Origin of the sequence: Bradyrhizobium zhengyangense (assembly GCF_022012435.1) — a bacterium.
Lineage (GTDB): Bacteria > Pseudomonadota > Alphaproteobacteria > Rhizobiales > Xanthobacteraceae > Bradyrhizobium > Bradyrhizobium zhengyangense.
On the sequence record NZ_JAKLUA010000003.1, the window covers coordinates 57,672 to 283,268 of the forward strand.

The following is a 225,597-nucleotide window of genomic DNA, read 5'->3' on the forward strand; positions in this document are numbered from 1 at the left end:
TGGAAAAGCGCTTCGATCCGAATAGGCCGTAAGATCATTCTAATCGTCATTCCGGGGCGATGCGAAGCATCGCACCCGGAATCTCGAGATTCCCCCGGTGCGCAATTGCGCACCTGAGGTCTGGTCCTTACGGACCATCCCGGAATGACGGTCTCAATTTTGGAGAGCCATGTGCCCGATCCCAACGACCCCAGCCTCCGCTCCTTCATCGAAATCGATCCCGTCTCGGACTTCCCGATCCAGAACCTGCCCTATGGCGTGTTCTCGACCGCGGCCAATCCCTCGCCGCGGGTCGGCGTCGCCATCGGAAACTACGTGCTCGATCTCTGGGAGCTCGAGCAGGATTCGCGGCTCGATGTCGGTCCGCTCGGCGTGTTCTCCGGACCCTCGCTCAATCCCTTCATGGCACTCGGGCCAAAGATCTGGAGCAAAACTCGGGCGCGGATCAGCGAGCTGTTGCGGCACGATCATCCGGAGCTGCGCGACAACGACGAGCTGCGCAGCCAGGCGTTGGTGCCGATGCACGAGGCAAAGCTGCATCTGCCGTTCGCGGTCTCCGGCTACACCGATTTCTATTCCTCGAAAGAACACGCCACCAATGTCGGCGTGATGTTCCGCGGCAAGGACAATGCGCTGCAGCCGAACTGGCTGCACATGCCGATCGCCTATAACGGACGCGCATCCACCGTCGTGGTGTCAGGCACCAAGGTGAAGCGGCCGCGCGGGCAGCTGAAGCCGCCGAATGTCGACGTGCCGAGCTTTGGTCCGTGCAAGCGGCTCGATTTCGAGCTGGAGATGGGCGTCGTGATCGGGCAACCGTCGCCGATGGGCGGCATGCTCACCGAAGCTCAGGCCGAGGAGATGATCTTCGGATTCGTGCTGCTCAACGACTGGAGCGCGCGGGATATCCAGCAATGGGAATATGTGCCGCTCGGGCCGTTCCTGGCCAAGGCGTTCGCGACCTCGATCAGCCCGTGGGTGGTGACGCGCGAGGCGCTGGAGCCGTTCCGGCTCAAGGGGCCCGAGCAGGAGCCGGTGCCGCTGGATTATCTGAAGCAGGCGAAGCCTCAGAACTACGATATCGCGCTCGACGTCTCCTTGCGCGCCGCCGGCGCCAATGCGGCCGCCGGCATCAGCCGCACCAATTTCAGATACATGTACTGGTCCTCGGTGCAGCAGCTGATGCACCACGCCTCCTCGGGCTGCGCCATGAATGTCGGCGATCTCCTCGGCAGCGGCACCATCTCCGGGCCCGAGAAGAACCAGCGCGGCAGCCTCTTGGAGATCAGCTGGAACGGCACCGAACCGGTGGAGTTGCCCGGCGGCAAGCGTACGTTCCTCGAAGATGGCGACAGTCTCGTGATGCGCGGCTGGTGCCAGGGCAACGGCTATCGCGTCGGCTTCGGCGAGGTCGAGGGGACGATCTTGCCGGCGGAGTAGGCTTCGCCCTCGCTCCGACCTCCGTCATTGCGAGGAGCTCTTGCGACGAAGCAATCCAGGCTGTCAACGCGACGACAGTCTGGATTGCTTCGCTGCGCTCGCAATGACGGCGCGGAGAGAGCTTATCGCTTCTCCGGCGGCACGTCCTTGACCCGCGCGCAGTGCGCGGCAACGTCCTCCTGGCTGTACTTCAGATGCACGCGTTTGTCGGATGGCGCCTGCTTGGTCGTGCACACGCCCGGCCGCCATTCCCGCGTCGGACGGATCGGGCGCGGTGCGAAGCCGCCGCCGCAATTCGGGCAGACGTTAGACAGTTTTGTCTCGACGCAATCCGCGCAAAACGTGCATTCATAGGAACAGATCCGCGCGTTCGTTGCATCAGGCGGCAGGTCGCGGTCGCAATATTCGCAGTTCGGTCGAAGCTGAAGGGCCATGGTCGGATCTCCGCGAATGGACTCGATCATCGCAGATCGCGCGCGCAGCGCGAATGGCGTAGTTCCCTCGATTTCAGCCAGTCTTCAAATCCTTCAGCGGCAGCTTCGAGCTTTCCTTGAGACGGTCGAGCACGATCGAGGAACGCACATGCGCCACGCTCTGATGCGGCATCAGGATATCGTTGACGAGGTTGGACAGACCCTTGAGGTCGCGCAGCACGGCTTTCAGCACGTAGTCGGCGTCGCCCGTGAGCGAATAGGCCTCCTGGATCTCGTCGATCCGGTTGACCAGCGCGCGGAAGCGCTTTGAATTATCCGGCGAGTGGGTCGCGAGCCCGACCTGGATGAAGGCGATCACGCCGAAGCCGAGCGCCTCGCTGGAGAGATCGGCGTGATAGCCTGCGATGACCTTCTCCTCCTCCAGCCGCATCCGCCGCCGCGAGCATTGCGAAGCCGAGAGACCTGCAAGCTCGGCGAGTTCCTGGTTGGTGAGGCGGCCGTCGTCCTGGAGCGCGCCCAGGATTTTGAGGTCGAAGGCATCCACTGGAATCATGCGTCATTTTTCCATTTCGTGCACAGATCGTGCATAGGATAGCGAAAACGCGTTCCATTTGCACGCTCATTGCGCGCCCCATGAAGGATAGTTCTGGCCAGCAGCAATTTGGGAGAATCGCCAATGGGTCCGTTTCCGCACGATGCACCGCCGGCCACTGTTAGCGCCGACAATCCAATGGGTACCGACGGGTTCGAATTCGTCGAATATGCGCATCCCAATCCGCAAGAGCTGCACGATCTGTTCAAGCTGATGGGCTATGCGCCGGTCGCGCGCCACAAGACCAAGAGGATCACCGTCTATCGCCAGGGCGACATCAACTATCTCGTGAATGAGGAGCCCGGCACTCACGGCTATGAGTTCGTCGCCGCGCATGGTCCTTGCGCGCCGTCGATGGCGTTCCGCGTCGTCGATGCCAAGGCGGCCTATGACCGTGCTATTGCGCTTGGTGCCGAGCCGGCTGGCGTCACATCGGCGCAGAAGACGCTGGATGTGCCCGCGATCAAGGGCATCGGCGGCAGCCTGCTTTATTTCGTCGATCGCTATGGCGCCAAGGGCTCGGCCTATGACGCCGAGTTCGAATGGCTCGGTGCGCGCGATCCGCGTCCGGTCGGCGCCGGCCTGTTCTATCTCGATCACCTCACCCACAACGTTCACCGCGGCCGCATGGATGTCTGGACCGGCTTCTACGAAAAGCTGTTCAACTTCCGCCAGATCCGTTTCTTCGACATCGAAGGCCGCGCCTCCGGCCTGTTCTCGCGCGCATTGACCAGTCCGGACGGCAAGATCCGGATTCCGATCAACGAGGACGCCGGTGATTCCGGCCAGATCGAGGAATATCTGAAGACCTATCGCGGCGAAGGCATCCAGCACATCGCCTGCGGCTGCCGCGAGATCCACGGCACCATTGAAGGCCTGCGCGCAGCCGGCCTGCCTTTCATGCCGTCGCCGCCCGCGACCTATTTCGAGAAGGTCGATGCCCGCCTGCCCAAGCACGGCGAGGACGTCGCACGCCTGCAGAAGAACGGAATCCTGATCGACGGCGAAGGCGTGGTCGACGGCGGCCAGACCAAGGTGCTGCTGCAGATCTTCTCGGCCAACGCCATCGGCCCGATCTTCTTCGAGTTCATCCAGCGCAAGGGCGATGACGGCTTTGGCGAGGGCAATTTCAAGGCGCTGTTCGAATCGATCGAGGAAGATCAGATCCGCCGCGGCGTGTTGAAGGTGGATACGGCAGCGTAGAACGCTGCCGTTCGTCCGCTCTAGCGCGCCACCGCCGCGTTCATCGCACCGTCCCGCCGCCGCGCGAGATCCTCCGGCATCCGCATCGCCATCGTGGCGAGGATGCTGACCGCGCCCATCGCGACGACGTACCAGACCCATGACAGCTTGTCGCCTGTCGTGCCGATAATCCAGGTGAACACCAGCTGCGCGGTGCCGCCAAAGAGGGTGACGCCAAGCGCGTAGGCGATCGACAGTCCGGAGGTGCGGACGATCGCGGGGAAGATCAGCGGGATGAGGATGATGCCGGCGCCGCCCGACATCGCATGGAATGCCATCAGCACCGCGGCGGTGACGACGTAGACGAGCGGCGAGCCCGACGACACCACCAGCAGCAATGCCGGATAGAACAGCAGCGTCACGATGATGCGCGGCACCACGGCGATGGTCTTCAGGCTGTATCTGTCCGCGAGCGCGCCGCCGAGCAGCGCGAAGATCGTGCCGCTCACGAAGGTGGCGAAGTTGGCCGTCATGGCCCAGCCCTGGCTGTAGTGTAGTGTGTTGATGGCGTAGGTCGCGGTGTACAGGAAGAAGTACTGGCCGATGGTCGCGCCCGAGATCAGCAGGATGCACAGCACGATCTTGCCCCAGTGGTTGGCCAGGATGTCGGACAGCACGCCGCCGACGCTGGCATGGGCCTCTTCGGCATCCAGCGTCTCGTCGAGATTCTTGCGGATGAAATAGCCGACCGGCGCGATCAGGATTCCGAGCAGGAACGGCACGCGCCAACCCCAGCTATCATTGGCGCCGGGCGTGATCAGGAAGGCGAGGCCAAGGCCGACCAGCGCGGAGAACAGGCTGCCCAGGTTCTGGCTGGCGAGCTGCCAACTGCCGAAGAAGCCTTTGCGGTGCGAGGGCGCGCTCTCGAGCAGATAAGTCGTCGCCGGTCCCATCTCGCCGCCGGTCGAAAAACCCTGCAGCAGCCGCGCCAGCACCAGCAGGACCGGGGCGAGCAGGCCGATCTGATCGTAGGTCGGCAGCAGGCCGATGATGCCGGTGCCGAGCGCCATCAGCCAGATGGTCAGCGTCATTGCCGGCTTGCGACCGTAGCGATCCGCATAAGCGCCGATGACGATGCCGCCGAGCGGTCGCGCCACGAAGCCGACGCCGAAGGTCGCAACCGTCAGCAGCAGGCTGGTGTTGGGATTGTCAGCCGGAAAGAAGGCCTTGGCGAGCCAGACCGCGAACGCCGCGTAGACGGTGAAGTCGTAGAATTCGAGCGCGTTGCCCAGTATGGCTGCGCCGACGCGCATGGTTTGGGAGGGACGCGGACGGTCAGTCTGGTTCACGGATGAGCACCTTGTGTCACTTCTGTGAAACGCGAAGTGAAGCAAAAGGTGCCTGCTGACAACCCTCAAGCGCGCCCTAGCGGCCCGCTTTCCACGCAGCCGTCACGGCGGAAATCTCGGCGCTTTCCGGCTCGCGGACCGCGGACCGGGTGCGCGAGAAGCGCGGCGCCGGCGCCGGCTGCTTCACGCCGTGGCGCTCGATGAAGACGTTGCGGGCGACCATGTGCGGATGCGCGGTCGCTTCCGACATGGTCAGAACAGGCGCGAAGCAGATGTCGGTGCCTTCCATGATATTGCACCAGTCCTCGCGCGTCTTGCTCTTGAACACGGCCTTCAGCTTCTCCTTCAGCACGGGCCAGGCCTTGGGATCCATCTGCGCGTCGAAATCGGCATCGGTCAGGCCGGCATGCTCGCGCAGCAGGGCGTAGAACTGCGGCTCGATCGAGCCGATCGACACGAAGTGGCCGCAGGCGCATTCATAGACGCCGTAGAAGTGGGCGCCGCCATCGAGGAAATTCCGGTTGCGGCCCTCGGTCCAGCGTCCGAGCGTCTTCATGTCGAAGAAGAACGACATCAGCGAGGCCGCGCCGTCGCACATCGCGGCGTCGACCACCTGACCTTTGCCGGACCTTGATGCTTCCAGCAGCGCGGCGAGCACGCCGACGACGAGATAGAGCGCGCCGCCGCCGAAATCGCCGACCAGGTTGAGCGGCGGCACCGGCGCTTCGTCAGTGCCGATCGCCGCGAGCGCGCCAGTGATGGAGATGTAGTTGATGTCGTGGCCGGCGGCGTTCGCCAGCGGGCCTTCCTGGCCCCAGCCGGTCATGCGGCCGTAGACGAGCTTTGGATTGCGCGCGAGCACGACATCAGGGCCGAGCCCGAGCCGCTCCATCACGCCAGGACGGAAACCTTCGACCAGTGCGTCGGCGCCGGCGAGCAGATCGAGCACCTGCGCGATCGCCGCCTTGTCCTTGAGGTCGAGTTCGATCAGCTTGCGGCCGCGGCCCGCCACCGACTTCATGCTCTTCTTCGCGCCGATACGATCGAGCGTGACGACTTCGGCGCCCATGTCAGCCAGCAACATGCAGGCGAAAGGGCCGGGACCGATGCCGGCGAATTCGACGATGCGGAAGCCCGCGAGCGGGCCGGAGTTGCGGACGGACGAGTCTTCTGATTTTTGCTGGGCCGGTTGATCGAGCACGTTGTTGTTTCCTCGGGTCGCGGGCGAATGCCTGATGTCAGGCCGTCGCCACGGACTTTCCTCTCTGGGGCGAGTTAATTGGCTGATTAACTCTTCTCGCCTTCACGCCAGCGAGGCAAGCGCTTTTCATGCATGGGCGCATCAAAAAAGCGGCGCGCATTGCTGCGCGCCGCGGAAGATTTGTGTTGAGACGCTGAGAGTAGGATCTCAGCCCGCAGCGGTCACCGCGCGCTGCGCCATTACCTTGACGAGGTTGGCGCGGTACTCCGCCGTGCCGTGGATGTCGGCCAGCAGATTGCTTGCCGAAATGCTCACGCTGTCAATCGCCGACGGCGACCAGTTCGCCTTCAGCGCCGCTTCGATCGCAGGGACCCGCATCACGCCGCTCTGCGACGCGCCGGTCGCGGCAACGCGCACCTCGCCCGACTTGGTCTGTGCCACGAACACCCCGGTCAGCGCGAAGCGCGAGGCCGGATGACGCATCTTCTCGTAACCCGCCTTCGCCGGAACCGGGAACGACACGGCGGTGATGATCTCGCCGTCTTCCAGCGCGGTCGTGAACAGGCCCTTGAAGAAATCCTCCGCCGCGATCGACCGCTTGTTGGTCTTCACGGTGGCGCCGAGTGCGAGCAGGGCGGCGGGGAAATCGGCGGCAGGATCGTTGTTGGCAATCGAGCCGCCGATCGTGCCGCGATAGCGTACGGCAGGGTCACCGAGCACCGAGGTGAGATGGGCGATCGCTGGAATCGCCTTCTTCACATCGGCATTGGTCATGATGTCGTAATAGGTGGTGGCGGCCTTGATGGTCAGCACGTCGCCGGAGAGCTCGACGCCCTGCAGTTCCTTGATCTTACCGAGGTCGATCACGTCCGAGGGGCTCGCGAGCCGCTGCTTCATGACCGGAAGCAAGGTCTGTCCGCCGGCAAGGAACTTCGCCTCGCTGCTCTTGCCAAACAAGCTCACGGCTTCGTCGACCGAGGAGGCGCGATGATAAGTGGTCTGGTACATCTTTGATGCTCCCTCTCAAGCCGCGTGGATCGTGCGCCACACCCGATCAGGGGTTGCGGGCATTTCCAGGTTGTTCTTTCCGATCGCATCCGTGATCGCGTTGATCACGGCCGCGGAGGCGCCGATCGCGCCGGCCTCACCGCAACCCTTGATGCCCAGCGGATTGCCCGGGCACAGCGTCGTGGTGTGGGAGAGGTTGAACGAGGGCACATCGTCGGCGCGCGGCATGGCGTAGTCCATGAACGAGGCCGTGACCGGCTGGCCGTTGGCATCGTAGATGGCGTGCTCGAGCAGTGCCTGTCCGATGCCTTGAACCAAGCCGCCATGGACCTGTCCCTCGACGATCATCGGGTTGATCAACCGGCCGAAATCGTCGGCCGCGACGAAGTTGACGAAGGAGGTCTTGCCGGTACCAGCGTCGACCTCGAGCTCGCAGATATAGGTGCCGGCCGGGAAGGTGAAGTTGGAGGGGTCGTAGAAGGCGCTCTCCTTCAGGCCCGGCTCCATCCCGTCAGGCAGATTGTGCGCGGTGTAGGCCGCGAGCGCGACCATCGGCAGCGCAATCGCCTTGTCGGTGCCCGTCACCTTGAACTCGCCGTTCTCGATGACGATGTCGGCTTCCGAGGCCTCCAGCGCATGCGCGGCGATCTTCTTGGCCTTGGCTTCCATCTTCTCCATGGCCTTCAGGATCGCGGTGAGACCGACGGCGGCCGAGCGCGAGCCGTAGGTGCCCATGCCGAACTGCACCTTGTCGGTGTCGCCATGGACGATCGAGACCTGGCTGATGGGAACACCCAGGCGCTCCGCGACGAGCTGGCAGAACGTGGTCTCGTGACCCTGGCCGTGGCTGTGCGAGCCCGTCAGGATCTCGATTGTGCCAACCGGGTTGACGCGCACTTCGGCCGACTCCCAGAGGCCGACGCCGGCGCCCAGGCTACCGACCGCCTTCGACGGCGCGATGCCGCAGGCCTCGATGTAGCAGGACACGCCGATGCCGCGCAGCTTGCCTTGCGCCTTCGCTTGCGCCTTGCGGGCGGGGAAGCCGGCATAGTCGATTGCCTTCATCGCGGCGTCGAGCGAGGCGTTAAAGTCGCCGGTGTCATAGGCCATGATCACGGGCGTCTGGTGCGGGAACTGGGTGATGAAGTTGCTCCGGCGCAACTGGGCCGGATCGACCTTGAGTTGCCGCGCCGCTGTCTCCATCATCCGTTCGACCAGATAGCTGGCCTCGGGACGGCCCGCGCCGCGATAGGCGTCGACCGGCGTGGTGTTGGTGTAAACGCCGATCACTTCGGCGTGGATCTGCGGGATGTTGTACTGGCCCGACAGCAGCGTCGCGTAGAGATAGGTCGGCACGGCCGACGAGAACAGCGACATGTAGGCGCCGAAATTGGCGTAGGTCTTGACCTTCAAGCCGGTGATCTTGTTGTTGGCGTCGAACGCCATCTCGGCATGGGTGACGTGGTCGCGGCCATGCGCGTCGGTGAGGAAGGCTTCAGTCCTGTCGCTGGTCCACTTCACGGGGCGGCCGGTCTTCTTGGAGGCCCAGAGCGCCACCATCTCTTCCGGGTAGATGTAGATCTTGGAGCCGAAGCCGCCGCCGACGTCGGGCGCGATGACGCGCAGCTTGTGCTCGGGCGCGATATTGTAGAACGCAGAGAGCACGAGCCGGGCGACATGCGGGTTCTGCGATGTCGTATAGAGCGTGTAATGCTCCTCCGCGGCGTCGTAGTCGGCGACCGCCGAGCGTGGCTCCATCGGGTTCGGCGCGAGGCGATTGTTGGTGAGGTCCATCTTCACCACATTCGCGGCCTTGGCGAAGGCAGCATCCGTCGCAGCCTCGTCACCGATCACCCAATCATAGACCTGATTGCCGGGGGCCTCGGGGTGGAGCTGCGGCGCGCCGGCCTTGATGGCGGCGTGGACGTCGGCAACGACGGGGAGTTCCTCGTAGTCGACGACGACAGCTTCCGCCGCGTCGCGCGCCAGGTTCTTGCTGTCGGCGATCACGACCGCGACGGCCTGACCGACGAAGCGCACCGTCTCCGGTGCCATCGCCGGCCATGCGCCCATTTTCATCGGGCTGCCGTCCTTGGAGGTGATGGCCCAGCCGCAGATGAGGTTGCCGACCTTGTCGTCGACGAGCTCTTGTCCGGTGAGAACGGCGACCACGCCCGGCATCTTCAGCGCGGCGGACGAATCGATCTTCTTCACCTTGGCGTGCGCGTGCGGGCTGCGGATGAAATGGGCATGGGTCATGCCCAGCAACTTGATGTCGTCAACGTACCGGCCCTTGCCGGTGATGAAACGCTTGTCTTCCTTGCGCACGACGCGCGCGCCGATGCCTTCAACACCCATGTCTGGTCCTCCCGACCGGAATTGCTATGCCTGCGCTTTCCATCGAAAGCTGCAGTGGTGATCGTTCGTTCGAGCCGGGCCCTATTCGGCCGCCTGCGAGACCTTCATGCGTCCGGCCGCATCCAGCACGGCTTTGACGATGTTGTGGTAGCCGGTGCAGCGGCAGATATTGCCCTCGAGCTCCTGACGGACCGTGCCCTCGTCGAGCTGGCCGCCATGACGTTGCACGATGTCGATCGCCGACATGATCATGCCCGGCGTGCAATAGCCGCATTGCAGGCCGTGATTGTCGCGGAAGGCGGCCTGCATCGGGTGCAGCTCGTCGCCCTTGGCGATGCCTTCGATGGTGGTGACGCTGGCGCCGTCGGCCTGGCCGGCCAGCATGGTGCAGGATTTTACCGCACGGCCGTCCAAGTGCACGACGCAGGCACCGCATTGGCTGGTGTCGCAGCCGACATGGGTTCCGGTGAGGTTGAGGTGATCGCGCAAGAGATGGACCAGCAGCGTGCGGTCCTCGACCTCGACAGCAACGGCCTTGCCGTTCACCGTCAGTTTGACTGTAGACACGTGATACCTCCCGAATGTTTGTCGTTATTCCAATTAGAGACAGCGCGAACGGAACTTTGCAACTGGGATTTTAGTCATCGCGCGTCATGGAAAGGTCATTGTGACTGTCGCCGCAGGTGCGCGATTCGGTCACGATGTTCCGTGCCGCCGCCAATGCGTGGCGTGGCCGTACAAGAAGCTTTCGAGAACGATGGCTGCTTCGTCGGTGGCTGCCGTGCTCACCTTATCGCGCGAAGCACGCCTTGGACGTCGGGCTCCTCGCGCGCCGTTTCTCCCTTTGCTGCCTTGTTCGTTGTGCGAATAGGAGCACCCTTCCATGCCCGTTGTAATCGCGATCTTGGTAGTAGGTGACGGCGATCTAAGTCATTGATTTTGTTAGCTGCGATGCAGCGCGCCGCCGCCAGCTTGGGGGGCGTGGAACGGCCGTCGGCGTCGCAACACTCGAACGTCATTCCGGGGCCCGAGCGGCGCGAGGGAGCCCGGAATCCTTCGAACGGCAGGTTGGTGGATGAATGGATTCCGGGCTCGCGACTTCGTCGCGCCCCGGAATGACATCGAATGAATGAGCCGCAGCAAAGCAGCCCTAGTACTTCCTGGCGATTGATCGCACCCGCGCGCGCGCCTAGTCGAGCTGTACAAGCAACAGCCAAGGGGTGGAAGCGATGCAGATGAACGACAGTCAGCGTATCCCCGCGTCGAAAGCCGATGTGTGGGCCGCGCTCAACGATCCCGACATTCTCAGGCGCTGCATTCCCGGCTGCCAATCGCTCGAGATGGCGTCGCCGACGGAGATGGTCGCGACCGTGGTGCTGAAGGTCGGCCCGGTGAAGGCGACATTCAGCGGCAAGGTGACGCTCACGGATATCGACGCGCCCAATGGTTACCGCATCATCGGCGAAGGCGCCGGCGGCGTCGCGGGCTTTGCCAAGGGCGGTGCGAAGGTCAGGCTGGAAGAGGAATCTCCCGGCGTCACCATCCTGCACTACGAGGCCGAGGCGCAGATCGGCGGCAAGCTTGCGCAGCTCGGCTCGAGGCTGATCGATTCGACGTCGCGCAAACTCGCCGCGAACTTCTTCGAGAGTTTTGCGTCTGTGGTAGCGCCATCATCGTGATCGATGCGCAGCATCGCTGCACCCGACGATGCAAGATCGCTAGGAACTCATCCGTCGTCCCGGATCTGCACGTCGCTTCGCTCCGCTTGTCCGGGACGACGGTCGAGTCCTGTGCCTTGCAAAAATCCGAACGTCCATTTCGAGCTGTAAAACAAGCCAAAGACGCAAGCTTCAACAAGGAGATGCACAGCGAAAGTCGCCAATGATTTGCACTACTACCTTCCGCCCATACTAAGCGCTGCGCGGCGATGTTGTAATTCCGGTCGATGGTGTCGCAGACAAACTGCGCATCACGAGCGCCCAACGCGGTGCACACAACAACATCGGAGGGAATACATGACCTTTGCTACAAAGGGCTTCTTGGCCGGCATTTCGATGATTGCGATGCTGGCCGCCGCGACACCAGGCGTTCGCGCCAACGACTCCCTGATCAGGGCGCAATCCGATTCCAACCAGTGGGCCGTTGCCGGTCACGATTACGGAAACACGCGCTTCAGCCCGCTCAAGCAGATCAACACCGAGAACGCAGGCAAGCTGACGCTCGCCTACTCGTTCTCGCTGGCGTCGTTGCGCTCGAACGAATCCTCGCCGATCGTGATCGGCAACACGCTTTACGTCTCGAGCTCATGGGGTCCGAAATACGTCTACGCGCTCGATGCGGCCACCGGCACACGCAAATGGACCTATGAGCCCGACATTCCCGATGATGTGCTGCAATATGCCTGCTGCGACGTGAACAGCCGCGGCGTCTCCTATGCCGACGGCAAGATCTTCGTCGGCCGTCTCGACGGCAAGCTGACGGCGCTCGATGCGGCGACCGGCAAGGTGCTGTGGACGTCGAAGGTGGTCGATTACAAGCAGGGCTCGGTCATCACGTCGCCGCCGCTCGTCGTACGCGACAAGGTGATCACCGGTTTCGGCGGCGGCGAATATGGTGTTCGCGGTTCGCTCCAGGCCTTCGATATCAACACCGGCAAGCAGGTCTGGCAGACCTATACCGTTCCCTCGCCGGATGAGCCTGGCGGCGACAGCTGGAAGGGTGACTCGGCTCAGCATGGCGGTGGTGCCGCCTGGCTGGTCGGCTCCTACGATGCGAAGAGCGACACGGTCTATTGGGGCACCAGCAATCCCGGCCCGTGGAACACTGCGGTGCGCTCGACCGGCGACGGCAATTTCGGCAAGCTGACCAACCTGTACACCGCCTCGACGCTCGCACTCGATCCCAACACCGGCAAGATCAAGTGGCACATCCAGACCACGCCCGCCGATGCCTGGGACTATGACGGCGTCAACGAGGCGGTGCTTGCGGATCTCAAGATCGGCGGCAGCACCGTTCCGGCGCTGATGAAGGCGGATCGCAACGGCTACTTCTTCGTCGCCAATCGCGAGACCGGCAAGGTGCTGTCGGCGGAGAAATACGTGTTCTCCAACTGGGCCAAGAAGTGGGACATCGCGACGATGCGCGCGGTCGAGGATCCCGACAAGCGGCCGGGGCCGGGTCATCCTGCCAAGGATATCTGCCCGAACCTGATTGGCGGCAAGAACTGGCAGCCGATGTCGTTCAACCCGCAGACCGGCCTCGTCTACATCCCGTCCAACAATGTCTGCATGGACTGGTCGGTCGGCGACGTCTCCTACAAGCGCGGCGTGTTCTATCTCGGCGCCGAATTCCCGACCAAGGAGGGCCCCGGCGGATTCCTCGGCGAGCTCGTGGCCTGGGACCCGGTGGCGCAGAAGAAGGTCTGGTCGATCAAGGAAGACCTGCCGTTCAACGGCGGCACGCTGACCACCGGCGGCGGCCTCGTGTTTGCCGGCAACATCCATGGCGACTTCCGGGCCATCGATGCGAAATCCGGCAAGGTGCTGTGGAGCAAGAATCTCGGCTCCGGCATCGGTGCGGGCCCGGTGACCTATCAGGTCGACGGCAAGCAATACGTGGCCATCGTCGTCGGCCGCACGGCTTCGCTACCGGCGTTCCTGGGCGACGTGGGCAAGAAGATGACGGCCGCAGCTCCCGAGGGCGGTTCGCTCTTCGTGTTCTCCGTCCAGTGACCACTCGCGCGCGTATCTTTCAGAGGTGACGAGATACGCGCGCGCTTTTTCCAGACGATCGTTGCGGCTCGGCTGATGCGCGCCGCAACGCCTGGAGCATGATCCGGAAAAGTGCGCAGCGGTTTCCCGAATAGGTCATGCTCAAAACAACAACCTAAAGCGCGATGACGATTCACCCTGATCTCATCGCGCTTCGGTCCAACAATTCCCAACTGCGGGAGATGAGGATGCGTCCGAATCATCTTGGAAGTGGCAAGACGCGAAACCGTAGCATTGCCGGGCTCGTCGCATGGGCCGCCGCGTCCGCGATGGTCGCACCTGTTATCACGGCTCACGCCGACGAGGCGCAGCAGCCGCTTCGTCTCTGCGCTGATCCGACCAATCTTCCGTTCTCCAGCGATAGTCCGTCGCAGCCGGGCTTCTATGTCGAGATCGGGCAGGCCCTGGCGCAGGCGCTCGGCCGGCCGATCACCTATGATTGGTACAAATCCTATTTCGGCAAGCGCACCGTGCGCGTCACGCTGCTCGGCAAGCAATGCGACGCCATGATCGGGCTGCCGCGGTCCGAGGACTTCATGGGACCGGCCGTGATCTTCTCCAGCCCGTTCGCGAAGGAAGGCTATGCCCTCGTGGCCGCGAAGGGCCCGGCGCTCGGCGGCATCGACGGCCTCAGGGGCAAGCGGGTCGCCGTGCAGTACGCCAGCACGCCGCAAAACCTGCTCGCGAGCCGCGACGACGTCCAAATGGTGACCGTGCTGTCACCGGAGGAGGGTATGCAGGCGCTCGACCAGGGCAAGGCCGACGTCGCCTTCATCTGGGGGCCGGTTGCCGGCTGGCTGAACAAGACCGGCTACAATGACCGCTACCAGATTGAGCTCACCGAGGGCGAAGGCCTGTCATGGGATGCGGCCATCGGCTTCGCGAAGACGTCCACTGAGCTTCGTGATCGCGTCGATGCTGTCTTGCCACAGCTTCAACGGACGATCGGCGAACTCGCGGTGAAATACGGCTTGCCGAGCGGCAAGCCGGTTCGCTTCGGCGTGAACGGAGCGGTGCCTGCGGGAACAACGACTGGCATGGGAAGCGGAGCCCAGACCGGCGTTCACGTCACTGAGATCGCCAAGGTCGCCGCGACCGAGATCAAGGGCGATGCGGCTGCGCCAGCCGCCGAGGCGGTCGGTGCGGGCAAGGAAATCTTCAATGGAACTTGCGCGCATTGTCACGGCCCCGACGCGATCCAGAGCGAGCGGAAGATCGACCTGCGGCTGCTGCGTCACCGCTACGGCGACGACATGCGCCAGACATTCTGGACGACCGTGCATGAAGGACGGCCGACCAAGGGCATGCCGGCCTGGAAAGAGGTCTTCACCGACGACCAGTTCGACAACATTTATTCCTTCCTGCTGACGGTCCAGACCGAATCCAACGACTGAACGATCTTGACCAAACGCGATCGGGAGGATGTGCTAGCTTCCGTCCGGCATCATCCAGGCGCCGGACGGGTGCCGCATCGATATGTCGCTTCCGCTCTCGCGGAGGATGCCTGTGCGGCGCGATCCTGGGAAGGCGCCATGACCAGCTTCCTGATCATCGACGATCATCCGCTGTTTCGCGAAGCGCTCGGCAATGCCGTGCGGCTGGCCTTGCCGGAGGCGCGGATCTTCGAGGCGATGTCGATCGAGGACGCGCTGCATATCCTGTTGGCCGAGCAGGGCATCGACCTCGCCCTGCTCGATCTGTCACTGCCCGATGCGACCGGTTTCTCCGGCTTTCTGCGTTTGCGCGAGGCCTATCCGCGCCTGCCCGTCGCCATCGTGTCGAGCGAGGAGGACCAGCACATCGTTCGTGAGGCGCTCGCGCTGGGAGCCGCCGGCTATCTTCCGAAGTCGACGTCGAAGCGTGAGCTCGCGCAATCGATCGAGGGCGTGCTCAGCGGCTCGGTGTCGGTGCCGAAGGATTTCGTGGCGGGGCCGCGGCTGCGCCGGGCCGACGCCAGCAAGGCGCTCGAGGTCAAGCTGCGCGAGCTCACGCCGCAGCAGCTGCGCGTGCTTGATCTGCTGCGTCGAGGCTTCCCGAACCGGCAGATCGCGCAGGAGCTTGCGCTGGCCGAATCCACGGTCAAAGCGCACATCACCGAGATTCTGCGCAAGCTCGGGCTGTTCAGCCGCAACAAGGCGGTCATCGAGATCGGCAAGATGGACCTGCCCGATCCCAAGGGGCGTCCCTATGCGCGGGTCGATCGCGGGAAGCCGCAATGACGCGGTCGTCGTTCTTGACCTGGGTCAAGCCGGCCCGGCCCGGCTGGGACATTCTCACGTGAGGCAATTCAACATCCGTTCCGGTCACATCCCGGGCGAGGTTTCCCGCAAGACCTTCACAGTGGCTCACGCGCGATGCGATTTTTGATTGTCGAAGATCATCCGTTGTTTCGCGAGGCGCTCGAAGGCGCGCTCCAGATGGTGGCGCCGACGGCCGAGATCCTTGAGGCGATTTCGATCGACGGGGCGCTCGAGTTGGTCGCGGCGACTTCGGAGCTCGATCTCATCCTGCTTGATCTGTCGATGCCGGGCACGACGGGTCTTTCGGGCATCATCCGCATCCGCAAGTCGTTTCCCAAGATTCCAATCGTCATCGTATCAGGCCATCAGGATCCGCAGATCATCTCCGGCGCCCTGTCGCTCGGCGTGGCCGGCTACATCCTCAAATCGTCGTCCAAGCAGGATCTGGCGCAGTCGATCGGCGAGGTGCTGCGCGGCTCGATCTGCGTGCCCGCCGCCTATCGCGCGCCCGTCCGCCCGCAGCGCGGGTCCGGCCCGGCGCAGGATCTGATCAAACGCCTGCACGAGCTGACGCCGCAGCAATTGCGCGTGCTCGAAATGCTCAAGCGCGGCCTGCAGAACAAGCAGATCGCCTTTGAGCTGAAGATCTCGGAGACTACGGTGAAGGTCCATGTCTCGGACATCCTGCGCAAGCTCAACGTGATTAGTCGCACCAAGGCCATCGTCGAAATGTCCAGGATCGATTTCGCGACGCTGGCTGCCGAGGGGACCGGCCCGAAGCGGGAGCGTTCGCAGGCCGATCCGCCCTCGGGATAGCCAGACGTCAGTCATCGGAACGAGGCGCGCACCTCATCGACGGTTCCCTCCGGATGTTGGAGGTGAGGGTAGTGCCCAATGCCGGGGAGAAGCGTGAATTCCGCGCGTACCCTTTCAGCGAGCTCCGCTCCCATCTCCTTCTTGATGTAGAGATCTTTCTCACCCCAAATCACCTTCAACGGAGTTTTGAGCCGAGCCAGTTGCGTTTCGAAGTGGTCTTGGTCTCGTGTGAAGTGCGAGTAGTAGTGGGAGAATGCGTCGACGGTCGTCATGGCGCCGTGACTCCATCCGCGGGACATGTCGTCCCTGAATTCCTGCGAAACGTCGAACCGCGCCTCCTTGGGCAAGCCTCTTGTGAAGACGTTTTCCAGGATCTCGTCGCGATTTCTGTTCATGATAGCGCGGACCTGCGCCATGGCAGGCCCCGCCTTCAGATTTTGCAGATTCTCGGCCATGAACTGCGGCCTGTTGAACGGGGCGAAGTCGCCAACGATGATGGCCCTTGCGATATCGGGTTTTTCCACCGCCAGCAGGAGTGCCGGCAGGGCGCCGATGTCCGTTGCGTAGATCGTGAGCCTGGATGCGTCGATGTCTGCTTTCGCGATGTACCGATCCAGAACATGCGCGTAGTCCGTCGGCGCGTAGGAGAACCTGTCGACCGCGGGCCTCGATGAAAGACCGTAGCCCGGCCAGTCGAAGGCATGGACCTCGTAGTCCCCGGCGAGGGCCGCGCCGATATCCTTCCACGCATAAAGGGTCTCTGGAAAGCCGTGCAGAAAGAGGACGGTCCCCCTCGGTCTCGCGCTGCGCAGAACCATCCTTCGAAGCGTGATATCTTCGCTGATCTCGAAGAAGCCGATCGAGTTGTCGTTGGTCCGGTGTGACATGGTCAGTGTCCTTTCATCCCGTTACGAGTCGGCGTGCGGGTCGAGGTGATCTGGAGGCCAAGGAGGTCCGGCGGAGACGAATTCGGACTGCTGCTACGCCTGATGCTCGAGTACGGCCTGCGGCGTGCTCCGAAAGCTGATGGCCAGGCGATTGTAGGCGTTCATCAAGCCAATCGCGATCGTGAGATCCACGAGTTCGCGTTCGTCGAACACGGTACGGGCGGCTTGATACGCTTCGTCCGGCACGTTGGTCTCCGCAACGCGCGTCACCGTTTCGGCCCATACCAGGGCGCCGCGTTCGCGCTCATCGAAGACGTTGCCGGCCTCTCTCCACGCTTGTACCAGCGCGAGCTTTTCGATCGTCACTCCCTTCTTGAGCAAGTCACGGGTGTGCGTGTCGAGGCAGTACGCGCAGTTGTTGATCTGGGAAATTCGCAGATAGATCAGGTCGATCAGCGCAGGCGAAAGGTTGCTCTGCATGACATGGCCGTAGACGCCGCCCAGCGCTTTCACGCCTGCTGGTGCGATCTGATTGTAGTCGAGCCGCTTGCTCATTTTAGCTCCTCGATGAACGTAGGTGGTCAGGTCCTTTTTGTCGCTCGCCGCCGTCACTTCACCAATGCGAGCAGCGGCTTGCCTTTTTCGACGATATAGGTCGCGAGTTCGCTGCCAGTGACGTTGCCGACGTTCCTTGCCGCATGAACCGTTCCGGCCGGAATGAACAGGACGTCGCCGGCCTTCAGGGTAATCGGCGGCTTGTCCTCGATCTGGTACTCGAGCGAACCCTCGAGGACATAGATGATCTCTTCGCCGGGATGCGTGTGCTTGCCGAACGCGACCCCCGGGGCGAGGTCGACGCGTACCTGGACGGCTTCGCGTCCGGGCGCAGAGAGATCGTGCCGTTGCAGATCGGTGCGCGTCACGCCCGCTTGCTGAGCCTGCGCCGCGCTGGAGGCCAGAACGCTTCCGACGACAAGCGCCGCGATCGCCAGGATTTTCCTCTTCACTTGATGCTTGGTCACTTCGTGCTCCTTGGTCAGAATTTTCAGATCGATTTGCGCAGCGGACGGAAGCCTGTGCGGACCTCTTCCGCAAAAAGTTGCGGTTGTTCCCAGGCTGCAAAGTGTCCGCCTCGGTCGACCTTGTTGTAGTGAATGAGCTTGCGATAGGCCCGCTCGGTCCAGCTGCGCGGGGCCTGGTAGATTTCGCCTGGAAAGACGCTCACAGCAGCGGGAATCGAGATGTCGACCGCGTTCAGTGCGCTCATTCCCTTGTTTTCCCAATAGAAGCGGGCCGCCGAGATCGCGGTGTTCGTCAGCCAATAGAGTGTGATGTCGTCGAGGACGTCGTCGCGCGTGACGTCGCCTGCGGAGTGCCCATTGATGGTGCGTCCGAGCACAGCCGAAGTGATCGCCGCCGCCGGCTGCGCATCGCCGTCACCGTGGTCGAGAATCCAGGCGGCGAGGCCGACCGGAGAATCTGCCAAGCCGTAGAGCGTCTGTGGCCGCGTCGCCATCATTGCGGCGTAGGCAAAATGCTTGGCGCGAAAATCCTTCACCTGGTCGAAGGCGCGTTGCTCGTCGGCTGAGAGACCGGATGGCATCTCACCGCTCTGCAACGCCTTGGTGATGTCAGGCGGAATCGTGCCGGGGAAGTTGGTGTGGATGCCCAGCAGTTCCGGCGGCGCCTGTTCGGCCATCGCATTGGAAATGAGAGCACCGATGTCTCCGCCCTGCGCGACAAAGCGGGTGTAGCCAAGGCGCTTCATCAGCTGGACCCAGGCGCGCGCGACGCGAGAGGGGCCCCAGCCGCTGGTGGCCGGCTTGCCAGAAAATCCGTAGCCGGGAACGGACGGGATCACGATATGGAAGGCGTCCGATGCGCTCGCGCCATGCGCCGTTGGATTGGTGAGAGGATCGATGATCTTCAACTGCTCGATGATCGAACCGGGCCACCCATGGGTGACGATGAGCGGCAACGCATTTTCGTGCCGCGAACGGACATGAAGGAAATGAATGTCCAGTCCGTCGATCTCGGTGATGAACTGCGGCAGGGCGTTGAGCTTTGCCTCGATCTTCCGCCAGTCATAGTCCGTTGCCCAATAGCGCGCGAGGTCCCGAAGGGTCGCAAGCTGTACGCCCTGCGATTCGTCGGCGACGGTTTCCTGCTCCGGCCACCTCGTCGCATTGATGCGGCTGCGCAGGTCAATCAGTGCCTCTTCCGGAACGTTGATCCGGAAGGGGTGGATGTCGTCACTTGTCGCCGCCGGCGCCAGATGCGCGGGGAAAAGGCTTGCGGCAGCCGCCGCGGCAATTCCCATCGCGGCGGAGCGCAACAGCTGGCGGCGGTCCGGGTTGATGACTTTGGAACTTGACTGCGCACGCATTGGACTCTCCCTCACTGGTTCGATTGGGTGACGTCGCGGCCGCGGCTCAGGCCGGCAGCGGCTGGCCCGCCTGCTCGCGGGCGATGTAATCGGCGTACCAGTCCGGCCAGTTCGCATCGTGCTGACCGCCGTTCCGCTTCTCGTGCTCGCCGTGTGCGGCGGACGCACGTCGGAGCGCGCTCGCCAGTTCAGTCGAGGAGGTGAATGTCGTGCCTGCCGGCTCTACGCGTCCCGGCAATCGCGCGGTAATCTCCTGGAACAGCCAGCCGTTGCCGTCCGGATCCCTGAACGAGACGTATGAGCGGTAGCTGGTGCGCGCGGGATCGAGGCCGCTGATCCGACGTCGCCCGAACAGATAGGGCTCGTCCGGTCCGGTGTGCACGTCGCCTTCGGCGTGGAAGACCTCGCTGACCTCGACACCGCGATCGCGCAGATCGTTTCGCGCGGCTTCGATGTCGGAGACGATCAGGTACAGGCCCTGGGCGGAGCCGGGTGCCGCCGCGGTCACGTTCTTGCCGAAGATGACCGAGGAGGGGGAGCCGGGCGGCGTGTACTGGATGACGCGGTAGTCGTCAGGCCCCGCGAAATCGGCGTCCAGCCTCCATCCGAGCGTCGCATAGAATTCCTTGGCGCGATCGACGTCGGAAACAGGGATGACGACGAGCTCGAGCTTCATGTCGATCGCCGGCGCTCTGGTGGTCTCGTTTGCATTCTTGGCAGGCATGGCTCTCTCCTGAATTAGATCGTGTCCGATATATTCGGATGCGCTGTATAAAGTCCCGCCGGCTGTCAATGTCAACCCTTCCGATTTAATCGGATGCGATATATATGCATGCGGGACTTCACATGTCCGTGTCGGAAGGGACTGCCACCAATGAGCCTGCAAAACGGTTCCAGAGACGATTCCAGAGACGATTCAACGACCAAACAGAAGCCGACCCCGGCTGCGGGCGAACGTCGCCTCGACGATTTCCTGTGCTTTGCGATCTATTCGGCCAACCTCGCTTATGGACGAGCCTACAAGCCGGGCCTCGATGAGCTCGGCCTGACCTACCCGCAGTGGATCGCGATCGTGGCGCTGTGGGAGCAGGACGACCAAACCGTGAGTGAACTCGGCAACAAGATGTTCCTGGAATCCAACACCTTGACGCCGATCCTCAAGAAGCTCGAGGCGATGGGCTATTTGCGCCGCCAGCGCGATCCCGCCGACGAGCGGCAGGTGCGCGTCAGCCTCACCGACGCCGGCCGCCGCCTCCGCGAGAAGGGCATGCACATGAATCTCGTGAAATCGAGCGGACTTAAGCCGGATGAGTTCGCGCAGTTGCAGAAAACCGTCGTCAGGCTCCGCGACAATTTAATCAAGGCGATGGAGGAGGAGTGACAGGCCCTGCCTACTTTGCATGGGGTTGTTTTCGACATTTTTGTCTTGGCCAAGCCGATAGGCCCTCCACAAGCGGGATGAGGCGAAGATCACCCGCGCTGCCTAGCTCAGCAGGAATGACAGCAGGGCCCGCATTTCGGCGGGCTTGATCGGCTTCTTGAGCACTTCGAGCCCGTGCAGGCTCGCTTCCTTCGCGGCCTTTTCGGAGTAGTCGGCCGTGATGATCATCGCCGGTGTGTCGAGCTTCAGATGCTCCCGGACGTCCGCGATGGCCGACAGGCCACTCTCGCCGTGATCGAGGTGGAGATCGGCGATGACTGCGTCCGGCGCGCCGCCGAGCTCGCTGAGGCGCAGCAACGCGTCCGCGCCTGAGCGCGTGGTGGCGACATCACAGCCCCAGCCTTCGAGCAAGGCAGCCATCGCTTCCGAGCCCGACGGGTCGTTTTCGATCAGAAGGATCTTGGCACCTTCGAGCCCGCCATATTGCCGGTCCGCGAGCTTGATTGCATGGGCCTCGTCGCTGACCTCGGTGCGTTCGGCCAGCTCCATCTCGATCGTGAAGGTCGATCCCTGGCCGATTTGCGATGACAGGCGCACCTCGTGCCCGAGCACGGTTGCGAAACGGCGCACGATGGAGAGGCCAAGCCCGAATCCGGCCTGGTCGGTGGCGCTGGCGTCGCCGCGCTGGAATTCGCGGAAGATCGCCTCCTGCTGCGCTTGTGGAATTCCGGGCCCGGTATCCGAAACCTCGACATAGACCCGATTTGCGCGATGCCCGCAGTCCATGGTGACGCGGCCAATCCGCGTATAGCGGATTGCATTCGCGATCAGGTTCTGCAGGATCCGTCGCAGCATCATCGCATCCGAGGATACCGCGAGGTCCGTCGTGCAGATGTGCAAAGCCAGGCGCTGCCGCGCGGCGATCGGCTCGAATTCGTTGCGCAGCTGCTCGAACAGGGGCGCCAGTGCAATCGCGCGTATGTCGGGCTTGAGTGCGCCAGCATCGAGCTTGGCGATCTCCAGCAAAGAGCGGAGCAGGTCTTCCAGCGTCAGCAGGGAGCGGTCGACCTGATCGATCAGCAGGCCGGCATCCTGCGATTCCATCATCTCCGTCAGCGCCGACAATGTCAGGCGCGCCGCGTTCAACGGCTGCAGCAGATCGTGGGTGACCGAGATCAGCACCGAGGATTTCAGCGAGCTTGCCGCCTCCGCCTGCTGCTTGGCCCGATACAGGCCTTCGTTGGCGCGTTCGATCGAATGCAAGGCCTCACGCAGCTGATAGGTCCGGTCGCGAACCTTGTGGTCGAGCGCAATGGCGGTTTCGAACAATGAAAAGGCGTTGAGCTGCTGGTCCATCGAGCGCTCGACGCGCGACATCAGCGCTGCATTGATCTTCTTCAGCTTCGCGGTCTCGCGCCGCAGCTGCTCAACCGTCGCAGGATCCTGCCACGCCTCGGTCACGCCTGCCGCCTGCCGATGGCGACGCCTGTGAATGTCTGGTTCACATGCATCGAGCCGAACTGTTCACCATAGGTGTGAAAACCGACGACCCGGTTCTGTCGATACAGCTCGGACATGTCTCGGGCGAGCTGGTGCTGCTCGGCATCGAGCCGGCGTAGCAGGCACTCGAAGCCGATATAGAGCGACACCTCGCCAATCTGATCCTGCATTTGCGCGAAGAGGTCCTGCGTCGAGCCGACGAGACTTCGCGAGGTGGCGGCGGTGAGTACCATGCCCTCGTCGATGGCGCAGAAGAAATGCAGCGAACCGTCGGGCTCGACGCGCTGGATCGACCGCGCAAAGTAGGAGCCGCCGACACGGACCAGCACCGGGTGGGACGCAAAAGAGAAGGGGTCGAGCTTGGCATCCTCCATGATCCCGACCATTCGGGAATATTCCTCGGCGGCGGGCTCCGCGTTCAGCTCCTTCACCGTGCGGCTCTCAATGTCGGCTTCAGTGACCACCATCTTCTGCGGCATCGGCTCGAAATTGTCGCACTTGAACACCTTGAAGGGCAGCGACGTGTTCAGGAGGATCAGGAGGGCGGCATTCGTATAGGCGTGGCCTTCGAAGAACACCCACGTCTTCTCGAAGCGCAACCCGTCGCCTGCGGACCCTCCGACGATCGGGATATCGTCGAGCGAGGCGTAGATGGCGGACATCACCGCCTCTTCCCGGCGGCAGAGCCCGTCGATCAGGACCAGGCCGAAGGAATTGCCCCGGTCGACCTGTGGGCTTACGCGCAAGAGCTCGTGACATAGCTCACCGCCGATCCGCCGCCCGTCTTCGACCCGGAAGCTGTCGAGATTGAGGATCGGCCGGACTACCGCGGTAAAATCGGCACGGCTGAATGCCAGCGCCACCACGCTGTTTTCGTCCCAGCCGTCAGGTGCGAGTTCGCCGGCGGTCGTGCAGCCGCAAACCGGGGTGGTGTCGAATTGCCGGCTGATCTCGGCGATGAAATGGTGGGGGTCGTAGTGAGGTGAGAGGAAGACCAGGATCAGAGCCAGGCCGTCCGGCGGCAGCTGGGCCGCAAGCTCGGCTACAGCTCCATCGACGGTCGCAGCCTTCGATTTCGCAACGGCAACGCCGGATGCGTCGCTAAACCGAAAGTCGGTTTGCCCCACTCCGCTTCTCCCTCGAGGCTCACCTCGGTCTCGCGCCGAGTACCTGACAAGTGTCCGGACAGTAAGGTCTTTTCGGCCCTGCCGCAACTCGGCGACCGGGACTGCGCGGGCATCGGTCGGGCCCGAAGCGATCGGCCTCGCCGCCGTGCCGAATTTACCGCCCTTTATCGTTTCTGCCTTAGTTTTGCGCATCCGGGTCTGGGGGCGGGGCGCCCCCGGATCGCGGTTGAATAGACGAAATGGGGGTTGGAATGTCCGGGCGTACCGTGTCGCCGTCGAAGCGCAGCATATTTCCCACCCTCCGATTCCGCGCCAAGATCATCCTCGGCTTTGCCGCGGTGCTGGTGATCTCTGCCGGCAGCATGGCATTCGCCTATTTCGGCTTCGAGCGGGTTTCATCCGGCGTCGGCTCCTATCGCAGCAGCGTCTCGGAGGCCGATCTCGCGCGCAACATCGACCGCGAGCTGCTCGGCTACCGTTCGGCCGTCAAATATTTCGTCGTCACCGGCAAGGAAGACGACGCCAAGGCGGCGCTGGACGCCGAAGCCAGTCTAAAGAACGCCATCGACCAGGCCGTCAAGAGTGCCAAGACACCGGCGCGGCAGGACAGCGTCGACAAGCTCGCCAAGGAATTCGCGAATTTTTCCGCGACCTTCGCCAAGGTCCTCCGCGCCAAGCGCGACAGCGCGCTGCTGGTGCAGAACCAGCTCTCGCGCCAGGCCAATCTGCTGAAATACAAGCTCGATGATATCGGCAACAACGCCTCAGATTCCGAAGCGCAGGCGATCGAATTCGGCACCAAGCAGGTCAACGCCCAGTTCCAGACTGCGAGCTCCGCGGCGACCAATTTCGTCCTAACGTCCGACCAGTCAATCGCAAGCAGTGCATTGGCGCGGCTGAAATTCGTCGAGAACTCGCTCGGCGCGGTCTATTCCATGGACGACAAGATCGTCGCCGGCCTGAAGGATGCCAAGACCATCCTCGTTGCCTATCGCGAAGCGCTGGAGAAGCTGATTGCCAACGCCAAGCTGGTCGACGATCTCGTCACCGAGATGAGCGGCTCGGCGGGTGCGATCTTGCGCGGCGCCTCCGCCCTGAAGGCGGATCTGGTCGCCGAACAGCAGCGGCTGGATGCGGAGTCGGAAGCGACCATCGGAAAGACCGAGCAACTGGTGCTGATGCTTGCCATCGGCGGCACGCTGTTGGGCGCGGTCCTTGCCTTCCTGCTCGGCACCGGCATCTCGCGTCCGATGATCGCGATGTGCAAGGCGATGCGTGAGCTTGCCTCGGGCAATTTCGACGTCGTGCTGCCCGGCCTCGGGCGCAAGGACGAGATCGGCGAGATGGCCGGGGCGGTCGAGGAGTTCAAGGTTCAAGCCGTCGCCAAGGCCGAGCGCGATGCCGCCGCCAGTGAAACCCAGAACAGGGAGCAGGCAGCGAGCCGCCGCGCCGAGCTGATCCGCTTTGCCGATGATTTCGAAGCTGCGGTCGGAGCCATCGTGTCCAACGTCTCGGCCTCAGCCGTGCAGCTTGAATCATCCGCGTCCACGCTGACCCGCACCGCCGAGACCACGCAGGCCCTGTCGAGCCAGGTCGCCGGCGTGTCCGAGCAGGCTTCGAGCAACATGCAGTCGGTTGCGACCGCGACGGAAGAGCTGTCGGCTTCGGTCGAGGAGATCGGCCGCCAGGTCCGCGATTCCAGCCGCATTGCCGAAGCCGCTGTGGTCCAGGCCAAGGAAACCGATGGCCGGATCGGAAAACTCTCACACGCGGCCCAGCAGATTGGCGAGGTGGTTAAGCTGATCACTGCGATTGCCGAGCAGACCAATCTTCTGGCGTTGAATGCGACCATCGAGGCGGCGCGTGCCGGTGAAGCCGGCCGCGGCTTTGCGGTCGTCGCGAGCGAGGTGAAGTCCCTGGCGAGCCAGACGGCCAAGGCGACTGATGAAATTTCGTCGCACATCACGGGCATGCAGGGTGCGACGGCCGAGTCGGTCGCCGCGATCAAGGAGATCGGTGCGACCATCGGCAAGATCTCGTCGATCTCGACCTCGATTGCCAGCGCCGTCGAGCAGCAAGGTGCCGCGACCCAGGAGATCGCCCGCAGCGTTCAGAACGTCGCCCAGGGCACCCAGACCGCCGCGACCGATATCGGCCAGGTCAACCGCGGCGCCGCCGAAACCGGTTCAGCCTCGGAAGAGGTGCTGAACTCGGCAAAGACGCTGTCGTCCGAAAGCACCCGCCTGCGCGCCGAGCTCGACCGCTTCATGGCGAATATCAGGGCGGCGTAGAGCCAGGCCGCCCCGCGACACCTCACCGCAAGTTGCGGTGTGGCAAATTTACCGCGGCTTATCCTTTGCCATTTACCGTTGAGTCGGGGAGCGGACTGCTGCCGGGCTGCGCCTGGTTTTCCGCGAATGGAATGGGGTGGGGATGTCCGTCAAGTCGAAGCCGAGCTCTTTGAGGCTCTTCACCTTGCGTTTTCGTGCAAAGATCATCCTCGGCTTCGTGGCGGTGCTGGCCATCCTCGCCGTCAGCATGGCGTTCGCCTATTTCGGCTTCGAGCGCATCGCTGGCGCCGTCGCCTCCTACCGGACCAGCGTGGCCGAAGCAGACCTGGCACGGACCATCGACCGCGAGTTGATCAGCTATCAGGGCCTGACCCGGGCTTACACGCTGACCGGGGCGGCGGATGACGAAACAGCGGCGAAGGCGGCCGAAGAGAATCTGAAGGCGGCGATCGCCAAGTCGATGTCGGCCACGTCAGGCGCGGCGCGCCGTGAGGAGATCGGCAAGCTCGAAGCCGAATTCCAGCGCTTCACAAAGGTCTTCGGCGAGATCATCACGCTGACCCGGGCCAACAACAAGATCGCGGCCGATGAGTTGAATGCTGTCGGCAACAAGATCCGCTTCAAGTTCGACGATCTAGCCGATACCGCGGCGCTGGCCGGGCTCGCGTCGGTCCAGACCACGGCCAAGGACATCACCTCGCAATATCTTGCGGTGTCCACATCGGTCAGCGCCTTCGTTGCCAAGCCGGATCCGAAGACCGCCGACGGCGTCGTCGCCCGCATCAAGTTCCTGGAGACGCTGCTGGTCTCGATCTACGCCAATGACCAGAAGATCACCGACCGTGTCACCGAGATCGGCAATCTTCTGAAGCAATACCGCGCATCCTTCGCAAAGCTGTCGGAGAACGTGAAGGTCATCGTCAAGTCGAACGCCGAGATGACCAAGACGGCCGCGTCCATCCTCAAGCTCTCGGGCGAATTGCGGTCGGACCTGTCGGCCGATCAGCAGCGCATCGAGGCGGGTGCGAATACGACGATCGGGGAAACCGAGCAGCTGATTTTGATGCTGGCGTTGGGTGGTCTTGCCGTCGGTGCCGCGCTGGCGCTGATGCTCGGCAATGGCATCTCGCGGCCGATGATCGCGATGTGCAAGGCGATGCGTGAGCTCGCCTCGGGCAATTTCGACGTCGTGCTCCCCGGCCTCGGGCGCAAGGACGAGATTGGCGAGATGGCCGGGGCGGTCGAAGAGTTTAAGGTCCAAGCCGTCGCCAAGGCCGAGCGCGATGCCGCCGCCAGCGAAGCCCAGAACAGGGAGCAGGCAGCGAGCCGCCGCGGCGAGCTGATCCGCTTTGCCGATGATTTCGAGAGCGCGGTCGGTGCGATCGTGTCCAACGTCTCGGCCTCAGCCGTGCAGCTTGAATCGTCGGCGTCCACGCTGACGCGCACCGCGGAGACCACGCAGACCCTGTCGAGCCAGGTCGCCGGCGTTTCCGAGCAGGCTTCGAGCAACATGCAGTCGGTTGCGACCGCGACGGAAGAGCTGTCGGCTTCGGTTGAGGAGATCGGTCGCCAGGTTCGCGATTCCAGCCGCATTGCCGAGGCGGCCGTGGTCCAGGCCAAGGAAACCGATGGCCGGATCGGAAAACTCTCGCACGCGGCCCAGCAGATCGGCGAGGTGGTCAAGCTGATCACTGCGATTGCCGAGCAGACCAATCTTCTGGCGCTGAATGCGACCATCGAGGCGGCGCGTGCCGGTGAAGCCGGCCGCGGCTTTGCGGTCGTCGCGAGCGAGGTGAAGTCCCTGGCGAGCCAGACGGCCAAGGCGACTGATGAAATTTCCTCGCACATCACGGGCATGCAGGGCGCGACGGCCGAGTCGGTCGCCGCGATCAAGGAGATCGGTGCGACCATCGGCAAGATCTCGTCGATCTCGACCTCGATTGCCAGCGCCGTCGAGCAGCAAGGTGCCGCGACCCAGGAGATCGCCCGTAGCGTTCAGAACGTCGCCCAGGGCACACAGACGGCGGCGACCGACATCGGCCAGGTCAACCGTGGCGCCGCCGAAACCGGTTCAGCCTCGGAAGAGGTGCTGAACTCGGCAAAGACGCTGTCGTCCGAAAGCACCCGCCTGCGCGCCGAGCTCGACCGCTTCATGGCGAATATCAGGGCGGCGTAACTTCGCTACATCTGAAGTCCGCGCCGTTGCATCACCCTCCGCTATCGTCCCGGACAAGCGCGCCTCAAGCGCGCGCCGATCCGGGACCCATAACCACCGAACTGCACTGTTGCACGAGCTGACAACTCCGAGTCGTCGCGAAACCATTGCTGCGGAGTGTGGTTCCCGGATCGGCGCTTCATTCCCTCCCGAACGCCCGCTTCAGCTCCACCTTCGCCCTCTCCAGCCGCTCACGCTGAGTCTTAGGCAAGGTCTTGCCGGCGCGATTGATGTAGAAACTCAGCATCGACAGTGCGGAGCGATAAGCGCCGGTCTTGCGGCGCGCGCTGTGCTCGGCCGAGCGCTTCAGCGACGCTGCGATCTTCCTCGGACTTGTGAGTTTGAACACGCCGCGCTTAAGGTCGAGCGCATCACTCTCTTTCGTCACCCGCTGCGACCACCGCTTTGGCGAGGCGCGCTTTGTGCTCTTGCGGGCGGCGCTGCGCCTCGCGCTGGTGTTCTTGCGTGCCGTCGTTTTGCGCGAATGTGTCGTCTTTCTGACATTAGCCATGCATCAACTCCTTGCGGCTGCAGCGAAAACGGCCGGCATTCGACGGCGTTCCTAAGGGAACCGGCAGATGCCGCAGACGTTGTCGCGGGTGGCAGGCAGAATGCCGCACCCCCAAGACCCAGCAGCCCCATGGACTTGCAGCAAAGCGCAGCGCTGAATGATGGACCTGCAGTCTCGGCGGCGGCCGCAACTGATCGCATCGTCGAGACCAGCATTCCTGCGCGGCTCGATGCGCTTCCCTGGAGCGGCTTTCACACGCGTGTCGTGCTGGCACTCGGCATCACCTGGATTCTCGACGGGCTCGAGGTGACACTCGCAGGGGCGCTGTCGGGCGCGCTGAAACAGAGCCCGACGCTGCGCTTCTCCAATCTCGATCTCGGCGTCGCCAACTCCGCTTATCTCGCCGGCGCCGTGCTCGGCGCGCTCGGGTTTGGTTGGCTAACTGACCGCATCGGCCGCAAGAAGCTGTTCTTCATTACGCTCGCACTCTATCTTTCCGCGACGGCCGCGACCGCGCTATCGTGGAATATCGCAAGCTACGCGCTGTTTCGCTTTCTGACCGGTGCCGGCATCGGCGGCGAATACACCGCGATCAATTCGACCATCCAGGAACTGGTGCCCGCGCGCTATCGCGGCTGGACTGATCTGGTCATCAACGGCAGCTTCTGGATCGGCGCGGCGATGGGTGCCGTGGCAGCCATCGTGCTGCTTGACCCCGCGGTGATCGGTCCCGATCTCGGCTGGCGTCTCGCCTATCTCATTGGCGCCACCATTGGCCTCGTCGTGCTGCTGATGCGGATGTGGATCCCGGAAAGCCCGCGCTGGCTGATGATCCATGGCCGCCCCGACCATGCGCACGAGATCGTCGACGGCATCGAGCGCTCGGTGATCGGGCATGATCAGGAGGCGAGCCGCGAGAGTTTCCCCAAGCTGCGACTGAAGATGCGCGATCACACCCCGATCAGCGAAGTCGCGCAGACCCTGTTCGGCACCTATCGCCAGCGCGCGCTGGTTGGCCTGATGCTGATGGTTGCGCAGGCGTTCTTCTACAATGCGATCTTCTTCACTTTCGCGCTCGTGTTGACTGATTTCTACGACATCCGCGCCGATCACGTCGGCTGGTACCTGCTGCCGTTCGCGGCCGGCAATTTCCTCGGCCCGCTCCTGCTCGGTCGTCTGTTCGACACGCTCGGCCGCCGAGCCATGATCATGTTCACCTATGGCGTCTCCGGCCTGCTGCTGGCGGTTTCGGGCTATTTGTTCTCGATCGGCGCGTTGAGCGCGCAGGGACAGACCATCGCCTGGATGGTGATATTCTTCTTTGCCTCGCCCGCGGCGAGCGCGGCCTATCTCACCGTCAGCGAGACTTTTCCGCTGGAAGTCCGCGCACTGGCGATTGCAGTGTTTTATGCGGTGGGCACCGGCATCGGCGGTGTCATCGGTCCCGCGCTGTTCGGCGCGCTGATCGATACGGGATCACGCAACAGCGTGTTCGCCGGCTATTTGCTGGGGGCATTCCTGATGATCGCGGCCGCGATCGTGGCATGGCGCTACGCCATTTCCGCGGAGCGCAAATCGCTCGAACAAATCGCGCGGCCGCTCGCTTCCATGGAGTAGACTATGACATCTGAACTTGCTGAACTGGACCAGAAGCGCGCCATGCCTGACGAAGAAGCGCCCGACGCCGTACCTGTGCCGCATGCGCTCGTGCCGCATCTCGGCGAGACCGCGATCCTGCTCGACATCGACGGCACGCTGCTGGATCTGATGCCGACGCCGCGTGAGGTGTGGGTGCCGCCAGGCCTGTCGGAGACGCTGAATCGCCTGACGGAACGCACATCCGGCGCACTGGCTATGGTCAGCGGCCGCTCGCTCAACGACATCGACCTGATCTTCGCGCCCGACGTGTTTCGCGCCGTGGCCGGCCACGGCGCGGAGATGCGGCTGTCGGTGGACAACGAGGCCGACGATGTGCACGCGCCGCCGATGGACAAGGAGCTGAAGCGGCGCCTGGCTGCGATCGCAAAGCTGAGCCCCGGTATCCTGCTCGAGGACAAGGGCTATTCGCTGGCGCTGCATTATCGCCTCGCGCCGCATGCGGAGAAGGCGATCTATGAAGCCGTCTCGCTGATCCGCGCCGATCTGCCTAATGCGCCGATCGAGGTGCTGCCCGGCAAGTTCGTCTGCGAAATCAAGCATTCCGGCTTCACCAAGGCGACCGGCGTGCGCGAACTGATGAAGCATGAACCGTTCAGGGGACGCCGCCCGATCTTCATCGGCGACGATGTCACCGACGAAACCGTGTTCGCAATCATGCCGGACATGAACGGACTCTCTTTCTCGGTGGGTCGTCGTGCCATCGGCGTCAACGGTCACTTCGATGCGCCGAACGACGTGCGGGCATTCCTTGCGCGTCTGCTCGACGACACAAGGCTGGAGTAAGGCAGCGTCACGCGAGAGCCGTATTGTCGCGCGCGCTGTTCCATAGCGCGCGCTGCTTCTGCTGACGAAAATCGCCCTTTCCCAAATGAAAACGCCGGGTTCCCTCGAAGTAAACGGGTTCCAACGCGCACGCCTGACTTTGGTTTCATTTCGTAGAAATGATGACAGGAACCATATTGATGAACGGCAGTTAAACGGGGTGGAATGAACAGGAGGGGACGACCTGTGAACTTAGTTGTCGTTTCAAATCGAGTTGCGCGCGGCAAACCCAACGAGCCCATGACGGGCGGCCTCGCAGCGGCATTGCTTCCCGTTGTCGAGCATTCGGGCGCTATCTGGGTTGGCTCCTCCGGCCGCGTGCGAGACGGCCATCAGAAAGAGCCCTTCGCAGAGATTGAGGCGCTGGGCTCGGGCGCGATCGCAACGCTGGACCTGCCGGCGGCGCATTATGGCGGCTATTACGAAGGCTTCGCCAATTCGGCCTTGTGGCCGGCGCTGCATTCGCGCAGCGATCTGATCCGCGTCTCGCGCGACGACTATGTCAGCTATCGCGAGGTCAACGCGTTCATGGCGCGGGCCCTGATGCGCTTTCGCAAGAACAAGACGGCGTTCTGGGTGCAGGACTATCATTTCCTCGCGCTCGGCGCGGAGTTGCGCGATCTCGGCGTCGATGATCCCATCGGCTTCTTCCTGCACACGCCGTGGCCGGTCGTTGCGGTAATGCAAGGCGTGCCCAATCATCGCGAACTGATCACGGCGATGCTGGCGTATGATCTGCTCGGCTTTCAGACCGAGGGTGATTGCCAGAATTTTCTCGGCTATGCTGGCGGCGAGCTCGGCCTCATCATCGAGGACGGCGTCGTGCTCTCGCAGTACGGCCGCACACGCTGCGAGGTGTTTCCGATCGGCATCGATGCGGAGAAATTCGCAGCCTATGCCGCGAAATCGGCCTCGCATCCTGACGTCTCGCGTCTGCGCCGCAGCCTCAACGGCGAGCGGCTCGCGATTGGCGTCGACCGGCTCGACTATTCCAAGGGGCTGGTCAACCGCATCAGCGCGTTCGACCGGCTCTGGACGGAGCAGCCGCAGTTTGCGCGCAGCATCTCGCTGCTCCAGATCGCCAATCCATCGCGCGGCGGCATTGAAGCGTATGGCAATCTCCAGAACGAGGTCGCCCGCCTTGTCACCGACGTCAATGGTCGCCATGGCGAGGTCGACTGGACGCCGATCCGCTATCTCAACAAGGGCTTTAGCCAGGCCGTGCTTGCCGGCCTCTACCGTACCGCGCAGGTCGGCGTGGTGACGCCGCTGCATGACGGCATGAATCTTGTCGCCAAGGAATATGTCGCCGCGCAGAATCCGGCCGATCCCGGCGTGCTGGTGCTGTCGAAATTCGCCGGTGCCGCCAACGAGCTCGAGACCGCGCTGCTGGTCAATCCTCACGACATTGACGGCATGGCGCGTGCGATCGCGGTCGCCGCGGCGATGCCGCTTACCGAGCGCAAGATGCGCTGGGATGCGATGATGAAGAAATTGCGTGGCCACACCATCCAGCAATGGTCGTCCGATTTCGTTGCCGAGTTGGAGAAGTGCCGCACCGAGAAGGTGGCAGCCGCGCCGCTCGCGGCGCAACCGCCGCAAGCGCTACGTTGGCTGAAATCTGCGATCTCGGGTGTGCGGTTGATCTAAGAGAGCTTGATCGATCTTGCCGCCGCCCGCGCGCGGGGAGGGCAAGCGGGCCTCAATAGCAATACGACACGCCGTCCAGGATCGCGCATTGCCGCTTGTTAGGCGCGTTCGGATCATCCATCGGCACCACGCCCTTGCCCTGGCCGACAAACACGCCGGGCCCGACATGTACTGAGCTCCTGTTGCCGATGATAACGCTCTGGTGGGGCGTCGAGCTGGAGCGGGTTCCGTCCGGCCAGAGGATGGTATCTCCAGAGAGCACACCGCGCCGCCCGTCGTCGCAGGTCACATCGACGCCCTGCCTGCTGCAGGCCTGCGCCTTGGCGGACCCGGAGAAGGCGACGCCAAGGGCCGAAATCAGGCCGAGCATGGCGATGGTTTTGCGGATGGTCATGGGGTCCCCGGGTGTGTTTGGCGGTTTCAAGGGAATCGTCGCACCAAACCCGCGCCTGGTTCAACCTGAGGAGGTTCCAGGCGATCGCGCGGCGCGATATATTCTCTCGCAAAAACAATAAGTTGCGGAAAAATCCTCCGATTGCCCCGCGATCTCTTGCAAAATCACCGGCGCCCCTTCAAGAGAGGGCGCTCCGGAGAGATGGCCGAGTGGCTTAAGGCGCACGCTTGGAAAGCGTGTGTGCGGGAAACCGTACCGTGGGTTCGAATCCCACTCTCTCCGCCATTTGCTCGATCTTATGCGCCAAACGACGATTTCTCGCGCTCGGCTAACTGTGCTGAGTGCGTGCTAATGGTTATCATACGAATTTTATGTGATGATCTCCGTTGCGGTCCTTGCTGCTCTGTTTTCACGCCGATGACGAACAGTCCTCATGAGATGTCGTTTGCCGGCGCATCTTGATCAGACGTCCAGCGCCTCTTGGATTGCTTCATATATGTCGTCCGCCGTCCCTTCGATCTTGCAATCGGCCCAGGCTTGGTAGGCCCGGGCATAAACCAGCTTTTCGGCATCCGGATCGCTCATCGAGACAGTCTCGTCACCGGATTCGCTCAAAGTAAGTGCCTTCACTTCCATGGCGATCGCGGTGATTAACCTCACGCGACCATCATGCTCGTCGAAAACATTCGCGGCCATGAGCGCCTCTCCCCGTTCTACCTGACGAATTACTGCAGATGATGCGCACCGAAAATTATCGGCGCCAGCTCATTCGTACATTTGCAAACTACGACCGCGGCTCGTGCGGTTGTCCCTTTGGCCGCTCTCTCTTGCATATGAAGCAGACCGAGCGTGTTACCTGAACTCCGTTGATGGCTAAGCGTTCGTGGACGTGCGGAGTCCTCGTCGTACAGAACTCGCAATATGCGCGCGGCAACCGCAATGCAATTTCTCTTGAAGTGTCCAAGAATCGCCCCCGCGCATAACAATTCACTTCGCTCACACTCAGGGCAACTTTGAAAGACGGCCGATTCGCGGGGCCGTACGTTTTCGTACCGAGTTTGTACGCGACGGTCGTTCGGCAACGCAAAGCACGGACGCTTGCTGCGGCAAGACCAGGCGAGCGGCCAGTGTGACCGGACGCGTCCCGTCTGGAAGAATCGATCGGCACGATACTGAAAATCGGTACCCGGCATGTCGACGACGCCAAGCGATCCGGCAGCCAGCGCGTCTGCTTCATGGACCGTTGCGCTCCGCGTTCTTTCCGATGATGGCTGTCACAATAAGTCCGAACATCACCAGACGCGGCAAGAAGTACATGGGCTCCGTCGTATCGGAAACCTGGCTCGTTCCCAGCGCGAAGCGCGATATGGCATCGATGGTAAAAGCCGCCGCGAAAATCAGAAAGAACCTATCCCGCGTCCGTCGCCAAAACTTCAGAAAGAACAGAGCGACAGCCAGAGAGGCCATCGAGGCGGCGCCTGAGAGAACGCCGGCGAGGTGTGTCATCAACGCTCCTCCCAGATCAACCCATACAGCAGGATGAGCGTTGCCAGCAGGCCGATCGATATCCTGAGGACTGAAAGATCAGTCGTGGGAAATATCAGCTTGTCCGCCCACAGTGCCATGTTGTTCAGTGCAAGACCCCCGAAGCAGATCGAACTCCACAGCAGAAGCCTGGAGCGCGTCCGCAGATACGCGCGAATCAGCAACCAAGCACACAACGCCCCGGTGATCGCACACAAGCTGTATATCACCGCGGCCATAGCTTCCTAATCCTTCCGGAACTTGAACGCATCCGAGAATGACCGGATATGGCGGGGTTTTGCATGGATCAGATTCGTAATGGGAATTAGGTAGTGCGCATAGGCCTCTGCAAGAGCCTCGACGGCGGCGTCTCGATCCGAACGCCGGGCATAGCGATATCGCCCGCCATCTCGCACGAGAAACCCATCATCGGCGAGCCCGGCCAAGGCCACTGCCATATCGGAGGTGGGCGCATAGAGCCGCTTGGCCACGGAAGCAGCGTCCCATTGTTCGCTTGAACGCGCGTGCAGGAACAGAAGCGCTTCGAGTTGAGCCACGGAATCGATGTGTCTCACGATCAAATCCAGAACCTCTTCTGGTATTGGTGCTTTGGACATTCAGCGACCTCGGGCGAGCATCAGCTCGACCGCATATCAAGAATTCAAGATTGGATTGAGCGGAAGCGATCGAGTTCGCGCACTTTCAACCCGCATACCTCCTGGATGACTCAACCAGGCTCAGGCGCGATCGGCTTTTCAATCGTCTCACCGCAAGGGAAACCGATGGATCACACAGAATGAACTGGAGCATCGCAATCAGGTCTTCCTGATTTTTTCTGGAAGTCGCCTGATCGTACACGGTCAGAAGTCGCTGGGCTTCCTCGATTGCGGCGATCACGGATTCATTGTCTGACATCATGCACCTGCGCTTCGGACGTTCGACTATGACACGAAGCGGATTTTCTCCCATTAGCTAGATCGTCGCCAGAGAAGGTACGGTAGCGTACATAGGCAGCCGACCACGCGCTGTCGCGGGACGTTTGAAGGGCGGATCATACCTAAGTTGAAGGTACGGCTCCCGCTCACCGGAATAGATGTCGACGTGCGGCAAGATGCTACTGAGACCTGTTCCACAGCGTCTTGTGCAGGTGTTCAACCCGCCATACGCTTCCCCGGCCAGAGTTGCGCAGTGTACAGAAAGCGATGACGCCCAAGGTTAGAAACGGTCTGTTGCGCCTGATCCCGGATGACGAGCTCTCGCGCGTTATGGACGTCTGCGAGCAGGTTAGACTCGCGCCACGTCAGGTTCTTCATCACTACATGCTGCCGATGGAGCACGTGTACTTTGTCGAAAGCGGGTTGGTGTCGGTGGCCGCGAAAGTGGGCCGCGAGAAATTCGTTGAGGTCTGGCTGATCGGATCCGAAGGACTGGTCGGCGCTCCGGTGATTCTTGCGGCCAGAGGAGTGCCGCTGCACAGAAGAACAGTCCAGTTGACAGGCGATGCCTGGCGGATCAGGACCGCGGAATTTTGCGAACTATTGGAATCCCTTCCGCACTTGCGCTCAGTCGTTGAGAGATATCTGGCCGTCGTATTGGCCCAGACCTCCCAATCGGGTGCCTGCAACTCCTATCATAGTCTAAAGCAGCGATTGGCGCGCTGGTTGCTGATTGCCCAAAATGCCACGGGCGAAGACGAGGTTTCGCTCACGCATGGAGTTCTGGCGGAATTGCTCGGCGTCCGGCGCGCTAGCGTTACGGAATGTCTGGAGGTCCTGCAAAGGGATGGAACGGTAGTGACCAGACGCGGTTCCGTGAAGATACAGGATGCCGCCGAGTTATCGAAGCTCTCTTGTGATTGCTTCAGGCTGATCGAACGCGAATACCGCCGTCATCTGTTACCCGCGCTTGATACGGGCTCTCGCCAGCGGTCGCCTGTTTCGCTGCTGGCTCCGGTCGGCACGGGCGAGCCGGCACTGGTGGGCCGAGAGCCGAAACGTCCTTCCGGGTAGGGTTCCCACACGGCTTCAGGTTAAGGATCCAACGGGCCTTCGCGTGTTTCATGCCTGACGTCCGTGAATGGCGCCGGCGATCATCCGTCTCGCCAAACCAATTGCGCTTCGAAAGCGCTTCCAAGATCACGGCCTTGTCAAGCAGCATTGGAGCTTCTTTGGTCTCCTGCCCGGCGCGCTTGGTGTACTGCGCAAAGGCTTGAGCGGCCACCTGAGAGAAAAATGAACGTGCGCTATCGAAATCTGAATGTTCTCGTGCCCTGCTTTGTCGGCCTCGCCATCATGTGCGGACTGGTAGCCTATTCGCCCGAACTCTACCGTGCATTCTGTGGCGCAACGGGATATGGCGGAACGACACAAAGAGCCTATGCCGATCCAACCACCACGTCGCAGCGAACCGTGACGATCGACTTTGACAGCAATGTCGCGCCCGGGCTGCCGTGGCGCTTTGAACCGGAACAGCGCTCGGTTACCGTTCATCTCGGCGAGCAGAAGCTGGTATTCTTCAGTGCCGAGAATCTCAGTGACAAGGCGACTGTCGGGCATGCGACATTCAACGTCACGCCGCCGACGAGCGGGATCTACTTCAACAAGATTCAGTGCTTCTGCTTCAATGAAGAGCGTCTCGATCCGCACCAGAAGGTGGACATGCCCGTCGTCTTCTATGTCGATCCGGCATTCGCCAAGGACTCCGACATGGACCACGTCGATGCCATCACGCTCAGTTACACGTTTGGCCGTTCGGCGAGTCCGACCGACGCAAAGAATTTGTCGCGTTTTCTCGCCAATGCTGCTCCGGATGCCGTTCACGGTCTAGAACTGTTTAACCAGCGTTGCAGTGCTTGCCATGGGCTGGACCAGAACATGACCGGTCCCATGCTGGGGGGTGTGGTCGGTCACCCGGCTGGCTCCGCTGCTGGCTTCAACTACTCGCCAGCCTTGAGGAGCGCCCATCTCACCTGGTCTACCGACAAGCTCGACGAGTGGCTGGCCGGTCCGCAGAAGTTGGTGCCTGGAGCAAGAATGCCGGTTCGGGTGCTCGATGCTCTGTCTCGACACGATATCATTGCCTACCTGCGGGAGGTCGGCGAGAAGCACAGCGATCAGGCACATCCGCAAGCGCATGCATCGGGACCGGAATACTAGCGGGTCTCGAAACATTCCACGCGACACGGCAGTGGGTTGCAGGAGATCGATGGAGCACCGAATGGACCGTAGCGAAGGTAAATTCGAGCGGCGCGGCCGCGACTGGATTCGGCGCGTGGCTCAACGGCCGCTCCGCGATCCGCTCGCTCGCTACACGCTGCTCGGTCTCCTCGCTGCCGGCGTCGTGATTGCGGCGTTGACCTTGCTGGCCGCCGTCATGGTCGAGGACTGGTCCCAGCGTGATATCGACCTGCGTTCGCGCCTCGTATTCCGATCGATCCGAGACCAGGTCGCTACGGCGATGACGGCAAAGCCGGACACTGATCTTGCTCAGGTGTTCGAGCGGATTACCGAGGATGAACGGATACTGGCCCTCGGCTTCTGCTCCGCGCAGGGCCAGCTGCGATACGCGACCAAGGAGTTTCCGAAGTCCGTCACTTGCGACAGCCTGAAGCGAGCCAGGTCCAACGCCTTCGCTGCGATCGCGGATTCCGGCCGCCACATCCACATCAGTTCCTTTCCGATCACCGTCGCAGTCTCGACGGGCCATTTGCTGGTGCTGCACGATCTGGCTTATATAGAGACGCGTACGAACGAGGCTCGCCTTTACACGATGCTTGCTCTGGTCGGCGTGACATCAGGCCTGGGGCTGCTCGCCACAGCCATCGTGCTCGCACTTATGCGAGCCTGGACCCGTTCGATTCGGGGCGCTCTCACCGAGGTGCGACACGGGGCCGCCGACGAAGCTCTGGTGCATAGCCCCTTTCCGATCAGCCGTGAGGTCCACGCGGCTCTCTCGGAGCTAAGAATGGAGCGTCGTTTCGCGAATGGCATTCACGTCGAATGGTCGCCGAAGACCCTGCATCGCCTGTTGCTCGAGGAACTGCCGGATGCCCAAGTCCTCGTCGTGTCCAATCGCGAGCCCTACATTCACAACCGCTCCGCCGGCGAGATCACGTTGCAGATTCCGGCGAGCGGCCTGGTGGCTGCCCTCGAGCCGGTGATGCGAGCTTGTGGCGGAACATGGATTGCGCACGGCTCGGGCTCCGCCGACCGCGACACGGTCGATGCCGCCGACAGATTGCGCGTGCCTCCCGGCGAGCCGACATACCTGCTGCGGCGGGTATGGCTCTCGGAGAAGGAACAGAGCGGCTACTACTACGGGCTGGCCAACGAAGGGCTATGGCCGCTTTGTCACATCGCATTTGTACGCCCGACCTTTCGGGAGGAGGATTGGGTTCAGTACCGGAAGGTGAACGAGCAGTTCGCCGACGTAATCGTCGAGGAGGCGACCTGCGACGATCCGATCGTTCTGGTCCAGGATTATCATTTCGCCCTGCTGCCCCGGATGATCCGCGATCGGCTGCCAAAGGCAACGGTCATCGCTTTCTGGCACATCCCCTGGCCCAACGCCGAAACGTTCGGGATTTGTCCTTGGCGACGCGAAATCATCGACGGGCTACTCGGGAGCACCATCCTTGGCTTTCATACACAGTTCCATTGCAACAATTTTCTCGAAGCGGCTGATCGTTTCATGGAAAGTCGCATCGATCGGGAACATGCCTCTGTCACTTTCCGTGGGCAGGAGACGCTGATCAGGCCCTATCCGATCTCAATCGAATGGCCGCCGGCGGCGCTCGTCGACCAGGCACCTGTTCGGGAGTGTCGCGACGCGGTCCGAAGGCGCTTCTCGCTGCCTGCTGATGCCCGCATCGCTGTCGGCATAGAGCGGTTCGACTATACCAAGGGTATTCTTGATCGCATTCGCGCGATCGACGATCTGCTAAGGTGCCATCCCGAGTGGATCGGGCGGCTCGTCTTCATTCAGGCAGCGGCCCCCACTCGCAGTAAGCTCGCTACCTATAGCTCTCTGCAGGGTGAGGCCGAACGACTGGTCGCGGACGTGAACGCGCGACACGGCAAGGGAGATTTTCAGCCGATTCGTCTTGTCGTGCGACATCACGAGCCTGACGAGGTTCTCGAACTTTTTAGAGCCTCGGATATGTGCATTGTTTCCAGCTTGCATGACGGCATGAATCTGGTTGCCAAGGAATTTGTGGCCGCGCGCGACGACGAGCATGGCGTGCTGATCCTTTCGAGCTTCGCCGGAGCCTCACGCGAACTGTCGGAGGCGTTGATTGTCAATCCATATGACACGCACGGAATGGCTGAGGCGTTCGTCCGGGCGTTGCAGATGCCGCCCGCGGAGCAACGCGACCGCATGCGGCTGATGCGCGATCTCGTGCGCGAGCGGAACGTCTATCGGTGGGCGGCGCAGATGCTGCTCGATGCAGCTCGCCTTCGTCGGCGTCAGCGGATCGTCTGGTCCAACGCGCCCCATGCCGGTCGGGCCGGCTCGCAAGCCATGCTGCCCGCGAGCCAGCGCAGGACGGCCTGACTGAATGGCCATCGCCTGTTGAGGGTGAGCAAACCGCAGTCGCCAGTGCTTCGGATACCCGCGCGGATCAGTTCTCGAAGCTGTCGATGACTGCGTCAGCGATCGCACGCTTGGTGACGATGCCGACTATGTCGTTCACGCGTGGGCGGGAGCTGCCTTGGAAAACGATTGCGGCACCGGCGCGGTGGCGCTTGAGTCTCGCAAGCACCAGGCTCAGGAGGTCCTGATCGCGACAAATGACGATCCGCCGTTCGGCAAATCTTTCGACGAAAAGGTCAGAGTTGATTTGAGATTCCATCCACAGACCCGAACGCGGCGGAATTAGCCCTACGATCCGGCCGTCCCGCTCGACGACGATCGCTCGTGCGTCATTAGTATCTTCCGCAGGCAACGCTTGTTTCAGCGTGGTGCCTGCCCTGGCCACGATAAAGCGCTGCTCCATGATGTCTTGGGCCTGCCTAACCAGATATAGATTGATATGTCGCTCCTTGGGGATACGGTGGCCGCGATGGCGCAGCTTGATCGTGTAGATCGTCTCATTGATGAGCGCGCGCCTTACGCCTGCAGCCAGCGCCACCGCAACGATCACCGGCACAATGACCGCGTAGTCACGGGTCATTTCGAACACCATGACGATGGCCGTCATCACGCCGCCCGTTCCCGCGCCGACCATGGCCGCCATTCCAACGATCGCGGCCGAGGAAGGCGTCAGTCCGGAATGAGGCAAAATAGAACTGGTCGCGGCCGCAAAGGCGGCACCCAAAGTGGCGCCAAGATAGAGCGAAGGAGAGAAGATCCCACCCGAGGCCCCACAGCCGAGGCTGACGGTCGTGGCAACCAGCTTCAGCGCAAAGAGCAGCGCAAGAAGACCCGCCGCAGCCATCTTGTGGTCCAGGATATCCTGAATGACCGAATAGCCGACCCCATCAATGTAGGAATGTCCGAACGCGCGACTAAGTCCCACCATCATCAGGCCGATCACCGCCATGCCCACGATGTTCTGGACGTATTCGTTTGCCGACAGCTTCGGAAACCCATCCTCCATGAAAACGAGCAGTCGGATAAACAACCAGGCTGCGACGCCGCACAGCAGTCCAAGCAGGACGAACGCAATCGCCTCCTGCGGATTGAACGACGCAACCAAGGGAAACTGAATGTCAGGCACCGCAAAGGCAGGATCTGGGCCGATCAGAATTCGCCCGATCGTCGTCGCAGCGCCAGTCGCCACGACGACGGGAAGGAAGGTGCGGTTCGACACTTCCGGTAGGAGAATTTCGAGAGCAAACAGCACGCCGCCAAGCGGCGTGTTGAACGTCGCGGCAATACCCGCGCCGGCGCCGGCGGACAGTAGCGTTATCTTCTGCCGCGTGGAGAGTCCGATGAATTGAGAGAAGGCCGAGCCGAGCGCCGACCCGATCTGGATGATCGGCCCCTCGCGCCCGACAGCGGCGCCGCTGCCTATCGATATTGCGGAAGCCAGAGCCTTGATCAGCGCCACCGTGCCGCGGATGTTGCCTCGCTTGTAGAAGATCGCGTCCATCACCTCGGGGACGCCGTGCCCCTTTGCCTCGGGAGCAAAGCGCCTCACGAGAAAAACGACAATCAGGCCCCCGACGATCGGCGAAAACAGAATGAAGTCGCCAAAGTGGCTGGGACCCTCGCTGATATTAGCATCGTAAACGAAACTGATTCTGCCATTGTAAGAGACGTTGTGCACGAAGCCGATCAGGGCGCGGAACGCAACCGCGCCTAGCCCAGTCATCACCCCGATAACCAACGCGAGGCCACAAAGAACGAGCAGGCTCACTCGCCGTTCCTCTGGCAGCGATTTGCGGCTGTCGGCTGCGATGGCTTTGATATTGTCGGGAGTCAGCACCACGGGTACTCGGGTCACAATGGTTGGATCGAGATCAAAATAGCGAGATACAGACCCACCTGCCAGAAAGCCTTCCGGAGGCTCTCGGCGAGCGGACGGTTGACGGCGACCCCGGACGGCCTCTGATCGAGAGTCCGGAAAACCACTAGGCAATCGCCCGTTTATCAAGTGATGGCCAATTGTACTCCGGAAATTGCATCGAATCTGCAATATCCCGGCCTACGGCGAGCCTGGCCAGGCCGGGAAATGCAAAGGCCTTGACCACCAGGTTGCGGAACAGCAGCCCGAGTTGGGTCTTCGGCGCAAAGGCACCGGCAAAGCGCTCGGCCCCGCGCTGCTTCCCATTGATGTAGCGTCGCAGCAATGCCTCGTATCTGTTGAATGCAAGTCGATATTGCCCGGCCGCAGCGCCGAGTTCGCCGGCAAGCACGTAGGCCGAAATCATCGCGAGCGCCGAGCCTTGTCCGGCCAGCAGCGAGACGCAGAAGGCGGCGTCGCCCACCAGCGCGGTGCGGCCGCAAGACCAGCTTTGCATCCGGATCTGACTGACGCTGTCGAAATAGAGTGACTGCGTTTGCTCAAGCTCGCCGAGAACCTTGCGACATTCCCAGCCATCATGACGGTAGAGATCTCGGAGTAGCGCTTTCTGAGCATCAATCGTGATAGGTAGTTCCTCCTGTCTTGCAACGAAAACAAACAGGAACAGCGTGCGATCGTCGCGTAACGTGAAACGACCGAGCATCCGGCCCGGTCGTCCGTACATCATATAAATGTCCTCGTCGCGAGGGCGATAGCCACGCGCCTCAAACGCCGCGACGGCATAGCCTAGGTGCTTTTCGAACCTGGATTGCGGCCCGAAGGCGAGCTTGCGCGTACGCGAATGCAGGCCGTCGGCTCCAATCACCAGATCGAACCGTCGTTCGCGTTCGCGCTCGAATTGGACTCGAACACAATCCGGCTGCTCTTCCATGGAGACGATCGTGTCACCAAATATGGTCTCGACCTGCCCCTGCGATTTGTCAAAAAGCAAGCGGGAGAGGTCGCTTCGTTGGAGTGTCACGTAGCGCCCGGCCGTCAATTCCGAGAATATCTCTGTGCCGAATCCGGCAACCGGCTGCCCCGTGCCATTTACGATGCGCATTGCCCGCGCATGATAGCCGACGCGATTTATATCGCCGAGCAGATCCATCCGCTCCGCGAGATCATAGCCGAGTCCCCAAAAGTCGATAACATAACCACCATGTCGCAAGGCGGGGGCCTGCTCAACGATCGTCGCCTCGAAGTCCGCCGCCTTCAACCAATATGCAAGGGTAGGGCCCGCAATGCCCGCGCCGGAAATCAAGACAGTTCTCATGAGGCGGAACCAACGTCGCTGACCGATGTGCCCATTGCAAGTTAGTAACGCATGAATGGTTTCGGCGCGATTGCCAGGCACAGCGTTTATGGGATGCAAGTGGAATTGTCGGTACGATATCGTACGCAACGTCGCGGACCTTCGCGTGGCTAACGGCCACTCTTCTCGGCTCTTCATTGTTTGGCCGAGCTGGATTTGCCTTCACGACCAGAGAGCTGCGGCCCAATCCGCCGAAAAGAGGCGTAGCTGAAATGGTGGGTTTGGGTGCGTCGAAATTGAAAATGCCTGATCTTTCAACGGGATTGACTGACACTCTCTCCGCCTTTTGCGCGATTTCGCACGCGATCTCCCGAGATTTCTACGCCTGCATCGCGTCCAGCGCTTCGCCTTCGGCGCGAGCGCTTACAGCCGTAGGGCTCTTCGGTTCGAAAGACCCGGCGCAACAAAGGCGGTCGCTGTCGGGACGGACCGGACATCGATGAGACTACGCTTCCAAGGACCCCCTACCGCTGCTCGGTGGCGATGCGCAGACCCAAAGCAATCAGGACTATTCCGGTCACGCCCTCCACAAGGCGCCGCACGGTGGGGCGTTGAAGTGCGCCCCGTACCTTGTGAATTGCTGCGGCATAAAATGCGAGCCAGAGGAAGGTCATGACTGCAAAAACAATTCCAAGAGCGAGAAGTGTCGCAAAGGTCGAGCCGCCCATCGGTGCAAATTGGGGAAGCAGGCTGGTGAAGAAAACGGCCATCTTGGGATTGCTGAGATCGCTGATGAGTCCCTGCCTGAAGGCGATCCAAGGGCTTACGCGGCTATGCGAGTGGTTTTCGACCGCGATTCCCGAACCTTGTTCCGGCGGCCAAAGGGCTTCGTACAACGCGTAGATGCCCAGATAGATAAGATAAGCGGCCCCCAAATACTTGATCGTGAGAAACAGTGGCGCCGAGGCCACCAGGAGAGCAGCAAGGCCGACGCTGGTCGCCAGGGCCCAGACCGTCTGTCCAAGGGCTATGCCAGCCGCCGTGCAAATCCCGCCAGTCCGCCCGGCCAATAGAGTGCTGCGGATCGTCGTGGCCGTATCGGGCCCCGGCGTGACGATGACGATGATCGACGTCCCGATGAATGCAAGAAAAGATAGCATGCTCCGCTGCTCCTCCACATTGCCGGCGATCATAATACACACTGCCGAGGTTTTTGGTCCGGCTCGGCGTACCCAATGAGGATCATGAGGGTAGATGGGCTCGCCAGCTATACGTTGTGGCAGGCGAGCGCTCGATCACCCACGGACCGAAGTTCGGGAACCTCGACCAGGCAGCGTTGGCTGGCCAGCGGACAACGTGGCGCGTAGGCGCAGCCGCTTGGCCGCTTGAACAGGCTTGGCGGTTCACCTGTTTCGATCGCACCGAGAATTCGCTTGGATGGGTCCGGCTTCGGAATCGCCGCCACCAGCGATCGCGTATAGGGATGGCGCGGATCATCCAGAACTGTCCGCGTTGCGGCCTGCTCCACGATCCGGCCCATATACATCACGGCAACACGATTGCTGATTTGTCCGATGACGCCGAGGTCGTGGGAGATGAACAGCATCGACAATCCAAGCTGCTCCCGCAGGTCCATCATCAGGTTGAGCACCTGAGCCTGCACTGATACGTCGAGGGCCGAGACCGGCTCGTCGGCAATCACGATGGACGGTGAGGGAAGAATTGTTCGTGCGATGCCGGCCCGTTGCCGCTGTCCGCCGCTCAGTTCGTACGGATAGCGAGCGGCAAAAGATGGATCCAGGCCGACCGCCGTCAGTGCGGCGGCGATCGCGGCGCTGCGCTCGGCGCGACTGGTGAAGAAGCCATTGATATCGCCAGCCTCCGCGACCGAGTCTCCGATCGCGCGCCGCGGATTGAGCGATGCATAGGGATCCTGGAAAACCATCCTGATGTTCAGGCGCATGTCGCGAAGGCCGGCGCCCGTCATGTCCCTTCCCTTGAAGCCGATCGTGCCGCTGTCGGGCCGGACCAGCCCCACGATGGACCGGCCCACCGTGGTCTTGCCACAGCCCGACTCGCCGACGATGCCGAGCACTTCGCCCTCTGCCAGCGACAGCGACACGCCATCCACCGCCCGCACCTGATATTTTCGGCCGGATCGCCTGACCTTGAAGGAGACCTTCAGGTCCCGAATGTCGAGGACAGCGTTTCCGTTCATCGCGGTCCCCCATCGTCCAAGGGGAAAGTGCAGAGCACCTCGTGTCCTCGCGAGACTTCCGCGCGCGGTGGGGCTGCCGTGCGGCACGGCTCGCGCACGGCCGCGCATCGTGAGGCAAAGACGCAACCGGCACGGACTGTGCCGGGCGCCGGCGGCTGGCCCGCTATGGTTGGCAGGCGGCGCGCGCCGGAATTCCGCGACGGCATGCAGTCCATCAGCCCGCGTGTGTAATGGTGGCGCGGCCTGCCGAACAACGCCTCGACGCCCGCGGTCTCCACGATCCGGCCCGCATACATGACCGAAACGCGATCTGCCAGCTGCGCGATCACCCCCATGTCGTGGGTGATGAACAACATCGCCATGTCCAAGCGGTTGCAGAGCTCGCGCAGCAGACCGAGGACCTGCACCTGGATGGTGACATCCAGTGCCGTGGTCGGCTCATCGGCAATCAGAACTTGAGGCCTGCAGGCCAGCGCGATCGCGATCATGATCCGCTGGCGCTGGCCGCCGGACAGTTGATGCGGATACGCGGACAGCTGCATTGCAGGATCCGGCATGCGCACAAGTTCGAGCAGCTCGCGGGCTCGGGCCATAGCCGGCGGGCCGGAAACGCGATCATGCACGCGCACGGCTTCGGCGATCTGATCGCCGATCCGGCGAACCGGGTTAAGCGAAGTCATCGGCTCCTGAAAGATCATGGCCATACGGCCGTGGCCTGCTTCGACGCGCTGCCAGGGCTGCAGCTGTGTCACGTCGCAGCCCTCCAACAGGACTCGGCCGGCCCGGATCCGCGGGCCTGGCTGCGGCAGCAATCCCATCACCGCAAGCGAGGTCATGCTCTTGCCGCAGCCGGACTCGCCGACGAGGCCAAGGATTTCACCCTTGGCAAGTTCGAAGGACACACCGGCGACGACGTCAACCGGTGCAGTCGCCGGCCCCAATGACACGGTAAGATCTTGAACGGACAGCACGATCTAGCCCTTCTCGCCAAAGAGCTGGCGGAATCGGGGATCGAGACGATCGCGCAGTGCATCGCCGACCAGGTTGAGCGAAAATGCGGTCGCCACGATCATCATGCCCGGAAAGAACAGCAGCCATGGCGCGCGGGTGATGAAGGTGTGCGATTCCGCCAGCATGTTGCCCCAGCTCGGAATCTCCGGCGGAGCGCCGAGGCCGAGGAAATCCAGCGATGCCGCGCCAAGTTGCGCGAACGCGAAGACGAAGCTGGCCTGCACAAGAAGCGGTGAGACCAGGTTCGGCAAAATATGCTTGCCGACGAGCCAAGCCGTTCCGGCGCCCATGCTGCGGGACGCCTCGACATAGGTCTCCGTGCGCAAGCGCAGCGTCAGGCCGTAAACGATCCGCGTCGTCGTCGTCATGTAGCCGAGTCCGATCGCCAGAATGGCGTTCACCACGCTCGGACCGAGGATCACGATCAGCCCAAGTGCGAGCAGCAGGCTCGGGAACGCCATGAGCACATCGACCATGCGCATCAGCACATGACCGAGCCGGGGGAACAAGGCGGATAGCACGCCGATCGGTACGCCTGTCCCAAGTGCGAACGCGACCACGCCCGAACCGATCAGGAGCGCCATGCGCGCTGACTGGATGGCGCGTGACAAGGTGTCCCGGCCAAACTGGTCGGTACCGAACCAATGAAGCGCGTTTGGAGGCGTCAGACGGATCGACGGATCGATGGCGAAGGGATCGTAAGGTGCGAGCCAGGGCGCGAAAATCGCGGCGAGCAAGGTCCCCAGAAGGATGCCGAGCCCCATCAGTGCGATCGGCCGCGCGATGAACGGCTTCAGCCAAAACATTGCGTCGTCACGGCTCATTGGAGTTCGACCCTGGGGTCGAGCAGGCGATAACTCAGATCGACGATCAGGTTGATCAGGAGATATACGACCACGATGACCAGAATGACGCCCTGGATCACCGGATAGTCTCGGCGGAGGATCGACTGAACGACGAGGCGGCCGATACCCGGCAATGCAAACACGGTTTCGGTCACCACGGCTTCGGACAGCAGCGCGGCGAACGTGAAGCCGAATGCCGAGACCACCGCCAGGAGCGCGTTGCGCAGAATATGCCGGCTCACGACCTGCCAGGGCCGGATACCCTTTGCACGCGCTGTGCGCACGTAATCCTCGCGGGAGACGTCGAGCATGCTGGCGCGTGTCAGCCGCAGAATCAACGCGGCATTCGGCGCAGCAAGCGCCAGGCTCGGGAGGACGAGGTAGCGGAGATTGACGATGCCGCCTTCGAAGATCGATGGGTAGCCCGAACTCGGAAACCAACCCAGCCACGCGGCAAAGATCAGGATCAAATAAAGCCCGACCCAGAACGTCGGAATCGATGCCATCAGCATGGCCGCGCCTGATAGTCCCTGGTCGAGCCAGGTGCCGTGCCGAACCGCCGCGATCATGCCGATCGGCACGCCGATGAGCGTAACCCAGATCATCGTCATGGTGGCGAGCAAGGCGCTGGTCTCAGCACCATCGGCAATGACCGACAACACCGGTGCCTGGAAAAAGATCGACCGTCCGAGGTTGCCCTCGGTCACGTGGCCGATCCAGGTCAGATATTGCAGGATGATCGGTTGATCGAGACCGAGCTGGTGTCGCAGGGCGTCGATCTGATCGGGGGTCGCGGTGTCTCCGAGCAGAACATAGATGGGATCGCCCGGAACGATATGGATGAAGGCAAAGATAATGACGGACGCCGCCAGAAGCGTCACCGTCGTCGTCGCCGCGCGCTTGAGTGAGTAAGACCACATGCGATTGCGCGGCTGATCAGCGGCGACGATGCGCGCGGGACATTTCGGGTGGTCTCATCGCCCGTCCTTATTTCGTGGACACATTCCAGAACGCGGGACCATTCGGGTTCAGTCCCTTCAGCTTGGGAGAAGCGATGTCATAGGTGTAGGCATCCCCCACTTTCATCACCGGAACCTGGTCGTAGATCAGCGACTGGATCTTGTCCCATGTCGCCTTTCGTGCGACCGGATCGGTCGATTTGATCAACTCGGCTCGAAGCGAGCTGATCTCGGGGCTGTCCCACCATCCCGGGTAGCTCGCATTAAGGAACGTGAGGAGCAGTGGATCGGGCGAGAAGGAATGGTGGGTGACAAAGATGTCCCACTGTTCCGGCTGGCCTCGCATCTTCAGAAGCGTCGCCCAATCGACGACCATCATCTGAACATTGATCCCGGCGTCGGCCAGTTGGCGCGTGAAGACAGCGGCTTCATCATAGTGCGCCTGATAGTTTGTCGAGACCAGGAGGCGGATCGGAGTCCCCGTATAATCAGCCTCCTTGGCGAGCTCCTTGGCCTTCTTCGGATCGTGGGGGCTGTAGCTGGACACACCTTCCGCCGAGTACCAGGGCGTACCCTTGGGAAAGATCGATCCCTCGGCGTTCCACAGCTCCTTCGAGCCGAAGGCGACGCGCAGGGCCTGCGACTTGTCCAGCGCGGTCTGGATGGCACGGCGGAGCTTGTAATTGTCCTTCAGGATTCCCTGCTTCGAGTTCATGAAGAAAAGGCCGAAGATCGGCGCGTTCGTGCGCTGCACCTGAACCGATGGGTCCTTGCTCAGGGATTCGTACAGATCGCCAGAGATCATTTCCGCATAGTCGTAGTCCCCGGCCTGAACGCCGCTGACGCGGGTGCCGACGTCAGGCACCGGAATGAACCGGATCTTGTCGAAGATGGCGGTGCGGGCGCCGGCGAAGCCGTCGCCCTTCTCCTTTACCGGTTTGTAGCCATCGAATTTCTCCACCTCGACATAGCGGTTCGGCCGCCACTCGACGAACTTGTAAGGACCGGTTCCGATATAGTCCTTCTGCTCGATCGGCTTGTTGCCTGCGTTGGCTGCGATCTCTTCCGGATAGATCGCAAGGCCACCATTCACATCCGCGATGAGCGTTTTCCAGGCGCCGTTGGGCGCCGATAGTTTTAGCGTGACCTCATATTTTCCAGTTGCCTCGACCGATGTGGCTGCGGCCATCAGGAGCTTGCCGCGCGCGCCGACATTGCCCCACCGCGTCATCGAAGCGACCACATCCTTGGCGGTCATCTCCTTGCCGTTGTGGAAGGGGACACCCTCGCGGAGCTTGATGACGATGGTCTTGCCACCGTCTTCCTCGCGTTCACTCTCGGCCAGCAGCGGGCGTGGCGTATAGGTCGAGTCCAGCGCATACAGCGTTTCGAAGATGTGGCGGCCGATAACCGATGCGACGTCGGCTGTCGTCAGCATGACGTCGAGTGGCGGCGGTTCGCCGATGGTGGCTTCGCGAAGCAGGGTGGCTGCGCTGGCCTGCGCATTCAGAAACAATGCGGTGGCGATTCCAACGGCGCCACGCATCAAGGCACTGAGATCGCATCTCATGATCGCCCCTCCCATCTTGTTTCGGCCGCCTGCCTTGACGGCAGGGGATATGCCCTTCCGGTTTAGACCCCGGCGGAACGTTATCGTTTGTTTGAAAGTTACATGCAGATTATGCTAAGTTTCAAGCGCAAAATTGCAATAGATTGCCCATCTGCCGATACGTGGTCCAGCCAAGGCTGAAGGTTTCTTACGGCGATCTTCGGGCCAGGGCGCAGGTTAATCCGACCTGAGGAAGGGCGCGCATGCCGCGTGCGAAGCGAATTCAAACGGCGAAAGCCGCTGCGACAGCAGTCTCGACACCATCGCGCCGCGACGCTTTCGTGGCCGGCGACATCGTCTCTGTTATCAGACAAAGTGCTCCGAGCCTCAGTCCTTCGGAGCAACGCGTTGCCATGGCGCTGCTGGCCGACGTCGAGTTTTCCATTCACGCGAGCAATGCCGAACTGGCGCGCCGCGCGCGTGTCAGCGAACCGACAGTGACCAGGTTTAGCCGTTCCGTCGGCTGTCGCGGCGTCCGTGACCTCAAGGTGAGGCTGGCTCAAGCCATGGCGGTTGGACGGATCTACCTTGAACTACCCCCACATGTCGGCACGGATCTGGCGCGCCCCGCGCTCTGGCGGTCGGTGTTCCAGGAAATTCGTCGCGCAATTGCCGCCGCCGAGGAGGGATTACGGAGAGAGGACATCGAGAGGGCTGCCGAAGCCATCTCCCGCTGTTCGAAACTTGCAGCGTTCGGCGTGGGCGGCGGCTCGACCCTTGCGGCGATGGAGGTTCAAAATCGCTTCTTTCGTCTTGGGATCGCCGTCTCGCACACCTCCGACCCGATCCTGATGCGCATGGTCGCCGCGACCTTTGGCCGGGGTGATGTCGTGGTCGCCATCTCGACCACCGGCATGGCGAAGGAGGTGATCGAGGCAGCTGGGATCGCCAAGCAATACGGTGCGCTGGTTGTCGCGATTACCAAGCCGCAAAGCAGGCTGGCCTCGATCGCCGATATTGCGCTCGGCGTGCACGTGCCCGAAGCGCCCGATGCGCTCAAGCCGACCGCGTCGCGCTATGCCTTTCTCGCTGCCATCGATCTGCTCGCCGCTTCGACGGCCTATTGCAAGCCGCTCGAAGGCCAGACACGGATGCGTCGGATTAAGTACGAGTTGCTGAAGGGGACGGACGGGAATTCAAATGGCCCGCTCGGCGACTGAATCGCGCTGCCGGGCACGCGGCGAGAAATCGCAAATATACGGAGGATGAATGTGAGTATGATGCATGACAACGGTGAGCTTTGATCCAGGAACAGTCGAAACCGTTCCATCGATCAACGGATGTTGACGGACGCTCTCTGCGACGCCTTCATGAAGCCCAGCGTCAGTTTCGCTCCCCCGCCGTCCGACTGGACTGAGAGACCTGTTCGTTCAGAAATGTCTCCAGGATGCGGCTGACAAACTGGTTGCCTTCAGGAGTAAAATGCGCCCCGTGCTCCGCGCCGTAGGCAGCTGCTCCATCCAGGGTCACGAATGGAATTCGACGCTGCTGCAAAGAAGAGATGATCTGGTCGTCCTTGTGCTGCAGGGCGACGAGCAGCCGGCTGCTGTTGCCAGTGACGAAATCGTCGATCGCGCCCACCAGTCTGTCGGTGGGATCGGGGACGAAGATCTGCGGCGCGTGGACCTCGACATAAGTGAAAGAGGCGAGACGCGCCAGCCACGCATGGCGCGGCAGCCATTCATCGCGGATCATCAGCTTTAGCGATTTCGGGACCGGCTGCCCCCTGGCAATCAGTGACCCGTCAGCCGTCATCTCGAAATAGGGCTTGCGGTAGCCGCCGTATCTGACATTGGTTCCGTTGTCCAAGCGATCGTTGTCGGTGCAAAACAGCAGTACGACGACGGCGGGCTTGATTGTAGGCCAGAGTCGCTTCAGCCAGAGCAGCTCTTGATCCGTCCCGTATCCGGAGACGCCCGCATTGAGGATCGAGAAGCGCGGGAGCCGCTCCCTCAGCAGATCGGTGAAGCGTTCATTGGCCTCGGCATCAACACCCCACACGAACGAGTCGCCGAGAAACAGGATGGTTGGCCTGCCATTCGGTAGGAACTCGATGTCGCGCAGTCCGAGGCTGTTGTGTTTGGCGTGGATCGTTCGCGCGGTCGTGACGACGGCTTCGGAATAGGGGACCGGGATCCAGCCGAGTTCGGCATCGTAGTCATAGGATAGTGAGCGCTCGCTCGCATCCTGGCGCAGCACCCGAAAGTCGGCAAGCCGTAGCGCGGCTTCCACGGCGAGTAGCGACAAGAGGATGGTGACGAGCGTCGACCCAAGCGATTTGAGATTCAAGGCGGCTCCGTCGCGTGAAAATATGCCCTGGAATATTGATCACATTGACGACAATTTGCACCCGTCATGAATCGGCGCTTTGCGCTCGCGGCGCCACGTCTTCTTTTAGCGATGCTCGTCGCCGGAGGTCAAAGCCCGGCGCTCTTCGCAGTGCTTATTGTGGTGCAACAAAAACGAGCACCAGATTGAATCCGCCACTCCCTTGCCTTGAGTTTTGACGCCTCGAACGGATAAGCTGGCAGCGTCTGATGCCAGGCGAAGGTGCTTTGGCCAGACGGGGCGTGGGGGGCTGATGCAGTTTCTGGAACCGTCCGATGACGAAATCGTCGCCGGACCAAGCAATCGCAATTTCGGATTCACGATGGCGTCAGTGTTTGCGCTGATTGGTCTTGTCGGTCTCTATAAGCATTCGTCTCATGCGCCGCTCTGGCTTGGCGCCGCGGTCGCCTTCGCTGGTCTGACGCTCTGGCGGCCGCAAACGCTAGGATTAGCCAACCGGGCCTGGCTGAAGCTCGGTCTCTTGATGTATCGCGTCGTCAATCCGGTCATCATGGCGATCCTGTTCTTCGGCGTCATCCTGCCGATCGGATGGATCATGCGATTGTCCGGCACGGATTTTCTTCGGCTCGGGCGCGATCGTGCATCACCGACCTATTGGCTTCCCCGTTCCGACCCAAGAGACATATCCGAATCGATGCGCCAGCAATTTTAGGCACAGCACATGTCATTCCTGCAGGAGTTATTCGCGTTCATTCGAGCCCGCCGCAAATTTTGGCTCATTCCGATTTTGGCAGTAATGCTGGTTCTGGGAGGGCTGTTGATCGTCACCAAGGGATCGGCGCTGGCGCCGTTCATCTATACGCTTTTCTGAGTGGTCGCGATGCGCATCCTGGGGATCTCGGCCTTCTACCATGACAGTGCCGCGGCGCTTGTGATCGATGGCAAGATCGTCGCGGCGGCGCAAGAAGAACGCTTCACGCGCAGGAAGCACGATCCCGGCTTTCCCGGCTCCGCGATTCGTTATTGCCTTGAGGAAGCCGGCATTGGCGCGAGCGCGCTCGATCATGTCGTGTTCTACGAAAAGCCATTTCTCAAGTTCGAGCGCCTGCTCGAGACCTATCTTGCCTTTGCGCCGCGTGGCTTTCGGTCGTTCCGGACGGCCATTCCGGTCTGGCTCAAGGAAAAGCTGTTCCAGAAGAGCGTTCTCCGTAATCATCTGCGTGCGATTGATGACGCCGTCGATTGGGAGGCAAGGCTTCTGTTTGCCGATCATCATCAAAGCCACGCGGCCTCGGCCTTTTTCGCCTCTCCGTTCACGGAATCCGCGATCCTCACGCTCGATGGTGTCGGCGAGTGGACGACGACGTCGGCTGGCTTTGGCCGTGACAACACGCTCGATTTGCGGCGCGAGATCAACTTCCCGCATTCGATCGGGCTGCTCTATTCAGCTTTCACCTATTACACCGGCTTCAAGGTCAATTCCGGTGAGTACAAGGTGATGGGGCTCGCCCCCTATGGCGAGCCGAAATATGCGAAGCTGATCCTCGAGCATCTCGTCGATCTCAAGGACGACGGCAGCTTCAGGCTCGATCTCGGCTATTTCGATTATTGCACCGGTCTCACCATGACCAATAGCCGTTTCGACGACCTGTTCGGCGGCAGGCCGCGCGATCCATCGGAGCTATTGGAGCAGCGTCACATGGATCTGGCGGCGTCTGTCCAGCATGTGACCGAGGAGATCGTGCTGCGTCTCACCCGCAGCCTGGCGCGCGAGGGTCTATCGAAAAATCTCTGTCCCGCCGGTGGCGTCGCGCTGAATTGCGTCGCCAACGGCAAGGTCCTGCGTGACGGGCAATTCGAGAAGATCTGGATCCAGCCGGCCGCAGGCGATGCCGGTGGCGCGGTCGGCGCCGCGCTGGCGGCGTATCATCAATTCGCAGGCAAACCCCGCATCCCCGCCGCGGGCGACGCCATGGCGGGGAGCTATCTTGGGCCGGCCTTCGCGCCATCGGAGATCGAAAGCCGGCTGCGAGCAGCCGGTGCCGTGTTCACCGAGCTCGATGATGACGCCATCATCAGCGACACCGTCGAGGCCCTGATCGCGGAGAAGGCGGTCGGATGGTTCCAGGGGCGAATGGAGTTCGGTCCACGCGCGTTGGGGGCGCGCTCCATTCTCGGTGACCCCCGGTCCCCCACCATGCAGAGCTCGCTCAATCTGCGCGTCAAGTTTCGAGAAAGCTTCCGTCCATTTGCGCCGGCGGTGCTCCGTGAGGATGTCGCCGACTGGTTCGAGCTCGACGAGGATAGTCCCTATATGCTGCTTGTCGCGGACGTCTTGGGGAAGCGGCGGCTACCGGCCGATCCACGCAACGAGACGCTGTTCGGTATCGAGCGCCTCAATATCGCCCGATCGGACATCCCGGCCGTGACCCACGTCGACTATTCGGCGCGCGTCCAGACCGTGCATGCCGATACCAACCAGCGATTTCATGACCTGCTCACGGCCTTCAAGGCCGCGACGGGGTGTCCGGTGCTGGTCAACACCAGCTTCAACGTGCGCGGCGAGCCGATCGTGTGCACGCCGGAAGATGCCTTCCGCTGCTTCATGGGCAGCGATATCGAGGTCCTGGTGGTCGGCAATTGCTTCCTGAAGAAGGAAGACCAGTCGCCGACGCTGAAGCTCGACTACAAGAACCGCTTCGAGCTCGACTGATGGTCAGGGATGACGAGGCTGCTCGCAAAGATAAAATGCTTCGTCACTTGCTCCATTCGCTCGTCGCAATCTCATCATGACGGCCGTGACGTTGGCAGCTTTGGAGATCGGGCTCCGGATCGCCGATTTTCGCGAGCTGCGGGACGGCGTCAGCGAGCGCTCGCTGAGCTACGCCTATGACGCCGAACTCGGACGGGCCCCGGTTCGGGGATCGACCTCCGTCGGTGTGGTTGCGTCCGCCTCGCCGACACCGGAGGCGCAGCGCCGGTGACCTCAGGGCCTAGCCGCCTCCCGTCACCCGCCATCTCCCGTCTCCCGCGCGCTTCAGCACGGGATCGCTCACCCGTACCCTGACGGTTCGTCGCATTGGCGACCGCTGCCAATGCGTCATGCACAAACGCCGCTGTACAGAGGCCGCCGCCGTCCGTAACCTCCGGGCCGCAAATTTCGGGAGATGCGGCGTGGCGAAGAAGACGGCGACCAAGAAGAAAAGTGCTTCAAAGAAAGCAAAGAAGATCGCGAGTAAGAAGACCTCTTTCCGTAAAAGGGCTGTCGCGAAACCGACCGCCAAGACAGCGGTCAAGAAGGCCACGGCGCGTCGCCCCAAGGGGCCGGCCTGGCAATGGTCCGCGGTCGAGACCGCCGCCGCGATCCGCTCCGGCGCAATCTCCGCGGTGGAGACCGTTGAGGCCCATCTGGGGCGGATGCATGTGGTCAATCCCAGGCTGAATGCGGTCGTGGTCGATCTTGGAGAGGAAGCGCTGAAGGCGGCGCATGGGGCGGACAAGCAGCGCGCCAAGGGTGGCGAGCTCGGCCTCCTGCACGGCGTGCCCGTGACCATCAAGGAGAATGTCGACTACGAAGGCAGGCCCAATTTCAACGGCGTTCCCGCCAACAAGGATCTCGTTGCGCCGTCGGATTCGCCTGTCGTGCGCAACCTGAAAAAGGCCGGCGCGATCGTCATCGGCCTCACCAACACGCCGGAATTCTCGTTCCGCGGCTTCACCGACAATCCGCTGCACGGATTGACGCTCAACCCCTGGGATTCCGATATCACCTGCGGCGGCTCTTCGGGCGGCGCGGGATCGGCGGTCGCCGCCGGCATCGGCACCATCGCGCATGGCAACGATATCGGCGGTTCACTGCGCTGGCCAGCACACTGCAACGGTGTTGCGACCATCAAGCCGACGCAGGGGCGCATTCCCGCCTTCAACGCGAGTGCCACCGCAGAGCGACCGATGCTGGCGCATCTGATGTCGGCGCAAGGGCCGCTCGCACGCCATGTTGCCGACGTTCGTCTTGCGCTGGAAGCGATGAGTCAGCGCGATCCGCGCGACCCCTGGTGGGTGCCGGCGCCGCTGGTCGGACCGAAGCCGAAGGGACCGATCAAGGTCGCGCTGGCGAAAATCCCTGAAGACATGAAGGTTGATCCGTCGGTCAGCGCGGCGCTGCGGCAGGCCGCCGATCATCTGGAGCGTTCCGGCTATCGCGTCAGCGAGGTCGAGGTGCCCGACATCAACGGCGTCTGGCAGATCTGGTGCGACATCATCACCAACGAGACGGTGGTGATGCAGGAGGCCGGTATGCTGAAGGTGACGTCCGAAGACTTCCACAAGGCCTGGGGTGGCATGAAGGCCAAGGCCAATGTCCTCGACCTCAAGGCCTGGATGCAGGCGACAGCCGCGCGCAGCGGCCATATCCGCGCCTGGCAATTGTTCTTCGAGCAGTATCCAGTAGTGCTGGCGCCGACCACGGTGAAGCCGACGCCGGGCCCGCGCGACGACACCATCAGCGCCGAGCGCGTGCAGGAAATCTTCTGGGGTGAGATCCGCTTCATCTCCGCCATGAACGTCCTGGGCCTGCCCGGCGCCGTGGTGCCGGTGACCGTGCATGACGGCAAGCCGATCGGCGTGCAGCTCATCGCCGGCCGCTACCGCGAGGATCTCGCGCTGGACGCTGCCGCTGCGATCGAGAAGCGGGCGGGCGTGCTGACCCATCGGCTCTGGGAGATGATGGAGTAGGGCGATAGGACCGGTTCTCCCTCTCCATGTGTGAGGGAGAACCTTTTGGCGAGCCCGACGCAGTCGTTAATCCAAATTGACTCAAATTTTAGCCAATTCACCAACAACCGTTAGGGTTACTTCCTCGATCTCTAAGCGAATTATTGTCCGCTTTACCACCCGCCTCTAACAGAGGGACGGCGGACAACGCACATGCCTCATACAGGCCAATAAGTGCGGCCCGCGTCCCACGCGGAGGTGGTACGATGCGCAACGAGACGATCGCTATTCACGCCGGCTACGAGCCCGAAGCCACCACGCACGCGGTCGCCGTGCCGATCTACCAGACTGCCGCCTACGCCTTCGACAGCGCTGACCATGGCGCAGCGCTCTTCAATCTCGAGGCCGAAGGCTTTCGCTACAGCCGCATCGCCAATCCCACCAGCGCCGTGCTGGAGAAGCGCATCGCACAGCTCGAAGGCGGCGTCGGCGCGCTCGCGGTTGCGACTGGCCAGGCCGCGCTGCATTTCGCTTTCGTCAACGTCGCCGACCACGGCGGCAACATCGTGTCGGTGCCGCAGCTCTACGGCACGACGCATACGCTGCTTTCCCACATCCTGCCGCGGCAGGGCATCACCGGCCGCTTTGCCGAGAGCGATGCGCCCGACGCGATCGCAAGGCTGATCGACGAGAACACCCGCGCCGTGTTCGCCGAGACCATCGGCAATCCCGCCGGCAATGTTTGCGACATCGAGGCGCTGGCAAAAATTGCGCATGCTCATGGCGTGCCGCTGATAGTCGACAACACCGTCGCAACGCCCATTCTGCTCAAGCCGTTCGACTACGGCGCCGACATCGCCGTGCACTCGCTGACCAAGTTCCTGGGCGGCCACGGCACCACGCTCGGCGGTGCCATCGTCGATTCCGGCAACTTCCCCTGGGCGGAGCACGCCGACCGTTTCCCGGCCTACAACAAGCCCGACGCCTCCTATCACGGGCTCGTCTATGCCGAGCGGTTCGGCAAGACCGCCTATATCGAGCGTGCGCGCAGTGTCTATCAGCGCACCATGGGTTCGGTGCTGTCGCCGTTCAACGCCTTCCTGCTGCTCCAGGGCATCGAGACCGTGGCGCTGCGCATGGAGCGCCATTGCGAGAATGCCCGCAAGGTCGCCGAATTCCTGCGCAACGACCCGCGTGTCGCCTGGATCAATTACACCGGCTTCCCGGAAAGCCCGTATTACCAGCTGGTCCAGAAATATCTCGACGGCAACGCCTCCTCCCTGTTCACCTTCGGCATCAAGGGCGGCATGGAAGCCGGCAAGGCCTTCTATGATGCGCTGAAGCTGATTACGCGGCTCGTCAACATTGGCGACGCCAAGTCGCTGGCCTGCCATCCGGCCTCGACCACGCACCGCCAGATGTCGGCGGAGCAACAGCGCACTGCAGGTGTTCTGCCGGAGACGATCCGCCTCTCGATTGGCATCGAGCACGCCTCAGACATCATCGAGGACATCGATCAGGCGCTGGAAAAGGCCTGTCCGGCCGCGCGTCTTCAGGCCGCGGAGTAGGCAGTCGGACCGATGAGCGTCTTGATCGCCAGGGATCAAGGTATCGCGAGCCCGGCGCTGGTTCCAGCCGAAGGCGACCTCGCGCGCGTTCATGCGGTTCCTGAGCTCACCATTGGGTTGATCAACAACATGCCGGATACGGCGCTAAAGGCGACCGAGCGGCAGTTCATGAAGCTGCTCCAGGCCGCTGCAGGGCCGCGCCGCATCCGCTTCCATTGCTTCTCGCTGCCGTCGGTTAAGCGCTCGCCGGAAGCGAAGTGGCATGTCGAGAGCGAATATTCCGACCTCGCGGATCTCAAGCACCAAAAATTCGATGGCCTGATCGTGACGGGCGCGGAGCCGGTCGCGCCCGAGCTCGACCAGGAGCCGTACTGGCGCGATCTTACCGAGCTGATCGACTGGGCCAGGGTCAATACGCGCTCGACGATCTGGTCGTGCCTTGCCGCCCATGCGGCGGTGCTGCATCTTGATCGCATCGAACGACAGCGGCTGTCGTCGAAATGCCATGGGATATTCGACTGCGAGGCCGTGACCGGCGACCCGCTGACCCGCAATGCGCCGGCACCGCTCAAGGTCTCGCATTCGCGCCTGAATGAAGTGACCGAACGCGATCTAGCGCAGGCCGGTTATCAGGTGCTGAGCCGGTCGGCCCAGGCTGGCGTCGACGTCTTCATCCGGCAGTATGCCAGCCGCTTCGTGTTCTTCCAGGGCCATCCCGAGTATGACGCATTGTCGCTGCAGCGCGAATATCTGCGCGACATCGGTCGTTATCTCGCGCGTGAGCGGGAGGTCTATCCCGCCCTCCCGGTGAGTTATTTTGACGCAACGACGGAGGACAAGCTCGCGCGCTTCGAGAAACGGGCGAAGCACCAGCGTCATCCGGCGCTGACCAACGAGCTGCCAGCGCTGACTTTGCGCACAGATATCGCGGCTGGCACCGCCGCAGCGGTGCTTTTCAGCAATTGGCTGCAATATCTCGGTGCGGACGCCGATGCTCCGCTGCTTGCGCGTTAGTCCGAGGCTGGTGGCTCCGCATTAGGATTACCCAAGCGTTAAGCTTGCCTCACACCCCGCGCAAATGTTTCAGTACAGAAACACAGACTCACAGGGAATGCACTCGTGCTGTCGGGCCTCAACGGACGCTTGAGCAATCGGCTGGCGCGGCATTTCCGCGCCGCTCCGCACCGCCTGCCGGCGCACGCGCCGATGGTGAGCTTCACCTTCGATGATGCACCCGATAGCGCAGCAGGCGAGGGCGCTGCGCTGCTGGAATCGCATGATGGGCGCGGCACGTTCTATATCGCAGGCAGCCTGATCAATCAGCCCGGAGACCACTGGCACGGTCTGTCGAACGAGGCGATCGTTCGGCTGCATCGCGCCGGTCACGAGATCGGCTGCCATACTTTCTCGCATTCGCGCGCGGTCGATCTCGACGAGAGTGCGATGGCGCGCGAGATCGAGCGGAACCGCAGCCATTTTCGCGGCATCGATAGCTCGATCCGGCTTGAGAATTTTGCCTATCCGTACGGCCTCGCCTCGGTCTGGCGCAAACCGCAGCTCGCCAAAATCTTTCGTTCGGCGCGGGGGATCCTTCCCGGCGTCAACAACGACGTGATCGATCTCCAGTTCCTGCGCGCTTCGCCGCTGGTCAATTGCGAGATCGATACGGATGGTGTCGATCGCTATTTCGACGAGGCGGTGGCAAGCGGCGGCTGGCTGATCTTCTACGGCCATGACGTTGTCGATGCGCCGAGCCCCTATGGCTGCACGCCGGCCCTGCTGCGCCACGCGCTGATGGCGGCGGCATCGCGCAACATGCCGATTGTGACAGTCGCCGAAGCCTTGCGCCGGATCGGGGCGTAGCTTTTCAACTCTTGCGGCAAGTGGAAGGTGAAGATGGGCTTGCCACGCCCGCGCGGTCATGCGACTGGCGTTGTGGCGAATCTCTTAGACCCTCGACACCCCCATGTCCGTCCCTTCCACCGCTCCGCTGCCCGCGCCGGCCGATGGCCGCGATGCGCTGTCGGTGTTGCGTTCGGTGTTCGGCCTGCCGGGCTTTCGCGGCGCGCAGGGTGAGATCATCCGTCATGTGACTGATGGCGGCAATTGCCTGGTGCTGATGCCGACCGGCGGCGGCAAATCGTTGTGCTATCAATTGCCGTCGCTGTTGCGCGAAGGCTGCGGCATCGTGGTCTCGCCGCTGATCGCGCTGATGCGTGACCAGGTCGCGGGCCTGATCGAGGCCGGCGTCAACGCCGCCGCGCTGAACTCGTCGCTGTCGTTCCAGGAGGCCTCCGAGATCGAGCGGCGCCTGATCGCAGGCGATCTCGACCTGCTCTATGTCGCGCCCGAACGGCTGGTGACGCCGCGCTGCCTGTCGATGCTGGCGCAGGCCAAGGTGGCGCTGTTCGCGATCGACGAGGCGCATTGCGTCTCGCAATGGGGGCACGATTTCCGGCCTGAATATGTCGGCCTCTCCATCATCGCCGAGCGCTTTCCCGACGTGCCCCGCATCGCGCTGACCGCGACCGCGGATGAGCTGACGCGGAAAGAGATCGTCCAGCGGCTCCAGCTGGCCGACAGCCCGCAATTTGTCTCCAGCTTCGACCGGCCCAACATCCGTTACGAGATCGTCGACAAGCGCAACGCGGTGTCGCAGCTGAAGGATTTCATCCGGGAACGGCATGCTGGCGACGCCGGCGTGGTCTATTGCCTATCGCGCAATCGTGTCGAGGAGGTCGCGGCCGCACTCGACGAGGCCGGCATTTCGGCGCTGCCCTATCACGCCGGCCTCGACAGCAGCGTGCGCTCGCGCAACCAGGACCGTTTCCTCAACGAGGACGGCATCGTCATCGTCGCGACCATCGCTTTCGGCATGGGCATCGACAAGCCCGACGTGCGCTTCGTCGCCCATCTCGACCTGCCCAAGAGCATCGAGGCCTATTACCAGGAAACCGGACGCGCCGGGCGCGACGGCAAGCCGTCGGTCGCCTGGATGGCCTATGGCCTCTCCGACATCGTGCAGCAGCGCCGGATGATCGACGAATCCAGCGGCTCCGACGATTTCAAGCGCGTGTCGATCGGCAAGCTGGATGCACTGGTCGGCCTCGCCGAGACCGCGCAGTGCCGGCGCAGGCGGCTGCTCGCCTATTTCGGCGAGACGGTAGGCACCGAGAATTGCGGCAATTGCGACAACTGCCTGACGCCGCCAAAAATGCGTGACGGTAAGGTGCTGGCGCAGAAACTGCTGTCCTGTGTTTATCGGACGGGACAACGTTTCGGCGCGATGCACCTGATCGACGTGCTGATCGGGCGCCTGACCGACAAGGTGACGCAGTTCGGCCACGACAAGCTGTCGGTGTTCGGCATCGGGCGCGAGCTCAACGAAAAGCAATGGCGGACCGTGCTGCGGCAGCTGGTCGCGATGGGGCATTTACAGGCCGACAGCGAAGCCTACGGCGCAATGAAGCTGACGGAGACTGCGCGGGGCGTGCTGCGCGGTGAGACCGAAGTTTGGCTGCGCGAGGAAGCACCTGGAACCCGCGTCCGCGCAAGTCGTGCCAAGGTCCGCCGCGGCGACCTTGCGCCCGCAGCGAACACGCCGCAGGGCGATATCGATCCCGAATTGCGCGCGCGACTACGGTCGTGGCGCTCGGATGTGGCGCGCGAGCGCGGCGTGCCGGCCTATGTCGTGCTGCACGATGCCACCATCGACGGCATCGTGCGGGCCTGGCCGACCACGCTCGACGAGCTGCGCAATGTCCCCGGCATCGGCGACAAGAAGCTCGAGCATTACGGCGAGGAGCTGTTGCAGATCGTCAGGACGCGGTAGGGGCGCGCCGATCTTTCCATATCGTCATCCCGGACAAGCGCGCCTGAAGCGCGCGAAGATCCAGGATCCATACCGCGTGATTGATCGATTGTGATCGGCAGAAGTCTCAAACTGCAAGTCTTCGCCAAACATCTCCCTGGGGGTATAGGTCCCGGGTCTGCGCTTGCGCTTGCCCAGGACGACACCAGTTGTGTTCGGCGCGAGCAGAGCCTCTTAACCGTTCCGGAACGCGTAACCGTAGCCGTTCAGTGCCGGCGCGCCGCCGAGATGGGCGTAGAGGACCTTCGCGCCCTTCTCGAAATAGCCCTTCTTGGTGAGGTCGATCAGGCCTTGCATCGATTTGCCTTCATAGACAGGGTCGGTGATCATCGCTTCTAACCGTGCGGTGAGGCGGATCGCTTCCTTGGTCTCTTCCGACGGCACGCCATAGGCGGGATAGGCGTAGTCCTCGATCAGCACGACGTCGTCTGCAACGATGTCCTTGCCGAGTTCGACGAGCTTGGCCGTGTTCTGGGCGATCGAGAGCACCTGCGCCTTGGTCTGATCAGGGGTGAACGAACCATCGATGCCGATCACCTTTCGCGCGCGGCCGTCGTCGGCGAAGCCGACCAGCATGCCGGCATGAGTCGAGCCGGTAACGGTGCAGACGACAATGTAGTCGAACTTGAAGCCGAGCTCTTTCTCCTGCTTACGCACTTCCTCGGCGAAGCCGACATAGCCGAGACCGCCGAACTTATGCACGGACGCGCCGGCGGGAATAGCGTAAGGCTTGCCGCCCGCAGCCTTCACTTCCTCGACCGCCTGCTCCCAGCTCTTGCGGATGCCGATGTCGAAGCCGTCGTCGACCAGGCGCACGTCGGCGCCCATGATGCGCGAGAGCATGATGTTGCCGACGCGGTCATAGACGGCGTCCTCGTGCGGCACCCAGGCTTCCTGCACGAGCCGGCACTTCATGCCGATCTTGGCCGCGACGGCCGCGATCATGCGGGTGTGGTTGGACTGCACGCCGCCGATCGAGACCAGCGTATCGGCGTTCGAGGCGATCGCATCGGGAATGATGTATTCGAGTTTGCGCAGCTTGTTGCCGCCATAGGCGAGGCCGGAATTGCAGTCTTCGCGCTTGGCGTAGATCTCGACATTGCCGCCGAGATGTTTTGACAGCCGCTCCAGCTTCTCGATGGGCGTCGGACCGAAGGTCAGCGGATAGCGCGCGAATTTGTCCAGATTCATGGGATCATCCCTGATGGCGTTGTGTCTGGGATGTGGCTATCATTGCAGAATGAGAAGGTGCTCTCGAATTTTGCGCCAACATTGCGCGTTTTCTTGCAGAAATATCCATATGGGCTAAGATTTCTTCCTAGTAAGTCCAAATATTTGGAAGCTTCTTCCATGTCAGCGCGGCTCGACCGTATCGACCTCAAGATGTTGAGATTGCTGCAGAATAACGGCCGGCTCAGCAACGCCGAGCTGGCTGTGTCAGTCGCGATCAGCCCCGCCACCTGCCATCGCCGCACCCAGCGCCTGTTCGAGGACGGCTTTATCGCCACGGTTCGCGCCATGGTGGCGCCGAAGAAGGTGGCCAAGGGCACGCTTGTGATGGTCGGCGTCGTGCTCGACCGTTCGACACCGGAGAGCTTTGCCACCTTCGAGCAGGCGATTGCCAAGCTCAAATTCGTGCTCGACTGCCATCTCGTCGCCGGCGATTTCGACTACTTCCTCAAGATCCGAGTCGGCGACATGGAGGATTTCAACCGCATCCATGGCGAGCAGCTCATCGCGCTGCCCGGCGTGCGCCAGACCCGCACCTTCTTCGTGATGAAGGAAGTCGTCGACAACGCGCCGCTGGAGTTCTGAGCGATAGCGTTTTCCAGCGAAGTGGAAACCGGTTCGCGCCATGAAAACGCGTCAAACGACAGTCCAGAGCTATTGATGCGCGATGCGCATCGTGAGAGATTCACCCAATGCCGCCGCTTCCCTTTCGTCCGCATGATCCCGCCGCCCCTAGCTACCGGCGCGGCTGGGTCGACGAGGCCGTGGCCGCGATCGAAGCCGATCAGTGTCGCACGGCCGACACTCATCTGATCCGGCTGATCGTGCCGGCGCTGTCAGGCATCGATCTCTACCTGAAGGACGAATCCACGCATCCGACTGGCAGCCTGAAGCACCGGCTGGCGCGCTCGCTGTTCCTCTACGCGCTCTGCAATGGCCACATCCGCGAAGGCACGCCTGTGGTGGAAGCGTCGTCGGGCTCGACCGCGGTGTCGGAAGCCTATTTCGCAGAGATGATCGGTGTACCCTTCTACGCCGTGATGCCCCGCACGACTTCGGCGGAGAAGATCGCTGCGATCGAGCATTATGGCGGCAATTGCCATCTGATCGACGATGGCCGCGCGCTCTATGCGGAAGCCGCCGCGCTCGCGACCCGGTTGAACGGCCACTACATGGACCAGTTCACCTTCGCCGAGCGAGCCACCGACTGGCGCGGCAACAACAACATCGCCGAATCGATCTTCACGCAGTTGAAGGGCGAGCCGCATCCCCTTCCGGACTGGATCGTGATGGGGGCGGGCACCGGCGGCACGTCGGCCACCATCGGCCGCTATTTGCGTTATCGCCAATATTCGACGCGGCTCTGCGTCGCCGATGTGGAGCATTCCGCTTTCTTCGACTGCTTCCGCTCGCAAGACCGCTCCCGTGTTTGCGAACGCCCCTCGCTGATCGAAGGCGTCGGCCGGCCGCGCTGCGAGCCATCCTTCGTGCCTGGCGTGGTCGATCGCATGATAAAGATCCCGGATGCGGCGACGATCGCCGCGATGAACGTGCTGTCGCGCCGCCTGCGCCGCGCGGTCGGCGGCTCCACCGGCACGAATTTCCTGGCGCTGTGCCGGCTCGCATCCGAGATGCGAAAGGCAGGTCAGACGGGATCGCTGGTGACGCTGATCTGCGATTCCGGCGAGCGTTATCGGCAGACCTATTATGAGCCGGCCTGGCTCGCCGCGCGCGGTCTCGATCCCGCGCCCGTCGAGGCGGCGTTGTCGTCATTCCTCGAGACCGGACAGCCGCTGGAGCTCGCAATCGACGACGTCGTCAACCCACAGAGGCCGTGAGCCTTGTAGGCTTCGTGCTGCCATTTTGTGAATTTGCACGGTCGTCACAGCAACTTCACTTGTCATGTACGCGCACGCGGGCGACGGTCGCCCCTTCTCAACGAGGAGATCCTGCCGTGCGCCTTCCCATTCTCGATCCGAAAGAGCTGAGCGACGAACAGAAGCCGCTCTATGCCGACATGCAAGCGGGCATCAAGGATCACTTCAAGGGCTTTGTGAACATGCGCGAGGACGGCGCACTGCTTGGTCCCTGGAATCCCTGGATCAGCGAACCGCGCTTCGGCAAGCCGGTATGGGAGCTGGTCAAGGCGATTGCGTCGAACCCACTGCTTCCGGCGCCCGTGCGCGAGGTCGCGATCCTCGTCACCGGTTCGCATTTCCGCTCGGGCTACGAGCTCTACGCCCATGTGCTGGTGGCCGAGCAGCGCGGCCTCTCCGACGAGAAGCTCGCGACCATCGTCGCCGGACAGCGGCCGGTCGATCTCACCAAGCAGGAGGCCGTTGCCTATGACATGGCGTCTGCGCTGGTGAGCGGTGGCGTTCTGCCTGAGCTGACCTATCGGGCCGCGGTGAAGGAGTTCGGCGAGCACGGCGCGGCCGAGCTGTCCTATCTCGTCGGGGTCTATTGCATGGTCTCGGTGACGCTGAACACTTTCGATGTACCTGTGCCGGATTAAATCGGCTGCGGACGATCACTCCGCCGCCCTGTTTGCAGGCGGCGGAGGATTCCAGGCGATGCAGCGATTGCGGCCCTCGTTCTTGGCCTGGTAGAGCGCCTCATCGGCCGCGCCCATCAGCGCGTCGATGCCGGACATGCTGACGGTGGCCTCGGCAATTCCAATGCTGACGGTGACGCCGAACTGCACCTGATGGGCGTTCAGCCGGATCGCCATCGCGCGTTTGCGGATTCGCTCTGCGACGAGTTTGGCGCGTGACAGGCTGGTCTCGGGCAGCAGAACCGCGAACTCCTCGCCGCCGATACGACCGACGAGATCGGACTTGCGCTTGCCCTCGTTGCATGCGGCTGCAACGGCCTTGATCGCTTCGTCACCGACCGCATGACCGTACCGGTCATTGACCGACTTGAAATGGTCGATGTCGAGCATCAGAACCGAGACGGAGCGGTAATAGCGCTGGAAGCGGCTCCATTCCGCATCGAGCGCCCCCAGGAAATGCCGACGGTTGTACAGGCCCGTGAGCGAATCGGTGGTCGCCAGTCGCTCCAGCATGGCGGCCTTGTTGGTGAGATCAGTGATGTCGACATAGGTCAGCATCCGGCCGCCATTCGACATCGTGGTGCAATGAGCCCTGATCCGCCGCCCGTCGGGCGTTTGAAGGTCGCGCACGTGATCGCCGGCCATGACCTCGGCAACGCGCTTGCCCGGGAATTTTGCCAGCTCGTTCGCCGCCAGGTCGGGTGCGCTGGCGCGCTGCATGCGGCTCACAAGTGAAGCGTAGGCCGGGCGGACCGCGGCCTCCTCCTCGCTCACCTCCCAGAACCGGCGCATCCGCAGATTCATGAAGCTCGCGTTCAAGTCGGAGTCGAGCAGGAGAACGCCGTCCTGAACATTCTCCAGGGCGTCCCGCAGCAGCTTCAGCTCGTCCGAGGTACGCACAATGTCGGTGACCGGCGTATAGGTCAGCATGCGCCCGCCGTCCGGCAATGGCGTGCATTGGACGCGCACGACGTCGCCATTGGTTTGGCGCACATCGATGGGGGTCGGATCGCCAGCCTCAATCACGCGGACGCGCTCAATCACGTGGGCCTCGAGGACGGGGTCTGGCACCTCATAGGCTCCGATGTCGCGCCCGTGATGAAGCAGCGTGAGAATGGACGGATTGCTGTCGGCGACCTGGTCAGGCAAGTGCCACATCTGGCGAAACGACCGGTTGATGAGGCGCGCCCTGAGATTGGCATCGAGCAGCACGATTCCGGTCGGCACGTGATCGAGGGCCGCGCGCAGCGCCAGCATCTGGGCGCGCATCAGCGCATCGGTCGAGCGTCCCTGTCCGTCGCCGGCCGGGCGATCGATGGCGTCCGGCTGCTCGAAGGCAACCCCGACCTGACGGTCCGACCGCCAGATCACCCGGCAGCTCAGGATATCGCGTCCCTGAAGCCTGAGCTGGAACCGGTCGGGAACACCGAGGCCGCTCTCCATTTCGAGCGTCGCGGCTTCCTCGGAAAGCCGGCGCACGACGCAGTCGATCGACGACTGGCCGAAATTGAAAAAGATCTTCCCAGCAAGGAACGTCCGTTCCGTGACCAAGCGGGACATTCGCAGACTCCAGTGCGAAAACGAAGTGAAAGGTCGCCTCAGTGTCGCGCTAGGTTACTTGCGGCAATGTAACGCGCTCGACGTTTTCGGAAGAGGATTAACGAGCGGTTGACGCGGTGTTTGCAAAATATCCACCATGGCTCGCGGTCAATTGCGCACGGCGTAAAGCGGCGTGCGCAGGGTCACCTGATAGGACGGCTTCGGCATCCACGCGATCTGCGCGGTGATGCCGAACAGACGGTTGTCATTGTCATCCATGCGGTCGAGGTCGAGCCGCAGGATGGGCTGGGTGAAGGCCTCGGCCAGCGTCCGGCCCGCGAGCTGCGCGCCGCCGAATGATTGCACGCCCAGGCGTCCGGTGAACTTCCAATTGCTTGGCCATTGGTAATAGCCGCCGGCATAGAGGATCGTGTTCGGCTTGATCCGGGCGAGCTGACTGGCGATGTCGGTGTGGGTGTATTGCACGCCGGCGAGCCAGCCCCGCGTCTCGTCCTCGTCAAGCGCGTAGTCGAATTCCAGAACGTGGTTGAACGAATTCGTCATGCCCTGTTCGTTCGGCACCGACTGCGTCAGGGTGGATTGCAGCGTGATGGTCGGGATCGTGCCTCCGTTCTGCTGGTGGAGATCGGCCTGCACGCCGATATTCCAGCTGGTGATGTCGAAGGACGACCAGCCGCCACCGATATCCGTCGACGAGCCGGAGACGCCGCCATAGAGGGACACGCGATCGCTGACATCCACGGTCAGCGGCAGGTCGACGGCGATCGATTTCGCGGCCGGCAAGCCGTTCGGCAGTGTCCCGCCGCGCAGCGTCGCCAGCGCCTCGAACGCGGCTGAGAGTGAGGTGTTGCCGAACCCAAGTCCGAACGTGCCCGCGGGGATCGTTGCATAGGTCGTGCGGAGATCGAGATAGATGTTCGGGACAGCAGGCTTTGCCGGCGTGTCCTCCTCATCGGCGGCGTAGGCGGCGCCCGCCGAGGCCGTCAGGCAAAGCAGTCCCATCGCGACGGCGCGCCAAGCCGGACGATATGGTGGGCTGCGGTGGAGCACGTGACTATCCGACGCGTGGCACTCAGGTGACGGAATGGCTCGCTAGATGGAACGTGATCGTCCGTGGGGTCAAGGTCTATCCGTGCGCCGTGGACGATGCGGACGTGCCCGGTTACCTTGCCGTGATCGCGCAGACACACTTGCCCACCACAGTGCCGGCAGGCCAATAGAGGACGACAGCCATGAACACGTCACGCCGCATTCTGCTCGCTGGTCTGGCTGGGCTTGCCGTGGCTCCGACCGCCGTGACCGCCGCGCCGATTCCGGCTGTTGGTGACACCACCGTCGCCGAAGAGCGCTTCGCGCGCATGATTGCCGCAGCCCATGCACCCGACGTCACCTGCGTGCGGCAGGCCGGACGCTATGCGGATGCGCATTGGCCGGAATATGTTGCCGCTGCGAAGGCCGTGCTCGACGCGAGAGCGTGACTCGCGTGCCTACTTCTCCACCGCGCGTCTGACCTGCTCGCCGATCTGCGACAGTACGAGCTGCGCCTGCGGCAGGATCGCGCCCATGGCGTGGAAATTGTGGACCATGCCGTCATGGCAGACGTGCTCGACCGAGACGCCCGCGGCGAGCAGCTTGCGCGCATAGGCATTGCCCTCGTCGCGCATCGGGTCGAACTCGGCGGTGTGGATGATCGTCGTCGGCAGGCCTGCGAGCCGCGTCGCGCGCAGCGGGGAGATGCGGGGATCGGCGGCATCCAGCCCCTCGGGCAGATAGTCGGACAGATCGGCCTCGATGGTGACGCGGTCGATCAGATGCCCTTCCGCGAACGCCTCGCGCGAGGGGGAGATCTCCTCGAAATCCAGCACCGGACAGATCAGGCATTGTGCGGCGATAGAGAGGCCGGCGATCTGTGCCGCCTCCTGACAGACGATCGCCGCAAGCGTGGCGCCAGCAGAATCGCCGCCGACAACCAGCCGCTCGGCATCGATGCCGAGTGTTTCAGCTTCGCGTGCCACCCATTCGGTGGCCGCGATCGCGTCGTCGACGGCAGCGGGATATCGGTGCTCGGGCGCGAGGCGGTAGTCGACCGACACGAGACGGCACCCGGTCGCATGCGCCAGCGCCGCCGCGATACGGTCATGCGTCGCAATGCTGCCTGCCACCAGCCCGCCGCCATGAAAGAAAACGAAGCCTGACGAGCGGGCGCCGGCAGACGTTGGCGAATAGAGCCGATAGGGCAGCTCTCCGCCGGGGCCGGGCAATACGCCGTCGGAGGCAGTCACATCAGGCGCCTCGGCTCGGGCAAACTGCATCAGCTTCGCCAGCGATTGCCGACGCGCCTCGACGCTCGGCCGGGTCCGCGCCTGCGGCGCAGCTGCGGCCATCATGGTCAGCAAGCGCTTCGCGAGTGGATCGAGCGGCATGGGAAACTCCAGTGACGTGCCGGACATTATAGCCGGTTTGCTCGCGATGTTGTCTCAACCTCCGTTCGGGGCGAGAGTTGATGCTTCGCCGCAGCAAATCGTTTAGAAATTGGGACAATAGTGCCCGGATATTTTTCGAGGGAGGCCTGTCGTGGCCGAGATCAAGAAGCCGATTGACTATTCGCCGAGCTGGACCTTCTTCGAAGGCAAATGGCACGAGGGCAATGTGCCGATCATGGGGCCGCGTACGCATGGCGCCTGGCTCGGCTCGGTGGTGTTCGACGGAGCGCGGGCCTTCGAAGGCGTCGCGCCCGATCTCGACCGTCACGTTGCCCGCGCCAATCAATCCGCGATCAATTTCGGCCTGAAGCCGGTGGTCGATGCCGATACCTGGTTGGCGCTCGCCAATGACGGCATCGCGCGCTTCGCACCGAACGCCGAGCTCTATATCCGTCCGATGTATTGGGCACAGAATGGCGCCGGCGGCGGCGTGCTGTTCGACCCCGAGACCACCAATTGGTGCCTGTGCATCTACGAGGCGCCGATGCCAAAACCAACCGGCAATGCGATCACGCTGTCGCCGTTCCGCAGGCCTACCGCCGAATGTGCGCCGGTCGATGCGAAAGCCGCCTGCCTCTACCCGAACAATTCGCGCGCTCTCGCCGAAGCAGCATCGCGCGGCTTCCAGAACGCGCTGATGCTCGACCTGCTCGGCAATGTCGCCGAGTTCGGCAATTCCAATGTGTTCATGGCCAAGGACGGTGTTGTCTTCACGCCGGCGCCGAACGGCACCTTCCTCAATGGGATCACGCGCCAGCGCGTGATCAACCTGCTCCGCGGCGACGGCGTCACCGTGGTCGAGAAGACGCTGCGCTATCAGGACTTTCTCGCCGCCGACGAGATTTTCTCCACCGGCAATTTTGCCAAGGTCGCGCCCGTGATTCGTATCGACGAGCGGGAGCTGCAGCCGGGTCCGTTCTACACCAAGGCGCGCAAGCTCTATTGGGACTTTGCCCATGCGGTGAAGCTGGCGGCCTGACGAAAGCTAGCCCCGCCGCCGAAACCGGCTGAACTGAAACGCCTGTGTCGATTGCCACGGCGTTTGATGTGTCTCGCTGCGCGTCTCGACCAGCTCGAACCCGGGCCCAAGCTCGCTTGAGAGGCTCGCGCTGTCATGCCGTTGCACCGGCAGCCCGCTGCATTTCTCCGGGCCGTCAGGCGCGAACGTTGCGATGATCACGTGTCCGCTCGGCGCAACCGCCGACCGCAGTCGCTCGACATAGGCAGCCCGGTCGTGCGGATCGGTTAGGAAGTGAAACGCGGCGCGATCGTGCCAGACATCCCACGTCCTCGCCGGGCGCCATGACGTGGCGTCGGCAACGATCCAGTCGACCGCTGAGGCGGCCGTACCGATTCGCGTCTTTGCGGCGTCGAGCGCGTTGGCGGAGAGGTCCAGCACCGCAATGTCGCGATATCCATCTTGTAGCAGCGCATCGACCAGCCGCGATGCGCCGCCACCGATGTCGATGATGCCGACGGTATGATCCGGACTGGCCGCTCGGATCATCTCGAGCGAGATCGCCGGGTTGTCCTGAAACCAGCTGACCTCGGTCTCGCCCTTGGTGGCGTAGACATTCTGCCAGTGCGTAGTTCGGTCAGACATGGCGGCTCCGGCCCTGGCCGGGGAGGGCGGCGCCGCCAACGGCGATGCCGCAATCAATCGGGAATTCGCGCGCCCGCCGCAGTCGGACGCGCCCGCCGTTGTGAAGGGACTTACTCGTCCTTCTTCGACATCCGCTCGAGGCGTTCCTGCATGTCCTTCATCTGCTGGCGCAGGTCGTCGATATTGGTGTCCTTGGCCGGCTCCGCGCTGGCGTCGGGTTCTGGCTCCGGCGTGCCCGCCGGGCGGCCCGGCGTGGGGACAAACGGCTTGAACATCGAGAAGGTCTGCTGGAACAGCTCCATGTTGCGGCGGACCTGTTCTTCCAGCGGCGCGAAGGGCGTGCCGGACAGCGTGTTGGCGATCTGCTTGCGGAACTTCTCCTGCTCCTGGGTCAGCGTCGCGATCGACTGCTCCAGATATTTCGGCACCACCATCTGCATGCTATCGCCATAGAAGCGGATCAGCTGGCGCAGGAAGGTGGTCGGCAGGAGATTCTGGCCGGCCTTGTTCTCCTGCTCGAAGATGATCTGGGCGAGCACGGAGCGGGTGATGTCGTCACCGGTCTTGGCGTCGTAGACCAGGAAATCTTCGCCGTCCTTGACCATGGCGGCGAGGTCTTCGAGCGTCACGTAGGTGCTCGTTCCGGTGTTGTAGAGCCGGCGGTTCGCGTATTTCTTGATCGTGGTGGGTTGGTCTGATTTCGCCATGGGCTCTCACTTGCAAACGCGGAGAACAGGAACCTGCAGGGCTATGCCGCAGGGCGGGAAGAGTACGCAACGCAACAAAATAAGCATTTTCAAAGGGCTCACGCTACCGTTTTGTGCGGCACGGTTAATCGCGGTGCAAAATCTTGCTTGCGAAAGCGCCAAGAACGCTATTTTGAATGCGCTGCGGCATGAATTCGGTCGCCGGCCGATTGACATGCCTCAACGACGTTAACAGGATGGCTCACGAGACTGGCGAACGCTTTTCCAGCCCCGCCGCCCCCTCTACACAGAACCTCAAGCCTCAGGAGATGCCCATGTCAGACGATGTCGTCATCGTCAGCGCCGCCCGCACCCCGGTCGGAAGCTTCAACGGAGCCTTCGCGACCCTTCCCGCACATGACCTCGGCGCCGTCGCCATCAAGGCCGCGCTGGAGCGCGGTGGCATCGAGCCCGGCCGGGTCTCGGAAGTCATCATGGGCCAGATCCTGACCGCTGCCCAAGGCCAGAATCCGGCCCGCCAGGCCTCGATCATAGCCGGCATCCCCGTGGAGAGCCCGGCCTGGGGCGTCAACCAGCTCTGCGGCTCGGGTCTTCGCACGGTCGCGCTCGGCTACCAGGCGCTGCTCAATGGTGATTCCGAGATCGTGGTCGCTGGCGGCCAGGAATCCATGAGCATGGCTCCGCACGCCCAGTACCTTCGCGGCGGCGTCAAGATGGGCGCGGTCGAGTTCGTCGACACCATGATCAAGGACGGTCTGTGGGATGCCTTCAACGGCTACCACATGGGCAACACCGCCGAGAACGTCGCGCGGCAGTGGCAGATCACCCGCGCCCAGCAGGACGAGTTCGCAGTCGCCTCGCAGCAGAAGGCTGAAGCTGCGCAGAAGGCCGGCAAGTTCACGGATGAGATCGTCCCCGTCACCATCAAGACCCGCAAGGGCGATATCGTCGTCAGCGCTGACGAATATCCGCGCCATGGCGCCACGATCGATGCGATGGCCAAGCTCAAGCCTGCCTTCGAGAAGGACGGCACGGTCACCGCCGGCTCTGCCTCCGGCATCAATGACGGCGCCGCCGCCGTGGTGCTGATGACGGCCAAGCAGGCCGCCAAGGAAGGCAAGAAGCCGCTCGCGCGCATCGTGTCCTGGGCGCAGGCCGGCGTCGATCCGAAGATCATGGGCTCGGGCCCGATCCCGGCCTCGCGCGCCGCGCTGAAGAAGGCCGGCTGGAGCGTCGGCGATCTCGACCTGATCGAGGCCAACGAGGCCTTCGCGGCGCAGGCCTGCGCCGTCAACAAGGACCTTGGTTGGGACACCTCCAAGGTCAACGTCAACGGCGGTGCGATCGCGATCGGTCATCCGGTCGGCGCGTCCGGCGCGCGCGTGCTGGTGACGCTGCTGCACGAAATGCAGAAGCGTGATGCGAAGAAGGGCCTTGCCACGCTGTGCATCGGCGGCGGCATGGGTATCGCGATGTGTCTCGCGCGCGACTGAAGCTGACACTTGACTGACGGGTGCGCTGCACACGTCAGTGAGTGCGTTGCACGCGATTAAAAAGGCAGCGGTTGCAAATCAAATATTCTTCGCAACCGCGCAAGCCTCAACTAAATACAAACGCCCGGCTCAACGCCGGGCGTTTTGTTCTTGATGTCCGTCAAACCAACCGCATAATCCATCACTAAAAACGATCACTCAGAACGTCCGAAGAGTCCAAGGGAAGGAATACGATATGGCACGAGTTGCATTGGTGACGGGTGGTACGCGGGGCATCGGAGCTGCGATCAGCAAGGCGTTGAAGGCGGCCGGCTACAAGGTCGCCGCGAGCTACGCCGGCAACGACGCGGCGGCTGAGAAGTTCAAGGCCGAGACCGGTATTGCCGTCTACAAATGGGACGTCAGCAGCTTCGATGCCTGCGCCGAGGGCGTGAAGAAGGTCGAGGCCGATCTCGGGCCGGTCGAGGTGCTCGTCAACAATGCCGGCATCACCCGCGACACCGCCTTCCACAAGATGACGCTCGAGCAGTGGAACGCCGTCATCAACACCAATCTCGGATCGCTGTTCAACATGACGCGCCAGGTGATCGAGGGCATGCGTTCGCGAAAATTCGGGCGCATCATCTCGATCTCGTCGATCAACGGCCAGAAGGGTCAGTTCGGCCAGGTCAACTATTCCGCGGCGAAGGCCGGCGACATCGGCTTCACCAAGGCGCTCGCGCTCGAGAACGCCAAGGGCGGCATCACCGTGAACGCGATCTGCCCCGGCTACATCAACACCGAAATGGTGCAGGCGGTGCCGAAGGACGTCCTGGAGAAGAACGTGATTCCGCAGATTCCCGTCGCCCGGCTCGGCGAGCCCGAGGAGATCGCGCGCGCGGTCGTGTTCCTCGCGGCCGACGACGCCGGCTTCATCACGGGCTCGACGATGACCATCAATGGTGGTCAGTATCAGGCCTGATAGGACATCAAGCCTGTAGCGTTGGACGCGACAAGGCGATAGTGAAAACGCAAATGCCCGGCCTCGTGCCGGGCATAAGCGTCCTCAGAGCCTTTTGATCGATGACCCCGCGCACCGCCACACTGATCGGATTGACCGCGATCCTGATGTGGTCGCTGCTGTCAGTGATGACGGTCGCGACCGGCAAGATTCCGGCGTTCCAGCTCGCCGCCATGACGTTTGCGATCGGCGGTCTCGTCGGGCTCCTCACCTGGATCGGCCGCGGTGACGCCGCGAACAGCCTGCGTCAGCCACTGGTCGTGTGGGTCGTCGGCGTTGGCGGCTTGTTCGGCTACCACGCGCTCTATTTCCTCGCGCTGCGCTTTGCGCCGCCCGCCGAAGCCGGCCTTCTGAACTACATGTGGCCGCTGCTGATCGTGCTGTTCTCGTCCTTCCTGCCTGGCGAGCGGTTGGCCGTGCATCACATCATTGGTGCTGTCCTAGGTCTCGTCGGCACAGTGCTGCTGTTCGCCGGCAATACGCCAGGCTTCGCGCCGGGTGCGGTGCCGGGATTGATCGCGGCCTTCATCGCCGCCTTCGTCTGGGCGACCTATTCGGTGCTGTCGCGGCGATTGAAGGCAGTGCCGACCGATGCGGTCGCCGGCTTCTGCCTCGCCACATCGCTGCTCGCCGCGCTGATGCATGGTCTGCTCGAGACCACGGTATGGCCGGAGACCATTTTGCAATGGCTCGCCGTGATCGCGCTCGGCATCGGTCCCGTCGGTGCGGCCTTCTATGCGTGGGACATCGGCATGAAGCGCGGTGACATCCGCGTGCTTGGCGCCGCTTCCTACGCGACGCCGCTGCTCTCGACCGGCTTCCTCATCGCCGCCGGCTTTGCCAAGGCCAGCGCCAACATTGCGATTGCCGCGATCCTGATCGCCGGCGGCGGCTTGATTGCGGCGAAGGACATGGTGTGGAGGAAGCGATGATTCGCTTGATCGCCGTTTTACCGATCCTGATCTCCGTGCTCGCTGCTCCGGGCGCGACGGCGCAAGTCAGTGCGACGCCCGAGACGTTCACGGGTATTCATCGGAGCGAGCGCGGGAATAGCCGACCCGAGACGGTTACGATCACCGATGGAAAATCCTTCATCCAATTGACAGTCGAAGAATATCGAATCGGTGGTTATCGACCGGCCTACGAAAAGCTTCCGACGAGGATTATTCGTCGACTGCCTGTCCGGGCTCCCGCGCCAGCCGATCTGGATTGATGAGCGCGCATCAAGGCGCCGGCTGCCAGCCCGGCGGTCGATACATCGCTTCCGGAATCTGTCCGAGTTCGGAGCGCTGCAAGCGCTCTGGTGTCAGGCCATAAAATTCCTGGAAGCTAAGGATCAGCGGCCGCCATTTGTCGGGATCGATGCGGTTGCTGGTTCCGCTCATCATGATTCCGGGATGCGCATGCACGCGGGTGATGCGGACCTCGATTGCTGCGAGATTGCCGCGCCAGACCGCGTCATCCTGTGCCATGTCGTGTAGATGGGCGACCTTGGCCTCCATCTGCACTGGACATTCAACCGCGCGCGGCGCGCTGACCGTTTCGCCCTGTAGCGCCGTCAAGCCGCTGAGGCCGAACTTGTCCTTCTCGTGCCTGTAGCCGCGATAGAGTTTTCCGAGCGGGACTGGATCCGAGCCCGTAGTGCGGGCGAGGCGGTCGACCGTCGCGACGAGGTCGGCCGACGGCAGATTGAGCACGCATTCGCCGGTGCGAATCATGTTCTCGGTGGTCTTGGAATTGCGGGCGAGTCCGAGCATGCAGCGCCACCCCACCCACCACGCCGAGGACATCGGTGCGAGATTGTGTGAGCCGTCCTCATTGGTCGACCCGATCAGGACGACGGGTGTTCCGAAATAGAGAATGGCCGGGTCGATCTGAACCGTCGGGGGATCGAATGTACCGTGCATCTTGCGCTCCTGCTTATTGATAGCGCCGTCCTACGATGCGCGATGGACCGAACCCACCCGATTCCAGATTGCGGCGCTACGGCTCCCAGCCCTTCGGCGCGAGCTCGAACTTTGCGAACTCGAACGCCGGCGCCACTGTGCAGCCGACCAGCGTCCACTCACCGGTGGTCTTCGCCATTTGCCAGGCGTCCGCCGGCACGATCGCCTGCGGCCGCTCGCCGCCCACAAGATCGGTGCCGAGCCGCACCTCGTGTTGGGAGCAGCCCTCATGGGCGATGCGCAGTATCAAGGGGCTACCGGCGTAGTAGTGCCAGGTCTCGACCGCATCGATCCGGTGCCAGTGCGAGCGCTCGCCGCGCGCAAGCAGGAAGTAGATCAGGGTCGAGCGCGAGCGGCCATTAACGTCGGTGGTCTGGTCGCGAAAGGTCTCGCGGTAATGGCCGCCCTCGGGATGCGGGCGGAGTTCGAGGCGCGCGATGATCTCGGCTGCGGTCGGCATCGATCCCCGTCAGGAGTTAGTCTTCAGGACTTTGCTTTAGGATTTGTTCTTCAGGACTTGTTCTTGCGCTCGCGCAGCTCGCCGAACACTGCGGCGGCATCCGCGCCCTTCATGTGTAGCCTGGCTGCGACCGCCGGTTCATCGGCGCGCAGGAACACGTTTGCTCGCTTCTCATCACCAAGCAGTGAGGGAATCGTCGGCTTGTTCTCTGCCCGCAGCCTCGCAACCTCCGCCGCTCGTGCCTGAAGCGCCGCATTGTCGGGCTCGACCGTGAGCGCGAACTTGACGTTGGATGCCGTGTATTCGTGGCCGCAATAGAGCTTGAAGTCGTCGGGCAGGGCGCGCAGCTTCAACAGCGAGTCCCACATCATCGGATAGTTGCCTTCGAACACGCGGCCGCAGCCGATCGAGAACAGCGTGTCGGCGGCGAACAGCGTCTTTTCGGTGTCGAACACGTAAGAGATGTGGTCGAGCGTATGGCCGGGCGTCTCCAGCACGCGCGCGAGCAGCGTGCCGACCTTGACCACGTCGCCATTGGCAACGCGCAAATCGACGTCCGCAATTTTCGTCGTCTTGTCATACGGCGCGACGACGCGGCAATCGTATTTCTGCTTGAGCTCGGCAACGCCGCCGACGTGATCGCCGTGATGGTGGGTGATCAGGATGTCGGTGAGCTGCCAGCCCTCCCGCTCCAGCGCCCTGATGATGGGGCCAGCTTCGGGGGCGTCGATCGACGCGGTTGCCTTGGTTTCCACATCGTGGATCAGATAACCGAAATTGTCGTTTAAACAGGTGAAAGTACGAATTTCGGCGGCCATGACATCTCCATCGCGCTCAGCCCCGCCAGACAAATATGGCGTTAACGTTGCGCAGGCAATGCAATATTGGGCGCGCGACCGCGCCCCGGCGCATGTTACATTGCCGTCATGACCATCGACGTTGTCGACCTTCGCGAATTTTATTCCCGCCGCCTCGGCATCGTGGCGCGGCAGATGATCAATCGCGGCATCAGGGAACGCTGGCCGGGCGCCGGAGGCCAGCGCGTGCTCGGCATCGGCTACCCGACACCCTATCTCGGGCTGTTCCGCGAGGACGCGGAGCGTTGCATCGCCTTCATGCCGGCAGCCCAGGGCGTGCTCAAATGGCCGACCGGGCGGCCCGCGCTGGCCGCGCTGGTCGACGAGTTCTCGCTGCCGCTTCCCGATGCCGCGGTGGACCGCATCCTGCTGGTCCATGCGTTGGAGATGTCGGACGATCCGGCCGCGCTGTTGCGCGAGGTCTGGCGCGTGCTGTCGCCCTCGGGGCGGGTCATTGCGGTGATTCCGAACCGGCGTGGCGTGTGGACGCGCAGCGACAACACGCCGTTCGGCCATGGCCGTCCCTATTCGCGCTCGCAGATCACGGACCTGTTGCGGCAGGCCTGGTTCACGCCGACCGGCTGGGGCGAGGCGCTGTTCATGCCGCCCTATGCGGGCCGCTGGGTGCTGAAATCGGCGCAGATGTGGGAGCGTGCCGGCGCAGCACTGTCGCTGCCCTTCGCAGGCGTCCACATCGTCGAGGCGACCAAGCAGGTCTATCGCGCGATCCCGGCCAAGCGCGAACGGGCGCGGTTGATTCCCTCCCTTGCAAAGCCGGTGCTGGTGCCGTCCTCGACCACGGTGACGCGGGGCTGAAAACAAATCGTCCCGGCGAGGCCGGGACGATTGCAATCCATCAAGATCGGAAGTGTGACCTACTCGCCCGGGGCGAGATCGTCGCTGGTCGCGGCAGGAGCTGCCTCGCGCTCAGGACGCGGGCCGTTATGCGGCCGGCGACGTCGCCGCGGATAGCGCTCGCCACCGCCGCCATTGCCACCTTCGAAGCCGCCCGGAGCGGCGTTCGCCTGCGGCTGCGCGCCGGTGATGAAGGACGGCAGGCGATCGACGCTGCCAGCATCGCCGACGACAGGCTGCGGCTGGTTCGGCGGTTGCGGCTGCTGATGATATTGCGGCTGCGGACGATGGTCGCGTTCGCGATGCTCGCGCGGCTGCTGCTGATCGCGCTGATAGGGCTGCTGCTGGTTGTCGCGGTTGTCGCGCTGCTGGTAGTCACGCTGGTGGTCGCGCTGGCCGTCGCGGTCGCGCGTGAATGGCTGCTGCTGCGGCGGCTGCGGAACGAAACCCGGCTCCTGGCCGAAGGCCGAAAAATTCTCGCCGTCGTCCTCGCCGTCGTCGCTGCTGGTGCTGACGGGTTCGTCGCCGCGCGGCTGCTGGTTCTGGCGGAACTGTTCCTGGGCCGCCGCGATCAGGCGGAAATAGTGCTCGGCATGCTGGTAGTAGTTTTCGGCGGCAACCGGATCGCCCGAGGAGCGCGCGTCACGTGCAAGCTGAAGATATTTTTCGGCGATGTGGGAGGCGGTGCCGCGGATCTTGATGTCGGGGCCGTTCGATTCGTAGACCCGGGTCATCGGGTTCTGGCCGCGTCGGTTGTTGTTATTGTTGTTGTTGTTGTTGCGGTTGCGCATCCGCTGCTTGTTCTGACCGTTTCTCATGTCCTGCCTTTAATTCCAGCCCTAAAGGTTGCACGCATTACTGATTGCTAGGAGTGACCTGATGACAGCGGTTCACAGGCCTCGCGCGCACCGCGCGCAAGGGCGGCTTGAACCCTGCCAATGTTCGTCGACCGTCGCGCTCAACAAAGACGCGTTCCCCACCCGCCAGCATTGATTGCCAGCGAACCCATTCATATCGCCTGCCGAAACAAGCCCAGCTTTGTTGCGTAAGTCTTCAAGCGCAATATCAGGCTTTCGTTCACGTTGCGGTCGGAGAGCAGCGCAGCTCCAATGGCCATCGCGCTCAACAGGACCTGCGGCTTGGAACCTATAATCAGTAAAGCTCTCGCCCGAGAGCCCGGCTTTCGCCCGTAGGTCTACGGGGCCGGCACCGATGTGTTGATCGGAACGTAGTCGTTCCCACGGGATATTCCAAGAGGTTTTTTCGAGCCCAATCCGGCTTTTATGGGGGCATTTTTCGGGCCGAGACGGCCCGGGGAATGCCCGCCAGGTCAGCCTTAGGGGGCCTGTCGATCAATAACGCGGCGGCTGCCATCAAGGTTTCAATATTCCCGGCTTGGCCCTGTCCGGCCTCGACGATCAGCGCCCCGCCGGGGGTGAGTAGGCCGGCTGCCTGGGGAATCAAGGCCCGGTAGGCATCGTATCCGTCATTGCCGCCATCGAGCGCCAGATGCGGATCGTGCTCGCGAACCTCGATGCTCAATTTCGGAATCTCCCCTGCGGGAATGTAGGGCGGGTTCGACACGATCAGATCGAACGGGCCGCGAAGGGCCGCCGCGTAGGAGCAGGCGACGAAGTCGGCGCGGTCGGCAAGGCCAAGGGCGGCGGCATTGCCCCTGGCGGTATGAAGCGCGGTCAGGCTGAGATCGGTGCCGACACCAAAAGCCTCGGGAAGCTCGTGCAGCAGCGCAAGCAGGATCGCGCCCGATCCGGTGCCGATATCGGCGATAACAGGCGGATGAGAGAGACCGAACTCGCGAAAATGCTCGAGTGCACGCTCGACCACCGTCTCGGTATCAGGGCGAGGGACCAGGGTTGCTTCCGATAAGCGAAACGGCAGGCCCCAGAATTCCCTGGCGCCGAGAATGCGGGCGATCGGTTCATGTGCGAGCCTCCGCTGCGCGTACCCTTCGAGCCGCGTCGCCTCCTCTGGCGTGAGCGGTCTCGTCGCCTGCGTGATCAGGCCCGTCAAATCGAGTCCCAGCGCGGCACCGACCAGCAGGCGCGCATCGAGGGACGGCTCCTCGATGCCGGCCGATTGCAGCAGCGCCGACAGCGTGCGTCGCGCGCTCTCGATGCTCTGTCCGGGATCAAAGCCTGTCGCCAAGGGAACCATCCTGCCTGGCATCGTGGATAGATCGGCTGCCTTGCTTGCGTCAACGGAAAGGAGCGCGTTTGATCGCACCGCGCAGCGAAGGAGGACATCCATGACGGCCTATGACGATCAGAATGTCTTCGCAAAGATCCTGCGCGGCGAGATTCCCTGCTTCGAGGTGTTCAGGGACGAGCGCAGCTTCGCCTTCCTGGACGTCATGCCGCGCTCGCCAGGGCATACGCTGGTGATTCCACGGGCGCCGGCGCGAGGTATTCTCGACATTGCCGATGACGATCTCGCCGCGGTCGCCCGGACCGCCAAGCGGATCGCGGTCGCGGCCATGAAGGCGTTCGATGCGGAAGGGATTATCCTCCAGCAGTTCAGCGAGCCGGCCAGCGGGCAGGTGGTGTTTCACCTGCATATGCATGTCATGCCGGTCCGGGCCGGCGTCGAGCTGCTGCCGGCGCAGACGCGCAAGGAAGACATGGCCGTGCTCGCCGGTCACGCCAAGCGGATGATCGCGGCGCTTGGTCGCTGATCTTCGCGATTAAACGCCGAGATAACGCTGGAGCAGCTCCGGCTGGGCCTTGAGCTCCTGCGCCGGCCCCTCATGCACGATATGGCCGTTGTTGATGATGTAGATCCTGCTCGCCAGTGCCAGCGTCGCCGCCAGGTTCTGCTCGACCAGCACGATGGTCTGACCGGCGGCCGCGAGCTCGCGGCAGGCCTTGACGAGATCGTGGACGATCACGGGGGCGAGGCCCTCGAACGGCTCGTCCAGCAGCACGATCTTGGGATCGCGCACCAGCGCACGCGCGATCGCCAGCATCTGCTGTTCGCCGCCGGAAAGCTCGGTGCCGCGGTTGCTGCGTCGCTCCTTCAGCCGCGGGAACATCTCGTAGATGCGGCCGAGCGGCCAGCGTTTTGGCGCGGTGATGCCCGCAAGGAGGATGTTCTCCTCCACCGACAGGCTGCCGAAGATGCGGCGCTCCTCGTGCACCAGCTGCATGCCGGCTTGCGCGATCTTGTGGCTCCGGCGGCCGGCGATATCGATGCCATCGAACTTCACGCTGCCGCTGCGTGGGGCCACCACGCCCATTAGGCTCTTCAGCGTTGTGCTCTTGCCGGCGCCGTTACGGCCGAGCAGCGCCACGACCTCGTGACGTTCGACATGCATGGCGATGTCGAACAGAATGTGCGAGTCCCCGTAATAGCTGTTCAGGCCAACGACCTCGATCAGGCTCATGCGGCGATCTCTCCGTGCACGCCGCCGAGATAGGCTTCCTGCACCGCGGCGTTGGTCTTGATTTCCTCGGGCGTGCCGGAGACCAGCACGCGGCCCTCCTGCAGCACGGTCACGCGCTCGACCAGCTCGAACAGCGAATCCATGTCGTGATCGATGATGATCATGGTGCGGCCGCGCGCGATCGATTTGAGCAGCCTGACGGTCTCGATTCGCTCGCGCGGGCTCATGCCCGCGAGTGGCTCGTCGAGCAGCAAGAGGCGCGGTGACGTCGCGAGCGCGAGCCCGATCTCCAGCCTGCGCTTCTCGCCATAGGCGAGCGCGGATACGGGCGTGTCGGCGCGGCGGGTCAGGTTGACCAGCGCGAGGGTGTGCTCCACCTGCTCCGTGAGACCCTTGACGCCGGCGAGCGTGCGGAACAGGTCGAGCCGGAATTTTCCGCGCAGCTCGGCGAGGGCTGCGATCGTCAGGTTCTGCCGCACGGTCAGGCCCGTGAAGAGCTGGTTGACCTGGTAGCTCTTGGTAAGCCCGAGCTGGCAGACGTCCGTGACCTTCAGTCCCGTGATATCGCGGCCCTCGAACACGATCTGCCCCGACGTCGGTGCGATCTCGCAGGTCAGCATCTTGAAGAAGGTTGATTTGCCCGCGCCGTTGGGGCCGATGATGCCGCGCAGCTCGCCTTGGTTCACGCTGAAATCGATATCGCTGTTGGCAACGAGTCCGCCATAGCGCTTGGTGAGACCGGTGGCTTTCAGGATCGGGCCGGAATAGGCGGGGTGTGCCACCTCCTTGGCCTGCATCGGCGCGGGCGGAGCTTGCAGTGGCGGCTCGACCTCAGCTTCCTCCGTCTCCGAGGCCTTCCGGGCTCGCTTGCCCGAGACGAGGCCGTAGAGATCGATGAGGCCGCCCACGATCCCGCCACGCAGGAAGCAAACCAGCAGCACGAACACGACGCCGAGCACCAGTTTCCAGGCTGCTCCCAGACCCAGCGCGGACTGAAGGAAATCCTGAAGGAACAGCCAGACGGTGGCGCCGACCAACGGGCCGAACAACGTGCCCCGGCCGCCGATGGCGGTCTGCATCACAAGCTGGCCGGAGGTGTCAAAGGTGAAAGCGTCGGGGGGCATGAAGGCCTGGAGCACGCCGAGCAGGCCGCCGGCAAAGCCCGCATAGGCCGCGGCGATCACGAAGGCCGTCAGCTTGTAGCTATGGATGTTGTGGCCGACCGCGGTGGCGCGCAGCGGATTGTCCCTGATGGCGCTGAAGATGGCCCCGACCGGCGAGCGCACGATCCTGAGCGCAATGATGACGCCGATGAAGTAGCACAGCGCGATGAACTGATAGAGCGACCAGCCATTGGTGAAATGGATGGTGGTGAAGCCGAGATTGAAGCTCGGCGTCGGCACGCCCGGCAGGCCGTTCTCGCCGCCGGTGAAGTCGGAGAGCGGATTGAACTCGACGAAGAAGAACACTTCCGCGATCGCCACCGTGATCATGGCGAAGTAGATGCCGGTGCGGCGCAGCGCGATCAGGCCGATCAGATAGCCGGTCGCCGCCGCCGCGATCATGCCAAAGACCAGCGCGCCCAGCACATTGCTGAAGCCGGCGCGGGTCAGCAGATAGGCGGCGACGAAGCCACCGGTGCCGTAAAAGGCGGACTGGCCGAACGACAACAGGCCGGTGAAGCCGAACAGGATGTCGAAGCCGAGGCCGAACAGGCCCCAGACCAGGATCCGGTTCACCGTGTTCGGCGCGAAGCCGAGATGAGGCAGCACGAAGGGAGCCACGATCAGGCCGACGGCCGTCAGTGTCTCGATCAGGAGCGGGCGTTGCTTGAGCATCAGCGGATCACTTATTCGCGGCCCTGCACGCCGAGCAGGCCATGCGGTCGCACCACAAGCACGAGCGTCATCGCCGCAAACAGCATCACATAGGCGTAGCCGGGGTTGAACATGGAGGTGACGCTGATGATCTCGCCGGCGATCAGGCCGCCGAGAATCGCGCCGGGGAACGAGCCGACGCCGCCGATCACCACCACCACGAAGGTCTGGACCAGGATGTCGTCACCGATGCCCGGGGTCAGCGACACCACCGGCGCATTGACGATGCCGGCAAAGCCGGCGGCCATGGCGCCGATGCCGAACACGATCATGAAGACGCGGTAGACGTTGATGCCGAGCGAATCGACCATCACCGAATCCTCGATGCCGGCGCGCACGATCATGCCGAGCCGGGTGCGGTAGAGCACGATGAACAGCGCGCCGAGCGCGATCGCGACGATGCCGACCACGGCGAGGCGGTAGGTCGGATAGAACATGAAGCCGAGATTGGTGATGCCCTGGAACAACGCCGGCGGCGGCACGATCTGCGACTGGCTCGAAAAGACCAGGCGCACGAGCTCGACGAAACAGATGCCGAGCCCGAAGGTCACCAGCAACTGATCTTCATGCGGGCGGTGATAGAAGTGCCTGATAATGGCGCGCTCCATCAAGACGCCGAGCAGCATCACGAACAGCGAGCCGGCGATGACGGCGAGGATGAACGATTCCGTGTACTGGTAGGTGACGAAGCCGGCATAGCCGCCGATCATGAACATCGCGCCATGCGCAAGGTTGAGCACGCCGAGCGTGCCGTAGATGATGGTCAGGCCGGAGCTGATCAGCGCGAGCAAGGCGCCGAGCGCCAGTCCGTTGAAAAGCTGCGAAACGAGATTGGGCCAACTGATCATGCAATAATCGCTGTCGTGACGCGGCGCTGCGCCAAAAAAGGCGACGCCGCAGGTCCAGAGGTCGGCCTACGGCGTCACAGGGGTTGGCTCGGGATCAGGTGTAGTCGCCGAGATGGCAGCCGAAGGCATCCGGCTTCTGCATCAGGCCTTCACCCGGGACGATCTCGACGACGTCGTACCAGTCTTCCTTGTTCTTCATGTCCTTCTGCTGCTTGCCCTTGACGATGATGACAGGGCGGACGCACTGATGATCCTCCGGGCGGTAATGCACATCGCCGACCAGCGAGGGGATGGTCTCGCCCTTCTCATAGGCCTTGATCACGTCGGGCGGGTTGAAGCTGCCGGCTTCCTCACACATGCGGGCCCAGTGGGCGAAGCTGACATAGGCGTTCTCGGCGCCCCATTCCGGCTTGTAGCCGTACTTCTTCTCGAAGGCCTCGTTGAACATCTTGGCGAGCGGGAACTTGTCTTCGATCGTCCACCAATAATCGGTCGCGGCGTAGACGCCCTGCATCAGGCCGCCGGTCTCGCGCGCGATGAACGGCACCTGGTAAGGGACGACCAGCTTCATCTTGTCGAGCACGCCGAACTGCTTGGCCTGCTGGGTCGACAGCACCGCGTCGTGGCCCCAGTTGACGTTGATGAGCACATCGGCGCCGGAATTCGCGACGTTCAGCAGATAGGACGAATAGTCGGGCGCGCCGAGCGGGGCGACCTGGTTGGTGACGGTGGTCCAGCCGGCGGTCGCGAGGAAGTCCTGCATCGACTTGGTGACGGTGTGGCCGTAGGTGTAGTCAGGCGTGAGATACGCGGCCTTCTTGCCCTTGCCGAACTCCCGCACCATCACCGGGCCGATAGCCGCCGCAGCGGTCTGGCCGAAGAAGTTCTGGCGGACGCCGTAGCGCACGCAGTCCTTGCCGGTGGTGTCGTTCGAGCCGGAGATGCCGCAGACGAACAGCACGTGCTCGCGCTGGGCGAGCTTGTTCAGCGCGACCGCAACGGCGCTCGAGGTGCCGCCCGTGATCATGATCGCCTTGTTCTCGCTGATGAAGCGCTGCTGCGCCTGCACCGCTTCGTTGGGCTTCGCCGCCGAATCCGCGACGCCGAATTTCAGCTCCTTGCCGAGCACGCCCTTGCTGGTCTTGGGTGAAATCTTCTTGATCAGCTCGTGGCCTTCGTTGATGTGATCGATCGCGAGCTGATAGCCCTTGAGCTCGTCCTCGCCCTGCACGGCGTAGGTTCCGGTGCGCGGCACCGATATGCCGATGAAGGCGGTGGAACCCGACACGCCCGCGGGATAGGAGCCGATCGCCGGCTTGTCCTCGGCGAATGCCGGCATTGCCGGCAGCATCGAGCCGCCGATGAGGCCTGCGGTGGTCTGGAGCAGGCCACGGCGCGAAAGGCCGCGGCGGATGAGATCGTCAGTCATGGTGGTTCCTCCGAACATCGTTCTTGTTTGCAGGCAAAACACGACCTGTCCGGCGGCGACCGACCTCATCGGCCTGCCGTGCCGGGCACGTCACATCCGCGTGTAGTTCTTGGACGCAAGCATTGCTTATGAAGGCCTTCTGTCAATTTCGCCTTTGGTCGAACGACGAAAATTATGTCGTGAATACATATCGGATAACGATATATATTAGTCTTTGTGAGTACGGCTATGGCGGGTTCGGCGAGAGACATGGTGCGGCAGACGACAGTGGCGGGTAGCCGGAAGCAACAATCCTGGCCGCAGGAAACGGAGCGGCAGGAGGCCGCGTGGCCTTCGGAGGGCGGAGATGCCGCTCGCGCGTCCGAGTCGCGCAATCGCCCGGGCGGCGAGCGAGGGCCGGCTGTGGGCGCCGTTCAGGCCAAACGTGCGCCTGCGCCGATGAAGCGGCTCAGCGTCCGAGCCCAGAACGTCCTGAAGGAACTCGCAGTCGAGCTGACCGGCGAGCAGCCGCCGAAGGGCAATTGGTCGCCCTCGCGCGAGCTGTTGCTTGCGCTGACAGCCGAGCGCCTCACGACTGCGCGCAATTGCGGACCCCATACGATGCGGGAGATCGTCGACTGGGCGCAGGGCTGCGGCGTCACCATCAAGCCGGTGATCACAGCAGGCGGCTCGCTGTCGCAGATGTGGGCGGATTTGATTGCCAATGCGTCGGCAGGCGGCCTGACCGCCGCAGAGATCGCGGGCGCGCTGCAGCGCTCCATCCGGCGCAAGAGCGTCCGCATCCCGATCGCATTTCAGGTCATCCTGGTGAAAATCCTGCTGTCCAGCTTCGAATAGGCCATCGGATAGCTGTGCATCCGTGACATCGGCCGGTTGGTCCGGCTGCGGCCGTTTGCTACTTTAGGCTAAGTCTTCCGCGACGGCGGGCGGCATGGTCGAGGCAGGCATGGCTCAAGCGAAGAAAGCGCAGCGGTCGAAAGTGGTGATCTCGGCGAGGCGCAGCACGATGCGTGACTCCGATTACGCGGCGCTGGCGCAGTTTCGCTACCAGATCCGCAGCTTTCTGGCCTTCAGCGAGGCGGCGGCCGCCGAACAGGGATTGACGCCGACGCAACACCAGGCCCTGCTCGGCATCAAGGGCTTTGTCCGTCCGGGCCCCGCAACTGTCGGCGATGTCGCGAAGTTTCTGCTGATCCGGCATCACTCCGCTGTCGAGCTGATCAATCGCCTCGAAAAGCAAGGGCTGGTCAGTCGCGCCGCTGATCCCGAGGATGCCAGGCGCGTGCATCTCAAGCTGACGAAAAAAGGCGAACAGAAGCTGCAGGCGCTCTCGCGCAAGAACCTCGAGGAGCTCCGCCGCGCCGCAAGCCCGGCGCTGAGCCGTCTGTTGAAATCCTTCGGAGAGCCCGGCGAGGCCTGAACGCCCCGCGGCCTGTTAGGCCGCTGCGCCCTGTGCCGCGAGCTGTGCGGCCTGGTGCTCTGTGGTCAGCGCATCGGTCAATTCGCCGAGCGCTTCGCCGGCGATCACCTGCGGCAGCTTGTAGAGCGTCAGGTTGATGCGGTGGTCGGTGACGCGGCCTTGCGGGAAATTATAGGTGCGAATGCGCTCGGAACGATCGCCGGAGCCGACCTTCTCCTTGCGCTCGGCCGAGCGTGCAGCGTCGACGCGCTGCCGCTCGGCATCGTAGATGCGCGAGCGCAGGATGTTCATGGCGGAGGCGCGGTTCTTATGCTGCGAGCGGCTGTCCTGCATCATCACGACGATGCCGGTCGGAATGTGAGTGATGCGGATCGCCGATTCGGTCTTGTTGACGTGCTGGCCGCCGGCGCCTTGCGCGCGCATGGTCTCGATGCGCAGGTCGTCGTTCTTGATCTCGACGTCGACATCCTCGACCTCGGGCAATACGGCGACCGTGGCGGCCGACGTATGGATGCGCCCCTGCGTCTCAGTGTCCGGCACGCGCTGCACCCGGTGCACGCCGGATTCGAACTTCAGCTTGGAGAACGCACCGCGGCCCTGCACCTCCGCGATGATTTCCTTGTAGCCGCCGACAGTGCCTTCGCTCGCCGAGATCACCTCGACCTTCCAGCCCTGCAAGCTGGCAAAACGCTCGTACATCCGGAACAGATCGCCGGCGAACAGCGAGGCCTCGTCGCCGCCGGTGCCGGCGCGGATTTCCAGCACCACGTTGCGGTCGTCCATGGCGTCCTTCGGCAGCAGCGCGATGCGGATCTTCTGGACCAGATCCTCGATCTTCGGATTGAGCTCGTCTCGCTCGGCCTCCGCCATGCTGCGCATCTCGGCGTCGGTTGTGGGATCGGCGATCAGCGCCTCGGTGTCGGCGAGCTCCTTGACCGCAGACCGATACGTCTTCACCGCTTCGACCAGCGGGGCGATCTCGGCGAGCTCGCGCGTGACCTGCACATAGCGCTCAGACGATAGTTGCCCCAGCGATTCGGCTTCGAGCGAGGCGTGATGCGCGAGCAGGACGTCCAGTTTGGCTTCGGGAAGTGACGACATGGTTCAGTCTCAAATGGCGGAGGGAGGCGAGGTAGCGAGGGCCAGCGGCAGGCCCGCTACAACGCCAGGCCCTCGGCCTCGGCAAATTCCGTCAGCTTCTGCCGGATCGAGACGCTGCCGGTCGGCGCATCCAGCAGGGGCCCCAGCATCGCTGCGGCCTTCTTGACGTCGAGATCGATCACCATCGCCTTGACCGGGCCGAGCGCGGTCGCCGACAGCGACAGCGAGCGGTAGCCCATCGCCAGCAGCGCCAGCGCGCCGATCGGCTTCGAGGCCATCTCGCCGCAGAGCGAAAGCGATTTCTTCGCGGCCTGCGATTTCCGTGCGATGTCGCGCAGTGCGCGCAGGATCGGCGTCGACATGGTGTCGAAGCGCTCGGAGACCTTGGCATTGCCGCGGTCGACCGCGAACAGGAACTGGAACAGATCGTTGGAGCCGACCGAGATAAAGTCGACCTTCTTCAGCAATTCGTCGAGCTGGTAGAGCAGCGCCGGCACCTCGACCATGGTGCCGATATCGATGCGCTCCGGCAGGGTGTGGCCATGCTGGCGCAAATAAGTCAGCTCGCGCTCGACCAGCGCCTTCGCGGCATCGAACTCGGCAACCTCCGAGATCATCGGGAACATGATGCGCAGTGCGCGGCCGCCGCCGGCGCGGAGCAACGCGCGGATCTGGCCGCGTAAGAGGCCCGGACGGTCGAGCCCGAGCCGGATCGCACGCCAGCCGAGCGCGGGATTCTCCTCGATCACCGTCTCCATATAGGGCAGCGCCTTATCGCCGCCGATGTCGAGGGTGCGGAAGGTCACGGGCTTGGGGCCCGCGGCATCCAGCACGGCGCGGTAGAGCGCGAGCTGGTCGCTGGTGCGCGGCAGGCTCTGGCCGACCATGAACTGCAGCTCGGTGCGGAACAGGCCGATGCCGGCGCTGCCGGTGTCGTCGATATGCGGCAGGTCGATGGCGAGGCCCGCATTGATCAACAGCTCGACCTTCTCGCCGTCCTTGGTGACGCAGGGCCGGTCGCGCAGCGCCAGATATTGCGCCTGGCGGCGGGCGCGGAAGCGCACCCGTTCGGCATAGGCTGCTTCGATCTCCTGCGACGGGCGCACATAGATCGCGCCCGAGGTGCCATCGACGATGATGGCATCGCCTGGATCGGCAATGCCGGGCGCGTTGGGCACCTCGCCGACCGCGGGAATGCCGAGCGCGCGGGCCACGATCGAGACGTGGGAGTTGGCGGTGCCTTCCTCCAGCACGATGCCGCGCAAGCGCTTGCGGTCGTAGTCGAGCAGCGCCGCCGGTCCCATCGCACGCGCGATGACGATGGCGTTGTCGGGCATCTGCTCGCGCGAGGGCGCATGATCCTGGCCGACCAGCTGCCGCATCAGGCGGTAGCCGAGATCCTCGAGATCGTGCAGCCGGTCGCGCAAATAGGGATCGGTCACGCGCAGCATGCGGGCGCGTGTGTCGGATTGCACGCGCTCGACGGCGGCTTCCGCGGTGAGGCCCGTCGCCACCGCCTCGTGCAGCTTGTGCGACCAGCCCTGGTCGTTGGCGAACATGCGGTAGGCTTCGAGCACGTCGCGGTGCTCGCCGCCCTCGGCGACGTCGCCGCGCTCCAGCATGCGGTCGAGATCCGAACGCAGCTTGGCCAGCGCGGTGTCGAGCCGCTTGATTTCCTTCGGCAGGTCCTCGGCGATGTAGTCCTTGATGACGACGCGCGGCTCGTGCAGCACGACGTGGCCGAGCGCGATGCCTTCCGAAAGGATCGCGCCGGCCTTCTGCGTCGAATGGCGCGCGGCCGGCTCCAGGCCGGGCTGGGCGAGCGCGGACAATTCGCCTGACGCGATCAGCTCCGCCAGCACCATGGCGGTGGTCTGCAGCGCCTCGAGCTCCTCCTCGACATAGGTGCGCTTGGCGCGGTTCTGCACCACCAGCACGCCGAGCGTGTTGCCGGCGCGCAGGATCGGCACGCCAAGGAAGGAGTGATAGATCTCTTCGCCGGTCTCCGGGCGGAACGAGAAGGCGGGGTGGCTCTGGGCGTCGTTCAAATTGAGCGGCGTCGCCTCACTGGCGACGAGGCCGACAAGGCCCTCATGGGCACTGAGCACGGTATGGTGCACGGCCTCACGGTTGAGGCCTTCTGTAGCGTAGAGCTCGAGGGTGTTGTCGATGCGCAGCACATAGACCGAGCACACCTCGGCCACCATGTTGGCGGCGATCAGCACCACGATCTTGTCCAGCCGCTCCTGGGCCGAGACCTGCTCCGCCATGGTTTCGCGGAGCCGTCTCAACAAGACGCGGGGACCTCCCGACGCGCTCCGCATGAACCGTCAATCTCCTCCGTCTGCCTGGCCCGGCGATATTGGCCGGCGGCTGGCCCAAAATTCCAGAAAAACAATCAATTTGTTTGTCCGGCGCAGGCGCAAACAACCGCTTGCGCCGAATCAGCGCCGCCTGAACTGGGACACAGTCTGCGGCAGCCCACCCTGTCCGCCGTATAGCGAATTGAGGCTTGTTTTGCCAAGCAAAACGCCTGCCAAACGCGAAGGTGTGTACACCTTCGCGTTTGCTGCGACCGCTAAGAGAAAATTAGCCTTGGCATGGTCCGGAAAAGTGCGAAGCGGTTTTCCGGAAAGACGGGTAGCGCCTCAGGCCTGATCGAGGCCGTAAAGCGTATGCAGCGTGCGCACCGCAAGCTCGGTATAGGCGGTGTCGATCAAAACCGAGAATTTGATCTCGGAGGTTGTAATGGCCCGGATGTTGATATTCCGTCCTGCGAGGGCCGAAAACGCCTGGGCCGCGACGCCGGCATGGCTGCGCATGCCGCTGCCGATCACCGAGATCTTGGCGACGTCGGTTGCGGTATCCAGCCGTGCATACCCGATCTTGGCCTTGGCGGCGGTAATCGTGTCCTTTGCCCTGACGTGGTCGGCGGCCGGCACCGTGAAGGTCAGGTCGGTGGTCTTGCCGTCTTCGGACACGTTCTGAACGATCATGTCGACGTTGATATTGGCATCCGCGAGCGGGCCGAAGATCGATGCGGCAACGCCAGGCTTGTCCTCGATCTGGCGCACCGAGATCTGCGCCTCGTCCTTCGAAAAGGCGATACCGGTGACGACGTGGTTTTCCATGATCTCCTCCTCGCCGCAGATCAGGGTGCCGGGCGGCTGGTTGGCATGCGGGTCGATATCCTCGGGCTTGTCGAAGCTCGAGCGGACGAAGATCGGCATGTTGTGGACCATGCCGAGTTCCACCGAGCGCACCTGGAGCACCTTGGCGCCCTGGGAGGCCAATTCCAGCATGTCTTCGAATGCGATCTTGTCGAGCCGCTTGGCCTTCGGCACGATTCGCGGGTCGGTGGTGTAGACGCCGTCGACATCGGTGTAGATGTCGCAGCGGTCGGCCTTGACGGCGGCGGCGACGGCCACGGCCGAGGTATCGGAGCCGCCTCGGCCCAGTGTGGTGATGCGGTTGGTCCTGGGATCGATACCCTGGAAGCCGGCGATGACAGCGACCTCCTTGCGATCCTTGAAACGGGAGATGATCTCGCTGCCGTCGATGTCCTCGATCCGGGCCGAGGCATGCGCGTCGCTGGTTTTGATCGGGATCTGCCAGCCCTGCCAGGAGCGGGCCTGGATGCCCATACCCTGGAGAACGATGGCCAGCAGGCCCGAGGTGACCTGTTCGCCGGAGGCGACGACTGCGTCGTATTCGCGCGCGTCGTGCATCGGCGAGGCCTCGGTGCACCAGGCCACCAGCTCGTTGGTCTTGCCCGACATCGCCGAGACGACCACAGCCACTTCATGGCCGGCATCGACCTCACGCTTCACATGGCGTGCGACGTTGCGGATACGTTCGATATTGGCGACGGACGTGCCGCCGAATTTCATCACGAGACGGCTCATGACGACGCGTGCATTCCCTCTTGAGGATCAGTATGGTGACCCGCGCCGGACGGATGCCCAGGGGGATACCGACCGCGCGTATACAGAGGGGCGGGGCCGGGGGCAAGCGGGTTCCTGCACGGCCAATCCTGGCAATGGGTTATCAGAGGTTATGGCGCGCTATATTGACGAAATCCTGCAGCCCGGCGAGCGGGTGCTGTATTCGACCAATGCGCACTGGATCTTCTATGTCCCGGCCATTCTGGCCTGGATCGTGGCAATCATCCTGTTCGCGGTCTCCCGCCAGAGCGACGTCTACAGCATCATGATCCTCTGCCTGTTCGGCTCCGGCCTGGTGGCCTTGGCCGCCCTGTACTGGACGGTGAAGGGCTGGTTCCATCGCCTCACCACTGAAACCGACGTCACCAATCTCAGGGTTGTGCACAAGATCGGCTTCATCAAGCGCCGCACCTTTGAAATGGCGCTGGACAAGGTGGAGAGTGTCGACGTCAACCAGACCATCCTTGGGCGTATTCTCAACTACGGCGACGTGACCATCAATGGCGTCGGCGAAGGACGCGAGACGATCAAGACCATCGCCTCTCCGCTGGCCTTCCGTAGTTCGATCACCACGCGGTAGGACCGCGCGTAACCATGAGCATGCAGCAAGATAGTTCCGCAACTGCCACCGTACCGCCGGGCTCGACCGTCGACGCCGCCGAGATCGCGAAATTCTCAAAACTCTCGGCCGAGTGGTGGGACCCCAAGGGCAAGATGGCGCCGCTGCACCGGATCAATCCGCTGCGGCTCGGCTACATCCGCGACGCCGCCTGCCGCAAGTTCGAGCGCAATGTGCGCAGCCTCAACTGTCTCGGCGGCCTGCGCGTACTCGACATCGGCTGCGGCGCCGGCCTCTTGTGCGAGCCGCTGTCGCGGCTCGGCGCGCAGGTGATTGGCGTCGATCCATCGCAGAGCAACATTGCCGCCGCGAAGCTGCATGCCGACAAGAGCCATCTGTCGATCGACTACCGCTGCACCACTGTGGAGGAGATCGACCCGCGCGAGCGCTTTGACATCGTGCTGGCGATGGAAGTGGTCGAGCACGTTGTCGACGTCGGCGTATTCCTCAAGCGCTGCGCCTCGATGCTGAAGCCGAACGGGCTGATGGTGGTCTCCACCCTCAACCGCAATTGGAAGAGCTTTGCGCTCGCCATCGTCGGCGCCGAATACGTGTTGCGCTGGCTGCCGCGCGGCACCCACGAGTGGAACAAGTTCGTCACCCCGGACGAGCTGACCAAGTATCTCCTCGACAACCGCCTCGTCATCACCGAGCAGACCGGCGTCGTCTACTCCCCCTTCGCCGACAAATGGACGCTCTCGTCCGACATGGACGTGAACTACATGGTGGTGGCGGAAGGGATGGTGTGAGGGTGGCATGAGAGAGATGCGAGCTCTCACAACCCGAACTGTGTCGTCCCTGCGAACGCAGGGACCCATAACCACAGGCCCCAGTCGTTAGCCGAGATGGGCGTTTCGAGCATGTACTACGTCTACATTCTCGCCAGCGGCCATCACGGAACGCTCTATATCGGGATCACCAACTCGCTCCAGAAGCGGCTGGAAGAGCACCGAAGTGGCAAGGGCTCGAAATTCGTCAAACGCTACGGGGTATATCGGCTCGTCTACACCGAAGCCTATGAGCGGGCAGACGAAGCGATTGCTCGCGAAAAGCAGCTGAAGCGCTGGAAGCGCGACTGGAAGATCGAGCTGATTGAGCGCGAAAACCTGGAGTGGCGCGATCTGAGCGATCTCCTGGTTTGATTTGGTATTAAGCAACCAAGCAAAAGCTGTCGTCCCTGCGCACGCAGGGACCCATACTGCGGAATCTGTCGGTGAGGGCGCGGTGTTGGAGGCGCGTGTTAGCAGCCTCCGCAAAACTGCTCCCTGGGGTTATGGGTCCCTGCGTTCGCAGGGACGACAGTGTGCTTGTTGCGAGAGCATCGCTCCCATGACGTTCGTGTGGTTGACCCGTTGAATAGCTGACGGCAGGTTGGCTGCAACAACCCTCCTGTCCCAGCCACCCACCCCATGTTCACCGTCACCAGCCTCTGGATTCCCTTCACCGTCGTCGCTGCGCTCGGCCAGGTCGCGCGCAATGCGATGCAGCGGTCGCTGACCAAGCCGCTGGGGACATGGGGCGCGACCAACATCCGCTTCCTGTTCGGCTTCCCGTTCTCGCTGCTGTTTCTCGGCGTGGTGCTGGTCGCAACCGGTGACCATATCGGCATGCCGCCATCGATGTTCTGGCCGTGGCTGCTGCTGGGCGCGCTCAGCCAGATCGTCGCCACCGGGCTGATGCTGCTCGCGATGAACGACCGCTCCTTCGTGGTGACGACGGCGTATCTCAAGACCGAGGCGATCCAGACCGCGGTCTTCGGTTTCGTCTTCCTCGGCGATCACCTGACCTGGCTGAAGGTGCTGGCGATCGTGATCGCGACCGTTGGCGTCGTCATCACCGCGCTGCGCCCCGGCGGCGAGAAGAGTTTTGCGGAGCTGAAGCCGACCATCACCGGCCTCGTCGCGGCTGCGGCGTTCGCGCTGTCTGCGGTCGGCTTCCGCGGTGCCATCATCACCGTACCGAACGTGTCGTTCGTGACGGCGTCGTCGTTCACGCTGGTGCTCGGCCTGTTCGTGCAGACGCTGATCCTGACGATCTATCTGTTCTGGCGCGCGCCAAAAGTGCTTCAGTCGATCCTGGGATTATGGAAGCCGTCGCTGCTGGCGGGCTTCATGGGTGCCTTCGCCTCCCAGTTCTGGTTCCTGGCGTTTGCGCTGACGGCCGCCGCCAATGTCCGCACGCTCGCTTTGATCGAGGTGCTGTTCGCGCAGGCCGTGGCGTATTACTCGTTCAAGCAGCCGATCGCGCCGCGCGAGATTCTTGGCATCGTGCTGATCGTTGTGGGCGTGGCGCTGCTGGTGGGCTTCTGACGCGGTTTGCGCGTCAGTTCCGGTCTTCCGGCAGGGTCGGCAGCGGTGACACCTCGATGCCCTCATCGATCAGCGACTTCGCTTCATCAGGCGAGGCCTCGCCATAGATCGGGCGGTGTTCCTTGTCGCCGTAATGCATCGCACGGGCTTCGTTCGCAAAGCGCTCGCCGACATTGTCGGCATTCTTCACGATGTGGTCGCGCAGCTCTTTCAGTTTGGCGCGCAGCTCGCGCTCCTGCGCCATCATCAGCGAGGTCGGTCCTGACGGGGCGGCCTCGGGAGCGGTGGTTGCAACAGGCTCCGGCGGCGGCGTCGCAGGGCCGCGGCCCTTCTTGGCGACGATACGCGGTGCCATGATCGCCTTGTCGACCTTGGCCGAGCCGCAGATCGGACAGGTCACCAGCTTGCGCTTTACCTGCGAATCATAGGCCGACGAGCTCTGGAACCAGCTCTCGAACTCATGGTTGCGGTCGCAATGCAGCGCGTAGCGAATCATGCCGATCCCCGCACCAGATGCAGATGATCCGGCCCGGCCTTGGGATCGGAGACGCCGAAGCGGCGGCCGTGCTGGAGCGATGGGATCGCGCGGCGCGCAGTCTCGACCTTGGCCGGGTCGATCTTGGCCATGATGATGCCGGGCTCGACATCGCCCTCGGCGAGGATCTCGCCCCAGGGGTCGATGATCAGAGAGTGGCCATAGGTCTCGCGCTTGTTCTCATGGGTGCCTGCCTGGGCCGCGGCGAAGATGAAGCAGCCGGTCTCGATCGCACGCGCGCGCAGCAGGATGTGCCAGTGCGCCTCGCCGGTCTTGCGGGTGAAGGCGGAGGGAACGGTGATGAAATAAGCGCCGCTTTCAGCCAGTGCGCGATAGAGCGCGGGGAAGCGCACGTCGTAGCAGATCGTGAGGCCGACGCGGCCCCAGGGCAGGTCGGAGATCACGGCGGTTTCGCCGGGCTGGTAATTGGCGGATTCGCGATAGCTCTCGCCGTCCGGCAGCTCGATGTCGAACATGTGGATCTTGTCGTAGCTCGCGAGCACATTGCCCTCGGGCCCGATCAGAAACGAACGGTTGACCGCCTTTTCGGGCGAGAACCGCAGCGCCAGCGAGCCGACATGGATGTGAATCTTCAACTCGGCCGCGAGCGCGCGATACGCCTTCAGCGAGGTATCGTCCTCCTCGCTCTGCAGGTGTTCGAACAGCGCCTTGCGGTTGAGCTGCATCATGTTGCTGACTTCGGGCGTCTGCACGTAGTCCGCGCCCTTGGCCGCCGCTTCCCGGATGAGTTTCGTCGCCTGAGCGAGGCTCGGCCCCGGCATCAGGCCGGTGCGCATCTGCACCATGGCGGCGGTGAAGGTCCTGTCCTCGCTCATGAGACCGCCTTGACGTTTTCGAGCAGGCCGTCGAGCTTGCCTTCGCGGTCGAGCGCGTAGAGGTCGTCGCAACCGCCGATATGAGTTCCGCCGATCCAGATCTGCGGGAAGGTCGAGCCCGCGCCGGCGCGGTCGTACATTTCCTCGCGCCAGGACGGGTTCTTGGCGACATCGAATTCCGTGAAGGTCGCCTTCTTGCGGGTCAGAAGCGACCTGGCGGCGGAACAATAGCCGCATCCCGGCCTGGTATAGATCTCGACAGCAGCGGTCATGGGATCAAACGCTCTCATGTCATGAATTTATTGAATTATATGGGGGTTTACCTGATCTCGACAACCCGGGCGAACACCAGCACATCGACCTGGGCCGCCTTGGCGCGCAGCAGGGCGCGGGCGCAGGCGTCCAATGTTGCACCTGATGTCAGGACATCGTCGACCAGGATGATGCGCCGGCCCTGGACCTCGGCCTGACGGTCGGGGGATACCTGGAACGCGCCCTGCACATTGGTGGCGCGCTGAGCCCGCGACAGGCCGATCTGCTGCTCCGTGGCGCGCACCCGGCGCAGCACCTCAGCTCTCACCTTCACTCCGCTCTGCCGTGCGATGATCTGCGCCAGCGCGCCGGATTGGTTGTAGCGGCGGCGCCAGGCCCGCCGCCAATGCAGGGGCACCGGCACCAGCATGTCGGCGCCGTTGAGCAACTCGCCGCCCGCGCGCGCCATCCAGCGGCCCATGGCGGGCGCGAGATCGGTGCGATCCTGGTATTTCAGCGCATGCACCAGCGTGCGCGCGACGTCGTCATAGCGAACCGCCGCGCGTGCCCGCATGTAAGCCGGCGGGCTCGCGATCGCCTCCATCGACAGCATGTCGGGGCCGGGGTCATAGACGAAGGGAATGCCGAGCCGCGGGCAATAGGGCCGCTCAATGAACGACAGCCGCGACCAGCACGCCGCGCATACGCCCTCGCCATCGACCGGCTCGCGACAGGACACGCACAGCGTCGGCAGCGCGATGTCGAGCGCGAGCTTTGCCGTCCGTGTCAGCACATAGCGGCCAGCCGTCCACGCAGCACGCAAAGGTGCGGCAATGGAACGGGATGGGGTGGCATCAGCTTCCATGAAAGGAGGCTAGCGCCGCATTCGCCGGATTGCCAGAACCGTCGTGATCGGCGTAACCAGCGGCATGGCTCAGACACCGCAGACCCCACCCGCCTTGTTCGATCGCTCCCTGCTGCACACGCGGCAGCGGCGTGCAATGGCGCTGGGTGTCGAGAGCTTCCTGCTCGACCGGGTTGCCGAGGACATGTCCGACCGGCTCGCCGCGGTGATGCGCGAGTTTCACGCACCGGCCGATCTCTGGACGCCTGGTGAAGGGCTCGCAGGTCTGCGCGGCCGGTTACCTTCGATCCAAGGGATCGCGCTCGACGCTGCGGGCTCCGAGAAATTGCCCGTGGTGCCCGAGAGCCTCGATCTCGTCGTCTCGGCTCTAGCGTTGCAATTCGTCAACGACCTGCCGGGCGTGTTCGCGCAGGTTCGCCGTGCGCTGAAGCCGGACGGGCTGCTGCTCGCCGCGATGATCGGCGGAGATAGCCTGACCGAGCTGCGGCAGGCTTTTGCAGAGGCGGAAGCCGAATGCGAAGGCGGTGTCTCTCCGCGCGTTGCACCCTTTGCTGACCTGCGCGACATCGGTGCGTTGTTGCAGCGGGCGGGCTTTGCACTGCCGGTTACCGACGTTGATCGCGTCGTGGTGCGCTATGGCAACGCGTTCACGTTGATGCAGGATCTCCGCCGCATGGGCGCGGCCAATGTGCTGATCGAGCGGCGGCGCACGCCGACGCGACGCGCGACGCTGCTCCGCATGGCCGAAATCTATGCCGAGCGTTTTGCCGATGCCGACGGCCGCATCCGTGCGACCTTCGACATCATCTGGCTGTCCGGCTGGGCGCCACATGCGAGCCAGCAGCAGCCGCTAAAGCCGGGCTCGGCGAAGGCGAGCTTGGCGGAGGCGGTGAAGAAGGCGGGAGAGACGTGATCCCGGCGCCGCTGCCATTCCGGGTTCGATGCTCCGCATCGCCCCGGAATGACGATGCGTCGTCACATCAGCAAGTCGATCAAATGCGGGATCAGCGGAATATCCGCCGGCGGCATCGGATAGTCGCGCAGCTTGTTGGCGCGCACCCAGGCTAGGGTCTGGCCTTCGCGAGCTTGGACAATCCCTTCCCAGCGCCGGCAGATGTAGAGCGGCATCAGCAGATGAAACGTCTCGTAGCCGTGGCTTGCAAAGGTCAGTGGCGCGAGGCACGGCTCGGCGACGGTGATGCCGAGCTCCTCGTTCAGCTCGCGGATCAGGCTCTGCTCGGGCCGTTCGCCGGGTTCACACTTGCCGCCGGGAAACTCCCACAAGCCCGCCAGCGTCTTGCCCTCCGGGCGCTGCGCGATCAGAACACGCTTGTCGGCGTCGACCAGCGCGCAGGCCACCACCAGTGTCAGCTTCAGCTCGGCCATGATCCTAGGACCGGTAATCCCCGTTGATCGCGACATATTCCTTCGTGAGGTCGCAGGTCAGCACCCGGTCGCGGCCCTTGCCGAGGCCAAGCGAGACCTTGATCGCGATCTCCGGCGCCTTCATTGCTTCCGATACCTGGGTCTCGTCGTAATCAGGATCGCGTGCGCCGCTCTTGGCGACGCGGATGCCGTTGAAGGAGATCGACAGCTTGTCGCGATCGGCCGGCTCGCCGGCCTTGCCGACCGCCATCACCACGCGGCCCCAATTGGCGTCCTCGCCGGCGATCGCGGTCTTCACCAGCGGCGAGTTGGCGATCGACATCGCGATCTTGCGGGCGGAGGCCTTGGTCTTGGCGCCCTCGACCGTGATCTCGACCAGCTTGCGGGCGCCTTCGCCGTCGCGGGCGACTTGCTCGGACAGATTGGCAAGGATCTGATTGAAGGCTTTCACGAAGGCCTTCAGGCGCGGATCGCTGGCGCGGCTGATCTTGGGTGCGCCATGCTCGGCCGCAGCGCCGGTCGCGAACGCGAGCAGCGTATCCGAGGTCGAGGTGTCGCCATCGATCGTCACCGCGTTGAAGGTGTCCTCGACACCAGCCTTGAGCAGCGCCTGCAGCGCGGCGGGTGCGATCGGGGCGTCGGTGAAGATGAAGGACAGCATCGTCGCCATATCGGGGGCGATCATGCCGGCGCCCTTGGCCATGCCGTTGATGGTGACCTTGGCCTTGCCGAGCTTCACCGTCGCGGTCGCGACCTTGGGGAAGGTGTCGGTGGTCATGATCGCCTTGGCGGCGGCAAGGTAGTCACCTGGCTCGGCGGTCTCGGCGAGGCGGCCGAGCACGCCGTCGAACTTGGTCGCGTCCAGCGGCTCGCCGATCACGCCGGTCGAGGCCAGGAAAATCTCGCTCTCGCTGCAGCCGACAGCCTTGGCCGCAATCTTCGCGGTCAGCGCGGTGGAGGCGCGGCCGGTCTTGCCGGTGAAGGCATTGGCATTGCCGGAATTGACGACCAGCGCGCGCGCCTTGCCGCCCTTCAGTTTCGTACGGCACCATTCAACCGGCGCAGACGGGCACTTCGACTTGGTGAAGACACCGGCGACCGCGGTGCCCTTGTCCATGATGGCGAGCAGCACGTCGGTGCGGTTCTTGTAGCGGATGCCGGCCTCGGCCGTCGCAAGACGGACGCCCGCGATCACGGGCATATCAGGAACATTCTTGGGGGCAAGGGGAGAGACGGAGGAGGACATCGCGGGGGGCCTTGGTGAGGTCTGGATATGCAGATGCCCGGCCCCTCGTTGCGGGGCCGGGCATCAGGAAGGCTTAGATACTCTTCGCGTCACCGAAGTGACAGCAAATTCTTACTTCTTGGCCGGAGGGGCCATCTTGCTGTCGGAGGGCTTCGCGTCCTTGGCCGCATCGGCCGGCTTGGCGTCCTTGGACGCGTCCGCCGCCGGCTGGTCCAGCCGCTCGACCTTGGCCTCGGCGCGGAGTTTTGCCACGTAGTCGGCCTGGGCCTTGCGGGTGACGTACTGCTCGATCTGGGGCTTGACCTGGTCGAACTCCGGCGCCTTGCGATTGCGCTTTTCCTCGACCTTGATGACGTGCCAGCCGAACTGCGACTTCACGGGGTCGGAGATCTTGCCCGGCTCCAGCGCGAAGGCCACGGCCGAGAATTCCGGCACCATCTGTTCCTTGGTGAAGAAGCCGAGGTCGCCGCCGTCGGCAGAGCCCGGATCCTTGGACTTCTTCTTGGCGAGTTCGGCGAAATCGGCGCCCTTGTCGAGCTCGGCCTTCACCGCCTTGGCCTCGTCCTCGGTCTCGACCAGGATGTGGCGGGCGCGCACTTCCTGCTCGCCGGTGATCTGCTTGGAGGCCTCCTCATAGACCTTCTTCATGGCGTCGTCGTTTGTCGCCGCCTTGCCTTCCTGGGCCAGCAGGCTGTCCATCAGCAGGCGGTTGCGGGCGAACGCCATGCGCTTCTTGAACTCGTCGCCGTCAGCGACCTTCTTGTCCTCGGCGGCCTTGGCCACGATCTTCATGTCGATCAGGAACGACAGGACGTTTTCGTCCTTGGTCGCCGGATCCATCTGGGCAAGGCTCGGTCCGAGCTCTTCCTCGGCCATGGTGACGTCGCTCTTCTTGATTTCAGCACCATTGACCTTGGCCAGGACCGGATCGTCGGCCGCCCGGAGCGGGCCTGCGAAGGCCAGGGTCAGCGCCAGGGCGAGGCTGCCAGCCAGGGCGGACGCAGGGCGGAAACGCAGGCCGGTGGTTACCGGGAACGAGGTGGTCATGGAAAATCCTTTTGTTGAAGCAGGGGGCTGCTCGAGCGGGGCGGACACTCGCCCAATTCAGGGGGGCTTGGCAACGCGAAAAGTCTGTCAAAATGATGAATTAGCCGCAATGCGCCCGCCGTTGACAAGGCCCTGACCGGGCCATATCTCTGCGCGGTCGCGACCATGGCGATGGCGTTTATTTTGCTGCGTTTTTGGCCGTTGAACCCAGACTAGCCCAATTCCCACCCATATGGCGGATGAACCCCCGCAGTCCGGGCTCTGGCGCCATAAGGCGTCACGGTGAGTTGATAGGCCGGAGGGTGACAACTTCTTGGCTGCAACGCGGTTAATTCGCGAACACAGGAACTAGGCATGATCGGCGCGCTCGCCCGCAAGTTTTTCGGCTCCGCCAACGACCGGCGGGTGAAGGGATATCAATCCCGCGTCAACGCGATCAACGCGCTGGAGGCGGAGGTCTCGAAACTCTCCGACGAGGCGCTCAAGGCTCGCACCGCCGAGTTCAAGAAGCAGCTTGCCGAGGGTAAGACGCTCGACGACCTCTTGGTGCCCGCCTTCGCCACCGTGCGCGAGGCCGCCAAACGCACGCTCGGCCAGCGTCATTTCGACGTTCAGCTGATCGGCGGCATCGTGCTGCATGAGGGCGACATCGCCGAGATGAAGACCGGCGAAGGCAAGACGCTGGTGGCGACGCTCGCGGTGTACCTGAACGCGCTCGCCGGCAAGGGCGTCCACGTCGTCACCGTCAACGACTACCTCGCCCGCCGCGACTCCGGCTGGATGGGCCAGATCTACGGTTTCCTCGGCCTGACCACCGGCGTCATCGTTCATGGCCTCGACGATGCCGAGCGCAAGGCGGCCTACGCCTGCGACATCACCTACGGCACCAACAACGAATACGGCTTCGACTATCTCCGCGACAACATGAAGTACCGGCTCGAGGACATGGTCCAGCGACCGCACTTCTATGCCATCGTCGACGAAGTCGACTCCATCCTGATCGACGAAGCGCGCACGCCGCTGATCATCTCCGGTCCGCTCGACGACCGTTCCGATTTCTACAACACCATCGACAGCTTCCTGCCCAGGCTCGACAAGACCGATTACGAGGTCGACGAGAAGCAGCGCACGGTGACCCTCACCGAAGCTGGCATGGAGAAGATCGAGGGTCTTCTGCGCGATGCCGGCCAGCTCAAGGGCGAGTCGCTCTACGACGTCGAGAACGTCTCGGTCGTGCACCACATCAACCAGGCCTTGCGCGCCCACACGCTGTTCACGCGCGACAAGGATTACATCGTCCGCGACGACGAGGTCGTGATCATCGACGAGTTCACCGGCCGTATGATGCAGGGTCGCCGCTATTCCGAAGGCCTGCACCAGGCGCTGGAGGCCAAGGAGCACGTTACGGTTCAGCCCGAGAACCAGACGCTGGCCTCGATCACGTTCCAGAACTACTTCCGCATGTACGAAAAGCTCGCCGGCATGACCGGCACGGCGCTCACCGAAGCCGACGAGCTGTTCGACATCTACAAGCTCGAGGTCGTGGAAATCCCGACCAATCTGGCGGTCGCCCGTCTCGATGAGGACGACGAGGTCTATCGCACCCAGAACGAGAAATACGCCGCGATCCTGGCCGAGATCGAGCGCGCCAATGCGCGGTTGCAGCCGGTGCTGGTCGGCACGGCTTCGATCGAGAAGTCGGAAGTGATTGCCGAATATCTCAAGAAGCACGGCTACCGGCAGATCGATTTCGGCAACGAGAACTCGATGCAGAAGCTGTACGCCGCGGCGCGTGCCAACAAGCCGGCCAAGCTGTTCGCGGTGCTGAACGCGCGCTTCCACGAGCAGGAAGCCTATATCGTCGCCGAGGCCGGCGTTCCCGGCGCGATCACGATCGCGACCAACATGGCCGGCCGCGGCACCGACATCAAGCTCGGCGGCTCGCTCGAAATGCGCATCCAGCAGGAGACTGCTGATATCGCGGACGAGGCCGAGAAGGCCAAGAAGATCGAGCAGATCAAGGCCGATATCGAGCACTTCCGCGACATCGTGCTGAAGGCTGAAGAAACAGTCGAGATCGAACCGGCCAAGGGTTCGAAGCCGGCCAAGACCGTCAAGAAGCCGGGCGGCCTCTACATCATCGGTTCCGAGCGTCACGAATCCCGCCGCATCGACAACCAGCTGCGCGGCCGTTCCGGCCGTCAGGGCGACCCCGGCCGCTCAAAATTCTTCCTGTCGCTGGAAGACGATCTGATGCGCATCTTCGGCTCGGACCGCCTCGACAGCATGTTGCAGCGTCTCGGCCTGCAAGAGGGCGAGGCGATCATCCATCCCTGGATCAACAAGGCGCTGGAGAAGGCGCAGCAAAAGGTCGAGGCCCGCAACTTCGACATCCGTAAGAACCTGCTCAAGTTCGACAACGTCCAGAACGACCAGCGCAAGGTGATCTTCGACCAGCGCGTCGACCTGATGAAGGACGAGAGCGTCGCCGAGACCGTCGCCGACATGCGTCACGCCTTCATCGAAGATCTCGTCGCCAAGCACGTGCCCGAGCACGCCTATGCCGAGCAGTGGGACGTCGCCGGCCTGAAGGAAGAATTGAAGCGCGTGCTCGATCTCGACCTGCCCGTCGATGACTGGGCCAAGGAAGAAGGCATCGCCGACGAGGAGTTGCTCAACCGCATCGAGACCAAGGCCGACGAGCACATGGCGGCCAAGGTGGGGCAGTGGGGTCCCGACGTGATGCGTTACGTCGAGAAGACCATCCTGCTGCAGACGCTCGACCATCTCTGGCGCGAGCATCTGATCATGCTCGACCATCTGCGCCAGGTCATCGGCCTGCGCGGCTACGGCCAGCGCGATCCGCTGCAGGAGTACAAGACCGAGGCCTTCAACCTCTTCCAGGAGATGAGTGCCCATTTGCGTGAGGCAGTCACGGCGCAGCTGATGCGGGTGGAGATCGTGCCGCCCGAGCAGGAAGCCCCCGCGCTGCCGCAGATGGAAGCGCACAAGCTCAATCCGGATACCGGCGAAGACGAGATGGCCATCGCCAGCGTCTCGCTGGCCCCGCAGGCCACCGACGCCGCGCTGCGCGACCCGAAGAACCCCGCAAGCTGGGGCAAGGTCGGCCGCAACGAGGATTGCCCCTGCGGCTCCGGCAAGAAGTTCAAGCACTGCCACGGCCGGTACGCGTAGCGATTGAGTTAGAGCGCTGAGGCGCGACGTTCGCACCTCACGCTCCACTGTCGTCCCGGCGAAGGCCGGCACCCATACGGCGGAATCTCTCGATTGCAGTCGGTATCGGTACCGGGCGACTGGTCTTCCTCAAACTTCTCCGTAGGGCTGTGCGTCCCGGCCTTCGCCGGGACGACGTTGGGGAGAGAGCTGGGGCAACCAACTACCAATAAATCCCGTGGCGATGCAGCTCGCGGATCACACGTGCCTCGGTCGATGGCTCGCGGTGCTTCGGCTTGGCGGTTTCGGCAATCGGCTGCGAAGCCGTCGCGGCCGGCGCGGTCGCGGTTTGCACTGGTGCGGCCGGTGGCGGCGGAGCCGGTGTCGTGGTCGCCGTCTGCACATTTGCGGGCGGCGTCGCCGTCGGAGCCTGTGTGGTCTGCGGCGGAGCGGTCGTTGCCGGCTGCTCAGTCGCCTGGTTCGCATTGGTCGCCGCCAGGCTCAGGCTGCGCGAACCGCCGGCATAAGCTTGGCTCGCCAACAGCGACAGTGTCGCAATGAGGATTAGCTTGCGCATGGAAACCCCCTTCATTTGGTCAATCCGTCTGACCTGACTCGCGAGCCTATTAGCGGGCGAGGCGGTGCGTCCCGATCTCGATCAGGGTGGTCCGGCAAGACAGGCGATAGATCAGACTGAACAATTGACTCAACATGATCGAACTCCATTGTTGATCATGAGGGGCAAGGATAGCCCTCGCACTTTTCCAGCGATTTTCGCGGGGGCTGGAAAACGGCTTCGTCGGGGCGCCGAGTGGTGTCGTCGGAACAGCCGGGATGAAGTCGCCTCACAGGGTCGTGAGGCGGTTCTCCCTCAAAACATCTCGAAATATTCGCGATGCTCCCAGTCGGTCACTTCGGCCAGGAAGCGGTCAATCTCGGCGTTTTTGATGTGGGTGTAGTAGTCGACGAATTCCGCGCCGAACTTTTCGCGGAAGAACGGATCGTCCTTCAGCGCCGAGACCGCATCGCGCAAGGACTTCGGCAACAGCGGCGCCTTGGTCTCGTAGGGCGTGTCGGCCGACGGACCGGGATCGAGCCTGCGGTCCACACCGTCGAGGCCCGCGAGGATCTGCGCTGACATATAGAGATAGGGATTGGCGGCGGGCTCTCCGACGCGGTTTTCCAGCCGCGTGGCGTCGTTGTTCGGGCCGCCGAGCACGCGGATCATCACGCCCCGATTGTCGCGACCCCAGATCGCGCGGTCAGGCGCCAGCGAATAGGACCGGTAGCGCTTGTAGCCGTTGATCGTCGGCGTGGTGAACACGGTGGCCGCCCGGGCGTGATCGAGCAGGCCGGCGAGATAGAAACGGCCGAACTCGCTGAGCGGCTGACCGGCCTCCCTGGGCATGAACAGGTTCTCGCCGCTCGCGCGCGAGACGATCGATTGATGCAGGTGCCAGCCGCTGGCGAACAGGTTTGGCAGTTTCGGCCGGCACATGAAGGTGGCGTGATAGCCATGGCGGCGCGCGATCTGCTTCACGGCAGAGCGAAACAGCACCATGTTGTCGGCGGGCTCCATGCCCTTCTTCGGTGCGAAGGTGAACTCGCACTGGCTCGGTCCGAACTCGACCTCGACAGAGCGCAACGGCAGCCCGAGGGCGACGATGTCTCGCCGCAAAATCTCCAGCACGGGCTCCATCTGATCGAAGCGCTGCTCGGTGAGGTATTGATAGCCATGACTGAGCAGGCTGACGGACGGCGGCGTACCCGGCTGGCCCGCGTCTTCCGCACGCATGTGTGGATCATCGAGCTTGAAGATGTGGAATTCGACCTCGAGTCCCGCGACGAAATCGTGGCCGCTTCTGCCGAGCTCGTCGACGACCTTGCGGTAGAGCCCGCGCGTGGCGAACGGCACGGGGCGGCCATCCCCAAAATAGAGATCGCACAACACCCAGCCCGTCGTCGGCGCCCACGGCAGCATGCGAAACGTGGTGGGGTCGGCAACCATCAGCACGTCGGCCGCACCCTCCATCTCCTTCATGCCGAAACCGCCGCCTGATGTGAACACCGGAAACACCGTGCGGTGCGAGGTGTCCTTGGCGAGCATGGTCGTCGTGATGGAGCAGCCGCTCTCCAGCGAGGCGATCGCCTCAGTGGCGATGATGGTCTTGCCGCGCAAGATGCCGTGCTGGTCCGGGAAGGCAAGGCGGATGACCTCGAGGTTCTTGTCCTCGACAATGCGCCGCATGCGCGTCGCGGCGTCCTTCTGCTCATCCGACCACAGCGCATGACGCGCGACGAAAGTCACTTTGGTTACTCCTTGCTACCCTGTCATTCCAGGGGCTCGCGAAGCGAGAACCCGGAATCTCGAGGTTCCGGGTTCGATGCTATTGCATCGCCCCGGAACGACGGTGCCCTAAATTCACTCCGCCGCCGTCAGCCGATGCACATTGTCCGCGATGTCCTTTGGCACAGGCGCGGTCCACGGCGCGCCGCGGCGGCGCCTGACGTCGACTTCCATCCAGTAAGTCTCCCACCCGCGGGTCGGCCCGATGCCGTCCATCGTGGCCGGCCCTTGGATGCTGCGCGCATTGGCCTCATCCAGGAACAGCATCGGCTTCTCGCCGCCTGAAACCTTTTCGATCTCCTGCCGCAGCAGGCGGCGATATTGCACGATCGCTTTGTCGCTCGTGCCGAGATGCTCCTTGGTGCGGTCCTGGATCGCGCCCATCGATTCCACCGCCCACTGGTCGTGAACGTTGATGTCAGTGCCCATCCCCGTATAGGTCGCGGTCTGCTGCTCGTGCGGGTCGAAGCCGTAATCGTTGCTGTGGTTCTTGCGCGAGACGTAGTCGGGCAGCTCATAGAGCTCGAGCCGCTGGTCGCGCATCTTCTGTTTGTCGACCGGGTTCGTATAGCTGGTGAAGATCGCGTACCAGTAGCAGTTCTCGTCATCGACCGGCACGTGCCACTGCGTGATCGTCATCTCCGTGCTCATAGGTATGACGAAGCCGTGCGGGAACAGCTGGTTGGTGACGCGCACATGCGTGCGCTCCTCGTCGATCTCACGCAGGGCGATCAGGCGCAGGCCATATTCGGTGTGCTCGACATTGATGATCGGGCGATCGTATTCGCGCAGGATTTTCGTCATCGGCATGTCCGAGCCGGCCGAAGCGCCGCGGAATTGCTTGCCGTAGGCCGTCGAGGTGTCCTCGTCCTCGAAGAAGCGATGCAGATAGGAGGCGTGCGCGGGATCGATGCCGACCTCGAGCGCCTGCAACCAGTTGCAGGCCATGTGACCTTTGAAAGCAAAGGTGTGCGTGCCGGGCGCGACGAAGCAATCGATCTCCGGAAAGGCCGGCGGCTCGCCTTCACCGAGATAGGCCCAGAGGATGCCGCTCTTCTCCACCACGGGATAAGAGCGTTGGCGGATATTCTGGCAGAGCTTTGAATCCTTCGGCTCGGCCGGCGTCTCGATGCACTGGCCTGATGCGTCGAACAGCCAGCCGTGGAAGGCGCAGCGCAGCCCGCCATGCTCGAGTCGCCCGAAGGCGAGGTCGGCGCCGCGATGCGCGCAGTGACGGTCGATCAGGCCGTAGCGCCCGGTTTCATCGCGAAACAGCACCAGGTTCTCGCCGAGCAGTTTGACGGGACGAATCGGCCGCGCGCCTTCGAGCTCATCGACCAGCGCCGCCGGCTGCCAGTAGCTCCGCATCAGCTTGCCGCAAGGGTCTTTCGGCCCGGTGCGGGTGATCAGGTCGTTCTGCTCCTGGCTCATCATGGCGGTCGCGTCCTTTTGCGGGAGGGGCGTTTTGTTCGCCTATTGAACGAATGGGCGAATTATGACATGCCTTGAACCGGCAGCAAGCACTATTTTGCAGATGAGCCGGACCCGATGCCCAAGCTGAAACGGAGCGACACCGACGAGCGCGCGACGGATTTCGTTGAAGCCCTCGATCGCGGCCTGCGTCTCTTGCAGTGCTTTGGCACCAATGCCGGTCCGATGACGCTGAGCGATCTCGCCCGGGCTGCCGAGCTGCCGCGCGCCACCGCGCGGCGCATGCTGTTCACGCTTCAGCGCGGCGGCTTTGTCAGCGGCGATGGAAAGCTGTTCTCGCTGACGCCACATGTGCTGACGCTGGCAGCGTCCTACTTGCGCTCCAATCAGCTGGTCGCGGTGCTGCAACCGGTGCTCGATCGCGTTGCGACCGCAGCCAACGAGATCTCCTCGCTCGCAGTGCTCGATGGCGACGACGTCGTGTTCATTGCTCGCAGCAGCCCAGCGCGGATGTTCTCCGGCGGCTTGGAGATCGGCTACCGCCTGCCGGCGTTCTGCACCTCGGTCGGCCGCGCCATGCTGGGCCAGATCGACGACGCAGATCTGCTAGTGCGCCTCAAGGCGATGAAGCGCGAAGCGCTGACGCCGCAAACGGTCACTGATCCCAAGGCGCTGCGCGAGCGCATCGCCGCCGACCGCGCGCAGGGCTATTCGCTGGTCGACCGCGAGGCCGAGCCGCATTTTCGCTCGATCTCGGTGCCCGTGCGCCGTTACGACGGTGTGATCGTTGCGGCCATCAACATGGGCGCCCATGTCGACCGCGTGCCGGCGCAGGAATTGATCGACCGCTTCCTGCCGCTGCTGCGCGAGGGCGCGGAATCGGTGCGCTCGCGATTGCTTTAGTTGACGGCAATCCACCCACCGTCCGGTGTCTGTGCTATGATGCGCCCATCCAAGACCAGGGAGCACGCCATGCAACACACCATGGTTCCCAGTGATCGCGTGCAGCACGTCGCCGTCTACGGCTGCGACGGCACCAGGCTCGGCACGATCGAGCGGTTGATGCTCGACAAGGTGAGCGGAACGGTCGCCTACGCCGTGATCAAGACCGGCGGCCTGCTCGGGACGCATCACCATTACCCGGTGCAATGGAGCGCACTTAAATACGATCCGGGCCGTCAGGCCTTCCAGGTCGAGCTGACGCCGGAGCAATTGAGCAGCGGCCCCTGCGAGTTCGATGGCGAGGAGTTCGACTGGGGCGACCGCTCGCGGTCCTACCAGCATCCGAACTACTGGTCGATCTAGCCGCGTCCGAAGTAAGGCTTCGCCCGGTGAGCGGCCTCACGTCCGGTTGCGCATCCAGTCGGCGAGGCCCGATATCGCGCGATCGAGGTCCTGCCGCGCAGCGGCGTCAGTGACGGTCTCCTCCATCGCACCGCGCATGCAGAGCAGCCACGCGTCGCGCTCGGCGTCGCCAATGGCAAAGCCAATGTGGCGCTGGCGGAGCCGCGGATGGCCCTTCTCAGGAGTATAGAGTTTGGGACCGCCGGTCCATTCGGTGAGATAGCGCTTCAGCACGTCCCTGATCAGCCCGAGATCGTCCGCATGCATCGCGCGGATGATTGTCGCCTCCGGCAGCGTATCCATGCGGTCGTAGAAGCGGTCGACCAGCCGGTCGATCGTGGCACTGCCACCGATGCGCTCGAACATGGAGGTGGTGACGTCGCTGTCAGTCATCGCTACAGCGCCACGCTGCGCAGCCCAAAGCTGCGCGCTTCGTTCTGCAGCACCGGCCGTACCGCATCGATCAGACGTGCGGCTGCCGCATCGACCGACAATCCCGCCGTATCCACCACCGCCGTCGCGCGCGCATAGAGCGGCTCGCGGCTGAGCAGGATGTTGCGCAGTTCGGCCATCGCGGAGCGGTCGTCCGCCATCGGGCGCAGATCGCCTTGGCGGCGCACGCGGGCCATGTGCTCTTCCGGCTCGGCCTTCAGCCAGATCGTGTAGAACGACGTCAGGATCTGGTCGAAGGTCAGCGGCTCGGAGACAATGCCGCCGCCGGTCGCCAGCACCATCAGCTCGTTGCGGGCAAGCAGCTGCTGCAAGGCTGCTTGCTCCATGCGGCGAAAGCCTTCCTGGCCGTACAGCGCAATGATCTCGGCGACCGAGAGGCCGTTCTGCTGCTCGACCTCCTTGTTGAGCTCGACAAAGCTCCAGCCGATTTTCCTCGCCAGCATCCGCCCGAGCGTCGATTTGCCGGCCCCGCGCAGGCCAATCAGCGCGATGCCGCAGAACGGCGCGCGTCGCGGCGCAGTTGCGCTGCCCCCAGTGAGCAGATCTTTTGCTTGCGCAATCTGCGCCGGCGTCGCCTTGCGCAGGAGGTCGCGAAACATCTGCCAGTCCGGCGTCGGATCGGCCGAGGGCAGCAGGTCTTCGAGATGGGCGCCCATCGCATCGGAGACGCGTCGCAAGAGCACGATAGAGACATTGCCCTTGCCGCTCTCGAGCTGCGCGATGTAGCGCTCCGAAATTCCTGATACCTTGGCGAGCACTTTTCGCGACATGCCGCGCAGCGCGCGCATGGTGCGCACGCGCTGGCCGAGTTGTTCGAGAAAGCGGGATTCGGCGTCGGGACTGTCGGTCATGGGGCTTCTTTACAGGAGGTCCTGCGGCGCGCTTTAATGAAACATAGTGCCTGCTGCCATTGACAGCAAGCCGTCACAGTGTCTTTCTATGAATTATAATTCTAAATTCGGGGGAGACGACCGTGAGCGAGGGATCCTACAACGCGGTGACCTGGCTGCTCGACCGTAACGTCGAGGAAGGCAGGGGAGGCAAGCTCGCCTTCGACGACACCGTCTCGCGGCTCACCTATGGCGAGCTCCAGCAACAGACCTGTCGCACTGCCAACATGCTACGCCGGCTCGGCGTCCGCCGCGAGGAGCGCGTCGCGATGATCATGTTGGATACGGTCGATTTCCCGATCGTGTTCCTGGGCGCGATCCGCGCCGGCATCGTGCCGGTGCCGCTCAACACGCTGCTGACCGCGGATCAATACGCCTACATCCTCGCCGACTGCCGCGCGCGCGTGCTGTTCGTCTCCGAAGCGCTCTATCCCGTCATCAAGGACGTCGTCGGCCGCATGCCTGATCTCGAGCATGTCGTGGTCTCCGGCGCCAAGCAGAACGGCCACAAGCAACTCGCAGAAGAGATCGCAGGCGAGAGCGATCAGTTTGCCACCGCTGCAACGCATCCGGACGAGCCCGCGTTCTGGCTCTATTCGTCCGGCTCGACCGGCATGCCAAAGGGCGTGCGCCACATCCATTCGAACCTGCAGGCGACCGCAGACACCTACGCCAAGCAGGTGCTCGGCATCCGCGAGAGCGACGTTTGCCTGTCGGCGGCAAAACTGTTCTTCGCCTATGGCCTCGGCAATGCGCTGACGTTCCCGATGTCTGTTGGCGCCAGCGTGATCCTCAACAGCGAGCGTCCAACGCCGGCGCGCATGTTCGACCTGATGAACAGGTTCAACCCGTCGATCTTCTACGGTGTGCCGACCTTGTTTGCGGCCATGCTCAACGACGAGACGATGAAGAGCGAGCGCGGCAGCAAGGCTCTGCGCATCTGCACCTCCGCCGGCGAGGCGCTTCCCGAGTCCGTCGGCAACAGCTGGAAATCGCGCTTCGGCGTCGACATTCTCGATGGCGTCGGCTCGACTGAGCTGTTGCACATCTTCCTCTCGAACGCGCCCGGCGACATCAAATACGGCTCATCAGGCAAGCCGGTGCCGGGCTATGCAGTGCGGCTCGTCAACGAGTCTGGACAGGACGTTGCCGACGGCGAGGTCGGCGAGCTCCTGGTCGATGCGCCCTCCGCCGGCGAGGGCTACTGGAATCAGCGTCACAAGAGCCGGCGCACGTTTGAAGGCCCCTGGACCCGCACCGGCGACAAATATGTCCGCGACGCCGAGGGCCGCTACACCTTCTGCGGCCGCGCCGACGACATGTTCAAGGTCTCCGGCATCTGGGTCTCGCCGTTCGAGGTCGAGAGCGCGCTGATCACGCATCCCGCGGTGCTGGAAGCCGCCGTCGTGCCCGAAGCCGATCCGGAAGGCCTTTTGAAGCCGAAAGCGTTCGTCGTGCTGCGCCCGGGCGCAAAGACGACGGATTTGCAGGAGATGCTGAAGGAGCACGTCAAGCAGAAGATCGGCCCGTGGAAATATCCGCGCTGGATCGACGTGGTGGATTCGCTGCCGAAGACCGCGACGGGCAAGATCCAGCGGTTCAAGCTGCGGGAAGGCACGAATTGAGCAGTTACGTCATTCCGGGGCGCGCGAAGCGCGAACTACGGTGCGCACTTGCGCACCTGAGAATCTCGAGCGATGAACTGCAATCTCCAGATTCCGGATCAACTCGTTTTGCGAGTTGTCCGGAATGACGGGAGTGAATGGATACAGGGCATGACCAATCTCACCCCTACCGGCTTCCTCAGCATCAACGGCGCCAGCCTCGAATACATCTGGCTGGCACCACAGGTCGCCGATGTGCCCACCATCGTCATGCTGCACGAAGGCCTCGGCTCTGTTGGCCTCTGGAACGATTTCCCCGAAAAGCTTCAGCAAGCGACCGGCGCCGGTATCTTCGCCTATTCGCGCGCGGGCTACGGCCAGTCGAGTCCGGTCGCGTTGCCGCGGCCGCTCGATTACATGCACCGCGAGGCGCTGGAGGTGCTGCCGAAGGTGCTCGACGCCATTCCTTTCAAGCGCGGCCTGCTGCTCGGCCATTCCGACGGCGGCTCGATCGCGGCGATTTACGCGGGGTCACATCAGGATCATCGCCTGCAGGGCATCGCGCTGATTGCGCCGCATTTCATCGTCGAGGACATCTCGGTGAAGTCAATCGCCGCGATCAAGTCCACTTATGAGACCACTGACCTCAAGGCCAAGCTCGCGCGCTGGCACAAGGACGTCGACAACGCCTTCTACGGCTGGAACGGCGCCTGGCTCGACCCGAAATTCCGCGACTGGGACATCTCGGAATATCTGGCCTATATCCGCGTTCCCGTCCTGGTCGTGCAGGGAAGCGATGACCAATATGGGACATTGCGTCAGGTCGAAATCGCGCAGGAAGAGTGCTACTGTCCGGTAGATTTGAAAATTATTTCAGACGCGGGCCATTCCCCGCATCGTGAAGCGCCAGGGGTGACGCTTGACGCGATTGAGCAATTTGCAAGAGCGGCCCTGCGCGACGATCAGGGACTTCGGGGACACGCTGCATGACCATGCGAAGGCACATCCATGAATGTGCCTTCACATGCGGGCAGCCCGCTGCCATGGCCGCGATGGGCCTATGTGCCGGGCGAGACCGGCGCGGTCGATGCGGATTACGAGACGCTTGATTTGGCCAAGGCGCTGGTGCCCTCGGCCTTCCGCGGCTATGTGCCGGCACGCCATCCGGCGCTCCGCTATGGGCTCGCGCTGAACGACCGCGGCTATTTCTGGGAATCCCAGGAGGTGCTGGAAGCGCTGTGGGCGGCGGCTCCGCAAGGCGGCCGCGAGCGCATCCTGCTGCGGGCCTGTGTCCATGTCGCCAACGCCAACTTACGGCTGCGCATGCAAAAGGCGCATTCGGCCGCGCGCCTGTTCGGCGAGGCGCTCGCCGAGCTGCGGACGCTGAGCGCGCGCAAGGTGGCGGCTAGTGGCGACGGCTTTGTCGAGAGCTTTCCGGTGCCGGCGCTGACGGCGCTGCTCCAGGCCAAGCTCGGCCGCACCGAGCTCACCAAGGCCGACTGGATCGCGCTGGGCGCTGTCGTGCGATCTTAGGCGCCTTCATGAAGCAAAGTGCATATCTTGACCAATAAGGGCTAGACGCGCACCTAAATGTGCACTATTGTGCATCTAACGTTAGAAACCAAGACGAGCTCAAGGGTGGCCCATGGCCGGCGAAGATCGACGCCTCGCAGGCGGCGCGACATTCATCGATTTCCAGACCGAACCGTCCCGCTACAAGCACTGGAAGCTTGCGGTCGACGGTGACGTTGCGACGCTGACCATGGACGTCGACGAGAATGGCGGCCTGTTCGAAGGCTATCTGCTCAAGCTCAATTCCTACGATCTCGGCGTCGACATCGAGCTTGCGGACGTTGTGCAGCGGCTGCGCTTCGAGCACCCTGAAGTGAAGGTCGTGGTGATGCGCTCGGCCAAGAACCGCGTGTTCTGCGCCGGCGCCAACATCCGCATGCTCGCGGGCTCGACCCATGCGCACAAGGTGAACTTCTGCAAATTCACCAACGAGACCCGCAACGGCATGGAAGATTCGTCCGAGAATTCCGGCCAGCGTTTCATCACGGTGGTGAACGGCTCGGCCGCTGGCGGCGGCTATGAGCTGGCGCTCGCGACCGACCACATCATCCTCGCCGACGACGGCGCCTCGGCCGTGGCGCTGCCCGAAGTGCCGCTGCTCGCAGTGCTGCCCGGCACCGGTGGCCTCACCCGCGTCGTCGACAAGCGCAAGGTGCGCCGCGACCACGCTGACTTTTTCTGCACCATCGAGGAAGGCGTGAAGGGCAAGCGCGCCGTGCAATGGCGCCTCGTCGACGAGATCGCGCCGAACTCCAAGCTGGAAGCCAGGATCGTCGAGCGCGCCAAGGAGTTCGCCGGCAAATCAAAGCGCGCCGGCAGCGGCAAGGGCATCGCGCTCTCTCCGCTCAAGCGCGTGATCGACGAGACCAGCATTCGCTACGGTTTTGTCACCGTCGATATCGATCGCGCCGCGCGCATCGCCACCATCTCGATCAAGGCGCCGGAAGCGGCACCGCCCGCCGACATCGACGGCATGATGGCGCAGGGCGCATCATTCTGGCCGCTGCAGGTGGCGCGCGAGCTTGACGACGCCATCCTGCATCTGCGCATCAACGAGCTCGAGATCGCGATGCTCGTCTTCAAGAGCCATGGCGACCGCGCCCATGTGCTCGCGTCCGACGCGTTCCTCGAAGCCAACAAGGCACACTGGCTGGTCAACGAGATCAGGCATTACTGGAAGCGCGTGCTCAAGCGCATCGACGTCACCTCGCGCACGCTGGTGACGCTGGTCGAGCCGGGCTCGTGCTTTGCCGGCACGCTGGCCGAGCTCGTCTTCGCCGCCGACCGCTCCTACATGCTGATCGGCACCCGCCAGGGCGACAATCAGCCGCCGCCCTCGATCGAACTGTCGGCGATGAACTTCGGCCCCTATCCGATGAGCCACGGCCTGACGCGGCTTGAATCGCGCTTCCAGGCCGATCCCGCTGATGTCGAGCGCGCGGAAGCCACGCTCGGCACCAGCCTCGACGCGGAACAGGCCGAAGAGCTCGGCCTCGTTACCTTCGCGCTCGACGACATCGATTGGGACGACGAGGTTCGCGTGTTCCTGGAGGAACGCGCCAGCTTCTCGCCCGACAGTCTCACCGGCATGGAAGCGAGCCTGCGCTTCGTCGGCCCCGAGACCATGGAATCAAAGATCTTCGCGCGCCTCACCGCCTGGCAGAACTGGATCTTCCAGCGCCCCAACGCGGTCGGCGAGGAGGGCGCGCTGCGCCGCTATGGCAGCGGCCAGAAGCCGAAATTCGATATGACGAGAGTTTAAGGAGCGCGCGGCCATGAACATGAACATCATGAACGTCGACTACTCGACCAAGATTCCGAACAACGTCAATCTCGCCGAAGACCGCCAGGTGCTGAAGGCGCTGGAAGGCTGGCATCCGGGCTACATGGATTGGTGGAGCGACATGGGGCCGGAGGGCTTCCAGGAATCGCTGGTGTACTTGCGCACCGCCTATTCGGTCGACCCGCGCGGCTGGGCCAAGTTCGACTATGTCCGTATGCCCGAATATCGCTGGGGCATTCTGCTTGCGCCGCAGGAAGAGAACCGCGTCGTGCCCTTCGGCGAGCATTACGGCGAGCCGGCCTGGCAGGAAGTCCCGGGTGAATATCGCGCCATGCTGCGCCGCCTGATCGTAATCCAGGGCGACACCGAGCCGGCTTCCGTCGAGCAGCAGCGTCATCTCGGCAAGACCGCGCCCTCGCTCTACGACATGCGCAACCTGTTCCAGGTCAATGTCGAGGAAGGACGTCACCTCTGGGCGATGGTCTATCTGCTCCAGAAATACTTTGGCCGCGACGGCCGCGAGGAAGCCGACGATCTGCTCCGCCGCCGCTCCGGCGATGCGGATGCGCCGCGCATGCTGGGCGCTTTCAACGAGGCGACGCCGGACTGGCTGTCCTTCTTCATGTTCACCTATTTCACCGATCGCGACGGCAAGATGCAGCTGCACTCGCTGGCGCAATCGGGCTTCGATCCGCTGTCGCGCACCTGCCGCTTCATGCTGACCGAAGAAGCGCACCACATGTTCGTCGGTGAGACCGGCATCACCCGCGTCGTGCAGCGCACCTGCGACGCCATGCGCGAGGCCGGCATCACCGATCCTACCGACGTCGCCAAGGTCCGCGCACTCGGCGTCATCGATCTGCCGACCATCCAGAAGAAGCTGAACCTGCACTACACGCTGTCGCTTGATCTGTTTGGCTCGGAAGTCTCGACCAACGCGGCCAATGCCTTCAACACCGGTATCAAGGGCCGCTATCACGAGACCCAGATCGACGACGATCACCAGCTGAAGAATTCGACCTATCCGGTGCTCAAGCTGATCAACGGCGAGATCAAGCTGGTCGACGAACCCGCGCTGACCGCGCTCAACATGCGCCTTCGCGACGATTACAGCCAGGATTGCGTCAAGGGCATGCTGCGCTGGAACAAGGTGATCTCGACCGCCGGCTATGATTTCAAATTGGCGCTGCCGAACGTCGCGTTCCACCGCCATATCGGCGAGTTCAAGGACGTGCACGCCACGCCCGACGGTATCCTGATCGACAATGCCACCTGGGCCAAGCGCCGGGACGATTGGCTGCCCTCGACGGCCGACGGTGACTTCATCACCTCCTTGATGCAGCCCGTCACCGAAACCGGCAAGTACGCCTCCTGGATCTCGCCGCCGAAGGTCGGCATCGACAACAAGCCGGGCGATTTCGAGTACGTCAAGATCGAGTCGTAAGGGTCAGGAACGAACGCTCGCGCAACGAAGACTGTCATCACCCGCGAAAGCGGGTGATCCAGTATTCCAGAGACAGCAGAGATAAATCGAGAAGCCGCGGCGTGCTGGATGCCCCGGTCAAGCCGGGGCATGACAGGGGCATGTGACGCGCCACTCTGAAACCCGCCCCTTACCCCGCAATCTCCAATCCCGCATTCGCATACACCACACCGCCATCGACCGCGATGGTGTTGCCGACCACGTAATCGCCCGCACGTGAGGCGAGATAGATCGCAACGCCCGCCATATCCTCGTCGGTGCCGACGCGCCGCGACGGAATGCGTTTGGCCACTTCGTCCGAGTGATCGCGCGCGGCGCGGTTCATGTCGGACTTGAACGCTCCCGGCGCGATCGCGGTAACGTTGATGTTGTCTTTGATCAGCTTCGTCGCCATACGCCGCGTCAGATGGATCACGGCAGCCTTGCTCGCGGCGTAGGAATAGGTCTCGCCGGGATTGACGAAGATGCCGTCGACCGAGGCGATGTTGATCACCTTCGCCGGACGCTCGTGCGAGGCAGCCGCGCGCAACGGCTTTGCCAGCGCCTTGGTCAGGAAGAACAGCGACTTGACGTTGAGGTCCATCACCTTGTCCCAGCCGCTCTCGGGGAATTCGTCGAATTCCGCGCCCCAGGCCGCGCCCGCATTGTTGACGAGGATGTCGAGCTTCGGCTCGAGCTTGATGATTTCGCCGGCGAGCCTGTTGCAGCCTTCAACGGTCGAGATGTCGATCGGCAGCGCGATGCATTCGCCGTCATACTGCGCCGAGAGCTCTTTCGCGGTGGCTTCGCACGGCCCGGCCTTGCGCGCGGTGATGTAGACCTTCGCTGCGCCAGCGCCAAGGAAGCCGGCCGCGATCATCTTGCCGATGCCGCGTGAGCCGCCGGTCACGAGTGCGATACGGCCTTTGAGCGAAAACAAATCGTTGGACATGATACCTCCCTTGAGTTGGCGACGTTTTGAGCGCCGCGGGGAGGGGAGTCAACTCGGTGTTGCCCGGGCGAGGCCGGGACAACAGTCAAGCGGCGGCAAACCGGCGAAAACCATTCCACATCGCGGTCGCGGCGCCCGAGGTCAGCACCGGCAGGATGCGCGCATCCTGGTAATTTCCGTTGAGCGAAACGCGCGGCAACGCGGTCATGTGATCGGCGTTCTCGGCGAACAGCATGCCGGGCCGTGTCGTCACCGCGGTCTTGAAGGCAGCGGATGCGGCCAGTGCGAATTCGCGCGTTCCTGCCGCTTCGCGGTCGCCATAGGGGTAAGCGAGGTGCAGCACCTCGCGCTCCAGCGCATGCTCGATCCGCACGCGGCTCACCGCCATCTCCTGCGTGGCGATCTCCTCGCTCAGCTTGGCGAGATTGCAATGGCTGATGGTGTGGGCGCCGATCGTGACGAGCGGATCGGCCGCGAGCCGCTTCACCTCGTCCCAGGACAGGCAGAGGCCGCGGCATAGCGCTTCCATGTCGACACCGTGCGCGGCGCAGAGCGCCTCGATCTCGCGCTTCAGATCGTGCTCGCCCGGCAGCGCGCGCAGCCAATCGTGCAGGCGATCGAACGTCGCCTGCTTTGCGGCCGGCGTGCTTGCATCGAGCCGCAGCGCGGAATGGCCGATTGTGACGTCGACCCGCTCGGCCTTGGCGATGACGGCTTCCAGCGCGGTCCACCACAATCGTCCCGTGCCTTCGGCGAAGTCGCTGGCGACATAGATGGTTGCGGGCGCGTCAAATTCGCGCAGCACCGGCAGGGCATGGTCACGGTTGTCGCGATAGCCGTCGTCAAGGGTGAAGGCGGCGAAGCGGCGCTCGAACCGGCCCTGAATCAGCCGTTCGTGCAGCTCGTCCATGCTGACGATGTCGATCTCGCGCGAGCGCAAATGGCGCAGCGTCGCGCGCAGGAAGTCGGGGGTCACCTCGAGATGCCGGTTCGGCTGGAACGCGCCCTCACGGGCCGGCCGAACATGGTGCAGCATGAAAATGGCGCCGACGCCCGACAGCAGCGGACGCAGCAGGTGATGCGCGCCGCTGAAGTAGAGTGCTCCCAGCCCGGCGCGAATGACGTTGTTACGGAGTTGTTTCATGACCGGCTGGCCGACCCCTGGGCATTCCGCCCCCAATGTAGGGAATGACCCTTGAAGAAAAAGTTATTCCAATTGTTTCACGGGTGGCCCCGGAAACGGCCCCATTTCCGGTTTGACAGCCTGCCAAGGGTTTGTTTTGTCTCCGGTTCCAGAGTTCGGGTCGTCGAATGCAGATGCTTTTCACGTGGGCCAGCAAATGGTGGCCGGGGCTGATTCCCCTGGCCGTCATGTGGGGATTTGCGGCCTGGAATAACACCTTGCCCGTCGAGGCCGACCTGTCGGCCCGCAGTTCGGCCGCGCTCAAGGATACCGTCCTGGACAAGACCCGGATCGCTGTGGACGGCCGTGACGTCAGCCTGGCCGCGGACGCCTTCTCCGAGGAGGGTCGCCGCGACGCCGTGACGACGGTCGAGCTGGTTCCCGGCGTTCGGCTGGTCGACGACCAGACCCGCCTTGTTCCCGAAGCAAAGCCATTTGTCTGGAACGCCGAGCGTGACGTGGTGCGGGTGACCCTGTCGGGCTCTGCGCCGCTGCCGTCGATGAAGGCGCGCCTCACCGAGGCCGCACGAAAAGAGGTCAATGGCGGCGAGGTCGCCGATCAGATGGGGCTCGCCCGCGGCGCGCCTGCGCGTTTCGAGGCGGCGGCGATGCTGCTGCTCGACCAGATCGGAAAGCTGAAGGACGGCAAGATCACGATCTCCGACACCAAGGTCAATCTGTCGGGCATGGCGCGCGACCTCGGCGGCCGCGAGGCGATCGCCGCCGCGCTCAAGAACCTGCCTGAGGGCTTTTCGATCGCCGCCAACGAGATCAAGGCGCCGCCTTACATCTTCCAGGCTTACAAGGATCCGGTTGCCGCCACGGTGACGCTGACCGGCTATGTGCCCGACAACAGCGTGCACGCCGCGATCGCGACCAGCGCGTCGCGGAAATTCTTCACCGAGAAGGTGGTCGACAATCTCAAGGCCAGCATCGGCGCGCCTGCTTCGTTCAACACCGCGGTTGTCGCAGCGCTCGGCGCGCTGTCGCGGCTGTCGACCGGCACGCTCGTGGTCTCGGATCGTGAGGTGAAGCTGTCGGGCGATGCGCTCTATGAAGGCGCGGCCAACGACATCCGCGCCGGCCTCGGCAAGGATTTTCCAAAGACCTGGCTGTACAAGCCCGAAATCACCGTAAAGCCCGCAGCAGGGCCGGTCGACGGCACCGTCTGCCAGCAATTGTTCTCGGAGCTCTTGGCCAAGGGCAAGATCCGGTTCGAGTCCAAACGCGCCGACATCGATCCCGACTCCGCAGGCGTTCTCGATCATCTGATCGAAACCGCACTGCGCTGCCCCACCACCAATATCGAGGTCGCCGGCCACACCGATGCCGACGGCGAGGACTCGTTCAACCAGGCGCTCTCCGAGAAGCGCGCGCAGGCGGTGATCGACTATCTGGTCAAGGCCGGCCTGCCCGCGGACCGTTTCACAGCGGTCGGTTATGGCAGCACGCAGCCTGTCGCCGGCAACGACACCGACGACGGCAAGGCGCAGAACCGCCGCATCGAATTTCTGGTGAGATGATCATGCCCTATCTTGTCTCGTTCCATATGGGCTGGCTGATCGGCTCGCTGCTGCTGGGCTTCTGCATGGGCTGGATCTCGGTGGTCCAGCGCGGCAATGGCACCTCGAAGGTGACCGCGCGCTGGCTTGCCGTGCTCGTCGCGGGCCTGGTCGCGGCCTCGTTCGCGCATGTGGTGCCGGGCCGCTTCGGCTATTGGCTCGACCTCGGCCTCGTCATGTTCGCCTGCTATCTCGTTGGCTGCACCATCGGCGCGTGGCTGCGCTATTGGGTTGTCTCGCGCAGCCAGCCTGCGGCCTGAAACGCCAGCCCGTCGCGGGGCGGTCGATCATCCCAGATCCGCTACCGACTGATTGGCAACCAGATTGCCGCAGACGCAAGACGCCGCTTGACAATAATACGTACGTACGTATTATTTTGCTCATGCCCAAGCCATCACTGAAAGACGCCATCCTCGACGCCGGCCTCAAGGTTATGTTCCGGACCGGCTATCACGGCACCAGCGTGCGCGACGTCACCGCTGCGGCGGGCGCGCCGCAGGGGTCCTTCACCAACCATTTCCGCTCCAAGGAGGCATTTGCCTCCGAGGTGCTCGATCGCTATTTCGACGTCACCCGCGGCCTCGTCGCCGAGGCGCTCGAGGACACCTCGCTGACGCCCCGCGCGCGCCTGCGGCGCTATCTCGACATCATCACCGGACGCCTTGAGGCCGACGGCTATGGCCGCGGCTGCCTGATCGGCGATCTCAGCCTGGAGGCATCAGGCAGCAGCGAACTGCTGCGTGCGCGCCTCGCAGCGATCTTCACTGAATGGCGCGCCCCGTTCGCCGCCTGCATCAGGGATGCGCAAGCGCGCGGCGAGATCGCATCCGATTTCGAGCCCGATGAGCTTGCCGACTTCCTGCTCGCGTCCTGGCAGGGCGCGATCCTGCGCATGAAGGTCGACCGCAATCCCAAAGCGCTCGAACGTTTCAAGACCATCGCATTCCAAACCGTGTTCAGGGAGCCGACATGACCAAGCCGATCGACATCGAGATTCGCAAAGCGTCCGTCCTCGGAAGCCACATGGCCTATCGCGAGACTGGCGCGGAAGGCGCGCCCGTCGCGCTGTTCCTCCACGGCAATCCGACCTCCTCACACATCTGGCGCAACATTTTGCCGCTGGTGTCACCGGTCGCGCATTGCATCGCCCCCGACAACATCGGCTTCGGTCAATCCGACAAGCCCGACATCGCCTACCGCTTCTTCGATCTTGTCCGCTATCTCGATGCCTTCATCGAAGCGCGCGGCATCAAATCGGCCTATCTCGTCGCGCAGGACTGGGGCACGGCGCTCGCATTTCATCTCGCCGCGCGCCGGCCCGATTTCGTGCGCGGCCTCGCCTTCATGGAATTCATCCGTCCGATGCCGACCTGGCAGGACTTCCACCTCACCGAGGTCGCGGAAGAGCAGGACCATGCCGAGGCGGCACGCGCGGTCTTCCGCAAATTCAGGACGCCGGGTGAAGGCGAAGCGATGATCCTCGAGGCAAATGCCTTCGTCGAGCGCGTGCTGCCCGGCGGCATCGTGCGCAGGCTGAGCGAAGCGGAGATGGCACCCTATCGTGCGCCATTCCCGACGCCGGAGAGCCGCCGTCCCGTGCTTGCGCTTCCGCGCGAACTGCCGATCGCCGGTGAGCCCGCCGACGTCTACGCTGTGCTCGAGTCCGCGCATGCGGCGCTGGCCGCGTCGTCCTATCCGAAGCTGCTGTTCACCGGTGAGCCCGGGGCGCTGGTCGCGCCGGAATTTGCCGAGCGGTTCGCAGCGTTCCTGACGCACTGCGCGCTGGTTCGCCTCGGCGCCGGGCTGCACTTCCTTCAGGAGGATCACGCTGAGGCGATTGGCCGCTCTGTCGCCGGCTGGATCGCCGGCATCGAAGCGATACGCCCGCAGCTTGCGGCCTGAGGCAAACGCTACCTCCAAGCAACATGCTTGTCGCGGCTACCCTGGCGGGCGGCCGCGATGACGTCTGTTATGTCGCAGTGCAACCCGATGACCGGGAGCGAGGCGTAGGCCACGTCGTCGTGTGCCTCGCAGCCGGCCCCCTCTTTCAACAGGCGGATGCGGTCCATAGATTGAGATCGACTTAAGGCGTGACGGAACATTGTCCGGTCGAAATCATCAAAACTTCACGGCGACTGCGCAGGATTGCCATGGAGATTCGCGTCAGCCTTGCCGCCGAAAGCGCCAAACCGTGCATCATGAGCTCGCAAGCCTGCCTAAAATATTGAAGGCACGTGATTTTGTTCGCATTGGCGAATTCCACTCCGCTTCAAAACGCGCTAGTGGAGGGACGGGGGGCATACGCGAGACCGGAGCCGACGGCGAGGGTTCGTCGAGTGCCATTGCGTCGTTCGCCTGTTCGCCGGCCATTCTGGCCGCTGAAGCGTTGTTCGAGGTCTAGATGCTGGAAGCCATACGCAGGGCGATGACGTTGCTGCGCCAGAAGCAAATCCTGCATAAGCTTGGAGTTGTGATCAGCGTCGCGGTCATCGGCATCGCTTGCTATGTGCTCTTTCACATGCTGCGCGGCATCGACACGAACGAGGTGATCGAGGCGATCAAGAGCACCGAACCGCGCCAGATTGCGATGGCCGCGTTGTTCGTCGCCGCGGGCTATTTCACGCTGACCTTCTACGATCTGTTCGCCGTGCGCGCGATCGGACAGTCCCACGTGCCGTACCGTATCAATGCGCTCGCAGCCTTCACCAGCTATTCGATCGGCCACAATGTCGGCGCCAGCGTCTTCACCGGCGGCGCCGTGCGTTATCGCATCTATTCGGCCTATGGCCTCAACGCGATCGACGTCGCGAAAATCTGCTTCCTGGCCGGCCTCACCTTCTGGCTCGGCAATGCGGCCGTGCTCGGCCTCGGCATCTCCTATCATCCGGAGGCGGCCGCCGCGATCGACCAACTGCCGCCCTGGTTGAACCGCACCATCGCGATGATGATCATCGTGGCGCTGGTTGCTTACGTGATCTGGGTCTGGACCCAGCCGCGGGTGGTTGGGCGCGGTCCGTGGACCGTAGTGCTGCCGGGCGGCCCGCTGACGCTGCTGCAGATCGCCATCGGCATCATTGATCTCGGCTTCTGCGCGCTCGCGATGTACGTGCTGGTGCCCGACGAGCCCAATCTCGGCTTCGTCGTGGTCGCAGTCATCTTCGTCTCGGCGACGCTGCTCGGCTTCGCCAGCCATTCGCCCGGGGGACTAGGGGTCTTCGACGCCGCCATGCTGGTCGGGCTCTGGCAGATGGACCGTGAGGAACTGCTCGGCGGCATGCTGTTGTTCCGGGTCCTCTATTATCTGTCCCCTTTCGTCATCTCTGTAATCTTGCTGACGTTTCGGGAGGTTATCATCGGTGCCCGATCGAAACGTTTGCAGCAGGCGGCGCTCAAGCTCGACCCAGGTCCACCGCCCAAAGCCGCTTATGTGAGAAAGCGCAGCGACGGCGGCGGCGCCTGACCGGCGCAACGCGAACATAGGAGAAGCCCGGCCCGATGGCGATCGACGCCCCCTCGTCTCCCACGGTGCAGCCATGGTCCGACCGGCTGCGGCACTCGACCATCATCCTGATCGCTGCGGCACTGGCGCTGTCGGTCGTGGTTTCGCTCGGCGAGTTGTCGGTGCTGCGGGCGGTGACGGTGTTCCTCTGCATCGCCGCGGCGGCGCTGATCCCTTGGCGGCTGCATGATACCTCCGCCTCGCGCGAGGACGTCAGGCGCGTCAATCCGGTTGAAGGCGCCGCGGTGGCCGCGGTTGTCGCCGGTATGCCGGATCCCGCGGTGCTGCTCGACCGCGCCGGCCGGGTCATCCATCTCAACGCGGCCGCCGCTCAGCTAGCGCCTGCGCTGCGCAAGAACGAGCTCGCCCAGTTCGCGCTGCGCTCGCCGGAAATCATCACGGCGCTGCGCGAGTCGATTGCCACCACCGAGCCGCGGCGCGCGACCTATCTCGACCATGTTCCGGTCGACCGCTGGATGGAGCTGATCATCACCCCGGTGCCGGTCCCGACCAATTTCGGCGGCGCCGACAAATGCATGCTGATGACCTTCCACGACCAGACGCCGCTGCGCCGGGTCGAGGAGATGCGCGCCGACTTCGTCGCCAATGCCAGCCATGAATTGCGCACGCCGCTGGCCGCGTTGTCCGGCTTCATCGACACGCTCCAGGGCCAGGCCAAGGACGATCCCAAGGCGCGCGAGCGCTTCCTCGGCATCATGCACAACCAGGCGACGCGTATGGCGCGCCTGATCGACGACCTCCTGTCGCTGTCACGGGTAGAGCTATCGGCGCATGTGCGGCCCGACACCTTGGTCGACCTCTTGCCGATCATCTTCCAGGTCGCCGACGGGCTCGAGCCGCTGGCGCGAGAGCGCCAGGTCGAGGTCGAAACTCATTTGCCCGACGGCCCGGTCATGATTGCCGGCGACCGCGAGGAACTGCTCCGCCTGTTCGAAAACCTGATCGAAAACGCGCTCAAATATGGCGCCTCCGGCGGACGCGTGATCGTGTCGCTGACGCTGCCTGCGCCCGCCGATGCAATTCAGGAAATCCGGGTCATGGTGCGGGATTTCGGCCCCGGCATTGCGCCCGAGCACCTGCCGCGCCTGACCGAGCGGTTCTACCGGGTGGACGTCGGCGACAGCCGCTTGCAGGGCGGCACGGGACTCGGATTATCGCTGGTGAAACATATTCTTAACCGTCACCGCGGCCGTCTTTTAATCGAAAGCGTGCCCAAGCAGGGTGCGACGTTCACCGCCTGTTTCCCCCAGGCTAAGACTTTAGTTTAGGCGATAAAGCAAAGTGATTTCAATCGCTTAGTGCCGTCATCCGACTGTCACGAAACCTTCGTAAAAGCTCAGCCGACCGCTCCTAAAGGGGCGGCACGGGGAGCGCGATCGGGCGCGGATGGCGCTTCGCTCCCCTGTATGGAGACCAGCATGAATTTCCTCAAGACTATCGTCGCTGCCGGCTTGGTCGCCGCAACGACGACGACGGCTTTCGCCGCCGACACCACCGGCGCCGGCTCGACCTTCATTTTCCCCGTCCTTTCCAAGTGGGCCGACGCTTACAAGAAGGAATCGGGCAACGGCGTTAACTACCAGTCGATCGGTTCCGGTGCCGGCATCAAGCAGATCCAGGCCAAGACCGTGACCTTCGGCGCGACCGACGCTCCGTTGAAGGCGGATCAACTCGTGAAGGACGGCTTCGCCCAGTGGCCGATGGTCATGGGCGGTATCGTCCCGGTCGTTAACATTGAAGGCGTGAAGGCCGGCGAACTCGTCCTCGACGGCGCCACCCTCGCCGACATCTTCATCGGCAAGATCACCAAGTGGGACGACGCTGCGATCAAGAAGCTGAACCCGAATGCCAAGCTGCCGTCGGATGCGATCTCGGTCGTTCACCGCGCGGACGGTTCGGGCACCACCTTCAACTTCACCAACTATCTGTCCAAGACCAGCGCCGACTGGAAGAGCAAGGTCGGTGAGGGCACCGCCGTCGAGTGGCCGGTTGGCGTCGGCGCCAAGGGCAACGAAGGCGTTGCCGGCAATATCGCCCAGACCAAGAATTCGGTCGGCTACGTCGAATACGCCTATGCCAAGCAGAACAAGCTGACCTACACCAAGATGGTCAACAAGGCCGGCAAGACCGTCGACGCGACCAACGAGGCGTTCCAGGCCGCCGCGTCCAACGCCGACTGGACCAGCGCTCCGGGCTACTACCTGATCCTCACCGACCAGCCCGGCGACAAGTCCTGGCCGATCGTCGCGACGACTTTCGTGCTGATGCACAAGGACGCCACCGACAAGGCCGCGTCGCAGGAAGCGCTGAAGTTCTTCAAGTTCGCCTTTGAAAAGGGTGCGAAGTCTGCCGAAGAGCTCGACTACATCCCGATGCCCGACAACGTCGTGAAGCTGATCGAGAAGACCTGGTCGGCCGACATCAAGAGCTAGGCTCTTTGCTCTCTGGACGCAGTGCGGCCTCCAATGGCCGCATTGCGCGCCATACGACGTTTCGGTCCCGGACTGACTTTGCGCTGTGTCCGGGGCGCGAGATCAACCAGAAGCGTATATCATTGGTACAGGGGATCGGCGTGGCAGATATGGCTGTCGAGAGCAATGTGATTGATGCCGCCGGTCCGTATGATCGCGCCAAGGCTTTGAGCGCGTTCAAGCTCGGCGACGTCACCTTCTACTGGATCACGCGCCTCAGCGCGATTTCGGTTCTCCTCATTCTCGGCGGCATCATCATCTCGCTGATCATCGGCGCCGTCCCGGCGATGAAGGAATACGGCTTCGCATTCCTGTGGACGCAGCGCTGGGCCCCGTCGGCGGATCCGCCCGTACTCGGCGCGCTCGGACCGATGTACGGCACGCTCGTCACCTCCTTCATCGCGATGCTGATCGCCATTCCCGTCGGTCTCGGCATTGCGATCTTCCTCACCGAGCTGTGCCCGCAATGGCTGCGCCGTCCGATCGGCATGGCCATCGAGTTGCTCGCGGGCATTCCCTCGATCATCTACGGCATGTGGGGCTTCTTCGTACTGGGGCCGTTCCTGGCCAACACCTTCCAGCCCGTCATGATCAAGATCTTCGACGGCATCCCGGTCCTGGGCGCGATCTTCGCAGGTCCCCCGTCCTATCTCAGCCTGTTCAACGCCGCGCTGATCCTCGCGATCATGGTGCTGCCCTTCATCACCTCGATCTCGGTCGACGTGTTCAAGACCGTGCCGCCGGTGCTGAAAGAGGCCGCCTACGGCGTCGGCTGCACCACCTGGGAAGTCGTCCGCAGCGTCGTGATCCCCTACACCCGCGTCGGCATCATCGGCGGTGTCATGCTGGCCCTGGGGCGCGCCCTCGGCGAGACCATGGCCGTGACCTTCATCATCGGCAACTCGTTCCGCATCTCGTCATCGATCTTCGCGCCGGGCACCACGATCTCGGCGGCGATCGCATCCGAATTCGCCGAGAGCGACGGCCTGCACCAGTCCGGCCTGATCCTACTCGGCCTGTTGCTGTTCGTGCTGACGTTCTTCGTGCTCGCCGGCGCCAGGCTGATGCTGCTGCGCCTGGAAAAGAAGGCGGGGAAGTAACATGAACCCGATTTACGCACGCCGCCGCCGCAAGGACATCGTCATTCGCGGGCTCTGCGTCGGTGCCGCCGCCTTCGGCGTCACCTGGCTCGCGCTGATCCTGATCACGCTGCTCTATAACGGCGTGGCCGGCCTCAGCCTCGACCTGTTCGTTGCTGATACCCCGCCTCCGGGCTCGACCGAAGGCGGCCTCCGCAACGCTATCGTCGGCTCGCTGATCATGACCGTGATCGGCGTCGGCATCGGCGCGCCGCTCGGCCTGTTCGCCGGCACCTATCTCGCCGAGTACGGCCGCAACGACAAGCTGACCTCGGTGATCCGCTTCATCAACGACATCCTGCTGTCGGCGCCTTCGATCATCATCGGCTTGTTCATCTACGGCGCAGTAGTGGTGCCGATGCGCGGTTTCTCGGCGATCGCAGGTTCGCTCGCGCTGGCCGTCATCGTGATCCCGGTGGTGCTGCGCACGACCGAGGACATGTTGCTGCTGGTGCCCAACGCGCTGCGCGAGGCGGCTTCCGCGCTCGGCCTGCCGCGCTCGCTGGTGATCAAGCGGATCGCCTACCGCGCGGCCCGCTCCGGTCTTATCACCGGCGTGCTGCTCGCCACCGCCCGCGTCGCCGGCGAGACCGCGCCGCTGCTCTTCACCGCGCTGTCGAACCAGTTCTTCAGCCTCGGCCTGAACAAGACGATGGCGAACCTGCCGGTGACCATCAACAATTTCGTCCAGAGCCCCTACGCCTATTGGAAGCAGCTCGCCTGGAGCGGTGCGCTGTTGATCACCCTCACCGTGCTTGCCCTGAACATTGGCGCGCGCATTCTCGGCGCCGAGAGGACTGCAAAATGACCGACCTTTCCGTATCCGTGAGTTCGAACGCTCATTTGGCGTCGCAACAGCCGCTGCCGGAAGCCCCGGCCAAGGTGACGGTGCGCAACCTCAACTTCTATTACGGCGAGCACCACGCGCTGAAGAACATCAATCTGGCGCTCGGCACCAACCGCGTCACGGCCTTCATCGGCCCGTCGGGCTGCGGCAAGTCGACCCTGCTGCGCATCTTCAACCGGATGTACGACCTCTATCCCGGCCAGCGCGTCACCGGTCAGCTGATGCTGGACCAGACCAACATCCTTGACCCCAAGCTGGACCTCAATTTGCTGCGCGCCCGCGTCGGCATGGTGTTCCAGAAGCCGACGCCGTTCCCGATGACGATCTACGAGAACATCGCCTTCGGCATCCGCCTCTACGAGAAGATCTCGAAGTCCGAGATGGACGATCGCGTCGAGAAGGCGCTGCGCGGCGGCGCGCTGTGGAACGAGGTCAAGGACAAGCTCAACGCCTCCGGCCTGTCGCTCTCGGGCGGCCAGCAGCAGCGCCTCTGCATCGCCCGCACCGTCGCGGTGCGGCCTGAAGTGATCTTGTTCGACGAGCCCTGCTCGGCGCTTGATCCGATCTCGACCGCCAAGGTCGAGGAGCTGATCCAGGAACTGTCCGAGAACTACACGATCGCGATCGTCACCCACAACATGCAGCAGGCGGCCCGTGTCTCCGACAAGACCGCCTTCATGTATCTCGGCGAGCTGATCGAGTTCGACGACACCAGCAAGATCTTCACGTCGCCGTCCGACCGGCGTACGCAGGATTACATCACCGGCCGGTTCGGCTGAGGAGACAGGACATGGGTTCTGAACATACCGCAAAAGCCTTCGACACCGACCTCCAGGAGCTCACGCGCCTCGTCGCCGAGATGGGGGGCATCGCCGAGCGCATGATCGTCGATTCCGTCGATGCGCTGATCCGCCGCGACGTCGCGCTTGGCCAGCGCGTCGTCACCATCGACGCCGAGCTCGACGCGCTCCAGAAGAAGATCGAGGAGCGCGCCGTGCTCACCATCGCACGCCGCCAGCCGATGGCGGTCGATCTGCGCGAGATCGTCGGTGCCATGCGCGTTGCAACCGACCTCGAGCGCATCGGCGACCTCGCCAAGAACATGGGCAAGCGCGTCGCGGCGCTGGAGACGGATTTCCATCCGCTCAAACTGTTCCGCGGCCTCGAACACATGACCGACCTCGTGCAGCAGCAGGTCAAGTCGGTGCTGGACGCCTACGCCGCGCATGATCTGCCGGCGGCGATGACGGTGTGGAAGGGCGACGAAGAGGTCGACGCCATCTGCACCTCGCTGTTCCGCGAACTCCTCACCTACATGATGGAGGATCCGCGCAACATCTCGTTCTGCATCCATCTGATGTTCTGCGCCAAGAACATCGAACGGATCGGCGACCATGCCACCAACATCGCCGAGACCGTGTTCTACATGATCGAAGGCCAGGCCATCACCGACAAGCGGCCGAAGGGCGACATGACGACCTTCGCCACGACGATCCCGAATACTTAAGGAGCGACGAGCCCATGGGCGCACGCATTATGGTTGTTGAGGACGAGGAAGCTCTCACCGAGCTTCTCCGCTACAACCTCGAAGGCGACGGCTATGACGTCGAGACGGTGATGCGCGGCGACGATGCCGACACCCGCCTCAAGGAGCACATCCCCGATCTGATCGTGCTCGACTGGATGCTGCCGGGACTATCAGGTATCGAGCTGTGCCGCCGGCTGCGCGCACGCTCCGATACGAAGCAGCTTCCGATCATCATGCTCACCGCGCGTGGCGAGGAGAGCGAGCGGGTAAGGGGCCTTGCGACCGGCGCCGACGATTACATAGTCAAGCCGTTCTCGGTGCCCGAGCTGCTCGCGCGCGTGAAGGGCCTGCTGCGGCGCGCCAGCCCCGAGCGGCTTGCGACCGTGCTCGCCTTCGGCGACATCGAGCTCGATCGCGAGAAGCGCCGCGTGGCGCGCTCGGGCCGGCCGATCGATCTCGGCCCGACCGAATATCGTCTGCTGGAGTTCTTCCTGGAGCATCCCGGCCGCGTGTTCTCGCGCGAGCAGCTGCTCGACAGCGTCTGGGGGCGCGACATTTATATCGATGAACGCACCGTCGACGTGCATATCGGCCGCCTGCGCAAGCTGCTCAATCTCGGTCGCGAGCAAGACCCGATCCGCACCGTCCGCGGCGCAGGCTATGCGCTCGACGATCGCTTTGCGAAGGCCGAGCAGACGTAACGGCGGCTGCAAGCAAGCAAAATAAAAAAGCGCGCCTTGTGGCGCGCTTTTTTACGTCTCGATCGTCCCGGTCCGTACCGGGACGATGTCGTCTAGAGCTGGGCTCAGCGCGTGCTCGGCTTGGCCGGCGCACGACGGCGATCGGCCGCCGGTTGATAGGCCACCCGCGAGTGCTGGGCGCAGTAGGGCAGGCCGGAGAGCGCCTTGCCGCCGCAGAAGAAGAAATCCGGGCTCGAGGGATCGCCGACCGGCCAGTGGCAGGTGGCTTCGTTCAATTCGAGCAGCGAGAGCCGCTGGCTCATCGGCACCACGTTGTCGTAGGTAACAGGCTCGGCCTCGACCTCGACCTCGAAGGCCTGCGCCAGCGCGGTGTTGCCGCGTGCGATGGGGCGGCTCACCCGCATCATGTGCTGCGCTGGACGCGCCTTGCGCGGCCGGGGAGCTGCTGACGAGGGGCTCTTGGCGCGGCCGGACAGGCCGAGCCTGTGCACCTTGCCGATCACGGCGTTGCGGGTCACGTTACCAAGCTCAGCGGCGATCTGGCTGGCCGAAAGTCCGGCCTCCCAGAGCTTTTTCAGCTGCTCGACGCGATCATCTGACCAGGTCAAAACCGTCATTGCACCCTTTCCTTCGCCGGCGCCAGCCATCCTGGGGCCTCACGACGAATGCCTAAGCTTCGAAAAACCCGTGCCGCCAGAATCCCTTAAGGCTCGCCGGGCGCACCAGATGCGCCCGAACGTTTACGCCGGTACATGAGGACTTAAGGGATCAGAACCGCTGCACGAGATGTCGTATCTGACAAGCCAAACGCTACAATATGGCGTGACTCACGCGCAAGAGTCCGCCGACTCGCTTCCACATGTTCCGTGGCGAAAATCCCGTAAATTTAGCACCGCAAGACTACGGAATCAGCGTTTCCTGGGGCTTTCCGGGCGGCATTGACACCCGTGGTGCCAAGCATAAGATAGTTGCGCGTGCCGCCCTTAAAAGGCGGCACGTTTCGTTTTCCGGGCTAAATGACGCGCTGCGCAAGGCGCGTTCAGGCCGTCCGAAACACCCTGAGTGACCACTAAAGAGACCGTCATGACCAACAGCGCAGCGCCGCATTTGCTCCCCGTTTTCGCCAGGGCCGACATCGGTTTCGAGCGCGGTGAAGGCGTCTGGTTGATCGCAACCAATGGCGACCGCTATCTCGATTTCACCTCGGGCGTTGCCGTGAATGCGCTCGGCCATGCCCATCCCGCGCTGGTCAAGGCGCTGCAGGAGCAGGCGACGAAGCTCTGGCACATGTCGAACCTGTTCCAGAGTCCTGACGGTGAGAAGCTCGCTGCGCGCCTCTGCAACGAGAGCTTTGCGGACTTCGTGTTCTTCTGCAATTCCGGCGCCGAGGCGCTGGAGGGCGTGATCAAGCTGGTCCGCCATCATCACTTCTCCAAGGGCCATCCCGAGCGTTACCGCATCATCACCTTCGAAGGCGCCTTCCACGGTCGCACGCTGGCGACGCTGGCCGCGACCGGCTCGGCAAAATATCTCGAAGGCTTCGGTCCGCCGATGGACGGCTTCGACCAGATCCCGCATGGCGACATCGAGGCCGTGAAGAAGGCGATCGGCCCGCACACCGCCGGCATCCTGATCGAGCCGATCCAGGGTGAGGGCGGCGTACGTCCGGCGACCCCCACCTTCCTCAAGGCGTTGCGTCAGCTCTGCGACGAGAAAGGCCTGCTGCTTGCGTTCGACGAGGTGCAGACCGGCATGGGCCGCACTGGCGAGCTCTTTGCCCATCGCCGCACCGGCGTCACGCCTGATGTGATGTCGCTGGCGAAAGCGCTCGGCGGCGGCTTCCCGATCGGTGCGATCCTGGCGACCGCGGATGCGGCCGCCGGCATGGGCCCCGGCTCGCACGGCTCGACCTTCGGCGGCAATCCGCTGGCGATCGCGGCCGCGAACGCCGTGCTCGACGTCATGCTCAAGCCCGGCTTCTTCGACCACGTGCAGAAGATGTCGCTGCTGCTCAAGCAGAAGCTGGCCTCCGTGATCGACCGTCACCCCGATATCGTCAGCGAAATTCGCGGCGAGGGGCTCTTGATCGGCATCAAGGCCGTGGTGCCATCAGGTGATCTGGTCGCTGCGCTGCGCAACGAGAAGCTGCTCACCGTCGGCGCCGGCGACAATGTCGTGCGCTTCCTGCCGCCCTTGATCGTCACCGAAGCCGAGATCGAGGACAGCATCATCAGGCTCGAACGCGCCTGCACGGCGCTGTCGGGCAACAAGCGGGCGGCAAGCTGATGAGCAAGGCACCCAAGCACTTCCTCGATATCAATGAGCTGCCGCTGTCGGAGCTCAAGAGCATGCTCGCGGCCTCCTCCGCCATGAAGGCGAAGCAGAAGGCGCATCAGCCGGTGCGTCCGCTCGAGGGCAAGACGCTGGCGATGATCTTCGAGCGCCCCTCGACCCGCACGCGCGTCTCGTTCGACGTCGCCATGCGCCAGCTCGGTGGCGAGCCCATCATGCTCACCGGTGCCGAGATGCAGCTCGGCCGCGGCGAGACCATTGCCGACACCGCGCGCGTGCTGTCGCGCTATGTCGATGCCATCATGATCCGCATCCTCAACCACGAGGCGTTGCTGGAGCTCGCGGCCTACGCGACCGTACCCGTGATCAACGGCCTGACGCGGCGCTCGCATCCCTGCCAGGTGATGGCCGACCTCATGACCTATGAGGAGCACCGCGGCCCGATCGAAGGCCGGACCGTGGCCTGGACCGGGGACGACAACAACGTGCTGGCGTCCTGGGCGCATGCCGCCGAGCGCTTCAAGTTCAAGCTCAATGTCGCAACGCCGCCGGAGCTTGCCCCGAAGAAGGTGATGCGCGACTGGATCAAGGCGACCAATGCGCCGATCGTGCTCGGCACCGATCCCGAGGCCGCGGTGAAGGGCGCCGATTGCGTCGTCACCGACACCTGGGTGTCGATGGGCGACAAGGAAGGTGAGCACCGTCACAACGTGCTCAAGCCGTACCAGGTCAATTCCAAGCTGATGTCGCTGGCCAAGCCCGATGCGCTGTTCATGCACTGCTTGCCCGCCCATCGCGGCGAGGAGGTCACCGACGAGGTGATCGACGGTCCGCAATCGGTCGTGTTCGACGAGGCCGAAAATCGCCTGCACGCGCAGAAGGGCATTTTGGCCTGGTGCTTCGACGCGGTGAAGTAGCGGGTGGTTGGCGTCGCGCCGGCCACAAACACCGCTGTCGTCCCGGCTCTACGCTTGCGCTTGTCCGGGACGACACCGAGTTTGAGAGTGCTGCTGCTCACACCCCCTTCCATTTCCTGCCCTCGACCCCAGATAAAGCGCCATGGTTTCCCAATCCCCTGACATGAAAACCAGGCCCGAAGGCCCGGTTCGCGCGCCTTCCGCAGTTCCCGTCGATGACGCCGTGCTGCCTTACGAGGTCGATGCGCTCGATGTGCGCGGCCGTCTGGTGCGGCTTGGCCCCGCACTCGACGAGATCCTGACCAAGCACGATTATCCCGCACCGGTCGGCAAGTTGCTCGGCGAAGCCATCGTGCTGACGACGCTGCTCGGCTCGGCGCTGAAATTCGAGGGCCGCTTCATCCTGCAGGCCCAGACTGACGGGCCGGTGTCGTTCCTGGTGGTCGACTATCAGGCGCCCGATCGCCTGCGCGCCTATGCGCGCTTCGATGCCGAACGCCTCGGTGATGCCAGGGACTCCGGCACGCTGCTCGGCCGCGGTCATCTCGCCATGACCATCGACCAGGGGCCGGACATGAGCCGTTACCAGGGCCTGGTTGCGCTCGACGGCGGCAGCCTGGAAGACGCCGCCCACGAATATTTCCTGCGCTCCGAGCAGATCCCGACGCGCGTGCGCCTTGCTGTCGGCGAGGAATGGCGCTCGAGCGACGGCGGCAAGCACCGCTGGCGCGCCGGCGGCATGCTGATGCAGTTCCTGCCGAAGGCGCCGGAGCGCGCGCGGCAGGCCGATCTGCATCCCGGCGATGCGCCCGAGGGCCTTGAGGTTCACAGCGTCGCCGAAGACGACGCCTGGGTTGAGGCGCGCTCGCTGATCGAGACGGTCGAGGATGTCGAGCTGATCGATCCCGATCTCTCCGGCGAACGGCTGCTCTATCGTCTCTTCCACGAGCGCGGCGTGCGCGTGTTCAATCCGCTGGTCCTGAGCGCGCAATGCTCCTGCTCGCGCAACGCAGTCGCGTCGATGCTGAAGAGTTTTTCGCCCGACGACCGCTCCGCGATGGTCAAGGACGACAAGGTCGTCGTGACCTGCGAGTTCTGCAGCTCGGTGTATGAGTTCACGCCGGACGAAGCGGGCGTCGAGGACGCGTAGGCACGGGAGCTGCCCGCCGCAAGCGGGAAGTCGTAGGGTGGGCAAAGGAGCGCACGCTTCCGCCTTCGCTCGTCGAGCTACGGCGGACAAGTCGCTTTGCCCACCCTCCGGCACCGTCATCCGCCCCTAATTCAACACCCGCTTGTTGTCGGGGCTGTCCAGCGAGAACGTCGGCACGTCGATCTCGAAGCGTTCGCCGCTTTCGCTGACCATCAGGTAGCGACCGGTCATGAAGCCGGAGGCGGTGGAGAGCGGCACGCCCGAGGTGTATTCGAAGCGCTCGCCGGGGGCGAGGGTCGGCTGCTCGCCGACGACGCCTTCGCCCCTGACCTCCTGCTGCCGGCCCGAGGCATCGGTGATGATCCAGTGCCGCGTCTTGAGCTGCACGGTCTCGTCGCCCGAATTGGTGATCACGATGGTGTAGGACCAGAAATACCGCGAGCGGTCGGCCGAGGACTGTTCCGGAACAAAGTTCGGCTCGACGGTCACTTCGATCTGGCGGGTCACGGCGCGGTACATGGTTGCCATCATAACGAAAACCCCTCCAGGAACCAAACGCCGCAGGCCGTCCTGGCGACATCGTCCCGCCCGAATTCACGAGGAAGTAGACCCGAATTGTGATCCGGCCGCTTTGCGATGCGGCGCCTGGACCGGTACACTCCTGAAACGTCGCGATTTGCGGAAGGGTTTTTGGCCCCCAATGACCATTGCCGATCAAGTGACGGGATCGACGATCGCGGGAACCGCTGGCGCCAAGCCTGCGGAGGTCAAATCTGTCGACGCCAAGCCGCGCATTGCTGCGCCGGCCATCACGCTGCCGGCCATCGGCGAGCGCGAGCTCAGGCTCGATCTGTTCCGCGGCCTCGCGCTGTGGCTGATCTTCATCGACCATCTGCCGCCGAATCTCCTGACCTGGTTCACGATCCGCAATTACGGCTTCAGCGACGCCACCGAGATCTTCATCTTCATTTCCGGCTATACCGCAGCCTTCGTCTACGGCCGCGCGATGCTGGAGAACGGTTTCGTCATCGCCACCGCGCGGGTTCTGCGCCGGGTCTGGCAGATCTATGTCGCCCACGTCTTCCTGTTCACGATCTTCCTCGCCGAAATCTCCTACGTCGCGACCAGCTTCGAGAACCCGCTCTACACCGAAGAGATGGGCATCATGGATTTTCTCAAGCAGCCCGACGTCACCATCGTGCAGGCGCTGCTGCTGCGCTTCCGTCCCGTCAACATGGACGTGCTGCCGCTCTATATCGTCCTGATGCTCGCGCTGCCGCTGATCCTGTGGTCGATGAAGTGGCGGCCCGATGTCACGCTCGCGCTCTCGGCGCTGCTTTACGCCGCGACCTGGGAGTTCGACCTCTACTTCTCCGCCTATCCGAACGGCTTCTGGGCCTTCAATCCCTTTGCCTGGCAGTTGCTGTTCGTGTTCGGCGCCTGGTGCGCGCTTGGAGGCGCGCGACGCATGTCGCGCATCCTGGCGTCGCCCGTGACGATGTGGATTTCGATCGCCTATCTCGCCGCGGCGTTCTATGTGACGCTGACCTGGTATGTCCCGCAGCTCTCGCACTTCATGCCGAAGCTGATCGAGCAGTGGATGTATCCGATCGACAAGACTGACCTCGACGTGCTGCGCTTCACGCATTTCCTGGCGCTGGCCGCGCTCACCGTGCGTTTTCTGCCGCGGGAATGGCCGGGTCTGAAATCGCCGTGGTTACGGCCGCTGATCGTGTGCGGCCAGCATTCGCTGGAGATATTCTGTCTCGGCGTCTTCCTGGCCTTTGCCGGCCATTTCATCCTGGCCGAGGTCGCGAGCGGCCCTGCCATGCATGCGCTGATTAGCCTCTCCGGAATTCTGATCATGTGGGCGATGGCCTGGGTGATTTCGTGGTACAAGCGCGTAGCTGACAAGAGCGGTGTAAAAACCAAAAACGCCGTCGGCAACGCCGATCTGGCGGGAGGGGGCTGATGAAGGCGAAGGTTCTCCTGAGCCTGATCCTGCTGTGCGGATACCTTGCCGCGCCTTCGGCGCGCGCGGACGATGCTGCGCCCGCGGTCCCTGCTGCCTGCGAATTGCCGCCTTATCTGCTCGCCACCGAGAGCCAGCTCCACAAGGTCGCCGAAGCCGTGACATCAGGCAAGCCGCTTGAGATTCTGGTGGTCGGCAGCCGCTCCACCACCATTCCGTTTTCGGAGGACAGCTCCTACCCGGCGCGCATGCAAGCCATCTTGAAGGAGAAGCTGCCGCCTTCGGAGACGGTCCACGTATCCGTAGAAATACAGAGCAAGAAGACGGCGGAGGAGGCCGCCGGAACCTTCGTTAAGCTGATGGAAGCAAAATCACCTACTTTGGTCATCTGGCAGACCGGGACCGTGGATGCTATCCGATCGATCGATCCCGATGATTTCCGCGGCGCCGTGACCGATGGGGTCGCTGCGCTGCAAAATGCAGGGGCTGACGTCGTCTTGATGAATTTGCAGTACAGCCCACGTACCGAATCCATGATCTCGGCGCCGCCCTATCTCGACAATATGCGGGTTGTGGCGCAGGAGCATGATGTCCCGCTGTTCGATCGTTTCGCGATCATGCGGCAGTGGAATGATCAGGGTCAGTTCGACCTATTCAGTCCCTCTCGCGGCCCTGAGCTGGCGAAGCAGGTCCATGATTGCATTGGCCGGGCGTTGGCGCAGTTTGTGCTCGACGCGGCCCATCTGGGCTCGGCCCAGCAGCAAAATTGAGGTCTAGCGTTAATGAGTTCTCTCCGCCCTTTTGGCCTGTCGACATGCTTGGCCGCGCCTGCAGCGGCAATGCTGCTGATGCTGACGCCTGTGCTGCAGGCACCCGCTCAAGCTCAGGCCGCCCAGGCGACTCCAGCGCCGCAGCAGGCTGCTAATCCCGCACCCACATCGCCGTCCCAGACCACGGTTGCTGCGACGACCCCGCAGTCCACCGATCAGCGCGGCCTCACCTCGCGCGCCATCGACAAGGTGAAGCAGGTCGCGAAATCCGCCGGCGATATTTTCAGCCGCGTGCCGTGCCTGCCGCCAAAGGGCGGCGCGAAGACGATGGGCTCGCTGCCGCATGTCGCGAACAAGCTCATTGCCGGCCAGCCTGTCGTGATCGTCGCGTTCGGCTCGTCCTCGACTGCAGGCTATGGCGCGAGCTCGCCCGACTTCAACTATCCGAACCGCCTCGCCGCGCAGCTGCGCCGGCAATATCCGACCGCTAACATCACCGTCATCAATGCCGGCGTCGGTGGCGAGGATGCGCCCGAGATGATGAAGCGCCTCCAGAAGGAGGTGATCGATGTGCATCCGGATCTCGTGATCTGGCAGGTCGGCACCAACGCCGTGCTGCGCAATCTCGATCCCGGCGACACCGCCAAAATGGTCGAGGACGGTATCACCCGCATCCAGGCGGCCGGCGATGCCGACGTCGTGCTGGTCGATCCGCAATATTCGCCGCGCGTCACCGAGCGTCCCGAAAGCGCAGGCAAGATGGTGAAGCTGCTCGGCAAGGTCGCCGAGCTTCGTCACGTCGGCATCTTCCCGCGCTTCGAGGTGATGCGCGACTGGCACGAGAAGCAGGCCCTTCCGGTCGAGAGTTTTGTGATCGCCGATGGCCTGCACATGAACGATTGGGGCTATGCCTGCTTCGCCCAGCTGCTCGGCGACGACATCATCCACTCGGTCGGCCAGCTCAAGCTCGGCGTGAACGTGCCCGCGGACGTGCGGACCTATCGGCCGATGTAGGCGACGGTGCCGTAGGGTGGGTTAGGCGAAGCCGTAACCCACCTCCTTAGTTTCCGCGGCGACAGAAGTGGTGGGTTAAGCCGAGCAGATGCGCTTCGCGCATCTGCAGGGCTAACCCACCCTACGATTCCGCGCTCACCTCACGCCTTCTCCAGCGCCGCAGTCAGATCCTCGATCAGATCGTCCGCATGCTCGAGCCCGGCCGAGAAGCGGATGAATCCCTCGCTGATGCCGAGCGCGGCGCGATCCTCGGGCTTCAGCCGTTGATGCGTCGTCGTCGCCGGATGCGTGACGAGGCTCTTGGCGTCGCCGAGATTGTTCGAGATCTTTGCGAGCTTCAGCTCGTTGAGCACGCGGAACGCTGCCGCCTTGCCGCCCTTGGCCTCGAAGCCCACCAGCGTCGAGCCGCCGCGCATCTGCTTCTTCACCAGCGCCGCCTGCGGATGATCCTCGCGGCCGGGATAGACCAGCCGCGAAATCTTCGGATGGCTTGCCAGCACGTCGGCCACGCGCGCCGCGGTCTCGGTCTGTGCGCGCACGCGCACGGCGAGTGTCTCCAGGCCCTTGAGCAGAACCCAGGCGTTGAACGGCGAGATCGACGGGCCAGTCTGGCGCATGAAATTGTGGATGTGCTCGGCGATGAAGGCTTCCGAGGACAGGATGATGCCGCCCAGACACCGGCCCTGGCCGTCGATGTGCTTGGTCGCGGAATAGACGACGACGTCGGCGCCGAGCGCGAGCGGGCTCTGCCAGATCGGCGTCGCGAACACGTTGTCGACGACGAGCCGCGCGCCGCCCTTGTGAGCGATCTCGGCAATCGAGGGAATGTCGAGCACGTCGAGCGTCGGATTGGTAGGGCTCTCCAGGAAGAACGTCTTGGTGTTCGGCTTCACCGCGCGCTGCCACTGGTCGAGATTGGCGCCGTCGACCAGCGTGGTCTCGATGCCGTAGCGCGGCAACAGATCCTGAATGACGTAGAGACACGAGCCGAACAGCGCGCGCGATGCCACGACATGATCGCCGGCCTTGAGCGGCGCGAGGATCGCCGTCGTCACCGCGGCCATGCCTGTCGCCGCCGAGCGCGCCGCTTCAGCGCCTTCGAGCTCGATCATGCGGCGCTCGAACATCGCGATCGTCGGGTTCGAATAGCGCGAATAGATGAAGCCGGGATCTTCGCCCTTGAACCGCGCCTCGCACTCCTCGGCGCTGTTGTAGACATAGCCCTGGGTCAAAAACAGCGACTCCGACGTCTCGCCATATTGCGAGCGCAGGGTGCCGGAATGGACCAGGCGGGTTTCGGGGCGGTAACTGGCAGGCGACTTCGACATTGAACCCTCCGATATGACCGTCTTGTCGAAAACGGTCACAAAAAAACCGGCCTGGATATCTCCACGGGCCGGGATCACAGAGGTCCCCGGCCTGTTTAGCGACTTATTTAACGTGGCTGCAAGCCGGCCGGCTCAAATCACCACGGGATAAGTGATGCTCATATTCCGCAATGCCCTTTCCGTCAAGGCGTCCATCGGATAGCCGTAAAAGGCTCGTATTTCCCGCAAGTCCGGGCGTGCGTGCCCCCTGATGAGGACCCCCGGTTGACGTTCACGGTTGCCGCCGACGCCAATGGTATCCTGCCCGACCGCATGATCGCGGCGATGGCGGAAGCGGGCCTCATCCTGCCTGCCTATGATTTCGTCGAAAGCCAGATCCAGCCGGCGAGCCTCGATTTGCGCCTCGGCGACATCGCCTATCGCGTGCGCGCGAGCTTCCTGCCCGGTCCCGGCGCCACCGTCGCCGAGCGCATCGACCGGTTGAAGCTGCACGAGTTCAGCCTCGCCGACGGCGCTGTGCTCGAGACCAACTGCGTCTACATCGTGCCGCTGCTGGAGAGCCTCGCGCTGCCGCCGGAGATCGTCGCGGCCGCGAACCCGAAAAGCTCGACCGGCCGGCTCGACGTCTTCACTCGCGTGATCGCCGACGGCACGCGTCGTTTCGACATGATCGGCGCCGGCTATCACGGCCCGCTCTATGCCGAGATCAGCCCGAAGACGTTTCCCGTGCTGGTGCGCGAAGGCTCGCGCCTGTCCCAGGTGCGCTTCCGAACCGGCGATGCCATCCTCAATGCCGACGCGCTCGAAACTTTGCATGCCACCGAGCGCCTCGTCGACATCGACGATGCCGATCTCACCGGCGGCGTTGCCGTCTCGGTCGATCTCTCGGGCGAGAAGGGCAGTGGCTTCGTCGGCTATCGCGCCAAGCGCCACACCGGCGTCGTCGATGTCGATCGCCGCTCCGGCTATGCGGTGGAAGATTTTTGGGAGCCGATCTCGGCCCGTCCTGATGGCAGCCTGATCCTGGATCCCGGCGAGTTTTATATCCTCGCGTCGAAAGAGGCCGTGCAGGTCCCGCCCGACTACGCCGCGGAGATGGTGCCGTTCGATCCGCTCGTCGGCGAATTCCGCGTGCACTATGCCGGCTTCTTCGATCCCGGATTCGGCTATGCCGGCGCCGGCGGGCAAGGCGCGCGCGCCGTGCTGGAAGTGCGCTCGCGCGAAGTGCCGTTCATTCTCGAGCACGGCCAGATCGTCGGCCGCCTGGTCTACGAGAAGATGCTGGCTCGCCCCGACGCGATGTACGGCCAGCGCATCGGCTCCAACTATCAGGCGCAGGGCCTGAAGCTGAGCAAGCATTTCCGGGTGTAGCTGTATCTTCGTCCTCCGCTGTCATTCCCTGCGAACCGGCTACGCTAAGGCTTCGCCGAGGTTGAGGTCCAGGAGCGCCGAAGCTTTAGCGTAGGCGGCAAGCGGGGAATCCAGTACGCCGCGGCCTGTCGATTTGATCACCGCTGTCTCGGAGTACTGGATCGCCCGATCAGGTGTTCAGGTCGGGCGATGACATCGAATGTGTGCCAGGATGTGCAAAATCCAACGAGATCTCGCCATGACCGATCCATCCCAACTCGACGCAAATATCCTCAACGACGCCGCCGACGCGGTGATCTATGCCGATCGCTCCGGCACCATCACGCGCTGGAATCATGCATCCACCGCGCTGTTCGGCTTCACCGCAGAAGACGCGCTCGGCCAGAATCTCGATCTGATCATTCCCGAACATTTACGCGCTGCGCACTGGAAAGGTTTTGAAGCCGCGCTTGCGAGCGGCGCGATGAAGCTTGCGGGCCGGCCGACGCTGACTCGCGCGCTGCACAAGAGCGAACGCAAGCTCTATATCGAAATGACTTTCGCATTGGTGCGTGACGCCGGCGGCAACGTGCAAGGATCGGTCGCAATGGCGCGCGACGTCACCGAGCGCGTCGAGCGGGAGCGGGCGGCTAAGGCATCGCAAACTTCGTGATGCGGAATTGACCTGATGTCGTGCAGGGCCTCTTGCGCGCATCATGTTGCCTGTCATCCGGCACAGTGACACACTCGATCAAAACAACGATCGGGAGTGAACATGACCGCAGCAGATACAGCGCAGGAAGCGCAATGGAAACGCTGGCGCGCGGTGGCCGATCTCTACCATGCTTACTTCACCGGTCTGATCCTCACCGTGGTCACCCGGCGCGGCACGGCCGATGCCGCCGAATTCGTCTTCCGCGTGTTCCGCCGCCAGCAGCAGGAGCGCTTTCTGCCGGGGCTCAGGAAGCTCGGGATCGATCACCTGCCGCCGGCGGTGGCGGCGGCGCAATATCATTATCTCTCCAACTGGATCGGCGGCGTGCACGTCGAATACATGTACGAGAGCGACACCAAGGCCTGGATCCGCTATCCGCCGCCGCGCTGGATCTGGAAGGGCCCGGCGATCTGCGGCGTACCCGGCGAGGTTAGCCGCGCGATGCTGCGCGGCTGGCACGCCAACAACGGCGTCGTGCTCGGTGATCTCAGGCTCGGCTTCGTCTGTACCAAGCAGAGCGTCGACGGCCAGGACGGCCTCGAGGGTCATTATCACCAGTACGACCATCCGCTCGAACCGGACCAGCGCCTGGTCTACGCGCGGCATCTCGAAGCGCCGCTGTTCGACGCCAAGGCCGCGCCGGCGCTGCCTGTCGCGAGTTGGCCGAAGCCGCGGCTGGAAAAGGCCTATCGCAACTATGCCATGGAATATGTCCGTACGGCCGCGCCGGTGATGGTGCAGCTGTTCGGCCCGGAAGATGCCGGCTATCTCCTGCACATCACGGGCAAGCTGATCGGCATGCAGTTCTTCGATGAGATCGCGGAGCCGCTGGCGATGCGCAGCGGCGGCGCGAGCGAGTTCGCGTCCTTCCTCGGCGCACTGTTCGCCGCGCAGGATGACGCGGCCGAGACCACGCAATCCGAAGGCACGTTCGAAATCCGTCAGCAGAGCTGGAAGCTGATGGACGACGTCGCCGATTATCACGGCGCGTGCACCAAGTTGCTGGAGGGAATGTTCGAGGGACTCGCCGCCGGATGCGGCCGGCACATCGACGTACACCTTCGCCCAACGACAGGCCGCCGCGCGCCGCTGGCTTGGACGGTCGGTTAATTCCACCGGCTGAAATGCGCTGCCGCAGGGCACGCCTGCACCTGACGCAGGAGGAATCGGTAACCAGCGTGCTAACAAGTGCTCGTCGCGCCTTACGCGCGAGCAAATTGATTGATGCACCTAAGCATTGCCACGCCGCAAATGGCGCATTTGTCCGGGAGAGGAAATGACTGAGGTCGCCGAGATCCCGGTCGATGAGCAGGAACGTCCGCTACCGCCGCCCGCGCGCCCCGTACGGAGCGCGCTGACCGACGGGCCAATCCTGCGCACGCTGCTGGGGCTCGCCTGGCCGAACGTGGTTGCGCTCTCGGCGGGCACCTGCGTGGTGATCGCGGAGACCTCCTATATCGGTCGTCTCGGGGTGGAAGCGCTGGCCGCGATGGCGCTGGTATTTCCGACAGTGATCCTGACCATGACAATGTCGGGCGGTGCCATGGGCGGTGCGGTCGCTTCCGCCATCGCACGTGCGCTCGGCGCCGGCGACCGCGAACGCGCCGGGACGCTCGCCGCGCACGCACTGCTGATCGGCATCACCTTCGGCCTTGTTTTTATGCTCGGCATGCTGATCTTCGGACCCAAGGTGCTCGAGATGCTCGGCGGCCGCGGCACTGTGCTGACGCATGCGATCGCCTATACCCAGGTGTTCTTCGGCGGTGCCGTGCTGCCTTGGACGCTCAATACCATGGCGGGCGTGCTGCGCGGCACCGGCAATATGCGGCTGCCGTCGCTTCTCATCCTCAACTCGGCCGTCTGGCAGATCGTGCTCGGCGGCACGCTGGGCCTCGGGCTCGGGCCATTTCCGCAACTCGGCATGCGCGGCGTCGCCGCTGGCGCGCTGATCGCCTATTCCATGAACATCTGCGTGATGGGCTGGTATCTCTTTTCCGGCCGCGCCCGCGTCGTTCCAAAACTCCGCGGCCTGCACATCCAATGGGTGATGTTCTTCGACATCCTGAAGGTCGGTGCCATCGCCTGCTTCTCGCCGCTGCAATCGGTGCTGACGATCTCGATCTTCACCCACATGCTGGCCAAGTTCGGCACCGCGATCCTTGCCGGTTATGGCATCGGCGCGCGGCTCGAATTCCTACTGACCTCGATCGCGTTCTCGTTCGGCATCGCTTCGGTACCGATGATCGGCATGGCGGTCGGCGCCGGCCGGATCGCCCGCGCGCGGCGCATCGCCTGGACCGCAGGCGCCAGCGCTTTCGTTGCCGTAGGCACGCCGGCCTGCCTCGTCGCGCTGTTCCCCGATCTCTGGGTCAATATCTTCACGGATAGTGCCACGGTGCGCGCGACCAGCCATCAATATCTGTCGACGGTGGCGCCGTTCTACGCCTTCATCGGCCTCGCCTCGACGATGTACTTCTCCTCGCAAGGTGCAGCCAAGGTGATCGGCCCGGTGCTGGCGCAGACGGCGCGGCTGATCTACATCTCTGCCTGCGGCTGGTGGTTGTCGACGCACGACGCCACCGCACAAAGCTTCTTCTGGCTCGCCGCGAGCTCGATGGTCGTGCTCGGCGTGCTCTCATGCTCCAGCGTGGTGCTGACGCGCTGGGGGCCGCGCCAAGCGAAACCGTCGGTCCGTCCGGCGCTCTCGGCCGCCGACTAGCGATGCTTGTGGCGGCGATGGCCGCCACCGCCGAGATTGGCGAGCCGCATGATCTGCGGGATCATCGCCATCATGTCGCCGCCGCCGGCGCCGCCGAGCATGCCCATGATATCGCCGCCGCCCATGCCGCCCATTCCCATCGGGACTGTGCCTCCGCCCATCGGCGCATAACCGGCGCCGTAATTGGGCGCGCCGAACCCGTCGCCGAGATTGCCGCCGGCGAGGCCGCCCATGCCGCCGCCCATCATGCCGCCGAACCCGCCGCCACCATTCTCCATCATGCGGCTCATCATCGGGCCCATGGTCTGCATCAGCATGGCGAAGCGGCGCTTGCCCATCTTCGCCTTCATCATCTCCAGCATCGGCGCCATCTGGGTCATCATGTCCTGCCCTCCGGCACCTCCGCCGCCGAGGAATTGCGCCTTCGCCGGCGCGCTCGAAATCGAAAGCAGCAGCAACACGGCAGCTGCCTGGCAGATCACCTTGTCCGCACCTCTCATGGCATGCTCCTCGCGTGCGTGGCGCCGCCGGGAGAGCGAGGCCGTCAGGACGCACGCGGCCATGGTTACGGCCGATGAGGCGCGGGCTCTGTGAGAAAGATCACGCAGGAAATGCTTTGTGCATGGCGGCGACAGCCGCCTTGGTCTGCTCCTGCACGTAAGTCGCAAGCTCGTTCGGCAGCATGTCGATGGTCCAGACCAGGCGGCATTTCGTCTCGCCATCGGCGATCACCTGTACCGAGGCGCTGTAGTGCTTCAGCCGCTCGTTGTTGATGGCGTAAACCAGCCGCTGCCTGATATCGTCGCGATCGACCAGCACCTCGCGGGCGTCAGAGCCATTGGCGAAGGTGACGATACGCGCATCGCCGTCGAGCCGGCATGCCGTGACGAAGCCCGGCACCAGCCGCTGAGGCAGCGCGCCAAAATCGCGCACTGCGTCCCAGACGTCGCGGGCCGGGGCGGGGAGGGAGACGTCGTTGTGGATGGAGGCCATGAAAGTATCCTTGATTTCGGTAAGTGGTCGCCAAGTCCTCCGTCATTGCGAGCGCAGCGAAGCAATCCAGAAATGTCTCCGTGGAAACAGCCTGGATTGCTTCGTCGCATGGGCTCCTCGCAATGACGGAGGAGAGAGCTCACGTGCAAACCGCCTCGACATTGTTGCCGTCGGGATCGATCAAGAACGCCGCGTAGTAAGTCGGACTGTAATCCTTGCGCGGGCCGGCGCCGCCATTGTCATGGCCGCCGCTCTTCAGGCCCTCGCGGTGAAACGCCTTCACGGCATCATGGTTCTTGGCGCGAAACGCGATGTGTGCGCCGTCGGCCTTACGGCCCTTGTTCAGATGCAGCCAGAGCGCCGGCTCGCCCTTCGGCCCGAAGCCGGCATAGCCGTCGCCGCTCGAGCACAGCACGTAACCGAGCGGCGCCAGCGCCGCGGTGTAGAAGCGCGTGGCGGCGTCGAGGTCGGCAACGCGCAATCCGATATGGTCATACATGGTCGTCTCCATTGCAAAGCGCGCCGCTCGTGGCGCGCGCCGGAGAGGACCCTAGTCAGTTGAGCGCTAGCCGCTCTTGGAGAATCTTGCGCTTGCCCTTCGAGGCCTGCCGGAACTTGGTCGGCGACAAGCCGGCGGCGCGATGGAAGGTGCGGACGAAGTTGGAGAGGTCGCCGAAGCCGACGTCATAGGCGATGTCGGTGACCGCGATGTCGTCGTCGGTGAGCAGGCGTGCCGCGTGCCGCAGCCGCGAGCGCACCAGATATTGATGCGGAGTGACGCCGAGCACGTTGGAGAACAGCCGCAGGAAATGGAACGGGCTCAAATCTGCTAGGCGTGCAGCTTGTTCGAGATCGATCTCCGCGTGCGAATTGTCGTCGATCCACAACGCGGCCTCGACCGCACGGCGGCGATCGCGCGCCGTCGGCGTCGCCGGCTTTCGCGGCTTGCCCGACACCACGTCAACAAAGCGGCTCGCAAAAATCTGGCCGACCTCGTCGAGGCCCAAATCGCTGTTGCCATCTGCCGCCGTCTGGGCAAGCTCGCCCAGCACCATCAGCTCGGGCAGCGGCGGTGTCGCCCCAACCTGCCAGGTCTCACGCCGCCCGCCGAGGGCATCGACCAGAGTCTCGCTGAAGAAGAAGCCGAGGCAGACGTCGCCCGACACATGCTCATGCGTGCAGGTGTATTCCTCGCCGGGCGCGCCGACCAGCAGCGAACCCGCCACCAGCTCGAAGAAGCCGGCGCGGCAATGGCAGCCAAAGCTGCCTGAGCGGACATAGGCGATGGAATGGCCGGTGCGGCACTCGGCAAACGGGGTGTCGCCCGGCCCCGCGTCGCAGCGAAACTCGGAGACCGTCATCGTCTGTGTCGTCAGCAGCGTGGTCGCATCCATTCCGAGTATTTAGGAGGCGGACAGCGGCGGGGCAACGGGCAGCAACACCTCGAACAGCGTCTTGCTGGCGATCGGGTGGGCGCCTTCCAGCGCCAGCAGCCGTCGTTTGGAGATCACCCCGCCGTATGGCGAGATCCGGTCGGCATAGCCGCCCGCTTCCAGCACCCGGTGGCAAGGCACGATGATCATGTAGGGATTCTTGGCGATCGCTTGCGCCACCGAATGCGCGGCGCCGGAGGCGCCCAGCGCCTTGGCGATCTCGTGATAGGTGCGCGTCTCCCCTCGCTGGATGGTGCAGGTGTATTCGTAGACTCGCCGGTTGAAAGCCGGCACGTCGCCGGCATCGAGGCTGACCTCGGAAAAATCGGGGTCGCTGCCCTGCAGCAGGCCCACGATGCCCTCAATGGCGAGCTCGGTGTTGACAGGCACCGCCTGCTCACGCGCTTCGGGATGGATCTGGAAAATCCGCCGGCGAGTGTCGATCTCCCGCGCCTCGGGCAATTGCACGGCGACCACGCCGGTGCTGCTCCAGATGATGCCGCAGCGCCCGATCGCCGTGTCGAATATCGTGTAGGCACGCCCCACCATGCACACGCCCCACTCAGTGCACGTTTCTCCCCCGACAGAGCAATCATAACACTGCCACAATTCGGCGCACCTGGAATCTTGCCAGGACGTTAACATCGGTCCGGCCTGACGCGCCAAACCGCTTGGCGCCGGACACCGTCTCGGCTAATCAGGGTGGGCGCAGGACACGCGCATAGGCGGGCGTAGTTCAATGGTAGAACGGCAGCTTCCCAAGCTGCATACGAGGGTTCGATTCCCTTCGCCCGCTCCAATCCCCGGGACAGCAAATGGCCGACAACGACGAAACCACGCGCTTGGTCGCGATTGCCTGTGATCACGGGGGCTTTGCCCTCAAGGAAGCGCTGAAGTCAGCGTTGCCCGATGTGACATGGCTGGACCTCGGCACCGATAGCGCCGCGTCCGTCGACTATCCTGACTTCGCCCACAAGCTCGCCGACGCCATCAAGGACGGCAGGGCGGGGCGCGGCATCCTGATCTGCGGATCGGGCATCGGCATTTCCATCGCTGCCAATCGTCATGCCCATATCCGTTGCGCGCTCGTGCATGATGTCACCGGCGCACGGCTGTGCCGCCAGCACAATGACGCCAATGTTCTGGCGCTCGGCGGACGCACGACGGGCGACGTGGTGGCAAAGGAATGCGTCGAAGCGTTCCTGGGTACGGCCTTCGAGGGCGGGCGCCATCAAAAGCGCATCGACAAGCTGGGGCCCTGCTAGGGGCCGCTCAACCCGGCAAGCTCCGCAGGAAGTCGACGAGCGCCGCATTCACCTCGGCTGGCCGCTCCTGCTGCGTCCAGTGTCCGCAACCCGGCAGCATCTTGATCTCGCGCAGCTGTGGCACCCATTGCTTCATGTTGGCGAGATGCTCGGCCGCGCCGGGAAAGGCGATGACCATGTCGAGGTCGCCGGCGATGAACAGCGTGGGCACGGTTACCTTCACGCCCTCGAAGGCGCCCATCAGCTCCCAGTTGTGATCGATGTTGCGGTAATAGTTGAGCGGTCCGCGAAAACCGCTGCGGGCGAATTCGGCGGCGTAATAGTCGAGGTCGGCGGCGCTGAGCCATGACGGCAGCGGCACCGGCACTTTCGGCAGCAAGCCGTCCTTGCGCGAGACCATGCCGACGCCTTTTGACGTCTGGCCGCTCGCAGCCGCCATGGCGCGAATGGCGGTGACGCCCTCGCCGGAGCCCCCGAACAGCATCGCGGCGAGCGTCTTGCGCGGGTCCGCTTCGAACTCCGCTTCGGCGACGCCAGGCTGCTGAAAGTAAAGTTGATAGAACTGGGCTTCCTCAGTCTGCGGCATCACGCTGGTCGGGCGCACGTCGCTGCGCGGGCGATAAGGCACGCTGAGAATGGCGGCGGCGCGAAAGCGGTCGGGGCGTAGCCGGGCCGCGTGCCAAGCGATCCCCGCGCCCCAGTCATGGCCGACGATGATGGCGCTCTTTGCCTCGAACGCATCGAGCACGCCGACGAGATCGCCGATCATATGGAAAATCGTGTACTGGTCGATCGCCTCGGGCTTGTCGCTCTTGCCATAGCCGCGCATGTCGGGCGCGACGGCATGGTAGCCGGCCGCCGCCAGCGCCTCGATCTGATGGCGCCAGGAGTACCAGCCTTCGGGAAAGCCGTGGCAGAGCAGCACCAGCGGACCCTCGCCCTGTTCGGCGACGTTGAGGCTGATGCCATTGGCCTTGATCGTCCGCTGCGTCGGTCCGCTCATGTCGTCGCCTCCCGCTCATCGTTGTTGCGCGCATTCTAATCAAGGCTACAGGCCCGGCAAAGATTCTAATATATTAGCCTCTCGTGTCCGGCATTCACGGCCCGCCCGGCCTAAGCTGCTGTCGCCCTCATGGGTGCGGTCCTCATGTCGGGTAAATTTGGATGAAGACCAAGGCCTACGACAAAATGGACCAGCAAAAACTCGACCGCGCGATCGGTCGCCGCTTGAAGATCTTGAGGACGCAGGCCGGCATGACCTTGAACGAGCTCGCCAGCCGCTCGGGTGTCAGCCGGGCCATGATCGGGCGGGTGGAGCGGGCGCAGAGCAGCGCGACCGCGGCGCTGCTCAACAAGCTCTGCGCAGCGCTCGACGTCTCGCTCAGCGACGTCGTCGCTCTCTCGGAGAAGCCGCCGGAGCGGCTGACGCGGCTCGCCGATCAGCCGCAATGGCGCGATCCCGAAAGCGGCTACCGGCGGCGCCATGCCTCGCCGGTCGACGCAGCCAGCGGCATCGAGATCATCGTCGTCGACATGCCGGCCGGCGCGCGTGTGCCTTACAGCCCTTGGGGCCGCAACGCCTTCACCCAGCAGCTGCTGATGCTGGAGGGCGCGGTCTGCGTGCATATCGACGCCAAGACGGTGCGGCTGCGCGAAGGCGACTGTCTCGACTTCGACGTGATGCGCGCGGTGACCTTCGAGAACGAAACCAAACAGGATGCCCGCTACGTCATCATCACGCGGCGCGGCACATCTTACGGGAAATTATGATGTCGCTGATCGTACGGGACGCAACGCTGGAGGATGCCGCGGACATCCTCGCCATCTACAATTTCGCCGCGATCAACACCACGGCGGTCTGGACCGACGGCCCGGCCGATCTCGACTCGCGGCGCGAATGGATCCGCACAAGGCAGCAGGCGGGCTATCCGGTGCTGGTGGCGATGAAGGGCGGGGACGTCGTCGGCTTCGCCTCGTTCGGCGACTTCCGTCCCTTCCCCGGCTATCGCCACACCGTGGAGAATTCGGTCTATGTCGATGAGCGGCATCATCGCGCCGGTATCGGCCGCAGCCTGGTGGCCGCGCTGATCGAGCGCGCCACGACGCTGAATAAGCACGCCATGATCGCGGGCATCGAGGCTCTCAATGTCGGCTCGCTCGGCCTGCACGCCTCGCTCGGCTTTGTCGAGGTCGCCCGCATGCCGGAGGTCGGCTGCAAGTTCGGCCGCTGGCTCGATCTCGTCTTCATGCAGAAGCAACTCGCAAGTGACGTGAGGCCCTGACGATGCAGATTCGCATTGGCGACACCTTCGATCCGCGCGTCGTCGCATTGCTCGACCATCACGTCACGGCGGCGCGGGCGCAGACCGCTCCGGGCAGCGCCCATGCGCTCGATCTCGCCGGACTTCGCGCCAGCGACGTCGCGTTCTGGACCGGCTGGGACGGCGAGACGCTGGTCGCGACGGGCGCACTGAAGACGCTCTCGGCCCGGCATGGCGAGGTGAAATCGATGCATACGCTGCAGGCCACGCGCCGCCGCGGCTTTGGTGGCCTGATGCTCCGCCACATCATCGCCGAGGCGCGCAGGCGTGACCTGACGCGGCTGAGCCTCGAGACCGGCTCCTGGGACTATTTCAAGCCGGCGCATGCGCTCTACCAGGCCCACGGCTTCGTGCCTTGCGCCCCGTTCGAGGGCTATGTCGAGGATCCCAACAGTCTCTTCCTGACGCTCGATCTCCGCGCAGAAGCGTTTTCAAGCGAAGTGGATAACGGTTAGCGCAAATAAAACGCGTCAAAACAAAGAGCTAGGCGAAGTCCCGGCGCAACCGGCACTCGAAAATGCCGTCATGTCCCTCAAAATGAGTTGCGCACCTCAAAACGCCTCTGCTAGCCTTCAGTCATGGCCGAAGAGACCGCCTCCGCCGCGCTGACGCTGAAGGACATCGCCCGCGAGGCCGGTGTCAGCTTGGCTACGGTCGATCGCGTCTTGCATAACCGTCCCGGCGTGCGGCCGGACACGGTCCGGCGTGTCCAGGAGATCATCGCGCGCAACGCCTTTCAGCCCCATGTGGCCGCAGCCGAGCTCGCCCGCGGCCGCGCCCGCCGGTTTGCCTTCGTGATGCCTGTCGGTGCCAACCCGTTCATGCTGCAGATCCAGGCCTATCTCGGCGAGATGTCGGCGTGGCTCTCCGCCCGCCGCCTCGCCGTTGAGATGGTCATCACCGACGTGTTCGACCCTTCGGTGCTGGCGGCCTCGCTGGAGGAGCTCGCCGGGAGCGAGTATGACGGCGTCGCCGTCGTCGCGCTCGACCATCCGAGCGTGCGCGCCGCCATCAACGATCTGGTCGATCGTGGCATCAAGGTCGTGACGCTGGTGTCCGACGTGCCGTCCTCGCGCCGTCACCACTATGTCGGCATCGACAATATCGCCGCGGGCCGCACCGCGGGTGCGCTGGTCGGAAGGCTGGTCGGCCAGAGGTCCGGCAAGATCGCCATCATCGCGGGTTCGCAGGGCCTGCGCGACCACGCCGAGCGCATTTTTGGCTTCAATCAAGTGATGGCATCGGAGTTTTCGCACCTCGACATCCTGCCCCTGCTCGAGGGGCGCGACGAGGACGACCGCTCGCAGCAGCTGATCTCGCGGCTGCTCGCCAAGCACCCTGATATCATCGGCCTCTACAATGTCGGCGCCGGCACGCAGGGCGTGGCCACGGCCCTGACCGAGGCGGGCCGCGACAAGCAGATCGTCTTCATCGCTCACGATCTCACGGCGATGACGCGAAGATTGTTGCTGCAGGGCACGCTGGATGTCGCGATCTCGCAGAATCCGGGGCACGAGGCGCGTGCCGCCGTGCGCGTGCTGCTGTCGCTTGCGCGTAACGAACCGATCTTGAGTGAGCAGGAGAAGATTCGCATCGACATCCTGATGCGGGATAATCTGCCGTAGCCGAAGGGCTCGGTGCGTTGTGTGTTGAGTTGAGTGATTGCGGAAAGCGCGACGTCAGATCGTGCACCGCGCCAGCGTGATCCGGAACAGTATGGTTTCCGGACGGACCACGCTCAAAACGAAGAGGGAGGGACGCGTTTGTTTATCGGATTGGACATCGGCACGTCCGGTGTGAAAGCGGTGCTCGTGAACGAGGCTGGCGCGGTTGTCGCGACGGCTGCGCGCGAGCTTGCGCTGTCGCATCCGCAGCCGCTGTGGTCCGAGCAGGATCCGGATTCCTGGGTCGAGGCTGCCATTGGCGCCGTCGACGATCTCGCCGCCGCTCATCCCGGTGATGTCGCGAGCGTGCGCGGCATCGGCCTGTCGGGCCAGATGCATGGCGCGACGCTGCTTGGCGCTGACGGACACCCGCTGCGGCCGGCGATCCTCTGGAACGATGGCCGTTCGCATGCTGAGTGCGTCGAGCTCGAGCGCCGCTGCCCCTCGCTGCATGCCATTGCCGGAAATCTGGCGATGCCCGGCTTTACCGCGCCAAAACTGCTGTGGGTCGCGGGGCATGAGCCCGATGTTTTCAAGCGCGTCGCCAAGGTGCTGCTGCCAAAGGCCTATGTCCGCTATCGCCTGACCGGCGAGATGGTCGAGGATATGTCGGATGCCGCAGGCACGCTCTGGCTCGACGTCGGCCATCGCCGCTGGTCGGCGCTGCTGCTGCACGCCACCGGGCTCGATCTGCACCACATGCCGCGCCTGGTCGAGGGCAGCGAGGCGAGCGCAACGCTTGCGGGCGAGTTCGCGCAGCGCTGGGGCATGGCAAAGAACGTCGTCGTTGCCGGCGGCGCCGGCGATAACGCGGCGAGCGCGATCGGGCTCGGGGCGATCGCACCGGGCGATGCCTTCCTGTCGCTCGGCACCTCCGGCGTCATCTTCCGCGTCACCGACAAGTTTGCGCCGGCGCCGGCCTTCGCCGTGCACGCCTTCTGTCATGCGCTGCCCGGCCTCTGGCACCAGATGGGCGTGATGCTCTCGGCCGCCGCTTCGCTCGCCTGGCTCTCCGGCGTGATGGCGACGCCGACGGCATCGCTGCTCGCGCCGCTCGGCGACAGCGTGGCCGGACCGGGCCCGGTGAAGTTCCTGCCCTATCTCGATGGCGAGCGCACGCCGCACAACGATGCCGCCGCGGCCGGTGCCTTCGTCGGCCTGCGCGGCGCCACCGGGCGCGACGCAATCGTGCAGGCCGTGCTCGAAGGCGTCGCCTTTGCCGCGCGCGACAATCTTGCCGCGCTCGGCAGTGCCAGCTCGGCCATCTCGGAACTCGATCTCGTCGGTGGCGGTTCGCGCTCGGCGCTGTGGGCGCAGATCTGCGCCGACGTGCTCGGCATTCCCGTGCATCGCGTCGAGGAAGGCGAAGTCGGCGCCGCGCTCGGCGCTGCCCGGCTCGGCCGGCTCGCCGCCACGGCGGAAAATCCCGCGCAAGTCTGCACGCGTCCGCGGCGCCTTGCGACTTTCGCACCCAACCCGTCGCGCACTGCGGCCTATGACGAGGCCTATCACCAGTGGCGCAAGCTCTACCCCGCGCTGAAGGAGTTTTCACTGTGAACGCGTTACCAAAATTCTTCGGCGCAGCCGACCCGGTCGCCTATGGCGGCAAGGACGCCAAAAATCCGCTGGCCTTCCGCTGGTATGACAAGGATCGCGTCGTTCGCGGCAAGCGGCTCGAGGATCATCTGCGCTTCGCGGTCTGCTACTGGCATTCGTTCTGCTGGCCGGGCGGCGATCCCTTCGGCGGCGAGACGTTCCTCCGTCCATGGCATCGCGGCACCGACGCCATGGCGATGGCGCGCGCCAAGGCCGACATCGCCTTCGAGCTGTTCCGCCTGCTCGACGTCCCCTTCTTCACGTTCCACGACGTCGATGCCGCGCCCGAAGGCGCGACGCTTGCCGAATCCGTCGCCAATCTCAATGCGATCGGTGACATCTTCGAGAAGAAGATGGCGTCAGCAAAGGTGCGGCTGCTGTGGGGCACCGCGAACCTGTTCACGCATCGTCGCTACATGGCGGGAGCGGCGACCAATCCCGATCCTGATATCTTCACCTATGCCGCCGGCCAGGTCCGCGCTGCGCTGGAGGTGACGAACCGGCTCGGCGGGCAGAACTACGTGCTGTGGGGCGGCCGCGAAGGCTACGAGACCCTGCTCAACACCGATCTCAAGCGCGAACTCGACCAACTGGGCCGCTTCGTCTCGCTCGTCGTCGAGCACAAGCACAAGATCGGCTTCAAGGGCCCGCTGCTGATCGAGCCCAAGCCGAAGGAGCCGACCAAGCATCAATATGATTTCGACGTCGCCACCTGCTACGGCTTCCTGCAGCGCTATGACCTGCTCAAGGACGTCAAGCTCAACATCGAGCAGAATCACGCCATCCTCGCCGGCCATTCCTTCCAGCATGAGGTGGCCTTGGCCCAGGCGCTCGGCGTGTTCGGCTCGCTCGACATCAACAGAGGCGACGATCTGCTCGGCTGGGACACCGACCAGTTCGCCATGAATGTGCCGGAGCTGGCCCTGGTGTTCCACGACATGATCAAGGGAGGCGGCTTCAGCACTGGCGGTCTCAATTTCGACGCCAAGATCAGGCGTCAATCGATCGACCCTGACGATCTGATCCACGCCCATGTCGGCTCGATGGATGCCTGCGCACGGGCGCTGCTCGCCGCGGCCGACATGCTCGACGCCGAGGCGCTGACCGGGCCGGTCACTGAGCGGTATGCCGGATGGACCAATAGCGAAGGGCAGGCCATCATGGCAGGCAAGCGATCGTTGGCCGATCTCTCTGATCGCGCGCTAGCCCCCGGCTTCGATCCGCAGCCGCGGTCGGGCCGTCAGGAATATCTCGAATCTCTCGTCAACCGGTACGTCTGAGTGAGGCCGAGCATGACAACCTCTTCCACAAGCGGCCAGCCGGTGCTGGAATTGACCGGGATCGGCAAGGAGTTCGGCGCGATCCGCGCGCTGCATGACGTCGATCTGCATGTCCACCCGGGCGAAGTGGTCGGCCTGATGGGCGACAACGGCGCCGGCAAGTCGACGCTGGTCAAGATCATCGCCGGCAACTTCCGCCCAACCCACGGTGAGATCCGCTTCGACGGCGCCGCGGTCCATTTCAACCGGCCCATCGACGCACGCGCCGTCGGGATCGAAGTCGTCTATCAGGACCTTGCGCTTGCCGACAATCTGACGGCCGCGGCTAACGTGTTCCTCGGCCGCGAGCTCAAGCGCAAATTCGGCCCCCTCGCGCTGCTCGATCACAAGGCGATGGCGGCACGCGCGCTCGATCTGTTCGGCGAGCTGCGCTCGGAAACCAGGCCGCATGATCTGGTCAAGCAGATGTCGGGCGGCCAGCGTCAGGCGGTGGCGATCGCGCGCACGCGGCTGTCCAACGCCAAGCTCGTGATGATGGACGAGCCGACGGCCGCGATTTCGGTGCGCCAGGTCGAGCAGGTGCTCAGCCTGATCCACCGTCTGAAGGAGCAGGGCGTCGCCGTGATGCTGATCTCCCACCGCATGCCCGACGTGTTCGCGGTTTGCGACCGTGTGATCGTCATGCGCCGCGGCGAGAAGCGGGCCGACAAGCCGATCCACGACACGTCCCCCGAGGAAGTCACCGCCCTCATTACCGGCGCGAAGGAGGCGGCGTAATGTCCGTACCCATGGAAAACCCGATCTCCTTCGCCAATGTCGGCCGCAGCAAATGGTGGCACCGCGGCATATTTGCCTCGCAGACTGGCTACGTCCTGCTGGCGCTCGTGGTGCTGATGATCGTGATGCGTTTTGCCAGCCCTTACTTCTTCACCGAGGGCAACATGCAGAACGTGGCGAAGAATTTCTCATTCATCGCCATCGCAACGCTCGGAATCACGTTCGTCATCATCACTGGCGGCATTGACCTCTCCGTCGGCTCGATGATGTGTTTTTCCGCCATGATCACCTCCATGGTCATGGTCGAGCTGTCGACACCAGGATCGTATTTCGTCCACATGGCAGCGGACGGCAAGACGGTCATCGCCAATTTGCCCGGATTGATCCTGGTGATCTCGGTGCTTGCCGGGCTGTTCGCCGCGTTCATCGTCGGGATTATCAACGGCTTCTGCATTGCGGTGCTCGGGCTGTCGCCCTTCGTCACCACGCTCGGCATGCTTTCGATCGTGCGCGGGCTCGCTTATGTGGTCTCGAACGGCCGTGGCAGCTTTCCGGGCGGGCCCGATGCGGATCTGTTCTACGCGTTGACCTCGGGTGACGTATACGGCGTGCCCGCGCCGTTCATCTACCTGATGATCCTCGCCGTGGTGATGGCGGTCGTGCTGCATCATACGACCTTCGGTCGCCACGTCTTCGCGCTCGGCGGCAACGAGAAGGCGGCGGAATTGACCGGCATCCCGGTCGTGCGCGTGAAGATCGAAGTCTATGTGCTCTGCGCGCTCGCCGCCGGCCTGCAAGGCATCATCATCTCGGGCTGGCTGGGATCCGCGCCCGCGAACATGGCGACATCTTACGAGCTCAACGTCATCGCCGCCGCGGTCATCGGCGGCGCCAACCTCGCCGGCGGCCTCGGCGGTCCGTTGGGCGCCATCGTCGGCTGCGTGCTGCTGGAGGTGATCCGCAACGGCCTCGTGCTCGCGCAGGTCAACTCCTACTGGCAGCAGACGCTGGTGGGCGTGATCATCATCCTTGCCGTGCTGGTCGATCGCATTCGCTCGCGCATGACTTAACACTTAACCAGTTACTCCGGCAGGACAACGAAAGATCGTCTATCCGCCTGCCGGGGCATCACATCACAAATGGATAGGCATCACTGTGTGGAGGGAATAGTATGAAGAAGCTTCTGTTGGCCGGCGTGACCATCGCGATGATGGCAACCCCGGCACTTGCCCAGACCTATAAGTTTGCCGTCGTTCCCAAGGCGATGAACAATCCGTTCTTCGACGTGGCGCGTGACGGCTGCCTGAAGCGAGCCAAGGAGCTCGGCAATGTCGAGTGCATCTACAAGGGGCCGATCGAGCACGAGCCGGCGACGCAGGCGCAGATCATCCAGGACTTCATCACCCAGAAGGTGGATGGCCTCGCGATCTCGGTGGCCGACGTTGCGTCCATGACCAAGTCGATTGAGGCTGCGACCGCGGCCGGCATCCCCGTCATCACGTTTGATGCGGACGCGCCGGGCTCCAAGCGCATCGCCTATATCGGCACCAACAACAAGGACTTCGGACTTGCGCTGGGCAAGCAATTGCTGCAGCTCCGGCCCGAGGGCGGCAAATACGCCATGGTCTCCGGTGGCCCGGGTGCGAAGAACCTTGCGGAACGCGTCGATGGCGTCCGCGAGGCGCTCAAGGGCTCGAAGTGGGTCGAGGTGCAGGGTTCGCCGACCTTCTGCAACGACGATTCCGCGCTTGCGGTCCAGCAGATGACGGACTTGCGGACCGCGACGCCGGATCTCGCCGCGATCGTTCCGGTCGGCGGCTGGCCGATGTTCGCGCCTGAGGGCTTCAAGGCCTTCGTCAACAAGAACAAGAAGGAAATCGATAGCGGCAAGCTGACGCTCGTCGTCGCCGATACGCTGAAGATGCAGCTCGAGCTGCTGCGCGACGGCTACTCCAACGCGCTCACCGGCCAGCGCCCGTTCGAAATGGGCGAGAAGTCGATGGACACGTTGCTCGCGATCAAGAAGGGCCAGAAGGTTCCGGAAGTGATCTACACCGGCCTCGACCTCGTGACCAAGGATAACGTCGCCAAGCTGTTGAAGTAGGAACGTTACCAGCCCAACGTTCCTGCGCTACACTCCCTCTCCCGCTCGCGGGGGAGGGAGTGCTACTTTTTGCGCATGGGAAGGACATTGCAATGAAGCGTACGCAGTTGGCTCACGGTCTCGATGTCACTTCAATCGGCCTTGGCTCGGCGCCGCTCGGCGGCCTGTTCTCGGCGGTCAGCGATGCGGACGCGGAGGCGACCGTCGCCAAGGCCTGGTCGCTAGGTGTCCGCTTCTTCGATACCGCGCCGCTCTATGGCTTCGGCCTGGCGGAAGAACGACTAGGTGCTTTCCTGCGGCAACAGCCGCGCGAGTCCTATGCGATCTCGACCAAGGTCGGCCGCTTGCTGCGCACGCCTGACAGTACGACGGTCGAGGACGATCATTTCAAGGACGCGCCTGCGCTGCGGCCGAAATTCGACTTCAGCTATGACGGCGTGATGCGCTCGGTGGAGGAGAGCCTCGACCGCCTCGGGCTCGATCGCGTCGACGTCCTGCTCGTGCATGACCCCGACGATCATTATGATGCCGCCGTCAATGGTGCCTTCCGCGCGCTGATGCGGCTTCGTGACGACGGCACCGTGAAGGCGATCGGTTCCGGCATGAACCAATGCGAAATGCTCACGCGTTTCGCCGAAGCCGTCCCGGTCGACTGCTTCCTGCTTGCCGGCCGCTACACGCTGCTCGACCAGGGCGCGCTGGACGCGCTGTTCCCGGTCTGCGCTGCGAAGAACATCGGCATTCTGCTCGGCGGTATCTACAACAGCGGTATCCTTGCCAATCCGCACACGGGCGCGAAGTTCAACTATGAGGACGCCGGCGCGGCACTCGTGTCGCGCGCGATCGAACTCGACCAGCTCTGCCGCAAGCATGGCACCGAGCTGAAAGCCGCCGCGCTCCAGTTCTGCATGGCCCATCCGGCTGTGACGGTCGCCGTGATGGGCGCGCGCAACGCGAGCGAGGTCGCCGACAATATCGCGATGTCGGAGCGCGCGGTGCCGCAAGCCTTCTGGCAGGAGCTGCGCGCCAAGAACCTCGTGGACGCCCGGGCGCCGCTGCCGGGCGGAGCGTGAGCCATGCCCATCGACGCCCACCAGCATTTCTGGGATCCCGCGCGCGCCGACTACCCCTGGATGATGGCGCCTGAGCTTGCGCCGATCCGCCGCGCCTTCGGCCCCGCCGATCTGGCGCCGCTGCTGCAGGCGAACGGCATCGATGCAAGCATCGTGGTGCAATGCCGCTCGTCGCTCGCGGAGACCGAGGAGTTCTTGGGCGTCGCGCACGCCACGCCCTCCGTCATCGGCGTCGTCGGCTGGGCCGATCTGACCGACGCCGCGCTCGGCGATACCATCGATCGCCTGCGCACCTTGCCGGGCGGCTCAAAGCTGGTCGGCATCCGCCACCAGGTCCACGACGAGGCCGACCCCGATTGGCTGCTGCGCGACGACGTCCGGCGCGGACTGGCTGAAATGTTCGCCCGTGATCTCACCTACGATTTCCTCGTCCGCACCCGCGAGCTGCCTGCCGCGATCGCGGCTGCAAAGGCCTTTCCGCAAGCCCGCTTCGTGCTCGACCACGCCGCAAAACCGCCGATCGCCGACGGCGGCAGCGCCGAATGGTCCGAGCGCATCGCGACGCTGGCTGCCTGCGACAATGTCTGGTGCAAGGTCTCAGGTCTTGCGACGGAAGCGAAGTGGGACGATTGGGGCGCCGAGCGGCTGTTTCCCTTTGTCCAGCACGTCGCGAAATGCTTTGGCGAGGATCGCCTGATCTTCGGCTCGGACTGGCCGGTGTGCCTGCTCGCCGGCAGCTACGGCGAGATCAAGAGCGCGCTGGAGGTGTGCCTGGCGAAGCTCGGGCCAAGCGTGCGCGAGAAGGCATTCGGGGTGAATGCGAAGGCTGCGTATCGGTTGGTAGATTAAGCCGAGCACGAGTCACATCACAGCTGTCGTCCCGGCGAAGGCCGGGACGACAGCGGAGTTTGAGGCGATGCTCGTCCCTCACGCGCCCGCGGGCACCTGATCCAGGAATCCCGTGACGCTCCTGATCCGCCCGTCCTTCAGCACGGCGAAATCTGTCCCCTTGATCGGACTGTCGACGCCATCAGGGCCGAGGCCCCATGAGAAGCGGACATGGTCGCCGTAACCGTTGGGCTCGCCGATCAGGCTGAACCTGAAGTCAGGAAAGCGCTGCTGCACGCCCGATATCAAGGCATCGATGCCATCTCGTCCATCGCCCTTCATCAGCGGATCGACATAGCTTGCATCCGTCGTCCAGAACTCGCTGAGCAATTCGCGGCGGCGAACTTGCGCGCGCTCGTTCCAGAGATCGATATAGCGGCGGGCGATGGTGACGTGGTCGCTCATGGTGCTCTCCTGCGATGGCGCCGTTCTGTTTCGGCTGAGCGGACTATCGAAGGTTCGCGCGCAGGGATCGATTACCTCGGAGATCATGTGCCCGCAAAAAAAGAGCGCGATGAGAATCTCATCGCGCTCCGGTCGCATGTTGATGCTGCGCGAATTACTTCGCTGCGGTCACCATGATCTCGACGGTGTACTGCGGCGCGGCCAGCTTGGCTTCGACGGTGGCGCGGGCCGGGGTGTTGCCGGGCGAGACCCAGCCGTCCCACACGGCGTTCATTTCCTGGAACGTCTTCATGTCGGTGATGTAGATCGTGGCCGACAGCAGCTTCGACTTGTCGGTGCCGGCCTTGGCGAGGTGGCCGTCGATGGTCTTCAGGATGTCCTGAGTCTGCTTGGTCACGCTTTCGCCGGCCGCGTTGCTGGCGACGACGCCGGCGAGATAGACGGTGTCGCCGTGCACGACGACCTGGCTCATGCGCGGGCCGGTTTCAAAACGCTGAATGCTCATTTGCGGGATCTCCTTCAGGGAATGGCGGCCCTGTCTAGCGCAGCCCCCCGCGCTGTGCCACCCCCGGTACGCATTTGCGTTGCCCGCCATGCATGAATGGCCGGCGACGCATGCGCTGGTTCACCGAAACCGGCTGAAGAAAGCCCAAATCGTCTCGGCGCCGTCGATATCGCCATTCTGCGGCCCGAGCAGGCCGGTCGCGACCTTCGGGAAACGGGCATCCGGCGCAAAGCCGGGCATGCGGTGTCCGCCGCCGTTGATGCGATAGAGCACGACGTCGTGCCCCGTTGGACAGCGCGAGGAAATCCGCGTGACGGTGGACTGGTCTGCGGGCGCCTTGTCGGGCATGTCCGTCACATCGGCGTCGTCGGTCTCGCAGCCATTGAGCTCGCGCCAGAAAGCCACGGTCGTCTCGGTTGACCAGAACCCGTCTGCGGCAAAATAGCTCGATCCGCGTCCGCCCTCATAGGGGATCAGCGGATCGGCCGTGCCGTTCATGAGCAGCATCGGCAGCGGTCGCGAGGGGTGGCAGGTGACCGCAGACTCATCGGTGAGATTCATGATCACGCTGGCGCCGGCGACAAACAGATCGGCGCGCGCGCAGACCAGCGTCATCACCATGGCGCCGCCGTTGGAGACGCCGGTGACATAGACGCGTTTGGCATCGGCCGTGCCATCGGCCACCAACTTGTCGACGAGCTTCGCGATGAAGGCGACGTCATCGGTGCCCGGAGGCGGACCACGCAGCTCGGGCCCGGCCTTTGTCCGCGCATCGGCCCAGGCATGGTTGAGGCCATCAGGAAAGACCACGGCAAAACCTTCGCGCTTCGCGACCTGCGGCCACGCCGTCCGCGCGATCATATCGGCGCCGCGCTGGGTCTTGCCGTGGAGCACGACCACCAGCGGCGCCGGCTTCTTCGTGGGCGATTGCACGGTGAAGGAGCGCATCGTGCCATTGACGTCGATCGTATCGGCGGATGCGGATGGCGGTGCTGCGAGGGCCGCAACAAGCAGCAAGATGCGCATCTGCCACCGCATGGTTCAGCCCACCGCTTTCGCCGCGGCGCGGCCGGCATTGCGGCCGGAGAACAGGCAGCCGCCGAGGAAGGTGCCCTCCAGCGAGCGATAGCCGTGCACGCCGCCGCCGCCGAAGCCTGCGGCTTCGCCCACCGCATAGAGCCCGGGAATGACACTTCCCTCGGCGCCGAACACGCGCGAGTCGAGATCGGTCTCGAAGCCGCCCAGCGTCTTGCGGGTGAGGATGTTGAGCTTCACTGCGATCAGCGGTCCCTTCTCCGGATCGAGGATGCGATGCGGCGAGGCGGTGCGGATCAGTCTGTCGCCGATGTAGCGCCGTGCGTTGTGGATGTTCATCACCTGCGCATCCTTGACGTAGGGGTTGGCGATCTCGCGGTCGCGCGCCTCGATCTGCGTCCTGATGTGCTCGAGCTTGAGCAGATCGTTGCCGGCAAGCTTGTTCATGGCGGCGACGAGGTCCTCGAGCTTGTCGCGCACGATGAAGTCGACACCGTGGCTCTTGAACGCCTCCACCGGCGCCGGCGCGCCCTTGTTGGTGGCGCGGCGCAAGGTCATGCGCCAGCTCTTGCCCGTGAGGTCAGGGTTCTGCTCCGACCCCGACAGCGCAAACTCCTTCTTGATGATGGCCTGGGTCAGGACGAACCAGGAATAATCATAGCCAGATGACATGATGTAATTGAGCTGCCCGAGCGTGTCCGAGCCCGGGAACAGCGGCGCCGGCAGCCGGGCGCCGGTGGCGTCGAACCACATCGAGGAGGGCCCGGGCAGGATGCGGATGCCGTGGCGCGGCCAGATCGGATTCCAGTTTTGGATGCCCTCGACGTAATGCCACATGCGGTCGCGGTTGATCAGCCGCGCGCCTGTCTTCTCGGTGATGCCGATCATGCGGCCGTCGACATGCTCCGGCACGCCTGAGATCATGAATCTCGGGGGATCGCCGAGCCGCTTCGGCCAGTTCGCGCGCACCAGGTCATGATTGCCGCCGATGCCGCCGGAGGCGACGATCACGGACTGCGCCTTCAGTGCGAACTCGCCGACGACATTGCGCGACGAGCTCTTGCCGCGCTCGACGTTATCGGCTGCGAGGATCGCGCCGCTGACGCCGTCCACCGTGCCGTTGGTGACGGACAGCGCGTCGACGCGGTGACGGAACTTGAAGACCAGGCGGCCGCTCTTTGCGGCCTCGCGGGCGCGGCGTTCGAACGGCTCGACGATGCCGGGGCCGGTGCCCCAGGTGACGTGAAAGCGCGGCACCGAATTGCCGTGGCCCATCGCGTCATAGCCGCCGCGCTCGGCCCAGCCGACCACGGGGAAGATGCGATGCCCCATCGCGCGCAGCCAGTCGCGCTTCTCGCCGGCGGCGAACGCGACGTAAGCCTCGGCCCATTTCCGCGGCCAGTGATCTTCGTCGCGATCGAAGCCGGCGGTGCCGAGCCAGTCCTGCATCGCGAGCTCAAACGAGTCCTTGATGCCGAGCCGACGCTGCTCCGGCGAATCAACCAGGAATAATCCGCCGAACGACCAGAACGCCTGGCCGCCGAGCGACTGCTCCCCTTCCTGGTCGACCACGATCACGCGCTTGCCGGCGTCGGCGATCTCGGTCGCCGCCACCAGTCCCGATAGTCCTCCGCCGACGACAATGACGTCGGCCTGCTCGGTCGAATGCCCGGCCATGAGTTCCCCCCTGTAGTTGCCCGGAATTGAAGCCAGTTGCCGTAACTGAGATCAAGGGCGTGTCGCGTAAGGCATCGTTAACTTGTTCCACTTTGGGATTGAGGCTGCCTGAGTGCAGCGCGGACGCAACACTGGATTTGAATTTGTTTTGATCGAGCCGGCCTGCCTAGACAAAACCACGGTAACGACCGACGCTAGGCACGCATCACCACCTGACACGCAGATTCGAAACGACTGGGGCGGGGGCCAATGAAGTTTCTGACGGGGTTGCTTGCGGCGGTTTGTTTGATCGCTTGCATGGGGGCGTCTCACGCGGTGGTTCGGATCGCGGATGACCGCGGCGGCCGGATCGGAACCTACGTCGACAAGTACCAGGACCTGCGGCAATCAGGCGACACCGTCATCATCGATGGCCTGTGCGCGTCCGCCTGTACCATCGTCCTCGGCGCCATCCCGCGCGATCGGATCTGCGTCACCTCAAACGCGACCCTCGGCTTCCACGCCGCCTGGGATTTCGGCAGCAACGGCCGCGCCGTCACCAATCCCGAAGCCACCCAGATGCTCTATGCGATGTATCCCTCGCAGGTGAAGCGCTGGATCTCACAGCGCGGCGGCCTCACGCCGCATATGCTGTTCCTGAAAGGCAGGCAGCTTCAGGCGATGTACAAGCCCTGTTACCTCGACGCGCAGGCCTCGGCGATCAAGCCGTCGCGCCGGCCCCTGCCGCAATCTGATCAGCTCGACTCCGCCCGGGGCCAGCTGCTTCACTGACATCGGCTAACGGCATCGTTTTGGCCCGCCGGCGGCGCCTTGCCCGCCGGCGGGCCAAGGCATATCTGAAGGGCTGGAACCCGGGCCCCCCGCCCCGAACCTTGTCATGGCTCAACCAGCGCATCCGGTACGTCAGCTACAGGACAATTCGCCCACTGCCGGGCGCACGCCATTCGTGCTGCTGTGGACGGGGGCCGGCGTCGGTGGGCTTTTGGTGATCGGCGCGCTCGCGCTCTGGTTCCACTACGGCACCCAGGTGTTCTTCGAAATGATCAGGACCGGCTTTGCGGCCTGCTTCTGACCCGCGACAGGAAGTTTTCCGCTCATGAGCTCCACTGCCCGTCCGCTGGTGATCGCGACCGCCTTCGCCTCGAGCCTCGTCGTTGGCCTGCTGGTGCTGTTCTGGGCCATGGGCGGGGTCAGCAAGGTGACGCAGCCGGCGGCGATCGGCGGCCCGTTCCAGCTCACCGACCAGAACGGCAAGGCCGTCACCGAGGCGAGCCTCAAGGGCAAGCCGACCCTGATCTTCTTCGGCTACACCCATTGCCCTGACGTCTGCCCGACCTCACTGTTCGAGATGTCGGAAGTGCTGCGCGCGATGGGCAAGGATGCCGACAAGGTCAACGCGGTCTTCATCTCGGTCGACCCCGAGCGCGACACGCCCGCGACCATGAAGGACTATCTCTCCAGCTTCGATCCGCATCTCGAAGGCCTGTCCGGCGATCCCGCCGAGACCGCCAAGGTGATCACCTCCTACCGGGTCTATGCCAAGAAGGTCCCGACCAAGGACGGCGACTACACCATGGATCACACCGCGCTGATCTACCTGATGGACCGCGACGGCCGGTTCGTCTCGCCGTTCAACCTGAAGCGGACCCCGGAAGAGGCGGCGGCGGATTTGAAGAAGTATCTCTGAGGGGGCGGGCATGACGGCGGAGTAACCACATTCCGCGCTCGCGTTCCTGGCCGGATGGTCTATAAGGCCTTCCGATCCCAACGAAATTCATTCATTTCCGGCCGATGGCTCCATCGCAACAGGCGAAATCGTCCAAATCTGTCCGTGGCTTGCTGACGGGGCTGGCTGTCGCCGCGTGCCTGTTGGCAAGCATGTCCGGCGCTAGTGCGCAGGCTCCAGCCAAGCAACCCCCCGCGGCGCCCCAGACGACCACCCCGACCGCACCCCAAGCCGCCCCCCAGGCGGTGCCAGGCTTCTGGGATCCGCGGCGGCGCCCGGAGCGGCCGGACCTGTCGCGCCTGACCGTGATCCGCTTTCTGACCGAGACCGACTACCCGCCGTTCAACTTCACCGGCGCTGACGGCAATCCGGCTGGCTTCAACGTCGATCTCGCACGCGCGCTGTGCGAGGAGATCAAGGTCAGCTGTACCGTGCAGATGCGCCGCTTCGAGACGCTGGTCGATGCGCTCACCTCGAACCGGGGCGATGCGATCATCGCCTCCATGGCGGTGAGCCCGCAGCTGCGCGCCCGTGTCGATTTCACCGATCCGTATTACCGCGTGCCGGCGCGCTTCGCCTCGCGCAAGGATGCGGTGATGCCGGAGATCCGGCCCGAATATCTCGAAGGCAAGAAGGTCGGCGTCATCGCGGGCTCCGCGCATGAGGCCTATCTGAAAGCGATGTTCACCGACGCCGAGCTGCACGCCTATCCCAACGACGACGCGCTTCGCGCCGGCTTGCGCAAGGGCGAGGTCGATTTCATCTTCGGCGACGCCATCTCGCTGGCGTTCTGGATCAACGGCACCGACTCAGGCGATTGCTGCGCCTTCTCCGGCGGCCCTTTCGTCGAGAGCCGCTTCTTCGGTGAAGGCATCGGCATCGCCGTGCGCAAGGGGAACGACGTGCTGCGCCAGGCCCTGAACTGGGCCCTGTTTCGCGTCTGGGAAAAAGGCCGCTACACCGACCTGTGGCTGAAGTATTTTTCGGTGAGCCCGTTTTAGCCTCCTCGCCTCTCCCCGCCTGCGGGGAGAGGCGGAATTTGCGAGAGCAAATTCCGGGTGAGGGGGACTCTCCGCGAGTCCAGCTCTCACCGTGATTGTGGAAGCAGTCCCTCACCCCAACCCTCTCCCCGTAAGAACGGGGCGAGGGAGTCAGAGCGGCGATCGTCGCGCCAACTTTTGCATTCTGCCCGGAAATCGCTATTTTCCGCGGCCCGGAGGCCCCTTGATGTCCGTTATCGATCCCAACATGACCCCGAGCGATCTTCGTGCGCTCGCCGAACAATCCAACGCCTGGCCGTTCGAGCAGGCGAAGGCCATTGTCGCGCGGCTCAAGAAGAGCCCGAAGGACGAGGTGTTGTTCGAGACCGGCTACGGTCCCTCCGGCCTGCCGCATATCGGCACGTTCGGCGAGGTCGCGCGCACCTCGATGGTGCGTCATGCCTTCCGCGTGCTGACCGAGGACAAGATCAAGACGCGCCTCTTGGCCTTCTCCGACGACATGGATGGCTTCCGCAAGGTGCCTGACAACGTGCCGAACAAGGATCTGCTGGCGCAATATCTGGGGCGGCCGCTGACGTCGGTGCCGGATCCGTTCTCGAACGAGCATCCGTCGTTCGGCGACGCCAACAATGCGCGCCTGCGCGCGTTCCTGGATCATTTCGGCTTTGACTACGAGTTCGCGAGCTCGACCGTCTATTACAAGTCCGGCCGCTTCGATGCGACGCTGCTGAAGATGCTCGCCGCCTACGACAAGATCATGGACATCATCCTGCCGACGCTTGGGCCCGATCGTCGCGCGACCTATTCGCCGTTCCTGCCCATCAGCAAGACCACGGGCATCGTGCTGCAGGTGCCGATGATCCGCCGCGACGTCGCGGCTGGCACGGTGACCTATGTCGACCCTGACACCAACGAGGAAGTCGAAACGCCGGTCACCGGCGGAAATGTAAAATGTCAGTGGAAGGCCGACTGGGCGATGCGCTGGGTGGCGCTTGGCGTCGACTACGAGATGGCCGGCAAGGACCTGATCGATTCCGTAAAACTGTCCGGCGCCATCGCCCGGGCGCTCGGTGCCACGCCGCCGGAAGGCTTCAACTACGAGCTCTTCCTCGACGAGAAGGGCCAGAAGATATCGAAGTCGAAGGGCAACGGCCTCACCATCGACGAGTGGTTGCGCTACGCCTCGCCGGAATCGCTGTCGCTGTTCATGTATCGCGAGCCGAAGGCGGCGAAGCGGCTGTTTTTCGACGTCATCCCGCGCCAGGTCGACGACTACCAGCAATTCATCGACGGCTTCCCCAGGCAGGATGACAAGCAACAGCTCGGCAATCCGGTCTGGCACATCCACAACGGCAAGCCGCCGCAGGGCGATATGCCCGTCACGTTCCAGCTGCTGCTCACGCTGGTGTCGTCGTCGAACGCGGAAAACGCCGAGACGCTGTGGGGCTTCATCGGCCGCTATCGTCCGGGCGTGTCGCCGCAGACGCATCCTAAGCTGGACGCGATGGTCGGCTACGCCATCAACTACTATCGCGACTTCGTCGCGCCGACGAAGCAGTTCCGCGAGCCGACCGAGGTTGAGCGCGCCGCGTTGCAGGATCTGCGCGATGCGCTCTCGCAGCTTCCGGCGGAGGCCTCGGCCGAGGACATCCAGAACGTCGTCTACGAGATCGGCCGCCGCGAACCATTCCTCGACCAGGTCAAGAAGGGTAAGGACGGTCGCCCGGGCGTGACGCTCGATTGGTTCAACATGCTGTACCAGGTGCTGCTCGGCCAGGAAAAAGGCCCGCGCTTCGGCTCCTTCGTCGCGGTGTACGGCGTGCAGAACGCGGTGAACATGATCGACGGTGCGCTGGCCAGGAGTGCGTGAGGGCGAGTTGCTCGCCGCTCCACACTCCGCTGTCGTCCCGGCGAACGCCGGGACCCATACCGCGTGATCTATCGCGGAATCGCGGTCTTCGTACCGAAGAACGCGTAACTCCTACCCTTCGCAAAACTTCTCCCCGTGGTTATGGGTCCCGGCGTTCGCCGGGACGACACTGGATGCGGGGCGACAGCCTTGCGCCTCACTGGCTCGCCCATACGATCCGTGCGACCCACGCCACATCCCCCGCCGCCATCGCCCGTTCTCCTAGCGTCGCATCGAGCGGCTGCAACTCCAGCGCCTTCGCCGTACGGCGCTTCAGCGTTGCTATCATCATCTCGCCCGCCTTCGTCTTCACCACCACACGGTCCCCCTTGCGGACCGGTGCGCCAGGCGAGACCAGGATGACGTCGCCGTTGCGATAGGCCGGCATCAGCGCGTCCCCGGAAATCTCCAGTGCAAAGGCGCTGATGTCATCACTGGTCGGCAGCGCGATCTCGCTCCAGCCCTTGCCGGACGGAGAGCCCTGCTCGTCGAACGCGCTGTTCGCGCTGGCTTGCGCGAAGCCGAGCAGCGGTATCGTGCGGCCGTCGCCCCTGTCGTCATCGATCAGCCTGGCAAAGATCTCGATCGACGCTTCAGCGGCCGCCAGTGCCTTCGCAATCGATTCGGTGGAGGGCCAGCGCTCGCGGCCATCGGAGGTGACGCGCTTGGACTTGTTGAAGGTGGTGGGGTCGAGCCCGGCCCGCTTGGCAAGACCTGATGGCGACAGTCCGGCGCGCGCGGCCAGCCGGTCCAGCGCGGCCCAGATCTGGTCGTGGGTCAGCATCCTCTGCGCTTTGGCCTGTTTGACCATGGAAGGTCCAGCCCGTCGCAACTCAGGAAAACTATCCTCAAATCAACCGGTTTTCCGTTTTTCGCGCAAGGGGTGTCGGGGAAAGCGTTTTCAAGCGAAGTGGATAGCGGTTCGCGTCCAGAAAACGCGTCAAACCCAGAATCTAGAGCTCCGTTCCGATGAAATCGGAGCGGAAAAGGCTTGAGGTCTTGAGTTCGGGAGGGGCGGCCTTTACGGTCGCGCCGGGTTTTGAGACCCGTACAAGACGAAAAACCCCAAGAGAGTCAAAGAGCTGACTCAGCGAGCAAACAGGGCTCCGGTAAGCGGTGGTCAAGATCTACAAAATCTGTCTGGCCTCGGCCTGGCGCGAAGCGGAACGGCAGGGCGTGTACCGGGGCAGCGCGGACGACGTGCGCGACGGATTCATCCATTTCTCGACCGCGAGCCAGGTGCCTGAGACTCTGCGCAAGCACTATTTCGGCCAGCGCGCGCTGTTCCTGGTCGAGGTCGACGGCGATGCGCTTGGCGCAGGCTTGCGCTGGGAGCGCTCGCGCAATGACGAGCTGTTTCCGCATCTCTATGGCGAGCTTGATCTCGGCGCCGTGCTTGCGGTGATGAACCTCAGCATCCGCTCCGATGGTGGCCACGACACGCCGGAGCTTGCGCCGTGATCCGCGCCTTCGATGCATTCTCACTGCCGGTGCTGCGCTGGCTCGATCCGGAGGACGCGCACCGCCTCGCCATCCAGGGCCTGCGCTTCCTGCCGCCGGTGAAGCCGCGCACCGACGATCCCAAGCTTGCGGTGCGCGCCTTCGGGCTCAACTTCCCGAACCCGATCGGCATGGCCGCGGGCTTCGACAAGAGCGCGGAGGTGCCCGACGCGTTGCTGCGGCTCGGCTTCGGCTTTGTCGAGATCGGCTCGGTGACGCCGAAACCGCAGGCGGGAAATCCGCGGCCGCGGCTGTTTCGGCTCGAGCGCGACGAGGCCGTCATCAACCGCATGGGCTTCAACAATGACGGCGCCGAAGCCGTGCTGCGCCGGCTCGCCGCGCGCGCGGCGAATGGCGGCATCGTCGGCGTCAATGTCGGTGCCAACAAGGACTCGCCCGATCGCGTCGCCGACTACGTCAAGCTGATCGAAACGTTTGCGCCGGTCGCCAGCTATTTCACCGTCAACGTCTCCTCGCCGAACACGCCGGGCCTGCGCAATCTGCAGGAGGGCGCGCTGCTCGACGATCTGCTCGGACGCGTGATCGACGCGCGCGAGCGTGTCAGGCAGAAGGCAGGCGATACGCCGGTGCTGCTGAAGATCGCGCCGGATCTGAGCCTCGCCCAGCTCGACGACGTCGTCCAGGTCGCGCGCTCGCGCAAGGTCGATGGCATGATCGTGTCCAACACGACCATCGCGCGGCCGAGCACGCTGCGCGAGGAGATGCGGGCGAAGGAGCAGGGCGGCCTGTCCGGCCGGCCGCTGTTCCGCCTGTCGACGCGCATGGTCGCGGAGACCTATGTGCGCGTCGAGGGCGCATTCCCGCTGATCGGCGTCGGCGGGGTAGACTCCGGCGGTGCGGCGCTGACCAAGATCCGCGCCGGCGCGAGCCTGATCCAGCTCTATTCGTCGCTGGTCTACAAGGGCCTCGGCCTCGTCGACGAGATCAAGCGCGATCTCACCTCGACGCTGCTGCGCACGGGTCGGGACTCGCTCTCCGAAATTGTCGGCGCCGATGCGGCGACACTGACGGCGGAAGACTGGCCGGGGATCTAGCTTCTTCGCCTCTCCCCGCCTGCGGGGAGAGGCCGGATTGCATCGAAGATGCAATCCGGGTGAGGGGCACTCTCCGCGAATCCAACTCTCACCGCCCTTGCGGAGACTCCCCCTCATCCCGACCTTCTCAGAGCGAGCTCTGTTCGTCTCGTCCCCGCAAGCGGGGAGAAGGAGAAGAAAACGTCGCCCGGTACAGCGCCGGATACCGCGCGCCCTGCAACCCTCCGCGCGCGACATAGAACGCGAGCAGCGCGCACCACAGTCCGGCATTGCCGAACGACTGCAGCGCCCACCACACGCCTAGGAAGATCGCGAGCGAAGCCAGCATCAGATTGCGCATCTCGCGCGCCCAGGTGGCACCGACATAGATGCCGTCGAAGCCGAACGCGAACACGCCGGGGATCGGCGCCAGCACGATGAACGGCAGGAACTCGCGCGCCGCGCGGCGGACATCCTCGCTCGCGGTCATGAAGTTGATGATACCAGGCCCGAACAGCGCGAACAGCACCGCGACGACCAGCGCGAAGCCGAGACCCCACAGCAGCACCAGCCGGGTCGAATCCGCAAAGCCCTTGGCATCGCGCGCGCCGAAAGTGCGGCCGCAGAGCTGCTGGGCGGCATTGGCGAGGCCGTCGAGGAAGAACGCGCTGACCAGCAGGAAATTGTTGAGCACGGAGTTCGCGGCCAGCGTCACGTCACCGGCGCGCGCGCCCTTGGCGGTGAAGAACAGGAATACGGTGATCAGCGCCGCAGTGCGGATCATGATGTCGGAATTGACCGCCAAGAGGCGCATCAGCTTGGCGCGGTCGAACAGCGTCGCGCGGGGCACGGCAAAGCCGCCATAGGCATAGCGCCGGCAGACGATGACGCCGAGGGCGAAGCCGATGCCCTCCGACAGCAGCGCGGCGATCGCCGCACCCGCGATGCCGGTGTCGTAGACCAGCACCAGCAGGATCGTCGCCGCCATGTTGATGAGGTTGATGACGACCTGGACCGCGAGCGCCGGATTGGCGCGGGCCTGTCCGACCAGCCAGCCGAGGATGACGTAGTTGGCGAACGCGAAGGGCGACGACCAGATCCGGATCATGAAATAGGTTTTTGCGGCGTGCGTCACGCCCGCGCTGCCGCCCATCAGATCGAACAGCACGCCGGCCAGCGGCAGTTGCAGCACGATCAGCGCACCGCCGATCAGGCCGGCGACGATGAAGCCGCGCACCAGGATCACGGTCTCTTCGCGCGTCTCGCCGGCGCCGAGCGCCTGCGCGGTGAAGGCGAGCGTGCTCATGCGCAGGAAGCCGAACAGCCAGAACAGGCAGTCGAAGATGACAGAGGCCATCGCGACACCGCCAAGCAGAGCGGCATCGTCGAGCCGGCCGATCGCAGTGGTCGAGACCACGCCGATCAGCGGCGTGGTGAGGTTTGCGACCATCGCGGGACCGGCGATGGCGAAGACCTGGCGGGAGCCGACCCTGGGATGGACGGGCGCGTGCATGTCAGAACACCAGCACCATGCCGTCTTCGGCCGCCAGATGCTCGATCGCGTCGAGACGCGACAGCACGTCGTCGCTCATATGGGTGAGCACGAGACGTTTGGCGCCAATGGTAGGAAGATGCTGTTCCAAGGTCTTCAGGCTGAGATGGTTCTTGACCACCTTCTCGTACATATAGGCCTCGGCGATGAAAAGGTCCGCGCCATGCGCCAGCGGAATGAGTGTATCAGTCCATTCGGTGTCGGCGCTGTAGGCGAGCGTGCGCCCCTCGGCCTCGACTCGGTAGGCGAGGAACGGCCCGCCGGATTCGCCGTGCACGACGGCGTAAGGCGTCACATTGACTGCGCCGAAGCTCTGGCTTTGTCCGGGGACGAGTTCGACCAGGTTCAGCTCGAAACGGTGCTTGGTCTTGGAGGAGTGCTCGAACAGCACTTCCATCGCCTGGGCGAGCCGTGTCTCGATGCCTTGCGGGCCTGCGATCGTCAGCGGTCGTGTCCGCCGCGAGAATTGCGCGTCGAGCAGAAAGAACGGCAGCCCGGCAAAATGGTCGCCGTGGAAATGCGTGATGAGGATGAGGTCGATCTCGTTGCGCTCGATCTCGAGCCGCTTCAGCGCCGGCAAAGCCGACGCGCCGCAATCGATCAGGAAATTGGCTTCGCGCCCCGAGACGTGAAAGCAGGTGTTGAGCCTGCCACCGGAGCCGAAGGCGTCGCCGCAGCCGACAAAACGCAGTTGCATCGGCCGCTAGCCTCCTGAGCCAGACTTAGCGTCGCGGTGAACCGAAGATGCGCGACAGCAGCCAGATCGGGATCACGATGACGGCGCCGAGCAGGAAGTAGCGCCACAGCCAGTTCACGGCATCGAAGCCGAGATCCCAGATGCGCTGGAACAGCAGGCGAATGCTGATGAGGATGTTCCACGGATCGAAGCCGATCGCCGCCAGCACGACGCCAACCAGGATCGAGAGCAGCACCAGGCGAAACGCGACCGCCAGCGGCGAGCCGCCGAGAAAGCGGTGCAGGCCATCGCTGTGGCCCGCCGGCAAATCTCTGACGTCTTGGACCATCTCAAACTCCTCGTGGGGATTCGCCCCGATTATAGGTCACGGCGGGGGACATGGGGAACCCGCAATGGGCCGTCAATGACCGTCGGCGGACGCCGCAACCTTAATTGTTGGTAGGGATTCGTCCGCTTTCAGCATTTTTTCCAGCGTCTCCAGCCGGTCGGCCTCCCGCGGCGGCTTGTCCCAGCGCAGGCGGCTGATGCGGGGAAAACGCATGGCGACGCCGGATTTGTGCCGCGGCGAGCGCTGCAGGCCCTCGAACGCGACCTCCAGCACCAGCCCCTTGTCCGCTTCGTGCACGACATGACGGACGGGGCCGAATTTTTCCGTGGTGTTGCGGCGGACGAAGCGGTCGATCTGCAGCAGCTCCTCGTCGGTGAAGCCGAAATAGGCTTTGCCGACCGGCACCAGCTCGTCGCCATTCTCGCTCTCGGTCCAGACGCCGAAGGTGTAGTCGGAGTAGTAGGACGAGCGCTTGCCGTGGCCGCGCTGCGCATACATCAGCACCGCGTCGATGATGTGCGGATCGCGCTTCCACTTCCACCACTGGCCTTTCGGCCGTCCCGGCAGATAGGGCGCATCGCGCCGCTTCAGCATCACGCCCTCGACGGCGTCGGCATCCTCGCCCGCGCCGGCGCTCGCGGGATCGGCGCGGGCAGCAGTGAGCGCGTCCCAGCTTGCGAAGGGGACGGTGGGTGAGAGATCGATGCGCGGGTCGCCAAGCTTTGCGATGAAGGTCTCCAGCCGCTCGCGCCGGTCAGCAAACGGCAGCTCGCGCAGATCGTTCTCGTCGTCGCCGAGCAGATCATAGGCGCGCAGATGGATCGGAAATTCCTTGATCAGCTTTGGCGAGACGATCTTGCGGTTGAGCCGCTGTTGCAGAACGTTAAAGCTCTGCACGCGCCCTTCGCGCAGGATCAGCAGCTCGCCATCGATTGCGCCCGGCAGGCGCAGCGACGGCACCAGATCCGGAAAGCTGCCGGTGATGTCTTCGCCGGTACGCGAATAGAGCCGCGCAGTGATGTGCCCATGGTCGTCGCGGCCGGCGACCGCCTGCACGCGGATGCCGTCCCATTTCCATTCGGCGATGTAGTCGGCGGGATCGAGGCTCGCGAAATCACTGTCCTCGATCGCATGCGCGAGCATGACCGGGCGGAACGGCGCGGGGTCGCGATTGACAGGCTTTTCCGCGCGGCCTTCCAGCCAGGCGAACAGATCGAGATAGGGTGGCGCGAGGCCCGGCCAGATCAGCTCGACCTCATGCGGATCCTTGCCGCCGAGCGCGGCGGCCGCGGTCTTGGCCAGACGCGCGGAAATGCCAATGCGCATGGCGCCAGTGACGAGTTTCAACAGCGCCCAGCGGCCGGTCTCATCCAGCTCGTCGAGCCAGCGCTCGAGCTGCTTCGGCAGCTCGCTCTTGCCGAGCGTGCGGAGCGTGGTGACGACCTCGGTGAGGGTAGGGGGAGGCGGGTTGTTGTGGGCCGCCATCGAGGCCTTCGGCCACATCAGCGCCACCGTCTCGGAGAGATCTCCGACATAGTCGTAGGACAGCCCGAACAGCACCTCATCGGTGCGCGCGGCAATGAGGTCGCGGATCAGCGCGGGCTTGGCGTGCTTGAAGCTGAGCGCGCCGGTGAGTGCGGCCAGCGCGTAGCCGCGGTCGGGATCGCCGACCTCGCGGAAATAGCCTTGCAGCAGCCGCAGCTTGTTGTTGCGGCCGGGCTCGTAGGCGAGGCGGTCGAGCAACTCGGCGAAGCGGTTCATGCCTCGCCCTCGCCTGGAGCTGGCGGCTCGCTCTCCTCTTCCTCGCCATAGCCGACGAGGTCGAGCGGCCGCGCGCGCAGGCCTTGAGTCTTGCACCAGTGCACCAGCGCATCTTCCTGACCGTGGGTGACCCAGATCTCGCCGGCGCCGGTCGCCGCGATGGTCGCGGTGAGGCCGGCCCAATCGGCATGATCGGAGATCACCAGCGGCAGTTCGACACCGCCCTGCCGCGCGCGGGCGCGCACGCGCATCCAGCCCGAGGCGAAGGCAGTGACGGGGTCGGGGAAGCGCCGGGCCCAGATATCCGACGTCGCCGACGGCGGAGCCAGCGTGATGGTGCCGGCGAGTGCCGCCTTCTTCATGCCCATCACCGGCCGCAGCTCGCCGAGATCGATGCCGCGGCTCTGATAGTACTCGGTGATCTTCTCCATCGCCCCATGCAGATAGATCGGCGCGTCATAGCCGGCCTTGCGCAGCAGTGCGATCACGCGCTGGGCCTTGCCGAGCGAATAGGCGCCGACGAGATGCGCGCGCTCGGGAAACAGCGCGACGGAGGCCAGCAGCTTTTTCACCTCGTCGCTCGCATCGCCATGGCGAAACACCGGCAGCCCAAAGGTGGCCTCGGTGATGAAGACGTCGCAGGGCACCAGCTCGAACGGGACGCAGGTGGGGTCCGGCGCATCCTTGTAGTCGCCTGATGCGACGATGCAGGTGTCCTTGCAGGTGACCGCGATCTGCGCCGAACCGAGCACATGGCCGGCCGGGTGAAACTTGACCTTGACCTCGCCGAGCCGGATCTCTTCGCCATAGCTGATGACCTGCGTCGATCCGGCAAAATTCTCGCCATAGCGCAGCCGCATCATGTCGAGCGTTTCCTGCGTCGCCAGCACGGCGCCATGACCGGCGCGAGCGTGGTCGGAATGGCCGTGGGTGATCAAGGCACGCTCGACCGGGCGGACGGGGTCGATATGGAAGCCGCCGGGCTTGCAGCACAGGCCGTCAGCAGTTGGCAGCAGGATGTCTTGCGGGCGCATGCCCTGCTATATAGGTCGCTCGACCGCATCTTCGAGTCACCACCTGGTTCCCAATGCCGCTCCGCCTGTTCCTGACCTCCGGCGATCTCATGGCCGACCGCCGTTTCGAGTTCGCGCGCGACCTCCAGCTCAAGGGCGATCTGCCCGCCGCCGCCGACCTCCTGGAGCAGGCGATCGAGCTCGCGCCAAATTTCACCTCGGCCTGGTTCACGCTCGGCGAGATCCGCCAGCAGCTCGGCGAGCGCGACAAGGCGATCGCGGCGTTCCGAGAAGCGCGGCGATCCGACCCCGAGGATCAGCACGGCGCCGGCCTGCATTTGATGCGGCTCGGTGACGCCGAGATGGCGGAGATGCCCAAGGCCTATGTGCAGGCGCTGTTCGATCAATACGCGCCGCGCTTCGAGCACGCGCTGATCAACGATCTCGGCTATCGCGCCCCTAGCGTGATCTTCAAGGCCGTGCTGGCCGCGCGCGTCGCTGCCAAGAAGCCTGCCTTCTTCAAGCGCACCATCGATCTCGGCTGCGGCACTGGCCTTGCGGCGGCGGCTTTTGCAAAACAGGTCGACCATTTCATCGGCATCGATCTGTCATCAGGCATGATCAAGGAGGCGCGCGCCACCGGGCTCTATGCCGAGCTCGAGGTCGCCGACATGATCGAGGGCCTGCGCACCAAGCCCGACGGAAGCGCGAACCTCGTCGTTGCCGCGGATGCGTTCGTCTATCTCTCCGATCTCGCGCCTGTGCTCACCGAGGCCAAGCGCGTGCTCGTCTCCGGCGGCGTGCTCGCCTTCACGCTGGAGACGCATGACGGCGATGGCATCGTGCTCGGCGAAGGCCTGCGCTATGCCCATTCGGCGGAATATGCGCGGGGTGCGATTGCGAAGGCCGGGCTGAAGCTGCTCACGCTGGAGCCGTGCTCGCCGCGCAACGAGAACAACGAGCCGGTGCGCGGCCTCGTCATCGTCGCCGAGAAAACTTGAGTCTAGGCGCTAAGTACCCGGCAATTTAAGCGTCATTGCGTCGCAAACCGACGACTTCCTGCTTGCGAGCTGCGCTGCGTTCCCAGCACAATGCGCGCACCAGGGAGAGAGACAAAACAATGACCAAGAATCCATCGCGCCGTGATGTCAGCGCCGCCGCATTCGCCACCATCGCCGCATCCGTTCTGCCGGCGCCTTACGTCTGGGCCGCGGAGAAGAAATACGATTCCGGCGCCAGCGACACCGAGATCAAGATCGGGCAGACCGTGCCGCATTCCGGCCCCGGCTCGCTCTACGGCGTGCTCGGGCGCGTCGGCGAGGCCTATTTCCAGATGCTCAACGAAGGCGGCGGCATCAACGGACGCAAGGTCAACTTCCTCACGCTCGACGACGCCTACAGCGCGCCGAAATGCGTCGAGGCGACGCGGCGCCTGGTCGAGCAGGAGGAGGTGCTGGCGCTCTACGGCTCGCTCGGCACAGCGCCGCAGACCGCCGTGCACAAATATCTGAACTCCAAGGGCGTGCCGCAGCTGCTGCTCAACACCGGCGCCTCGAAGTGGAATAACCCGAAAGAGTTCAAATGGACGATGGCGGGCCTGCCGCTGTATCCGACCGAAGCGCGCATCCTGGCGCGGCATGTCGTTGGCGTGAAGCCGAATGCCAAGATCGGCATCCTCTACCAGAACGACGATTTCGGCCGCGACTTCCTTGGGCCCTTCAAGAAGGTGCTGGCCGATGCCGGCGGCACTGCCCAGGTGATCATGGAGCAGACCTACGACCTCACCGATCCGACGGTCGATTCCCAGCTGATCAATCTCTCCAAATCGGGCGCTGACGTTTTCTACAACATCTCCACCGGCAAGGCGTCGTCGCAGTCGATCCGGAAAGTGGCCGAGCTCGGCTGGAAGCCGCTGCAGCTGCTCTCGGCCGGCTCGACCGGCAAATCCATCCTCAGCGCTGCCGGCTTCGAAAATGCCAAGGACATCGTCTCGATCAGCTATGCAAAGGATGCCGGGCCCGGCCGTTGGGAAAAGGATGCGGGCCCCATGGCGTTCGAGGAGCTGCGCAAGAAATATCTGCCGAATATCGCGCCCGACAACACCATCGCCTATGCCGGCTACGGCCAGGCCGTCACCATGGGCGAGATCCTGCGCCGCTGCGGCGATGAGCTGACGCGGGCCAACGTGCTGAAGCAGGCATCGAACCTCAACGGCTTCCACTCGCCCTTCTTCCTCGACGGCGTCACTTACAGCTACACGCCCGACGACTACACGCCGATGAAGACGCTGTTCATCCAGGTCTTCAACGGCAAGGACTGGGAGGTCTCGGACAAGCCGGTGGTGGAGTAGGCGCTCCTCTCTCTTCCCTCTCCCCGCCGGCGGGGAGAGGGAAGGAAGTCCCACCCCTCGACGAACCCTGTCCCACGGCTTACCTCTTACGCCGTGCCGCCCCGCATCCTCAAAATCCCGGCCGAGCCGGCCGCGCTGCTGCCCGACCGCTTCCAGCAATGGTTCGCGGCCCGCGGCTGGTCGCCGCGCGAGCATCAGCTCGCGCTGCTGGCGAAGGCGCGCGAGGACCGTTCGGCACTGCTGATCGCGCCGACCGGCGCCGGCAAGACGCTGGCGGGATTCTTGCCGACGCTGGTGGAATTGAGCACTGCGCCGACTTCTCCCGCGAAATCCGTGGTCTCCACCGGCCGTAGCGTTCAGCGCAGCGCCGGCCTGCACACGCTCTACATCTCGCCGCTGAAAGCGCTCGCCGTCGACATCGCGCGCAATCTGGAGCGGCCGATCGCGGAGATGAACCTGCCGATCAAGGTCGAGACCCGCACCGGCGACACGCCGGTGTCGCGCCGCCAACGACAGCGGCGCTATCCGCCTGATGTCCTGCTGACCACGCCCGAGCAGCTCGCGCTGCTGCTCTCCTCCGACGACGCGCCGTTCCTGTTCTCATCGCTCAAGCGCATCGTCCTCGACGAGCTGCATGCGCTGGTGACGTCGAAGCGCGGCGATCTGCTCTCGCTCGGCCTTGCGCGGCTGTGGCGCCTCGCGCCGCAGATGCGTGCCATCGGTCTGTCGGCGACCGTGGCCGAGCCCGACCAGCTCGCGCGCTTCCTGGTGCCGCAGCCCGAGGGCAAGGAGCGAGCGGCCGACATCGTCGTCGCCGGCGGCGCCGCGCCGCCGGAGGTCGAGATGCTCGACACGCGCGAGCGGCTGCCCTGGGCCGGCCACAGCGCGCGTCACGCGCTCCCTGAAATCTACGAGCTGATCAAGCAGAACAAGACTACGCTGGTTTTCGTCAACACCCGCAGCCAGGCCGAGATGCTGTTCCAGAATCTCTGGAGCATGAACGACGACGGCCTTGCCATCGCGCTGCATCACGGCTCGCTCGACGTCGCCCAGCGTCGCAAGGTCGAGGATGCCATGTCGGCGGGGCGCCTGCGCGGCGTGGTCTGCACCTCCTCGCTCGATCTCGGCGTCGATTGGGGCGACGTCGATCTCGTCGTCAATATCGGCGCGCCCAAGGGTTCCTCGCGCCTGATGCAGCGTATCGGCCGCGCCAACCACCGTCTCGATGAAGCCTCGCGCGCGGTTCTGGTGCCCGCAAACCGCTTCGAGGTGCTGGAGTGCCGCGTCGCCATCGACGCCATCGCGGAGAATGCGCAGGACACGCCGCCCTTGCGCACCGGCGCGCTCGACGTGCTGGCCCAGCACGTGCTCGGCTGTGCCTGTGGCGAGCCGTTCCTCTCCGATGAACTCTATGCCGAGGTCCGCACCGCCGCGCCTTACGCCGACCTGTCGCGGCAGGATTTCGACGACGTCGTCGATTTCGTCGCTTCCGGCGGTTACGCGCTGAAGACCTATGAGCGCTTCGCCCGCATCAAGCAGGACAAGCAGGGCCGCTGGCGCGTCGCCAATCCAAAAGTGCGGCAGAGCTACCGGATGAATGTCGGCACCATCGTCGAAGACGATATGCTGAAAGTGCGGCTGGTGCGTTCGCGCGGTGGAGGTCACGGCTCCACGGGTGTGATCGCGCGTGGCGGCCGTCTGCTCGGCGAGATCGAGGAGGCTTTCATCGAAGGCCTCTCGCCCGGCGACACCTTCGTGTTCTCAGGCGAGGTGGTGCGTTACGAGACCCTGGTCGAGGATCAGGTCTATGTCTCGCGCGCGCATGACAAGGACCCGAAAGTGCCGTCTTATATGGGCGGAAAATTCCCGCTCTCGACCTATCTCGCCGAACGCGTCCGCCGTCTGCTCGACGATTTCAGGGCGTGGAAGGGCTTGCCGGAGCAGGTGCGCGACTGGCTGTCGCTGCAAAAGGACGTCAGCCGCGTGCCCGGCGTGCGCGAGCTGCTGGTCGAAAGCTTCCCGCGCGCCAACAAGCATTACATCGTCTGCTATCCCTTCGAAGGCCGCCTCGCGCACCAGACCCTCGGCATGCTGCTGACGCGCCGGCTGGAGCGCGCGCGTGCCCGTCCGCTCGGTTTCGTCGCCAACGAATATGCGGTGGCGATCTGGGGGCTTCGCGATCTCTCCTTCATGATCAGGGATGGCCGCATCGACCTCGACGCGCTGTTCGACCCCGATATGCTCGGCGATGACCTCGAGGCCTGGCTCGCCGAATCCGCGCTGATGAAGCGCACCTTCCGCAACTGCGCGATCATCTCCGGCCTGATCGCGCGCCGCCACACCGGCGAAGAGAAGAGCCGTCGCCAGGTGCTGTTCTCGACCGACCTCGTCTACGATGTCCTGCGCAAGCACCAGGCCGATCACGTGCTGCTGCGTGCTGCCCGCGCCGACGCCGCCACCGGCCTGCTCGATCTGCGCCGCCTCAGCGACATGCTGATGCGCATCCAGGGCCGCATCACCCACCGGGAACTCGATCATGTCTCCCCGCTCGCCGTCCCCGTGATGCTGGAAATCGGCCGCGAGTCAGTTTATGGCGAAGCTGCAGACGAGCTGTTGGCCGAGGCCGCCGACGAGCTGGTCAAGGAAGCGATGGGATAGAGCAGGTTTTGACGTGACGTTGGGTGCGCTGGTTTCAGGGGATGACGAGGACATGCGCGTTTCCAGGGTCAGCATCAGCGATGTGACCTTCGCCGCCGATCTCTCCGGCGCGCTGTTCTGGGACGAGCAGAACCTGCTCGTCGTCTCCGATCTGCATCTCGAAAAAGGGTCCAGCTTCGCCACGCGCGGCGTGCTGCTGCCGCCTTACGACACGCTGGCAACGCTCAGCCGTCTCGCTGCTGTCATCTCCCGCCATAATCCCAGGACGGTCATCGCGCTCGGCGACAGTTTTCACGATCGTTCCGCGCACGAGCGCCTCTCGGCCGACGACCGCGCCGCCGTCGCCGCGCTCCAAACCGGGCGCGACTGGATCTGGATCTCAGGCAATCACGATCCGATGCTGCCGCGCGATCTCGGCGGCACCATCGCCGACGAAGTCGCTATTGGACCGATCACCTTCCGCCACGAACCATCAGGTGCGCTTGGCGAGATCGCCGGCCATCTCCACCCCAAGGCCCGCGTCTCCGCGCGCGGCCGTTCGATGGAGCGGCGGTGTTTCGCCAGCGACGGTCTACGCGCCGTGATGCCCGCCTTCGGCGCCTATGCCGGCGGGCTGAGCATCCGCGACGCCGCGTTTGCGAAGATCTTTCCGAGAAACGGCTTTGTCGCGCATCTCCTCGGCGACCGCCGCGTGCACGCGATCGCCGCGTCAAGGTGTTACTAAGGGCCGCACTTTCGTAGGGTGGGTCAGCCGAGCAGATGGGCGGATCGCCAGGCGCTGGAAAAACTACGGCGCGCTCACTGCCTCATCAGTCGTAGCCCACCTGTTCCGGCTTGTCGGTCCAAGGGTCGACGCACGCGCCGGCGTTGGTCGAGACGAGGTGCCGGTGACGGGCGAAATGAACCCGCCACGGGATGTCCGACGGAAGGATCACGAACGACACGACGTCGCGATGTTCGCGCAGCGGGGACGTAGCCTTGTGCAGCACCTTCCCGTTCTCGAACAGGATGCGCGTGCCGGGCGGCCCTTCGATGATTTCCGTGGTCGCGCCGTTCTCCAGGTCGGCCTGGACGCGCTGGATCTGGTTGCGATTGCGGAAGCCCTTGGACCGCAGCTGGTCGGTCAGCGCCTTTTTCTTGAGCCGGAAAGCGCCCGTGTCGTTGGTGACGTCGTCGAGATAGACCATCAGCTTGATCTCGGGACCCGGACAATTGTCCAGATGCCAGAGGAAGCTCGACTGCGGCTTCGTCGGTGTCGGCACGATCCTGTAGAAATAGACGCCGAAAATCTTGAAGTGCGACTGGAAGTAGCTTTCGAGCACATGCTCGAGCTGCGCGTCAAACACATTCATGACCGATGGCAGGCGCTCGATGCCGTCGATCAGTCGGAACGCACCGTCCATCAGCGTGTGGCAATTCGCTGGCTTCGCGAAGAGCTCATCTGTCTGGTGCGCCACGTCGCTGCCGTTGAAGGCCGCGGCCGGCGGCAGGGCGAGATAGCCGTTCTCGCTGAACTCCTTCGCAAGCGCCGCGTCCGACGACCCAATGCCCCTCGGCTTCCAGTGTCTGCGAGCTTCTGCATGGTACAGTGCATAGCGCAGATTGACCGCCATGGGCTGGTTGTTACGAAACAGTTTGTCGCGCACGGCGTGGCGCATGTCATGGGCTGCGAGCTTGAGCGTCCTCACTTGCGTCTCCCAAATGAAATTTGTCGACATGCAATGGACGTCTGGGGATCGGCGGGTTGCGCCGGTGAGCAAATTTTGCTCTGCAACTTAGGGACGAGTCAATTGGCATGTCGTCCCCGCGGCGTGGCCCTGGTGGACCGAGCGGTGGAACTACGGCGCGCTCACCGCTTGAGGATAGGCTAGAGGCTTGCGCGCCTTACCGCCGGCCCGTCGCGCATTTGCTCGGCGATCGCCGCGTGCATGCGGCGTCAAGGTGTTACTGAGGGCCGCGCTCCTCATTTGGGTTACGACTCTCGCGACGCGCACAACTGCGCTCCCTCCCACCTTGTGGGGGAGGGCGGGGGAGAGGGGTAGCCCAGGAAAAGGCCTATCTAAGAGTCGTCGCGTACGAATCGAGAGAGTCCCCGTATGGACCCCTCTCCCTAACCCTCCCCCACAAGGGGGAGGGAACGCACCGACCTCGTGGCGCCTACGCCGCCTTCGCCTGCACGTCCTCGCAGAACTCCGCGAGCCGATCCGCCAGCCGCAGCGTCGCGGAGCTTGCATTCGGCGCGGCCATCAGCGCCACCTCGGTCTTGTTGATCGGCGCGAAGCCGTCCTTCGCCGTCAGGACGCGGTGATCCGATTGAATCGACATCTCGGACAAAATGCTCAGCCCCATGCCGGCAGCGACGGCGGCCTGGATGCCGGCGAGGCTCGACGACATGTAGGACATGTGCCAGGCGCGGCCGGCGCTTTCCAGCGCGTGGATGGCGCCGGCGCGGTAGAGGCAGCCGAGCGGAAACCCGATCAGCGGCACTGACGGCAGGTTGACGTCGACGGGATGGCTTTTGCTGGTGACCCAGTGCACCTCCTCCGGCCACACCGCGATCGCATCCTTGCCGCCGGCCGCGCGCTTGAACAGCGCGAGATCGAGCTCGCCGCGTTCGAGATCGCGGGCGAGGTTCTTGCTCTGGTCGGCGCGCACGTCGAGCCGCAGGTTCGGATGCGAGCGTGCGAACGCGCCCAGCAATTTTGCCAGACGGTACGCCGCGAAATCTTCGGGAATGCCGAGCCGGACTGCGCCGCCGTCGGGCTCGCGCAACACGTCGCGCGCTTCTTCCGCCAGCGCCAGCAATCGCCGCGCATAGGAGAGCAGCCGCTCGCCGGCCTCGGTCGGGCGCACGTCCTTGCCGTCCCGGTGCAGCAGCACCTGGCCGACATCTTCCTCCAGCCGCTTGATCTGCTGGCTGACCGTCGATTGCGTGCGGTGAACGCGCTCGCTGGCGCGGGTGAAGCCGCCGGCCTCGACCACCGAGACGAAGCTGCGCAGAAGCTCCAGATCGAGCATGGATGGCCTCATTCGAAAATCCACTGATTTCGAGTTAATCATTTAATTTCCAAATGGCAAGGGCGGTCCCTAGATCGAGGGCCAGAAGAAAAATATCCGAGAATGCCTCATGTCCCTCGCCACTTCGCTTTCCGCTCCCCGGAGCCGGTTCAACACCCTGCCGCTCGCCATCGGTCTGTTCTGCCTGCTCTGGAGCTATGCCTTCGTCGCCGGCAAGATCGGCGTCACCCATTGCCCGCCGTTGATCCTGCTCGCCGCGCGCTTCTCGCTCGCCGGCATTTTGATCCTCGGTACCACTTCTATCCGCGGCGACTGGTCGTTGTCGTGGCGCGATGCGGTGATCTTCGCCGTGCTCGGGATTGCCAACAACGCGCTCTATCTCGGGCTCGGTTACACCGGCCTGCAATCGGTCTCCGCCGGCCTCGGCGGCCTGATCGTCTCGGCCAATCCGGTGTTCACCGCCGCACTTGCTGCGCTGCTGCTTGGCGAGGGCATGACCTGGCGCAAGGCCAGCGGCCTGTTGCTCGGCATCATCGGCGTCACCCTGATTGTCTGGCACCGGCTCTCGGTCGGCACCGATTCGTTGCACGGCATCCTCTTCACGCTGGCCTCGCTCGCCTCCATCGTCGCCGGCACCATCCTGTTCAAGCTGCTCGCGCCGAAGGGAAGCCTGTGGATTGGCAACGGCGTGCAGAATCTCGCGGCCGGCATCGTGCTGACGCCGGTCGCGCTGACCTTCGCGGATGTCCACGCCATCGATGTCACCCCAAGCCTGATCGGCGCCTTCGCGTTCCTCGTGCTCGGCGGCTCGATCCTCGCTTACTGGCTCTGGTTTCATCTCCTGAAAGTGTGTGGCGCGACCGCGGCCAGTGCCTATCATTTCCTGATGCCGCCGCTCGGCATGCTGTTCGCCTTTATCGTGCTCGGCGAACATGTCGAGGCGCGCGATCTGCTGGGGATCATTCCGGTGGCGCTCGGCATTTACCTGGTGACGCGTCCCGTAAAGCCCGCCGCATAAGAGGAGTTCCCATGCCCGTTTCCATCACCCTGATCGGCGGTCCCACCGCCTTGATAGAGATCGACGGCTTTCGCCTGCTCACCGATCCCACCTTCGATGCGCCCGGCGCTTATCAATTGCCGCATGTGAAGCTGGAGAAGACCGTCGGCCCGGCGATGAAGGCCGATGCGATCGGCCCCATCGATGCCGTGCTGCTCAGCCACGACCAGCATTCGGACAATCTCGACACCTCCGGCCGCGAATTTGTGCTCAAAGCGCCACGCGCGCTGACCACGGAGGCTGGCGCAAAGCGCCTCGGTGGCGATGTCGAAGGCCTCGCGCCCTGGGCGACCGCGCATCTGAAGGACGACGACGGCAACACGCTGACCATCACCGCGACGCCGGCGCGTCACGGTCCTGCCGGCATCGAGCCGCTGTCGGGCGACGTCATCGGTTTCGTGGTGCAGTCGAGCCGCAAGGATACACGTCCCGTCTATATCAGCGGCGACACCACCTGGTTCGACGGCGTCGCCGAAGTCGCGCGCCGCTTCAAATGCGGTGTGGTGATGCCCTTCGCCGGCGCCGCGCAGACTCGCGGCCCGTTCCATCTCACCATGGACACCAACGACACCATCGAAACCGCGCGCGCTTTTCCCGATGCCATGATCGTGCCCGTGCACACCGAAGGCTGGGCGCATTTCCGCCAGAACGGCGAGGATTTGCGCAAGACGTTTGATGTGCTGGGATTCGGACCGCGGCTGAGGCTGCTGGAGCCCGGCGTGCCGACAGTGATCGAGGCGCCGTGATCTTGCTCCGCTGTCATGCCCCGGCTTGACCGGGGTATCCAGTACGCCGGGGCGGTTGTTGTGAGAGCGAGCTATCTGACGAGCGTCTCTGGAATACTGGGTCGCCCGGTCAAGCCGGGCGACGACGAAGGAGAATGCGGGCGCTCTTTGGTTAACTTGTCCGCGCTCAATGCGCCGCTGACGCTGATTTCTTCGTCGCGACCGGCTTCGGCGCGGGCTTTGCGGTTGCTTGCGGGGCGCTGTCCCAGCCGCCGGCGGGCGTCTGGACGTTGACGGCGTCGTCGGGCTGCGGCTCGGCGCTGAAGGTCTGGATCGCGAGCTTGGCGGCGGCGAGCGATTGCGGGTCGAGACGCTTGGCGACGTCGTCGCGCTTGGTCGCCGCGTCCGCGTCGCCCTGCCCGGCGGCGAGGGTGAACCATTTGTAGGATTCGGCCAGGTTCTGCTCCACGCCGATGCCGCGCGCATAGAGGATGCCGAGGTTGAACTGGCTGTCGGCGACACCGCGATCGGCGGCTTTCCGGAACCACTGCGCCGCGCTCTTGTAGTTGGCGCCGCGTCCGCCGCCGTCGGCATCGAGCACCGCGAGATTGTGCATCGCCTTCGCGTTGCCGCGCTCGGCGGCTTGCGTGTAGTAGCGGCGAGCGATGTCGGCGTCCTTCTTCACGCCGAGGCCCTTTTCATAGAGCGTGCCGAGGCGGAAGGTCGCGGGCACCACGCCGGCCTGCGATGCGCGGTCGTACCACTTCGCGGCTTCGTCGTAATTTGCAGGCACGCCCTTGCCCTCGGCAAAGCGCACGCCGATCTCATAGGCCGCCGTCGCATCGCCCTTCATTGCAGCGACGCGCAGGGCGGGACCGGCGATGCCGTCAGGCAGCTTCTCGCTCGGCGGGATCTGGACGACACCGAGCCGCGCACGGCTCGCGCCCGACAGCGCGCCGGTGACGTCGCTGTTCGCCGCAGCCGGCGAGGCTGCCGCAGCGGGCGCGGGAATTTCGACCGAAGCCGTGCTGCCGGAGTTCGCTGGCGCAGCATTGTTCAGGGACTGCTTGCCGATCGGCGTCGGCGAGGTCATCGATGGGGTGACCTGCTCGGGCGCGGCGGGCTTGCTCTCGGCCGGCGGCGGCGCTTGTGGTGCCGGCTGGCTCGTATTTTCCATCGCCTGCGGCGCCGGCGGCGGGCTGCCGCCGTCGAGCAGGTTCATCGCCATCTTGAAAGTGCCGAGCACGATCACGACCACGCTGGCGCCGACCAGCAGCGAGCGGATTTTCGACGTGATGGTCGAGCCGCCTTCCGAACCTGCGGCCTGTGCTTTTCCTTGAGCCTTGTCCTTGGTGCGCGCTGCGATCGCGGCCTTGACGCCGCGGGCGGCCTTCTCGGGCGGCTGCGCGGCGGCAGCTTGCGCGGCGCGGCGCGCGGCTGCGATGAAGCTCGACGACGACACCGGCTCTTTCGGTGCGGCCGGGATTTCGCTGATCGCGCTTTCGGACGCGGCAATGCGCTCGGACGGCGTGGCGGGACGGCCGCTCGGACGCGTGCCGGGTTCGAGCGGATGATCCGGCGGCAGTTCGGGCGCGATCGCGTTGCGCGCCGGCGCCGTGTGCGGCTCGAGGATCTCGCTGATCGCCCGCGGCGGCAAAGGCGGTGTAGCTTGCTGTGCCATCGGCACCGGCGGCGGCGCTGCGGGCGCGGCGGCGTGGAATTCGCGCGGCGCGGCGACGAAGCCGGAATGCGCGTGCTGCTGGGCGGCGGGATTCGGCAGCTCGGGCTTCGGATCGAATTTCGGTTGCGGCGGCTGTGGCTGCCATTGCTCGCGCGCCATCGGCGCCGGCTCGAGCTGAGCCGCCATCGGCATGGGCGCTGGCATGGGCGCAGCCATCGGCATCGGCGCAGGGGCCGGCGGTGCTGATCGCACCGCGCGCAGATCGCCCTCGATCATGGCGAGGCGATCGACGACATGGCCGAGCGTGTTGTGCACGGCCTCCAGCGAATCCTGGGTGCTGCGGTTGGTCTCGGCCTGGCTGAAGCGGATGTCGGAGAGCTCGCGCTTGACGAGATCGACCATGCCGGAATCGGGCGGCGGCGCCGAATTGCGGCTCTCCGCGAGCGCGGAATAGGTCGCCTGCTGGCGCTCAAGATGCCTGAGGATATCGTGCAGTCCGTCCTCGACGCGGCTGAAATTGCCGCCGCGCTGATCCGAGGTGGCCTCGATCCGCTCCAGGAGATAGGAGACGCGCTGCTCGAGATGCGCAAAGGTGGAGGCGGAGTCGTTGCCGACCTGCATGCGGTCGAAACGGTCGGACAGCGCGCGGATCGCGGATTCCAGATGTTCGGTGCTCTCGGCGGGTTGCGGCCGCTCGCGCGTTTCCAGCGCGGCGGTGAGCGCGGCGATGCGCTGCTCCAGCACCGCAAAGCTGTCGCCGCGGTCCGGGGCGCGATTGACCTGGTCGACCTTGGACGACAACAGCTGCACGTCCTCGGAGAGGCGTGCCAGTGCTTCGTTGGAGGCGACGTTGGAGACGATGCCGCGCAGCGCGGAGATCGCGCCTTCGAGCTGGCGCACCGTCGACGGATCGTCATTGGCGCGCAGGATCAGGTCGAGCTTGGCGCCGAGATTGCGGATCGCCTCGTCATATCCGGTGAGCTGCTCGGCCGGGGTCAGCGTGCGCAGCACCTGCTTGATATCGGACAGGGCGCGCTCGATGCCTGACAGCACCTGGCCGTCGGTGCCGTTGGAGCGGGTCTCGTCGATGCGACGGTGCAGCGAGCGGATCTCGTTCTCGATCGATTCGATCGCGCGGCGCGGCATCGCCTCGGTGATGGCGTTGCGGATCTCGGCGAGCTCGGCGCGGAAGCCGTTGATCGCCTGCTCGGTATGGTCGGGACGCTGCAGCGATTCGATCTGGCTCGTGATCTTGAGCAGATGGCGTTCGAGCGAGGAGAAATCCGGGCCTGCCTGCGGTGGCGGCGGAGCATAGGCAGGCGCGGGCGGTGCCATGGGCGCCATCGGAGGCGCGTAGGGAGCCGCGGAGGGTGCGATCGACGGCGCGGCGCGCGGCGGCACCTGCCGCGGTGCGAATCCGTCAAGCTCGCTCTGCCGTGCGGTGATCTCGGCAACGGCGACGTCGAACGACGCCGGGCTCAGCGGAGGCGAGTTGCGATAGACCTGCGCTGCCGCGCGCTCGACCGCATCGGTCTGGCGATGGCGCGTTTCAACGGGGGAGGGCGCAGGAGCCGGGCGCGGCGCCGGAGGCTGCTGCGGCTGCGGTTGCTGGGGCCGCGAGATCTGCGACAGCCGCGCATCGAGCCGCGATATCGCATCGTTGAGCTGGCGCGCTACGCCCTGCTCGCGCGAGACGTCTCTTTCACGAGAAGAGTCCTGTCTCTCACCTTGGCGAGGCGCGGCGGGCTTTGAAATCCGTTCGATCTGCTGGGTGATCGCGTCGAGCCGCTGATGGATGTCGGCGACTTCGCGACTCTCCTGGCTAAATCCTTGGCTCTGCATTTGTGCGGCGCGCGGATCGGGACGCTGTTCCTGGCGCGGCTGCTCGTAAGGCCCGCGAAAGTTCGGCGGGGCAGTCTCGCCGAGCGTGGAGTTCAGCCAATCGTTGAGTGACATGCCGGCACGGCGCGCAGCAGCTTCGGCCCGCTCCCTGACGGATGGATCGATACCGTCAACACTCCACGATACGCGCGAATTCATGACTCTGTCCGGTTCCGACTCCGGCGCCCCACCCGACGCCTCCAGTCTCCCCACGCGTGCCAGTTGCAAAGACAATCGGATTTAGCGCGGGTCGTCTGCCTCGAAGACCGACTTTTTCCTGTTACGGTAAATAACGGGTTAAGGAAGCCGTCGCCGGTGTCTTAAAGTTGGGCGGCCTCGACCTGCTCCGCTGGTTGGATGGGCTCGGAATCTCGCCCTGCCGGGAACTCTCTGGTTGCTGGCAGCTTGGAACTTCAACAACGAAGGATGGCTCAAGATGGCAGGTCTGACCGAGGAAGACGTCCGCAAGCGCGCCTATGAGATCTGGAAAAGTGCCGGCGAGCCCAGCGGGAAAATGGACACCTTCTGGTATGAGGCCGAAAAGGAGCTTCTGGCCGAACGGTCAGCGCAGGGCGAAGTGCCGCCCGGGATGACCGACAATTTGCCGGTCTAGCGGACTCAACCCTTCCCCTCCCGCTTGCCGTCCTCCAGCGGCACCACCGTGCCCTTGCCTGATATCGCGGACAGCGCCTCGAGCGCCTCTTCGCAGAAATCGGCCACCATCTGCTCGTGTCGGGCGCCGAGCTTGAGTAGCAGCAGATTGCCGAGGTCGAGCCGGCCTTCCGCCGTCCCGTCCGGAAAACGCTTCTTCAGGATGCGCTCGTAATTGGCGTGCCGGTCGCGGTGATGCTCCAGCCGGTCCATCAGATCGGTGCGGATCGGCCCGATGTCGATGCTGTCGAGCGCATGCAGCCGGACCAGCAGATCGTCCTTGATCGAGGGCGGCGTGCTCGGCCGCGCGGCCCAGTGCCGCAGCGCTGTTCGGCCTTCCGGAGTGAGCGTATAAATGAGCTTATTGGGCTTGCCAGTCTGCACGACCTCGCGGCCCTGGATGTAGCCGCGGTCGCGCAGCTTGGAGAGCTCGCGGTAAATCTGCTGGTGGTCGGCCTTCCAGAAGAAGCCGATCGAGGAATCGAACGTCTTGGCGAGCTCGTAGCCCGTCATCGGACGTTCCGTCAGGCATGCGAGGATCGCGTCGCCCAGCGCCATGTGACCTGCCTCCCTGTGCCCTTAACCAACCAGCTTGACTTTATGCGCATCGGCGCATATGCGTCAATGTGCATATGAGGTGGGGCTTCAGACCCCCGGACAAGCACCCCCTGCACTCCCTTTGGCGCTACTGTGCATGGGGTTGTTTTCGCGTTTTTGCCAAAGCCCTTTGGGAGGCACCTGACAATGACCGGCCTCGACTCCTGGTACGCCTACATGACGTCTCACGACACCAAGGCGTTGTGGGAGCTGCTCCATCCTGACGCCGTGTTCGAAAGCCCCGTCGTGCACACGCCGCAGCGCGGGCGCGACATCACCTTCAAATATCTCGCCAGCGCCGAGAAGGTGCTGGGCGGTCCCGGCTTCACCTATGTCGGCGAATGGCGAAGCGACAGCGGCGCCGTGCTCGAATTCAAGACCATGATCGACGGCATCGAGATCAACGGCGTCGACATCATCACCTTCGATCGCGAGGGACGCATCACCCACTTCAAGGTGATGGTGCGTCCCCTCAAGGCCATCAACATGCTGCATCGCCTGATGGCGGAGCAACTGGCCGCCCAATCCTAATCAGCATCACCACTTCAAGGCCTGCCGGGAGACCACCATGCCGATCTACAAAGCCCCCGTCGAAGACGTGAACTTCCTGCTCAACGACGTCTTCCAGATCGACCGCTACGACAACCTCGCCGGCTTCTCGGACGCGTCGAGCGACGTGCGCGAAGCGATCCTCGGCGAAGCCGCCAAGCTCGCTGAAGAGGTGCTGCAGCCGCTGAATCGTGTGGGCGATCTCGAAGGCTGCAAGCGCGCGGACGACGGCAGCGTCACCACGCCGAAGGGCTTCAAGGACGCCTTCAAGCAGGTCGCGGAAGGCGGCTGGCTCGGTCTGTCGGCGCCGACTGAATTTGGCGGCCAGGGCCTGCCGGTGACGCTCAGCCAGGCCGTCAACGAATTCCAGATCTCCGCCAACATGGCGTTCTCGATGTATGGCGGCCTCACCATGGGCGCGACCGCCGCGCTGATCGTTCATGGCTCGCCGGAGCAGAAGCAGACCTACGTTCCGAAGATGGTGGCCGGCGAATGGACCGGTACCATGAACCTGACCGAGCCGCATTGCGGCACCGACCTCGGCATGCTCCGTACAAAGGCGGTGCGTCAGGCCGACGGCAGCTTCAAGATCACGGGCACCAAGATCTTCATCTCGGCCGGCGAGCATGACCTCGCTGACAACATCATCCACCTCGTGCTCGCCCGCATCGAGGGCGCGCCCGCCGGCATCAAGGGCGTCTCGCTGTTCGTGGTGCCCAAGTTCCTTGTGAATCCGGATGGCTCAGTCGGTGCCCGCAACGGCGTCGTCTGCGGCTCGATCGAGCACAAGATGGGCATCCACGGCAATTCGACCTGCGTGATGAATTACGATAACGCCACCGGCTGGCTCATCGGCGAAGAGAACAAGGGCATGCAGGGCATGTTCGTGATGATGAACGAGGCTCGCCTCGGCGTCGCCGTTCAGGGCCTCGCGCAGTCCGAGGTCGCCTATCAGAACGCCGTCGCCTACGCGCGCGAGCGCATCCAGGGCCGCGCGCTCACCGGCGTGAAGGCGCCGGACAAGCCGGCCGATCCGATCATCGTGCACCCTGACGTCCGCCGCACGCTGCTCTCGATCCGCGCCTTCAACGAAGCCGCGCGCGCCTTCGTGATGTGGACCGCGCTGAAGAGCGACGTCGCCCATCGCTCCGAGGACCCCAAGGACCGGCAGGCCGCCGACGATCACATGGGCCTGATGACGCCCGTGCTGAAGGGCTTCCTCACCGACTACGGCTTTGCCAACGCGGTGCAGGCGCAGCAGATGTATGGCGGCCACGGCTACATCGCCGAGCAGGGCATGGAACAGTTCGTGCGCGATGCCCGCATTGCCATGATCTATGAAGGCGCGAATGGCATCCAGGCGCTCGATCTCGTCGGCCGCAAGCTGCCGCGCGACGGCGGCCGAGCCATCATGGCCTTCTTCGGCGAGGTCATGGCCTTCGCCAAGGAGAACGGCGGCGACGAGGCGATGAAGCCCTTCATCACGCCACTCTCGACCTCGCTCGGTCATCTGCAGCAGGCCACGACCTGGCTGATGCAGAACGCGATGATGAAGCCTGATAATGCCGGAGCAGCCGCAACCGATTACCTGCATCTCTTCGGCTTCGTCGCGCTCGGCTATATGTGGGCCAAGATGGCGAAGGTGACGCAGGCCAAGATTGCCGAGAGCGGGGCGACGCCCTATCTCTCGACCAAGCTCGTCACCGGCCGCTTCTTCATGGAGCGGATGCTGCCGGAGACCGCGGCCAATCTCGCGCGCATTCAGTCCGGCTGCGCCACCATCATGGAATTGCCGGCGGAAGCGTTCTGAGCCTGCTTCCGCACCAATAGAATTCGAACAACAGATCAGGAGGGCGTCATGCCTGAGGCATTCATCTACGATCACGTTCGCACCCCCCGTGGCCGCGGCAAGGCTGACGGCGCGCTGCACGAAGTCACCGCGCTGGCGCTCGCCACCGTGCCGCTGAAGGCGCTGAAGGACCGCAACAATCTGCCGGAAGATTCGGTCGACGACGTCGTGCTCGGCGTGGTCGATCCGGTCGGCGAGGCCGGCTCCGACATCGCGCGCTTTGCCGCGCTGAAGGCGGGTCTCGGCGAAGCCGTCCCCGGCGTGCAGATCAGCCGCTTCTGCGCCTCCGGTCTCGATGCCGTGAACTTCGCCGCCGCGCAGGTGATGAGCGGCCAGCATGAGCTCGTGATCGGCGGCGGTGCCGAATCGATGAGCCGCGTCGGCATCGGTGCCTCCGGCGGCGCCTGGCCGATGGATCCCTCGATGGCGGTGCCCGCTTACTTCATGCCGCAGGGTGTCTCGGCCGATCTGATCGCCACCAAGTACGGCTTCTCGCGCGACGACGTCGACGCCTATGCCGTGCAGAGCCAGCAGCGTGCGGCTAAGGCCTGGGACGAGGGCCGCTTCAACAAGTCGGTCGTGCCGGTGAAGGACATCAACGGCCTCACTATTCTCGCCAAGGACGAGCACATGCGTCCCTCGACGACGATGCAGTCGCTGGCGCAGCTGCAGCCGTCGTTCACGATGATGGCGCAGATGGGCGGCTTTGACGGCGTCGCGGTGCAGTCGCATCCGGAGATCGAGCGCGTCAATTACGTGCACCATGCCGGCAACTCCTCCGGCATCGTCGACGGCGCCGGCGCCGTGCTGCTCGGCAGCAAGGAGGCAGGTGCGAAATACGGCATGAAGCCGCGCGCCAAAATACGTGCATTCGCAAACATCGGCTCGGAGCCGGCGATGATGCTGACCGGTCCGGTCGACGTCACCGAAAAGCTGTTCGCGCGTTCCGGCATGAAGAAGTCTGATATCGACCTGTTTGAGCTCAACGAGGCTTTTGCCTCGGTCGTGCTGCGCTACATCCAGGCCTTCGACATCGACAACGCAAGAATCAACGTCAATGGCGGCGCCATCGCGCTCGGCCATCCGCTCGGCGCCACCGGTGCAATGATCCTGGGCACCGTGCTCGACGAGCTAGAGCGCACCAACAAGTCCACCGCCCTGGTCACGCTGTGCATCGGCGGCGGCATGGGCACCGCGACCATCATCGAGCGCGTCTAAGGGGTAGGGAGCAACCACCATGTCGTACAAGAACTTCAAGGTTGAGACCGATTCCGACGGCATCGCGCTCGTCACCTGGGACATCCCGGGCCGTTCGATGAACGTGCTCGACGAGACCTCGACCAGCGAGCTCGATGCGATCGTCAAGGAAACCACTGGTGACGCAGCTGTGAAGGGCGTCGTCATTACCTCGGCGAAAGAGGCGTTCTGCGCCGGCGCCGACCTGTCCATGCTCGAGGGCATGAACCAGGCCTACGCAAAGGTCTTTAGGGAGCAGGGCGAGACCGCCGCGAATCAGATGCTGTTCGACCAGAGCCGCCGCTTCTCGCTGGTGCTGCGCTCGATCGAAACCTCAGGCAAGCCGTGGGCCGCCGCAATCAACGGCCTCGCGCTTGGCGGCGGTTTCGAGATCACGCTGTGCTGCCACTATCGCGTGGCGGCCGAGAATCCCAAGACGCGTCTCGGCCTGCCCGAGGTCAAGGTCGGCCTGTTCCCCGGCGCCGGCGGTACGCAGCGCGTGCCGCGCCTGGTGCCGCCGCAGGATGCCATGACGATCCTGCTCAAGGGCGATCCTGTTACGATCGAGAAGGCGAAGCAGCTCAACCTGATCCACGCCATCGTTCCCGCTGCCGATCTCATCAAGGCCGCCAAGGACTGGATCAAGGGTGGCGGCAAGGCCGTGGCGCCCTGGGACGAGAAGGGTTTCAAGCTTCCGGGCGGTCCGGTGTTCTCGAAGGCCGGCATGATGATGTTCCCGGCCGGCAACGCGATCTATCGCCGCGAGACCTACGATAACTATCCGGCCGCGCGCGCGATCATGAGCTGCGTCTATGAGGGCCTGCAGTTGCCGATCGATGCCGCGCTTCGCGTCGAGTCGCGCTACTTCACCTCGGTGCTGCGCTCGAAGGAAGCGGCCGCGATGATCCGCAGCCTGTTCCTGTCGATGCAGGAGCTCAACAAGGGCGCGCGCCGCCCGAAGGACGTGCCCGCAACCAAGGTGAAGAAGATCGCCGTGATCGGCGCCGGCTTCATGGGCGCCAGTGTTGGCTACGTCTCGGCCCGCGCCGGCCTCGACGTCGTCCTGATCGACCGCGACCAGGAGAGCGCCGACAAGGGCAAGGCCCATGCGCAGAAGGTGATCGAGGATCAGATCAAGAAGGGCCGCGCCAAGCCCGATGATGCCGAGAAGCTGCTCGCGCGCATCACGCCGACCGCGGACTATGCCGCGCTGAAGGACGTCGACCTCGTCATCGAGGCCGTGTTCGAGGACCGCAAGGTCAAGGCAGAGACCTTCGCCAAGGCGCAGGAATATCTCAAGCCGGACGTGATCTTTGCGTCGAACACGTCGACGCTGCCGATCACCTCGCTGGCCGAGTCGTTCAAGGACCAGGGCAAGTTCGTCGGCATCCACTTCTTCTCGCCGGTCGAGAAGATGATGCTGGTCGAGATCATCAAAGGCAAGAACACCGGCGATCTCGCGCTCGCGACTGCACTCGATTACGTCCGCCAGATCGGCAAGACGCCGATCGTGGTCAACGATAGCCGCGGCTTCTTCGCCAATCGCTGCGTCGGTCGCTACGTCGCCGAGGGCAACGAGATGTTTCTCGAAGGCGTGCCGCCGGCGATGATCGAGAACTGCGCCAAGATGGCCGGTATGCCGGTCGGCCCGCTCTCGCTCTCGGACGAGGTTGCGCTCGACCTCGGCCTCAAGATCATGAAGGCGACCGAAGCCGATCTCGGCCCGAACGCCATCAACCCCGACCAGAAGAAGCTGATGGTCGAGATGGTCGAGAAGCAGGGCCGCCTCGGCCGCAAGAACAAGAAGGGCTTCTACGACTATCCCGAGGGCAAGGGCCAGAAGAGCCTGTGGCCGGGCCTCTCGGCGCTGCAGCCGAAGCAACTCGACCCCGACACGCTCGACGTCGAGGAGCTGAAGCAGCGCTTCCTCGTGGTGCAGGCGGTGGAAGCCGCGCGCACGGTCGAGGATCACGTCATCACCGATCCGCGCGAAGCGGATGTCGGCTCGATCCTCGGCTTCGGCTTCGCGCCGTTCACCGGTGGCACGCTGTCCTACATCGACTTCATGGGCACGAAAAAGTTTGTCGAGCTATGCCACAAGCTCGAGGCGAAATACGGCTCGCGCTTCGCGCCGCCGAAGCTGCTTGAAGAGATGGCGGCGAAGGGCGAGACCTTCTACGGCCGTTTCGCGCCGAAGAAGGCCGCGGCCTGATCGGCACCGCGACGATAGAGACAACGAAGGCCGGATCCTTGATCCGGCCTTTTCTATTTTCCATCCCCGAACGGCGAGAATGCGCGGCCCGTGACCGCGTCGTCAGCGAGACCGGCCGTCCAGCGGCCTTCGTCGCCGCGGCCAACGCGCACCTCGAAGCGCCAGCCATTCTGGTTGGTGAAGGTGATGTCCGCTCCGCCCTTTGTCTTGGTGTAGCTGCACGGATGTTCGGTCGGCCGGTCCGGAAAGACGATCTTTCCTTCCTTGCTCTCGAACACGGCAGAGGTGATCTGCGGATGGACAATGAAGATGCAATTGCGCTGCGGCGCGACCGGGGTCGACAAGCCGAGCATCGCGAGCGGCGCGCCGGCTGCGGTCATGAGAACGATCATGTTCATGGGAGCAACTGTCTGGTGGCGATGGCCTTTCGACGTCATTGCCCGTGAAAGGGTTCACAACAAAAAGGCCGGATCGTCGATCCGGCCTTTTGCGTTTTCGCAGCCTGTGCGGGCTTACTTCGCCTGCGCCAGCCCTTCCTTGGTCAGCGCTTCCTGCACCTTCGGCCGGGCCGCGACGCGGGCCTTGTAGGCGGTCAGATTCGGCATCGCCGAAAGGTCGAACTTCATGCGGTCGCCCCAGGTCAGCATGGTGAAGAGATAGCCGTCGGCGACCGAGAACTGCTTGCCCATGAGGTAGTCCTTGCCGGCGAGCTGGCTGTCGATGTGCTTCAGCTTGCCCATGACGCGGTCCTTGAAGAACGCCTTGGCGTCGTCATTCAGCGCCGGCGCGAACATCGGGCCGAAGCTCTTGTGCACCTCGGAGGTGAGGAAGTTCAGCCATTCGAGCAGCTTGTAGCGTTCGGAGCTGTCGCGCGCGGGCGCCAGCGCCTTGGCCGGGGCCTTGTCGGCGATCATCTGGACAATGACCGGGCCTTCGGTCACGATCTCACCGTTATCGAGGCCCAGCGCGGGAACCTGACCCTTGGGATTGACCTTCAGGTAGTCTTCACCGTTTTCGAGCTTTTTGGCCCGGATATCGACCTTGACCAGCTCATAGGGCAGGTCGGCCTCCAGAAGCGCGATATGGGGGGACAGCGAGCAGGCGCCGGGCGAGTAATACAGTTTCATGGAATTTCCTCCTCTTGACGCTTGGTTGGGGCGAAAGAACGCCTACATGCATCTGCATCCAATAGTCAAGATTGATGCAGGTGCATCGAGTGGGGTAAGAAGCGGACGACGAGCTTGAGCGGGACCATGAAACGCAAACCATCAACCGAGGCAACCAGTGCCTGGATCCGCCTGATGCGGGTGCAGAGCCGCGTGCTTGACTGCGTGGAGCAGGACCTCAAGAAGGCCGGGTTCCCGCCACTGGCATGGTACGACGCGCTGCTCGAATTGTCGCGCGCGCCGAGCGGAGAGCTGCGGCCGGTGGAGCTCGAGCGGCAAATGCTGATCCCGCAATACTCCACCTCGCGACTGATCGACCGCCTGGTCGACGAGGGCCTCGCCTCCCGGCGTGAATGCAAGATCGACAAGCGCGGCCAGTTCGTCGAGATCACGGAGGCCGGCCGCGAATTGCAGAAGCGGATGTGGGGCGCCTACTCGGCTGCGATCGAGAAATATGTCGGCTCGAAACTGTCCGATGCCGATGCCGTCAAGCTCAGCGGTCTGCTCGACCGGCTCGGGTGCTCGTGCGGCGAGATGAAGCTGCCGCCCGTCGCGAACGTCAACGAAACCTCGCCGTCGCGATGACCGCGCGGCAAACCAGCTCGTCCGTGCACCCCTGGGGGTTCGCGGACCGTCCCCATCACCCGCGCGCCTTCGATCGAAGCGCCCTTTTGATTAGAGTTTGATATGGCGCGAGACCAGATCGATATGACGCCGCTGCAATCACGCGACGAGCTCGTCGCGTGGTTCGAGGCCGGCTGCAAGGACCCGTCCGAATTCCGTATGGGTACCGAGCACGAGAAGACGCCGTTCACGCTCGAAGGCCACCGTCCCGTGCCGTACGAAGGCGCGCGCGGCATCGGTGCGCTGCTCGAGGGCATGAAACTCCTGCTCGGCTGGGAGCCGATCATGGAGAAGGGTAACATCATCGGTCTCTACGACGTCACCGGCGGCGGCGCGATCTCGCTCGAACCCGGCGGACAGTTCGAACTGTCAGGCGCGCCGGTCGAGAACGTGCACCAGACCCAGAGCGAGCTGATGGCGCATCTGGCGCAGGTGCGCGAGATCGCGACTCCGCTGGGCATCGGCTTCCTCGGCCTCGGCATGACGCCGTCCTGGTCGCGCGCCGACATCCCGGTCATGCCCAAGGGCCGCTACAAGATCATGACCAACTACATGCCGAAGGTCGGCCAATACGGCCTCGACATGATGTACCGGACCTGCACGGTGCAGACCAATCTCGATTTCTCCTCCGAAGCCGACATGGTCAAGAAGCTGCGCGTCTCGCTGGCGCTGCAGCCGGTCGCGACCGCCCTGTTCGCCAATTCGCCGTTCACGGAAGGCAAGCCGAACGGCTTCCTCTCCTTCCGCTCCGAAATCTGGCGCGACACCGACAATGCGCGTGCTGGCATGATGCCGTGGGCGTTCGAGGACGGCATGGGCTTTGAGCGCTATGTCGACTACGCGCTCGACGTGCCCATGTATTTCGTCAAGCGCGGCGACGATTACATCGACGTGTCGGGCTCCTCGTTCCGCGCCTTCTTCGACGGCCGCAACAACAATCTGCCCGGCGAGCGTCCGACGCTGTCGGACTGGGCCAACCATCTCTCGACGATCTTCCCGGAGGTACGGCTGAAGCGTTACCTCGAGATGCGCGGCTCCGATGGCGGCCCATGGGGCCGGCTGCCGGCGCTGTCGGCGTTCTGGGCTGGACTGCTCTATGACGACGTGTCGCTCGATGCAGCCTGGGACTTGGTGAAGCACTGGACTGCACATGAACGCCAGGCGCTACGCGACGATGTGCCGCGCTTCGGCTTCAAGGCCCGGATCAAGGACCACTATCTGTTCGAGATCGCCAAGGAATGCCTCGTACTGGCACATGCGGGCCTGCGTCGCCGCGGTCGCATCGACGCCATCGGCCGCGACGAAACCCGGCATCTGGAGCCGCTCGATCGCATCATCGATTCCGGTCGGACACCGGCCGAGGAGATGCTCGAGAAGTTCAACGGCTCCTGGAAGGGCTCGGTGGAACCGGCCTACGCGGAATACGCGTTCTAGCTCTAGGCAAATAGACCAACGACCAGGTTCTAGGCCGTTCATCGCCCGTACAGGTTTACGGCGATCAAATGACCGGCCGAAAAAACCTGAGCGTCGTCAATAACTCGAAAGCTGTTCCGATGGGGAAGGGCCGCCCGCCTGAGGCCGTCATGGCAAAGGTCGTGATGGCAAGGGCTTTGGCTTGCGTCGTGGCCTGTGCCGCGCTGCTTGCGCTCGCCTTTGCGAGCGTCCCTGCCCGAGCCCAGACGGCGTTCGACCGGCCCGGCGGCGATTATTTCAGCACGCCGGTCACGTCGGGTGATCCCGAGGATTGCGCATTGCTTTGCGAGCGCGATCGCCGCTGCCGCGCCTGGAGCTTCAGCTATCCTGATATCGATGGGGCCGCGGCTGTATGCTGGCTCAAGAATACCGTGCCGCCGCGACAGCCAGCCAATTGCTGTATCTCCGGCGTGCGCGGCGCCGGCGTGATCGAGCCGCGTGTCGAGGGCGTCGAGACCTCGATCGACCGCCCCGGCGGCGATTTGCGCAATTTCGAGCTCAAGGAGGGCGAGGGCGAGGAAGTCTGCAAGGCCGCCTGTACCGCCGACAACAAGTGCCGCGCCTTCACCTATGCCCGCCCCGGCTATACCGGGCGCGAGGCGCGCTGCTTCCTGAAAAAGGACATCAAGCCGCCGCGGCGGAAGGCCGGGTTCACGTCGGGCGTGGTGCGGTAGGCGCAGCCTTTTCCACCGACATTGCGAGCGCAGCGAAGCAATCCAGCGTCTCTCCGCGGAAGGATTCTCGATTGCTTCGCTGCGCTCGCAATGACGATGTGGATGCATCGCGGGGAAAGACGACATCTCACTCCGCAGCAATGACCGTAAGCTCCGGCCATAGCGCCTTCCATCGCGCCACCTTCGCCGCGTAATTTGCCGCGGAAAAATTCGGGCCGGGATTGGGGCGCGCAATCAGGTCCGCGACGTCGCCAAGCCCGTGCGGCGCGTAGACCTCGTAACCGTCACCAGCAGGCTTCACGCCCACTTGCGTGTTCTGCGTCAGGAAACGGTCGATGCCGTCAGTCGAGCACGACAATGGCGGATAGGGCAGGGCGTGCTTGGCCGGGTACCACAGATGCACGCGGGCCTGGTTGCGGGTCTCGATCTTGACGCCGAGATGATCGAGCTGCGCCTGCAGTTTGCGGATCACCGCGTCCTCCGCGTCCCAGGAGGTATCAGGATCGAAGTAGAAGATGTCGTAATCGGCGATGCCGTGATCGATGGCGCGGCCCGTGAGCACATTCCATACCGTCTGCACCAGGCATCCCGAGACCAGCCACGCATCCGGCAGCGCGAGCCGATCAAGCTCATCAAGGATCGCGACGTTGACCGGGTTCTTCAGCGCCAGCGCAAGAAAGCGCGGCTCATCCATGAGCGTCATGCATTTGCGCGCGCATCATAGTCCGCTCGCGCTGCCTTCGATGCCAGCACGCGCCAGCGCCGCCGCAAAAGCGTCTCCACGATCGCGCGCTTCGCCTTGGACAGGCGGATCAGAACGATCGGATAGTCCGCGTAATGATCGGTGAAGTAGAAGATCTTCGGTTGGCTCTCGACCAGCATCGCGCGCTCGTCGATCGGCACGTCAGGCATCACCAGGCTGTCGCCATCCTCTTTCAGGCGCGCCAGCATCTTCTTGCGCACCTTCAGAGCGGGGGTGCCGTAGGAAGTGCCGTCCTCGACCTCCGGCCACGTCAGCGCAAATTTTCTGACGTCGTCGAAGGTCATGAGACCTCCTCAGTGCACGGCGGTGAAGAACCGCGCGAGCCGGAAGCCGGAGAGCCAGGTCCAGACCGGTTGGCCGCGCATGCCGAGATCCCAGGAGCCGAGCACGGCATCGGCACGGCCGACGAGATTGTCGACCGGCAAGAGGCCAACGCCGCCAGAGCGCAGCGGCACGCGGCTGTCGGCGGAGTTGTCCCTGTTGTCGCCGAGCACGAAAAGATATCCCGCCGGCACCTTCACCTCGGGCGTGTTGTCGAGCGGACCGTTGTCGCGCATCTTGAAGATGAGGTGCGAGACGCCGTTCGGCAGCGTCTCGACGTAACGATAGGCCGGCTCGCTGCCGCCATTGTCGTCTTCGGCGGCACCAACGCCGTCAGGCTTCAATTCGGCGGGACGGTCGTTGATGAAGAGCTGCCCCTGTCGCATCTGGATGCGGTCGCCGGGAAGGCCGACGACGCGCTTGACCCAGGCCTGCGAGCGGTCGCCGGGCCAGCGGAATACGACAACGTCGCCTTGCTTCGGCGTCTCCGCGAAGACCCGGCCGGTTTCCGGCAGGTTGATCTGGATCGGCAGCGACGAGGTGCCGTAGCCATAGGGGAATTTCGAAGCGAGCAGCGCGTCGCCGATCAACAGCGTCGGCTCCATCGAGCCCGACGGCACGTAGAACGGCTCGGCGAGCGCGCCCTTGGCGATGAAGACAGCAGCGACGATGCCGGCGAGCTGCACCAGCTGTGCGACAAAGCCGGAGCCCTTCCGCTTGGGAGCGGCAGTTACCTTCTCAACGCTCATGCGCCCGTTCCACCCACCGTAATGCGTTCCATCAGAAGCGACGGCTGGCCGACGCCGACAGGCACGCCCTGGCCGTTCTTGCCGCAGGTGCCGATGCCGGTATCGAGCGCGAGATCGTTGCCGATCATGCGGATGCGATGCAGGTCGGTCGGCCCATTGCCGATCAGCATGGCGCCCTTCAGCGGCGCGCCCAGCTTGCCGTTCTCGATCTTGTAGGCCTCGGTGCACTGGAACACGTATTTGCCCGAGGTGATGTCGACCTGCCCGCCGCCGAAATTTGCGGCAAACACGCCGTTCTTCACCGACGCGAGAATCTCGGCCGGGTCGCGGTCGCCCGCGAGCATGTAGGTGTTGGTCATGCGCGGCATCGGCACATGGGCATAGCCCTGGCGCCGGCCATTGCCGGTCGGCTTCATGTTCATCAGCCGCGCGTTCTGGCGGTCCTGCATGTAGCCGACCAGGATGCCGTCCTCGATCAGCACGGTGCGGTTGGTCGGCGTGCCCTCGTCGTCGATCGACAGCGAGCCGCGCCTTGAGGCGATGGTGCCGTCGTCGACCACGGTGACGCCCTTCGCGGCGACCTGCTGGCCCATCAGGCCGGCGAAGGCCGAGGTCTTCTTGCGGTTGAAGTCGCCCTCGAGGCCGTGGCCGACCGCCTCATGCAGCATCACGCCGGGCCAGCCGGCGCCCAGCACGACGTCCATTTCGCCCGCGGGGGCCGGAATCGATTCCAGATTGACCAGCGCCTCGCGCAGTGCGCCGTCGGCGGCTTCGCGCCAATTCTTGCTCTCGATGAACTCGGCATAGCCGGCACGGCCGCCATAACCCTTGCTGCCGCTCTCCTGGCGGTCGCCTTGACCCGCGACGACGGAGATGTTGACGCGCACCAGCGGGCGGATGTCGCGATAGCTCTCGCCGTCGGGGCGCAGGATCTCGACGACCTGCCAGGTCGCGCCCAGGCTGACGCTGACCTGCCGCACCCGCGGATCCTTGTCGCGCATGTAAGCGTCGATCTCGGCGAGCAGCTTGACCTTGATCTCGAAGCCCGGCGCATCCAGCGGATTCTCATCGCCATAGAGGCGGACATTGGTGTGCGGGGGCGGGGCGGCAAAGCTGCCGGAATAGCCGCCGCGTACGGCCGCGACAGCGTCGGCGGCGCGAATCAGCGCCGGCAGCGACACATCGGAGGAATGCGCATAGCCGACCGCATCGTCCTTGACGGCGCGCAGGCCAAAGCCCTGCGAGGTGTCGTAGGTCGCTTGCTTCAGCCGCCCATTGTCGAACATCAGCGCTTCGGTCTGGCTGTATTCGAGGAACAATTCGCCGTCGTCGGCACCGGAAAGCCCACGCGCGACCTCGTTGCGAACCTGGTCGCGGTCGAGATTGGCGCGGTCGAGCAGGGAGGTTGTGGCAGGATTGGTCATGCGTCCGTCCATTATCGGGGGATGTGAGGCAAGATAATGGTTTTGGATTGGTTCCGCGAGGGCGCGACGCCTCACATTACGGAAACAATAGGTTCGCCGCTGGCTTAGCCCTACGGCAGCTTGTCATAGCCCTCGCCGAGCCCGTTCAGGCTGAGCGGGAAGCCGATGCCTTCTTCCGGCGTCTCGAAGATGATGAAGGTCGCGGTCTTGGCGCTGCGGAGCTGGCCGAGCAGCTTGTCGTCCATGACGACCTCGGCGACGCAGCCATTGGGCAGGCAGCGGACGAAGCCGGCGCGGCCGACGTCCTGGTTGTCGAGCTTCAGTCCGAGGCCGGAGGGCAGCAGCACGCCCAGGGGGGCGACCACGCGCATCAGGCGGCTCTTCTGGTCGGCGGTCTTGAGCACGATCACGGTAAGGCCCGCATTGGAGCGGTCCTCCGCCACCACGCTCTGGATCAGGGCGCATTGCTCGGCCTGGGCGCCCGGCGGGGTGTCGCAGCGGATCTGCCAGTCGCCATGAACGGAGCGCACCGCGCCCTGCGCATGGGCAACGCTTGATAGGAGAAGGCCGGGAAGGGACAGGGAAAGGGCGACTGCCAGGAGGCCGATCAGCGTCGTGAGACCGTTAGTCGGCCATTTAGCCGATCTTGCCATGCATCTCGAAAGCCCCATCGGGGTCGGTCCCTCTGCTCGCTTAGGTCGCTCGCGCTGGAGGACTGATACGGGAATGACGGCGTCTTGAAGGCAATTCACAAGCAAATTCCGCGCCGCCTTGGCCGCCATTGCCGCCACGAATCAGGTTCCTGCGGGGCCCTCCGCCTGTGCCTACAGCGAGCAATCCGGCTGTCAAGCCGCGGCATCCCGGGAAACGGTATTTTTGTCTGATGTTACTAGGAAATATCTTGCGGGTGATCGCAGACAGAGGGGCCTCAAGACTGCATTGCGATAGATCAAGAATTATGGTTTGAGAGGCTTGATTTCGGCGTTCTAGCGATCTGGCCCCAATTCCTCTTAGAGGTATTCTTGCGCGGCGGTTTGTCAGACGGGCGGATCGAATAAGCGTTCCCCAAAAACAGGGGAAGGCACTTGGGGTGATTTCGTTAGGGGAGCGCGAACGGCATGAAGATGTCGATGGGCCGGGTGGGCCGACACTTGCTGGGATTGGCCGTGGCGGGTCTGGCGCTGGCGACGGGCGGTGCGGCATTTGCCGAGGCCGAGCTCGGGCAGCCGGCGCCGTGGGAATGGCACCTGCAGGGCTCTGCTTCCCCGGTGATGGACAACATCGTCTGGTTCCATAACTTCTTGTCCGTGCTGATCATCGTCATCACGCTGTTCGTGCTGGCGCTGCTGGTCATCGTGGTGATGAAGTTCAACGCGAAGGCCAATCCGGTGCCGTCGCGGACCACCCACAACACGCTGATCGAGGTGGTGTGGACCCTGGTGCCGGTGCTGATCCTGGTCGGCATCGCGGTGCCGTCGTTCCGCCTGCTGTTCCTCGAGCTCGACGTGCCGAAGGCGGATCTGACCATCAAGGCGACCGGCAAGCAGTGGTACTGGTCCTACGCTTACCCTGATAACGGCAAGTTCGAGTTCGACTCGTTGCTGGCTCAGGACAAGCAGCCCCGCCTCCTCGGCGTCGACAACGAGATGGTGGTTCCGGTCAACAAGGTGATTCGTGTTCAGGTCACCGGCGCCGACGTCATCCACGCGTTCGCGCTGCCGGCGTTCGGCGTCAAGATCGACGCCATACCGGGGCGCCTGAACGAGACCTGGTTCAAGGCCACCAAGACCGGCATGTTCTACGGCCAGTGCTCGGAGCTTTGCGGCAAGGACCACGCCTTCATGCCGATCGCGATTCGCGTGGTGAACGATCAGGAGTTCGCCTCCTGGGTTGAATCGGCGAAGAAGAAGTTTGCGAGCGGCGGCACCAGCACCTTCGCCTCCGCGGCCGGCCCGACGCAGTAGGCGCCGGGCGACGGCTCAAAGGGACTGAAAGCGATATAAAGGGCGGGACCTCCAAAGGTCCGAACGGGACGCAAGGCAGGATTTGAAAATGGCAACCAGCGCAGCGGCACACGGCGATCACGCGCAAGACCACGGACATGACCACGAGCACGCCCATCCGACGGGATGGCGTCGCTACGTCTATTCGACCAACCACAAGGACATCGGTACGATGTACCTGATCTTCGCGGTCATCGCGGGCATCATCGGTGCCGCGATGTCGATCGCGATCCGTGCCGAGTTGATGTTCCCGGGCGTCCAGATATTCCACGAAACGCACACCTATAACGTATTCGTGACCTCGCACGGCCTGATCATGATCTTCTTCATGGTCATGCCCGCGATGATCGGCGGCTTCGGCAACTGGTTCGTGCCGCTGATGATCGGCGCGCCGGACATGGCGTTCCCGCGCATGAACAACATCTCGTTCTGGCTGCTGCCGGCCTCCTTCGCGCTGCTGCTGCTGTCGAGCTTCGTCGAGGGCGAGCCCGGTGCCAACGGCGTCGGCGCCGGCTGGACCATGTACGTGCCGCTGTCGGCCTCAGGCCACCCGGGCCCGGCCGTCGACTTCGCGATCCTCTCGCTGCATCTGGCGGGCGCCTCGTCGATCCTCGGTGCCATCAACTTCATCACCACGATCTTCAACATGCGCGCGCCGGGCATGACCCTGCACAAGATGCCGCTGTTCGTGTGGTCGATCCTGGTGACGGTGTTCCTGCTGCTGCTGTCGCTGCCGGTCCTCGCCGGCGCGATCACCATGCTGCTCACCGACCGTAACTTCGGGACCACCTTCTTCAATCCCGAGGGCGGCGGCGACCCAGTGCTGTTCCAGCACCTGTTCTGGTTCTTCGGTCACCCCGAGGTGTACATCCTGATCCTGCCCGGCTTCGGCATGATCAGCCAGATCGTCTCGACCTTCTCGCGCAAGCCCGTGTTCGGCTATCTCGGCATGGCCTACGCCATGGTCGCGATCGGCGGCATCGGCTTCGTGGTGTGGGCGCATCACATGTACACGGTCGGCATGTCCTCGGCGACGCAGGCCTACTTCGTTGCCGCCACGATGGTGATCGCGGTTCCGACCGGCGTGAAGATCTTCTCCTGGATCGCCACGATGTGGGGCGGCTCGATCGATTTCCGCGCCCCGATGATCTGGGCCGTGGGCTTCATCTTCCTGTTCACGGTCGGTGGCGTCACCGGCGTCGTGCTGGCGAACGCGGGCGTCGACCGCGTGCTGCAGGAGACCTATTACGTCGTCGCGCACTTCCACTACGTGCTGTCGCTCGGCGCGGTGTTCGCGATCTTCGCCGGCTGGTACTACTGGTTCCCGAAGATGACGGGCTACATGTACAACGAGGCGATCGCGAAGGCGCACTTCTGGTTCACCTTCGTCGGTGTCAACCTGGTGTTCTTCCCGCAGCACTTCCTCGGCCTGTCGGGCATGCCGCGCCGCTATGTCGACTATCCGGATGCGTTCGCCGGCTGGAACCTGGTCTCGTCGATCGGCTCCTACATCTCCGGCTTCGGCGTGCTGATCTTCCTCTACTGCGTGTTCGACGCCTTCATGAAGAAGGTCCCGGCGGGCGACAATCCCTGGGGCGCTGGCGCCACCACGCTGGAATGGACGCTGCCCTCGCCGCCGCCGTTCCACCAGTTCGAAGTGCTGCCCCGCGTGCAGTAAGCAACAAAACTCCCGCGGCGCCCGTGACGGGCGCCGCGGCTCTACAACGAAACGAGCAGGTTTAAGTGTCCGTCCTCGATCAGAACGCCATCGACATCAATCCCCGCATCTCCGAGGCGGAGGTTGGTGACTACCTCGCGCTGCTCAAGCCGCGGGTGATGTCGCTCGTGATCTTCACCGCGCTGGTCGGGATGGCGATGGCGCCGGGACATTTCCACTGGGTGCTCGCAATCACCTCGCTGCTCTGCATCGCCGTCGGCGCCGGTGCCTCGGGCGCGCTCAACATGGCGCTCGAGGGCGATATCGACGCGAAGATGTCGCGCACCGCGAACCGTCCGATCCCGCGCGGCCGCATCACCCGGCCCGAAGCGATGGCGTTCGGCATGACGCTCGCCTTCTTCTCGGTGATGACGCTCGGCATCCTGGTCAACTGGATCGCGGGTGCGCTGCTCGCCTTCACCATCTTCTTCTACGTCGTCATCTACACGATGGGCCTGAAGCGCTGGACCGCGCAGAACATCGTGATCGGCGGCGCCGCCGGCGCGCTGCCGCCGGTGGTGGCCTGGGCTTCTGTCACAGGCACGGTCGATGTCGAGCCGCTGCTGCTATTCGCCATCATCTTCTTCTGGACGCCGCCGCACTTCTGGGCGCTGGCGCTGTTCCGTTCCGACGACTATGCCCGCGCCGGCATTCCGATGCTGCCCAATGTCGCCGGCCCCGACGCGACCCGCCTCCAGATCCTGCTCTACACCATCGTGCTGATCGCGGTGGCCGCAGCACCCTGGGTGCTTGGCTATTTCGACGCCGTCTACGGCATCGTCTCGCTGATCCTTGGTGCCGGCATGCTGGTGCTCGCGATCAACGTCTATATGCGCCGGACGCGAGCTGCGTCGCTGCGCGCGACGCGAAAGCTGTTCGCCTTCTCGATCCTGTACCTGTTCGCGCTGTTCGCGACCTTGCTGGCCGAGGTCGTGTTCCGGGCGCTTGCTCCGATGGTTGGGGGCGCATGAGGCAGGAATGGCTGACAAACCCGAGCCAGATGGAATCGTCCTTACCGAGGCGCAGAAGAAGAGCCGTCGCCAGCGCTCCATTGCCATTGCTTTGGCGCTCGGTGTGCTCGTCATCCTTTTCTTCGCCGTCACCATGGTCAAGGGACCGGCGGTTCTAGTTCGGCCGCTGTAGGGGAAGATGGATCAGAAGCCGACCATATCGCAGGATCAGAGCCGGACGGCCAGGAAGGGGCTCGGCCGCGATGTGCTGGTCGCCTCGATCTGCGGCGGCGTGGTCGCATTGATGGTCGGCGCGTCCTACGCAGCGGTGCCGTTCTACAACTGGTTCTGCCGCGCGACCGGCTTCAACGGCACGACCCAGGTCGCGATCTCTGCGCCCGCCACCGGCCCGATCGCGCGCAAGATCGCGGTGCGGTTCGATTCCAACGTCGCCCCCGGCCTGCCCTGGAAGTTCGAGCCCGAGCAGACCGAAATCGAGGTCAATATCAGCCAGGTCACGACGATCTATTACACCGTGACCAACCAGGCCGCGCGCACCACCTCAGGCCAGGCCGCCTACAATGTCGCGCCGCTGACGGTCGGGTCGTACTTCCAGAAGATCAATTGCTTCTGCTTCACCGAGCAGACCATGGCGCCCGGCGAGAAGCGCGAGATGCCCGTGGTGTTCTACGTCGATCCGTCGATCGTCAATGACCACGACAATGATGGGCTCAGCACTATCACGCTGTCCTACACGTTCTATCCAGTGAAGGATCCGGTGGTGAAGCCGATCGCATCCGGCGACGACGACAAACGCAAGGGAAATCTCCAGCCGCCGGGTTGACGCTCAGGGGTTGGACTAAGGGGATAAGTGCCGGATAGGCACGGGATTGAGGAGACAGACCGCAATGGCTACCGCGCAAGGCAAGCATCACGACTACCATCTGGTCGATCCGTCTCCGTGGCCGGCGGTCGGCTCCGTCTCTGCCTTCATCATGGCGGTCGGCGCGATCACCTGGATGCACCACATGGTCTCGGCCGCGCCGATCATCTTCGGCATCGGCACCGTCGGCGTGCTCTACACCATGGCGAGCTGGTGGGGCGACGTGATCAAGGAAGCCCAGTACAAGGGCGACCATACCCGGGTCGTACAGATCAGCCATCGCTACGGCATGATCCTGTTCATCGCCTCCGAGGTGATGTTCTTCGTTGCCTGGTTCTGGGCCTATTTCAACGCCGCGCTGTTCCCGGCCGATGCCGTCCACGCCACCCGCGACGCCGTGTTCGGCTGCGGCCTCGGCACGGCTGCCGGCGCATGCTCGGCCCCGGGCACCTGGCCGCCCCATGGCATCGAGACCTTCGATCCCTGGCATCTGCCGCTGCTGAACACGCTGATCCTGCTTACCTCGGGCACCACGGTCACGTGGGCGCACCACGCCCTGCTCGAGAACGATCGCCAAGGCCTCAAATATGGTCTGATCCTCACCGTCCTGCTGGGCGCGACCTTCACCGCCGTGCAGGCCTACGAATACAGCCACGCGGCGTTCTCGTTTGCCGGCAACGTCTACGGCGCGACCTTTTTCATGGCGACCGGTTTCCACGGCTTCCACGTGCTGGTCGGCACCATCTTCCTGATCGTGTGCCTGGCGCGCGCCTACGCCGGCCACTTCACGCCGAAGCAGCACCTCGGTTTCGAGTTTGCCGCCTGGTACTGGCATTTCGTCGACGTGGTCTGGCTGTTCCTGTTCCTGTGCATCTATGTCTGGGGACACGGCGCCGAGACCATGGCCCACGGCGCGCACTGAGCCGCGGCTGATCATCTGCAAAGGGCGGCCGCAGGGCCGCCCTTTCGCTTTTCAGCGGCCGGAGTTTTGGCCGAAACTGTGATAGGCTTGCGTGCGATGAACGACACCGCCGACACCCCAGAGGCCCAGCCCACTGTCCTGCAAAGCGCGCTGCGCGGGCTCGCCTGCAAATGCCCGCGCTGCGGCGAGGGCAAGCTCTATGCGGGCTTCCTGACGCTGGCGCCCTCCTGCAACCGCTGCGGCCTCGACTACGGCTTCATCGATGCTGGCGACGGTCCGGCGATCTTCATCATCATGCTGGCCGGCGCGATCGTGGTCGGCTGCGCGCTCGTCGTCGAGGTCAAATATCAGCCGCCATTCTGGCTGCATGCGGTGCTGTGGCTGCCGCTGATCCTCGCCACCACGCTCCTGCCGCTGCGCTCGATGAAATCCCTTCTGATCGCGCTGCAATTCCATCACAAGGCGGCCCCGGGCCGGCTGATCGACCGCGGGAAATGAACGAGACTTTGCGCAAGCCCGGTGTGGCTGGCTTCATGCTGTTCACGCTTTTGCTGACCGCCGCTTTCGTCGCGCTCGGCGTCTGGCAATTGCAGCGCCGCACCGCCAAGCACGAGCTGATCGCTGCGCTCACCGAGCGCCTCGCGGCAGCACCCGTTGCGCTGCCGCCGCCTGCACAATGGCCCACGCTGACGCCTGCGCGCGACGAGTTTCGCCGCGTCAGCTTCACCGCGACCTATGCAGCGTCGCCGGATGCGATGGTCTATTCGTCCGGCTCCGCCGTGCGTAAGGATGCATCCACCCCCGGCACCTGGGCTTTCCTGCCGGCGCGGCTGCCGAGTGGTGAGATCGTGGTGATCGATGCAGGCTTCGTCGAGAACACAATGCAGGAGCGCGGGGTCGAGGATCGCGCGGTGCAGAAGCTTGTGACCGGCGCGCCCGTTACGCTCACCGGCTATCTCCGTTTCCCGGAAGAGGCGGGATGGCTGACGCCGGCCGAAAATCGCGACAAGCGGTTGTGGTTCGTGCGCGATCATCTGGCAATCGCTAGCGCCCTGGGCTGGGGCACGATCGCGCCTTTCTACGTCGATCTCGAGCAGCCGGTGCCGGCGAACGGCATTCCGCGCCCGGGTCCGCTCGACGTGCATCTGAAAGACGACCATCTGCAATACGCGATCACCTGGTTTGCACTTGCCGGTGCCGTGCTGATCGCATTTGTCGTGTGGGTGAGGGGACGACGAAAGGGCGAAGTCCGTCCGTAGGTTCCCGGTGGGAACCCGTTATCGTCCGGTCTTTATTATTCAGCGCATATTCACGAGGGTGATCTTAAGCCGCCTCCAAGTTTTTTCAGCGGTAAACAGGATTGCTGGCGTTGAGCGATTTCGATCAGATGGGCCTTGTCATTGATTGGGTGGATGCCTGCCGCAAGGGTGACCTCCCGACGCTGCTCGACCTCTATGCCGACGATGCCGAGCTGAAATGCACCTGCAACGGCACGCAGAACTATCGCGGCCGGCGCGAGCTCGAAACCTATTGGGGACCGAAGCTCAGCGCCTTTTCCTCGGCGGGTTTCGGCCTGGAGGAAATCCATCCGGCGCAGAACGGCATCGATCTCGAATATTCCGTCGCAGGTGCGTTGCGCGTCCGCGCCTCGTTTCGTTTCAGCGCGGAAGGCAAGATCCACAGCACGCTGTGCGAGCCGGCGCAGCAGGGCTCGCACGATTGCTGTGCGTGCTAAAGCATGATCCGGAAAAGTGCGAAGCGGTTTTCCGAAAAGATCATGCTCAAACAACAACCTGAAGCGCGATGACGATTCATCCTAATCTCATCGCGCTTTAGAGCATGATCCGGAAAAGTGTGAAGCGGTTTTCCCTCGCGACATCAGCGGGACGCGTTTGCGCGGAGATCATGCTCAAACAACAACCTGAAGCGCGACGACGATTCATCCCAATCTCATCGCGCTTTAGCCCGAGATCGGCTCGCCCCTGATCTCCCCGAGTGGAAGGCGACAGCGCACATAGGTGCGTTCGTCCGCACGCAGCAGGGACAGCGAGCCGCTGAGCGCGCGGACGCGCTCGTGCATGCCGGTCAGGCCGCGGCCGAAAACATTGTCGGCGGGAAAGCCGCCGCCGTCATCGGAGACTTCGACGGTGAGCGCACCGCCCGATATCGCCGCTTCCACATGGGCATTCTTCGCTCCGGCATGGCGCAGCACGTTGGTCAACGCCTCCTGAATCACACGGTAGACGGTCCGGGCCAGTGGCCCGCTGATCCCGTTGAGGTTAGAATCTATCGTTGCGGTGAGGCCGATATGCCGCGCTTGCGAGCGGAAATTGCGGAGCAGCGTCTGCACGCTGGCCTCGAGCCCCAATTCCTCGATGTAGAGCGGCCGCAACCGGTCGAGGATGCGGCGATTGGTCTGCTGGAGCGCCTCGATGGATCGCATCACCTCCTGCACGGAGTTGCCGAGATGTCCCGTCTGCGGCGAGGCCTCGCTCAGTGCGATCGTGCCGGCACGGATGCTGAACAGCAACGGGCCAAGCTCGTCATGCAGCTCGCGGGCGAGATCGTGCCGCTCATCATCCTGGAGCGACACCAGGCGATGCAACAGGTCGCGATTGTGCTGGCTCAATTGCGCGAGCGTTGCGGCAAGGGCATTGGCCTCCTCACAGCTCTGCCGGATTTCCGGCGGCCCTGCGACCGGGATCGGCGTCGCATAATCGCCGCGCCGAATGCGCGTCAGGCCCGCGCCGAGATCTTGCAGCGGCTGCAGCGCCGATCTCGCGAAGAGAAAGGCGATCGTGCCGGTCAACACCATCAGCACGGCGATGAGGCTCGTCAGGGCCAGAAAGCCGATCCATTTCTCGAACAGATCAGCTGACAGGTCGGGCACGAACACGATGTCACCAACGCGTTTGCCGTCGATGATCACAGGAGATGCTGCGTCGATATCAGGGATGGCGATCAGGTCCACAAACCATTGCGGCACGCCATGCACCCTGTGCAGGCCATCCCTCACGGACGGCGCAGGACCCGCCTCCACAGGCCGGAATTGGATATCATTGGAGGTAGCCAAGGAGCCGACGAATGCGTCGAGCATCTTGCGCGGACTGTCTGACGCGCTCAGGGCGCTGTTGAGTGCGACAGCAACGGTCTGCACTGAGCGTCGACCAGGTTCGTTCTCGTCCGCCAGCTGGCTGGCCGAGAAGCTCTGGAGCAACACGCCCCCCATGACCAGCGCGGCGACAAAGCTCACGCCGAGTGGAAGGAACAACTGGGTTCTGAACGGAAGTCGTTGCCACATTAGGTCAATTCTAACGCGCATTGGCGGGATTCTCTCTTTCCATTTGTTCCCGCCAGTCTATGAGTTACCAAAACAAGAGAGTGCGCGATGCAAGACACAACCAAGCTGGCGACCCGGGTCCTGATCGTCGATGACCACCCCGTTGTGCTGTCAGGTTGTCGCACCCTGTTTGCCTCCGACCATTCGATCCGCATCGACGAAGCGAACGACGCCAAATCCGGACACAAGGCCTATATCAGCAAGCGGCCGGACGTCACGGTCATCGACATCAGCCTGCCCGACGTCTCGGGCTTCGAGTTGATGCGCCGGATCCGCAAGGACGATCCAGGCGCCAAGATCATCATGTTCAGCATGAATGAAGATCCGGCCTTCGTTGTGCGCGCGGTGGAGCTCGGGGCGCAGGGCTATGTCTCCAAGGGCGACGATCCCCGGATCCTGCTCAAGGCCGTACGCAAGGTGGTCGCCGGCGACAATTTCATCTCGCCCCAACTCGCGGAGGCCGTGACGTTCTCGGGCGCTGCGATCAAGGCGAATCCGGCCTCGCAAATGACGCCGCGGGAGCTTGAAATTCTTCGCCTGCTCGGGCGCGGCAACAAGATCGTCGAGGTCGCCGAGGCGCTCGGTATCTCCTACAAGACCGTCGCCAACACTACCTCCCTGCTCAAGCAGAAGCTGGGAGCCAAGAACCATTCCGACTTGATTCGGATCGCGGTGGAAATCGGGATGAATTGACCATTCAGGGGCTGAGCCGGCTGCTCAAGGATGCAGCCGGCTCAGTCGTTGGACCGGTCTGCCGCGCGTCCGGGCAATGTGTGGACGACGGCGGATACCTTCCGCCGACATAATGGGACGGTGAGGCGTTCGTTCCCCGTTCCTTTGCATGGAGTCAGGAGAAAGCGGCAACGATGCCAGGCGCGCGGCGGCGCGATCGCTGGCCCTGCACCTGGGCGTACCGGGAAAAATTGGAACATTTGGCGCCCGCGCCGTTTTTCTCCTTGACGATTTCGTGACAGGAAACGATAGCTCGAACCAATGATTTTCGGGGCCGGCGCCCCAGTGACGAAAACCGGGTCTGCACACATCAACGACAGACCTTCCAAGAGAGGGGCTGCGGCATCGCCGCAGCCCTTTTTCGTTGGGCATGGTGTGGCTCTCCAAAACACTCTATGGTGCCGCAAAGCCTCTGGCTTGGAACTAGGAACATCGTGAAATCAAAGGCTTAAGCCCGGATTTGGACCGCGCCAGCCTTTGGAGGGCAGTTTGACTCGTTATATCTCGACCCGGGGCGAGGCCCCTGAGCTTGGCTTCTGCGACGTGATGCTGACCGGGCTTGCCCGCGACGGCGGCCTGTATGTGCCCGTGACCTGGCCGCACCTGTCGACCGAGACCATCGCCGGCTTCTTCGGTCGGCCCTATTGGGAGGTCGCGGTCGAAATCATTCGTCCGTTCGTCGGCGGCGAGATTTCCGACGCCGAGCTCGGCCGCATGGCGAACGAGGCCTATGCCACGTTCCGTCATCCGGCCGTGGTGCCGCTGCGTCAGATGTCGCCGCATCAATTCGTGCTTGAGCTGTTTCACGGTCCGACGCTCGCCTTCAAGGACGTGGCGATGCAGCTGATCTCGCGGCTGATGGACCATGTGCTCGCCAAGCGCGGCCAGCGCACCACCATCGTGGTCGCAACATCAGGCGACACCGGCGGCGCCGCGGTCGAAGCCTTCGCGGGGCTGGAGAATGTCGACCTCATCGTGCTGTTTCCGCACAAGCGCATCTCCGAGGTGCAGCAGCGCATGATGACGACGACGGGCGCGGCCAATGTCCACGCGCTCGCCATCGAGGGCAATTTCGACGACTGCCAGGCGCTCGTGAAGGGGATGTTCAACAACCATCGCTTCCGCGATGCGACCTCGCTGTCGGGTGTCAATTCCATCAATTGGGCGCGCATCGTCGCCCAGGTGGTCTACTACTTCACATCAGCGGTTGCCGCCGGCGCACCGGCGCGCGCGGTGGACTTCATCGTGCCGACCGGCAATTTCGGCGACATTTTTGCCGGCTACGTCGCCAAGCGCATGGGCCTTCCGGTCCGCACCCTGCGCATTGCCGCCAACGTCAACGACATCCTCGCCCGCACGCTCAAGACCGGCATCTACGAGGTGCGCGAGGTGCACGCCACCGCATCGCCGTCGATGGACATCCAGATCTCCTCGAATTTCGAGCGGCTGCTGTTCGAGGCGAGCAAGCGCGATGCTTCGAGCGTCCGCCGGCTGATGGAGTCGCTGAAGCAGTCCGGCCGCTTCGTGCTGCCGGATGCGACGCTGGCCGCAATCCGCGAAGAATTCGACGCCGGCCGCGCCGACGAGACCGAGACCGCGGCCGCGATCCGCGCCGCCTGGCGCGAGGCCGGCGAGCTCGTCGATCCCCACACCGCCGTGGCGCTTGCGGTTGCCGATCGCGACACCACCGACACGACCGTGCCCAACATCGTGCTCTCGACCGCCCATCCCGCCAAATTCCCTGATGCGGTGGAGGCCGCCTGCGGCCAGCGGCCGCAGCTGCCGGCCTGGCTCGACGGCCTCATGACCAAATCCGAACAGATGAAGGTGATGAAGAACGATCAGGCCGAGCTAGAGCGGTTCGTGCTGTCGGTCAGCCGCGCCGCGAAACAGGGAGTTGCCGGATGAGCGTCGAGATCTCCAAGCTTGCCTCCGGCCTGACCGTCGTTACCGACAACATGCCCCATCTCGAGACCGCCGCGCTCGGCGTCTGGGCCGGCGTCGGCGGCCGCGACGAGAAGCCGAACGAGCACGGCATCTCGCATCTCCTGGAACATATGGCCTTCAAGGGCACCACCGGTCGCTCCTCGCGCGAAATCGTGGAGGAGATCGAGGCGGTCGGCGGCGACCTCAATGCCGGCACCTCGACCGAGACCACGTCCTACTATGCCCGGGTGATGAAGGCCGACGTGCCCTTGGCGCTCGACGTGCTCGCCGACATCCTCGCCAATCCCGCCTTCGAGCCCGACGAGCTCGAGCGCGAGAAGAACGTCATCGTGCAGGAGATCGGCGCGGCGCAAGACACGCCAGACGACGTCGTGTTCGAGCACCTCAACGAGCTCTGCTATCCCGACCAGCCGATGGGCCGCTCGCTGCTCGGCACCGCCAAGACGCTGAAAAGCTTCAATCGCGACTCGCTGCGCAACTACCTCTCGACGCATTATCGCGGCCCCGACATGGTGGTGGCGGCGGCCGGCGCCGTCGATCACAAACAGGTGGTCGCCGAGGCCGAGAAGCGCTTTGCGAGCTTCGAGGCGACGCCGGGGCCGAAGCCGCAGGGTGCCATGTTCGGCAAAGGCGGCGCCAAGGTCGTGCATCGCGAGCTCGAGCAGGCGCATCTGACGCTGGCGCTGGAGGGCGTGCCGCAGACCGATCTGTCGCTGTTCTCGCTCCAGGTCTTCACCAACATCCTCGGCGGCGGGATGTCGTCGCGGCTGTTCCAGGAGGTGCGCGAGAAGCGCGGCCTCTGCTATTCGATCTACTCGTTCCACGCGCCCTACACCGACACCGGCTTCTTCGGCCTCTACACCGGCACCGATCCTGCCGACGCGCCTGAAATGATGGAGGTCGTGGTCGATATCATGAATGATTCGGTCGAGACCCTGACCGAGGCCGAGATCGCCCGCGCCAAGGCGCAGATGAAGGCGGGCCTGCTGATGGCGCTGGAGAGCTGCTCCTCGCGCGCCGAGCAGCTCGCCCGGCACGTGCTGGCCTATGGCCGGCCGCAGACGGTGCAGGAGCTGGTGGCCCGGATCGATGCCGTCAGCGTCGAATCGACCCGCGATGCAGCGCGTGCGCTGCTGTCGCGCAGCCGCCCTGCAGTTGTCGCATTAGGCAGCGGCAGGGGTCTGGACACGGCGGTGTCTTTTGCGGAAGGATTGACCCGGGCGCGGGCCAAGGCGCGGCTGCATTAGGAGCCGCGCTGGCGGACCGTCCACCCCCGGGAAGCATCACCATGGCCCTGTTTCGCCTGCCATCCAGTGGACCTGCTGCTCTCGCCCCCCGCGGCAACGGATTGTTGCTGCGCGCCCCGCAGATGTCGGACTTTCTGCAGTGGGCGCACTTGCGCGAGAGCAGCCGCGATTATCTGACGCCGTGGGAACCGATCTGGCCGTCGGACGATCTGACCCGCTCCGGCTTCCGGCGCCGCCTGCGCCGCTATTCCGAGGACATCGCCGCGGACCGCTCCTATCCCTTCCTGGTCTTCCGTGAGCTCGATGGCGCCATGGTCGGGGGCATCACGCTGGCCAATGTCCGCCGCGGGATCGTCCAGGCTGGCACCATCGGCTATTGGGTCGGCCAACCCCACGCCCATCGCGGCTACATGACGGCAGCGCTCCGGGTGCTGCTGCCGACGCTGTTCGGCGAGCTCAATCTGCACCGGGTCGAGGCCGCCTGCATCCCCACCAATGCGCCGTCGATCCGGGTGCTGGAGAAGTGCGGTTTCTCCCGCGAGGGGCTGGCGCGCCGCTATCTCTGCATCAACGGGGTCTGGCAGGATCATCTGCTGTTTGGCTTGCTGCACGAGGATTTTCGCGGCTGAGCCGGCTTCCCGTGCGGCCAAAGTCCAATTTCCTGCTGTCTTTTCCTGCCTTGGGTTCGCCGATTTTGGCGATATAACCCGCACGAGCCGGCTGATCGGCCGGATGTTGTGATGGAGTACTGCCGTTCATGAATGAGCTTCGATCATTGCGGAATGCGCTGCGGCGGGGTCCGGTGATCGCGCTGGCGCTGTCGGTATCATTGGCGGCGGTGTCGCCGGTCGCTGCGCAATCGCTGACCGACCGCTTCAAGAGCCTGTTCGGCGGCAAATCCGACGACCCCGCGCCGCCGAAGCCCGCGCCTGCGCCTGGCGCGCCTCAGGCCGACGACGAATATGATTGCCCGCAGGTCACGGTGCGCGCCGGAGCGTCCACCTATGGCGTCGGGGCGAGCGGCAAGCCGGCGGTCGGCAACGACGTGCGTTTCCAGGCCTCGATCTCCAAGATGGCGCGTGAATGCATCCGCAATGGCGGCGAGATCACCGCGCATATCGGCATCCAGGGCCGCGTCATAGCGGGCCCCGCTGGCGCACCTGCGACGGTCGAAGTTCCCTTGCGCGTTGCCGTGGTCCAGGGCGGCGTCGGCGAGAAAGTGATCGCCTCGAAGGCGTACCGGACCACGGTCCAGATGACCGAGGGCGCCAGCGTGCCCTTTACCTTCGTCGCCGAGGATCTGTCCTACCCGCTGCCGTCGGCCGCAGTCGCCGATTCCTACATCTTCTATGTCGGCTTCGACCCGCAGGCGTTGTCGCCCGAGCCGAAGGTGCGGAAGAAGAAGTGAGCCACTCGCCCAGCTGTCATGCTCCGGCTTCGCGGGTGATGACACCGCATTTGCGGGTGCGCTATCGAAAACAAAAAAGCCGGCGCTATCAGCGCCGGCTTTTTGATGGGTGAGGACGGACCCCTCAGTTCAGCTTCTGGCGAACCTCGGTAATGCCCTTGGCGAGCAGATCGTCGGCGACCTGGCCCTTGACCGACTGCGACAAGATCGTGGAGGCGGCCTGCACGGCGGCTTCCGCGGCTGCGGCACGGACATCGGCCAGCGCCTGGGCCTCGGCGAGCGCGATCTTGTTCTCCGCGGTCTTGGTACGACGGGCGACGAAGTCTTCCATCTTCGCCTTGGCCTCGGTCGCGATGCGCTCGGCTTCGCTCCTGGCGTTGGCGATGATATCGGCGGCCTCGCGTTCGGCCGAGGCGCTGCGGGCCTTGTAGTCGGCCAGCACCTTGGCGGCTTCCTGCTTCAGGCGCGTCGCGTCGTCGAGCTCGGCCTTGATGCGCTCGGCGCGCTTGTCGAGCGCCGACATCGCCGACTTGAAGATCCCGAGATAGCCGAACACGACCATCAAGATCACGAAGGCCACGGCGACCCAGGTTTCAGGATCGAAGAACATATCGACTAACCCTTCAAGGACGCATCAACGGCGGCATTGACCGACGCCGCATCCGGAATGACGCCGGTGAGCTGCTGCACGATGGTGCCTGCCGCATCGGCCGCGATGCCGCGGACGTTGCTCATGGCGGTTGCGCGGGTCGAGGCGATGGTTTTCTCCGCCTCGGCGAGCTTGGCCGCCAGCTGCTCTTCCAGGGTCTTGCGCTCGGCTTCCGCCTGCGCATTCGCCTTGTCGCGGGATTCGTTGCCGATCGCCTGCGCGCGCGAGCGCGCCGAAGCGAGCTCGCCTTCATAGGCCTTCAGCGCCGCCTCGGACTGATCCTTCAGCGTCTGCGCTTCCGCGAGGTCACCCTCGATCTTGTTCTGACGCGCTTCGATCGCACCGCCGACCTTCGGCAGAGCGAGCTTGGCCACGATCACGTAGAGCAAGACGAAGAAGATCGCGAGCGACACCAGCTGCGAAGCAAAGGTGCTGCTCTCGAACGGCGGGAAGCCGCCGCTGTGATGACCGCCGTCGGCTTCGGTGTGGGCGTCGGTCGCCGGAGCTTTCGCCCCGCCATGACTCTCGGCCATGGAGTACTCCTGTTGCTGTCACGCGCCGCTTCGGATGAAGCGGCGCGGAAGAAGTCGTTCTTTAGAAAACGAACAGCAGAAGCAGCGCGATCAGCAGCGAGAAGATGCCGAGCGCTTCGGTCACGGCGAAGCCGAAGATCAGGTTGCCGAACTGGCCCTGAGCGGCCGACGGATTGCGGACGGCTGCGGCGAGGTAGTTACCGAAGATCACGCCGACGCCGACGCCCGCGCCGCCCATGCCGATGCATGCGATGCCCGCGCCGATAAGTTTTGCTGCTGTCGGATCCATTTTAGACTCCTTGGAAGAAAGATTGGGTTTTGGGTGGAAATTCCCCGGACCGCTCAGTGTCCCGGATGAATGGCGTCGTTGAGGTAGATGACGGTCAGGATCGCAAACACATAGGCTTGCAGGAACGCGACCAGGATCTCGAGCGCATACAGCGCGACCGTGAGCGCCAGCGGCAGCACGCCGCCGACCCAGCCGACGGCGCCGAGCGAGAAGCCCAGCATGGCGACGAAGCCCGCGAACACCTTCAGCGCGATGTGGCCGGCCAGCATGTTGGCGAACAGACGGATGCTGTGCGAGACCGGCCGCAGGAAGAACGACAGGATCTCGATGAACATGACCAGCGGCAGGATGTAGCCGGGGACGCCGTGGGGAACGAAAATCTTGAAGAACTTCAGGCCGTTCTTGGCGACGCCGTAGAACAGCACGGTGAAGAAGACCACCAGCGCCAGCGCCACGGTGACGATCAGATGGCTCGAGATCGTGAAGGTGTAGGGAATGATGCCGACCAGGTTCGAGACGCAAATGAACATGAACAGCGAGAAGATCAGCGGGAAGAACTTCATGCCTTCCGCGCCGGCGTTGCCGCGGATCGTGGCAGCAATGAACTCGTAGGAAATCTCGGCGACCGACTGCAGGCGGCCCGGAACCAGCTGCGTGCCGCTGGCCAGCATCAGGATCGAGATGATGGCGACGGCCACCAGCATGTAGAGCGATGAATTGGTGAAGGCGATCGTATGATTGCCGATATGGCCCAGCGTGAAGAGAGGCTCGATGTTGAACTGGTGGATCGGATCGATTTTCATCGGCGCGGCATCTCTTGGTCTGCCGGACGAGCCGGCGTGTCTCGGTCTGCCGGCCGGGCCGGCCCGCACCGGCGAAACCGGCGCGACAATTCCTCTCCGTGGATCGGATCGGCTTTACGAACCACCGCGCCTGTTTTGACCCGCGCCCGCCGACCTCACCACATTCACCACGCCGGCCACGAAGCCCAGCAGCAGGAACACGATAAATCCGAAAGGCGACGTCGACAGCAAGCGGTCGAAACCCCAGCCAATCCCCGCTCCGACAGCGACACCGGCGACCAACTCGGAGGATAACCGAAAACCAAGCGCCATCGCCGAGGCTCTGGCCGCTCCGTCTCCACCGTCACCTGCGGGTTGCTCGGTCTTGATCTGGCGGTCGCGAAATTCGGACAACCGCTGATCGAGACTTCCGAGCCGTTCGGAAAGCGCAGCTTCCTCGGGCGATCTATCGCGACCTCCATTCCCGCTGTGTCCCGTGTCTTGAGCCATGCCACGAAGACCCGAAACGCTGCGGTTGAATGGAAATTACGCCCGCCACCCTCAAAAGCCGCGCGGACCATACTGACCGCACATAATCAAGTCAAGCCAAGTCACGATCGCGTCGTGATCGGCTATATAATTGATTTTATTGAGGATATTGACCCGCACGCGAGCGCTGCACACAGCGTGACGCCGCACCGCAGCAGCTCTCCGCGCGATCTGCCGCTGTGGCCGACATTTCGCCGCGCTCTCGGGATCAAAGGGGCGGCCGCCACTGTTGATTCAACGGGTGGGTTTTGACGGCGGATTCGCGCGCTCTGGCGATGCGCCATCGGCTGCAGGGGTATAGAATTCAGGAGCGGGCCACCTGCGCAGCGTGGCGGAGAGGGCGATGAGACCGGCGAAATCATCCACAACATCATGGTGTGCGGCGGCAATCGTCGTGGTGACCGCGGTCGGCGGCGGCCTGGTGGCCGCTCAATCGGCGCCCGACGGCGAAAACGGCCGCTACACCATGACGCCGATCCCCGAAGGCGTGCTGCGGCTCGACACCCGCACCGGCACGGTCTCGACCTGCAGCAAGACCGGCGCCGGCTGGGCCTGCTACGCCGTGCCCGACGAGCGCTCCGCGCTCGATGCCGAGATCGGCCGCCTCCAGGCCGAGGTCGAGAAGCTGAAGGGACAGCTCGCCGCCGGTCCGACTGTATCGGGCAAGATCGACGAGGCGCTGCCGAAGTCCGACTCGCTCAAGAAGGCGGAGCCAAAGGTCGCCGAGGGCGACCGCAAACTCGAGATTCCCTTGCCCAGCGACCAGGACATGGATCGCATGATGTCGTTCCTGGAAAAGGCCTGGCGCCGGCTGATCGACATGGCCAACCGGGTGCAGAAGGACGTGTCGGGGAGGATTTGATCTATCCACCCCACGGGAGCTTTCGCGTTGAGAGACCTTTCATGACATCGGCCAAATCCATCACCCGCTCGGCGCCATCGTCGGTGCAGGCCACCACGATCGTCTCGTCGCTGCTCGCCGTGCAGACGCCTGGCCGCGGCTTCACCGACCTCACCAGCGAGGTCACAAAATTCATCAACGAGGCCAACGCCCGCGACGGCGCGCTGACGCTGTTCATCCGCCACACCTCGGCGTCGCTGACGGTCCAGGAGAACGCCGATCCGTCCGTGCTGGTCGATCTCACCACCGCACTGGCACGGCTCGCGCCCGAAAGCGTGCCGTGGACACACGACACGGAGGGGCCGGATGACATGCCCGCGCATGTGAAGACGATGTTGACGCAGACCTCGCTGCAGGTGCCGGTCATCAAGGGCAAGCTCGCGCTCGGCACCTGGCAGGCGATCTACCTGGTCGAGCACCGGGCGCGGCCGCATCGCCGGGAGGTCGTGCTGCAATTCATCGGCAGCAATCAGTAGACGCCAAACAAAACCGGCCGCGGAGGCCGCGGCCGGTTCGTTTGGATGCTGCTGGCCTCGTACCGGCCAAGGAGCAATCAGGTCGACTTGATATCGACGTCCTTGGTTTCCGGCAGGAACAGGAAGCCGATCACCGCTGTGATGACGGCGAACACAACCGGGTACCAGAGGCCGGCGTAGATATCGCCGGTCGAGGCCACGATCGCGAACGCGGTCGCCGGCAGCAGGCCGCCGAACCAGCCGTTGCCGATGTGGTAAGGCAGCGACATCGACGTGTAGCGGATGCGGGTCGGGAACAGTTCGACCAGCATCGCCGCGATCGGGCCGTAGACCATGGTGACGAAGATCACCAGGACGAAGAGCAGACCGATGATCGCCGCAACCTGCGGACGGAAGATGTCGAACGGGTTGGACATCTTCACGATGCCGGGGTCGCCCGC

The 225,597-nt window shown here is 63.8% G+C and carries 225 protein-coding genes, 2 tRNA genes and 1 riboswitch (2 of these 228 running past the window's edge); of the genes, 128 read left to right on the plus strand and 99 right to left on the minus strand.

Going from position 1 to position 225,597, the window contains the following annotated elements:
* Both hmgA and fahA read left to right on the plus strand, forming a co-directional pair.
* Positions 1-32, plus strand: partial view of a homogentisate 1,2-dioxygenase gene (gene hmgA / locus L6637_RS11730; RefSeq protein ID WP_237870764.1) — the final stretch only. It extends 1,315 nt beyond the left edge of the window; 32 of the gene's 1,347 nt are visible here — the last part of the coding sequence; its start codon lies beyond the left edge, outside the window; the stop codon is at positions 30-32.
* Positions 33-171: 139 nt separating this feature from the next.
* On the plus strand, positions 172-1,440 hold the full coding sequence (fahA, locus tag L6637_RS11735) for a fumarylacetoacetase (protein WP_237870949.1): 1,269 nt from the start codon (positions 172-174) through the stop codon (positions 1,438-1,440).
* Positions 1,441-1,562: 122 nt separating this feature from the next.
* Here fahA and L6637_RS11740 read toward each other — a convergent pair whose 3' ends face one another.
* Both L6637_RS11740 and L6637_RS11745 read right to left on the minus strand, forming a co-directional pair.
* Complete coding sequence (locus tag L6637_RS11740) at positions 1,563-1,874, minus strand: DUF1272 domain-containing protein (protein WP_237864310.1); 312 nt, start codon at positions 1,872-1,874, stop codon at positions 1,563-1,565.
* A gap of 73 nt (positions 1,875-1,947) precedes the next feature.
* Complete coding sequence (locus L6637_RS11745) at positions 1,948-2,427, minus strand: Lrp/AsnC family transcriptional regulator (RefSeq protein ID WP_237864309.1); 480 nt, start codon at positions 2,425-2,427, stop codon at positions 1,948-1,950.
* A 123-nt stretch (positions 2,428-2,550) separates the two neighbouring features.
* On the opposite strand from L6637_RS11745, the gene hppD reads away from it, so the two are divergent.
* Complete coding sequence (gene hppD / locus L6637_RS11750) at positions 2,551-3,669, plus strand: 4-hydroxyphenylpyruvate dioxygenase (RefSeq protein WP_237864308.1); 1,119 nt, start codon at positions 2,551-2,553, stop codon at positions 3,667-3,669.
* A 20-nt stretch (positions 3,670-3,689) separates the two neighbouring features.
* Here the strand turns inward: hppD and L6637_RS11755 are convergent, their stop codons facing one another.
* From L6637_RS11755 to L6637_RS11775, 5 genes are all read right to left on the minus strand, one after another.
* The gene (locus L6637_RS11755; protein ID WP_237864307.1) at positions 3,690-4,997 is read right to left on the minus strand and encodes an MFS transporter; all 1,308 of its coding nucleotides are present in this window, start codon (positions 4,995-4,997) and stop codon (positions 3,690-3,692) included.
* 76 nt (positions 4,998-5,073) lie between these two features.
* Positions 5,074-6,198, minus strand: a complete 1,125-nt coding sequence (locus tag L6637_RS11760) for a CaiB/BaiF CoA transferase family protein (RefSeq protein WP_237864306.1) — start codon at positions 6,196-6,198, stop codon at positions 5,074-5,076.
* A gap of 207 nt (positions 6,199-6,405) precedes the next feature.
* Positions 6,406-7,206, minus strand: a complete 801-nt coding sequence (locus tag L6637_RS11765; protein WP_237864305.1) for an FAD binding domain-containing protein — start codon at positions 7,204-7,206, stop codon at positions 6,406-6,408.
* Between the two features lie 15 nt (positions 7,207-7,221).
* Entirely contained in the window at positions 7,222-9,564 is a 2,343-nt protein-coding gene (locus L6637_RS11770; RefSeq protein ID WP_237864304.1) for a xanthine dehydrogenase family protein molybdopterin-binding subunit, read from the minus strand.
* Positions 9,565-9,645: 81 nt separating this feature from the next.
* A complete protein-coding gene (locus L6637_RS11775; RefSeq protein ID WP_237864303.1) occupies positions 9,646-10,131 on the minus strand; it encodes a (2Fe-2S)-binding protein in 486 nt (161 codons plus the stop codon).
* A 662-nt stretch (positions 10,132-10,793) separates the two neighbouring features.
* On the opposite strand from L6637_RS11775, the gene L6637_RS11780 reads away from it, so the two are divergent.
* The 5 genes from L6637_RS11780 to L6637_RS11800 all read left to right on the plus strand — a co-directional run bounded on the left by L6637_RS11780 (position 10,794) and on the right by L6637_RS11800 (position 16,390).
* Positions 10,794-11,243: an SRPBCC family protein gene (locus L6637_RS11780; protein WP_128949285.1), complete on the plus strand. Its 450-nt coding sequence runs from the start codon at positions 10,794-10,796 to the stop codon at positions 11,241-11,243.
* Positions 11,244-11,579: 336 nt separating this feature from the next.
* Positions 11,580-13,295, plus strand: coding sequence for a PQQ-dependent methanol/ethanol family dehydrogenase (locus L6637_RS11785; protein WP_237864302.1), 1,716 nt, complete (start codon positions 11,580-11,582; stop codon positions 13,293-13,295).
* Positions 13,296-13,522: 227 nt separating this feature from the next.
* Positions 13,523-14,728, plus strand: a complete 1,206-nt coding sequence (locus L6637_RS11790; protein ID WP_333909351.1) for a c-type cytochrome — start codon at positions 13,523-13,525, stop codon at positions 14,726-14,728.
* Positions 14,729-14,866: 138 nt separating this feature from the next.
* Positions 14,867-15,553, plus strand: coding sequence for a response regulator (locus L6637_RS11795; RefSeq protein WP_237864300.1), 687 nt, complete (start codon positions 14,867-14,869; stop codon positions 15,551-15,553).
* 135 nt (positions 15,554-15,688) lie between these two features.
* Positions 15,689-16,390, plus strand: a complete 702-nt coding sequence (locus L6637_RS11800) for a response regulator (protein ID WP_237864299.1) — start codon at positions 15,689-15,691, stop codon at positions 16,388-16,390.
* 11 nt (positions 16,391-16,401) lie between these two features.
* On the opposite strand, the gene L6637_RS11805 is transcribed toward L6637_RS11800, so the two are convergent.
* The 5 genes from L6637_RS11805 to L6637_RS11825 all read right to left on the minus strand — a co-directional run bounded on the left by L6637_RS11805 (position 16,402) and on the right by L6637_RS11825 (position 20,387).
* Positions 16,402-17,277: an alpha/beta fold hydrolase gene (locus L6637_RS11805; RefSeq protein WP_237864298.1), complete on the minus strand. Its 876-nt coding sequence runs from the start codon at positions 17,275-17,277 to the stop codon at positions 16,402-16,404.
* 93 nt (positions 17,278-17,370) lie between these two features.
* Positions 17,371-17,832, minus strand: coding sequence for a carboxymuconolactone decarboxylase family protein (locus tag L6637_RS11810; RefSeq protein ID WP_237864297.1), 462 nt, complete (start codon positions 17,830-17,832; stop codon positions 17,371-17,373).
* A gap of 53 nt (positions 17,833-17,885) precedes the next feature.
* The gene (locus L6637_RS11815) at positions 17,886-18,299 is read right to left on the minus strand and encodes a cupin domain-containing protein (RefSeq protein WP_237864296.1); all 414 of its coding nucleotides are present in this window, start codon (positions 18,297-18,299) and stop codon (positions 17,886-17,888) included.
* A gap of 23 nt (positions 18,300-18,322) precedes the next feature.
* Positions 18,323-19,663 carry an epoxide hydrolase family protein gene (locus tag L6637_RS11820; RefSeq protein ID WP_237864295.1) on the minus strand — a complete coding sequence of 447 codons (1,341 nt, stop codon included), beginning with the start codon at positions 19,661-19,663 and terminating at the stop codon, positions 18,323-18,325.
* A gap of 46 nt (positions 19,664-19,709) precedes the next feature.
* Positions 19,710-20,387, minus strand: coding sequence for a VOC family protein (locus tag L6637_RS11825; protein WP_237864294.1), 678 nt, complete (start codon positions 20,385-20,387; stop codon positions 19,710-19,712).
* A 150-nt stretch (positions 20,388-20,537) separates the two neighbouring features.
* Here L6637_RS11825 and L6637_RS11830 point away from each other — a divergent pair, with 150 nt between their 5' ends.
* Positions 20,538-21,044, plus strand: coding sequence for a MarR family winged helix-turn-helix transcriptional regulator (locus L6637_RS11830; protein WP_237864293.1), 507 nt, complete (start codon positions 20,538-20,540; stop codon positions 21,042-21,044).
* 102 nt (positions 21,045-21,146) lie between these two features.
* Here L6637_RS11830 and L6637_RS11835 read toward each other — a convergent pair whose 3' ends face one another.
* Positions 21,147-22,505, minus strand: a complete 1,359-nt coding sequence (locus L6637_RS11835) for a hybrid sensor histidine kinase/response regulator (RefSeq protein WP_237864292.1) — start codon at positions 22,503-22,505, stop codon at positions 21,147-21,149.
* Positions 22,502-23,671 carry an FIST N-terminal domain-containing protein gene (locus tag L6637_RS11840; RefSeq protein WP_237864291.1) on the minus strand — a complete coding sequence of 390 codons (1,170 nt, stop codon included), beginning with the start codon at positions 23,669-23,671 and terminating at the stop codon, positions 22,502-22,504. Before L6637_RS11840 ends, L6637_RS11835 begins: the two co-directional genes overlap by 4 nt.
* 251 nt (positions 23,672-23,922) lie before the next feature.
* Between L6637_RS11840 and L6637_RS11845 the strand changes: the two genes are divergently transcribed.
* Both L6637_RS11845 and L6637_RS11850 read left to right on the plus strand, forming a co-directional pair.
* Positions 23,923-25,962, plus strand: a complete 2,040-nt coding sequence (locus L6637_RS11845) for a methyl-accepting chemotaxis protein (RefSeq protein WP_237864290.1) — start codon at positions 23,923-23,925, stop codon at positions 25,960-25,962.
* A 142-nt stretch (positions 25,963-26,104) separates the two neighbouring features.
* Entirely contained in the window at positions 26,105-28,138 is a 2,034-nt protein-coding gene (locus L6637_RS11850; protein ID WP_237864289.1) for a methyl-accepting chemotaxis protein, read from the plus strand.
* 178 nt (positions 28,139-28,316) lie between these two features.
* Here the strand turns inward: L6637_RS11850 and L6637_RS11855 are convergent, their stop codons facing one another.
* Positions 28,317-28,688, minus strand: coding sequence for a DUF3175 domain-containing protein (locus tag L6637_RS11855; RefSeq protein ID WP_237864288.1), 372 nt, complete (start codon positions 28,686-28,688; stop codon positions 28,317-28,319).
* Between the two features lie 129 nt (positions 28,689-28,817).
* Between L6637_RS11855 and L6637_RS11860 the strand changes: the two genes are divergently transcribed.
* From L6637_RS11860 to L6637_RS11870, 3 genes are all read left to right on the plus strand, one after another.
* Entirely contained in the window at positions 28,818-30,305 is a 1,488-nt protein-coding gene (locus L6637_RS11860; RefSeq protein ID WP_237864287.1) for an MFS transporter, read from the plus strand.
* A gap of 3 nt (positions 30,306-30,308) precedes the next feature.
* The gene (gene otsB, locus L6637_RS11865; RefSeq protein WP_237864286.1) at positions 30,309-31,130 is read left to right on the plus strand and encodes a trehalose-phosphatase; all 822 of its coding nucleotides are present in this window, start codon (positions 30,309-30,311) and stop codon (positions 31,128-31,130) included.
* Between the two features lie 225 nt (positions 31,131-31,355).
* Positions 31,356-32,819, plus strand: coding sequence for a trehalose-6-phosphate synthase (locus tag L6637_RS11870; RefSeq protein WP_237864285.1), 1,464 nt, complete (start codon positions 31,356-31,358; stop codon positions 32,817-32,819).
* Positions 32,820-32,871: 52 nt separating this feature from the next.
* Here L6637_RS11870 and L6637_RS11875 read toward each other — a convergent pair whose 3' ends face one another.
* Positions 32,872-33,213, minus strand: a complete 342-nt coding sequence (locus tag L6637_RS11875) for a hypothetical protein (protein WP_237864284.1) — start codon at positions 33,211-33,213, stop codon at positions 32,872-32,874.
* 195 nt (positions 33,214-33,408) lie between these two features.
* Between L6637_RS11875 and L6637_RS11880 the strand changes: the two genes are divergently transcribed.
* Positions 33,409-33,498 (plus strand) — tRNA-Ser (locus L6637_RS11880).
* A gap of 177 nt (positions 33,499-33,675) precedes the next feature.
* Here L6637_RS11880 and L6637_RS11885 read toward each other — a convergent pair.
* The 5 genes from L6637_RS11885 to L6637_RS11905 all read right to left on the minus strand — a co-directional run bounded on the left by L6637_RS11885 (position 33,676) and on the right by L6637_RS11905 (position 35,655).
* Complete coding sequence (locus tag L6637_RS11885) at positions 33,676-33,909, minus strand: hypothetical protein (protein ID WP_237864264.1); 234 nt, start codon at positions 33,907-33,909, stop codon at positions 33,676-33,678.
* A gap of 537 nt (positions 33,910-34,446) precedes the next feature.
* On the minus strand, positions 34,447-34,719 hold the full coding sequence (locus tag L6637_RS11890; protein WP_237864263.1) for a DUF5985 family protein: 273 nt from the start codon (positions 34,717-34,719) through the stop codon (positions 34,447-34,449).
* A complete protein-coding gene (locus L6637_RS11895; RefSeq protein ID WP_237864262.1) occupies positions 34,719-34,976 on the minus strand; it encodes a DUF5985 family protein in 258 nt (85 codons plus the stop codon). The genes L6637_RS11890 and L6637_RS11895 overlap by 1 nt, the downstream gene beginning before the upstream one ends.
* Positions 34,977-34,982: 6 nt before the next feature.
* Positions 34,983-35,354 carry a hypothetical protein gene (locus L6637_RS11900; RefSeq protein WP_237864261.1) on the minus strand — a complete coding sequence of 124 codons (372 nt, stop codon included), beginning with the start codon at positions 35,352-35,354 and terminating at the stop codon, positions 34,983-34,985.
* 85 nt (positions 35,355-35,439) lie between these two features.
* A complete protein-coding gene (locus L6637_RS11905) occupies positions 35,440-35,655 on the minus strand; it encodes a hypothetical protein (protein ID WP_237870766.1) in 216 nt (71 codons plus the stop codon).
* A gap of 284 nt (positions 35,656-35,939) precedes the next feature.
* On the opposite strand from L6637_RS11905, the gene L6637_RS11910 reads away from it, so the two are divergent.
* The 4 genes from L6637_RS11910 (at position 35,940) to L6637_RS11925 (ending at position 40,290) form a co-directional block, all read left to right on the plus strand.
* A complete protein-coding gene (locus tag L6637_RS11910) occupies positions 35,940-36,746 on the plus strand; it encodes a Crp/Fnr family transcriptional regulator (protein WP_237864259.1) in 807 nt (268 codons plus the stop codon).
* A 67-nt stretch (positions 36,747-36,813) separates the two neighbouring features.
* Complete coding sequence (locus L6637_RS11915) at positions 36,814-36,972, plus strand: hypothetical protein (protein WP_237864258.1); 159 nt, start codon at positions 36,814-36,816, stop codon at positions 36,970-36,972.
* Positions 36,969-37,892, plus strand: coding sequence for a cytochrome c oxidase assembly protein (locus tag L6637_RS11920; protein WP_237864257.1), 924 nt, complete (start codon positions 36,969-36,971; stop codon positions 37,890-37,892). The genes L6637_RS11915 and L6637_RS11920 overlap by 4 nt, the downstream gene beginning before the upstream one ends.
* 61 nt (positions 37,893-37,953) lie before the next feature.
* Positions 37,954-40,290 carry an alpha,alpha-trehalose-phosphate synthase (UDP-forming) gene (locus L6637_RS11925; RefSeq protein WP_237870768.1) on the plus strand — a complete coding sequence of 779 codons (2,337 nt, stop codon included), beginning with the start codon at positions 37,954-37,956 and terminating at the stop codon, positions 40,288-40,290.
* A 67-nt stretch (positions 40,291-40,357) separates the two neighbouring features.
* Here L6637_RS11925 and L6637_RS11930 read toward each other — a convergent pair whose 3' ends face one another.
* From L6637_RS11930 to L6637_RS11965, 8 genes are all read right to left on the minus strand, one after another.
* Complete coding sequence (locus tag L6637_RS11930) at positions 40,358-42,169, minus strand: chloride channel protein (protein WP_237864255.1); 1,812 nt, start codon at positions 42,167-42,169, stop codon at positions 40,358-40,360.
* 142 nt (positions 42,170-42,311) lie between these two features.
* Complete coding sequence (locus tag L6637_RS11935; protein WP_237864254.1) at positions 42,312-43,508, minus strand: FAD-binding domain; 1,197 nt, start codon at positions 43,506-43,508, stop codon at positions 42,312-42,314.
* A 515-nt stretch (positions 43,509-44,023) separates the two neighbouring features.
* Positions 44,024-44,692: a LysE family translocator gene (locus L6637_RS11940; protein ID WP_237864253.1), complete on the minus strand. Its 669-nt coding sequence runs from the start codon at positions 44,690-44,692 to the stop codon at positions 44,024-44,026.
* Positions 44,693-44,766: 74 nt separating this feature from the next.
* Positions 44,767-45,717: an ABC transporter ATP-binding protein gene (locus tag L6637_RS11945; protein WP_237864252.1), complete on the minus strand. Its 951-nt coding sequence runs from the start codon at positions 45,715-45,717 to the stop codon at positions 44,767-44,769.
* Positions 45,714-46,658, minus strand: coding sequence for an ABC transporter ATP-binding protein (locus L6637_RS11950; protein ID WP_249798319.1), 945 nt, complete (start codon positions 46,656-46,658; stop codon positions 45,714-45,716). The genes L6637_RS11945 and L6637_RS11950 overlap by 4 nt, the downstream gene beginning before the upstream one ends.
* 33 nt (positions 46,659-46,691) lie before the next feature.
* A complete protein-coding gene (locus L6637_RS11955) occupies positions 46,692-47,552 on the minus strand; it encodes an ABC transporter permease (RefSeq protein WP_237864250.1) in 861 nt (286 codons plus the stop codon).
* Positions 47,549-48,493 (minus strand): ABC transporter permease, encoded by a 945-nt coding sequence (locus L6637_RS11960; protein ID WP_237864249.1) that lies wholly within the window; start codon positions 48,491-48,493, stop codon positions 47,549-47,551. The genes L6637_RS11955 and L6637_RS11960 overlap by 4 nt, the downstream gene beginning before the upstream one ends.
* Before the next feature lie 67 nt (positions 48,494-48,560).
* Entirely contained in the window at positions 48,561-50,102 is a 1,542-nt protein-coding gene (locus L6637_RS11965; protein ID WP_237864248.1) for an ABC transporter substrate-binding protein, read from the minus strand.
* A gap of 242 nt (positions 50,103-50,344) precedes the next feature.
* Here L6637_RS11965 and L6637_RS11970 point away from each other — a divergent pair, with 242 nt between their 5' ends.
* Positions 50,345-51,301 (plus strand): MurR/RpiR family transcriptional regulator, encoded by a 957-nt coding sequence (locus tag L6637_RS11970; protein ID WP_271606103.1) that lies wholly within the window; start codon positions 50,345-50,347, stop codon positions 51,299-51,301.
* Positions 51,302-51,464: 163 nt separating this feature from the next.
* Here the strand turns inward: L6637_RS11970 and L6637_RS11975 are convergent, their stop codons facing one another.
* A complete protein-coding gene (locus tag L6637_RS11975) occupies positions 51,465-52,430 on the minus strand; it encodes an SGNH/GDSL hydrolase family protein (RefSeq protein ID WP_237870770.1) in 966 nt (321 codons plus the stop codon).
* 292 nt (positions 52,431-52,722) lie between these two features.
* Between L6637_RS11975 and L6637_RS11980 the strand changes: the two genes are divergently transcribed.
* From L6637_RS11980 to recQ, 9 genes are all read left to right on the plus strand, one after another.
* Positions 52,723-53,142 (plus strand): SxtJ family membrane protein, encoded by a 420-nt coding sequence (locus L6637_RS11980; protein ID WP_237870772.1) that lies wholly within the window; start codon positions 52,723-52,725, stop codon positions 53,140-53,142.
* 9 nt (positions 53,143-53,151) lie between these two features.
* Positions 53,152-53,301, plus strand: coding sequence for a DUF5989 family protein (locus tag L6637_RS11985; RefSeq protein ID WP_237864243.1), 150 nt, complete (start codon positions 53,152-53,154; stop codon positions 53,299-53,301).
* Positions 53,302-53,310: 9 nt separating this feature from the next.
* Positions 53,311-55,143, plus strand: coding sequence for a carbamoyltransferase family protein (locus L6637_RS11990; RefSeq protein ID WP_237870774.1), 1,833 nt, complete (start codon positions 53,311-53,313; stop codon positions 55,141-55,143).
* Between the two features lie 76 nt (positions 55,144-55,219).
* A complete protein-coding gene (locus L6637_RS11995; protein ID WP_237864241.1) occupies positions 55,220-55,414 on the plus strand; it encodes a hypothetical protein in 195 nt (64 codons plus the stop codon).
* A 190-nt stretch (positions 55,415-55,604) separates the two neighbouring features.
* Positions 55,605-57,164 carry an amidase family protein gene (locus tag L6637_RS12000; protein WP_237864240.1) on the plus strand — a complete coding sequence of 520 codons (1,560 nt, stop codon included), beginning with the start codon at positions 55,605-55,607 and terminating at the stop codon, positions 57,162-57,164.
* A 245-nt stretch (positions 57,165-57,409) separates the two neighbouring features.
* On the plus strand, positions 57,410-58,711 hold the full coding sequence (locus tag L6637_RS12005) for an O-acetylhomoserine aminocarboxypropyltransferase/cysteine synthase family protein (protein WP_237864239.1): 1,302 nt from the start codon (positions 57,410-57,412) through the stop codon (positions 58,709-58,711).
* Positions 58,712-58,723: 12 nt separating this feature from the next.
* Positions 58,724-59,725 (plus strand): homoserine O-succinyltransferase MetA, encoded by a 1,002-nt coding sequence (gene metA / locus L6637_RS12010; protein ID WP_237864238.1) that lies wholly within the window; start codon positions 58,724-58,726, stop codon positions 59,723-59,725.
* 105 nt (positions 59,726-59,830) lie between these two features.
* Positions 59,831-60,574, plus strand: coding sequence for a polysaccharide deacetylase family protein (locus L6637_RS12015; protein ID WP_237864237.1), 744 nt, complete (start codon positions 59,831-59,833; stop codon positions 60,572-60,574).
* A 103-nt stretch (positions 60,575-60,677) separates the two neighbouring features.
* Positions 60,678-62,543: a DNA helicase RecQ gene (gene recQ, locus L6637_RS12020; protein ID WP_237864236.1), complete on the plus strand. Its 1,866-nt coding sequence runs from the start codon at positions 60,678-60,680 to the stop codon at positions 62,541-62,543.
* Between the two features lie 213 nt (positions 62,544-62,756).
* Here the strand turns inward: recQ and L6637_RS12025 are convergent, their stop codons facing one another.
* Positions 62,757-63,773: a 1-aminocyclopropane-1-carboxylate deaminase gene (locus L6637_RS12025; protein WP_237864235.1), complete on the minus strand. Its 1,017-nt coding sequence runs from the start codon at positions 63,771-63,773 to the stop codon at positions 62,757-62,759.
* Between the two features lie 159 nt (positions 63,774-63,932).
* Between L6637_RS12025 and L6637_RS12030 the strand changes: the two genes are divergently transcribed.
* From L6637_RS12030 to L6637_RS12040, 3 genes are all read left to right on the plus strand, one after another.
* Positions 63,933-64,397 carry an Lrp/AsnC family transcriptional regulator gene (locus L6637_RS12030; protein ID WP_237864234.1) on the plus strand — a complete coding sequence of 155 codons (465 nt, stop codon included), beginning with the start codon at positions 63,933-63,935 and terminating at the stop codon, positions 64,395-64,397.
* Between the two features lie 107 nt (positions 64,398-64,504).
* Entirely contained in the window at positions 64,505-65,650 is a 1,146-nt protein-coding gene (locus L6637_RS12035; protein ID WP_237864233.1) for a PLP-dependent cysteine synthase family protein, read from the plus strand.
* Between the two features lie 116 nt (positions 65,651-65,766).
* A complete protein-coding gene (locus L6637_RS12040; RefSeq protein ID WP_237864232.1) occupies positions 65,767-66,327 on the plus strand; it encodes a carboxymuconolactone decarboxylase family protein in 561 nt (186 codons plus the stop codon).
* Positions 66,328-66,342: 15 nt separating this feature from the next.
* Here the strand turns inward: L6637_RS12040 and L6637_RS12045 are convergent, their stop codons facing one another.
* Positions 66,343-67,926 (minus strand): sensor domain-containing diguanylate cyclase, encoded by a 1,584-nt coding sequence (locus L6637_RS12045; RefSeq protein ID WP_237864231.1) that lies wholly within the window; start codon positions 67,924-67,926, stop codon positions 66,343-66,345.
* Positions 67,927-68,073: 147 nt separating this feature from the next.
* Positions 68,074-68,928, minus strand: a complete 855-nt coding sequence (locus tag L6637_RS12050; RefSeq protein WP_249798339.1) for a hypothetical protein — start codon at positions 68,926-68,928, stop codon at positions 68,074-68,076.
* 230 nt (positions 68,929-69,158) lie between these two features.
* Between L6637_RS12050 and L6637_RS12055 the strand changes: the two genes are divergently transcribed.
* The gene (locus tag L6637_RS12055) at positions 69,159-69,404 is read left to right on the plus strand and encodes a hypothetical protein (protein WP_237864229.1); all 246 of its coding nucleotides are present in this window, start codon (positions 69,159-69,161) and stop codon (positions 69,402-69,404) included.
* Between the two features lie 9 nt (positions 69,405-69,413).
* Here L6637_RS12055 and L6637_RS12060 read toward each other — a convergent pair whose 3' ends face one another.
* A complete protein-coding gene (locus tag L6637_RS12060) occupies positions 69,414-70,349 on the minus strand; it encodes an alpha/beta hydrolase (RefSeq protein ID WP_237864228.1) in 936 nt (311 codons plus the stop codon).
* Positions 70,350-70,500: 151 nt separating this feature from the next.
* Here L6637_RS12060 and L6637_RS12065 point away from each other — a divergent pair, with 151 nt between their 5' ends.
* The gene (locus L6637_RS12065; protein ID WP_237864227.1) at positions 70,501-71,388 is read left to right on the plus strand and encodes a branched-chain amino acid aminotransferase; all 888 of its coding nucleotides are present in this window, start codon (positions 70,501-70,503) and stop codon (positions 71,386-71,388) included.
* A gap of 6 nt (positions 71,389-71,394) precedes the next feature.
* Here L6637_RS12065 and L6637_RS12070 read toward each other — a convergent pair whose 3' ends face one another.
* Both L6637_RS12070 and phaR read right to left on the minus strand, forming a co-directional pair.
* Complete coding sequence (locus tag L6637_RS12070; protein ID WP_237864226.1) at positions 71,395-72,012, minus strand: class I SAM-dependent methyltransferase; 618 nt, start codon at positions 72,010-72,012, stop codon at positions 71,395-71,397.
* A 110-nt stretch (positions 72,013-72,122) separates the two neighbouring features.
* On the minus strand, positions 72,123-72,719 hold the full coding sequence (gene phaR / locus L6637_RS12075) for a polyhydroxyalkanoate synthesis repressor PhaR (protein WP_237864225.1): 597 nt from the start codon (positions 72,717-72,719) through the stop codon (positions 72,123-72,125).
* A gap of 314 nt (positions 72,720-73,033) precedes the next feature.
* Between phaR and L6637_RS12080 the strand changes: the two genes are divergently transcribed.
* From L6637_RS12080 to L6637_RS12095, 4 genes are all read left to right on the plus strand, one after another.
* Positions 73,034-74,212, plus strand: a complete 1,179-nt coding sequence (locus tag L6637_RS12080) for an acetyl-CoA C-acetyltransferase (protein ID WP_237864224.1) — start codon at positions 73,034-73,036, stop codon at positions 74,210-74,212.
* Positions 74,213-74,447: 235 nt separating this feature from the next.
* Positions 74,448-75,173 carry an acetoacetyl-CoA reductase gene (gene phbB, locus L6637_RS12085; protein ID WP_237864223.1) on the plus strand — a complete coding sequence of 242 codons (726 nt, stop codon included), beginning with the start codon at positions 74,448-74,450 and terminating at the stop codon, positions 75,171-75,173.
* A gap of 101 nt (positions 75,174-75,274) precedes the next feature.
* Positions 75,275-76,144: an aromatic amino acid exporter YddG gene (yddG, locus tag L6637_RS12090; RefSeq protein WP_237870776.1), complete on the plus strand. Its 870-nt coding sequence runs from the start codon at positions 75,275-75,277 to the stop codon at positions 76,142-76,144.
* The gene (locus L6637_RS12095) at positions 76,141-76,425 is read left to right on the plus strand and encodes a hypothetical protein (protein ID WP_237864221.1); all 285 of its coding nucleotides are present in this window, start codon (positions 76,141-76,143) and stop codon (positions 76,423-76,425) included. Before yddG ends, L6637_RS12095 begins: the two co-directional genes overlap by 4 nt.
* A gap of 10 nt (positions 76,426-76,435) precedes the next feature.
* Here the strand turns inward: L6637_RS12095 and L6637_RS12100 are convergent, their stop codons facing one another.
* The 3 genes from L6637_RS12100 to gloB form a co-directional block, all read right to left on the minus strand.
* The gene (locus L6637_RS12100) at positions 76,436-77,119 is read right to left on the minus strand and encodes a flavin reductase family protein (protein ID WP_237864220.1); all 684 of its coding nucleotides are present in this window, start codon (positions 77,117-77,119) and stop codon (positions 76,436-76,438) included.
* 76 nt (positions 77,120-77,195) lie between these two features.
* Complete coding sequence (locus tag L6637_RS12105) at positions 77,196-77,618, minus strand: cupin domain-containing protein (protein WP_237864219.1); 423 nt, start codon at positions 77,616-77,618, stop codon at positions 77,196-77,198.
* Positions 77,619-77,668: 50 nt separating this feature from the next.
* Complete coding sequence (gloB, locus tag L6637_RS12110; protein ID WP_237864218.1) at positions 77,669-78,436, minus strand: hydroxyacylglutathione hydrolase; 768 nt, start codon at positions 78,434-78,436, stop codon at positions 77,669-77,671.
* Positions 78,437-78,544: 108 nt separating this feature from the next.
* Here gloB and L6637_RS12115 point away from each other — a divergent pair, with 108 nt between their 5' ends.
* Positions 78,545-79,291 (plus strand): methyltransferase domain-containing protein, encoded by a 747-nt coding sequence (locus L6637_RS12115; RefSeq protein ID WP_237864217.1) that lies wholly within the window; start codon positions 78,545-78,547, stop codon positions 79,289-79,291.
* A gap of 59 nt (positions 79,292-79,350) precedes the next feature.
* Here the strand turns inward: L6637_RS12115 and L6637_RS12120 are convergent, their stop codons facing one another.
* Positions 79,351-80,148, minus strand: coding sequence for a DUF4167 domain-containing protein (locus L6637_RS12120; RefSeq protein WP_237864216.1), 798 nt, complete (start codon positions 80,146-80,148; stop codon positions 79,351-79,353).
* Between the two features lie 463 nt (positions 80,149-80,611).
* On the minus strand, positions 80,612-81,505 hold the full coding sequence (prmC, locus tag L6637_RS12125; protein ID WP_237864371.1) for a peptide chain release factor N(5)-glutamine methyltransferase: 894 nt from the start codon (positions 81,503-81,505) through the stop codon (positions 80,612-80,614).
* A gap of 91 nt (positions 81,506-81,596) precedes the next feature.
* Here prmC and L6637_RS12130 point away from each other — a divergent pair, with 91 nt between their 5' ends.
* Positions 81,597-82,022 carry an HIT family protein gene (locus L6637_RS12130; RefSeq protein ID WP_237864215.1) on the plus strand — a complete coding sequence of 142 codons (426 nt, stop codon included), beginning with the start codon at positions 81,597-81,599 and terminating at the stop codon, positions 82,020-82,022.
* A gap of 9 nt (positions 82,023-82,031) precedes the next feature.
* Here L6637_RS12130 and L6637_RS12135 read toward each other — a convergent pair whose 3' ends face one another.
* The 4 genes from L6637_RS12135 to L6637_RS12150 form a co-directional block, all read right to left on the minus strand.
* Positions 82,032-82,730 (minus strand): ABC transporter ATP-binding protein, encoded by a 699-nt coding sequence (locus L6637_RS12135; protein ID WP_237864214.1) that lies wholly within the window; start codon positions 82,728-82,730, stop codon positions 82,032-82,034.
* The gene (locus L6637_RS12140) at positions 82,727-84,568 is read right to left on the minus strand and encodes a branched-chain amino acid ABC transporter ATP-binding protein/permease (protein WP_237864213.1); all 1,842 of its coding nucleotides are present in this window, start codon (positions 84,566-84,568) and stop codon (positions 82,727-82,729) included. The genes L6637_RS12135 and L6637_RS12140 overlap by 4 nt, the downstream gene beginning before the upstream one ends.
* Positions 84,569-84,579: 11 nt before the next feature.
* Entirely contained in the window at positions 84,580-85,455 is an 876-nt protein-coding gene (locus L6637_RS12145; protein ID WP_237864212.1) for a branched-chain amino acid ABC transporter permease, read from the minus strand.
* A gap of 94 nt (positions 85,456-85,549) precedes the next feature.
* Positions 85,550-86,884, minus strand: coding sequence for a substrate-binding protein (locus tag L6637_RS12150; protein ID WP_237864211.1), 1,335 nt, complete (start codon positions 86,882-86,884; stop codon positions 85,550-85,552).
* A 402-nt stretch (positions 86,885-87,286) separates the two neighbouring features.
* Between L6637_RS12150 and L6637_RS12155 the strand changes: the two genes are divergently transcribed.
* Both L6637_RS12155 and L6637_RS12160 read left to right on the plus strand, forming a co-directional pair.
* Positions 87,287-87,721: a hypothetical protein gene (locus L6637_RS12155; protein ID WP_237864210.1), complete on the plus strand. Its 435-nt coding sequence runs from the start codon at positions 87,287-87,289 to the stop codon at positions 87,719-87,721.
* A 109-nt stretch (positions 87,722-87,830) separates the two neighbouring features.
* A complete protein-coding gene (locus L6637_RS12160) occupies positions 87,831-88,304 on the plus strand; it encodes a MarR family winged helix-turn-helix transcriptional regulator (protein WP_237864209.1) in 474 nt (157 codons plus the stop codon).
* Between the two features lie 15 nt (positions 88,305-88,319).
* Here L6637_RS12160 and prfA read toward each other — a convergent pair whose 3' ends face one another.
* From prfA to L6637_RS12175, 3 genes are all read right to left on the minus strand, one after another.
* Positions 88,320-89,405, minus strand: coding sequence for a peptide chain release factor 1 (prfA, locus tag L6637_RS12165; RefSeq protein WP_237864208.1), 1,086 nt, complete (start codon positions 89,403-89,405; stop codon positions 88,320-88,322).
* 56 nt (positions 89,406-89,461) lie between these two features.
* The gene (gene ptsP / locus L6637_RS12170) at positions 89,462-91,729 is read right to left on the minus strand and encodes a phosphoenolpyruvate--protein phosphotransferase (protein ID WP_237864207.1); all 2,268 of its coding nucleotides are present in this window, start codon (positions 91,727-91,729) and stop codon (positions 89,462-89,464) included.
* Between the two features lie 324 nt (positions 91,730-92,053).
* On the minus strand, positions 92,054-93,310 hold the full coding sequence (locus L6637_RS12175; protein ID WP_237864206.1) for an aspartate kinase: 1,257 nt from the start codon (positions 93,308-93,310) through the stop codon (positions 92,054-92,056).
* Between the two features lie 151 nt (positions 93,311-93,461).
* On the opposite strand from L6637_RS12175, the gene L6637_RS12180 reads away from it, so the two are divergent.
* From L6637_RS12180 to L6637_RS12195, 4 genes are all read left to right on the plus strand, one after another.
* A complete protein-coding gene (locus tag L6637_RS12180) occupies positions 93,462-93,929 on the plus strand; it encodes a PH domain-containing protein (RefSeq protein ID WP_237864370.1) in 468 nt (155 codons plus the stop codon).
* A 14-nt stretch (positions 93,930-93,943) separates the two neighbouring features.
* Positions 93,944-94,717 (plus strand): bifunctional 2-polyprenyl-6-hydroxyphenol methylase/3-demethylubiquinol 3-O-methyltransferase UbiG, encoded by a 774-nt coding sequence (ubiG, locus tag L6637_RS12185; RefSeq protein WP_237864205.1) that lies wholly within the window; start codon positions 93,944-93,946, stop codon positions 94,715-94,717.
* A 111-nt stretch (positions 94,718-94,828) separates the two neighbouring features.
* Positions 94,829-95,110, plus strand: coding sequence for a GIY-YIG nuclease family protein (locus tag L6637_RS12190; RefSeq protein WP_237864204.1), 282 nt, complete (start codon positions 94,829-94,831; stop codon positions 95,108-95,110).
* A gap of 267 nt (positions 95,111-95,377) precedes the next feature.
* Entirely contained in the window at positions 95,378-96,277 is a 900-nt protein-coding gene (locus L6637_RS12195; protein WP_237864203.1) for an EamA family transporter, read from the plus strand.
* A gap of 13 nt (positions 96,278-96,290) precedes the next feature.
* On the opposite strand, the gene L6637_RS12200 is transcribed toward L6637_RS12195, so the two are convergent.
* Genes L6637_RS12200 through L6637_RS12215 form a run of 4 tightly spaced genes read right to left on the minus strand, consistent with a single transcriptional unit; the run spans position 96,291 to position 98,765 of the window.
* Complete coding sequence (locus L6637_RS12200) at positions 96,291-96,773, minus strand: DUF1178 family protein (RefSeq protein ID WP_237864202.1); 483 nt, start codon at positions 96,771-96,773, stop codon at positions 96,291-96,293.
* The gene (locus L6637_RS12205; protein WP_237864201.1) at positions 96,770-97,648 is read right to left on the minus strand and encodes a carbon-nitrogen hydrolase family protein; all 879 of its coding nucleotides are present in this window, start codon (positions 97,646-97,648) and stop codon (positions 96,770-96,772) included. Before L6637_RS12205 ends, L6637_RS12200 begins: the two co-directional genes overlap by 4 nt.
* Positions 97,645-97,920 (minus strand): glutaredoxin 3, encoded by a 276-nt coding sequence (gene grxC, locus L6637_RS12210; protein WP_237864200.1) that lies wholly within the window; start codon positions 97,918-97,920, stop codon positions 97,645-97,647. The genes L6637_RS12205 and grxC overlap by 4 nt, the downstream gene beginning before the upstream one ends.
* Positions 97,921-97,967: 47 nt before the next feature.
* Positions 97,968-98,765, minus strand: a complete 798-nt coding sequence (locus L6637_RS12215) for a ComF family protein (protein ID WP_237864199.1) — start codon at positions 98,763-98,765, stop codon at positions 97,968-97,970.
* 64 nt (positions 98,766-98,829) lie between these two features.
* On the opposite strand from L6637_RS12215, the gene L6637_RS12220 reads away from it, so the two are divergent.
* Complete coding sequence (locus L6637_RS12220) at positions 98,830-99,678, plus strand: methyltransferase domain-containing protein (RefSeq protein WP_237870778.1); 849 nt, start codon at positions 98,830-98,832, stop codon at positions 99,676-99,678.
* A 62-nt stretch (positions 99,679-99,740) separates the two neighbouring features.
* Here L6637_RS12220 and L6637_RS12225 read toward each other — a convergent pair whose 3' ends face one another.
* The 3 genes from L6637_RS12225 to L6637_RS12235 all read right to left on the minus strand — a co-directional run bounded on the left by L6637_RS12225 (position 99,741) and on the right by L6637_RS12235 (position 102,444).
* Positions 99,741-100,151 (minus strand): (deoxy)nucleoside triphosphate pyrophosphohydrolase, encoded by a 411-nt coding sequence (locus tag L6637_RS12225; protein WP_237864197.1) that lies wholly within the window; start codon positions 100,149-100,151, stop codon positions 99,741-99,743.
* A gap of 4 nt (positions 100,152-100,155) precedes the next feature.
* On the minus strand, positions 100,156-101,397 hold the full coding sequence (gene argJ, locus L6637_RS12230; RefSeq protein WP_237864196.1) for a bifunctional glutamate N-acetyltransferase/amino-acid acetyltransferase ArgJ: 1,242 nt from the start codon (positions 101,395-101,397) through the stop codon (positions 100,156-100,158).
* Between the two features lie 111 nt (positions 101,398-101,508).
* Positions 101,509-102,444, minus strand: coding sequence for a peptidylprolyl isomerase (locus L6637_RS12235; RefSeq protein WP_237864195.1), 936 nt, complete (start codon positions 102,442-102,444; stop codon positions 101,509-101,511).
* A 354-nt stretch (positions 102,445-102,798) separates the two neighbouring features.
* Here L6637_RS12235 and secA point away from each other — a divergent pair, with 354 nt between their 5' ends.
* Entirely contained in the window at positions 102,799-105,639 is a 2,841-nt protein-coding gene (gene secA, locus L6637_RS12240) for a preprotein translocase subunit SecA (protein ID WP_237864194.1), read from the plus strand.
* Positions 105,640-105,841: 202 nt separating this feature from the next.
* Here the strand turns inward: secA and L6637_RS12245 are convergent, their stop codons facing one another.
* The 3 genes from L6637_RS12245 to L6637_RS12255 all read right to left on the minus strand — a co-directional run bounded on the left by L6637_RS12245 (position 105,842) and on the right by L6637_RS12255 (position 109,399).
* On the minus strand, positions 105,842-106,195 hold the full coding sequence (locus L6637_RS12245) for a hypothetical protein (RefSeq protein WP_237864193.1): 354 nt from the start codon (positions 106,193-106,195) through the stop codon (positions 105,842-105,844).
* A gap of 294 nt (positions 106,196-106,489) precedes the next feature.
* Positions 106,490-107,926, minus strand: a complete 1,437-nt coding sequence (locus L6637_RS12250; RefSeq protein WP_237864192.1) for a glutamine synthetase family protein — start codon at positions 107,924-107,926, stop codon at positions 106,490-106,492.
* Positions 107,927-108,040: 114 nt separating this feature from the next.
* On the minus strand, positions 108,041-109,399 hold the full coding sequence (locus tag L6637_RS12255; protein ID WP_237864191.1) for an aromatic ring-hydroxylating dioxygenase subunit alpha: 1,359 nt from the start codon (positions 109,397-109,399) through the stop codon (positions 108,041-108,043).
* A gap of 114 nt (positions 109,400-109,513) precedes the next feature.
* Between L6637_RS12255 and L6637_RS12260 the strand changes: the two genes are divergently transcribed.
* Together L6637_RS12260 and L6637_RS12265 are read left to right on the plus strand one after the other, a co-directional pair.
* The gene (locus tag L6637_RS12260; protein WP_237864190.1) at positions 109,514-110,299 is read left to right on the plus strand and encodes an IclR family transcriptional regulator domain-containing protein; all 786 of its coding nucleotides are present in this window, start codon (positions 109,514-109,516) and stop codon (positions 110,297-110,299) included.
* A gap of 69 nt (positions 110,300-110,368) precedes the next feature.
* A complete protein-coding gene (locus tag L6637_RS12265; RefSeq protein WP_237864189.1) occupies positions 110,369-110,701 on the plus strand; it encodes a PRC-barrel domain-containing protein in 333 nt (110 codons plus the stop codon).
* Between the two features lie 36 nt (positions 110,702-110,737).
* Here L6637_RS12265 and L6637_RS12270 read toward each other — a convergent pair whose 3' ends face one another.
* Both L6637_RS12270 and L6637_RS12275 read right to left on the minus strand, forming a co-directional pair.
* A complete protein-coding gene (locus L6637_RS12270) occupies positions 110,738-111,133 on the minus strand; it encodes a group II truncated hemoglobin (RefSeq protein WP_237864188.1) in 396 nt (131 codons plus the stop codon).
* Positions 111,134-111,135: 2 nt separating this feature from the next.
* The gene (locus tag L6637_RS12275) at positions 111,136-112,044 is read right to left on the minus strand and encodes a helix-turn-helix transcriptional regulator (protein ID WP_237864187.1); all 909 of its coding nucleotides are present in this window, start codon (positions 112,042-112,044) and stop codon (positions 111,136-111,138) included.
* Between the two features lie 122 nt (positions 112,045-112,166).
* On the opposite strand from L6637_RS12275, the gene L6637_RS12280 reads away from it, so the two are divergent.
* From L6637_RS12280 to boxB, 5 genes are all read left to right on the plus strand, one after another.
* Positions 112,167-113,708: a benzoate-CoA ligase family protein gene (locus L6637_RS12280; protein ID WP_237870780.1), complete on the plus strand. Its 1,542-nt coding sequence runs from the start codon at positions 112,167-112,169 to the stop codon at positions 113,706-113,708.
* A 150-nt stretch (positions 113,709-113,858) separates the two neighbouring features.
* Entirely contained in the window at positions 113,859-114,677 is an 819-nt protein-coding gene (locus L6637_RS12285) for an alpha/beta fold hydrolase (RefSeq protein ID WP_237864185.1), read from the plus strand.
* 18 nt (positions 114,678-114,695) lie between these two features.
* Positions 114,696-115,220, plus strand: a complete 525-nt coding sequence (locus L6637_RS12290) for a DUF309 domain-containing protein (protein WP_237864184.1) — start codon at positions 114,696-114,698, stop codon at positions 115,218-115,220.
* Positions 115,221-115,332: 112 nt separating this feature from the next.
* Positions 115,333-117,021 (plus strand): 2,3-epoxybenzoyl-CoA dihydrolase, encoded by a 1,689-nt coding sequence (boxC, locus tag L6637_RS12295; RefSeq protein WP_237864183.1) that lies wholly within the window; start codon positions 115,333-115,335, stop codon positions 117,019-117,021.
* A 13-nt stretch (positions 117,022-117,034) separates the two neighbouring features.
* Positions 117,035-118,486: a benzoyl-CoA 2,3-epoxidase subunit BoxB gene (gene boxB, locus L6637_RS12300; protein WP_237864182.1), complete on the plus strand. Its 1,452-nt coding sequence runs from the start codon at positions 117,035-117,037 to the stop codon at positions 118,484-118,486.
* 169 nt (positions 118,487-118,655) lie between these two features.
* Here the strand turns inward: boxB and L6637_RS12305 are convergent, their stop codons facing one another.
* Both L6637_RS12305 and L6637_RS12310 read right to left on the minus strand, forming a co-directional pair.
* The gene (locus tag L6637_RS12305; protein WP_237864181.1) at positions 118,656-119,456 is read right to left on the minus strand and encodes an SDR family oxidoreductase; all 801 of its coding nucleotides are present in this window, start codon (positions 119,454-119,456) and stop codon (positions 118,656-118,658) included.
* 85 nt (positions 119,457-119,541) lie between these two features.
* On the minus strand, positions 119,542-120,600 hold the full coding sequence (locus tag L6637_RS12310; RefSeq protein WP_237864180.1) for a polysaccharide deacetylase family protein: 1,059 nt from the start codon (positions 120,598-120,600) through the stop codon (positions 119,542-119,544).
* 167 nt (positions 120,601-120,767) lie between these two features.
* Here L6637_RS12310 and L6637_RS12315 point away from each other — a divergent pair, with 167 nt between their 5' ends.
* The 12 genes from L6637_RS12315 to phoB all read left to right on the plus strand — a co-directional run bounded on the left by L6637_RS12315 (position 120,768) and on the right by phoB (position 132,407).
* Positions 120,768-122,162: an OmpA family protein gene (locus L6637_RS12315; protein ID WP_237864179.1), complete on the plus strand. Its 1,395-nt coding sequence runs from the start codon at positions 120,768-120,770 to the stop codon at positions 122,160-122,162.
* A gap of 2 nt (positions 122,163-122,164) precedes the next feature.
* Positions 122,165-122,461, plus strand: coding sequence for a hypothetical protein (locus L6637_RS12320; protein WP_237864178.1), 297 nt, complete (start codon positions 122,165-122,167; stop codon positions 122,459-122,461).
* 122 nt (positions 122,462-122,583) lie between these two features.
* Positions 122,584-123,174 carry a TetR/AcrR family transcriptional regulator gene (locus L6637_RS12325; RefSeq protein ID WP_237864177.1) on the plus strand — a complete coding sequence of 197 codons (591 nt, stop codon included), beginning with the start codon at positions 122,584-122,586 and terminating at the stop codon, positions 123,172-123,174.
* The gene (locus tag L6637_RS12330; RefSeq protein WP_237864176.1) at positions 123,171-124,103 is read left to right on the plus strand and encodes a haloalkane dehalogenase; all 933 of its coding nucleotides are present in this window, start codon (positions 123,171-123,173) and stop codon (positions 124,101-124,103) included. Before L6637_RS12325 ends, L6637_RS12330 begins: the two co-directional genes overlap by 4 nt.
* A 499-nt stretch (positions 124,104-124,602) precedes the next feature.
* Positions 124,603-125,661, plus strand: coding sequence for a lysylphosphatidylglycerol synthase domain-containing protein (locus L6637_RS12335; protein WP_237864175.1), 1,059 nt, complete (start codon positions 124,603-124,605; stop codon positions 125,659-125,661).
* Between the two features lie 35 nt (positions 125,662-125,696).
* Complete coding sequence (locus tag L6637_RS12340; protein WP_237864174.1) at positions 125,697-126,989, plus strand: ATP-binding protein; 1,293 nt, start codon at positions 125,697-125,699, stop codon at positions 126,987-126,989.
* 150 nt (positions 126,990-127,139) lie between these two features.
* Positions 127,140-128,153, plus strand: coding sequence for a phosphate ABC transporter substrate-binding protein PstS (pstS, locus tag L6637_RS12345; RefSeq protein WP_237870782.1), 1,014 nt, complete (start codon positions 127,140-127,142; stop codon positions 128,151-128,153).
* Between the two features lie 149 nt (positions 128,154-128,302).
* Positions 128,303-129,292 (plus strand): phosphate ABC transporter permease subunit PstC, encoded by a 990-nt coding sequence (gene pstC, locus L6637_RS12350; RefSeq protein WP_237864369.1) that lies wholly within the window; start codon positions 128,303-128,305, stop codon positions 129,290-129,292.
* A gap of 1 nt (position 129,293) precedes the next feature.
* The gene (gene pstA, locus L6637_RS12355; RefSeq protein ID WP_237864172.1) at positions 129,294-130,139 is read left to right on the plus strand and encodes a phosphate ABC transporter permease PstA; all 846 of its coding nucleotides are present in this window, start codon (positions 129,294-129,296) and stop codon (positions 130,137-130,139) included.
* Positions 130,136-130,957, plus strand: a complete 822-nt coding sequence (gene pstB / locus L6637_RS12360) for a phosphate ABC transporter ATP-binding protein PstB (protein ID WP_237864171.1) — start codon at positions 130,136-130,138, stop codon at positions 130,955-130,957. Before pstA ends, pstB begins: the two co-directional genes overlap by 4 nt.
* Before the next feature lie 11 nt (positions 130,958-130,968).
* Positions 130,969-131,685 carry a phosphate signaling complex protein PhoU gene (gene phoU / locus L6637_RS12365; RefSeq protein ID WP_237864170.1) on the plus strand — a complete coding sequence of 239 codons (717 nt, stop codon included), beginning with the start codon at positions 130,969-130,971 and terminating at the stop codon, positions 131,683-131,685.
* 14 nt (positions 131,686-131,699) lie between these two features.
* Positions 131,700-132,407, plus strand: coding sequence for a phosphate regulon transcriptional regulator PhoB (phoB, locus tag L6637_RS12370; protein WP_195801068.1), 708 nt, complete (start codon positions 131,700-131,702; stop codon positions 132,405-132,407).
* Positions 132,408-132,511: 104 nt separating this feature from the next.
* Here phoB and L6637_RS12375 read toward each other — a convergent pair whose 3' ends face one another.
* Positions 132,512-133,024: a GcrA family cell cycle regulator gene (locus L6637_RS12375; RefSeq protein WP_237864169.1), complete on the minus strand. Its 513-nt coding sequence runs from the start codon at positions 133,022-133,024 to the stop codon at positions 132,512-132,514.
* A gap of 466 nt (positions 133,025-133,490) precedes the next feature.
* Here L6637_RS12375 and L6637_RS12380 point away from each other — a divergent pair, with 466 nt between their 5' ends.
* The 3 genes from L6637_RS12380 to L6637_RS12390 all read left to right on the plus strand — a co-directional run bounded on the left by L6637_RS12380 (position 133,491) and on the right by L6637_RS12390 (position 136,766).
* Positions 133,491-134,693 carry an aspartate aminotransferase family protein gene (locus L6637_RS12380; RefSeq protein ID WP_237864168.1) on the plus strand — a complete coding sequence of 401 codons (1,203 nt, stop codon included), beginning with the start codon at positions 133,491-133,493 and terminating at the stop codon, positions 134,691-134,693.
* Positions 134,693-135,616 (plus strand): ornithine carbamoyltransferase, encoded by a 924-nt coding sequence (argF, locus tag L6637_RS12385; protein ID WP_237864167.1) that lies wholly within the window; start codon positions 134,693-134,695, stop codon positions 135,614-135,616. The genes L6637_RS12380 and argF overlap by 1 nt, the downstream gene beginning before the upstream one ends.
* Before the next feature lie 142 nt (positions 135,617-135,758).
* Positions 135,759-136,766: an Hsp33 family molecular chaperone gene (locus tag L6637_RS12390; protein WP_237864166.1), complete on the plus strand. Its 1,008-nt coding sequence runs from the start codon at positions 135,759-135,761 to the stop codon at positions 136,764-136,766.
* 126 nt (positions 136,767-136,892) lie between these two features.
* Here L6637_RS12390 and apaG read toward each other — a convergent pair whose 3' ends face one another.
* Positions 136,893-137,285 carry a Co2+/Mg2+ efflux protein ApaG gene (apaG, locus tag L6637_RS12395; RefSeq protein ID WP_237864368.1) on the minus strand — a complete coding sequence of 131 codons (393 nt, stop codon included), beginning with the start codon at positions 137,283-137,285 and terminating at the stop codon, positions 136,893-136,895.
* 181 nt (positions 137,286-137,466) lie between these two features.
* Here apaG and L6637_RS12400 point away from each other — a divergent pair, with 181 nt between their 5' ends.
* The 3 genes from L6637_RS12400 to L6637_RS12410 are packed head-to-tail and all read left to right on the plus strand — an operon-like array spanning position 137,467 to position 140,522.
* Positions 137,467-138,738 (plus strand): OpgC domain-containing protein, encoded by a 1,272-nt coding sequence (locus L6637_RS12400; RefSeq protein ID WP_237864165.1) that lies wholly within the window; start codon positions 137,467-137,469, stop codon positions 138,736-138,738.
* Complete coding sequence (locus L6637_RS12405) at positions 138,738-139,508, plus strand: SGNH/GDSL hydrolase family protein (RefSeq protein WP_237864164.1); 771 nt, start codon at positions 138,738-138,740, stop codon at positions 139,506-139,508. Before L6637_RS12400 ends, L6637_RS12405 begins: the two co-directional genes overlap by 1 nt.
* Before the next feature lie 12 nt (positions 139,509-139,520).
* Complete coding sequence (locus L6637_RS12410) at positions 139,521-140,522, plus strand: SGNH/GDSL hydrolase family protein (RefSeq protein WP_237864163.1); 1,002 nt, start codon at positions 139,521-139,523, stop codon at positions 140,520-140,522.
* A 140-nt stretch (positions 140,523-140,662) separates the two neighbouring features.
* On the opposite strand, the gene L6637_RS12415 is transcribed toward L6637_RS12410, so the two are convergent.
* The gene (locus L6637_RS12415; RefSeq protein ID WP_237864162.1) at positions 140,663-141,850 is read right to left on the minus strand and encodes an O-succinylhomoserine sulfhydrylase; all 1,188 of its coding nucleotides are present in this window, start codon (positions 141,848-141,850) and stop codon (positions 140,663-140,665) included.
* A gap of 74 nt (positions 141,851-141,924) precedes the next feature.
* Positions 141,925-142,004, minus strand: a riboswitch (SAM riboswitch).
* Positions 142,005-142,114: 110 nt separating this feature from the next.
* On the opposite strand from L6637_RS12415, the gene L6637_RS12420 reads away from it, so the two are divergent.
* From L6637_RS12420 to L6637_RS12435, 4 genes are all read left to right on the plus strand, one after another.
* Positions 142,115-143,221 carry a 2'-deoxycytidine 5'-triphosphate deaminase gene (locus L6637_RS12420; RefSeq protein WP_237864161.1) on the plus strand — a complete coding sequence of 369 codons (1,107 nt, stop codon included), beginning with the start codon at positions 142,115-142,117 and terminating at the stop codon, positions 143,219-143,221.
* Positions 143,222-143,459: 238 nt separating this feature from the next.
* On the plus strand, positions 143,460-143,873 hold the full coding sequence (locus L6637_RS12425; protein WP_237864160.1) for a PAS domain-containing protein: 414 nt from the start codon (positions 143,460-143,462) through the stop codon (positions 143,871-143,873).
* Positions 143,874-143,975: 102 nt separating this feature from the next.
* Positions 143,976-145,025, plus strand: a complete 1,050-nt coding sequence (locus tag L6637_RS12430; protein ID WP_237864159.1) for a hypothetical protein — start codon at positions 143,976-143,978, stop codon at positions 145,023-145,025.
* Positions 145,026-145,191: 166 nt separating this feature from the next.
* Positions 145,192-146,634 carry an MATE family efflux transporter gene (locus L6637_RS12435; protein ID WP_237864158.1) on the plus strand — a complete coding sequence of 481 codons (1,443 nt, stop codon included), beginning with the start codon at positions 145,192-145,194 and terminating at the stop codon, positions 146,632-146,634.
* Here the strand turns inward: L6637_RS12435 and L6637_RS12440 are convergent.
* The 5 genes from L6637_RS12440 to L6637_RS12460 all read right to left on the minus strand — a co-directional run bounded on the left by L6637_RS12440 (position 146,631) and on the right by L6637_RS12460 (position 149,609).
* Positions 146,631-147,134, minus strand: a complete 504-nt coding sequence (locus L6637_RS12440; protein ID WP_237864157.1) for a hypothetical protein — start codon at positions 147,132-147,134, stop codon at positions 146,631-146,633. The two genes, L6637_RS12435 and L6637_RS12440, sit on opposite strands and share 4 nt — an antisense overlap.
* A 100-nt stretch (positions 147,135-147,234) precedes the next feature.
* Complete coding sequence (locus tag L6637_RS12445; RefSeq protein ID WP_237864156.1) at positions 147,235-147,627, minus strand: SRPBCC family protein; 393 nt, start codon at positions 147,625-147,627, stop codon at positions 147,235-147,237.
* Positions 147,628-147,766: 139 nt separating this feature from the next.
* On the minus strand, positions 147,767-148,126 hold the full coding sequence (locus L6637_RS12450; RefSeq protein WP_237864155.1) for a VOC family protein: 360 nt from the start codon (positions 148,124-148,126) through the stop codon (positions 147,767-147,769).
* Between the two features lie 55 nt (positions 148,127-148,181).
* Entirely contained in the window at positions 148,182-149,021 is an 840-nt protein-coding gene (locus L6637_RS12455; protein WP_237864154.1) for a helix-turn-helix transcriptional regulator, read from the minus strand.
* A gap of 9 nt (positions 149,022-149,030) precedes the next feature.
* Positions 149,031-149,609: a methylated-DNA--[protein]-cysteine S-methyltransferase gene (locus L6637_RS12460; RefSeq protein ID WP_237864153.1), complete on the minus strand. Its 579-nt coding sequence runs from the start codon at positions 149,607-149,609 to the stop codon at positions 149,031-149,033.
* Between the two features lie 176 nt (positions 149,610-149,785).
* Between L6637_RS12460 and L6637_RS12465 the strand changes: the two genes are divergently transcribed.
* Together L6637_RS12465 and rpiB are read left to right on the plus strand one after the other, a co-directional pair.
* A tRNA-Gly gene (locus L6637_RS12465) sits at positions 149,786-149,859 on the plus strand.
* 16 nt (positions 149,860-149,875) lie between these two features.
* Positions 149,876-150,325: a ribose 5-phosphate isomerase B gene (gene rpiB, locus L6637_RS12470; RefSeq protein ID WP_237864152.1), complete on the plus strand. Its 450-nt coding sequence runs from the start codon at positions 149,876-149,878 to the stop codon at positions 150,323-150,325.
* 7 nt (positions 150,326-150,332) lie between these two features.
* Here rpiB and L6637_RS12475 read toward each other — a convergent pair whose 3' ends face one another.
* Complete coding sequence (locus tag L6637_RS12475; protein WP_237864151.1) at positions 150,333-151,328, minus strand: alpha/beta fold hydrolase; 996 nt, start codon at positions 151,326-151,328, stop codon at positions 150,333-150,335.
* A gap of 161 nt (positions 151,329-151,489) precedes the next feature.
* Here L6637_RS12475 and L6637_RS12480 point away from each other — a divergent pair, with 161 nt between their 5' ends.
* From L6637_RS12480 to L6637_RS12530, 11 genes are all read left to right on the plus strand, one after another.
* Positions 151,490-152,095: a helix-turn-helix domain-containing protein gene (locus L6637_RS12480; RefSeq protein WP_237864150.1), complete on the plus strand. Its 606-nt coding sequence runs from the start codon at positions 151,490-151,492 to the stop codon at positions 152,093-152,095.
* Positions 152,095-152,607 (plus strand): GNAT family N-acetyltransferase, encoded by a 513-nt coding sequence (locus tag L6637_RS12485; protein ID WP_237864149.1) that lies wholly within the window; start codon positions 152,095-152,097, stop codon positions 152,605-152,607. The genes L6637_RS12480 and L6637_RS12485 overlap by 1 nt, the downstream gene beginning before the upstream one ends.
* Positions 152,608-152,609: 2 nt before the next feature.
* On the plus strand, positions 152,610-153,101 hold the full coding sequence (locus tag L6637_RS12490) for a GNAT family N-acetyltransferase (RefSeq protein ID WP_237864148.1): 492 nt from the start codon (positions 152,610-152,612) through the stop codon (positions 153,099-153,101).
* Between the two features lie 123 nt (positions 153,102-153,224).
* Entirely contained in the window at positions 153,225-154,271 is a 1,047-nt protein-coding gene (locus L6637_RS12495; protein ID WP_237864147.1) for a LacI family DNA-binding transcriptional regulator, read from the plus strand.
* Between the two features lie 138 nt (positions 154,272-154,409).
* Positions 154,410-155,867 carry a xylulokinase gene (gene xylB, locus L6637_RS12500; RefSeq protein ID WP_237864146.1) on the plus strand — a complete coding sequence of 486 codons (1,458 nt, stop codon included), beginning with the start codon at positions 154,410-154,412 and terminating at the stop codon, positions 155,865-155,867.
* Positions 155,864-157,186, plus strand: coding sequence for a xylose isomerase (gene xylA / locus L6637_RS12505; RefSeq protein WP_237864145.1), 1,323 nt, complete (start codon positions 155,864-155,866; stop codon positions 157,184-157,186). The genes xylB and xylA overlap by 4 nt, the downstream gene beginning before the upstream one ends.
* 12 nt (positions 157,187-157,198) lie before the next feature.
* Positions 157,199-157,963 carry an ATP-binding cassette domain-containing protein gene (locus L6637_RS12510; protein WP_237864144.1) on the plus strand — a complete coding sequence of 255 codons (765 nt, stop codon included), beginning with the start codon at positions 157,199-157,201 and terminating at the stop codon, positions 157,961-157,963.
* Complete coding sequence (locus L6637_RS12515; protein WP_237864143.1) at positions 157,963-159,033, plus strand: ABC transporter permease; 1,071 nt, start codon at positions 157,963-157,965, stop codon at positions 159,031-159,033. Before L6637_RS12510 ends, L6637_RS12515 begins: the two co-directional genes overlap by 1 nt.
* Before the next feature lie 101 nt (positions 159,034-159,134).
* A complete protein-coding gene (locus L6637_RS12520; protein WP_237864142.1) occupies positions 159,135-160,067 on the plus strand; it encodes a sugar-binding protein in 933 nt (310 codons plus the stop codon).
* A gap of 92 nt (positions 160,068-160,159) precedes the next feature.
* Positions 160,160-161,140 (plus strand): aldo/keto reductase, encoded by a 981-nt coding sequence (locus L6637_RS12525; protein WP_237864141.1) that lies wholly within the window; start codon positions 160,160-160,162, stop codon positions 161,138-161,140.
* A 3-nt stretch (positions 161,141-161,143) separates the two neighbouring features.
* A complete protein-coding gene (locus L6637_RS12530; protein ID WP_237864140.1) occupies positions 161,144-161,989 on the plus strand; it encodes an amidohydrolase family protein in 846 nt (281 codons plus the stop codon).
* Between the two features lie 78 nt (positions 161,990-162,067).
* Here the strand turns inward: L6637_RS12530 and L6637_RS12535 are convergent, their stop codons facing one another.
* From L6637_RS12535 to L6637_RS12550, 4 genes are all read right to left on the minus strand, one after another.
* Complete coding sequence (locus tag L6637_RS12535; protein WP_237864139.1) at positions 162,068-162,433, minus strand: nuclear transport factor 2 family protein; 366 nt, start codon at positions 162,431-162,433, stop codon at positions 162,068-162,070.
* 154 nt (positions 162,434-162,587) lie between these two features.
* The gene (locus L6637_RS12540) at positions 162,588-162,938 is read right to left on the minus strand and encodes a RidA family protein (protein WP_057742620.1); all 351 of its coding nucleotides are present in this window, start codon (positions 162,936-162,938) and stop codon (positions 162,588-162,590) included.
* 120 nt (positions 162,939-163,058) lie between these two features.
* Entirely contained in the window at positions 163,059-163,976 is a 918-nt protein-coding gene (locus L6637_RS12545) for a CE1 family esterase (protein ID WP_237864138.1), read from the minus strand.
* Between the two features lie 3 nt (positions 163,977-163,979).
* Positions 163,980-165,650, minus strand: a complete 1,671-nt coding sequence (locus tag L6637_RS12550) for an FAD-binding dehydrogenase (RefSeq protein WP_237864137.1) — start codon at positions 165,648-165,650, stop codon at positions 163,980-163,982.
* A gap of 249 nt (positions 165,651-165,899) precedes the next feature.
* Here L6637_RS12550 and L6637_RS12555 point away from each other — a divergent pair, with 249 nt between their 5' ends.
* The 5 genes from L6637_RS12555 to L6637_RS12575 all read left to right on the plus strand — a co-directional run bounded on the left by L6637_RS12555 (position 165,900) and on the right by L6637_RS12575 (position 170,247).
* Complete coding sequence (locus L6637_RS12555; protein ID WP_237864136.1) at positions 165,900-166,421, plus strand: Clp protease/crotonase-like domain-containing protein; 522 nt, start codon at positions 165,900-165,902, stop codon at positions 166,419-166,421.
* A 106-nt stretch (positions 166,422-166,527) separates the two neighbouring features.
* On the plus strand, positions 166,528-166,722 hold the full coding sequence (locus L6637_RS12560; protein ID WP_237870784.1) for a hypothetical protein: 195 nt from the start codon (positions 166,528-166,530) through the stop codon (positions 166,720-166,722).
* Between the two features lie 24 nt (positions 166,723-166,746).
* Positions 166,747-167,337, plus strand: a complete 591-nt coding sequence (locus L6637_RS12565) for an SCO family protein (RefSeq protein ID WP_237864134.1) — start codon at positions 166,747-166,749, stop codon at positions 167,335-167,337.
* Positions 167,338-167,441: 104 nt separating this feature from the next.
* A complete protein-coding gene (locus L6637_RS12570; protein ID WP_237864133.1) occupies positions 167,442-168,377 on the plus strand; it encodes a transporter substrate-binding domain-containing protein in 936 nt (311 codons plus the stop codon).
* 226 nt (positions 168,378-168,603) lie between these two features.
* Complete coding sequence (locus L6637_RS12575) at positions 168,604-170,247, plus strand: lysine--tRNA ligase (protein ID WP_237870786.1); 1,644 nt, start codon at positions 168,604-168,606, stop codon at positions 170,245-170,247.
* A gap of 196 nt (positions 170,248-170,443) precedes the next feature.
* Here the strand turns inward: L6637_RS12575 and L6637_RS12580 are convergent, their stop codons facing one another.
* On the minus strand, positions 170,444-171,097 hold the full coding sequence (locus L6637_RS12580) for a S24 family peptidase (protein ID WP_237864131.1): 654 nt from the start codon (positions 171,095-171,097) through the stop codon (positions 170,444-170,446).
* A gap of 305 nt (positions 171,098-171,402) precedes the next feature.
* On the opposite strand from L6637_RS12580, the gene L6637_RS12585 reads away from it, so the two are divergent.
* Positions 171,403-171,747: a DUF952 domain-containing protein gene (locus L6637_RS12585; protein ID WP_237864130.1), complete on the plus strand. Its 345-nt coding sequence runs from the start codon at positions 171,403-171,405 to the stop codon at positions 171,745-171,747.
* Positions 171,744-172,841, plus strand: coding sequence for a quinone-dependent dihydroorotate dehydrogenase (locus L6637_RS12590; RefSeq protein WP_237864129.1), 1,098 nt, complete (start codon positions 171,744-171,746; stop codon positions 172,839-172,841). Before L6637_RS12585 ends, L6637_RS12590 begins: the two co-directional genes overlap by 4 nt.
* A gap of 127 nt (positions 172,842-172,968) precedes the next feature.
* On the opposite strand, the gene L6637_RS12595 is transcribed toward L6637_RS12590, so the two are convergent.
* The 5 genes from L6637_RS12595 to L6637_RS12615 form a co-directional block, all read right to left on the minus strand.
* Positions 172,969-174,333, minus strand: coding sequence for an MATE family efflux transporter (locus L6637_RS12595; RefSeq protein ID WP_237870788.1), 1,365 nt, complete (start codon positions 174,331-174,333; stop codon positions 172,969-172,971).
* 1 nt (position 174,334) lies between these two features.
* A complete protein-coding gene (locus tag L6637_RS12600) occupies positions 174,335-175,069 on the minus strand; it encodes an MBL fold metallo-hydrolase (protein ID WP_237870790.1) in 735 nt (244 codons plus the stop codon).
* Positions 175,070-175,094: 25 nt separating this feature from the next.
* Positions 175,095-175,397, minus strand: a complete 303-nt coding sequence (locus L6637_RS12605) for a DUF6460 domain-containing protein (protein ID WP_212240614.1) — start codon at positions 175,395-175,397, stop codon at positions 175,095-175,097.
* A gap of 72 nt (positions 175,398-175,469) precedes the next feature.
* A complete protein-coding gene (locus L6637_RS12610; RefSeq protein WP_237870792.1) occupies positions 175,470-177,158 on the minus strand; it encodes an ATP-dependent DNA ligase in 1,689 nt (562 codons plus the stop codon).
* Entirely contained in the window at positions 177,155-178,192 is a 1,038-nt protein-coding gene (locus tag L6637_RS12615; protein WP_237870794.1) for a ligase-associated DNA damage response exonuclease, read from the minus strand. The genes L6637_RS12610 and L6637_RS12615 overlap by 4 nt, the downstream gene beginning before the upstream one ends.
* Before the next feature lie 53 nt (positions 178,193-178,245).
* Here L6637_RS12615 and L6637_RS12620 point away from each other — a divergent pair, with 53 nt between their 5' ends.
* The 4 genes from L6637_RS12620 to pdeM all read left to right on the plus strand — a co-directional run bounded on the left by L6637_RS12620 (position 178,246) and on the right by pdeM (position 183,903).
* On the plus strand, positions 178,246-179,172 hold the full coding sequence (locus L6637_RS12620; RefSeq protein WP_237870796.1) for a class I SAM-dependent DNA methyltransferase: 927 nt from the start codon (positions 178,246-178,248) through the stop codon (positions 179,170-179,172).
* A 119-nt stretch (positions 179,173-179,291) separates the two neighbouring features.
* Positions 179,292-180,521: an ABC transporter substrate-binding protein gene (locus tag L6637_RS12625; protein WP_237864123.1), complete on the plus strand. Its 1,230-nt coding sequence runs from the start codon at positions 179,292-179,294 to the stop codon at positions 180,519-180,521.
* A gap of 93 nt (positions 180,522-180,614) precedes the next feature.
* On the plus strand, positions 180,615-183,179 hold the full coding sequence (locus L6637_RS12630) for a ligase-associated DNA damage response DEXH box helicase (RefSeq protein WP_237870798.1): 2,565 nt from the start codon (positions 180,615-180,617) through the stop codon (positions 183,177-183,179).
* Positions 183,180-183,231: 52 nt separating this feature from the next.
* Entirely contained in the window at positions 183,232-183,903 is a 672-nt protein-coding gene (gene pdeM, locus L6637_RS12635; protein ID WP_237870800.1) for a ligase-associated DNA damage response endonuclease PdeM, read from the plus strand.
* Between the two features lie 85 nt (positions 183,904-183,988).
* Here pdeM and L6637_RS12640 read toward each other — a convergent pair whose 3' ends face one another.
* Both L6637_RS12640 and L6637_RS12645 read right to left on the minus strand, forming a co-directional pair.
* On the minus strand, positions 183,989-184,867 hold the full coding sequence (locus L6637_RS12640; RefSeq protein ID WP_237870802.1) for a phytanoyl-CoA dioxygenase family protein: 879 nt from the start codon (positions 184,865-184,867) through the stop codon (positions 183,989-183,991).
* Positions 184,868-185,336: 469 nt separating this feature from the next.
* Positions 185,337-186,197, minus strand: coding sequence for a LysR family transcriptional regulator (locus L6637_RS12645; RefSeq protein WP_237864367.1), 861 nt, complete (start codon positions 186,195-186,197; stop codon positions 185,337-185,339).
* Between the two features lie 109 nt (positions 186,198-186,306).
* Here L6637_RS12645 and L6637_RS12650 point away from each other — a divergent pair, with 109 nt between their 5' ends.
* A complete protein-coding gene (locus tag L6637_RS12650; RefSeq protein ID WP_237870804.1) occupies positions 186,307-187,215 on the plus strand; it encodes a DMT family transporter in 909 nt (302 codons plus the stop codon).
* Positions 187,216-187,226: 11 nt separating this feature from the next.
* Positions 187,227-188,000, plus strand: coding sequence for an MBL fold metallo-hydrolase (locus L6637_RS12655; RefSeq protein WP_237870806.1), 774 nt, complete (start codon positions 187,227-187,229; stop codon positions 187,998-188,000).
* 166 nt (positions 188,001-188,166) lie between these two features.
* On the opposite strand, the gene L6637_RS12660 is transcribed toward L6637_RS12655, so the two are convergent.
* Complete coding sequence (locus L6637_RS12660; RefSeq protein ID WP_237870808.1) at positions 188,167-191,700, minus strand: tetratricopeptide repeat protein; 3,534 nt, start codon at positions 191,698-191,700, stop codon at positions 188,167-188,169.
* A 277-nt stretch (positions 191,701-191,977) separates the two neighbouring features.
* On the opposite strand from L6637_RS12660, the gene L6637_RS12665 reads away from it, so the two are divergent.
* Positions 191,978-192,154, plus strand: coding sequence for a DUF2934 domain-containing protein (locus L6637_RS12665; protein WP_237864116.1), 177 nt, complete (start codon positions 191,978-191,980; stop codon positions 192,152-192,154).
* A 5-nt stretch (positions 192,155-192,159) separates the two neighbouring features.
* On the opposite strand, the gene L6637_RS12670 is transcribed toward L6637_RS12665, so the two are convergent.
* Entirely contained in the window at positions 192,160-192,750 is a 591-nt protein-coding gene (locus L6637_RS12670) for a PadR family transcriptional regulator (protein WP_237864115.1), read from the minus strand.
* 186 nt (positions 192,751-192,936) lie between these two features.
* Between L6637_RS12670 and L6637_RS12675 the strand changes: the two genes are divergently transcribed.
* Genes L6637_RS12675 through L6637_RS12690 form a run of 4 tightly spaced genes read left to right on the plus strand, consistent with a single transcriptional unit; the run spans position 192,937 to position 198,635 of the window.
* Complete coding sequence (locus tag L6637_RS12675; protein ID WP_237864114.1) at positions 192,937-193,320, plus strand: nuclear transport factor 2 family protein; 384 nt, start codon at positions 192,937-192,939, stop codon at positions 193,318-193,320.
* A 37-nt stretch (positions 193,321-193,357) separates the two neighbouring features.
* Positions 193,358-195,148 carry an acyl-CoA dehydrogenase C-terminal domain-containing protein gene (locus L6637_RS12680; RefSeq protein WP_237864113.1) on the plus strand — a complete coding sequence of 597 codons (1,791 nt, stop codon included), beginning with the start codon at positions 193,358-193,360 and terminating at the stop codon, positions 195,146-195,148.
* 48 nt (positions 195,149-195,196) lie between these two features.
* Positions 195,197-196,405 carry an acetyl-CoA C-acetyltransferase gene (locus L6637_RS12685; protein WP_237864112.1) on the plus strand — a complete coding sequence of 403 codons (1,209 nt, stop codon included), beginning with the start codon at positions 195,197-195,199 and terminating at the stop codon, positions 196,403-196,405.
* A 19-nt stretch (positions 196,406-196,424) separates the two neighbouring features.
* Positions 196,425-198,635, plus strand: a complete 2,211-nt coding sequence (locus L6637_RS12690) for an FAD-dependent oxidoreductase (RefSeq protein ID WP_237864111.1) — start codon at positions 196,425-196,427, stop codon at positions 198,633-198,635.
* A gap of 53 nt (positions 198,636-198,688) precedes the next feature.
* Here L6637_RS12690 and L6637_RS12695 read toward each other — a convergent pair whose 3' ends face one another.
* Together L6637_RS12695 and gstA are read right to left on the minus strand one after the other, a co-directional pair.
* A complete protein-coding gene (locus L6637_RS12695; RefSeq protein ID WP_237864110.1) occupies positions 198,689-199,033 on the minus strand; it encodes a hypothetical protein in 345 nt (114 codons plus the stop codon).
* Between the two features lie 114 nt (positions 199,034-199,147).
* On the minus strand, positions 199,148-199,762 hold the full coding sequence (gene gstA, locus L6637_RS12700; protein WP_237864109.1) for a glutathione transferase GstA: 615 nt from the start codon (positions 199,760-199,762) through the stop codon (positions 199,148-199,150).
* 126 nt (positions 199,763-199,888) lie between these two features.
* Here gstA and L6637_RS12705 point away from each other — a divergent pair, with 126 nt between their 5' ends.
* The 3 genes from L6637_RS12705 to L6637_RS12715 all read left to right on the plus strand — a co-directional run bounded on the left by L6637_RS12705 (position 199,889) and on the right by L6637_RS12715 (position 202,572).
* The gene (locus tag L6637_RS12705; protein ID WP_063197904.1) at positions 199,889-200,386 is read left to right on the plus strand and encodes a MarR family winged helix-turn-helix transcriptional regulator; all 498 of its coding nucleotides are present in this window, start codon (positions 199,889-199,891) and stop codon (positions 200,384-200,386) included.
* 102 nt (positions 200,387-200,488) lie between these two features.
* Positions 200,489-201,859 carry a glutamate--cysteine ligase gene (locus L6637_RS12710; protein ID WP_237864108.1) on the plus strand — a complete coding sequence of 457 codons (1,371 nt, stop codon included), beginning with the start codon at positions 200,489-200,491 and terminating at the stop codon, positions 201,857-201,859.
* Positions 201,860-201,978: 119 nt separating this feature from the next.
* Positions 201,979-202,572, plus strand: a complete 594-nt coding sequence (locus L6637_RS12715) for a PAN domain-containing protein (protein WP_237864366.1) — start codon at positions 201,979-201,981, stop codon at positions 202,570-202,572.
* Positions 202,573-202,699: 127 nt separating this feature from the next.
* On the opposite strand, the gene L6637_RS12720 is transcribed toward L6637_RS12715, so the two are convergent.
* From L6637_RS12720 to L6637_RS12740, 5 genes are all read right to left on the minus strand, one after another.
* On the minus strand, positions 202,700-203,266 hold the full coding sequence (locus L6637_RS12720) for a nucleotidyltransferase family protein (RefSeq protein ID WP_237870953.1): 567 nt from the start codon (positions 203,264-203,266) through the stop codon (positions 202,700-202,702).
* 5 nt (positions 203,267-203,271) lie between these two features.
* Complete coding sequence (locus tag L6637_RS12725; protein ID WP_237870810.1) at positions 203,272-203,619, minus strand: MmcQ/YjbR family DNA-binding protein; 348 nt, start codon at positions 203,617-203,619, stop codon at positions 203,272-203,274.
* A 9-nt stretch (positions 203,620-203,628) separates the two neighbouring features.
* Positions 203,629-204,405, minus strand: coding sequence for a signal peptidase I (gene lepB / locus L6637_RS12730; RefSeq protein WP_237864106.1), 777 nt, complete (start codon positions 204,403-204,405; stop codon positions 203,629-203,631).
* A complete protein-coding gene (tldD, locus tag L6637_RS12735) occupies positions 204,402-205,829 on the minus strand; it encodes a metalloprotease TldD (protein ID WP_237870812.1) in 1,428 nt (475 codons plus the stop codon). The genes lepB and tldD overlap by 4 nt, the downstream gene beginning before the upstream one ends.
* Positions 205,830-205,939: 110 nt before the next feature.
* Positions 205,940-206,500, minus strand: coding sequence for an invasion associated locus B family protein (locus tag L6637_RS12740; protein WP_237870814.1), 561 nt, complete (start codon positions 206,498-206,500; stop codon positions 205,940-205,942).
* A gap of 447 nt (positions 206,501-206,947) precedes the next feature.
* On the opposite strand from L6637_RS12740, the gene coxB reads away from it, so the two are divergent.
* The 9 genes from coxB (at position 206,948) to L6637_RS12785 (ending at position 214,039) form a co-directional block, all read left to right on the plus strand.
* Positions 206,948-207,793 carry a cytochrome c oxidase subunit II gene (gene coxB / locus L6637_RS12745; RefSeq protein ID WP_237870816.1) on the plus strand — a complete coding sequence of 282 codons (846 nt, stop codon included), beginning with the start codon at positions 206,948-206,950 and terminating at the stop codon, positions 207,791-207,793.
* Between the two features lie 88 nt (positions 207,794-207,881).
* Positions 207,882-209,510: a cytochrome c oxidase subunit I gene (gene ctaD / locus L6637_RS12750; RefSeq protein ID WP_237864102.1), complete on the plus strand. Its 1,629-nt coding sequence runs from the start codon at positions 207,882-207,884 to the stop codon at positions 209,508-209,510.
* Positions 209,511-209,575: 65 nt separating this feature from the next.
* Entirely contained in the window at positions 209,576-210,520 is a 945-nt protein-coding gene (locus L6637_RS12755) for a heme o synthase (protein WP_237864101.1), read from the plus strand.
* A 7-nt stretch (positions 210,521-210,527) separates the two neighbouring features.
* Positions 210,528-210,692 carry a CoxF protein gene (locus L6637_RS12760; protein ID WP_128954359.1) on the plus strand — a complete coding sequence of 55 codons (165 nt, stop codon included), beginning with the start codon at positions 210,528-210,530 and terminating at the stop codon, positions 210,690-210,692.
* A gap of 6 nt (positions 210,693-210,698) precedes the next feature.
* Positions 210,699-211,343 (plus strand): cytochrome c oxidase assembly protein, encoded by a 645-nt coding sequence (locus L6637_RS12765; protein ID WP_237864100.1) that lies wholly within the window; start codon positions 210,699-210,701, stop codon positions 211,341-211,343.
* A gap of 64 nt (positions 211,344-211,407) precedes the next feature.
* On the plus strand, positions 211,408-212,304 hold the full coding sequence (locus tag L6637_RS12770; protein WP_237864099.1) for a cytochrome c oxidase subunit 3: 897 nt from the start codon (positions 211,408-211,410) through the stop codon (positions 212,302-212,304).
* Between the two features lie 96 nt (positions 212,305-212,400).
* Positions 212,401-212,802 carry a DUF983 domain-containing protein gene (locus L6637_RS12775; protein WP_237864098.1) on the plus strand — a complete coding sequence of 134 codons (402 nt, stop codon included), beginning with the start codon at positions 212,401-212,403 and terminating at the stop codon, positions 212,800-212,802.
* The gene (locus tag L6637_RS12780) at positions 212,799-213,563 is read left to right on the plus strand and encodes an SURF1 family protein (RefSeq protein ID WP_237864097.1); all 765 of its coding nucleotides are present in this window, start codon (positions 212,799-212,801) and stop codon (positions 213,561-213,563) included. Before L6637_RS12775 ends, L6637_RS12780 begins: the two co-directional genes overlap by 4 nt.
* A gap of 110 nt (positions 213,564-213,673) precedes the next feature.
* Positions 213,674-214,039, plus strand: a complete 366-nt coding sequence (locus tag L6637_RS12785; RefSeq protein ID WP_237864096.1) for a nuclear transport factor 2 family protein — start codon at positions 213,674-213,676, stop codon at positions 214,037-214,039.
* 225 nt (positions 214,040-214,264) lie between these two features.
* On the opposite strand, the gene L6637_RS12790 is transcribed toward L6637_RS12785, so the two are convergent.
* Complete coding sequence (locus L6637_RS12790; protein ID WP_237870819.1) at positions 214,265-215,605, minus strand: histidine kinase; 1,341 nt, start codon at positions 215,603-215,605, stop codon at positions 214,265-214,267.
* A gap of 87 nt (positions 215,606-215,692) precedes the next feature.
* Between L6637_RS12790 and L6637_RS12795 the strand changes: the two genes are divergently transcribed.
* From L6637_RS12795 to L6637_RS12815, 5 genes are all read left to right on the plus strand, one after another.
* Positions 215,693-216,337, plus strand: coding sequence for a response regulator transcription factor (locus L6637_RS12795; protein ID WP_237864094.1), 645 nt, complete (start codon positions 215,693-215,695; stop codon positions 216,335-216,337).
* Positions 216,338-216,865: 528 nt separating this feature from the next.
* A complete protein-coding gene (gene thrC / locus L6637_RS12800) occupies positions 216,866-218,284 on the plus strand; it encodes a threonine synthase (protein WP_237864093.1) in 1,419 nt (472 codons plus the stop codon).
* The gene (locus L6637_RS12805) at positions 218,281-219,570 is read left to right on the plus strand and encodes a M16 family metallopeptidase (protein ID WP_237864092.1); all 1,290 of its coding nucleotides are present in this window, start codon (positions 218,281-218,283) and stop codon (positions 219,568-219,570) included. The genes thrC and L6637_RS12805 overlap by 4 nt, the downstream gene beginning before the upstream one ends.
* A gap of 41 nt (positions 219,571-219,611) precedes the next feature.
* Positions 219,612-220,199 carry a GNAT family N-acetyltransferase gene (locus L6637_RS12810; RefSeq protein ID WP_237864091.1) on the plus strand — a complete coding sequence of 196 codons (588 nt, stop codon included), beginning with the start codon at positions 219,612-219,614 and terminating at the stop codon, positions 220,197-220,199.
* Positions 220,200-220,327: 128 nt separating this feature from the next.
* Positions 220,328-220,978: a hypothetical protein gene (locus L6637_RS12815; RefSeq protein WP_237870821.1), complete on the plus strand. Its 651-nt coding sequence runs from the start codon at positions 220,328-220,330 to the stop codon at positions 220,976-220,978.
* A gap of 124 nt (positions 220,979-221,102) precedes the next feature.
* Here the strand turns inward: L6637_RS12815 and L6637_RS12820 are convergent, their stop codons facing one another.
* The 5 genes from L6637_RS12820 to L6637_RS12840 form a co-directional block, all read right to left on the minus strand.
* Positions 221,103-221,588, minus strand: a complete 486-nt coding sequence (locus L6637_RS12820) for a F0F1 ATP synthase subunit B family protein (RefSeq protein ID WP_237870824.1) — start codon at positions 221,586-221,588, stop codon at positions 221,103-221,105.
* A 5-nt stretch (positions 221,589-221,593) separates the two neighbouring features.
* A complete protein-coding gene (locus tag L6637_RS12825; RefSeq protein WP_237864088.1) occupies positions 221,594-222,160 on the minus strand; it encodes a F0F1 ATP synthase subunit B in 567 nt (188 codons plus the stop codon).
* Between the two features lie 61 nt (positions 222,161-222,221).
* The gene (locus L6637_RS12830; RefSeq protein WP_092238250.1) at positions 222,222-222,449 is read right to left on the minus strand and encodes a F0F1 ATP synthase subunit C; all 228 of its coding nucleotides are present in this window, start codon (positions 222,447-222,449) and stop codon (positions 222,222-222,224) included.
* Positions 222,450-222,502: 53 nt separating this feature from the next.
* Positions 222,503-223,252: a F0F1 ATP synthase subunit A gene (locus L6637_RS12835; RefSeq protein ID WP_237870826.1), complete on the minus strand. Its 750-nt coding sequence runs from the start codon at positions 223,250-223,252 to the stop codon at positions 222,503-222,505.
* A 114-nt stretch (positions 223,253-223,366) separates the two neighbouring features.
* Positions 223,367-223,741, minus strand: coding sequence for an AtpZ/AtpI family protein (locus L6637_RS12840; RefSeq protein WP_237864086.1), 375 nt, complete (start codon positions 223,739-223,741; stop codon positions 223,367-223,369).
* A 114-nt stretch (positions 223,742-223,855) separates the two neighbouring features.
* On the opposite strand from L6637_RS12840, the gene L6637_RS12845 reads away from it, so the two are divergent.
* The 3 genes from L6637_RS12845 (at position 223,856) to L6637_RS12855 (ending at position 225,157) form a co-directional block, all read left to right on the plus strand.
* Positions 223,856-224,032, plus strand: coding sequence for a hypothetical protein (locus L6637_RS12845; RefSeq protein ID WP_237864085.1), 177 nt, complete (start codon positions 223,856-223,858; stop codon positions 224,030-224,032).
* 91 nt (positions 224,033-224,123) lie between these two features.
* Positions 224,124-224,642, plus strand: a complete 519-nt coding sequence (locus tag L6637_RS12850; protein ID WP_237870828.1) for a hypothetical protein — start codon at positions 224,124-224,126, stop codon at positions 224,640-224,642.
* Positions 224,643-224,683: 41 nt separating this feature from the next.
* Complete coding sequence (locus L6637_RS12855; RefSeq protein ID WP_237870830.1) at positions 224,684-225,157, plus strand: secondary thiamine-phosphate synthase enzyme YjbQ; 474 nt, start codon at positions 224,684-224,686, stop codon at positions 225,155-225,157.
* A gap of 77 nt (positions 225,158-225,234) precedes the next feature.
* Here the strand turns inward: L6637_RS12855 and L6637_RS12860 are convergent, their stop codons facing one another.
* Positions 225,235-225,597: the end of an MFS transporter gene (locus L6637_RS12860; protein WP_237864364.1), read on the minus strand. Its footprint extends 1,263 nt past the window's final position; only the last 363 of its 1,626 coding nucleotides appear in the window; its start codon lies beyond the right edge, outside the window — the gene reads right to left on this strand; it ends in the stop codon at positions 225,235-225,237.

Coding starts and splice junctions, on each gene's coding strand:
- L6637_RS11740 (WP_237864310.1), bottom strand. CDS start 1,874: ATGGCCCTTCAGCTTCGACCGAACTGCGAATATTGCGACCGCGACCTG.
- L6637_RS11745 (WP_237864309.1), bottom strand. CDS start 2,427: ATGATTCCAGTGGATGCCTTCGACCTCAAAATCCTGGGCGCGCTCCAG.
- hppD (WP_237864308.1), top strand. CDS start 2,551: ATGGGTCCGTTTCCGCACGATGCACCGCCGGCCACTGTTAGCGCCGAC.
- L6637_RS11765 (WP_237864305.1), bottom strand. CDS start 7,206: ATGTACCAGACCACTTATCATCGCGCCTCCTCGGTCGACGAAGCCGTG.
- L6637_RS11770 (WP_237864304.1), bottom strand. CDS start 9,564: ATGGGTGTTGAAGGCATCGGCGCGCGCGTCGTGCGCAAGGAAGACAAG.
- L6637_RS11780 (WP_128949285.1), top strand. CDS start 10,794: ATGCAGATGAACGACAGTCAGCGTATCCCCGCGTCGAAAGCCGATGTG.
- L6637_RS11785 (WP_237864302.1), top strand. CDS start 11,580: ATGACCTTTGCTACAAAGGGCTTCTTGGCCGGCATTTCGATGATTGCG.
- L6637_RS11790 (WP_333909351.1), top strand. CDS start 13,523: ATGCGTCCGAATCATCTTGGAAGTGGCAAGACGCGAAACCGTAGCATT.
- L6637_RS11795 (WP_237864300.1), top strand. CDS start 14,867: ATGACCAGCTTCCTGATCATCGACGATCATCCGCTGTTTCGCGAAGCG.
- L6637_RS11800 (WP_237864299.1), top strand. CDS start 15,689: ATGCGATTTTTGATTGTCGAAGATCATCCGTTGTTTCGCGAGGCGCTC.
- L6637_RS11805 (WP_237864298.1), bottom strand. CDS start 17,277: ATGTCACACCGGACCAACGACAACTCGATCGGCTTCTTCGAGATCAGC.
- L6637_RS11810 (WP_237864297.1), bottom strand. CDS start 17,832: ATGAGCAAGCGGCTCGACTACAATCAGATCGCACCAGCAGGCGTGAAA.
- L6637_RS11820 (WP_237864295.1), bottom strand. CDS start 19,663: ATGCGTGCGCAGTCAAGTTCCAAAGTCATCAACCCGGACCGCCGCCAG.
- L6637_RS11825 (WP_237864294.1), bottom strand. CDS start 20,387: ATGCCTGCCAAGAATGCAAACGAGACCACCAGAGCGCCGGCGATCGAC.
- L6637_RS11830 (WP_237864293.1), top strand. CDS start 20,538: ATGAGCCTGCAAAACGGTTCCAGAGACGATTCCAGAGACGATTCAACG.
- L6637_RS11845 (WP_237864290.1), top strand. CDS start 23,923: ATGTCCGGGCGTACCGTGTCGCCGTCGAAGCGCAGCATATTTCCCACC.
- L6637_RS11850 (WP_237864289.1), top strand. CDS start 26,105: ATGTCCGTCAAGTCGAAGCCGAGCTCTTTGAGGCTCTTCACCTTGCGT.
- L6637_RS11855 (WP_237864288.1), bottom strand. CDS start 28,688: ATGGCTAATGTCAGAAAGACGACACATTCGCGCAAAACGACGGCACGC.
- L6637_RS11860 (WP_237864287.1), top strand. CDS start 28,818: ATGGACTTGCAGCAAAGCGCAGCGCTGAATGATGGACCTGCAGTCTCG.
- otsB (WP_237864286.1), top strand. CDS start 30,309: ATGACATCTGAACTTGCTGAACTGGACCAGAAGCGCGCCATGCCTGAC.
- L6637_RS11875 (WP_237864284.1), bottom strand. CDS start 33,213: ATGACCATCCGCAAAACCATCGCCATGCTCGGCCTGATTTCGGCCCTT.
- L6637_RS11885 (WP_237864264.1), bottom strand. CDS start 33,909: ATGGCCGCGAATGTTTTCGACGAGCATGATGGTCGCGTGAGGTTAATC.
- L6637_RS11890 (WP_237864263.1), bottom strand. CDS start 34,719: ATGACACACCTCGCCGGCGTTCTCTCAGGCGCCGCCTCGATGGCCTCT.
- L6637_RS11895 (WP_237864262.1), bottom strand. CDS start 34,976: ATGGCCGCGGTGATATACAGCTTGTGTGCGATCACCGGGGCGTTGTGT.
- L6637_RS11900 (WP_237864261.1), bottom strand. CDS start 35,354: ATGTCCAAAGCACCAATACCAGAAGAGGTTCTGGATTTGATCGTGAGA.
- L6637_RS11905 (WP_237870766.1), bottom strand. CDS start 35,655: ATGATGTCAGACAATGAATCCGTGATCGCCGCAATCGAGGAAGCCCAG.
- L6637_RS11910 (WP_237864259.1), top strand. CDS start 35,940: ATGACGCCCAAGGTTAGAAACGGTCTGTTGCGCCTGATCCCGGATGAC.
- L6637_RS11915 (WP_237864258.1), top strand. CDS start 36,814: ATGGCGCCGGCGATCATCCGTCTCGCCAAACCAATTGCGCTTCGAAAG.
- L6637_RS11920 (WP_237864257.1), top strand. CDS start 36,969: ATGAACGTGCGCTATCGAAATCTGAATGTTCTCGTGCCCTGCTTTGTC.
- L6637_RS11925 (WP_237870768.1), top strand. CDS start 37,954: ATGGACCGTAGCGAAGGTAAATTCGAGCGGCGCGGCCGCGACTGGATT.
- L6637_RS11940 (WP_237864253.1), bottom strand. CDS start 44,692: ATGATCGCCGGCAATGTGGAGGAGCAGCGGAGCATGCTATCTTTTCTT.
- L6637_RS11945 (WP_237864252.1), bottom strand. CDS start 45,717: ATGAACGGAAACGCTGTCCTCGACATTCGGGACCTGAAGGTCTCCTTC.
- L6637_RS11955 (WP_237864250.1), bottom strand. CDS start 47,552: ATGAGCCGTGACGACGCAATGTTTTGGCTGAAGCCGTTCATCGCGCGG.
- L6637_RS11960 (WP_237864249.1), bottom strand. CDS start 48,493: ATGTGGTCTTACTCACTCAAGCGCGCGGCGACGACGACGGTGACGCTT.
- L6637_RS11965 (WP_237864248.1), bottom strand. CDS start 50,102: ATGAGATGCGATCTCAGTGCCTTGATGCGTGGCGCCGTTGGAATCGCC.
- L6637_RS11970 (WP_271606103.1), top strand. CDS start 50,345: ATGCCGCGTGCGAAGCGAATTCAAACGGCGAAAGCCGCTGCGACAGCA.
- L6637_RS11980 (WP_237870772.1), top strand. CDS start 52,723: ATGCAGTTTCTGGAACCGTCCGATGACGAAATCGTCGCCGGACCAAGC.
- L6637_RS11985 (WP_237864243.1), top strand. CDS start 53,152: ATGTCATTCCTGCAGGAGTTATTCGCGTTCATTCGAGCCCGCCGCAAA.
- L6637_RS11990 (WP_237870774.1), top strand. CDS start 53,311: ATGCGCATCCTGGGGATCTCGGCCTTCTACCATGACAGTGCCGCGGCG.
- L6637_RS11995 (WP_237864241.1), top strand. CDS start 55,220: ATGACGGCCGTGACGTTGGCAGCTTTGGAGATCGGGCTCCGGATCGCC.
- L6637_RS12005 (WP_237864239.1), top strand. CDS start 57,410: ATGCGCAACGAGACGATCGCTATTCACGCCGGCTACGAGCCCGAAGCC.
- metA (WP_237864238.1), top strand. CDS start 58,724: ATGAGCGTCTTGATCGCCAGGGATCAAGGTATCGCGAGCCCGGCGCTG.
- recQ (WP_237864236.1), top strand. CDS start 60,678: ATGTCCGTCCCTTCCACCGCTCCGCTGCCCGCGCCGGCCGATGGCCGC.
- L6637_RS12025 (WP_237864235.1), bottom strand. CDS start 63,773: ATGAATCTGGACAAATTCGCGCGCTATCCGCTGACCTTCGGTCCGACG.
- L6637_RS12030 (WP_237864234.1), top strand. CDS start 63,933: ATGTCAGCGCGGCTCGACCGTATCGACCTCAAGATGTTGAGATTGCTG.
- L6637_RS12035 (WP_237864233.1), top strand. CDS start 64,505: ATGCCGCCGCTTCCCTTTCGTCCGCATGATCCCGCCGCCCCTAGCTAC.
- L6637_RS12045 (WP_237864231.1), bottom strand. CDS start 67,926: ATGTCCCGCTTGGTCACGGAACGGACGTTCCTTGCTGGGAAGATCTTT.
- L6637_RS12050 (WP_249798339.1), bottom strand. CDS start 68,928: ATGGGACTGCTTTGCCTGACGGCCTCGGCGGGCGCCGCCTACGCCGCC.
- L6637_RS12055 (WP_237864229.1), top strand. CDS start 69,159: ATGAACACGTCACGCCGCATTCTGCTCGCTGGTCTGGCTGGGCTTGCC.
- L6637_RS12060 (WP_237864228.1), bottom strand. CDS start 70,349: ATGCCGCTCGATCCACTCGCGAAGCGCTTGCTGACCATGATGGCCGCA.
- L6637_RS12070 (WP_237864226.1), bottom strand. CDS start 72,012: ATGTCTGACCGAACTACGCACTGGCAGAATGTCTACGCCACCAAGGGC.
- phaR (WP_237864225.1), bottom strand. CDS start 72,719: ATGGCGAAATCAGACCAACCCACCACGATCAAGAAATACGCGAACCGC.
- L6637_RS12080 (WP_237864224.1), top strand. CDS start 73,034: ATGTCAGACGATGTCGTCATCGTCAGCGCCGCCCGCACCCCGGTCGGA.
- phbB (WP_237864223.1), top strand. CDS start 74,448: ATGGCACGAGTTGCATTGGTGACGGGTGGTACGCGGGGCATCGGAGCT.
- yddG (WP_237870776.1), top strand. CDS start 75,275: ATGACCCCGCGCACCGCCACACTGATCGGATTGACCGCGATCCTGATG.
- L6637_RS12095 (WP_237864221.1), top strand. CDS start 76,141: ATGATTCGCTTGATCGCCGTTTTACCGATCCTGATCTCCGTGCTCGCT.
- L6637_RS12100 (WP_237864220.1), bottom strand. CDS start 77,119: ATGCACGGTACATTCGATCCCCCGACGGTTCAGATCGACCCGGCCATT.
- L6637_RS12105 (WP_237864219.1), bottom strand. CDS start 77,618: ATGCCGACCGCAGCCGAGATCATCGCGCGCCTCGAACTCCGCCCGCAT.
- gloB (WP_237864218.1), bottom strand. CDS start 78,436: ATGGCCGCCGAAATTCGTACTTTCACCTGTTTAAACGACAATTTCGGT.
- L6637_RS12115 (WP_237864217.1), top strand. CDS start 78,545: ATGACCATCGACGTTGTCGACCTTCGCGAATTTTATTCCCGCCGCCTC.
- L6637_RS12120 (WP_237864216.1), bottom strand. CDS start 80,148: ATGAGAAACGGTCAGAACAAGCAGCGGATGCGCAACCGCAACAACAAC.
- prmC (WP_237864371.1), bottom strand. CDS start 81,505: ATGGTTCCCTTGGCGACAGGCTTTGATCCCGGACAGAGCATCGAGAGC.
- L6637_RS12130 (WP_237864215.1), top strand. CDS start 81,597: ATGACGGCCTATGACGATCAGAATGTCTTCGCAAAGATCCTGCGCGGC.
- L6637_RS12135 (WP_237864214.1), bottom strand. CDS start 82,730: ATGAGCCTGATCGAGGTCGTTGGCCTGAACAGCTATTACGGGGACTCG.
- L6637_RS12140 (WP_237864213.1), bottom strand. CDS start 84,568: ATGCTCAAGCAACGCCCGCTCCTGATCGAGACACTGACGGCCGTCGGC.
- L6637_RS12145 (WP_237864212.1), bottom strand. CDS start 85,455: ATGATCAGTTGGCCCAATCTCGTTTCGCAGCTTTTCAACGGACTGGCG.
- L6637_RS12150 (WP_237864211.1), bottom strand. CDS start 86,884: ATGACTGACGATCTCATCCGCCGCGGCCTTTCGCGCCGTGGCCTGCTC.
- L6637_RS12160 (WP_237864209.1), top strand. CDS start 87,831: ATGGCTCAAGCGAAGAAAGCGCAGCGGTCGAAAGTGGTGATCTCGGCG.
- prfA (WP_237864208.1), bottom strand. CDS start 89,405: ATGTCGTCACTTCCCGAAGCCAAACTGGACGTCCTGCTCGCGCATCAC.
- ptsP (WP_237864207.1), bottom strand. CDS start 91,729: ATGCGGAGCGCGTCGGGAGGTCCCCGCGTCTTGTTGAGACGGCTCCGC.
- L6637_RS12175 (WP_237864206.1), bottom strand. CDS start 93,310: ATGAGCCGTCTCGTGATGAAATTCGGCGGCACGTCCGTCGCCAATATC.
- L6637_RS12180 (WP_237864370.1), top strand. CDS start 93,462: ATGGCGCGCTATATTGACGAAATCCTGCAGCCCGGCGAGCGGGTGCTG.
- ubiG (WP_237864205.1), top strand. CDS start 93,944: ATGAGCATGCAGCAAGATAGTTCCGCAACTGCCACCGTACCGCCGGGC.
- L6637_RS12190 (WP_237864204.1), top strand. CDS start 94,829: ATGTACTACGTCTACATTCTCGCCAGCGGCCATCACGGAACGCTCTAT.
- L6637_RS12195 (WP_237864203.1), top strand. CDS start 95,378: ATGTTCACCGTCACCAGCCTCTGGATTCCCTTCACCGTCGTCGCTGCG.
- L6637_RS12200 (WP_237864202.1), bottom strand. CDS start 96,773: ATGATTCGCTACGCGCTGCATTGCGACCGCAACCATGAGTTCGAGAGC.
- L6637_RS12205 (WP_237864201.1), bottom strand. CDS start 97,648: ATGAGCGAGGACAGGACCTTCACCGCCGCCATGGTGCAGATGCGCACC.
- grxC (WP_237864200.1), bottom strand. CDS start 97,920: ATGACCGCTGCTGTCGAGATCTATACCAGGCCGGGATGCGGCTATTGT.
- L6637_RS12215 (WP_237864199.1), bottom strand. CDS start 98,765: ATGGAAGCTGATGCCACCCCATCCCGTTCCATTGCCGCACCTTTGCGT.
- L6637_RS12220 (WP_237870778.1), top strand. CDS start 98,830: ATGGCTCAGACACCGCAGACCCCACCCGCCTTGTTCGATCGCTCCCTG.
- L6637_RS12225 (WP_237864197.1), bottom strand. CDS start 100,151: ATGGCCGAGCTGAAGCTGACACTGGTGGTGGCCTGCGCGCTGGTCGAC.
- argJ (WP_237864196.1), bottom strand. CDS start 101,397: ATGTCCTCCTCCGTCTCTCCCCTTGCCCCCAAGAATGTTCCTGATATG.
- L6637_RS12235 (WP_237864195.1), bottom strand. CDS start 102,444: ATGACCACCTCGTTCCCGGTAACCACCGGCCTGCGTTTCCGCCCTGCG.
- secA (WP_237864194.1), top strand. CDS start 102,799: ATGATCGGCGCGCTCGCCCGCAAGTTTTTCGGCTCCGCCAACGACCGG.
- L6637_RS12245 (WP_237864193.1), bottom strand. CDS start 106,195: ATGCGCAAGCTAATCCTCATTGCGACACTGTCGCTGTTGGCGAGCCAA.
- L6637_RS12255 (WP_237864191.1), bottom strand. CDS start 109,399: ATGATGAGCCAGGAGCAGAACGACCTGATCACCCGCACCGGGCCGAAA.
- L6637_RS12260 (WP_237864190.1), top strand. CDS start 109,514: ATGCCCAAGCTGAAACGGAGCGACACCGACGAGCGCGCGACGGATTTC.
- L6637_RS12265 (WP_237864189.1), top strand. CDS start 110,369: ATGCAACACACCATGGTTCCCAGTGATCGCGTGCAGCACGTCGCCGTC.
- L6637_RS12270 (WP_237864188.1), bottom strand. CDS start 111,133: ATGACTGACAGCGACGTCACCACCTCCATGTTCGAGCGCATCGGTGGC.
- L6637_RS12275 (WP_237864187.1), bottom strand. CDS start 112,044: ATGACCGACAGTCCCGACGCCGAATCCCGCTTTCTCGAACAACTCGGC.
- L6637_RS12285 (WP_237864185.1), top strand. CDS start 113,859: ATGACCAATCTCACCCCTACCGGCTTCCTCAGCATCAACGGCGCCAGC.
- L6637_RS12290 (WP_237864184.1), top strand. CDS start 114,696: ATGAATGTGCCTTCACATGCGGGCAGCCCGCTGCCATGGCCGCGATGG.
- boxC (WP_237864183.1), top strand. CDS start 115,333: ATGGCCGGCGAAGATCGACGCCTCGCAGGCGGCGCGACATTCATCGAT.
- boxB (WP_237864182.1), top strand. CDS start 117,035: ATGAACATGAACATCATGAACGTCGACTACTCGACCAAGATTCCGAAC.
- L6637_RS12305 (WP_237864181.1), bottom strand. CDS start 119,456: ATGTCCAACGATTTGTTTTCGCTCAAAGGCCGTATCGCACTCGTGACC.
- L6637_RS12310 (WP_237864180.1), bottom strand. CDS start 120,600: ATGAAACAACTCCGTAACAACGTCATTCGCGCCGGGCTGGGAGCACTC.
- L6637_RS12315 (WP_237864179.1), top strand. CDS start 120,768: ATGCAGATGCTTTTCACGTGGGCCAGCAAATGGTGGCCGGGGCTGATT.
- L6637_RS12320 (WP_237864178.1), top strand. CDS start 122,165: ATGCCCTATCTTGTCTCGTTCCATATGGGCTGGCTGATCGGCTCGCTG.
- L6637_RS12325 (WP_237864177.1), top strand. CDS start 122,584: ATGCCCAAGCCATCACTGAAAGACGCCATCCTCGACGCCGGCCTCAAG.
- L6637_RS12330 (WP_237864176.1), top strand. CDS start 123,171: ATGACCAAGCCGATCGACATCGAGATTCGCAAAGCGTCCGTCCTCGGA.
- L6637_RS12335 (WP_237864175.1), top strand. CDS start 124,603: ATGCTGGAAGCCATACGCAGGGCGATGACGTTGCTGCGCCAGAAGCAA.
- L6637_RS12340 (WP_237864174.1), top strand. CDS start 125,697: ATGGCGATCGACGCCCCCTCGTCTCCCACGGTGCAGCCATGGTCCGAC.
- pstS (WP_237870782.1), top strand. CDS start 127,140: ATGAATTTCCTCAAGACTATCGTCGCTGCCGGCTTGGTCGCCGCAACG.
- pstC (WP_237864369.1), top strand. CDS start 128,303: ATGGCTGTCGAGAGCAATGTGATTGATGCCGCCGGTCCGTATGATCGC.
- pstA (WP_237864172.1), top strand. CDS start 129,294: ATGAACCCGATTTACGCACGCCGCCGCCGCAAGGACATCGTCATTCGC.
- pstB (WP_237864171.1), top strand. CDS start 130,136: ATGACCGACCTTTCCGTATCCGTGAGTTCGAACGCTCATTTGGCGTCG.
- phoU (WP_237864170.1), top strand. CDS start 130,969: ATGGGTTCTGAACATACCGCAAAAGCCTTCGACACCGACCTCCAGGAG.
- phoB (WP_195801068.1), top strand. CDS start 131,700: ATGGGCGCACGCATTATGGTTGTTGAGGACGAGGAAGCTCTCACCGAG.
- L6637_RS12375 (WP_237864169.1), bottom strand. CDS start 133,024: ATGACGGTTTTGACCTGGTCAGATGATCGCGTCGAGCAGCTGAAAAAG.
- L6637_RS12380 (WP_237864168.1), top strand. CDS start 133,491: ATGACCAACAGCGCAGCGCCGCATTTGCTCCCCGTTTTCGCCAGGGCC.
- argF (WP_237864167.1), top strand. CDS start 134,693: ATGAGCAAGGCACCCAAGCACTTCCTCGATATCAATGAGCTGCCGCTG.
- L6637_RS12390 (WP_237864166.1), top strand. CDS start 135,759: ATGGTTTCCCAATCCCCTGACATGAAAACCAGGCCCGAAGGCCCGGTT.
- apaG (WP_237864368.1), bottom strand. CDS start 137,285: ATGTACCGCGCCGTGACCCGCCAGATCGAAGTGACCGTCGAGCCGAAC.
- L6637_RS12400 (WP_237864165.1), top strand. CDS start 137,467: ATGACCATTGCCGATCAAGTGACGGGATCGACGATCGCGGGAACCGCT.
- L6637_RS12405 (WP_237864164.1), top strand. CDS start 138,738: ATGAAGGCGAAGGTTCTCCTGAGCCTGATCCTGCTGTGCGGATACCTT.
- L6637_RS12410 (WP_237864163.1), top strand. CDS start 139,521: ATGAGTTCTCTCCGCCCTTTTGGCCTGTCGACATGCTTGGCCGCGCCT.
- L6637_RS12415 (WP_237864162.1), bottom strand. CDS start 141,850: ATGTCGAAGTCGCCTGCCAGTTACCGCCCCGAAACCCGCCTGGTCCAT.
- L6637_RS12425 (WP_237864160.1), top strand. CDS start 143,460: ATGACCGATCCATCCCAACTCGACGCAAATATCCTCAACGACGCCGCC.
- L6637_RS12430 (WP_237864159.1), top strand. CDS start 143,976: ATGACCGCAGCAGATACAGCGCAGGAAGCGCAATGGAAACGCTGGCGC.
- L6637_RS12435 (WP_237864158.1), top strand. CDS start 145,192: ATGACTGAGGTCGCCGAGATCCCGGTCGATGAGCAGGAACGTCCGCTA.
- L6637_RS12440 (WP_237864157.1), bottom strand. CDS start 147,134: ATGAGAGGTGCGGACAAGGTGATCTGCCAGGCAGCTGCCGTGTTGCTG.
- L6637_RS12445 (WP_237864156.1), bottom strand. CDS start 147,627: ATGGCCTCCATCCACAACGACGTCTCCCTCCCCGCCCCGGCCCGCGAC.
- L6637_RS12450 (WP_237864155.1), bottom strand. CDS start 148,126: ATGTATGACCATATCGGATTGCGCGTTGCCGACCTCGACGCCGCCACG.
- L6637_RS12455 (WP_237864154.1), bottom strand. CDS start 149,021: ATGGATGCGACCACGCTGCTGACGACACAGACGATGACGGTCTCCGAG.
- L6637_RS12460 (WP_237864153.1), bottom strand. CDS start 149,609: ATGGTGGGGCGTGCCTACACGATATTCGACACGGCGATCGGGCGCTGC.
- rpiB (WP_237864152.1), top strand. CDS start 149,876: ATGGCCGACAACGACGAAACCACGCGCTTGGTCGCGATTGCCTGTGAT.
- L6637_RS12475 (WP_237864151.1), bottom strand. CDS start 151,328: ATGAGCGGACCGACGCAGCGGACGATCAAGGCCAATGGCATCAGCCTC.
- L6637_RS12480 (WP_237864150.1), top strand. CDS start 151,490: ATGAAGACCAAGGCCTACGACAAAATGGACCAGCAAAAACTCGACCGC.
- L6637_RS12485 (WP_237864149.1), top strand. CDS start 152,095: ATGTCGCTGATCGTACGGGACGCAACGCTGGAGGATGCCGCGGACATC.
- L6637_RS12490 (WP_237864148.1), top strand. CDS start 152,610: ATGCAGATTCGCATTGGCGACACCTTCGATCCGCGCGTCGTCGCATTG.
- L6637_RS12495 (WP_237864147.1), top strand. CDS start 153,225: ATGGCCGAAGAGACCGCCTCCGCCGCGCTGACGCTGAAGGACATCGCC.
- L6637_RS12510 (WP_237864144.1), top strand. CDS start 157,199: ATGACAACCTCTTCCACAAGCGGCCAGCCGGTGCTGGAATTGACCGGG.
- L6637_RS12515 (WP_237864143.1), top strand. CDS start 157,963: ATGTCCGTACCCATGGAAAACCCGATCTCCTTCGCCAATGTCGGCCGC.
- L6637_RS12520 (WP_237864142.1), top strand. CDS start 159,135: ATGAAGAAGCTTCTGTTGGCCGGCGTGACCATCGCGATGATGGCAACC.
- L6637_RS12525 (WP_237864141.1), top strand. CDS start 160,160: ATGAAGCGTACGCAGTTGGCTCACGGTCTCGATGTCACTTCAATCGGC.
- L6637_RS12530 (WP_237864140.1), top strand. CDS start 161,144: ATGCCCATCGACGCCCACCAGCATTTCTGGGATCCCGCGCGCGCCGAC.
- L6637_RS12535 (WP_237864139.1), bottom strand. CDS start 162,433: ATGAGCGACCACGTCACCATCGCCCGCCGCTATATCGATCTCTGGAAC.
- L6637_RS12540 (WP_057742620.1), bottom strand. CDS start 162,938: ATGAGCATTCAGCGTTTTGAAACCGGCCCGCGCATGAGCCAGGTCGTC.
- L6637_RS12545 (WP_237864138.1), bottom strand. CDS start 163,976: ATGCGGTGGCAGATGCGCATCTTGCTGCTTGTTGCGGCCCTCGCAGCA.
- L6637_RS12550 (WP_237864137.1), bottom strand. CDS start 165,650: ATGGCCGGGCATTCGACCGAGCAGGCCGACGTCATTGTCGTCGGCGGA.
- L6637_RS12555 (WP_237864136.1), top strand. CDS start 165,900: ATGAAGTTTCTGACGGGGTTGCTTGCGGCGGTTTGTTTGATCGCTTGC.
- L6637_RS12560 (WP_237870784.1), top strand. CDS start 166,528: ATGGCTCAACCAGCGCATCCGGTACGTCAGCTACAGGACAATTCGCCC.
- L6637_RS12565 (WP_237864134.1), top strand. CDS start 166,747: ATGAGCTCCACTGCCCGTCCGCTGGTGATCGCGACCGCCTTCGCCTCG.
- L6637_RS12570 (WP_237864133.1), top strand. CDS start 167,442: ATGGCTCCATCGCAACAGGCGAAATCGTCCAAATCTGTCCGTGGCTTG.
- L6637_RS12575 (WP_237870786.1), top strand. CDS start 168,604: ATGTCCGTTATCGATCCCAACATGACCCCGAGCGATCTTCGTGCGCTC.
- L6637_RS12580 (WP_237864131.1), bottom strand. CDS start 171,097: ATGGTCAAACAGGCCAAAGCGCAGAGGATGCTGACCCACGACCAGATC.
- L6637_RS12595 (WP_237870788.1), bottom strand. CDS start 174,333: ATGCACGCGCCCGTCCATCCCAGGGTCGGCTCCCGCCAGGTCTTCGCC.
- L6637_RS12600 (WP_237870790.1), bottom strand. CDS start 175,069: ATGCAACTGCGTTTTGTCGGCTGCGGCGACGCCTTCGGCTCCGGTGGC.
- L6637_RS12605 (WP_212240614.1), bottom strand. CDS start 175,397: ATGGTCCAAGACGTCAGAGATTTGCCGGCGGGCCACAGCGATGGCCTG.
- L6637_RS12610 (WP_237870792.1), bottom strand. CDS start 177,158: ATGAACCGCTTCGCCGAGTTGCTCGACCGCCTCGCCTACGAGCCCGGC.
- L6637_RS12615 (WP_237870794.1), bottom strand. CDS start 178,192: ATGCGCCCGCAAGACATCCTGCTGCCAACTGCTGACGGCCTGTGCTGC.
- L6637_RS12620 (WP_237870796.1), top strand. CDS start 178,246: ATGCCGCTCCGCCTGTTCCTGACCTCCGGCGATCTCATGGCCGACCGC.
- L6637_RS12625 (WP_237864123.1), top strand. CDS start 179,292: ATGACCAAGAATCCATCGCGCCGTGATGTCAGCGCCGCCGCATTCGCC.
- pdeM (WP_237870800.1), top strand. CDS start 183,232: ATGCGCGTTTCCAGGGTCAGCATCAGCGATGTGACCTTCGCCGCCGAT.
- L6637_RS12645 (WP_237864367.1), bottom strand. CDS start 186,197: ATGCTCGATCTGGAGCTTCTGCGCAGCTTCGTCTCGGTGGTCGAGGCC.
- L6637_RS12650 (WP_237870804.1), top strand. CDS start 186,307: ATGTCCCTCGCCACTTCGCTTTCCGCTCCCCGGAGCCGGTTCAACACC.
- L6637_RS12655 (WP_237870806.1), top strand. CDS start 187,227: ATGCCCGTTTCCATCACCCTGATCGGCGGTCCCACCGCCTTGATAGAG.
- L6637_RS12660 (WP_237870808.1), bottom strand. CDS start 191,700: ATGAATTCGCGCGTATCGTGGAGTGTTGACGGTATCGATCCATCCGTC.
- L6637_RS12665 (WP_237864116.1), top strand. CDS start 191,978: ATGGCAGGTCTGACCGAGGAAGACGTCCGCAAGCGCGCCTATGAGATC.
- L6637_RS12670 (WP_237864115.1), bottom strand. CDS start 192,750: ATGGCGCTGGGCGACGCGATCCTCGCATGCCTGACGGAACGTCCGATG.
- L6637_RS12675 (WP_237864114.1), top strand. CDS start 192,937: ATGACCGGCCTCGACTCCTGGTACGCCTACATGACGTCTCACGACACC.
- L6637_RS12680 (WP_237864113.1), top strand. CDS start 193,358: ATGCCGATCTACAAAGCCCCCGTCGAAGACGTGAACTTCCTGCTCAAC.
- L6637_RS12685 (WP_237864112.1), top strand. CDS start 195,197: ATGCCTGAGGCATTCATCTACGATCACGTTCGCACCCCCCGTGGCCGC.
- L6637_RS12690 (WP_237864111.1), top strand. CDS start 196,425: ATGTCGTACAAGAACTTCAAGGTTGAGACCGATTCCGACGGCATCGCG.
- L6637_RS12695 (WP_237864110.1), bottom strand. CDS start 199,033: ATGAACATGATCGTTCTCATGACCGCAGCCGGCGCGCCGCTCGCGATG.
- gstA (WP_237864109.1), bottom strand. CDS start 199,762: ATGAAACTGTATTACTCGCCCGGCGCCTGCTCGCTGTCCCCCCATATC.
- L6637_RS12705 (WP_063197904.1), top strand. CDS start 199,889: ATGAAACGCAAACCATCAACCGAGGCAACCAGTGCCTGGATCCGCCTG.
- L6637_RS12710 (WP_237864108.1), top strand. CDS start 200,489: ATGGCGCGAGACCAGATCGATATGACGCCGCTGCAATCACGCGACGAG.
- L6637_RS12715 (WP_237864366.1), top strand. CDS start 201,979: ATGGGGAAGGGCCGCCCGCCTGAGGCCGTCATGGCAAAGGTCGTGATG.
- L6637_RS12720 (WP_237870953.1), bottom strand. CDS start 203,266: ATGGATGAGCCGCGCTTTCTTGCGCTGGCGCTGAAGAACCCGGTCAAC.
- L6637_RS12725 (WP_237870810.1), bottom strand. CDS start 203,619: ATGACCTTCGACGACGTCAGAAAATTTGCGCTGACGTGGCCGGAGGTC.
- lepB (WP_237864106.1), bottom strand. CDS start 204,405: ATGAGCGTTGAGAAGGTAACTGCCGCTCCCAAGCGGAAGGGCTCCGGC.
- tldD (WP_237870812.1), bottom strand. CDS start 205,829: ATGACCAATCCTGCCACAACCTCCCTGCTCGACCGCGCCAATCTCGAC.
- L6637_RS12740 (WP_237870814.1), bottom strand. CDS start 206,500: ATGGGGCTTTCGAGATGCATGGCAAGATCGGCTAAATGGCCGACTAAC.
- coxB (WP_237870816.1), top strand. CDS start 206,948: ATGAAGATGTCGATGGGCCGGGTGGGCCGACACTTGCTGGGATTGGCC.
- ctaD (WP_237864102.1), top strand. CDS start 207,882: ATGGCAACCAGCGCAGCGGCACACGGCGATCACGCGCAAGACCACGGA.
- L6637_RS12760 (WP_128954359.1), top strand. CDS start 210,528: ATGGCTGACAAACCCGAGCCAGATGGAATCGTCCTTACCGAGGCGCAG.
- L6637_RS12765 (WP_237864100.1), top strand. CDS start 210,699: ATGGATCAGAAGCCGACCATATCGCAGGATCAGAGCCGGACGGCCAGG.
- L6637_RS12770 (WP_237864099.1), top strand. CDS start 211,408: ATGGCTACCGCGCAAGGCAAGCATCACGACTACCATCTGGTCGATCCG.
- L6637_RS12775 (WP_237864098.1), top strand. CDS start 212,401: ATGAACGACACCGCCGACACCCCAGAGGCCCAGCCCACTGTCCTGCAA.
- L6637_RS12780 (WP_237864097.1), top strand. CDS start 212,799: ATGAACGAGACTTTGCGCAAGCCCGGTGTGGCTGGCTTCATGCTGTTC.
- L6637_RS12790 (WP_237870819.1), bottom strand. CDS start 215,605: ATGTGGCAACGACTTCCGTTCAGAACCCAGTTGTTCCTTCCACTCGGC.
- L6637_RS12795 (WP_237864094.1), top strand. CDS start 215,693: ATGCAAGACACAACCAAGCTGGCGACCCGGGTCCTGATCGTCGATGAC.
- L6637_RS12805 (WP_237864092.1), top strand. CDS start 218,281: ATGAGCGTCGAGATCTCCAAGCTTGCCTCCGGCCTGACCGTCGTTACC.
- L6637_RS12810 (WP_237864091.1), top strand. CDS start 219,612: ATGGCCCTGTTTCGCCTGCCATCCAGTGGACCTGCTGCTCTCGCCCCC.
- L6637_RS12815 (WP_237870821.1), top strand. CDS start 220,328: ATGAATGAGCTTCGATCATTGCGGAATGCGCTGCGGCGGGGTCCGGTG.
- L6637_RS12820 (WP_237870824.1), bottom strand. CDS start 221,588: ATGTTCTTCGATCCTGAAACCTGGGTCGCCGTGGCCTTCGTGATCTTG.
- L6637_RS12825 (WP_237864088.1), bottom strand. CDS start 222,160: ATGGCCGAGAGTCATGGCGGGGCGAAAGCTCCGGCGACCGACGCCCAC.
- L6637_RS12830 (WP_092238250.1), bottom strand. CDS start 222,449: ATGGATCCGACAGCAGCAAAACTTATCGGCGCGGGCATCGCATGCATC.
- L6637_RS12835 (WP_237870826.1), bottom strand. CDS start 223,252: ATGAAAATCGATCCGATCCACCAGTTCAACATCGAGCCTCTCTTCACG.
- L6637_RS12840 (WP_237864086.1), bottom strand. CDS start 223,741: ATGGCTCAAGACACGGGACACAGCGGGAATGGAGGTCGCGATAGATCG.
- L6637_RS12850 (WP_237870828.1), top strand. CDS start 224,124: ATGAGACCGGCGAAATCATCCACAACATCATGGTGTGCGGCGGCAATC.
- L6637_RS12855 (WP_237870830.1), top strand. CDS start 224,684: ATGACATCGGCCAAATCCATCACCCGCTCGGCGCCATCGTCGGTGCAG.